The sequence below is a fragment of the Lentzea kristufekii genome (genome assembly GCF_033949925.1).
GTDB lineage: Bacteria > Actinomycetota > Actinomycetes > Mycobacteriales > Pseudonocardiaceae > Lentzea > Lentzea kristufekii.
On the sequence record NZ_JAXAVV010000002.1, the window covers coordinates 451791 to 677713 of the forward strand.

215 protein-coding genes, 4 pseudogenes and 2 riboswitches (1 of these 221 only partly in view) are annotated in these 225923 nt (G+C 69.7%); of the genes and pseudogenes, 124 read left to right on the forward strand and 95 right to left on the reverse strand.

The annotated features are described in order from the left end of the window. Together SK571_RS05680 and SK571_RS05685 are read right to left on the reverse strand one after the other, a co-directional pair. Positions 1 to 1135, reverse strand: partial view of a ribonucleoside-diphosphate reductase subunit alpha gene (locus tag SK571_RS05680; protein WP_319982965.1) — the beginning only. The gene continues 1220 nt to the left of window position 1, outside the view; only the first 1135 of its 2355 coding nucleotides appear in the window; its start codon is at positions 1133 to 1135; the stop codon falls past the left edge of the window. A 107-nt stretch (positions 1136 to 1242) separates the two neighbouring features. Further along, a riboswitch (cobalamin riboswitch) is annotated at positions 1243 to 1454 on the reverse strand. 197 nt (positions 1455 to 1651) lie between these two features. Further along, positions 1652 to 2200, reverse strand: coding sequence for a LysE/ArgO family amino acid transporter (locus SK571_RS05685; RefSeq protein ID WP_319983159.1), 549 nt, complete (start codon positions 2198 to 2200; stop codon positions 1652 to 1654). 99 nt (positions 2201 to 2299) lie between these two features. Here SK571_RS05685 and SK571_RS05690 point away from each other — a divergent pair, with 99 nt between their 5' ends. From SK571_RS05690 to SK571_RS05715, 6 genes are all read left to right on the forward strand, one after another. Next, positions 2300 to 3157, forward strand: coding sequence for a LysR family transcriptional regulator ArgP (locus tag SK571_RS05690; protein WP_319983160.1), 858 nt, complete (start codon positions 2300 to 2302; stop codon positions 3155 to 3157). 232 nt (positions 3158 to 3389) lie between these two features. After that, the gene (locus SK571_RS05695) at positions 3390 to 4118 is read left to right on the forward strand and encodes an SDR family NAD(P)-dependent oxidoreductase (protein WP_319983161.1); all 729 of its coding nucleotides are present in this window, start codon (positions 3390 to 3392) and stop codon (positions 4116 to 4118) included. Between the two features lie 80 nt (positions 4119 to 4198). Then, on the forward strand, positions 4199 to 4906 hold the full coding sequence (locus SK571_RS05700; protein WP_319982966.1) for a DUF998 domain-containing protein: 708 nt from the start codon (positions 4199 to 4201) through the stop codon (positions 4904 to 4906). Continuing rightward, positions 4831 to 5241, forward strand: coding sequence for a type III secretion system chaperone family protein (locus tag SK571_RS05705; RefSeq protein WP_266034548.1), 411 nt, complete (start codon positions 4831 to 4833; stop codon positions 5239 to 5241). The genes SK571_RS05700 and SK571_RS05705 overlap by 76 nt, the downstream gene beginning before the upstream one ends. Continuing rightward, complete coding sequence (locus tag SK571_RS05710) at positions 5241 to 5807, forward strand: TIGR03086 family metal-binding protein (protein ID WP_319982967.1); 567 nt, start codon at positions 5241 to 5243, stop codon at positions 5805 to 5807. The genes SK571_RS05705 and SK571_RS05710 overlap by 1 nt, the downstream gene beginning before the upstream one ends. An 11-nt stretch (positions 5808 to 5818) precedes the next feature. Beyond that, entirely contained in the window at positions 5819 to 6157 is a 339-nt protein-coding gene (locus SK571_RS05715) for a hypothetical protein (RefSeq protein ID WP_266034553.1), read from the forward strand. Here the strand turns inward: SK571_RS05715 and SK571_RS05720 are convergent. Genes SK571_RS05720 through SK571_RS05735 form a run of 4 tightly spaced genes read right to left on the reverse strand, consistent with a single transcriptional unit; the run spans position 6150 to position 10180 of the window. Then, positions 6150 to 6848 (reverse strand): class I SAM-dependent DNA methyltransferase, encoded by a 699-nt coding sequence (locus SK571_RS05720; protein ID WP_319982968.1) that lies wholly within the window; start codon positions 6846 to 6848, stop codon positions 6150 to 6152. The genes SK571_RS05715 and SK571_RS05720 overlap by 8 nt on opposite strands. Next, a complete protein-coding gene (locus SK571_RS05725; RefSeq protein ID WP_319982969.1) occupies positions 6841 to 7509 on the reverse strand; it encodes a DUF3800 domain-containing protein in 669 nt (222 codons plus the stop codon). The genes SK571_RS05720 and SK571_RS05725 overlap by 8 nt, the downstream gene beginning before the upstream one ends. Next, positions 7509 to 9122 carry a vWA domain-containing protein gene (locus SK571_RS05730; RefSeq protein WP_319982970.1) on the reverse strand — a complete coding sequence of 538 codons (1614 nt, stop codon included), beginning with the start codon at positions 9120 to 9122 and terminating at the stop codon, positions 7509 to 7511. Before SK571_RS05730 ends, SK571_RS05725 begins: the two co-directional genes overlap by 1 nt. After that, on the reverse strand, positions 9119 to 10180 hold the full coding sequence (locus SK571_RS05735) for an ATP-binding protein (RefSeq protein ID WP_319982971.1): 1062 nt from the start codon (positions 10178 to 10180) through the stop codon (positions 9119 to 9121). The genes SK571_RS05730 and SK571_RS05735 overlap by 4 nt, the downstream gene beginning before the upstream one ends. 158 nt (positions 10181 to 10338) lie before the next feature. On the opposite strand from SK571_RS05735, the gene SK571_RS05740 reads away from it, so the two are divergent. Beyond that, positions 10339 to 12024: a cellulase family glycosylhydrolase gene (locus SK571_RS05740; RefSeq protein WP_319982972.1), complete on the forward strand. Its 1686-nt coding sequence runs from the start codon at positions 10339 to 10341 to the stop codon at positions 12022 to 12024. A 53-nt stretch (positions 12025 to 12077) separates the two neighbouring features. Here the strand turns inward: SK571_RS05740 and SK571_RS05745 are convergent, their stop codons facing one another. The 3 genes from SK571_RS05745 to SK571_RS05755 all read right to left on the reverse strand — a co-directional run bounded on the left by SK571_RS05745 (position 12078) and on the right by SK571_RS05755 (position 15120). Beyond that, positions 12078 to 13556, reverse strand: a complete 1479-nt coding sequence (locus SK571_RS05745) for a glutamate--cysteine ligase (RefSeq protein ID WP_319982973.1) — start codon at positions 13554 to 13556, stop codon at positions 12078 to 12080. Positions 13557 to 13656: 100 nt separating this feature from the next. Further along, entirely contained in the window at positions 13657 to 14301 is a 645-nt protein-coding gene (locus SK571_RS05750; RefSeq protein ID WP_319982974.1) for a 4'-phosphopantetheinyl transferase family protein, read from the reverse strand. Further along, positions 14302 to 15120 (reverse strand): metallophosphoesterase family protein, encoded by an 819-nt coding sequence (locus SK571_RS05755; protein ID WP_319982975.1) that lies wholly within the window; start codon positions 15118 to 15120, stop codon positions 14302 to 14304. A 611-nt stretch (positions 15121 to 15731) separates the two neighbouring features. Here SK571_RS05755 and SK571_RS05760 point away from each other — a divergent pair. Both SK571_RS05760 and SK571_RS05765 read left to right on the forward strand, forming a co-directional pair. After that, positions 15732 to 16127 (forward strand): annotated as a pseudogene (locus SK571_RS05760) (transposase); the annotation flags it as partial. Between the two features lie 505 nt (positions 16128 to 16632). Continuing rightward, positions 16633 to 17613, forward strand: coding sequence for an RNA-guided endonuclease InsQ/TnpB family protein (locus tag SK571_RS05765; protein WP_319982976.1), 981 nt, complete (start codon positions 16633 to 16635; stop codon positions 17611 to 17613). 54 nt (positions 17614 to 17667) lie between these two features. On the opposite strand, the gene SK571_RS05770 is transcribed toward SK571_RS05765, so the two are convergent. The 7 genes from SK571_RS05770 to SK571_RS05800 form a co-directional block, all read right to left on the reverse strand. Further along, the gene (locus tag SK571_RS05770; protein WP_319982977.1) at positions 17668 to 18843 is read right to left on the reverse strand and encodes a sensor histidine kinase; all 1176 of its coding nucleotides are present in this window, start codon (positions 18841 to 18843) and stop codon (positions 17668 to 17670) included. 33 nt (positions 18844 to 18876) lie between these two features. Further along, positions 18877 to 20619: a sodium/solute symporter gene (locus SK571_RS05775; protein WP_319982978.1), complete on the reverse strand. Its 1743-nt coding sequence runs from the start codon at positions 20617 to 20619 to the stop codon at positions 18877 to 18879. Next, positions 20616 to 21017 carry a hypothetical protein gene (locus tag SK571_RS05780; RefSeq protein WP_090068971.1) on the reverse strand — a complete coding sequence of 134 codons (402 nt, stop codon included), beginning with the start codon at positions 21015 to 21017 and terminating at the stop codon, positions 20616 to 20618. Before SK571_RS05780 ends, SK571_RS05775 begins: the two co-directional genes overlap by 4 nt. Beyond that, positions 21014 to 21919, reverse strand: a complete 906-nt coding sequence (locus tag SK571_RS05785; RefSeq protein ID WP_319982979.1) for a LytR/AlgR family response regulator transcription factor — start codon at positions 21917 to 21919, stop codon at positions 21014 to 21016. Before SK571_RS05785 ends, SK571_RS05780 begins: the two co-directional genes overlap by 4 nt. A 360-nt stretch (positions 21920 to 22279) precedes the next feature. Then, positions 22280 to 22567, reverse strand: coding sequence for a hypothetical protein (locus SK571_RS05790; protein WP_319982980.1), 288 nt, complete (start codon positions 22565 to 22567; stop codon positions 22280 to 22282). Between the two features lie 415 nt (positions 22568 to 22982). Next, complete coding sequence (locus SK571_RS05795; protein ID WP_319982981.1) at positions 22983 to 25469, reverse strand: DEAD/DEAH box helicase; 2487 nt, start codon at positions 25467 to 25469, stop codon at positions 22983 to 22985. Positions 25470 to 25479: 10 nt separating this feature from the next. Further along, positions 25480 to 26829 (reverse strand): glutamine synthetase family protein, encoded by a 1350-nt coding sequence (locus tag SK571_RS05800; RefSeq protein WP_319982982.1) that lies wholly within the window; start codon positions 26827 to 26829, stop codon positions 25480 to 25482. A 362-nt stretch (positions 26830 to 27191) separates the two neighbouring features. On the opposite strand from SK571_RS05800, the gene SK571_RS05805 reads away from it, so the two are divergent. Continuing rightward, complete coding sequence (locus SK571_RS05805) at positions 27192 to 27707, forward strand: MarR family winged helix-turn-helix transcriptional regulator (protein ID WP_245816540.1); 516 nt, start codon at positions 27192 to 27194, stop codon at positions 27705 to 27707. Positions 27708 to 27803: 96 nt separating this feature from the next. Here the strand turns inward: SK571_RS05805 and SK571_RS05810 are convergent, their stop codons facing one another. After that, complete coding sequence (locus SK571_RS05810) at positions 27804 to 29153, reverse strand: pyridoxal phosphate-dependent decarboxylase family protein (protein ID WP_319982983.1); 1350 nt, start codon at positions 29151 to 29153, stop codon at positions 27804 to 27806. A 48-nt stretch (positions 29154 to 29201) separates the two neighbouring features. Next, the gene (locus SK571_RS05815) at positions 29202 to 31328 is read right to left on the reverse strand and encodes a glycosyl hydrolase family 95 catalytic domain-containing protein (RefSeq protein WP_406601943.1); all 2127 of its coding nucleotides are present in this window, start codon (positions 31326 to 31328) and stop codon (positions 29202 to 29204) included. A gap of 269 nt (positions 31329 to 31597) precedes the next feature. Here SK571_RS05815 and SK571_RS05820 point away from each other — a divergent pair, with 269 nt between their 5' ends. From SK571_RS05820 to SK571_RS05835, 4 genes and pseudogenes are all read left to right on the forward strand, one after another. Beyond that, a complete protein-coding gene (locus SK571_RS05820) occupies positions 31598 to 32284 on the forward strand; it encodes an energy-coupling factor ABC transporter permease (RefSeq protein WP_319982984.1) in 687 nt (228 codons plus the stop codon). Next, positions 32281 to 32562: a PDGLE domain-containing protein gene (locus tag SK571_RS05825; protein WP_319982985.1), complete on the forward strand. Its 282-nt coding sequence runs from the start codon at positions 32281 to 32283 to the stop codon at positions 32560 to 32562. Before SK571_RS05820 ends, SK571_RS05825 begins: the two co-directional genes overlap by 4 nt. Positions 32563 to 32606: 44 nt before the next feature. Further along, a pseudogene (gene cbiQ, locus SK571_RS05830) lies at positions 32607 to 33200 on the forward strand (cobalt ECF transporter T component CbiQ); the annotation flags it as partial. After that, on the forward strand, positions 33189 to 33977 hold the full coding sequence (locus SK571_RS05835) for an energy-coupling factor ABC transporter ATP-binding protein (RefSeq protein WP_319983163.1): 789 nt from the start codon (positions 33189 to 33191) through the stop codon (positions 33975 to 33977). The pseudogene cbiQ and the gene SK571_RS05835, both read left to right, overlap by 12 nt. On the opposite strand, the gene SK571_RS05840 is transcribed toward SK571_RS05835, so the two are convergent. Then, positions 33956 to 34468: a TetR/AcrR family transcriptional regulator gene (locus tag SK571_RS05840; protein ID WP_319982986.1), complete on the reverse strand. Its 513-nt coding sequence runs from the start codon at positions 34466 to 34468 to the stop codon at positions 33956 to 33958. The genes SK571_RS05835 and SK571_RS05840 overlap by 22 nt on opposite strands. A 73-nt stretch (positions 34469 to 34541) precedes the next feature. Here SK571_RS05840 and SK571_RS05845 point away from each other — a divergent pair, with 73 nt between their 5' ends. After that, complete coding sequence (locus SK571_RS05845; protein ID WP_319982987.1) at positions 34542 to 34958, forward strand: nuclear transport factor 2 family protein; 417 nt, start codon at positions 34542 to 34544, stop codon at positions 34956 to 34958. Beyond that, positions 34955 to 35860: a phosphotransferase gene (locus tag SK571_RS05850; protein ID WP_319982988.1), complete on the forward strand. Its 906-nt coding sequence runs from the start codon at positions 34955 to 34957 to the stop codon at positions 35858 to 35860. The genes SK571_RS05845 and SK571_RS05850 overlap by 4 nt, the downstream gene beginning before the upstream one ends. Here the strand turns inward: SK571_RS05850 and SK571_RS05855 are convergent. After that, positions 35857 to 36588 (reverse strand): RDD family protein, encoded by a 732-nt coding sequence (locus SK571_RS05855; RefSeq protein ID WP_319982989.1) that lies wholly within the window; start codon positions 36586 to 36588, stop codon positions 35857 to 35859. The two genes, SK571_RS05850 and SK571_RS05855, sit on opposite strands and share 4 nt — an antisense overlap. 19 nt (positions 36589 to 36607) lie before the next feature. On the opposite strand from SK571_RS05855, the gene SK571_RS05860 reads away from it, so the two are divergent. After that, positions 36608 to 37615 (forward strand): stage II sporulation protein M, encoded by a 1008-nt coding sequence (locus SK571_RS05860; protein ID WP_319982990.1) that lies wholly within the window; start codon positions 36608 to 36610, stop codon positions 37613 to 37615. Here the strand turns inward: SK571_RS05860 and SK571_RS05865 are convergent. From SK571_RS05865 to SK571_RS05890, 6 genes are all read right to left on the reverse strand, one after another. After that, entirely contained in the window at positions 37612 to 38901 is a 1290-nt protein-coding gene (locus SK571_RS05865; RefSeq protein ID WP_319982991.1) for a DUF58 domain-containing protein, read from the reverse strand. The two genes, SK571_RS05860 and SK571_RS05865, sit on opposite strands and share 4 nt — an antisense overlap. 1 nt (position 38902) lies before the next feature. After that, positions 38903 to 39865 (reverse strand): AAA family ATPase, encoded by a 963-nt coding sequence (locus SK571_RS05870; protein ID WP_319982992.1) that lies wholly within the window; start codon positions 39863 to 39865, stop codon positions 38903 to 38905. Then, complete coding sequence (locus SK571_RS05875; RefSeq protein ID WP_319982993.1) at positions 39862 to 40893, reverse strand: DUF4350 domain-containing protein; 1032 nt, start codon at positions 40891 to 40893, stop codon at positions 39862 to 39864. The genes SK571_RS05870 and SK571_RS05875 overlap by 4 nt, the downstream gene beginning before the upstream one ends. After that, the gene (locus tag SK571_RS05880; protein ID WP_319982994.1) at positions 40890 to 41489 is read right to left on the reverse strand and encodes a DUF4129 domain-containing protein; all 600 of its coding nucleotides are present in this window, start codon (positions 41487 to 41489) and stop codon (positions 40890 to 40892) included. The genes SK571_RS05875 and SK571_RS05880 overlap by 4 nt, the downstream gene beginning before the upstream one ends. Further along, complete coding sequence (locus SK571_RS05885; RefSeq protein ID WP_319982995.1) at positions 41476 to 42513, reverse strand: glycerophosphoryl diester phosphodiesterase membrane domain-containing protein; 1038 nt, start codon at positions 42511 to 42513, stop codon at positions 41476 to 41478. The genes SK571_RS05880 and SK571_RS05885 overlap by 14 nt, the downstream gene beginning before the upstream one ends. Before the next feature lie 70 nt (positions 42514 to 42583). Further along, positions 42584 to 43162 (reverse strand): uridine kinase family protein, encoded by a 579-nt coding sequence (locus SK571_RS05890; RefSeq protein ID WP_319982996.1) that lies wholly within the window; start codon positions 43160 to 43162, stop codon positions 42584 to 42586. Positions 43163 to 43199: 37 nt separating this feature from the next. Here SK571_RS05890 and SK571_RS05895 point away from each other — a divergent pair, with 37 nt between their 5' ends. The 3 genes from SK571_RS05895 (at position 43200) to SK571_RS05905 (ending at position 45628) form a co-directional block, all read left to right on the forward strand. Further along, positions 43200 to 44549, forward strand: coding sequence for a replication-associated recombination protein A (locus tag SK571_RS05895; RefSeq protein ID WP_319982997.1), 1350 nt, complete (start codon positions 43200 to 43202; stop codon positions 44547 to 44549). Positions 44550 to 44645: 96 nt separating this feature from the next. Then, positions 44646 to 44966, forward strand: coding sequence for a RidA family protein (locus SK571_RS05900; protein ID WP_406601944.1), 321 nt, complete (start codon positions 44646 to 44648; stop codon positions 44964 to 44966). A gap of 26 nt (positions 44967 to 44992) precedes the next feature. After that, positions 44993 to 45628, forward strand: coding sequence for a maleylpyruvate isomerase N-terminal domain-containing protein (locus SK571_RS05905; protein ID WP_319982999.1), 636 nt, complete (start codon positions 44993 to 44995; stop codon positions 45626 to 45628). A gap of 314 nt (positions 45629 to 45942) precedes the next feature. Here the strand turns inward: SK571_RS05905 and SK571_RS05910 are convergent, their stop codons facing one another. Beyond that, positions 45943 to 46521, reverse strand: coding sequence for a GNAT family N-acetyltransferase (locus tag SK571_RS05910; RefSeq protein WP_319983000.1), 579 nt, complete (start codon positions 46519 to 46521; stop codon positions 45943 to 45945). Between the two features lie 133 nt (positions 46522 to 46654). Here SK571_RS05910 and SK571_RS05915 point away from each other — a divergent pair, with 133 nt between their 5' ends. The 7 genes from SK571_RS05915 (at position 46655) to SK571_RS05945 (ending at position 52791) form a co-directional block, all read left to right on the forward strand. Then, positions 46655 to 46795, forward strand: a complete 141-nt coding sequence (locus SK571_RS05915) for a hypothetical protein (RefSeq protein ID WP_319983001.1) — start codon at positions 46655 to 46657, stop codon at positions 46793 to 46795. A 93-nt stretch (positions 46796 to 46888) separates the two neighbouring features. Then, the gene (locus tag SK571_RS05920; protein ID WP_090069009.1) at positions 46889 to 47281 is read left to right on the forward strand and encodes a DUF948 domain-containing protein; all 393 of its coding nucleotides are present in this window, start codon (positions 46889 to 46891) and stop codon (positions 47279 to 47281) included. Then, on the forward strand, positions 47278 to 47547 hold the full coding sequence (locus SK571_RS05925) for a hypothetical protein (RefSeq protein ID WP_266034646.1): 270 nt from the start codon (positions 47278 to 47280) through the stop codon (positions 47545 to 47547). The genes SK571_RS05920 and SK571_RS05925 overlap by 4 nt, the downstream gene beginning before the upstream one ends. Positions 47548 to 47605: 58 nt before the next feature. After that, complete coding sequence (alaS, locus tag SK571_RS05930; RefSeq protein ID WP_319983002.1) at positions 47606 to 50275, forward strand: alanine--tRNA ligase; 2670 nt, start codon at positions 47606 to 47608, stop codon at positions 50273 to 50275. Further along, entirely contained in the window at positions 50262 to 50750 is a 489-nt protein-coding gene (gene ruvX / locus SK571_RS05935; RefSeq protein WP_266034651.1) for a Holliday junction resolvase RuvX, read from the forward strand. The genes alaS and ruvX overlap by 14 nt, the downstream gene beginning before the upstream one ends. Next, positions 50747 to 51970 (forward strand): endolytic transglycosylase MltG, encoded by a 1224-nt coding sequence (mltG, locus tag SK571_RS05940; protein ID WP_319983003.1) that lies wholly within the window; start codon positions 50747 to 50749, stop codon positions 51968 to 51970. The genes ruvX and mltG overlap by 4 nt, the downstream gene beginning before the upstream one ends. Then, the gene (locus SK571_RS05945) at positions 51970 to 52791 is read left to right on the forward strand and encodes a shikimate dehydrogenase (protein ID WP_319983004.1); all 822 of its coding nucleotides are present in this window, start codon (positions 51970 to 51972) and stop codon (positions 52789 to 52791) included. The genes mltG and SK571_RS05945 overlap by 1 nt, the downstream gene beginning before the upstream one ends. 487 nt (positions 52792 to 53278) lie before the next feature. Here the strand turns inward: SK571_RS05945 and SK571_RS05950 are convergent, their stop codons facing one another. The 3 genes from SK571_RS05950 to SK571_RS05960 are packed head-to-tail and all read right to left on the reverse strand — an operon-like array spanning position 53279 to position 55688. After that, on the reverse strand, positions 53279 to 53674 hold the full coding sequence (locus SK571_RS05950; protein WP_319983005.1) for a hypothetical protein: 396 nt from the start codon (positions 53672 to 53674) through the stop codon (positions 53279 to 53281). Further along, the gene (locus SK571_RS05955; RefSeq protein ID WP_319983006.1) at positions 53671 to 55017 is read right to left on the reverse strand and encodes an ATP-binding protein; all 1347 of its coding nucleotides are present in this window, start codon (positions 55015 to 55017) and stop codon (positions 53671 to 53673) included. Before SK571_RS05955 ends, SK571_RS05950 begins: the two co-directional genes overlap by 4 nt. Continuing rightward, on the reverse strand, positions 55014 to 55688 hold the full coding sequence (locus SK571_RS05960) for a response regulator transcription factor (protein ID WP_319983007.1): 675 nt from the start codon (positions 55686 to 55688) through the stop codon (positions 55014 to 55016). The genes SK571_RS05955 and SK571_RS05960 overlap by 4 nt, the downstream gene beginning before the upstream one ends. Before the next feature lie 231 nt (positions 55689 to 55919). Between SK571_RS05960 and SK571_RS05965 the strand changes: the two are divergent. Continuing rightward, positions 55920 to 56282 (forward strand): annotated as a pseudogene (locus SK571_RS05965) (phosphatase PAP2 family protein); the annotation flags it as partial. Between the two features lie 198 nt (positions 56283 to 56480). Here SK571_RS05965 and SK571_RS05970 read toward each other — a convergent pair. The 3 genes from SK571_RS05970 to SK571_RS05980 are packed head-to-tail and all read right to left on the reverse strand — an operon-like array spanning position 56481 to position 58810. Beyond that, a complete protein-coding gene (locus SK571_RS05970; RefSeq protein ID WP_170176508.1) occupies positions 56481 to 56747 on the reverse strand; it encodes an HPr family phosphocarrier protein in 267 nt (88 codons plus the stop codon). A gap of 33 nt (positions 56748 to 56780) precedes the next feature. Then, positions 56781 to 58058 carry a PTS transporter subunit EIIC gene (locus SK571_RS05975; protein ID WP_319983008.1) on the reverse strand — a complete coding sequence of 426 codons (1278 nt, stop codon included), beginning with the start codon at positions 58056 to 58058 and terminating at the stop codon, positions 56781 to 56783. Next, complete coding sequence (locus SK571_RS05980; RefSeq protein WP_319983009.1) at positions 58055 to 58810, reverse strand: GntR family transcriptional regulator; 756 nt, start codon at positions 58808 to 58810, stop codon at positions 58055 to 58057. Before SK571_RS05980 ends, SK571_RS05975 begins: the two co-directional genes overlap by 4 nt. A 111-nt stretch (positions 58811 to 58921) precedes the next feature. Here SK571_RS05980 and SK571_RS05985 point away from each other — a divergent pair, with 111 nt between their 5' ends. The 7 genes from SK571_RS05985 (at position 58922) to aroQ (ending at position 63420) form a co-directional block, all read left to right on the forward strand. Then, positions 58922 to 59158, forward strand: coding sequence for a glucose PTS transporter subunit EIIB (locus tag SK571_RS05985; protein ID WP_090005969.1), 237 nt, complete (start codon positions 58922 to 58924; stop codon positions 59156 to 59158). Beyond that, positions 59155 to 59610 carry a PTS sugar transporter subunit IIA gene (locus SK571_RS05990; RefSeq protein WP_319983010.1) on the forward strand — a complete coding sequence of 152 codons (456 nt, stop codon included), beginning with the start codon at positions 59155 to 59157 and terminating at the stop codon, positions 59608 to 59610. Before SK571_RS05985 ends, SK571_RS05990 begins: the two co-directional genes overlap by 4 nt. Before the next feature lie 107 nt (positions 59611 to 59717). Then, positions 59718 to 60170: a prepilin peptidase gene (locus SK571_RS05995; RefSeq protein ID WP_319983011.1), complete on the forward strand. Its 453-nt coding sequence runs from the start codon at positions 59718 to 59720 to the stop codon at positions 60168 to 60170. Positions 60171 to 60183: 13 nt separating this feature from the next. After that, the gene (gene aroC, locus SK571_RS06000) at positions 60184 to 61383 is read left to right on the forward strand and encodes a chorismate synthase (protein WP_319983012.1); all 1200 of its coding nucleotides are present in this window, start codon (positions 60184 to 60186) and stop codon (positions 61381 to 61383) included. Beyond that, positions 61380 to 61886, forward strand: a complete 507-nt coding sequence (locus SK571_RS06005; RefSeq protein ID WP_319983013.1) for a shikimate kinase — start codon at positions 61380 to 61382, stop codon at positions 61884 to 61886. The genes aroC and SK571_RS06005 overlap by 4 nt, the downstream gene beginning before the upstream one ends. After that, complete coding sequence (gene aroB, locus SK571_RS06010; RefSeq protein ID WP_319983014.1) at positions 61883 to 62992, forward strand: 3-dehydroquinate synthase; 1110 nt, start codon at positions 61883 to 61885, stop codon at positions 62990 to 62992. The genes SK571_RS06005 and aroB overlap by 4 nt, the downstream gene beginning before the upstream one ends. Beyond that, on the forward strand, positions 62989 to 63420 hold the full coding sequence (aroQ, locus tag SK571_RS06015; RefSeq protein ID WP_319983015.1) for a type II 3-dehydroquinate dehydratase: 432 nt from the start codon (positions 62989 to 62991) through the stop codon (positions 63418 to 63420). Before aroB ends, aroQ begins: the two co-directional genes overlap by 4 nt. Here the strand turns inward: aroQ and SK571_RS06020 are convergent. Further along, positions 63407 to 64159: a Long-chain-fatty-acid--CoA ligase gene (locus SK571_RS06020; protein WP_319983016.1), complete on the reverse strand. Its 753-nt coding sequence runs from the start codon at positions 64157 to 64159 to the stop codon at positions 63407 to 63409. The genes aroQ and SK571_RS06020 overlap by 14 nt on opposite strands. A 98-nt stretch (positions 64160 to 64257) precedes the next feature. Between SK571_RS06020 and SK571_RS06025 the strand changes: the two genes are divergently transcribed. Together SK571_RS06025 and SK571_RS06030 are read left to right on the forward strand one after the other, a co-directional pair. Then, positions 64258 to 64623: a VOC family protein gene (locus SK571_RS06025; RefSeq protein WP_319983017.1), complete on the forward strand. Its 366-nt coding sequence runs from the start codon at positions 64258 to 64260 to the stop codon at positions 64621 to 64623. Positions 64624 to 64642: 19 nt separating this feature from the next. After that, positions 64643 to 65251, forward strand: a complete 609-nt coding sequence (locus tag SK571_RS06030) for a hypothetical protein (protein WP_319983018.1) — start codon at positions 64643 to 64645, stop codon at positions 65249 to 65251. On the opposite strand, the gene SK571_RS06035 is transcribed toward SK571_RS06030, so the two are convergent. After that, positions 65235 to 65645 (reverse strand): B-4DMT family transporter, encoded by a 411-nt coding sequence (locus SK571_RS06035; RefSeq protein WP_319983019.1) that lies wholly within the window; start codon positions 65643 to 65645, stop codon positions 65235 to 65237. The two genes, SK571_RS06030 and SK571_RS06035, sit on opposite strands and share 17 nt — an antisense overlap. 35 nt (positions 65646 to 65680) lie before the next feature. Here SK571_RS06035 and SK571_RS06040 point away from each other — a divergent pair, with 35 nt between their 5' ends. Genes SK571_RS06040 through nusB form a run of 3 tightly spaced genes read left to right on the forward strand, consistent with a single transcriptional unit; the run spans position 65681 to position 67777 of the window. After that, complete coding sequence (locus tag SK571_RS06040) at positions 65681 to 66757, forward strand: M24 family metallopeptidase (RefSeq protein WP_319983020.1); 1077 nt, start codon at positions 65681 to 65683, stop codon at positions 66755 to 66757. 31 nt (positions 66758 to 66788) lie between these two features. Continuing rightward, positions 66789 to 67358 (forward strand): elongation factor P, encoded by a 570-nt coding sequence (efp, locus tag SK571_RS06045; protein ID WP_319983021.1) that lies wholly within the window; start codon positions 66789 to 66791, stop codon positions 67356 to 67358. After that, positions 67358 to 67777 carry a transcription antitermination factor NusB gene (nusB, locus tag SK571_RS06050; RefSeq protein WP_319983022.1) on the forward strand — a complete coding sequence of 140 codons (420 nt, stop codon included), beginning with the start codon at positions 67358 to 67360 and terminating at the stop codon, positions 67775 to 67777. The genes efp and nusB overlap by 1 nt, the downstream gene beginning before the upstream one ends. Positions 67778 to 67825: 48 nt before the next feature. Here nusB and SK571_RS06055 read toward each other — a convergent pair whose 3' ends face one another. Further along, positions 67826 to 68455 (reverse strand): HD domain-containing protein, encoded by a 630-nt coding sequence (locus tag SK571_RS06055; protein ID WP_319983023.1) that lies wholly within the window; start codon positions 68453 to 68455, stop codon positions 67826 to 67828. 12 nt (positions 68456 to 68467) lie between these two features. Further along, positions 68468 to 69169, reverse strand: a complete 702-nt coding sequence (locus tag SK571_RS06060) for an SDR family oxidoreductase (protein WP_319983024.1) — start codon at positions 69167 to 69169, stop codon at positions 68468 to 68470. A gap of 88 nt (positions 69170 to 69257) precedes the next feature. Here SK571_RS06060 and SK571_RS06065 point away from each other — a divergent pair, with 88 nt between their 5' ends. Then, positions 69258 to 70067 carry a sigma-70 family RNA polymerase sigma factor gene (locus SK571_RS06065; protein ID WP_319983025.1) on the forward strand — a complete coding sequence of 270 codons (810 nt, stop codon included), beginning with the start codon at positions 69258 to 69260 and terminating at the stop codon, positions 70065 to 70067. A 205-nt stretch (positions 70068 to 70272) separates the two neighbouring features. On the opposite strand, the gene bldD is transcribed toward SK571_RS06065, so the two are convergent. After that, positions 70273 to 70761 carry a transcriptional regulator BldD gene (bldD, locus tag SK571_RS06070; RefSeq protein ID WP_030471611.1) on the reverse strand — a complete coding sequence of 163 codons (489 nt, stop codon included), beginning with the start codon at positions 70759 to 70761 and terminating at the stop codon, positions 70273 to 70275. Between the two features lie 257 nt (positions 70762 to 71018). Here bldD and pyrR point away from each other — a divergent pair, with 257 nt between their 5' ends. The 12 genes from pyrR (at position 71019) to metK (ending at position 83778) form a co-directional block, all read left to right on the forward strand. After that, positions 71019 to 71591 (forward strand): bifunctional pyr operon transcriptional regulator/uracil phosphoribosyltransferase PyrR, encoded by a 573-nt coding sequence (pyrR, locus tag SK571_RS06075; RefSeq protein ID WP_319983026.1) that lies wholly within the window; start codon positions 71019 to 71021, stop codon positions 71589 to 71591. Beyond that, positions 71588 to 72520, forward strand: a complete 933-nt coding sequence (locus tag SK571_RS06080) for an aspartate carbamoyltransferase catalytic subunit (RefSeq protein WP_319983027.1) — start codon at positions 71588 to 71590, stop codon at positions 72518 to 72520. The genes pyrR and SK571_RS06080 overlap by 4 nt, the downstream gene beginning before the upstream one ends. Then, complete coding sequence (locus SK571_RS06085) at positions 72517 to 73797, forward strand: dihydroorotase (RefSeq protein WP_319983028.1); 1281 nt, start codon at positions 72517 to 72519, stop codon at positions 73795 to 73797. The genes SK571_RS06080 and SK571_RS06085 overlap by 4 nt, the downstream gene beginning before the upstream one ends. Continuing rightward, positions 73794 to 74300 (forward strand): PH-like domain-containing protein, encoded by a 507-nt coding sequence (locus tag SK571_RS06090; RefSeq protein WP_319983029.1) that lies wholly within the window; start codon positions 73794 to 73796, stop codon positions 74298 to 74300. Before SK571_RS06085 ends, SK571_RS06090 begins: the two co-directional genes overlap by 4 nt. Further along, entirely contained in the window at positions 74249 to 75409 is a 1161-nt protein-coding gene (gene carA / locus SK571_RS06095) for a glutamine-hydrolyzing carbamoyl-phosphate synthase small subunit (protein WP_319983030.1), read from the forward strand. The genes SK571_RS06090 and carA overlap by 52 nt, the downstream gene beginning before the upstream one ends. After that, positions 75409 to 78711: a carbamoyl-phosphate synthase large subunit gene (gene carB / locus SK571_RS06100; RefSeq protein ID WP_319983031.1), complete on the forward strand. Its 3303-nt coding sequence runs from the start codon at positions 75409 to 75411 to the stop codon at positions 78709 to 78711. The genes carA and carB overlap by 1 nt, the downstream gene beginning before the upstream one ends. Continuing rightward, the gene (pyrF, locus tag SK571_RS06105; RefSeq protein WP_319983032.1) at positions 78708 to 79520 is read left to right on the forward strand and encodes an orotidine-5'-phosphate decarboxylase; all 813 of its coding nucleotides are present in this window, start codon (positions 78708 to 78710) and stop codon (positions 79518 to 79520) included. Before carB ends, pyrF begins: the two co-directional genes overlap by 4 nt. Positions 79521 to 79812: 292 nt before the next feature. After that, positions 79813 to 80130: an integration host factor, actinobacterial type gene (gene mihF, locus SK571_RS06110; RefSeq protein WP_030481817.1), complete on the forward strand. Its 318-nt coding sequence runs from the start codon at positions 79813 to 79815 to the stop codon at positions 80128 to 80130. After that, the gene (gmk, locus tag SK571_RS06115; protein WP_319983033.1) at positions 80127 to 80723 is read left to right on the forward strand and encodes a guanylate kinase; all 597 of its coding nucleotides are present in this window, start codon (positions 80127 to 80129) and stop codon (positions 80721 to 80723) included. The genes mihF and gmk overlap by 4 nt, the downstream gene beginning before the upstream one ends. 3 nt (positions 80724 to 80726) lie before the next feature. Further along, positions 80727 to 81011: a DNA-directed RNA polymerase subunit omega gene (gene rpoZ, locus SK571_RS06120; protein WP_090069070.1), complete on the forward strand. Its 285-nt coding sequence runs from the start codon at positions 80727 to 80729 to the stop codon at positions 81009 to 81011. 271 nt (positions 81012 to 81282) lie between these two features. Further along, a complete protein-coding gene (gene coaBC / locus SK571_RS06125; protein ID WP_319983034.1) occupies positions 81283 to 82536 on the forward strand; it encodes a bifunctional phosphopantothenoylcysteine decarboxylase/phosphopantothenate--cysteine ligase CoaBC in 1254 nt (417 codons plus the stop codon). A 39-nt stretch (positions 82537 to 82575) separates the two neighbouring features. Continuing rightward, entirely contained in the window at positions 82576 to 83778 is a 1203-nt protein-coding gene (gene metK, locus SK571_RS06130) for a methionine adenosyltransferase (protein ID WP_319983035.1), read from the forward strand. A 54-nt stretch (positions 83779 to 83832) separates the two neighbouring features. Here metK and SK571_RS06135 read toward each other — a convergent pair whose 3' ends face one another. Next, positions 83833 to 84345 carry an RICIN domain-containing protein gene (locus SK571_RS06135; protein ID WP_319983036.1) on the reverse strand — a complete coding sequence of 171 codons (513 nt, stop codon included), beginning with the start codon at positions 84343 to 84345 and terminating at the stop codon, positions 83833 to 83835. 102 nt (positions 84346 to 84447) lie between these two features. On the opposite strand from SK571_RS06135, the gene SK571_RS06140 reads away from it, so the two are divergent. After that, positions 84448 to 87528, forward strand: a complete 3081-nt coding sequence (locus tag SK571_RS06140) for a BTAD domain-containing putative transcriptional regulator (protein WP_319983037.1) — start codon at positions 84448 to 84450, stop codon at positions 87526 to 87528. 3 nt (positions 87529 to 87531) lie between these two features. Continuing rightward, positions 87532 to 90420: a hypothetical protein gene (locus tag SK571_RS06145; protein WP_319983038.1), complete on the forward strand. Its 2889-nt coding sequence runs from the start codon at positions 87532 to 87534 to the stop codon at positions 90418 to 90420. Here the strand turns inward: SK571_RS06145 and SK571_RS06150 are convergent. Then, entirely contained in the window at positions 90410 to 90892 is a 483-nt protein-coding gene (locus tag SK571_RS06150; RefSeq protein ID WP_319983039.1) for a calcium-binding protein, read from the reverse strand. The two genes, SK571_RS06145 and SK571_RS06150, sit on opposite strands and share 11 nt — an antisense overlap. Positions 90893 to 91077: 185 nt before the next feature. Here SK571_RS06150 and SK571_RS06155 point away from each other — a divergent pair, with 185 nt between their 5' ends. The 4 genes from SK571_RS06155 (at position 91078) to SK571_RS06170 (ending at position 96781) form a co-directional block, all read left to right on the forward strand. Beyond that, positions 91078 to 93024 (forward strand): phosphocholine-specific phospholipase C, encoded by a 1947-nt coding sequence (locus SK571_RS06155; RefSeq protein WP_319983040.1) that lies wholly within the window; start codon positions 91078 to 91080, stop codon positions 93022 to 93024. 9 nt (positions 93025 to 93033) lie between these two features. Beyond that, positions 93034 to 94239 (forward strand): hypothetical protein, encoded by a 1206-nt coding sequence (locus tag SK571_RS06160; RefSeq protein ID WP_319983041.1) that lies wholly within the window; start codon positions 93034 to 93036, stop codon positions 94237 to 94239. 30 nt (positions 94240 to 94269) lie between these two features. Continuing rightward, the gene (locus SK571_RS06165) at positions 94270 to 96324 is read left to right on the forward strand and encodes a primosomal protein N' (protein WP_319983042.1); all 2055 of its coding nucleotides are present in this window, start codon (positions 94270 to 94272) and stop codon (positions 96322 to 96324) included. Positions 96325 to 96418: 94 nt separating this feature from the next. Further along, complete coding sequence (locus tag SK571_RS06170; protein ID WP_319983043.1) at positions 96419 to 96781, forward strand: hypothetical protein; 363 nt, start codon at positions 96419 to 96421, stop codon at positions 96779 to 96781. On the opposite strand, the gene SK571_RS06175 is transcribed toward SK571_RS06170, so the two are convergent. Next, complete coding sequence (locus SK571_RS06175; RefSeq protein ID WP_319983044.1) at positions 96723 to 97190, reverse strand: hypothetical protein; 468 nt, start codon at positions 97188 to 97190, stop codon at positions 96723 to 96725. The genes SK571_RS06170 and SK571_RS06175 overlap by 59 nt on opposite strands. Positions 97191 to 97255: 65 nt before the next feature. On the opposite strand from SK571_RS06175, the gene ggt reads away from it, so the two are divergent. Then, entirely contained in the window at positions 97256 to 99025 is a 1770-nt protein-coding gene (gene ggt, locus SK571_RS06180; protein ID WP_319983045.1) for a gamma-glutamyltransferase, read from the forward strand. Between the two features lie 148 nt (positions 99026 to 99173). On the opposite strand, the gene SK571_RS06185 is transcribed toward ggt, so the two are convergent. Next, positions 99174 to 99692 carry a DinB family protein gene (locus tag SK571_RS06185; protein WP_319983046.1) on the reverse strand — a complete coding sequence of 173 codons (519 nt, stop codon included), beginning with the start codon at positions 99690 to 99692 and terminating at the stop codon, positions 99174 to 99176. A gap of 168 nt (positions 99693 to 99860) precedes the next feature. Here SK571_RS06185 and SK571_RS06190 point away from each other — a divergent pair, with 168 nt between their 5' ends. From SK571_RS06190 to SK571_RS06205, 4 genes are read left to right on the forward strand one after another with little or no spacing between them, the layout of a single operon-like run. Further along, positions 99861 to 100010 carry a hypothetical protein gene (locus SK571_RS06190; RefSeq protein ID WP_319983047.1) on the forward strand — a complete coding sequence of 50 codons (150 nt, stop codon included), beginning with the start codon at positions 99861 to 99863 and terminating at the stop codon, positions 100008 to 100010. A gap of 46 nt (positions 100011 to 100056) precedes the next feature. Further along, on the forward strand, positions 100057 to 100605 hold the full coding sequence (gene def, locus SK571_RS06195; RefSeq protein WP_319983048.1) for a peptide deformylase: 549 nt from the start codon (positions 100057 to 100059) through the stop codon (positions 100603 to 100605). A 2-nt stretch (positions 100606 to 100607) separates the two neighbouring features. Continuing rightward, positions 100608 to 101534: a methionyl-tRNA formyltransferase gene (fmt, locus tag SK571_RS06200; RefSeq protein WP_319983049.1), complete on the forward strand. Its 927-nt coding sequence runs from the start codon at positions 100608 to 100610 to the stop codon at positions 101532 to 101534. Further along, a complete protein-coding gene (locus tag SK571_RS06205; RefSeq protein WP_319983050.1) occupies positions 101531 to 102967 on the forward strand; it encodes an RsmB/NOP family class I SAM-dependent RNA methyltransferase in 1437 nt (478 codons plus the stop codon). The genes fmt and SK571_RS06205 overlap by 4 nt, the downstream gene beginning before the upstream one ends. Before the next feature lie 147 nt (positions 102968 to 103114). Here SK571_RS06205 and SK571_RS06210 read toward each other — a convergent pair whose 3' ends face one another. Further along, positions 103115 to 104110 carry a hypothetical protein gene (locus SK571_RS06210; protein ID WP_319983051.1) on the reverse strand — a complete coding sequence of 332 codons (996 nt, stop codon included), beginning with the start codon at positions 104108 to 104110 and terminating at the stop codon, positions 103115 to 103117. An 88-nt stretch (positions 104111 to 104198) separates the two neighbouring features. Here SK571_RS06210 and SK571_RS06215 point away from each other — a divergent pair, with 88 nt between their 5' ends. From SK571_RS06215 to SK571_RS06245, 7 genes are read left to right on the forward strand one after another with little or no spacing between them, the layout of a single operon-like run. Continuing rightward, a complete protein-coding gene (locus SK571_RS06215; protein ID WP_319983052.1) occupies positions 104199 to 104699 on the forward strand; it encodes a flavoprotein in 501 nt (166 codons plus the stop codon). A gap of 26 nt (positions 104700 to 104725) precedes the next feature. Further along, entirely contained in the window at positions 104726 to 105376 is a 651-nt protein-coding gene (rpe, locus tag SK571_RS06220; protein ID WP_266035448.1) for a ribulose-phosphate 3-epimerase, read from the forward strand. 14 nt (positions 105377 to 105390) lie between these two features. Next, the gene (gene ribD, locus SK571_RS06225; protein WP_319983053.1) at positions 105391 to 106374 is read left to right on the forward strand and encodes a bifunctional diaminohydroxyphosphoribosylaminopyrimidine deaminase/5-amino-6-(5-phosphoribosylamino)uracil reductase RibD; all 984 of its coding nucleotides are present in this window, start codon (positions 105391 to 105393) and stop codon (positions 106372 to 106374) included. 8 nt (positions 106375 to 106382) lie between these two features. Next, on the forward strand, positions 106383 to 107003 hold the full coding sequence (locus SK571_RS06230; RefSeq protein WP_266034803.1) for a riboflavin synthase: 621 nt from the start codon (positions 106383 to 106385) through the stop codon (positions 107001 to 107003). After that, positions 107000 to 108262 (forward strand): bifunctional 3,4-dihydroxy-2-butanone-4-phosphate synthase/GTP cyclohydrolase II, encoded by a 1263-nt coding sequence (locus tag SK571_RS06235; protein WP_319983054.1) that lies wholly within the window; start codon positions 107000 to 107002, stop codon positions 108260 to 108262. The genes SK571_RS06230 and SK571_RS06235 overlap by 4 nt, the downstream gene beginning before the upstream one ends. Continuing rightward, entirely contained in the window at positions 108259 to 108756 is a 498-nt protein-coding gene (gene ribH / locus SK571_RS06240; RefSeq protein WP_086665621.1) for a 6,7-dimethyl-8-ribityllumazine synthase, read from the forward strand. Before SK571_RS06235 ends, ribH begins: the two co-directional genes overlap by 4 nt. Then, positions 108753 to 109193 (forward strand): PH domain-containing protein, encoded by a 441-nt coding sequence (locus SK571_RS06245; RefSeq protein WP_319983055.1) that lies wholly within the window; start codon positions 108753 to 108755, stop codon positions 109191 to 109193. Before ribH ends, SK571_RS06245 begins: the two co-directional genes overlap by 4 nt. Here the strand turns inward: SK571_RS06245 and SK571_RS06250 are convergent. The 7 genes from SK571_RS06250 to SK571_RS06280 all read right to left on the reverse strand — a co-directional run bounded on the left by SK571_RS06250 (position 109190) and on the right by SK571_RS06280 (position 115380). Continuing rightward, entirely contained in the window at positions 109190 to 109615 is a 426-nt protein-coding gene (locus SK571_RS06250; protein WP_319983056.1) for a DUF1761 domain-containing protein, read from the reverse strand. The genes SK571_RS06245 and SK571_RS06250 overlap by 4 nt on opposite strands. A gap of 124 nt (positions 109616 to 109739) precedes the next feature. After that, complete coding sequence (gene acnA / locus SK571_RS06255; RefSeq protein ID WP_319983057.1) at positions 109740 to 112556, reverse strand: aconitate hydratase AcnA; 2817 nt, start codon at positions 112554 to 112556, stop codon at positions 109740 to 109742. A gap of 132 nt (positions 112557 to 112688) precedes the next feature. After that, positions 112689 to 113111, reverse strand: a complete 423-nt coding sequence (locus SK571_RS06260; protein ID WP_319983058.1) for a helix-turn-helix transcriptional regulator — start codon at positions 113109 to 113111, stop codon at positions 112689 to 112691. A 76-nt stretch (positions 113112 to 113187) separates the two neighbouring features. Beyond that, positions 113188 to 113592 (reverse strand): hypothetical protein, encoded by a 405-nt coding sequence (locus tag SK571_RS06265; protein WP_319983059.1) that lies wholly within the window; start codon positions 113590 to 113592, stop codon positions 113188 to 113190. 43 nt (positions 113593 to 113635) lie between these two features. Then, on the reverse strand, positions 113636 to 114007 hold the full coding sequence (locus SK571_RS06270; RefSeq protein WP_319983060.1) for a roadblock/LC7 domain-containing protein: 372 nt from the start codon (positions 114005 to 114007) through the stop codon (positions 113636 to 113638). Beyond that, a complete protein-coding gene (locus tag SK571_RS06275; protein WP_319983061.1) occupies positions 114004 to 114846 on the reverse strand; it encodes a hypothetical protein in 843 nt (280 codons plus the stop codon). Before SK571_RS06275 ends, SK571_RS06270 begins: the two co-directional genes overlap by 4 nt. 162 nt (positions 114847 to 115008) lie before the next feature. Continuing rightward, positions 115009 to 115380: a hypothetical protein gene (locus SK571_RS06280; protein WP_319983062.1), complete on the reverse strand. Its 372-nt coding sequence runs from the start codon at positions 115378 to 115380 to the stop codon at positions 115009 to 115011. 40 nt (positions 115381 to 115420) lie between these two features. Between SK571_RS06280 and SK571_RS06285 the strand changes: the two genes are divergently transcribed. The 3 genes from SK571_RS06285 to SK571_RS06295 are packed head-to-tail and all read left to right on the forward strand — an operon-like array spanning position 115421 to position 119570. Continuing rightward, positions 115421 to 116152, forward strand: a complete 732-nt coding sequence (locus SK571_RS06285; RefSeq protein ID WP_319983063.1) for an ATP-binding cassette domain-containing protein — start codon at positions 115421 to 115423, stop codon at positions 116150 to 116152. Further along, on the forward strand, positions 116149 to 116781 hold the full coding sequence (locus SK571_RS06290) for a hypothetical protein (RefSeq protein WP_319983064.1): 633 nt from the start codon (positions 116149 to 116151) through the stop codon (positions 116779 to 116781). The genes SK571_RS06285 and SK571_RS06290 overlap by 4 nt, the downstream gene beginning before the upstream one ends. Beyond that, positions 116781 to 119570 carry a BTAD domain-containing putative transcriptional regulator gene (locus tag SK571_RS06295; RefSeq protein WP_319983065.1) on the forward strand — a complete coding sequence of 930 codons (2790 nt, stop codon included), beginning with the start codon at positions 116781 to 116783 and terminating at the stop codon, positions 119568 to 119570. Before SK571_RS06290 ends, SK571_RS06295 begins: the two co-directional genes overlap by 1 nt. On the opposite strand, the gene SK571_RS06300 is transcribed toward SK571_RS06295, so the two are convergent. The 3 genes from SK571_RS06300 to SK571_RS06310 form a co-directional block, all read right to left on the reverse strand. Beyond that, positions 119490 to 120797, reverse strand: a complete 1308-nt coding sequence (locus SK571_RS06300; protein ID WP_319983066.1) for an FAD-dependent monooxygenase — start codon at positions 120795 to 120797, stop codon at positions 119490 to 119492. The genes SK571_RS06295 and SK571_RS06300 overlap by 81 nt on opposite strands. 83 nt (positions 120798 to 120880) lie before the next feature. Then, the gene (locus SK571_RS06305) at positions 120881 to 122377 is read right to left on the reverse strand and encodes a flagellar basal body protein FliL (RefSeq protein WP_319983067.1); all 1497 of its coding nucleotides are present in this window, start codon (positions 122375 to 122377) and stop codon (positions 120881 to 120883) included. After that, complete coding sequence (locus SK571_RS06310) at positions 122374 to 122826, reverse strand: hypothetical protein (RefSeq protein ID WP_319983068.1); 453 nt, start codon at positions 122824 to 122826, stop codon at positions 122374 to 122376. The genes SK571_RS06305 and SK571_RS06310 overlap by 4 nt, the downstream gene beginning before the upstream one ends. Before the next feature lie 17 nt (positions 122827 to 122843). Here SK571_RS06310 and SK571_RS06315 point away from each other — a divergent pair, with 17 nt between their 5' ends. The 4 genes from SK571_RS06315 to SK571_RS06330 all read left to right on the forward strand — a co-directional run bounded on the left by SK571_RS06315 (position 122844) and on the right by SK571_RS06330 (position 127615). Continuing rightward, entirely contained in the window at positions 122844 to 123653 is an 810-nt protein-coding gene (locus SK571_RS06315) for an SIR2 family NAD-dependent protein deacylase (RefSeq protein ID WP_319983069.1), read from the forward strand. Positions 123654 to 123663: 10 nt separating this feature from the next. Then, on the forward strand, positions 123664 to 125178 hold the full coding sequence (locus SK571_RS06320; RefSeq protein ID WP_319983070.1) for a class I adenylate-forming enzyme family protein: 1515 nt from the start codon (positions 123664 to 123666) through the stop codon (positions 125176 to 125178). A 157-nt stretch (positions 125179 to 125335) separates the two neighbouring features. Continuing rightward, positions 125336 to 126646, forward strand: a complete 1311-nt coding sequence (locus tag SK571_RS06325) for an NlpC/P60 family protein (RefSeq protein ID WP_319983071.1) — start codon at positions 125336 to 125338, stop codon at positions 126644 to 126646. A 60-nt stretch (positions 126647 to 126706) separates the two neighbouring features. Continuing rightward, on the forward strand, positions 126707 to 127615 hold the full coding sequence (locus SK571_RS06330; RefSeq protein WP_319983072.1) for a hypothetical protein: 909 nt from the start codon (positions 126707 to 126709) through the stop codon (positions 127613 to 127615). 19 nt (positions 127616 to 127634) lie between these two features. On the opposite strand, the gene SK571_RS06335 is transcribed toward SK571_RS06330, so the two are convergent. Continuing rightward, entirely contained in the window at positions 127635 to 128111 is a 477-nt protein-coding gene (locus tag SK571_RS06335; protein WP_319983073.1) for a GNAT family N-acetyltransferase, read from the reverse strand. A gap of 47 nt (positions 128112 to 128158) precedes the next feature. Between SK571_RS06335 and SK571_RS06340 the strand changes: the two genes are divergently transcribed. The 3 genes from SK571_RS06340 to SK571_RS06350 are packed head-to-tail and all read left to right on the forward strand — an operon-like array spanning position 128159 to position 129716. Then, positions 128159 to 128692, forward strand: coding sequence for a TetR/AcrR family transcriptional regulator (locus SK571_RS06340; RefSeq protein WP_319983074.1), 534 nt, complete (start codon positions 128159 to 128161; stop codon positions 128690 to 128692). Beyond that, positions 128689 to 129330 carry a Rossmann-fold NAD(P)-binding domain-containing protein gene (locus tag SK571_RS06345; RefSeq protein ID WP_319983075.1) on the forward strand — a complete coding sequence of 214 codons (642 nt, stop codon included), beginning with the start codon at positions 128689 to 128691 and terminating at the stop codon, positions 129328 to 129330. The genes SK571_RS06340 and SK571_RS06345 overlap by 4 nt, the downstream gene beginning before the upstream one ends. Beyond that, positions 129327 to 129716: a hypothetical protein gene (locus SK571_RS06350; RefSeq protein WP_319983076.1), complete on the forward strand. Its 390-nt coding sequence runs from the start codon at positions 129327 to 129329 to the stop codon at positions 129714 to 129716. Before SK571_RS06345 ends, SK571_RS06350 begins: the two co-directional genes overlap by 4 nt. Here the strand turns inward: SK571_RS06350 and SK571_RS06355 are convergent. From SK571_RS06355 to SK571_RS06370, 4 genes are all read right to left on the reverse strand, one after another. Further along, positions 129703 to 130260: an isochorismatase family protein gene (locus SK571_RS06355; protein ID WP_319983077.1), complete on the reverse strand. Its 558-nt coding sequence runs from the start codon at positions 130258 to 130260 to the stop codon at positions 129703 to 129705. The genes SK571_RS06350 and SK571_RS06355 overlap by 14 nt on opposite strands. Positions 130261 to 130335: 75 nt before the next feature. After that, entirely contained in the window at positions 130336 to 131238 is a 903-nt protein-coding gene (locus tag SK571_RS06360) for a GlxA family transcriptional regulator (RefSeq protein ID WP_319983078.1), read from the reverse strand. Beyond that, complete coding sequence (locus tag SK571_RS06365) at positions 131235 to 131783, reverse strand: cysteine hydrolase family protein (protein WP_319983079.1); 549 nt, start codon at positions 131781 to 131783, stop codon at positions 131235 to 131237. Before SK571_RS06365 ends, SK571_RS06360 begins: the two co-directional genes overlap by 4 nt. A 153-nt stretch (positions 131784 to 131936) precedes the next feature. Beyond that, on the reverse strand, positions 131937 to 132278 hold the full coding sequence (locus SK571_RS06370; RefSeq protein ID WP_319983080.1) for a DUF2203 domain-containing protein: 342 nt from the start codon (positions 132276 to 132278) through the stop codon (positions 131937 to 131939). Positions 132279 to 132305: 27 nt separating this feature from the next. On the opposite strand from SK571_RS06370, the gene SK571_RS06375 reads away from it, so the two are divergent. Continuing rightward, complete coding sequence (locus SK571_RS06375; protein WP_319983081.1) at positions 132306 to 133178, forward strand: oxidoreductase; 873 nt, start codon at positions 132306 to 132308, stop codon at positions 133176 to 133178. Here SK571_RS06375 and SK571_RS06380 read toward each other — a convergent pair. Next, positions 133165 to 133908, reverse strand: coding sequence for an ABC transporter permease (locus tag SK571_RS06380; RefSeq protein ID WP_319983082.1), 744 nt, complete (start codon positions 133906 to 133908; stop codon positions 133165 to 133167). The two genes, SK571_RS06375 and SK571_RS06380, sit on opposite strands and share 14 nt — an antisense overlap. After that, positions 133905 to 134813, reverse strand: coding sequence for an ATP-binding cassette domain-containing protein (locus tag SK571_RS06385; protein WP_319983083.1), 909 nt, complete (start codon positions 134811 to 134813; stop codon positions 133905 to 133907). Before SK571_RS06385 ends, SK571_RS06380 begins: the two co-directional genes overlap by 4 nt. A 77-nt stretch (positions 134814 to 134890) precedes the next feature. Between SK571_RS06385 and SK571_RS06390 the strand changes: the two genes are divergently transcribed. The 5 genes from SK571_RS06390 to SK571_RS06410 all read left to right on the forward strand — a co-directional run bounded on the left by SK571_RS06390 (position 134891) and on the right by SK571_RS06410 (position 139118). Beyond that, entirely contained in the window at positions 134891 to 135574 is a 684-nt protein-coding gene (locus SK571_RS06390) for a TetR/AcrR family transcriptional regulator (RefSeq protein WP_319983084.1), read from the forward strand. Then, positions 135571 to 136101 carry a molybdenum cofactor guanylyltransferase gene (gene mobA / locus SK571_RS06395; RefSeq protein WP_319983085.1) on the forward strand — a complete coding sequence of 177 codons (531 nt, stop codon included), beginning with the start codon at positions 135571 to 135573 and terminating at the stop codon, positions 136099 to 136101. The genes SK571_RS06390 and mobA overlap by 4 nt, the downstream gene beginning before the upstream one ends. A gap of 61 nt (positions 136102 to 136162) precedes the next feature. Further along, positions 136163 to 137212 carry an AAA family ATPase gene (locus tag SK571_RS06400; RefSeq protein WP_191304813.1) on the forward strand — a complete coding sequence of 350 codons (1050 nt, stop codon included), beginning with the start codon at positions 136163 to 136165 and terminating at the stop codon, positions 137210 to 137212. A 62-nt stretch (positions 137213 to 137274) separates the two neighbouring features. Further along, on the forward strand, positions 137275 to 138156 hold the full coding sequence (locus SK571_RS06405; protein ID WP_258950551.1) for a DUF58 domain-containing protein: 882 nt from the start codon (positions 137275 to 137277) through the stop codon (positions 138154 to 138156). After that, positions 138153 to 139118 carry a VWA domain-containing protein gene (locus SK571_RS06410; RefSeq protein WP_319983086.1) on the forward strand — a complete coding sequence of 322 codons (966 nt, stop codon included), beginning with the start codon at positions 138153 to 138155 and terminating at the stop codon, positions 139116 to 139118. The genes SK571_RS06405 and SK571_RS06410 overlap by 4 nt, the downstream gene beginning before the upstream one ends. On the opposite strand, the gene SK571_RS06415 is transcribed toward SK571_RS06410, so the two are convergent. Genes SK571_RS06415 through SK571_RS06430 form a run of 4 tightly spaced genes read right to left on the reverse strand, consistent with a single transcriptional unit; the run spans position 139103 to position 142457 of the window. After that, positions 139103 to 139636 (reverse strand): dihydrofolate reductase family protein, encoded by a 534-nt coding sequence (locus SK571_RS06415; RefSeq protein ID WP_319983087.1) that lies wholly within the window; start codon positions 139634 to 139636, stop codon positions 139103 to 139105. The two genes, SK571_RS06410 and SK571_RS06415, sit on opposite strands and share 16 nt — an antisense overlap. Then, positions 139633 to 140496 carry a TAXI family TRAP transporter solute-binding subunit gene (locus SK571_RS06420; RefSeq protein WP_319983088.1) on the reverse strand — a complete coding sequence of 288 codons (864 nt, stop codon included), beginning with the start codon at positions 140494 to 140496 and terminating at the stop codon, positions 139633 to 139635. Before SK571_RS06420 ends, SK571_RS06415 begins: the two co-directional genes overlap by 4 nt. Beyond that, positions 140493 to 141797: a sensor histidine kinase gene (locus tag SK571_RS06425; RefSeq protein WP_319983089.1), complete on the reverse strand. Its 1305-nt coding sequence runs from the start codon at positions 141795 to 141797 to the stop codon at positions 140493 to 140495. Before SK571_RS06425 ends, SK571_RS06420 begins: the two co-directional genes overlap by 4 nt. Then, complete coding sequence (locus tag SK571_RS06430; protein ID WP_319983090.1) at positions 141798 to 142457, reverse strand: response regulator transcription factor; 660 nt, start codon at positions 142455 to 142457, stop codon at positions 141798 to 141800. It abuts the gene before it with no gap. Positions 142458 to 142573: 116 nt separating this feature from the next. Between SK571_RS06430 and SK571_RS06435 the strand changes: the two genes are divergently transcribed. Then, entirely contained in the window at positions 142574 to 143866 is a 1293-nt protein-coding gene (locus SK571_RS06435; RefSeq protein WP_319983091.1) for an MFS transporter, read from the forward strand. Positions 143867 to 143886: 20 nt separating this feature from the next. Here the strand turns inward: SK571_RS06435 and SK571_RS06440 are convergent, their stop codons facing one another. Further along, positions 143887 to 146469 (reverse strand): FAD-binding and (Fe-S)-binding domain-containing protein, encoded by a 2583-nt coding sequence (locus SK571_RS06440; protein ID WP_319983092.1) that lies wholly within the window; start codon positions 146467 to 146469, stop codon positions 143887 to 143889. 108 nt (positions 146470 to 146577) lie between these two features. Between SK571_RS06440 and SK571_RS06445 the strand changes: the two genes are divergently transcribed. The 5 genes from SK571_RS06445 to SK571_RS06465 are packed head-to-tail and all read left to right on the forward strand — an operon-like array spanning position 146578 to position 150664. Beyond that, positions 146578 to 147282, forward strand: coding sequence for a beta-ketoacyl-ACP reductase (locus SK571_RS06445; RefSeq protein WP_319983093.1), 705 nt, complete (start codon positions 146578 to 146580; stop codon positions 147280 to 147282). Between the two features lie 49 nt (positions 147283 to 147331). Then, on the forward strand, positions 147332 to 148099 hold the full coding sequence (gene fabI / locus SK571_RS06450) for an enoyl-ACP reductase FabI (protein WP_319983094.1): 768 nt from the start codon (positions 147332 to 147334) through the stop codon (positions 148097 to 148099). A 52-nt stretch (positions 148100 to 148151) separates the two neighbouring features. After that, positions 148152 to 149177: a ferrochelatase gene (locus SK571_RS06455; RefSeq protein ID WP_319983095.1), complete on the forward strand. Its 1026-nt coding sequence runs from the start codon at positions 148152 to 148154 to the stop codon at positions 149175 to 149177. Positions 149178 to 149210: 33 nt separating this feature from the next. Continuing rightward, a complete protein-coding gene (locus SK571_RS06460) occupies positions 149211 to 149933 on the forward strand; it encodes an ABC transporter ATP-binding protein (protein WP_319983096.1) in 723 nt (240 codons plus the stop codon). Beyond that, positions 149930 to 150664: an ABC transporter permease gene (locus tag SK571_RS06465; protein WP_319983097.1), complete on the forward strand. Its 735-nt coding sequence runs from the start codon at positions 149930 to 149932 to the stop codon at positions 150662 to 150664. The genes SK571_RS06460 and SK571_RS06465 overlap by 4 nt, the downstream gene beginning before the upstream one ends. Here SK571_RS06465 and SK571_RS06470 read toward each other — a convergent pair whose 3' ends face one another. The 4 genes from SK571_RS06470 to SK571_RS06485 all read right to left on the reverse strand — a co-directional run bounded on the left by SK571_RS06470 (position 150665) and on the right by SK571_RS06485 (position 155245). Next, a complete protein-coding gene (locus tag SK571_RS06470) occupies positions 150665 to 151990 on the reverse strand; it encodes an extracellular solute-binding protein (RefSeq protein WP_319983098.1) in 1326 nt (441 codons plus the stop codon). It abuts the gene before it with no gap. Then, a complete protein-coding gene (locus tag SK571_RS06475; RefSeq protein WP_319983099.1) occupies positions 151987 to 153789 on the reverse strand; it encodes a vWA domain-containing protein in 1803 nt (600 codons plus the stop codon). Before SK571_RS06475 ends, SK571_RS06470 begins: the two co-directional genes overlap by 4 nt. Before the next feature lie 172 nt (positions 153790 to 153961). After that, positions 153962 to 154759, reverse strand: a complete 798-nt coding sequence (locus SK571_RS06480; RefSeq protein WP_319983100.1) for a hypothetical protein — start codon at positions 154757 to 154759, stop codon at positions 153962 to 153964. Positions 154760 to 154819: 60 nt separating this feature from the next. Then, on the reverse strand, positions 154820 to 155245 hold the full coding sequence (locus tag SK571_RS06485; RefSeq protein ID WP_319983101.1) for a YcxB family protein: 426 nt from the start codon (positions 155243 to 155245) through the stop codon (positions 154820 to 154822). A 350-nt stretch (positions 155246 to 155595) separates the two neighbouring features. On the opposite strand from SK571_RS06485, the gene SK571_RS06490 reads away from it, so the two are divergent. The 4 genes from SK571_RS06490 to SK571_RS06505 all read left to right on the forward strand — a co-directional run bounded on the left by SK571_RS06490 (position 155596) and on the right by SK571_RS06505 (position 160215). Then, entirely contained in the window at positions 155596 to 156291 is a 696-nt protein-coding gene (locus SK571_RS06490) for a N,N-dimethylformamidase beta subunit family domain-containing protein (RefSeq protein WP_319983102.1), read from the forward strand. Further along, positions 156288 to 157679, forward strand: a complete 1392-nt coding sequence (locus tag SK571_RS06495; protein WP_319983103.1) for a sigma 54-interacting transcriptional regulator — start codon at positions 156288 to 156290, stop codon at positions 157677 to 157679. The genes SK571_RS06490 and SK571_RS06495 overlap by 4 nt, the downstream gene beginning before the upstream one ends. Before the next feature lie 260 nt (positions 157680 to 157939). After that, the gene (locus SK571_RS06500) at positions 157940 to 159868 is read left to right on the forward strand and encodes a vWA domain-containing protein (RefSeq protein WP_319983104.1); all 1929 of its coding nucleotides are present in this window, start codon (positions 157940 to 157942) and stop codon (positions 159866 to 159868) included. Further along, entirely contained in the window at positions 159868 to 160215 is a 348-nt protein-coding gene (locus tag SK571_RS06505) for a hypothetical protein (protein ID WP_319983105.1), read from the forward strand. Before SK571_RS06500 ends, SK571_RS06505 begins: the two co-directional genes overlap by 1 nt. Here SK571_RS06505 and SK571_RS06510 read toward each other — a convergent pair. Next, positions 160203 to 160739 carry a DUF4240 domain-containing protein gene (locus SK571_RS06510; RefSeq protein ID WP_319983106.1) on the reverse strand — a complete coding sequence of 179 codons (537 nt, stop codon included), beginning with the start codon at positions 160737 to 160739 and terminating at the stop codon, positions 160203 to 160205. The two genes, SK571_RS06505 and SK571_RS06510, sit on opposite strands and share 13 nt — an antisense overlap. Positions 160740 to 160814: 75 nt before the next feature. Between SK571_RS06510 and SK571_RS06515 the strand changes: the two genes are divergently transcribed. After that, the gene (locus SK571_RS06515; RefSeq protein ID WP_319983107.1) at positions 160815 to 161627 is read left to right on the forward strand and encodes an SCO6745 family protein; all 813 of its coding nucleotides are present in this window, start codon (positions 160815 to 160817) and stop codon (positions 161625 to 161627) included. Here SK571_RS06515 and ctaD read toward each other — a convergent pair. The 4 genes from ctaD to SK571_RS06535 form a co-directional block, all read right to left on the reverse strand. Then, positions 161624 to 163396: an aa3-type cytochrome oxidase subunit I gene (gene ctaD / locus SK571_RS06520; RefSeq protein ID WP_319983108.1), complete on the reverse strand. Its 1773-nt coding sequence runs from the start codon at positions 163394 to 163396 to the stop codon at positions 161624 to 161626. The two genes, SK571_RS06515 and ctaD, sit on opposite strands and share 4 nt — an antisense overlap. A 38-nt stretch (positions 163397 to 163434) precedes the next feature. Further along, the gene (locus tag SK571_RS06525; protein ID WP_319983109.1) at positions 163435 to 164760 is read right to left on the reverse strand and encodes an esterase/lipase family protein; all 1326 of its coding nucleotides are present in this window, start codon (positions 164758 to 164760) and stop codon (positions 163435 to 163437) included. Further along, positions 164760 to 168656, reverse strand: coding sequence for a caspase family protein (locus tag SK571_RS06530; protein ID WP_319983110.1), 3897 nt, complete (start codon positions 168654 to 168656; stop codon positions 164760 to 164762). Before SK571_RS06530 ends, SK571_RS06525 begins: the two co-directional genes overlap by 1 nt. 66 nt (positions 168657 to 168722) lie before the next feature. Continuing rightward, positions 168723 to 169505: a slipin family protein gene (locus SK571_RS06535; RefSeq protein ID WP_319983164.1), complete on the reverse strand. Its 783-nt coding sequence runs from the start codon at positions 169503 to 169505 to the stop codon at positions 168723 to 168725. A gap of 161 nt (positions 169506 to 169666) precedes the next feature. Between SK571_RS06535 and mshC the strand changes: the two genes are divergently transcribed. After that, positions 169667 to 170905, forward strand: coding sequence for a cysteine--1-D-myo-inosityl 2-amino-2-deoxy-alpha-D-glucopyranoside ligase (gene mshC / locus SK571_RS06540; RefSeq protein ID WP_319983111.1), 1239 nt, complete (start codon positions 169667 to 169669; stop codon positions 170903 to 170905). Here mshC and SK571_RS06545 read toward each other — a convergent pair. From SK571_RS06545 to SK571_RS06555, 3 genes are all read right to left on the reverse strand, one after another. Beyond that, positions 170902 to 171390, reverse strand: coding sequence for a hypothetical protein (locus SK571_RS06545; RefSeq protein WP_319983112.1), 489 nt, complete (start codon positions 171388 to 171390; stop codon positions 170902 to 170904). The two genes, mshC and SK571_RS06545, sit on opposite strands and share 4 nt — an antisense overlap. Position 171391: 1 nt before the next feature. Continuing rightward, a complete protein-coding gene (locus SK571_RS06550; protein WP_319983113.1) occupies positions 171392 to 171634 on the reverse strand; it encodes an ATP-dependent Clp protease adaptor ClpS in 243 nt (80 codons plus the stop codon). Between the two features lie 179 nt (positions 171635 to 171813). Continuing rightward, positions 171814 to 173520, reverse strand: a complete 1707-nt coding sequence (locus SK571_RS06555; RefSeq protein ID WP_319983114.1) for a S8 family peptidase — start codon at positions 173518 to 173520, stop codon at positions 171814 to 171816. A 500-nt stretch (positions 173521 to 174020) separates the two neighbouring features. Between SK571_RS06555 and SK571_RS06560 the strand changes: the two genes are divergently transcribed. Next, a complete protein-coding gene (locus SK571_RS06560; protein ID WP_319983115.1) occupies positions 174021 to 175121 on the forward strand; it encodes a S1 family peptidase in 1101 nt (366 codons plus the stop codon). A gap of 69 nt (positions 175122 to 175190) precedes the next feature. Here the strand turns inward: SK571_RS06560 and SK571_RS06565 are convergent, their stop codons facing one another. Continuing rightward, the gene (locus SK571_RS06565; protein WP_319983116.1) at positions 175191 to 180524 is read right to left on the reverse strand and encodes a LamG-like jellyroll fold domain-containing protein; all 5334 of its coding nucleotides are present in this window, start codon (positions 180522 to 180524) and stop codon (positions 175191 to 175193) included. A gap of 401 nt (positions 180525 to 180925) precedes the next feature. On the opposite strand from SK571_RS06565, the gene SK571_RS06570 reads away from it, so the two are divergent. Next, complete coding sequence (locus SK571_RS06570; protein WP_319983117.1) at positions 180926 to 187660, forward strand: RHS repeat-associated core domain-containing protein; 6735 nt, start codon at positions 180926 to 180928, stop codon at positions 187658 to 187660. Beyond that, positions 187657 to 188532 carry a hypothetical protein gene (locus tag SK571_RS06575; RefSeq protein ID WP_319983118.1) on the forward strand — a complete coding sequence of 292 codons (876 nt, stop codon included), beginning with the start codon at positions 187657 to 187659 and terminating at the stop codon, positions 188530 to 188532. The genes SK571_RS06570 and SK571_RS06575 overlap by 4 nt, the downstream gene beginning before the upstream one ends. A 139-nt stretch (positions 188533 to 188671) precedes the next feature. On the opposite strand, the gene SK571_RS06580 is transcribed toward SK571_RS06575, so the two are convergent. Continuing rightward, on the reverse strand, positions 188672 to 189169 hold the full coding sequence (locus tag SK571_RS06580) for a GbsR/MarR family transcriptional regulator (RefSeq protein WP_319983119.1): 498 nt from the start codon (positions 189167 to 189169) through the stop codon (positions 188672 to 188674). Between the two features lie 82 nt (positions 189170 to 189251). Here SK571_RS06580 and SK571_RS06585 point away from each other — a divergent pair, with 82 nt between their 5' ends. Continuing rightward, positions 189252 to 190139, forward strand: coding sequence for an ABC transporter ATP-binding protein (locus tag SK571_RS06585; RefSeq protein WP_319983120.1), 888 nt, complete (start codon positions 189252 to 189254; stop codon positions 190137 to 190139). After that, complete coding sequence (locus tag SK571_RS06590; protein WP_319983121.1) at positions 190136 to 191719, forward strand: ABC transporter permease; 1584 nt, start codon at positions 190136 to 190138, stop codon at positions 191717 to 191719. Before SK571_RS06585 ends, SK571_RS06590 begins: the two co-directional genes overlap by 4 nt. Here the strand turns inward: SK571_RS06590 and SK571_RS06595 are convergent. Together SK571_RS06595 and SK571_RS06600 are read right to left on the reverse strand one after the other, a co-directional pair. Then, on the reverse strand, positions 191649 to 192809 hold the full coding sequence (locus SK571_RS06595) for an MFS transporter (RefSeq protein WP_319983122.1): 1161 nt from the start codon (positions 192807 to 192809) through the stop codon (positions 191649 to 191651). The genes SK571_RS06590 and SK571_RS06595 overlap by 71 nt on opposite strands. 214 nt (positions 192810 to 193023) lie before the next feature. Continuing rightward, a complete protein-coding gene (locus SK571_RS06600; protein WP_319983123.1) occupies positions 193024 to 193923 on the reverse strand; it encodes a PAC2 family protein in 900 nt (299 codons plus the stop codon). A gap of 48 nt (positions 193924 to 193971) precedes the next feature. Here SK571_RS06600 and metH point away from each other — a divergent pair, with 48 nt between their 5' ends. Both metH and SK571_RS06610 read left to right on the forward strand, forming a co-directional pair. Next, positions 193972 to 197511, forward strand: coding sequence for a methionine synthase (gene metH / locus SK571_RS06605; protein WP_319983124.1), 3540 nt, complete (start codon positions 193972 to 193974; stop codon positions 197509 to 197511). Between the two features lie 37 nt (positions 197512 to 197548). Further along, positions 197549 to 198175: an HAD family hydrolase gene (locus tag SK571_RS06610; protein ID WP_319983125.1), complete on the forward strand. Its 627-nt coding sequence runs from the start codon at positions 197549 to 197551 to the stop codon at positions 198173 to 198175. Positions 198176 to 198219: 44 nt separating this feature from the next. On the opposite strand, the gene SK571_RS06615 is transcribed toward SK571_RS06610, so the two are convergent. From SK571_RS06615 to SK571_RS06625, 3 genes are all read right to left on the reverse strand, one after another. After that, the gene (locus SK571_RS06615; RefSeq protein WP_319983126.1) at positions 198220 to 198975 is read right to left on the reverse strand and encodes a CbtA family protein; all 756 of its coding nucleotides are present in this window, start codon (positions 198973 to 198975) and stop codon (positions 198220 to 198222) included. A 20-nt stretch (positions 198976 to 198995) separates the two neighbouring features. After that, a complete protein-coding gene (locus SK571_RS06620) occupies positions 198996 to 199184 on the reverse strand; it encodes a CbtB domain-containing protein (protein WP_319983127.1) in 189 nt (62 codons plus the stop codon). A gap of 33 nt (positions 199185 to 199217) precedes the next feature. Beyond that, a riboswitch (cobalamin riboswitch) is annotated at positions 199218 to 199392 on the reverse strand. A 48-nt stretch (positions 199393 to 199440) separates the two neighbouring features. Next, positions 199441 to 200100: a (2Fe-2S)-binding protein gene (locus SK571_RS06625; protein ID WP_319983128.1), complete on the reverse strand. Its 660-nt coding sequence runs from the start codon at positions 200098 to 200100 to the stop codon at positions 199441 to 199443. A 98-nt stretch (positions 200101 to 200198) separates the two neighbouring features. On the opposite strand from SK571_RS06625, the gene SK571_RS06630 reads away from it, so the two are divergent. The 3 genes from SK571_RS06630 to SK571_RS06640 are packed head-to-tail and all read left to right on the forward strand — an operon-like array spanning position 200199 to position 201645. Further along, positions 200199 to 200462 carry a phosphoribosyl-ATP diphosphatase gene (locus tag SK571_RS06630; protein ID WP_089912086.1) on the forward strand — a complete coding sequence of 88 codons (264 nt, stop codon included), beginning with the start codon at positions 200199 to 200201 and terminating at the stop codon, positions 200460 to 200462. A gap of 14 nt (positions 200463 to 200476) precedes the next feature. Further along, positions 200477 to 201337, forward strand: coding sequence for an ATP phosphoribosyltransferase (gene hisG / locus SK571_RS06635; protein ID WP_266035005.1), 861 nt, complete (start codon positions 200477 to 200479; stop codon positions 201335 to 201337). Then, positions 201334 to 201645, forward strand: coding sequence for an antibiotic biosynthesis monooxygenase family protein (locus SK571_RS06640; RefSeq protein WP_319983129.1), 312 nt, complete (start codon positions 201334 to 201336; stop codon positions 201643 to 201645). Before hisG ends, SK571_RS06640 begins: the two co-directional genes overlap by 4 nt. Here the strand turns inward: SK571_RS06640 and SK571_RS06645 are convergent. From SK571_RS06645 to SK571_RS06655, 3 genes are all read right to left on the reverse strand, one after another. Then, on the reverse strand, positions 201579 to 202220 hold the full coding sequence (locus tag SK571_RS06645) for a phosphoribosyltransferase (protein ID WP_319983130.1): 642 nt from the start codon (positions 202218 to 202220) through the stop codon (positions 201579 to 201581). The two genes, SK571_RS06640 and SK571_RS06645, sit on opposite strands and share 67 nt — an antisense overlap. A 72-nt stretch (positions 202221 to 202292) precedes the next feature. Next, on the reverse strand, positions 202293 to 203063 hold the full coding sequence (locus SK571_RS06650) for a thioesterase family protein (RefSeq protein ID WP_406601946.1): 771 nt from the start codon (positions 203061 to 203063) through the stop codon (positions 202293 to 202295). Then, positions 203063 to 203908: a RecB family exonuclease gene (locus SK571_RS06655; RefSeq protein WP_319983131.1), complete on the reverse strand. Its 846-nt coding sequence runs from the start codon at positions 203906 to 203908 to the stop codon at positions 203063 to 203065. Before SK571_RS06655 ends, SK571_RS06650 begins: the two co-directional genes overlap by 1 nt. 167 nt (positions 203909 to 204075) lie before the next feature. Between SK571_RS06655 and SK571_RS06660 the strand changes: the two genes are divergently transcribed. The 3 genes from SK571_RS06660 (at position 204076) to SK571_RS06670 (ending at position 206442) form a co-directional block, all read left to right on the forward strand. Then, positions 204076 to 205194 carry a site-2 protease family protein gene (locus SK571_RS06660; RefSeq protein WP_319983132.1) on the forward strand — a complete coding sequence of 373 codons (1119 nt, stop codon included), beginning with the start codon at positions 204076 to 204078 and terminating at the stop codon, positions 205192 to 205194. Positions 205195 to 205206: 12 nt separating this feature from the next. Further along, positions 205207 to 206034 carry a tRNA (adenine-N1)-methyltransferase gene (locus SK571_RS06665; protein WP_319983133.1) on the forward strand — a complete coding sequence of 276 codons (828 nt, stop codon included), beginning with the start codon at positions 205207 to 205209 and terminating at the stop codon, positions 206032 to 206034. Positions 206035 to 206139: 105 nt separating this feature from the next. Next, on the forward strand, positions 206140 to 206442 hold the full coding sequence (locus SK571_RS06670; protein ID WP_319983134.1) for a hypothetical protein: 303 nt from the start codon (positions 206140 to 206142) through the stop codon (positions 206440 to 206442). Between the two features lie 63 nt (positions 206443 to 206505). Here the strand turns inward: SK571_RS06670 and SK571_RS06675 are convergent, their stop codons facing one another. Together SK571_RS06675 and SK571_RS06680 are read right to left on the reverse strand one after the other, a co-directional pair. Continuing rightward, positions 206506 to 207390, reverse strand: coding sequence for a hypothetical protein (locus SK571_RS06675; RefSeq protein WP_319983135.1), 885 nt, complete (start codon positions 207388 to 207390; stop codon positions 206506 to 206508). A gap of 40 nt (positions 207391 to 207430) precedes the next feature. Then, entirely contained in the window at positions 207431 to 208294 is an 864-nt protein-coding gene (locus SK571_RS06680) for an Rv0361 family membrane protein (RefSeq protein WP_319983136.1), read from the reverse strand. Between the two features lie 714 nt (positions 208295 to 209008). Here SK571_RS06680 and arc point away from each other — a divergent pair. Both arc and SK571_RS06690 read left to right on the forward strand, forming a co-directional pair. Beyond that, positions 209009 to 210808 carry a proteasome ATPase gene (arc, locus tag SK571_RS06685; protein ID WP_093587965.1) on the forward strand — a complete coding sequence of 600 codons (1800 nt, stop codon included), beginning with the start codon at positions 209009 to 209011 and terminating at the stop codon, positions 210806 to 210808. 102 nt (positions 210809 to 210910) lie between these two features. After that, on the forward strand, positions 210911 to 211435 hold the full coding sequence (locus SK571_RS06690) for a hypothetical protein (protein ID WP_319983137.1): 525 nt from the start codon (positions 210911 to 210913) through the stop codon (positions 211433 to 211435). Here the strand turns inward: SK571_RS06690 and SK571_RS06695 are convergent. Beyond that, positions 211432 to 212061, reverse strand: a complete 630-nt coding sequence (locus SK571_RS06695) for a response regulator transcription factor (protein WP_319983138.1) — start codon at positions 212059 to 212061, stop codon at positions 211432 to 211434. The genes SK571_RS06690 and SK571_RS06695 overlap by 4 nt on opposite strands. Continuing rightward, a complete protein-coding gene (locus SK571_RS06700; protein ID WP_319983139.1) occupies positions 212058 to 213125 on the reverse strand; it encodes a sensor histidine kinase in 1068 nt (355 codons plus the stop codon). The genes SK571_RS06695 and SK571_RS06700 overlap by 4 nt, the downstream gene beginning before the upstream one ends. A gap of 111 nt (positions 213126 to 213236) precedes the next feature. Here SK571_RS06700 and SK571_RS06705 point away from each other — a divergent pair. From SK571_RS06705 to SK571_RS06725, 5 genes and pseudogenes are all read left to right on the forward strand, one after another. Next, positions 213237 to 213881, forward strand: a pseudogene (locus SK571_RS06705) (ABC transporter ATP-binding protein); the annotation flags it as partial. Between the two features lie 53 nt (positions 213882 to 213934). Then, entirely contained in the window at positions 213935 to 214690 is a 756-nt protein-coding gene (locus tag SK571_RS06710; protein WP_319983140.1) for an ABC transporter permease, read from the forward strand. A gap of 96 nt (positions 214691 to 214786) precedes the next feature. Beyond that, a complete protein-coding gene (locus SK571_RS06715) occupies positions 214787 to 215842 on the forward strand; it encodes a glycoside hydrolase family 5 protein (protein ID WP_319983141.1) in 1056 nt (351 codons plus the stop codon). Positions 215843 to 215915: 73 nt separating this feature from the next. Beyond that, a complete protein-coding gene (locus SK571_RS06720; RefSeq protein ID WP_319983142.1) occupies positions 215916 to 216794 on the forward strand; it encodes an aldo/keto reductase in 879 nt (292 codons plus the stop codon). A 13-nt stretch (positions 216795 to 216807) separates the two neighbouring features. Continuing rightward, positions 216808 to 217143, forward strand: a complete 336-nt coding sequence (locus SK571_RS06725) for an antibiotic biosynthesis monooxygenase family protein (RefSeq protein WP_319983143.1) — start codon at positions 216808 to 216810, stop codon at positions 217141 to 217143. Here SK571_RS06725 and SK571_RS06730 read toward each other — a convergent pair. After that, positions 217130 to 217627, reverse strand: a complete 498-nt coding sequence (locus tag SK571_RS06730; RefSeq protein WP_319983144.1) for an NUDIX hydrolase — start codon at positions 217625 to 217627, stop codon at positions 217130 to 217132. The genes SK571_RS06725 and SK571_RS06730 overlap by 14 nt on opposite strands. A gap of 108 nt (positions 217628 to 217735) precedes the next feature. Here SK571_RS06730 and SK571_RS06735 point away from each other — a divergent pair, with 108 nt between their 5' ends. The 5 genes from SK571_RS06735 to prcA all read left to right on the forward strand — a co-directional run bounded on the left by SK571_RS06735 (position 217736) and on the right by prcA (position 223688). After that, positions 217736 to 220126, forward strand: coding sequence for an FtsX-like permease family protein (locus SK571_RS06735; RefSeq protein ID WP_319983145.1), 2391 nt, complete (start codon positions 217736 to 217738; stop codon positions 220124 to 220126). 97 nt (positions 220127 to 220223) lie between these two features. Next, complete coding sequence (gene dop, locus SK571_RS06740; protein ID WP_266035044.1) at positions 220224 to 221717, forward strand: depupylase/deamidase Dop; 1494 nt, start codon at positions 220224 to 220226, stop codon at positions 221715 to 221717. 79 nt (positions 221718 to 221796) lie between these two features. Then, positions 221797 to 221991: a ubiquitin-like protein Pup gene (locus SK571_RS06745; protein ID WP_030471529.1), complete on the forward strand. Its 195-nt coding sequence runs from the start codon at positions 221797 to 221799 to the stop codon at positions 221989 to 221991. 49 nt (positions 221992 to 222040) lie between these two features. Continuing rightward, the gene (prcB, locus tag SK571_RS06750; protein ID WP_319983146.1) at positions 222041 to 222889 is read left to right on the forward strand and encodes a proteasome subunit beta; all 849 of its coding nucleotides are present in this window, start codon (positions 222041 to 222043) and stop codon (positions 222887 to 222889) included. 34 nt (positions 222890 to 222923) lie between these two features. Beyond that, positions 222924 to 223688 carry a proteasome subunit alpha gene (prcA, locus tag SK571_RS06755; protein ID WP_319983147.1) on the forward strand — a complete coding sequence of 255 codons (765 nt, stop codon included), beginning with the start codon at positions 222924 to 222926 and terminating at the stop codon, positions 223686 to 223688. 356 nt (positions 223689 to 224044) lie between these two features. Here prcA and SK571_RS06760 read toward each other — a convergent pair whose 3' ends face one another. From SK571_RS06760 to SK571_RS06770, 3 genes are all read right to left on the reverse strand, one after another. Then, the gene (locus SK571_RS06760; protein WP_319983148.1) at positions 224045 to 224680 is read right to left on the reverse strand and encodes an alpha/beta fold hydrolase; all 636 of its coding nucleotides are present in this window, start codon (positions 224678 to 224680) and stop codon (positions 224045 to 224047) included. A gap of 9 nt (positions 224681 to 224689) precedes the next feature. Continuing rightward, positions 224690 to 225124 carry an FtsX-like permease family protein gene (locus SK571_RS06765; protein ID WP_319983149.1) on the reverse strand — a complete coding sequence of 145 codons (435 nt, stop codon included), beginning with the start codon at positions 225122 to 225124 and terminating at the stop codon, positions 224690 to 224692. 57 nt (positions 225125 to 225181) lie between these two features. Next, the coding region (locus tag SK571_RS06770) for an IS3 family transposase (protein ID WP_319983150.1) at positions 225182 to 225923 on the reverse strand (742 nt) is incomplete at its 5' end.

The window sequence follows — 225923 nt, forward strand, 5'->3', positions numbered from 1 at the left end:
CCTGCACGCGGCGGAAGACCTTGATCTCGCCGTTGCCGGCCCTCTCCTCGTACGCGCGGTACTTCTCGGCGAACTCGCTGCCGAACGCGTCGTGCAGGTCCGGCACCTCGTCGGGGGAGAACAGCGTCCACTGCCCGTTCGCGCGCACACGGCGCAGGAACTCGTCCGGCACCCAGTTCGCGGTGTTCATGTCGTGCGTGCGGCGCCGCTCGTCGCCGGTGTTCTTGCGCAGGTCGAGGAACTCCTCGACGTCGATGTGCCAGGTCTCCAGGTAGGCGCAGACCGCGCCCTTGCGGCGCCCGCCCTGATTCACCGCTACCGCGGTGTCGTTGGCCACCTTGAGGAACGGCACGACGCCCTGCGACTTGCCGTTGGTGCCCTTGATGTGCGCGCCGATGCCGCGCACCGGGGTCCAGTCGTTGCCGAGACCGCCGGCGAACTTGGAGAGCAGCGCGTTGTTGCTGATGCCGTGGAAGATGGCGGCGAGGTCGTCGTCCACGGTGGTGAGGAAGCACGACGAGAGCTGCGGGCGCGTGGTGCCCGAGTTGAACAGGGTCGGCGTCGAGCACATGAAGTCGAAGCTCGACAGCAGCTCGTAGAACTCGATCGCGCGGGCGTTCCTGTCGTCCTCTTCGAGGGCGAGGCCCATCGAGACGCGCATGAAGAACGCCTGCGGCAGCTCGTAACGGCGGTCGTCGTGGTGCAGGAAGTAGCGGTCGTAGAGCGTCTGCATGCCCAGGAACTGGAAGTTCAGGTCACGGGAGGCGTCGAGCGCGGCGCCGAGCCTGGCCAGGTCGAAGTCGGCCAGGCGCGGGTCGAGCTGCCCGAGCTCGATGCCGTAGCGGACGAAGTCCGCGAAGTACGACGGGTAGCGCTCGGTCATCTCGGCGTGCGACAAGGGGATTCCGCAGGCCTCGGCGCGGAGCTTGTCCAGCAGCAGCCGGGCGCTGACGTAGGAGTAGTCCGGGTCGTGCTCGACCATCGTGCGGGCGGCCATGATCGGCGCGAGCGCGAGCTCGGCGTCGGTGATGCCGTCGTAGAGGTTGCGCTTGGTCTCGGCCAGAACCGCCTCGGCCGACGCGTTGGGCAGGTCGGCGCAAGCTTCGTTGATGACCACTGAAAGGCGGTCGGGCACGCTCTCTCCTCCGAGATCGGCCCGAGGAAACGCGTGCGCGCGCCAGCGGTCGACACCACTGGTGCACACAGCCGCCCTCCCTCGGGGCACCGTGTCGTGCGCGCAGGCTTGCGCGCACACCAATGGCAGGTCTTCGGACTCGTGGGCGTACCTCTAGCGCCTACCGGCCGTCGCTTCCCAGGTCTCGCGACCCAGTGCTTCGTTGACGGCTTTCGTTCCCACTCACCGCTGCGGGGCAGTCCCGGATTCCCACCGGGTTCCCTCTTGCCTCACCGGCCCGGTTGAGTCGGGTCGGTGAACCACTGGCGCGGCAGATACTACATGTGGTGGTGGGGTCTGGATCACCACCCAACATGCGCGTGTCGTGGGCTAGGGTCGGAAACGTGGGTGATCTTCGGCCTCGGGTCGTCATCGGTGCTCTGGTCAGTGCGGGCCTCGCTTCGGCGTCCCTTTTCGCCGGGACGGCGGCGCCCGTGACGAGCGGTGTCCTGGCCGTCGCGGCGGTGCTGGTGATGATCACGACCCGGCGATCAGGGTCACCCCGAGAGTGATCATCACGGCGGCGATCAGGCCGTCCAGCACCCGCCACGCGCGGGGCTTCGCGAACAACGGGCTGAGCAGCCGCGCGCCGAACCCGAGCGCGACGAACCAGGTGATGCTCGCCGTCACGGCGCCGACCCCGAACAGCCACCGTCCGGCCGCGATGGAGCCGAGGAGCAACAGCGTGTCGAGGTAGACGTGGGGGTTGAGCCACGTCAGTGCGAGCGCCGTCAGCACGGGCCGGCTGTTCGTCTCCGTTCCCGCGTTCAGCACCGACGGCCTGAACGCCCTGCGCGCCGCCAGAAACCCGTACCCCAGCAGGAAGATCCCGCCCACGACCGCCGCGACCGCGATGGCCTGCGGAAACTTCTTCACGATCACGCCGAACCCGGCGACGCCCACCGCGACCAGGATCGCGTCCGAGAGGGCGCACACGGCGACGACCTGCGCCACCGCGTGTCGCCGAAGTCCTTGGCGCAGCACGAAAGCGTTCTGCGCGCCGATCGCGACGATCAGGGTCATCATGGTGCCGAAGCCGAGCAGCAGGTCAGTCACGCTTTCCACGGTATTTACGCCGTCTTGATGAGACCAGCTAAAGATTCTTACGTACCATTAGCGGCTGTGATGGATCTCGACCTGGTGCGGACGCTGCTCGCGGTCGTCGACGCGGGCACGTTCGACGCGGCCGCCGCCGCGCTGCACGTCACACCTTCCGCTGTCTCGCAACGCATCAAGGCCCTGGAGCAACGGACGGGCCGCGTGCTGCTGGTGCGGGCGCGCCCGGTGCGGCTGACGCCGTCGGGCGAGGTGATCGTCCGCTACGGTCGGCAACTGCTCGCTCTGGACCAGGACCTCGACGCGGCGCTCGGCGCGGACGCGGTCGTGCGGGTGCCGATCGCGGTGAACGCCGACTCGCTCGCCACGTGGTTCCTGCCCGCCCTGCAACGGGTGTCGCCCGACCTGCGGATCTCGTTCGACCTGCACCGCGAGGACCAGGACCACACGACGGCGTTGCTGCGGCAGGGCCTGGTGATGGCGGCGGTGACGTCCTCGCGCGAGCCGGTGGCGGGCTGCTCGGTGACGAAGCTGGGCGAGATCCGTTACGCGGCAATGGCTTCGGAGTCCTTTGTGGAGCGCCACGAGGACGGCCCGCCGAAGTCGTGGCTGCCGGGCGCGCCGGTCGTCGTGTTCGACCGCAACGACGACCTGCAGGACCGCTTCGTGCGCACGCTGACCCGCGGCCGTGGTGCCTCGGACCACCGCCACTACGTGCCGTCGTCCGAGGTGTACGTGCGGGCGATCGTGGCCGGCCTCGGCTGGGGAATGGTGCCACCGCAACAACTCCAGGACGGCCTCGTCGACCTCGTGCCGGGCCGCACCATCTCCGTGCCGCTGTACTGGCAGCAGTGGAAGCTCGAGTCGCCGGCGCTGACCGCGGTGGCCGAGGCGGTCGCGGCCGAGGCACGCATCGCACTGCGCTAGGCGTCGAGCACGTCGCCCGGCCTTGATGGCGTCTGCAAGTACCACCAACTCAACATCAACAGGCACTTTCTTGCTACCAACAGCTTGACGGACGTACGAGCGGACAGGACACAGGTTGGGTGTGGTCGACGGCGATTCGATCAAGGGTTGGTGGTACTTGCAGACGCCTGTCGTCATCAGCGAGCCGCGAGGTTTTGGACGAGTTAGCCTCGACACCATGACCGGCGAGCCGATGAACCTCAACGGGAAGACCGCAGTCATCTACGGCGGTGCGGGCAGCGTGGGCGGCGCGATCGCCGCCGCGTTCACCGAAGCGGGCGCCACCGTGCACCTGGCCGGCCGCACGGAGGCGACGCTCAAGGCCAAGGCCGCCGAGCTCGGCGCCGAGTACGCCGTGGTCGACGCGCTGGACGAGCAGGCGGTGGACCGGCACGCCGCCGCGTTCGAGCGGATCGACATCTCCGTCAACGTCACCACCGACAACGACGTCCAGGGCACGCCGATGGTCGAGATGAGCGTCGAGGACTACCTCAGTCCCGTCGTGTCGGCGGTCCGGTCGAAGTTCCTCACGTCGAGGGCGGCGGCCCGGCACATGATCAGGCAGCGCTCCGGGGTCATCCTGTTCTTCGGCGGCACCGGTGAGCCGTCGGCGCACCGCAAGTGGCGGCTCGGTGGTCTGCTCGCGGCGTTCGACGCGGTGGAGTCGATGCGGTGCCAGCTCGCGGCCGAGCTCGGCCCGCACGGCGTCCGGGTGGTGACCTTGCAGACCGGCGGCATCCCCGAGTCGATTCCAGTGGAGCATCGGGCGCCGATCGAGGAGGACATCGTCGGCGACACGCTGCTCGGGCGGGCGGCGACGCTCGGCGACGTCGGGCGGGCGGCGGTGTTCGCGGCCTCGGACTGGGGGCGCACGATCACGGGAGCGCAGGTCAACATCACGTGCGGGAGCGTCTTCGGCTGAACCTGTCGAGATCCTGGGTGCAACCTGTCGGGTTCCTGAACCCAGGAACCCGGCGCGTTCATCCCGGCGTTGTCCGTCATGTGCTCATACCTCGCCTGGCCGCCATCGGCGGTTCGCTCGCCGTCGTCGCGACGATCACCATGGTCGGTCTGCTCGACCTGACCGTCGGCCCGCTGCGCCGCACGATCAGCGAGTACGCGCTGGGCGACTACCGCCCGGTCTTCGACGTCGCCGTGCTGTTGCTGGCCGCCGGGTCGCTCGCGATCCTCGGCGTGCTGGCGCACAAGGGGCTGACGAGGTGGTGGTCCGGCGGCTCGATCGCGCTCGCCCTGTGGTCGGCCGGGCTGTTCCTCGTGGTCGCGTTCCCGAAGACGAACTGGGCGATGGGCACCAACGAGCTCAGCGGCAGCATTCACCGGTTCGGCAGCATGCTCGCGTTCGTCAGCCTGCCGATCGCCGTCATCCTGCTCGCGCGGCCGTGGCTCAAGGACCACGTGTGGGGAAAGCACGCCAAGTGGACGATGACGTCCGGTTTGTTGAGCGTTGTCGCATTCATGCCGATCTTGTACGCCATTGTGATGGGCATGGTTTCGGACGTTCGGTGGTGGCGCGTGTTCCCGTTGGGCTACATAGAGAGGATCTTGCTCATCGCCGAAGTGGGCGCTGTGCTCGTCGTGGGGCTGTGGGCGATCGCGGCCAGTAGGGTTGCGCCATGGCGAGTTGGGGAGACCTCGCGGATTACGTCCGCGCCGAGTACGACGTCATCCACGACGAGGACGAGGAGCTGAGGATCCTCTTCACCTTCGGGGACGTGGAGGAGGACGAGGACGACCGCACGCAGGTCGTGATCATCGTCCGGGAAGTGCTCGACAAGATGCACGAGTGGGTGCAGATCGCCTCCCCGTGCGGGTTGGCCAAGGACGTCGACCTCCGGGCGGTGCTGGCGGAGGTGGGCAACTCCACCGTCGCGTGCGGCCTCGCGATCATGGGGGAGCACGTCGTGGTGCGGCACTCGCTGCCGCTCAAGGACCTCGACATCCACGAGTTCACCGACCCGCTCCAGCTGCTCGCCGGTACCGCGGACACGTTGGAGGAACAGTTCTGGGGAGGCGACGGCTACTGATGTTCGATCTGACCCCCGCGGCGGACCGGCTCGCGGGTCTGGTGCGCAACGTGACGGACGGCGACCTGAAGGCGCCGACCCCGTGCCCGGACTACACGGTCGGCGACCTGCTCGACCACGTCAACGGCCTGTCCGTCGCGTTCACGATGGCGGCGCTGAAGACCCCGCTGGAGGGCGCGGGCTCCGGCGACGCGTCCCGGCTGCCGCTCGACTTCCGGGAGTCGGTCCCGCAACGGCTGGCCGAGCTCGCGACGGCCTGGCGTGCGCCGGAGGCCTGGGAGGGCATGACCCGGGCAGGAGGTGTCGACCTGCCCGGTGAGGTGGCGGCCGCTGTGGCATTGGACGAGATCGTGCTGCACGGCTGGGATCTCGCGAAGGCGACGGGGCAGCAGTTCGAGGTCGAGGAGGACCTGCTCCAGGTCGTCCACGCTTTCGTGTCGGAGATCGGCCCGGACGACCGGGACGGCTCGCTCTTCGGAGCCGCGGTGGAGGTCGGCTCGAACGCGCCTCTGCTCGACCGTGTCCTGGGACTCAGTGGGCGTGATCCGGGGTGGAACCTAGGTTAGGCTCTCCTAACGTGAGAACCATTACGGTGCAGGTTCGGGCAGGGCTGGGCGTGGGACGTCTGGCCGCCGCCATGGAGTCCCTGGTGGAACTGCATCCTGAGCTGTGTCGTTCCGGCTTCGCGCACCACGAGGTCGCGGATCCCGCCGCCGCCACCCCCGCGGCCCTCGCGGAGGCGGAGGCGGGGCTCGACCTGCAGACCGGCGTCCTGATGCACGTCGTGTGGCTCGACGCCGGTCCCGTGCGCACCGGCCGGATCGTGCTGGTGCTGCACGACATCGTGGCCGACCGGCTGCCCAGGATCCTGCCGTGGCTGGTGCAGGCCTGGAAGCAGCCGGCGCTGGTCAGCTGACCTTGCGCGCCAGGAACACGTGTTCGCGGCCCGGCCGGTCCGGCGCGTCCCGCACGTCGACGACCTCGAACCCGCAGCGCACCAGGCTGTGGCTGACCTCGGCGCGTGAGCGGAACCGCAGCGTCGAGTCCGAGGTGATCACCGAGCCGTCCGGAAAACCGTAGGTGTGGCGGAACGACACGAACGGCATGCTCACGTCGAGCAGGTCGAACTGCTCGCGCACCCCGACCAGCACCCGCGGCTTCACCCGGGCCCAGTCCTCCCAGGCCCGTTCCTCCGGCCGCCGCGTCTCGAACGCGAAGTGCCCGCCGGGGCGCAGCGACCCGTGCACACCCCGGAGCGTGGCCTCCCAGTCGTCTCCGAGGAACACCTGCGCGACGTTCCCGGTCATCGTCGCGAGGTCGACCGACATCGGGGGCAACGTGGTGGCGTCGCCGTGGATCCAGGTGACGCGGGACTCCTTGGCGCGGGCGATCTCCAGCGAGGCCAGCGCCGGATCCACTCCGACGACCGTCCGGCCGGACGACGCGAGCAGCACCGCCAGACGTCCCGTTCCGCACCCGATGTCGAGCACGCTCCTCGCCTCCACCTCGGCCGCGATCCCGAGATACAACTCCAGGTCGAGGCGAGGCCCGTCGAAGGCGTCGTAGATTTTTGCCAACCTGGGGTCGGCGAATATGGCATCAGGCATTCCACATCGTAGGCCCGACGACGAACGGCATCAGCAACTCGATCACCTCTCGGTCCGGCTTTCCGTTCAGTTCCTCCTCCGCGACCCGCCGCGCGATGCCCGCCAGGAAGTCGGCGACCTGCACTCGGGCGTCGTGCTGCGAGTCGACCAGCGTCAGGCTTTCCAGCCGTGGCGCCAGTTCCCTGAGCCGCTGGATCCGTCCGGCGGTCAGCGACAGCTGCTGGTCGTGCACGATCGACACCGGCCCGTCCCACTGCGCCACGGTCCGCAGGATCGCCGGGAACAACGGGTCGAGCGCCCCGCGCGGGCCGCGGGCGCGCAGCAGGTCGTTGTACAGCTCCAGTGGCCCGGTCACCGAGCCGAACTCCGCCCGCACCCGCGAGGCCAGGTACCGCCGCTTGTCGAGGAGTTGCACGCGGGCACGACCGGCCAGCGGACCGTCCGGGCCGAGGAACCACAGCAGCACCCAGCGGTTCTTCGTCCGCAGCAGGTGGTTCGCCTTGTATTCCAAGGCAGGTGACTTGATCATCTGGCGCAGTGACTCGACGCACCCCGAAGCCTCGGCCTCGGACAACGAGACCCCGGCGTGCGCGAAGACCGCCGTGACGCCGCCGACGAGCTTCTCGCCCTCGGACCCCGACTCGTCACAGGCGATCTCCATCAGGACATCCGGAACACGGGGCCACGCGCGCGGAACGGCAGGTGCGCGCCCGCCGGTATGAGGAACGCGTGCTCGCGCCGGATCCGCAGCACGTCGCACCGCCCGTCGGTGATCACCAGGATCGGTCCGCCCGAAGGGAAGTCGTCCGCGCGTTCGAGCAGGTCGATGCCGGGCTGCAGCACCGTGCCGCCGCGCCCGCGCACCGTCACCCGCTCCGCGATGTCCTCCACGGGCACATATCCGGCGTCGTATGCCATCGCATCACAGAAAACCACGCGTGCGGCGGGCACGTCACGTGCCGCGGCGTAGGAGGCGATCGCGCCCAGCGCCTTGCCCAGCAGCTTGGAATCCATCGAGCCGGAGGTGTCGAGCACGACGCCGAACGTCGGCCGCGACTCCAGCGACTCCGGCCGCATCCAGCCCGGCCGCGGGATGTCCGGAGTGGACGCTTGCCGCCGCGACGGACGCGCGTAGCTGCGCCGCTTCTCCACCACCGGAACGAACTCCTCGAACCACCGCGCCAGCTGGGCGTCCCACGACAGCGGCGGGTGCTCCAGCGCCCGGATCTCCTCGACCAGCCCGGCGGGCAGGAGCCCTCGGGACGAGCTGTGGTAGCTCAGGCCGGTCAGCAGGGCACGCCGGTAGAACTCGTCCAGATCCGTCACATCGGCGGGCCCGCGCAACGGTTCACCGAGCAGGTCGCCCTGGTGGTGGCCCCGCAGGGTCAGCAACTTCCGGTACCGCCGCAGGTCCACCGCGATCCGGTCGTACACCGACTCCGCAGACAGGCCGCGCAGCTCCGGATCGTGCAGCACGCCTTCCGGTGCCGAGCCGACGGCCATCTCGACGAGCCAGCCGTTCACCACGAAGTCCGCGGCGATGTTCCACAGGTAGGGGTCCCGCCCGCCGACGCGGTCGCAGTGGCGCAGCGCGGCGTGCAGCATCTCGTGCGCGAGGACGAACCGCCACTCCTGCTTCGTCAAGCTGGCCAGCGGGTTCACGTAGATCTCGGCCGAGGCCGTGGACACCGCAGCGATCGAGATGTCCCAGCCCCGTGCCAGTTCCGCGTCCGCGACCACCTTCATCGTCGACGCCAGCGCGCCCAGCAACGGGTAGTCCGACACGAACCAGCTCAGCGCGAGATCCCACTCGCTGCGCACCGGCCGGGAGTCGGACAGCGACGACCGCGCGCCGCCCGCCACGTCGATCGCGGCGACGGCGGCGTTGGACAGGCCGGAGGCGAACCGCTTTGCCCACCTCTCCGGGGCCTCGGCCGGTCCGCCCCGCACGCACCGGCCCGGCTCCCAAGAGAACGGACGGGTGCCGAGCCGGATCGCGGGCTGGAAGTCCAGCACGTCGTCGCAGGACGCCGTGCCGAACCCCAGGTGCAGCAAGCAATGCGCGAACACCCACACCCATTCGGCCTCGCTCGCCTTGCGCGTCGGATGCGCGCGCAGCGATCCGTCCAGCGAGATGTCCGCCCACGGGTGGTCGGAGTTCCGGCTCTCGTAGCTGCTCAACGGTGCGAACAGCGGGTGCAGGCGGATCTCCGCGCGTGCGGCCTCGAAGTCCAGCGCGGCCTGGTCGACGAAAGCCTTCCCGCGCTTGCTCATGCGCGTGCCGCGACCAGCCGGGGCAGATCGCGGGTGACCTCGACGAGGAACCACGCGGGCAGCACGGGATTGCCGTCGTCGTCGGCCGCGATCACCATCTGCGCGATCTCCAGCGACAGCTCCGCCAGCTCCAGCAGCAGCGCCTTGCCCCGGTGCGCGAGCTGCTTGCCCGCCGGGGACGCGTGCGTCTTGTCGTGCGGCAGTTCCTTGACCAGCCGCGCGCGGAACGCCTCGCCCAGGAAGTAGAGCAGGTCGCGGTCCTGGGGCGCCGACGGCCAGCGGACGTCACCGCGCAGCACGGCCTCCAGCCCGAACGCGTTGCGCACGGTCTTGACGTACGCCTTGAACATCGACGCGTGGTTCGCGGTGACCGTGCCGAACGCCAGCACCCCGAGCAGGTCCTCGGAGATGTCGTCGCCGAACGAGTGCAGCGCGTCGGACAGCATGTGCCAGCCTCGCGGCGTGGAGAACGACTCCTCGACCTTCGGCGCCGCGCTCCACAGGTGGTCCGGGCGCTGCGTGAGGTACTCCAGCACCCACGGGTGGATGTTGCTCTCACGCGCCCATGCCAGCCAATCGCGCGCGGACGCCGTGAGGTGCACGTGGATCATGCGGTTCACGAGTGCGGACGCCATCGGACGCGCCAGGGCGTTGTCGACCGCCCGGTTGCCGGCGCCGATCACGATCGAGCCCTTCGGCAGCTCGTAGGAGCCGATGCGCCGGTCGAGGATCAGCGAGTAGAACGCCTTCTGCACCTCGGGGGAGCTCGCGTTCAGCTCGTCGAGGAACAGGCAGTAGGGGTCGTGCCGCGCGATGGACTCCGGCGGGGCGAACCGGGATCGGCCACCGACCAGTTCCGGAACTCCGATGAGGTCCTCCGGCGCGAGCTGCGTGCCCAGCAGCGTGACGCACTCGAGGCCCAGCTCGGTGGCGAACCTGCGGACGAACGAGGACTTGCCGATACCCGGTGCTCCCCAGAGGAAGACCGGTCGGACGACGGCGACGTGCAGCAGCACCTCCGGAAGCTGTGCTGGTGTCACGGTGACTGTGGATCGCATCAGGTGATCGAGGATGCCTCATCCCACTTGTTCCGGTCGCCCGAATTTGTTGACACGAGCAGTGGTCTAGTGCTGTGATTCAAGCCACTACTGATAGGAAACCTTCTTAACTAAATCGCCGCCGCGCCCTGCTGTCCCCCTCACACAGGAGGCACCCTGTGGCCAGATCCCTGTTGTTGGTCGTCCCGGCAGCGTTGACACTCGCTGTCGTCCCGGCCGTCGCGGTCGCCGCTCCGGTCCAGTACCAGGCGGAGAGCGCGACCATCTCCAACGGCCTCGTCGAGTCGAACCACGCCGGCTTCACCGGCTCCGGCTTCGTCAACTACGACAACGAGGTCGGCAGCTCCGTCGAGTTCACCGTCAACGCGGGCACCGCCGGTCCGGCGACGCTCACGTTCCGGTTCGCCAACGGCCAGACGGCGAACCGCCCGATGGACATCTCGGTGAACGGCTCGGTGGTGGCGAGCCAGTTCTCGTTCCCGAGCACGGGCGCGTGGACGTCGTGGACCACCAAGTCCACGACCGTCACCCTGAACGCGGGCTCGAACAAGATCAAGACCGTCGCGACGACGGTCAACGGCGGCCCGAACCTGGACCGCGTCGACGTCGACGCCCAGTCGGGCACGCCGGACACCGCGCCCCCCTCGGTTCCCGGCAGCCTGCGCTCGACCGGCACCACGGCGTCCTCGGTGTCGCTGGCGTGGAACGCGTCCACCGACAACGTGGGCGTGACCGGGTACGTGCTGTCCAACGGGCAGACCGCGTCCGGCACCACGCACACGGTCACCGGTCTCACGCCGGACACCGCGTACACCTTCACCGTGCAGGCGCGTGACGCGGCGGGCAACCTGTCCGGGGCGTCGAACTCCATCTCGGTGCGCACCCAGCCGGGCACGCCCGGCGGCACCAGGCCGCACGACATCAACGGCCTGCTGCGCGTGTGCGGTGTGCAGCTCTGCAACCAGTACGGCAAGCCGATCCAGCTGCGGGGCATGAGCACGCACGGCATCCAGTGGTACCACCAGTGCTCCAAGTCCCAGTGGTGGGACGCGCTGGTGAACGACTGGAACGCGGACTTCATCCGCGTCGCCATGTACATCCAGGAGGACGGTTACGAGACCGACCCCCGCAAGTTCACCGACATGATGCACGGGTACATCGAGGAAGCCACGCGCCGTGGCATCTACGTCCTCGTGGACTGGCACCAGCTCTCGCCCGGTGACCCGAACTACAACCTGTCGCGCGCCAAGACGTTCTTCACGGAGATCGCCAACCGGCACAAGGACAAGACGAACATCATCTACGACATCGCCAACGAGCCGAACGGCACGTCGTGGGCGAGCGTCAAGTCCTACGCCGAGCAGATGATCCCGGTCATCCGCAACATCGACCCGGACAGCCTCATCGTCTCGGGCACGAACGGCTGGTCGACCTTCGGCCACTCCGACGGCCAGAGCCCGTCGCAGGTGCTGAACAACAAGGTCAACGCGACGAACTTCATGTACTCGTTCCACTTCTACGCCCAGGCGCACCAGGACTCGTACCTCAGCGTCCTGGACCAGGTGTCGAGCCAGGTCCCCGTGTTCGTGACCGAGTTCGGCACGCAGGCCGCGTCCGGTGGTGGGTCGAACGACTTCACCATGTCGCAGAAGTACATCGACCTGATGGCCCGCAAGAAGATCTCGTGGGCCAACTGGAACTACTCCGACGACGGCCTGACGGGTGCGGTGTTCAAGACCGGTACCTGCTCGGGCACCACGTTCGCGGGCACCAGCGTCCTGAAGCCGGCCGGTGTCTGGGTGCGTGAGCGCATTCGCACGCCGGACAACTTCCCGACGTCCTGATCAGGTGAACGCGGCGAAGGGGTGGTCGCTGTCGCGACCACCCCTTCGTTCTTCTACGTCAACGGCCAGGTGTGCACGGGTTCGTTGGCGTGCATCAGGTCCACATAGGTCCGCAGCATCGTGCGCAGCGCGTCCGCCCGGTCCATGTGCGTGTGGTCGTAGTGCCGGTGGAACTCCCGCGCCTGCCAGGTGGCGCCGTTCACGCCGCTGAGGCACCGCTGCTCGATGACGCCCAGTAAACGATCGCGCTCCGCCGAGTCGACGCCCCACCGGATCAGTCCCTCGTGGGCGAGCGGCAGCAGACGGCGCAGCACCAGTTCGACGACCGGCACCGTGCCGACGCCGGGCCAGTACATCTGCGCGTCCATGCCGTTGCGCGAGGCGGCGTTGAAGTTCTCCTCGGCCGCCTGGAAGCTCATCTGCGACCACAGTGGACGTTCGTCCTCGGCCAGTGCGCGCACCAGGCCGAAGTACAGCGCCGCGTTGGCCAGGGTGTCCACGACGGTCGGTCCGGCGGGCAGCACGCGGTTCTCGACGCGCAGGTGCGGCCGGTCGCGCACCACGTCGTACACGGGCCGGTTCCAGCGGTAGATGGTGCCGTTGTGCAGCTTCAGCTCGCTCAGCGCGGGAGTGTCGCCCTTGTCGAGCACCGCCAGCGGGTCCTCGTCGTCGCAGATCGGCAGCAGCGCCGGGAAGTAGCGGACGTTCTCCTCGAACAGGTCGAAGATCGAGTTGATCCACCGTTCGCCGAACCACACGCGCGGCCGCACGCCCTGGGCCTTGAGCTCGTCGCCACGGGTGTCGGTGGCCTGCTGGAACAAGGCGATGCGGGTCTCGCGCCACAGCTCCTTGCCGAGGAAGAACGGCGAGTTCGCGCCGATCGCGACCTGCACGCCCGCGATGGCCTGGGCGGCGTTCCAGTAGGCGGGGAACTGCTCCGGGCTGACCTGCAGGTGCAGCTGCGTGCTCGTGCAGGCGGCCTCGGGGACGATCGAGTTCGCCGTGAGGTGCAGGCGCTCGACGCCGTCGATGGAGATCTGCAGGTCCTCGCCCCGCGCGGCCAGCACCTGCTCGTTGAGCAACGCGTAGCGCGGGTTGCCCGACAGCAGGTCGGGGGAGATGTCCTTGGGGCGCAAGGTCGGCAGGATGCCGTTGATGACCATGTGCGCGCCGACCTCGCGGGCCTTCTGCTCGGCGGAGTTGAGGCTGCGGCGCACGGTCTCCTCGAAGGCCGTGATGCCGCCGCCCGCGAGCCGGCGCGGGGCCACGTTGATCTCGATGTTCCACTGGCCGAGCTCGGTCACGAAGTCCGGGTCGTCGATGACCTGCAACGCCTCGTGGTTCTTCATCGCCGGATCGGCGTTCTCGTCGATGAGGTTGATCTCGATCTCGAGACCGGTCATCGGCCTCTCGAAGTCGAAGCGAGCCTCACGCAGCATCCGCGCGAACACGTCGAGGCAACGCCGCACCTTGGTGCGGTACCGCGTTCGGTCCTCGCGCGTGAACTCGTGCTTCGCGACGTCCTCGCCCATGGTGGCCTCCCGGCGGTCGAGGGTTCACCCCACCACTGTGCACCATGGTTGATCAATCCGACACTCGTGTGTCCTGTTCCGGAACAACAGGACAGACCCCTCAGCCGCGCGCGGGCACGGCTATGGCGGTGACGAGGAGGTCGCCCTGGACGAGCCAGCGGCCGTCGAACCCGGTGATCGGGGAGTCGGGCAGCAGGATGCGCGAGTGGAACGTGCCGTCGGGGCCGAGCGTGATGTCCGCGTCCTCGAAGCCGAGCCAGCGCCGGGTGACCGGGAACCAGGCCTTGTAGGTGGTCTCCTTGGCGCTGAACAGCAACCGGTCCCAGCAGATCTTCGGGTCTTCGGCCTTCAGATCGGCCATCCGGCCGAGCTCGGCCGGGATCGCGATCGCGCCCAGCACGCCGTCCGGCGCGGGCAGGTGCGGTTCGGCGTCGATGCCGATCGTCTCGAAGTCGCTCGTCCTCGCGAGCGCCGCGGCCCGGTAGCCCGCGCAGTGCGTGAGGCTGCCGACGACGCCGTCCGGCCACAGCGGCTCGCGCTTCGGGCCCGGCAGGATGGCGGCGGGTGCGACGTCCAGGGCCCGCATGGCCTCGCGGGCACAGGCCCGGACCGTGCCGAACTCGAACCGGCGCTTGGGCACGGCGTTGCCGAGCTGGGCCTCCTCCTCGGGGAAGAGCTCGACCGGCTCGTCGTCGTCGTACCGCTCCACCACCGCGATGGGCGAGGGAAACAGCTGTTCCAGCACTTATGACTCCCGCAGCACGTCGTGCAGCTTCACCTGGGTGGTGCCGCGTGGTTTCCACTCGCGCGGGTAACCGAGCGAGACCTCGTCGAACCGCACTCCGTCGTAGACCGTCGTGCGGGGGATGTGCAGGTGGCCGTAGACCATCTCGACCGCGTTGAACCTGCGGTGCCAGTCCGCGGTCAGCGTCGTGCCGCACCAGAGCGCGAACTCGGGGTAGCGCAGCACGAACGTGGGGTCGCGGACGAGCGGGTAGTGGTTGATGAGCACGGTCGGCCCGCTGATCCGGGCGAGCCGCTCCTCGGTCTCCCGCACGCGCGCCTCGCACCACGCCTCGCGGGACGGGTACGGGTCGGGGTGCAGGAAGTACTCGTCGGTGCACACCACGCCCGCCTCGTGCGCGATGGCGAGGGCCGACTGCACGTCCGTGGCACCCCGCGGCCGGAAGGAGTAGTCGTAGCCCAGGAAGAGCGGACAGACAGTGACCGGGCCCTTGGGGCCGTCGAACGTGACGTACGGGTCCTCTGGCGTGATCACGTCGAGGCTGCGGCACAGCTCCACGAGCTGCTTGTAGCGCACCTCGCCGCGGGACTGGTTGGTGTCGTCCTTGGTGGTCCAGAGCTCGTGATTGCCCGGCGACCAGATCACCTGGCCGAACTTCGGGCGGAGCGTCCGCAGCGTCCATTCGATCGAGTCGAACTTCTCCGCGACGTCCCCGGCGATGATCAGCCAGTCAGCCGGGTCCGGCGGGGTGATCGCCGCCACGACGTCGCGGTTGTCCTGGTAGGAGACGTGCAGGTCGCTGGTGGCCAAGAGCTTCACGCCTCGACGGTATCCGGGGCGTCAACGACGGATCATCACCGGGATGGAGCGATCGCGACGCCACCCGATCGTGAGAGCGGTACCACGACCGGTTATCCGTTCGTCGCAGACAGTGCACCACTCGTCTCAACAGGGCGAGCCGCGCATCGCCACGGCGCAGCCGCTCATCGCCTTTTATGGCCTACGTACTTACCTGTTTTCGCCCTGCCTTCTTACTGTGAGCGCTGTCACCTGACGGAAAAGTCCTGGCGGAGGACCACACCATGACCGACTCGCAGTTCGCTCGCACCCCGGACCCGCGCCTCGCGCGCCAGGTCCCGCCCCGTCAGGTCCCACCGCGCCAGGTCCCACCACGCCAGGCGGCCGTGACCCAGACCCCGGTCCGCTACGGCCAGCCGGTGGACCCGCGCCTCGTGGGCAACCCGTCGTTCCGCCGCACGGTAGGCGCCGAGATCACGCGCCACGCCCAGCAACACCAGGCTTACGCCGTCCCCCAGCGCCGCACCACGGCCGAGGACACGGCCCTGGCCACCCTGCTCCGCTCCCGCCAGCGCGCCGAGTCCGCCCGCCAGGACCCGCGCCCCGCCGACATGACGCCCCGGGACTCCTGGATGCGCACGTCCGCGTGGCCCTCGGAGCAGGAGCCCGGCCGCGGTGACGTCATCGAACAGCTGTCGGCCCGCCTGGTGTCCGCGAACCTGTGGGCCGTCGTCGAACCGCTGATCCCGCCGGCCAAGGTCCGCCGCCAGGGTGGCGGGCGTGGCCGGGTCTGCAACCGGTCGGTGTTCACCGCCATCGTGTTCGTGCTGACGTCCGGGTGCGCTTGGCGGCATCTGCCCGCTTCGTTCGGGGTGACTGTGCCCACTGTGCACCGGCGGTTCCAGGAGTGGACCGATCTGGGGCTTTGGGTCCGGCTTCGTCGTGCCGCGGCTGAGGGGGCCTGTGGGACCGACGAGTTGGACTGGGTTCGGGCGGTGTTGGACGCTGCGGATCGTCGGGCTGCCAAGGCTGCCGGCTGAGGCTGGTTTCTGGCTTCGCCGGAGTCACCCTGCGGAAGGGTGGCTCCGGCGTTTTCGTGGGTCTTCGAACTTGGCGTGGCACGGAAACGGATCAAGGACCCGTGCGGTCACCACGGCCTCCGGTGGAGGCCCCAGTGTTCAAATCGGGGAGGATTCTGGACTTCGCCAGGAGTGTCCTGGCGGAGTTGGGACGGTCCAAGCACTCGGTGTGCAGGCGGGCGGTCCTGCGTGGTGGTCGTCATGGTGCTCCCGGTAGGTTGTGGTTGGTGCGAACGGCGTACAAGTGCCGGGCTTACCCGAACCCTGAGCAGGCTGTGGTGTTGAACCGCACGTTCGGGTGTGTGCGTCTGGTGTGGAACAGGACTTTGAGTGAGCGGAACCACCGTTACCGCGCGGAGGGTGCGCGTACCTCGTACCGGCAGACCGATGCCGCGTTGACCGGGTGGAAACGCACGGGGAACTCGCGTTTCTGTCGGAGGTGTCGTCGGTTCCGTTGCAGCAGACGTTGCGCCATCAGCACACCGCGTTCGGCAACTTCTTCGCCGGGCGGGCCCGCTTGCCGAGGTTCAAGTCCCGTACCGGGCGGCAGAGCGCGCATTACACCCGCTCGGCGTTCCGGATGCGTGAGGGTGTGCTGACACTGGCCAAGACCAGCACGCCGCTGCGGTTCGTGTGGTCTTTCGGCGAGGTGGACCTGGCCTCGTTGGAGCCGACGATGGTGGTGGTGTCCCGCGAGCCGGACGGACGCTGGTATCTGACGTTCGCCGTGGACGCTGATACGCCCGCCCCGGCCGAGCCCGCCGACCATGCTGTCGGAGTCGATCTCGGTTTGACCGACTTGCTGGTGACCAGTGACGGTGAGCGGATCGCGAATCCGCGGCATCTGGTTCGCAAGGCCCGCAACCTGGCCCGCTATCAACGACGGATGGCTCGCTGCGAGCGTGGTAGCGGCAACCGCTGCAAGGCCAGGGCCAAGGTCGCCCGTGCGCATCGCAAGGTCCGCACCGCCCGGCAGGATTTCCTGCACCGCACCACCACGGCTCTGGTGCGTTCGGCCGACGTGATCGCGATCGAAGACCTGTCGGTCAGGAACATGGTGCGCAACCGCCACCTCGCCCGTGCCATCTCCGACGCGGGCTGGGGCGAGTTCCGCAGGCAGCTGGAGTACAAGTGCGACCGGGCCGGCCGCACGCTGGTCGTGATCGACCGCTGGTTCCCGTCGAGCAGGACTTGTTCGGTCTGCGGGCACGTGCTCGCGCAGCTTGCTTTGTCCGCCCGGCACTGGACGTGTCCGGGCTGCCGCACCCGGCATGACCGGGATCTCAACGCGGCGAAGAACATCCTTGCGGCTGGTCGAGCCGTAACCCGAAGCGATTCGGGTGATGCCTGCGGAGCTGATGTCAGACGGCAAGGGCCCTCCCTTCCGCGATCGGCGATGAAACAGGAACCCCGTGCCGTGAGGCACAGCGCGTGAGCGCTACCCGCCGCACGGCGGGTGGGAATCCCTGTCCTTTAGGACAGGGAGAAGTCAAATGTCGTTGATGCCTGCGTGGTACTTCGGCACCCGCACGGTGATCTTCGTGCCCAGCCCGCAGGCGGTCTCCACGACCAGGCCGTACTCGTCGCCGTAGACGCGCCGGAGGCGTTCGTCGATGTTGCCCAGGCCTATTCCGGCGGACTCGTCCACCTGGCCGGCGAGGGTGCGGCGGAGTTTCTCCGGGTCCATGCCGATGCCGTCGTCCTCGATCGTGATGTGGGCCTCGGCGCCGCCGTCGTTCGCGTAGATCTGGATGTGGCCCGGCTCGACCTTGCCCTCCATGCCGTGCCGGACGGCGTTCTCCACCAGGGGTTGCAGGCAGAGGAACGGGACCGTCACCGGGAGCACCTCAGGTGCTACCTGCAGCGTCACCTTCAGGCGTTCGCCGAAGCGGGCTCGTTCGAGGGCCAGGTACTGGTCGATGGAGCGGAGCTCCTCGGCGAGGGTGGTGAAGTCGCCGTGGCGGCGGAAGGAGTAGCGGGTGAAGTCCGCGAAGTCCAGGAGCAGGGTTCGGGCCCGTTCCGGGTTGGTGCGGACGTAGGAGGCGATGGCGGAGAGCGAGTTGTAGATGAAGTGCGGGGAGATCTGGGCTCGCAGGGCGCGCACCTCGGCTTCGACCAGGCGGGTTCGGGAGCGGTCCAGCTCGGCCAGTTCCAGTTGGCCCGCCGCCCAGCGGGCGACCTGGTTCGTCGCGCGGACCAGGCCCGCGGAGGCCTCGCGGGAGTAGGCGGCCAAGGTGCCGACCACGCGGCCCTCGACGGTCAGGGGAGCGACCACGGCGCAGTTGATCGGGCAGTTCGGTTCGGTGCAGCCTATGTCGAACGCCTGGGTGCGGCCGGTCAGGAAGACGTCCTCGGCCTGGGTCATGGCGTCGGCCGCGTGGTGGTCGGAGACGCCTTCCCAGGCGACGACCTCCGTTTCGTCGGTCAGCGCCAGGGCGGGGGTGTCCAGCAACGTGCGCAGGTGGCGGGCCGACTTCTTCGCTGCGTCCGGGACCAGGCCCGCGCGCAGCGGGGGTGCGGCGGACCAGGCCGTGTGGAGGGTTTCGTAGGTGACGCGCTGGGCCTCGGTCGAGAGCGACTGCTTGTTGCGCGTGCCCCGCCACAGGACGAGGACGGCCGCTCCGCCGACGATCAGGATCGCGGCGGCGGTGAGGAAGTCTTGCATGGGCGCGTCACCTTCTAGTGGTGTGGCTCGACACTAGCTTCGCTCGTCGGCCGAGGAGGAGCCGGAGCCGTCCAGCCCGAGGTTCTCGGGCGCGTGGAGCTTGACCATCGTGCGCTGCACTCCCGAAGGCAGGTACCGCGGGGTGAGCAGCGAGACGACGTACATCACCGTGAAACCGAGCGGGACCGTCCACGCGGCCGGGCGCGACAGCAGGATCTCGTACCAGGCGTCACCGGTGTCGGTGAACATCGTGACGAGACCCGCGGTCAGCGCCGGAACGCCGCCCGCGAGCATCCCGGCGATGGCACCGGCCTTCGTGATGCGGCTCGACCAGATGCCCAGCATCAGCAACGGGCACAACGACGACGCCGCCACCGCGAACGCCAGGCCGACCATGTCCGCGACCGGCATACCGGTGGAGATGAACGTCATCGCCAGCGGCACGAGGCCCGCGAGCACCGTGGAGATCCGGAAACCGCGTACGCCGCCCAGGCGCAGCACGTCCTGCGACAGCACGCCCGCCAGCGACACCACCAGGCCTGAGGACGTGGAGAGGAACGCCGCGAAGGCGCCACCCGCCACCAGCGCGCCCAGCAACTGGCCGCCGACGCCTTCGATCATCCGCGTCGGCAGCACGAGCACCACGGCGTCGGTCTGGCCGGTCATCAGCAGTTCCGGTGTGTACAGGCGGCCCAGGGCGCCGTACATCGGTGGCATCAGGTAGAAGACGGACAGCAGGCCCAGCACGATCAACGTCGTGCGGCGCGCGGCGGTGCCGTTCGGGTTCGTGTAGAAGCGCACGATCACGTGCGGCAGGCCCATGGTGCCCAGGAACGTCGCGATGATGAGCGAATACGCGCCGTACAACGGGAAGTCCTGGCCGCTCGACATCGGCAGCGACCACATCTCGTTGGTGTTGTGCGCCATTGTGGACAGATGGGGGACCGGCGCGTCCTTCGGGAACGTGAACTCCGAGCCCTGCCCGATGCGGTGGTAGCCCTCGGGCAGCACGACAACGGTGTTCTCGACGCGTGCGCCGTCGATCTCGCCGGTGCCCCTGATGGAGATGAACGCGTCGGCGTGGATCGTGGTCGTGCGCTGGAACGCGACCTCGGTGTCCTGCCGGAAGACCGGGTACTCGGGCTTGGTCAGCGACTCGGATCCGTGCACCTGCCACGCGACGATCAGGAACACGATCGGCACGGTGATCGCGGTGAGCTTGAGCCAGTACTGGAACGCCTGCACGAACGTGATCGACCGCATCCCGCCCGACATCACGTTCACGGTCACGACCATCGTGACGATCAGCGCGCCCACCCAGTCCGGCGCGCCCGTCACCGTGTTCAGCGTCAGGCCCGCGCCCTCCAGCTGGGGCAGCAGGTACAGCCAGCCGATCGCCAGCGCCAGGATCGACGCGACCGCGCGCACGCCGCGGGACCGGAAGCGGGCCTCGGCGAAGTCGGGCAGCGTGTAGGCGCCGGACCGCCGCAGCGGCGCCGCGACCATCGTCAGCAGCACGAGGTACCCGGCGGTGTAGCCGACCGGGAACCACAGCATGTCCGGCCCGTAGGCGAAGATCAGCCCGGCGATGCCGACGAACGACGCGGCCGAGAGGTACTCCCCGCCGATCGCCGAGGCGTTCCACCACGGCGAGACGGTGCGCGAGGCGACGTAGAAGTCGGACGTGGTGCGGGAGACGCGCAGTCCGTAGGTGCCGACCAGGATCGTGCCCAGTGCGACGACCAGCACCGCCACGATGGCGTAACCACTCGTCATGGACGTTCGACCAGCTCCGCGAACTCGCGTTCACTGCGCTCGGCCTGCCGCACGTAGAACCAGCCGGCCAGCAGCAGCATCGGGCACGTTGCCACGCACAGCAGGAACCACGGCAGCCCGAGCCCGAGGATCCGGAACTTGCCGAGCTCCGGCTCGATCGCGAACAGCAACGGCAACAGGGCCAGGGCCCCGGTCGCCACCAGGCACACCGACAGGCCCAGCCGCCGCTGCGCCCGGATCAGCGTGCGCATGTAGACGGCGCCGAGCTCGCTCTGCTCGTTGATCTCGCGCGTGCCCGAGTACGGGCGGCGCGCACGGGGCGCCCGCGTGCGCGGGCTCGTCACCACCACGCGCTGGGTCGGTTTCGGGTCCGGCCGCCGGGGTGGTGGCGTTGTCACGACCCGAGCCCGTTCCTCGGTTGCAGAGCACCGGCGGGCTGACCCGCGACGGGAGTGGGCCGGGCGCGGCGGACCAGCAGCTGCCGCAGGTGCCGGGCGTGCCGGCGGCTGACCGGCAGCACCGCGCCGCCGATCGTGACGCTCAGGTGCCCGTCCTCCAGGCGCAGTTCGTCGATGTGGCCGAGCGAGACCAGGTGGCTGCGGTGGATGCGGACGAACCCCGCGCTGCGCCAGCGCTCTTCCAGGCCGTTCAACGCCGCGCGCACCAGACCGCTGCCGGTCGCGGTGTGCAGGCGGGCGTAGTCGCCGTGCGCCTCCACGTACCGGATGTCGGCGAGGCGGATGAACCGGGTGACGCCGCCGAGCTCGACGGGGATGACCTCGTCACCCATCTCCGGCGGCGTGGAGTTCGCGGGCTGCGCCGGAGCCGGGGTGGCCGGCTCGGTGGCGGTCTTCGAGTCCCAGACCTCGTGCACGATGCGGTGCACGGACTCCGCGAGCCGTTCCGGGCGCACGGGCTTGAGGAGGTAGTCGAGCGCCTTGAGCTCGAACGCCTCCACGGCGGGCTGCTGGTGCGCCGTCACGAACACGACGGGCGGCGGCTGCGCGAACCGCGAGAGCACGCGGGCGAGGTCGAGACCGTCCAGCCCCGGCATGCGGATGTCGAGGAACACCGCGTCCAACGGCTGCCCGGCGTCCATCGCGCGGTGCAGCACGCGCAACGCCTTGGTGGCGTCGGTGACCGCTTCCACGTGAGCGATGCGCGGATCGGAGCGCAACAGGTAGACGAGGTCTTCCAGCGCGGGTGCCTCGTCGTCGACGGCGAGCACCCGCAGCGAGCGCTCGAGGCTGCCACGTCGATCCGGCCCCTCGCAGATGGGGCAGGGCAGACCTGAGGTCATTCGAGATCGAGTCCAAACTGTGTACGGCCGATCCTCACGTGGCGGCGATTAGACCACGCTCGGTCATCGCGCGCCTGGTGAGCCGAGGGCGTCGGATACGCGATCATGCCCCCTCACGGAGGGTGACCCGCCGCGGGGGTCCGGTTGCACAGCGTGTGTACGACGAGTGCCCCCTCCCGCCCCTGAAACCCCGAACGGGCGCATCATCCGCCAGGCGGAGGACGTGCGGAAACCCTCCGATCGGGTGTGTCTCGGGTGGGAGACCGGTGCCGTTATCACGCAGCGTGCAGTTGCCTGGTCAGGCCAGTCACGTGGTTTCGTCGGCGAACGACCGGCTCGGCGGAGGGAGGTAAGGCGCTCTCAGGGCTGCCGGATCGCGCGGGGCTGGGCCGCCAGCGCGTCACCGAGCGTGATCTCCAGCTCGATGAACGACTCCTCGGCACGACGGGCGGCCACGCTCACGGAGGCGGCGGCGGCCGGGCCGATCAGTCTGCGGGTGGGCGCGCGCAGCGCCTGGATCGCCTCCGACCACTGGTTCGAGAGCTTGGCGAGACCGCTCAGCGTGTCCACGAGCTCCTCGGTGTTGTCCGGCGGTGACGCGATGATCTCCGCCAGCCGGTCGCGCAAGGCGTCCAGTGCCGGGTCCACGGATTCCTCCAGACGTGCTGCGCCAGAAATTTCCCCCACTGGGCACCACCATATCCCGACCGTTGTGGTTCGGCGCAATGATGTTGCACCGAGGAGACCGCCCGGTCAATCGATTGCGCATTCCGTCTCAACTGGCACTCGTCTCAACTGGTGCGCACTTGTGGTGACCGGCTGAAATGAACGCGTTTTCGGTGTTTAGCCTGCTTCACGACACCGCGTCGGTCTTCGTGCCTGGTAGAACAGGTCGCCGTTGGACCGAACGGTGTGTCCTGCGTCGCATGAATCACGGCATTGAGTTGCGCGGCCGGGGGACTTCCCAGCCGGCGTATTAACTCTTCAGCTGTAATGCGGCGCGGCGTGCTCGGGCCGAGTTCAGTCGTTCGGTTCAAGAGGAAATAGCGGCTGGTTCCGCGGACTACAGCCTGCCGACGTCCGTGATCGTCACGACCGCCTCGCCGAGTTCGTCGGACGCGGCCAGGTCGACCTCGGCGTTGAAGCCCCAGTCCTTGTCCCCGGCCGGGTCTTCGAAGATCTGCCGGCACACCCAGCGCTCGCGCTCGACGTTGATGATCAGGAACGCCGGGCCGCGCGCGTTCGGGCCCGCGCCGATGTCCGAGTGCTCCTCGAAGTACGGCTCCAGCGCGTCCATCCACTCCTTGGCCGTCCAGCCCGACTCGTGGTCGAGCTCGCCCAGCGAGTACCAGTCGCGCTTGGCGGCCAGTTCGACGCGGCGGAACAGCGCGTTGCGGACCAGGACGCGGAACGCGCGGACGTTGCGGGTGACCGCGGGCGGCAGGTCGACGCGGACCTCCTGCTCGGGGGCGTCCGGGTTGGTGAGCTTCTCCCACTCGTCGATCAGCGACGAGTCGACCTGGCGGACGAGCTCGCCCAGCCACGAGATCAGGTCGTTGAGCTCCTCGGTCTTCGCCTCGTCCGGCACCGTCTGCGACAGCGTCTTGTAGGCGTCGGCCAGGTACCGCAGCACGAGGCCCTCGGAGCGCGCCAGGCCGTAGAACGCCACGTACTCCGTGAACGTCATCGCGCGCTCGTACATGTCGCGCACGACGGACTTGGGGGACAGGTTGTAGTCGTCGACCCACGGGTGGCCGCGGCGGTAGGTGAACATCGCCGCGTCGAGCAGCTCGACGAGCGGCTTCGGGTACGTGACCTCGTCCAGCAGTTCCATCCGCTGGTCGTACTCGATGCCGTCGGCCTTCATGGCACCGATCGCCTCGCCGCGCGCCTTGTGCTCCTGCGCGCCCAGGATCTGCCGCGGATCGTCCAGAATGGACTCGATCACCGACAGCACGTCCAGCTCGTAACCCGGCGCCTCGCGGTCGAGCAGCTCGATCGCGGCCAGCGCGAACGGCGACAGCGGCTGGTTCAGCGCGAAGTTGAACTGCAGGTCGACGGTGAGCTGGAAGTCGTCGCCGTGGCGTTCGACGACCCCCGCCGCGACCAGCGCCCGGTACATCGCGAGCGCGCGGCGGATGTGCTTGAGCTGCTTCGGCCGGTCCTCGTGGTTGTCCTCGAGCAGGTGCCGCATGGCCTGGAACGCGCCACCGGCCGGACGGCCGATCACGTTCAGCAGCATCGCGTGCGAGACCTGGAACGACGAGGTCAGCGGCTCCGGCTCGGCGCCGACGAGCCGTTCGAACGTCGACTCGCTCCACGACACGAACCCGTCGGGAGCCTTCTTGCGCACGACCTTGCGGCGCTTCTTCGGATCGTCGCCGGCCTTCGCCAGCGCCTTGATGTTCTCGACCTCGTGCTCGGGTGCCTGCACGACGACCGTGCCGACGGTGTCGTAGCCCGCGCGGCCCGCCCGTCCGGCGATCTGGTGGAACTCGCGCGCCTTCAGGATGCGTGTGCGCGTGCCGTCGTACTTCGACAACGCCGTGAACACGACCGTGCGGATCGGCACGTTGATGCCGACGCCGAGGGTGTCCGTGCCGCAGATGACCTTCAGCAGACCGGCCTGCGCGAGCTGCTCGACCAGGCGGCGGTACTTCGGCAGCATGCCGGCGTGGTGCACGCCGATGCCGTGTCGCACCAGCCGTGACAGCGTCTTGCCGAACCCGGACGAGAACCGGAAGTTGCCGATCGTGGCGGCGATCTGCTCCTTCTCCGGCTTCGTGGCGACGTTGACGCTCATCAGCGACTGCGCGCGCTCCAGCGCGGCGGCCTGCGTGAAGTGCACGACGTAGATCGGCGCCTCACGGCCGTGCAGCAGGTCCTCGATCGTCTCGTGCAACGGCGTGGAGACGTACTGGAAGTTCAGCGGCACCGGGCGCTGTGCCGAGCGGACCACCGCCGTCGGCCTGCCGGTGCGCCGGGTCAGGTCCTTCTCGAAGAACGAGACGTCGCCCAGCGTCGCCGACATCAGCAGGAACTGGGCCTGCGGCAGCTCGACGATCGGCACCTGCCAGGCCCAGCCGCGGTCGGGCTCGCTGTAGAAGTGGAACTCGTCCATGACGACCTGGCCGACGTCGGCCGTGTGGCCGTCGCGCAGGGCGATGTTCGCGAGGATCTCCGCGGTGCAGCAGATGATGGGCGCCTGGTCGTTGACGCTGGCGTCGCCGGTCATCATGCCGACGTTCTCCGGCCCGAACACCTCGCACAGCGCGAAGAACTTCTCCGAGACCAGGGCCTTGATCGGCGCGGTGTAGAAGCTGCGCTGGTTCGCCGCCATCGCGACCAGGTGGGCGCCGATGGCGACCAGGCTCTTGCCCGACCCCGTGGGCGTGCTCAGGATGACGTTGGCCCCCGAGACGAGCTCGATGACCGCTTCCTCCTGCGCCGGGTACAGCGCGAGGCCGCGCTCGGTCGCCCAGTGGGAGAAGGCGTCGAACAGTTCGTCTTCGTCGGCGATCGAGGTGAGCCGGTCCGTGAGTGCAGTCATCGCAGGTGAACTATAGGTGGTACGCGTATTCGGTGAACTCCCAGTCGGTCACGAACCGCTGGAACCGGGCCACCTCCTCCCACTTGAAGTCCACATAGGACCGCACGAAGTCCTTGCCCAGCACGTCGACCATCGCCGTGTCCTCCTCCAGGTAGGCGAGGGCGTCGGGCAGCGTGGCGGGCAGCGTCGGGGCCTTCGACGGGTCGTAGCCGTACCCGGCCGACGGCCGCGGCGGTTCGATCTGGTCGCGGATGCCCAGGTAGGTGGCCGCGATGAGACCCGCGATGCCGAGGTACGGGTTCGCGCTCGCGTCGCCGAGCCGCAGCTCGAGCCGGGTCGTGTCGCCGCGCTCGGCCGGGACCCGCAGCATCGCGCTGCGGTTGTCGAGGCCCCAGTCGATCAGCCACGGCGCGAGCGAGTCCGGCCCGAACCGCTTGTAGGAGTTGACCGTCGGGTTGAGCAGCGCGGCCAGTGCCGGGGCGTGCTTGAGGATGCCGCCGATGGCCCATCGCGCCTCGTCGGACAGGCCGCTGGTGGTGCCGGGCGCCTGGAACGCGTTGCGGCCGTCCTTCTCGTGGCACGACAGGTGCAGGTGGAAGCCGCTGCCGCCGCCGTCGTTGAACGGCTTCGCCATGAACGTGGCCATCCGCCCTTCGCGCCGGGCCAGTTCCTTCACGCTCGTCTTGAAGCGGAACGCGCGATCGGCCGCGTCCATGGCGGGCGAATGGACGAGGTTGATTTCGAACTGCCCACCGGCGTACTCGTGGTTGCCGCCGGTCGTTTGGAGACCCGCCGAACTGAGCGTGCGAAGAGTTCTCAACAGATGACCGTCAGAATCGCCGCGGCGTCCGGTCGCGTAGACGTTGCCCGGCTCGTCGCAGTACGGGCGCCACCCGTTCGGGCGATCTTCGTCCGGTTCGCAGAGAAAATATTCCAGCTCGGGTCCCACGACCGGGGTGAGCCCCGTGGTCTCGAATATTTCCAGCGCCCTGCGCAGCACCTGCCGGGGCGATTCGTCCACGGGTCTTTCGTCGGCAGGGCTCACCGCGTCGCCGATGCACCACGCCACCCCCGGCTCCCAGGGGATCGGGAGCAGCGTGTCGAGGTCGGGGACCACGATCACGTCGGGCAGCCCGGCGTCGAGCACACCCCCGTTCTCGGTGGTCTTGCCGCCGGGGGTGGTGCTGTACACGGCCCGGCAGAACGACAGTCCGCGGTGGATGACCGCAGGTAGGTGCTCTACGAGGACGTCACGGCCCCGGTCGGTGCCGAGCAGGTCTGGGAAGACGACGCGCACCACGTCGATCCCGTCCTCGCCGAGTCTTGCCGCGAGTTCCCGTGTCACCTGTTCACCGACCACGTCGAACTACCTTTCCGGCACAGTGTGTCGCTGGCGCGGAGGGGATAACGTTGAGGGGAAAACGCTATCGACCCGTCCGTGGAGCAAAGACCGTCATTGGTCCCCGTCGGGTGCTCCACACTCATCGTCCACCACGGGGCAACAGTCCGTAACTGGACGGGTGACGACCGTCACGAGATCATGCACGATGTGGGATCGTGATCAAAGTGGTTGCGGACCGACTCGCACCACATCACAGACATAGTTCGGAACCGCAAGTATTGTGCCGGGAACACCTGAGCTCGAGCACGGGAGACTTTGAGTTGTCTGGTCACCACACGATTGCCGAGACCGAGAAAGCCGTCCAGGCCAAACTCGGTGCGGTGCCGCTGCGTCGCGAGCAGATGGCGGCGGTGTCGAACATCCACCGCGCCGCTACCGCGATCCGCCAGCACCTCGAGAACTCGGTGCTGCGCACCAGCGATCTGACCTGGACCGGCTTCGTCGTGCTCTGGGTCGTGTGGATCTGGGGTGAGATGGAGACGCGGTACGTCGCCGAGGAGGCCGGGATCTCCAAGGGGACCCTGACGGGCGTCGCCAAGACGCTGCAGTCACGGGGCCTGCTGGAGCGCATGGGCCACCCGACCGACGGGCGCCTGGCGGTCCTGCGGCTCACCCCTGAGGGTGAAGAACTGATGGCCGACCTCTTCCCCAAGTTCAACGAGGAAGAGGTCTTCGTCAGCGACCCGCTGGAGTCGTCGGAAGCCCAGTCGCTGGCCGAGATGCTGCGCCGCATGGTCACGCATCTGGAGGCCAACGGCGAGCAGCGCCGCCTCGACCTGCGCGGAGACACGCCGCTGCCACCGCGCCGGTCCGGCCGGCGCGCCAAGCACGGCTGATCCTCGCGGCTGTGGGCGACTCACCGGGGGTGAGTCGCCCATTTCGGCGTTCTTTCGCAGTCTGGCCCGTCAGAGGGAAGGCCGCTGACCAGGCCTTCAGAGCAGGCTGAGCACCCGCGCGTGCAGGGTGTCGAGGTAGTCCTCGGACTCGGGCTTCATCAGCACGCTGCGCAGCACCCGCGCACCGTCCGCGTCGGCCCCGACCTCGGGATGACGGGCGGCGAACGCGCTCTTCGACGCCCGTGCCACGCTCAGGAAGACCGGGTCGACGGGTGCGTTCATGCCCGTCTCCATCACGCGGTGCGCAGCGGCGTCCACGGCCGACAGGGTCAGCGGGTCGGTCCGCGGGAAGTACGTCACGATGTCGAGCTCGGGCTCCTGGTAGAGCTCCAGGCCCTCCGACTCCCGGATGATCGACGCCCACCGCACTGCTGCCCGCCGTCCGGCCGCCAGGACCTCGCCCAGGCCCTCACGGGTCAGGGGGAGCAGGCGGAGGGTCAGCCACAGGCCGGCCGCCGCGGCGCCGGCCCGCGAGCACTCCAGGCTGATTTCGCCGAGGTGCATCTCGTCGGACGTGAAATACGTGTACGGGGAGTCGTGCAGGTAGAAGCGGCCCACGGACGGGTCGCGGAAAAGGACCGCGCCGCAGCCGTAGGGCTGCAGGCCGTGCTTGTGCGGGTCGACCACCACGGAGTCGCACGAGGCGATGGCCGCCCACGGCTCCGGGGCGAGGTCGGTGCCCGCGAGCAGGGTGAAGAAGCCGCCGTACGCGCCGTCCACGTGCACCCGTGCGTCGTAGCGGCGTGCAACGTCCAGCACGAGATGCACCTGTTCGATGGCACCCAAAGCGGTAGTTCCCGGAGTGACCACGACCGTTCCGACCTTGCCGGTCTTCAAGAGCTCTTCGAGCGCGTCCAGATCCATGCGGCCTATGCCGTCCACGGCGACGGGAAAACCCTCGATGCCGAGCACGCCGCACATGCGTGAGTGCGTGTAGTGAGCCTCGGAGGAGTACGCGACGCCACGGCTCGGATGCAGCGAACGGGCGACGAACAACGCCTCCAGGTTCGCGATCGTGCCGCTCGACGTCAGGTGACCGAGGTGCTGCTCGCCGTAGCCGAACATCGCCGCCAGGTCCGAGACGACCTCGCGTTCCATGGCGGCGGTCGCGGGACCGCCGTCCAGGGCGTGGTTGTTCGGGTTGATCAGCATCGCGGACAGGTAGCCCACGACGGCCGCGGGGTGCGGCGGCTTGAGCATCTGGCCGGCGTACCGCGGGTGGAAGAACGGGTAGTTGTCGCGCAGCCGGTCCTGGAGCTCGGCGAGCGCCGAGCCGAAGAGCGCCGGGTCGACCTGCAGCGACGAGTGGGGTGTGAAGGAGCCGTACTCCGCCGTCCACTTCTCGTGGTTGGCCAGCGCCTCGTTGAGCCAGTGTTGAAGATCCACCGCACACCCCACTCGTCCACGCACAATCCGAATGATCGAATTCGGACGTTACGGCAGACCCCAACGCGAAGACGAGCCGTTGGCCTTCACATCACGTGCCGAGACGTCAGGGCGTGTGCCGCGACGGGAGACCACGGCGCTCTGACCTCGGCGAAGCGGGATTTCGACGGCGGAGCCACGAGTCTTGTACTCCAGGCGCCGTCCCCACGTGTCGCGGACGTCGATGTCACCCTTGATTCCGTGCTCCAGCAACAAAGGTGAGCCCGCTTCCGAATGGATCTTCACCCAGTCGGTCCGGCCCGAAGAGCGCGAAGCGTCCACAAGGAACGCTCCTTGCGTGCGCAACGACGAGATGGACGCATCGGCCCAAGTGGACGAAACAGACGGGAAGACGCGCACGACGTCGTTGTGCGACTGGACCATCATTTCCAGCACGGCCTGGCCGGACATCAACGGCGACTCGATCGCGAGGTTGCCTCCCTCGCGGTAGAAGGTGTTCTCGGTCAGCACGGCGTTCGAGCCGACCTGCTTGCGGTCGAGGAAGTGGCGCAGGAACGACAGCGCCTCCTCCGGTCGTCCCATCGCCGACGCCATCGCGGACGCGGCGCCGTAGCTGTACCCGGCCCACGCCTGCTGCCGCGAGACCCAGTGGTCGAACGTCCTGTCGATGAGCGCGCGGTGCTCCGGCATGTCGTAGGTCAGTTCGCGCAGCGGGTAGAACCACAGCATGTGCGAGAAGTGGCGGTGCGAGTCGTTGAGCGAGACGTCCTTGCCGATGAGCACGCCGTCCGGGCCCTGGGCGTACGGCACGAGCCGGTTCGCGATGTCACGCCAGCGCGCGTTCTCCTCGATGGTCAGCAGCGTGCGCACACCCCAGCGGATCAGCGAGAGGTCGTACGTCGTGTCCGTGGCGTTCGCGTACTCCGGTGAGCGCGTCTCCGGCAGGTGCAGCTTCCCGTCCGTGCCCTCGACGAGGAACCGGGCGTAGTAGTTGACCGCCTTCGTCAGGATCGGGAAGAGGACGTCCTTGAGGATCTTCTCGTCCATCGTGTGCCGGTAGCCCAGCCAGACGTTGTGGCAGGCCCACAGAAGATTGCCCGTATGATCGTTCGGCGCGACGCCCGGAACCCCGCAGTAGCGCGGCCCTGAGCGCAGCGTGCGGTCGCCGGGGTGGCAGATCGCGTACGAGTTGCCGTCGCGGTAGGCGGGGTTCACGTTGAGTTCGAGGTTGTGCTCGAACCGCTTCAGCGTCGTCGTCACCGCGTCGAGCTCGTGGTGGTTCGAGCCGTTGACCAGCGGGTACGAGATCTGGACGTTGAGGTTCCACCACACGGCCGTCCAGCTGTTGCCCTGCTCGGGGAACCACGGGCCCCACTCGGAGATGACCGGCGCGTCCGCGCGGGTCGCCGCCGCCATCTTGTAGAGCTGCAGCCAGTAGAAGCGCTGCACCAGCTTGTCCGGCACCGAGACCAGCGACTTCGCGAAGTAGGTGTTCCACCAGCGGCGGTGCTGCAACGTCAGCGCCTCGAACGGGATCGCCAACGCCTGACGCACCTCGCGGATCGCGTCAGACGTGTGCGTGTCCGCGGGGTGTGTGTACGCCACGTGGGCCGCGAAACGACCGTTGCGGGTCTGCCAGGCCGTTGTGTAGCCACCGCCCGCGAGCAGCGGCTGGGCGGCGTAGGAGACGCCGTTGGCAGTGCCCAGGGTCGGCGCCGGGTTGGCCGTGTAGTCGGCGGGCCTGCGGATCTGGCGGGTCGTCGACGACTCCAGCGGCTGGAAACCCCAGGTCGCGTCGCCCTTCACGGAGGCGAGGAACGTGCTGCGCGCGTTGTGCACGAGCATCGTGAACGTGGCGCTGCCCTGCGTGGTCGTCACGGAGCCGGTGAGCTCGGCGTTCCACAGGTCGAGGGTCCAGTCGACGGCGGTGATCGCGCCGGCGAACTGCAAGGTCAGGTAGCCGATCGGCAGCCGGGACAGGCCGACCGCGGCCTCCCAGTGCTCGCGCTGGTCCTGCACCTCGGAGTGGCTGAGCATGAGCTTCAGCTCGTTCGCGGTGCGGCCCGCGTAGACCTGGACGCCCAGGAACCCGTTGGCGAGGAACGGGCTGTCGCCCCAGTTCTGCGGCAGTCTCCGCCACTCCATGCGGGCGTCGCGGACGACGTCCCGGTGCACGTTGTGACCCGATGTTTCAGGTTCTGCGACCGCGGTGCCCACCCCGAGCGCGGAAGCCCCGACGGCCGCGCCCGTCCCGTACAAAAAGGTTCTACGCGACAGCTCTGTCACTGTTCGTCCCTCCGTGCCGTGGCGGCGGCGGAACGGATCTAACCGCAGAATTCATCCGATGACTAGCGGGCGATGTGACGATCACCGCGCTCTTGCCCGCAAATCGTTGTTGCAACGTTCTAGCCATAGCCGAGGTCCGGCAATTAGCGTGACTGCTCATGTCACCTGTTGCCATGCACATGAGCGACGGTCTGCTGAACGCGCCGGTGTCGGTCGTCTTCCTCGTCATCGCGGCGGTGGGCGTCGGGTTCGCGTTGGTCAAGGCCCGTGTGGACCTCGACGACCGCACGGCGCCGATGGCGGGCCTGGTGGCGACGTTCATCTTCGCCGTGCAGATGATCAACTTCCCGATCCTGCCCGGCGCCTCCGGGCACCTGCTGGGCGGTGCGCTCGCGGCGATCCTGGTCGGCCCGTACGTCGGCGCGCTGTGCGTGACGATCGTGCTCGTCGTGCAGGCGCTGCTGTTCGCGGACGGCGGTCTCACCGCGCTGGGCGCCAACGTCACCAACATGGCGCTGATCGGCACCGCGAGCGGGTTCCTCGTCGCCGTCGCGCTGCGCAAGGTCGCCGAGCGCGGCAAGGGCGGTCTCGCGGCCGTCGCGTTCGTCTCCGCGTTCGTGAACACCCTGCTGGCCGCCACCGGCTTCGTCGTCGAGTACGCGATCGGCGGCGCGGGCGGCGTGGAGATCGGCAAGGTCGCGCTGCTGATGTGGGGCCTGCACGCGCTGATCGGCATCGGTGAGGGCCTGATCACCGCCGTCACGGTCACCTCGGTCGCGTCGATCCGGCCTGACCTCGTCTACCTGCTCAAGGGCAGCCGGAAGCCGCTGGAGGTCCGGTCGTGAAGAAGTTCTTCATCGGGTTCGCGTTCGTGTCACTGCTGATCGCCGGAGTGCTGTCGTACTTCGCGTCGGGCGACCCGGACGGCCTGGACAAGACCGTCGAGGACACCGGCATCGCCGAGCACGCGCGGGAGCACCCGTTCTCCGGCAGCACGTTCGCCGACTACGCGTTCGCCGGTGACGACAAGTTCACCGGCCTCGCGGGCGTGCTCGGCGTGGTCGTGGTGCTGGCCGTCTCGTTCGGCCTGTTCTGGCTGCTGCGCAAGAAGTCCGACGCGTAGTGGGCGGCGCCCACGACGTCCTGCACCACGCCGGCGACTCGCCGGTGCACCGCCTCGCGCCGCACGTGAAGATCCTCGTGGCGTTCGGGGCGGTGCTGGGCGTCGTCGCGACCCCGCGCACGATGTTCCCGCTGTTCGGCCTGTACCTGCTGCTGATCGTCGCGGTGTGGTTCGTGGCGCGGGTTCCCGTGCTGTGGTTCGTGAAGCGCGCGGTGATCGAGGTGCCGTTCGTGGTGCTCGCGTTCCTGCTGCCGATCTTCGGCACGGACCCGCGCACCGACTTCCTCGGCTTCTCCGTGTCGGTCGAGGGTTCCCTGGCGGGCTGGAACATCCTCGCCAAGGGCACGCTGGGCGTCCTGGTCAGCCTGACCCTGGCCGCCACGACGGCGCCGGGGGACCTGCTGCGCGGCCTGCAGACGTTGCGCGTGCCGGCGCCGCTGATCATGATCGCCACGCTGATGCTGCGGTACGGCGAGGTCGTCGTGGGTGAGGCGAAACGCATGAGCGTGGCCCGCATCTCCCGTGGCGACGACCCGCGCTTCCTGTGGCAGGCGGGCGCGGTGGCCCGGTCGGTCGGCACGTTGTTCATCCGGTCCTACGAACGCGGAGAGAGGGTGCATCTCGCGATGGTGTCGCGCGGCTGGACGGGCAGGCCGGGAGGCTCGGCGACGATCGTTCCCGAGACCCCTGCCGCCGCTGCCCTGGAGGTCTCGAAGCTCGCCTTCGCCTACCCGGACGGGCACCAGGCGTTGTTCGGCGTCGACCTGCGCGTCGAGCACGGCGAACGCGTCGCGGTGCTCGGGCCGAACGGCGCCGGCAAGACCACCTTCGCGTTGCACCTCAACGGAGTTCTCGGTGGCGGCTCGGGGTCGATCTCGGTCGCCGGGCTGGAGGTGTGCAAGCAGAACCTGCGGGAGATCCGGCGCCGCGTCGGACTCGTCTTCCAGGACCCCGACGACCAGCTGTTCTCCCCGACCGTGGGGGAGGACGTCGCGTTCGGGCCACGCAACTTCGGCATGTCCGATGTGGACGACCGCGTGCAGGAGGCGTTGCGGGCAGTGGGAATGGAGTCGGTCGCGGACCGCTCACCGCTGCACCTGTCCGGCGGTCAGCGGCGCCGCGTCGCGCTGGCCTCGGTGCTGGCCTGCTCGCCGGAGATCCTGGTCCTGGACGAGCCGTCGGCGAACCTCGAACCGGTGGCCCGCCGCGAACTCGCCGAGCTGCTGCTCTCGTTGGCCCCCACCATGCTGATGGTCACGCACGACCTGCCGTTCGCGCTGCAGATCTGCCCCCGCAGCGTGCTGATCGACGACGGCGTGGTCGTGGCGGACGGACCGACCCGCGAGATCCTCGCGGACTCCGCGCTGCTGGCCCGCCACCGCCTCGAACTGCCCTACGGCTTCCGGCTCGACTGAAGCCCGCTCAGCACGATCTCCAGCAGCACGGCGGGATTCGCGCCCTCGTGCATGCTCTGCAGCATCCCCTTCATCAACGCGACGAGGTCCTTCGTCGTGATGTCGGCGCGGACGGCCCCCGCCTCCTGGGCTCGGCCCAGCAGCCCGCCGAGGGTGGCGTGGAGGCTGTCGCGCAGCTCTGACGGCACCGCGATCGCGTCGGACATGTCCCGCTTCGCCGTCGCCTCGTCCGCCATCTTGCCCAGGAACGCGAACAGGTCCGCGCCGGCGTCGGCCGACGGTTCCGCCGACGCGATCATGGCCGACACGCGCGCTTCCGTGACGGCCTGGAACAGCGCCTGTTTCGTCGGGAAGTGCCGGTAGACCGTGCCGGGCCCGACGCCCGCCTTCGCCGCGATCTCGTCCAGCGGCACGTCGAAGCCCTGTTCCGCGAACAGCTCCCGTGCCGCCACCAGCACCTTCTCGCGATTGCGCGCGGCATCGGCCCTCATCGTTGCCAACCGGGGCGTGCGTTCCGTATGTTGCTAACCGGGGTCACCGTTCCGATTCTACGAGGGGCACACCATGACACGCACACCAGCACAGATCGTGGAGCACGTCCGGCGGCAGGTGGCGGGCGAGCAGGGCCACGACTCGTTCGCCGACCTGTTCACCGAGGACGGCGTGATGGCCTACCGCTTCCCGGCGCCGTTCCAGGAACCGGAGATCAGGGGCCGGACCGCGATCCGCGCCTACTTCGACAGGATGAGGGGCGCCCGCGTCCGCGAGAAGATCGAGATCCAGCACGTGGAGGCGATCACCAGGCTCACCGACGACCCGGACGTCGTCGTCGCCGAGTTCACCCACCGCGGCTGGTCGAAGGTGAAGCAGGACTACTACACCTTCACCGCCGTCGGGATCATCCACTTGCGCGACGGCGAGATCGTCCGTTACGACGACTACATGAACCCGTTGCTGCTGCAGGAGCTCCTGGGCGTATGACCTTCAGCCTGTCCGCCTGGTGCTCGTCGGAGCTGGGAAGTCCCGTGGCCGAGGTCCTCTACGAGAGGGTGTCGATCTCCACGGTCTCCGGCGTGCGCCTGGCCGACGGTCGCGAGGTCTACGTGAAGGCCCGCCCGGACGACGGCCGCGCCGCGTCGTGCGTGACCGCGCAGGCGTCGTTGGCCTCGCGGGGGTTCCCGTGCCCCCGCCCGCTGACGCCGGTCGTGGTCGCGGACGGGCTGGCCGTGCACGCCGAGGAACCGTTGCCCGGCGGGGAGATGCTGCTCGGTTCCTCCCCGGACGTCGCTCGCCGGTACGCGGCCGTGTTCGCGCGGCTGATGGCTCTGCTGGCGGACGTCTCCGTCCCACCGCCGCTTCCGTCACCGCGCTGGGCCCGCTGGCACCACACCGATCCGGGCCTGTGGCCGGCGATCGACTTCCTCGACGCGCGGGACCAGAGCGTGGTGCCGTCTTTGGTTTCGGAGACGGCTTCCCGCGTGCGCAAGCGGTTGCTGGCCACCTCGCTGCCGTGCGTGCTGGGCCACGCGGACTTCGAGGCGCAGAACCTCCGCTGGCAGGACGGCGAGGTGCTGGCCGTGCACGACTGGGACAGCCTGGCGTGGCAACCGGAAGCGGCTCTGGCCGGTGCCGCGTGCGGTGCGTTCGCCAACGCGTCGCCGCCGGGCCTGGTGCCGGTCGAGAGCTCGGCGGCGTTCCTCGAGACCTACCAACAGGTCCGCGGGCGGGCGTTCTCCGCGGAGGAGGTGGAGGTCGCGTGGGCCGGGAGCATGTGGACCGCCCTGCACAACGCGCGGTGGGAGGTCCTGCACGGCGACCCGACGCCGTCAGGTGACGCCGTTCGCGCGCAGGGGGCCGAACGCCTTCGTCTGGCGAACGCTTAGGCGGCCGCTCGGCGCCGGCGCTCCGCCAGCACCGCCGACAGGTACGGGTGCGGATGCGTCTGCTCGACCCGCGGCGACCGGATCGCCACGCCGACGTCGTCCGAGAGCCGCGACCCCAGGTCCCACCGCGCCTGCTCGTTCAGCTCGTGATAGCGGCTCAGGTACTGCCGCGCCGCCAGCACCAGCTCCTCCGGCAGCTGCGACAGGTCGAGCCCCGACGCCCACTGCGCGAGCTGCGGCGGCATCGTGGCGAGCTCCACCTCCTGGCTCGGCACGCGGGTGTGGATCACCACGGTGCCGGCGAGGTAGTCGCCGACCCGCTTGCCCTGCGGCGAGAAGAGGGAGACGAACAGCGCGATCGAGCCGCCCAGGCCCAGTACCCAGAAGTCCACGATGAAGCCGGTGAGCGAGCGCACCAGCGCGTGGCGGAAGCGGATCGCGCCACCGTCGTCGCGCACCACGCGCAGGCCCATGGCGAGCTTGCCCAGCGAACGGCCCCGCGTCGCGGTCTCCATCGCGGTCGGGAAGCCGATCATCACGGCTATCAGCAGCGTGAGCGCGAGTGCGTCCTGCAGCGCGTTGTCGAGGTCGATGGGCGCGATCAGGAACAGGACGACGAGCAGGCCGAACTGCACGGCCACGTCGATCGCGTACGCGACCGCCCTGCTGGCGAGTTGTGCGACGCGCAGGTCCAGAACTACGGCTTCACCGGTGACGAGGTCCCCCACGCGGATAGTGTGACTCATCGTGGATCTGGACGTCTTCATCGATCGCCACCGCGAGTCGTGGCAGCGGCTCGACCACCTGGTCAGGCGGTCCAGGAAGCTCAGCGGGGCCGAGGCCGACGAGCTGATCGAGCTCTACCAGCAGGTGACGACGCACCTGTCGGTCGTGCGCAGCCAGATGCCGGACCCGGCCACGGTCGAACGGCTCTCGGCACTGGTCGCACAGGCCCGGTCGGTGCTGACGGGCACGCACACGCCGGCCTGGCGGACGTTCACGCGCTTCTTCACGCACCGGCTGCCCGCCGCGATCTACCTCGGCTGGCGGTGGTGGGTGCCGGCCGGGATCGCCTTCTACCTGGTCACCGGCATCATCGCGGCGTGGATCGCGTCCAACCCGGACGTGCAGGCGAGCATCGCCGCGCCGGACGAGATCCGGGAGATGACGAGGGTCGGCGGCGGGTACGAGTCCTACTACTCCAGCGACCCCGCCGGGTCGTTCGCGGCGAAGGTGTGGACGAACAACGCCTGGATCGCCGCGGCCTGCCTGTTGCTCGGTGTGCTGTTCGCGATCCCGCCGGTCTACCTGCTCTTCACCAACGCCCTCAACGTCGGCGTCGGCATCGGGCTGATGTTCGGTGCCGGCCGCGGAGGGGTGTTCCTCGGACTGTTGGCGCCGCACGGGTTGTTGGAACTCACGGCAGTGTTCGTCGCGGCGGGCATCGGCATGAGGCTGGGCTGGCAGGTGATCGACCCCGGCAAGCGCACCCGTGCCCAGGCCCTCGCCACGGAGGGGCGGTCGGTCGTCGCGGTGGCGCTCGGACTGGTCGTGGTGTTGCTCGTGTCCGGTGTGCTGGAAGGGTTCGTGACGCCCTCCGGACTGCCCACCTGGGCTCGCGTCGGCATCGGCGTGGTGGCCGAGGTGCTGTTCCTGTTGTACGTCTTCGTGATCGGACGCCGGGCCGCGCGGCAGGGCGAGACCGGTGACATGGACGCGAGCGAACGTGAGGACGTCGCGCCCGTCGCCGTTTAGAGCTTTCCTGCGGCCTTCAAGGCGAGATAGCGGTCCGCGAGAGCGCGCGGCAGGTCGTCAGGCAGTGCGTCCACGACGTCGACACCGTGCCGTGCGAGCAACGCGGTGAGACGGCGCCGTTCGGCCAGAGTGCGTTCCGCGGCCGCGGCCCCGTACACGGCCTCCAGGTCGCCACGTCCGGCCGCCATCGCGTGCACGGCCGGGTCAGACACCGACGCGATCAGCAGGTGGTGCCGCGTGGCCAACGCCGGCAGCAGCGGCAGCAGGCCGTGCTCGATCGACGGCTCCAGCGCCGTCAGCAGCACGACCAGCGACCGGCGACCGGCGCGGCGGAGCACCTCGGCGACGGCGCCGCGGGCGTCGAACTCGACCAGTTCGGCCTCCAGCGGTGCCATCGCCTGCACCAGGACGGGCAGCGTCGCCCGCGGTACCGAGGCGCGCACCTGCTGGCTGAACGCCAGGAAGTCGACCTGGTCGCGGGCCTGCGATGCCAAGGCGGACAACAACAACGCGGCGTCCATCGCCGTGTCCAGGCGCGGCAGCCCGCCGAGAGCGCCGTCCACGCGGCCCGCCGAGGTGCGGGCGGTGTCGAGCACGATCGTCACCTGCCGATCGCGTTCGGGCCGCCAGGTGCGCACCACCACGTCCGACGAACGAGCCGACGCACGCCAGTCGATCGAGCGCACGTCGTCACCGATGACATACGCGCGCAGCGAGTCGAACTCCGTGCCGGCGCCACGGATCAACGAAGCGCGGCGGCCGTCCAGTTCGCGCAGGCGTTCCAGCAGGGGAAGAAGGTGACGGCGGCTGTGGAACGGAGGCAGCGCGCGCACCGTCCACGGCACGACGTGTGAGCCTTGCCGTGCCGCGATGCCCAACGGCCCGTGGGAACGCACGGTCACGCGGTCCGCAACGCGATCGCCACGACGTACGGGACGCAGCTCGAAAGACAGCACGCGCGAACCACCAGCGGGCACGTCGACCGCAACCCGATCGACGACCACACCGGCAGAAGGCGCCCATGCGTCACGAAGAACGCCACGCAGCCGACGCCCAGGGTTGTGCACGGTCAGCTGCACCACACACGGCTCACCTGTGCGCACCGAGGTCGCCCCCGCACGCGAGAACGTCAACTGACGCACGCCGGCCGCCAACACCAGGTCGACGGCCACGCACAGCACCAGAAGGCCGAACAAGACGAGAATCCCTTGCCACGACGGCAAGAGAAGCCCGACGACGAGAACCCCGATGAGCGCGAGCAGCCCCGCGCGGCCCGTGAGCGCCACGTCAGCGCGGCACCTGAACAGCGCCGAGCACGCCGTCCAGCACGCCGTCCGCCGTCACGCCCTCCAGTTCGACCTCCGGGCGCAGCTCCAGCCGATGCCGCAACGCGGGCCGTGCGAGAGCCTTCACATCGTCCGGCGTCACGTAGTCACGGCCCGAGAGCCACGCCCATGCGCGCGCAGCAGCCAGCAGAGCCGTTGCGCCACGGGGAGAAACGCCCAAACGCACGGCCGGGGACTGACGGGTCGCGCGGCACACGTCCACGACGTACGCGATCACCTCAGGAGCCACGGTCAACGCGCGCACGGCCGCCGTCCCCGCCTCCAGGTGTGCGGCGCTCGCGACCGGGTTCAACGAGGACAGGTCACGCGGGTCGAAGCCGGAGGCGTGCCGCGTCAGCACGTCGATCTCGTGCTCGCGCGCCGGGATCGGCATCGTCACCTTGAGCAGGAACCGGTCGAGCTGCGCCTCGGGCAACGGGTAGGTGCCCTCGTACTCCACCGGGTTCTGCGTCGCCACGACGATGAACGGCGCCGGCAGCGGCCGGGTCTTGCCGTCGGCGGAGACCTGCCGTTCCTCCATCGCCTCCAGCAGCGCGGACTGCGTCTTCGGCGGCGTCCGGTTGATCTCGTCGGCGAGCAGCAGGTTCGTGAACACCGGCCCCTCGCGGAACGAGAACGCCGCGTTGTGCGAGTCGTAGACCAGCGACCCCGTCAGGTCGCCGGGCATCAGGTCCGGCGTGAACTGCACACGCGTCGTGGACAGGTCCAACGCGCGCGCAAGAGCACGCACGAGCAACGTCTTCGCGACGCCCGGAACACCCTCCAACAGCACGTGTCCCTTGCACAGCAACGCGAGGATCAACGACGTCACGGCGGCGTCGTTGCCCACCACGGCCTTGCCGATCTCCGCGCGCAACGCCACCAGCGCCGTACGGGCTTCCTCGGTGGTGACCACTGCCGTCATGCCTTGCGCACCTCGTTCTCCAGAGCATCGAGCGAGTGAGCCAGTGCGACCAACCCCCGGTCGTCCACCGGCTCCTTGTCGTAGAGCAGCGCCCGCACCGAAGTGACGGGACGCGAAGTCCTGCGGGCGATTTCCTCGGACGGATCGTCGCCCTGCGGCACCCCCAGCAGCGGTGCCAGCCGGTCCCGCGTGGCCTGCCGCAGCACGGAGGCGGCGTGCGAGGCGGCGTGCGAGCGGCGGTACAGCCGCGCCCTGCCCTCCACGGTCTCGGCGGCGCGCACCACGACCGGAAGCGGTTCGGGCACCACGCGGCCGAGCCTGCGCGCCCGCCACAACGCGATCAGCACGGCCGCGACACCGAGCTGCAGGGCGCCGTACTTCCAGCCGTCGGGGATCAGATCGGTCAGCGACTTCTGCTGAGACCTGTCCGCCTCCGACGGCACGTACCAGACCAGCCGTTCGTGCTGGCCCAGCAGCGACAACGCGAGTGCCGCGTTGCCTTCCTCGTCGATGCTGCGGTTGGTGAAGATCCCGCCGTAGCCGATCGTCGTGACGGTGCCGGTGCGGACGAGCGTCGAGTCGTAGCAACTCTGCTCGCCCTCGTAGGTGAACCCGCCCATGGTCGCCGAACCGGCCCTGTCCGCCAGCGGGCAGCCGGGCTGACGGGCCTCGGCCTCCAACCGGCTCGTGCCGGTGGCGGGCGCGAGGAGCACGGTCGCGGAGGCCCGGCGGCTCAGGTCCGCGAGCCGCTGCGGGTCGATCAGGTTCGGCTGCGTCACGAACAGCGTGGCACCGTCCACAGCGGACGCGTTGTCGGTGAGCTCGACGCGCACGCCGTTCTGCTCCAGCAGGCGGGCCACAGCGTGGCTGCCCTCCGGCCGGAACGACCGGGGGTCGAGCGCGCCGCCCTCGCCACCGCCGCGCAGCAACGTGATCACGATCGCCGCGAAGAGGATGATCACGCCGATCAGCACGGGTCCGCGCGCCGCGGTCCAGATCCTCGGGGCGTCCGGGGAGACCGCCGTCATCCGCGCACCTTGCCGTCCACGGCGACCACCCTCTGATACCCCTCCACCGTGGCGGGCCTGCCGCCGTACCAGACGTCGTCGAACTGCACCGCCGCGCCGTGCAGGTCCTCGGCGAGCACCGGAAGTGCCCGGCCCGCCTCGAAAGCGACCTCGTCCACGGTGCGTCCGGCCCGTGCGTCGAGCACGCCGCGTTGCTCCAACTCGCGCACCACCGCGCGGAAGCGTTCGCGCACGGCCTCTGCCAGGTCACCGGCCGCCGCGGCCTTCTCGGCGGCGGCCCGGTGCTCCGCCGCGGTCATGGCGGTCGAGCCGAACACGGAGCCGTCCGGCCGCAGCGCGCGGGCGGTGGCCCCGACCCGGAGCCGGATGACGATCACGACCAGCACCGCCACGGCCACGACGACCGTGATCGCGGTGATGCCGCTCATGCCACCCGCCCCGGCGAACAGCTCGCCGAGGCGGGTCAGCACCCAGTCGATGGCGCGTTCCAGCGGGTTCGGGTCGTCGGAGACGTACGCCGGGTCGCGGAGCTCCCGGACGGCCGCCTCCCTCGCCTCGTCGCGGCCGAGATCTACCGGTACGTCAGCTGCCGCCATGCCCCGCGGCCCGCTGGAGCTCGATGTCCATGCCCTCGGACCGCATCCGGCGGTCGACGTAGACGAGCACGCTGACCGCGGAGCTGAACGGGAGCGCGATCGTCGAGGCGATGATGGAGCCCAGCGTGATCATGATCAGGTAGCCCGCGCTCAGCAGGGCGGCGGGGTCGGCGTCGAAGCCGGTGGTCGCCCGGCCCAGCAGCTCGAACGGCAGGCCGATGATCCAGCTGATCACCGCGGCGATCAGGCCGGCGACCAGCAGGATGCCGAAGGTGCGCCACCACGCGCCGCTCACGAGCTTGCTGGAACGGCTGAACGCGGTGCCGACGCCGCAGCGCTCCAGCACCAGCGCGGGCGTGACCAGGGAGAACATCACCCACAGCCAGACCGCCACCAGGAAGGCGACGAACAGGCCGAGAGCGAGCGCCCAGCCGGAGTTCGCCAGCACGCCGAGCAGGCCCAGCACGACCGGGGCGGCCATGATCAGGAGGCCGTAGAGCAGCGTCGCGCCGAGCAGCGGGAGCAGCCGGGGCTTGAACTCCTCCCACGCCTGCGCGAACGTCACCTGCCTGCCCAGCACGGCGTGGCCCGCGACGACCGTGATGAAGCCCGACAGGAACACCGTGCCGACCAGCTGCAGCACGATGCCGAGCAGGGTGCCGCCGAGGGCACTGGCGAAGACGTCGAGCAACTGGTCCCGCGACGGCGCCGCGCTCGGGTCGAGCGCGGTGGAGAGGTCGGCGAGGAACGGCAGCTGCACGAGCAGGCCGACGATCTGCGTGATCGCGGCGACGACCGCGGCCGCTCCGATGATCAGCTTCGGATAGCGGCGCATCGTCGTGATGGCGCCGTCGATGATCTCGCCCAGCGCCAGCGGGCGCAGCGGGATCACACCGGGCTTGATCGTCGGCGGAGGCGGAGGGGCGTTGTAGCCGTACTGCTGCTGCCCGTACTGGGGCGGCTGCTGCTGTGGCGGCTGGTTCTGCGGCTGGTCGGGTGACGACCAGCCCGGCGTTTCGGACATCTCGGCTACCCCCGGTCGTGGTGTGAGCGGCATCCTGCCAGATCAGGGCCACCGCCACCTGGCAACCCGATCACGAAACGAGCTCGGTCCGCGCCCTGGCCGGCGTCGTGCGCCGCATGCCCGCGCTGACGCACCTCTTCACCACCTGCGGCTGCTCGCGCATGAGCCGCAGCCCGCGCCTGACCAGCGTCGGCACCGGCTTGCGGGCCTCGGCCACGTCACGCGCGAACCGGCGCACGAACGTGACGGGCGGGCTCGGCGCGAGCACGATCGCGTCCCGGAGCACCCCGGCCTCCCTCGCGCCCTGGACCAGCAGGTCCGCGAACAGGCCCTCCGCGATGAACGCGGGCGCGCCGCCCAGTTCGATCGTCTGGGTGCCGACCGCGCGGTCCTCGCTGATCGAGTACACCGGGGCCTCGACCCTGCCCGTGTCCGACAGCTCGATGACCGCCCGCAGCGCCTTGTCGGCGTTCCACGAGCCGACGTCGTCCCAGTCGGCCCTGCCGTGGTCGTCGCGGGGGAGCAGCGGGTCGTCGCCGTCGCGGTAGAAGTCGTCGAGGCGCAGCACCGGCCAGCCGAGGTGGGCGGCGAGTGTCGACTTGCCTGAGCCGGAGGGTCCGGCGAGCAGCACGGCACGAGGGATGGGCACGGAACGCGATCCTCGCACATGTCCTAGGCTCGAACGCATGAGCGAAGGTCTGTTCGACGAGGGCCTCTTCGGCGCGACCGACGAGGAGAAGGCCCAGCGCATCGCGGCCAACGCCCCGCTGGCCGTGCGGATGCGTCCGGCCACGCTGGACGAGGTCGTCGGCCAGGACCACCTGCTCGGGCCCGGCGCCCCGCTGCGCCGCCTGGTCGAGGGCGCCACGCCGGCGTCCGTGATGCTCTACGGCCCTCCCGGCACCGGCAAGACGACTCTCGCGACCCTGGTGTCGAAGGCGACCGGCCGCCGGTTCGTCGCGTTGTCCGCGTTGTCGGCCGGGGTCAAGGAGGTGCGGGCGGTCATCGACGAGGCCCGGCGCCGCCTGGTCCGGTCCGGCGAGTCGACGGTGCTGTTCATCGACGAGGTCCACCGCTTCTCCAAGACGCAGCAGGACGCCCTGCTGGGCGCCGTCGAGGACCGCATCGTGCTGCTGGTCGCCGCCACCACGGAGAACCCGTTCTTCTCGGTCGTGTCGCCGCTGCTGTCGCGTTCGCTCGTGTTGCAGCTCAGGTCGCTGACCGACGACGGCGTGCGCGCGGTGATCCGGCGAGCGGTGTCCGACGAACGCGGCCTGGGCGGGTCCGCGGTGCTGGAGCCCGATGCGGAGGACCACCTGATCCGCCTGGCCGGTGGTGACGCCCGCCGGTCGCTCACGGCGCTGGAGGCCGCCGCGGACTCGGCGCTGGCGTCGAACGACGGCGTCATCACGCTGGAGCTGCTGGAGTCCACCGTGGACAAGGCGGCGGTGCGCTACGACCGCGACGGCGACCAGCACTACGACGTGACGTCGGCCTTCATCAAGTCGATCCGCGGCTCGGACGTCGACGCGGCCCTGCACTACCTCGCGCGGATGATCGAGGCGGGGGAGGACCCGCGGTTCATCGCGCGGCGGCTGGTGATCCACGCCAGCGAGGACGTCGGCATGGCCGACCCGACGGCGTTGCAGACGTGCGTGGCGGCGGCTCAGGCCGTGCAGCTCATCGGGCTGCCCGAGTGCACCCTCAACCTCGCGCAGGCCACGATCCACCTCGCCACCGCGCCGAAGTCGAACGCCGTCACCACCGCGATCTACGCCGCCATCGAGGACGTTCGCAAGGGCGCCATCGGTTCCGTGCCCGCGCATCTGCGTGACGGGCACTACGCGGGCGCGGCGAAGCTGGGCAACGCGCAGGGCTACCGGTACCCGCACGACGTGCCCGAGGGCGTGCTGACGCAGCAGTACGCCCCGGACGACCTGGTGGGCCGCGACTACTACGAGCCGACCGGGCGCGGCAACGAGCGCGCCGTGGCGGAGCGCCTGCCGCGGCTGCGCCGGGTGATCAGGGGCGAGTAAAACCACCTGGCGGTCCGTGCATGATCGACGTGTGGAACTCGTGCCGCACGACCCACGGACGGCGTCTACGCGACGGGCGGCGACTGGGTGCACGCCATGGAGGTCCGTGGCGCCGAACGGTTCTTGTTCGTCTCGGGCACCATGGGCCTCGACCCGTCGGGCAACGCCGGCGCCGGCCTGGCCGAGCAGCTCGACCTGATCTGGTCCAACATCCGCGCGATCCTCGCCTCGGCGGGCATGACCGTCGACAACGTCGTCCGGCTCACCACCTACCTGCGTGACCCGTCGTACGCGGAGGCCAACGCGGCAGCACGGGTGGCGGCACTGGGCGGCAGGGCGGTGCCGACGACGGCGATCGTCGCCACGACGCTGGTCAGCGACTGGCTGGTGGAGATCGAGGTGATCGCGGCCGCGTGACGCCGCACCCGAGTAACTTCGGCGAAGTGACGATCAGAGAAGACTTCCTGACCACGGCCCGCATCGCACTGGAACTCCTGCGCCACCAGAAGGTCGCGCAGCACTGGGACCAGCCGAGCGCCCTGCCGGAGTTCGGCGTGAGCGGTCTGGCCGGGCACGTGGCCTACCAGGCGCTGCCGCTCCCGTCCATGATCGCGACCCCGCCCGGCGACGAGCCGGTCGTCTCCCTGATGGAGCACTACGACCGGGCCAAGTGGACCGACCTCGACGTCGACTCCGAGTTCCACACCCGCATCCGCGCGGGCGGCGAGAAGCTCGCGGCGGAGGGGCGCGACGCCCTCTGCGACCGGTTCGAGCAGACTCTCGACGAACTCGCGAAGTCGTTGCCCGCCATGGAGAACCGGGGCGTTCGGATGCCGCACTGGGGCCCGTGGGCGGTGCCGCTGGACGAGTACCTCGTCAGCAGGCTGATGGAGTTCGTCGTGCACTCCGACGACCTCGCGGTGAGCGTCGGGCTGGACACCCCCGAGTTCCCGCGCCACGTCAACGAAATGGTCATCGACCTGCTGACCCGCATGGCGCTCAACAAACATCGCGCGATCGACGTGGTGCGCGCGCTCAGCCGCAAGGAACGCGCACCGCAGGACATCACCGCGTTCTAGTAGCGTGTCGCAGCTATCTCTTGGATTAGTGACGAGTGGGAGGGGCGCCGGCAGGTGGCCGGGCTTCGATCATGAAGATCGCGCTCTCATGGCTGTCGCCTGCACGGTTGGCGGTACTTGAGGTGATCAGCAAACGATTGCGCCGGCAGTTTTCTACCGCCAACTCGGCGGCAAATCCGCATGAGAGCGCGACCATCCGGGACTTTCGGTAACGAGCGACCACACCGCCCAGCCCTCTGCCCTGCTCAACGGAGCACAACTTAGCCGCGACGCTCTACTAGTGGCGCGACCCGGAAGGTTGCCGGGGAACACCACTAGCGCTTGCAGACCATCAGCAGTGCGAGCTTGCCGGGCAGCATGATCTCGTCCGCGGCCACGAACCCGCCGGCCTCGAACGAGCTGATGGCCCGTGCGTCGCGCACGTCCGGTTCGAGCACGATGCGCGTGCAGTGCGGGTCGGCCTCGAACAGCGCGTCGGTGAGCCTGGGGAGCAGCGACCGCACGAGTCCGCGGTCGGTCATCACCAACTCGCCGACGGCGAGGTTCAGCCCGAGGTCGTGCGGCCGCGCCTGGTAGCAGCCGGCGACGGCGTGCCTGGCCGCGCGGTAGATCTCGGTGTAGATCACCGGGCGGCCGTGCCAGCCGATCAGCACCGGCCGGACGTCGTCGCCCGCCAGCAGTTCCGCCAGCCGGCGCTCCCACTGCGGCAACGTCCACGCCTGCCGCCGGAACGCCGCCACGTGCGGTGCCTGGTTCCAGCGGTGCACGAGGTGCAGGTCGTAGCCGTCGGACCGCGCCACGCGGGCGTCCCACGGCATCGGCAGGTCGGGGACGGGCGGGGCGTCCGCCATCAGCTGGAGCCGATAGGAGTCCAGGTGCGACACCGGCTTCACGAGGCCTCCTGCGCGGATCAACTTAGGGTTGCCTGACTTCCACTGGCAAGGCCGCCGCTGTCAAGCCCCGGGTGACGGGTATTTCACAGGCTGTGACGGCCGTGCGTCAATGAGTGGCCCGTACGTTCTCGTCATGCAGGAGACCCGGCGCAAGCCAGTGCCCCGCGTCGACACGGGCGAACTCGACACGGCGCGCGCGTTCCTCACGTTCCAGCGGCACGCGGGCCACGCCGACGTCCTCCGCGAGCAGATCGACGGCACCGCAGGTCGTTGAAGATCAACGAATGGTGCCGCCCAGCCGGGTGTCGGACCCACCCGGTAATCTCACCCGCAACCAAGCCCGAACGCCTGTTCACCAGGAGGATCCGTGTCGCCAGGGTGGCTCGCCGCCGGTGCTTTCGTGCTGCTCGTGCTCATCGTCGGGGTCGTGGCGATCAAGGCCGCGCGCTTCTTCGACGAGGCCACGATCGCGATGCGCAAAGCGCACGAGAACACGGACCCGTTGTTCGTTGAAGCCAACACGACGCTCACACACGTGAACACGCAGCTCGAACGCGTCGACGGCATCACGGCCAACGCACGCGCCGTCACGGGCAACGTCTCGGCGCTCACCAGCCTGTTCACCGCCACTCTCGGCGGTCCGCTGGTCAAGGCCGCCGCGCTGTCCTACGGCGTGAGCAAGGCCGTCAAGGCGCGCCGCAAGGCCGCCGAACAGCCGAACAAGCACTCCAAGCGCCGCCCCAGGCGAGGTGCGAAGTGAGCCGTCTCTTCTGGTTCGGACTGGGCGCCGCGGCGGGTCTGTTCGCCGCGAAGAAGGCCTCCGAGGTCACTAAGCAGGCGACTCCTGCCGGTATCGGCGCTAACGTGGGTGAAGGCCTGCGCGAACTCGCCGGCGCCATCGGTTCCTTCGGGGCCGAGGTGCGCGCGGGGATGGCCGAACGGGAACAGGAGTTGCAGGACACCGTGGAACGTCAGACGGGATTCACGCCGGGGCGCCGAGCGCCCAGGGCGAACGGGAAGCACTAGCACCGTTCGCCTCGTGACCATGCCCTGACTCTTCCCAGCAACACACAAGGAACTTCCCGTGCAGACCCACGAGATCATCAAGCGCTTCCGCGAGCACTTCGAGAACGCCGGGCACAAGTACATCCCCAGCGCCTCGCTCCTGCTCGACGACCCGAACCTGCTGTTCGTCAACGCCGGCATGGTGCCCTTCAAGCCGTACTTCCTCGGCGAGGCCCCGCCGCCCGCCCCGCGGATGACGAGCATCCAGAAGTGCGTGCGCACGCCCGACATCGACGAGGTCGGCAAGACCACGCGCCACCTCACGTTCTTCCAGATGGCCGGCAACTTCTCGCTCGGCGACTACTTCAAGGAAGACGCCATCCGGCTGGCCTGGGAGCTGATCACCAAGTCCCAGGACGAGGGCGGCTACGGCTTCGACCCCGAGCGCATCTGGGTGACGGTCTACCTGGACGACGACGAGGCCATCGAGCTGTGGCAGAAGGTCGCCGGCATGCCGCTGGAGCGCATCCAGCGCCGCGGCGTCGAGGACAACTTCTGGTCGATGGGCGTTCCCGGCCCGTGCGGCCCGTGCTCGGAGATCTACTACGACCGCGGCCCCGAGTACGGCAAGGAGGGCGGCCCGGTAGTCGACGAGGACAGGTACCTGGAGATCTGGAACCTCGTCTTCATGCAGAACATCCGCGGCGAGGGCGGTGCCAAGAAGGACTACCCGGTCCTCGGTGAGCTGCCGTCGAAGAACATCGACACCGGCATGGGCGTCGAGCGCGTCGCCTACCTGCTGCAGGGCGTCGACAACGTCTACGAGACCGACCTGGTCCGCGCCGTCATCAACAAGGCCGAGGAGCTCTCCGGCCGCAAGTACGGCACCAACGAGGTCGACGACGTCCGCTTCCGCGTCATCGCCGACCACGCCCGCAGCGGCGTGCTCCTGGTCGGCGACGGCGTCACGCCCGGCAACGAGGCCCGCGGCTACGTGCTGCGCCGCCTGCTGCGCCGCATCGTGCGCAGCAGCCGCCTGCTGGGCGTGAACGAGCCGGTGCTGCAGCAGTTCGCCGAGGTCGTCCGCGACTCGATGGGCGAGGCCTACCCCGAGCTGGTCAGCGGGTTCGCCCGCATCCAGCAGGTGCTCAAGGCCGAGGAGGACACGTTCCTGCGCACCCTCGACGCCGGCTCGCGGATCTTCGAGGGCGCCGCCGCCGAGGTGAAGTCCGACGGCCGCGCCACGCTGCCCGGTGACAAGGCCTTCCAGCTGCACGACACGTACGGCTTCCCGATCGACCTCACGCTGGAGATGGCCTCCGAGGCCGGCCTGTCCGTGGACGAGGACGGCTTCCGCAAGCTGATGGCCGAGCAGCGCGCCCGCGCCAAGGCCGACGCCGCCGGCAAGAAGACCGGCCACGGCGACCAGTCGGTGTACCGCGAGCTGCTGGAGCAGGGCCCGACCGAGTTCACCGGCTACACCGAGCTCGCCTCCGAGGCCACGCTGCGCGGCATCGTGCTGAACGGCCAGCGGGTGAAGTCGGCTCGCGAGGGCGACATCGTCGAGGTCGTCCTCGACCGCACGCCGCTCTACGCCGAGTCCGGTGGCCAGGAGTCCGACGCCGGCACGATCGTCACGGCCAACGCCGAGCTCGAGGTGCTCGACGTGCAGAAGGTCGCCCGCAAGCTGTGGGTGCACCAGGTGCGCGTCCGGTCCGGCGAGATCAGCGAGGGCGAGCACGTCGAGGCCCGCGTCGACCCGGAGTGGCGCGTCGGTGCCCGCCAGGGCCACTCGGGCACGCACGTCGTGCACGCCGCCCTGCGGCACGTGCTCGGCCCGTCGGCCCTGCAGAGCGGTTCGTACAACAAGCCCGGCTACCTGCGTCTCGACTTCGCCTGGACCGGTGGCCTGTCCGCCGAGGCCAAGAGCGAGATCGAAGAGGTCTCGAACCTCGCCGTGCGCAAGGATCTGCCGGTCAGCGTCGTCTACACCGACATGGCCGGTGCCCAGGACATGGGCGCCGTCGCCCTGTTCGGCGAGACGTACGACGAGACCGTGCGCGTCGTCGAGATCGGTGGCGAGTGGTCGCGCGAGCTGTGCGGTGGCACCCACGTCGAGCACTCGTCGCAGATCGGCCCGATCACCCTGCTGGGTGAGTCTTCTGTCGGTTCCGGCGTGCGCCGCCTGGAGGCCTACGTCGGTATCGAGGCCATGCGGTTCCTGGCCAAGGAACGCGCCATCGTGCAGAACCTCTCCGACATGCTCAAGGTCGGCTCCGACGGCCTGCCCGAGCGGATCGAGTCTCTGGTCGAGCGTCTGAAGTCCGCCGAGAAGGAGCTGGAGAAGGTCCGCGCCGCCGAGCTGCTGGGCAACGCCGGCGCCCTCGCCGACAAGGCCCTCGACATCCGCGGCCTGTCGCTCGTGGCCCTGGGCCTGGAGGGCGTGCCGGGCAACGACCTGCGCACGCTCGGTGGTGAGGTCCGCAACCGCCTGGGCAACAAGCCCGGTGTGGTGGCCCTGTTCTCGGTCGACGGCGACAAGGTCAGCTTCGTGGTGGCCACCACGGCCGCCGCTCGCGACCTGGGGCTCGCCGCCGGCAAGCTCGTCCCGGTGTTCGGCCCGGCCATCGCCGCCCGCGGTGGCGGCAAGCCGGACCTCGCCCAGGGCGGCGGCACGAACCCGGCCGGCGTCACCGACGCCATCACGGCCCTGACGAACGAACTGGACAAGGTGCTTGAACAGCGCTGATGTTCCTGGTGTCGACGATCCGGGCCTCGGACGGAGGCTCGGCGTCGACGTCGGGTCGGTTCGCGTGGGGGTCTCCCTCAGCGATCCGGCACCGTTCCTCGCGACTCCGCTGGTCACCCTGCAACGCGACCAGAAGAACGGCTCGGACCTCACGGAACTCGTACGTCTCGTGGCCGAGCATGACGTCGTGGAGGTCGTGGTCGGCCTGCCGAAGACACTGGCCGGCAGACACGGCCCCGCGGCAGAGGCAGCGACGGCGTACGCTGCGGCCTTGGCCGGACGCATCGCCCCGGTGCCGGTGCGGCTCAGCGACGAACGCCTGACGACGGTCGTGGTGAGCAGGGTGCTGGCACAGCGCGGTGTGAAGGGCAAGAAGCAGCGAGCCGTGGTCGACCAGGCTGCTGCTGTCGAGATCCTGCAATCTTGGCTGGACGCACGGGCACGTTCGGTGCCCGCCCGAAAGGACGAGGCGTGAGCGGCGACGATCTCGGGTTGTTCACCGACCCCGAAGCTGAAGAGCGGAGGCCGGTCAGGAAGCGCGATCGAGAGCGCGACAACGCCCGCGCCAAGGCGAAGAAGCGCAAGAAGACGGTCCTGTGGCTGGTCGTCGTGCTGATCCTCGCCGTGGGCATGGGCGGTGCCTACTACGGCTACCAGGAGCTGCGCGGCATCGGCTCGTTCGAGGACTTCGCGGGCAGCGGCGAGGTCGACGCCATCGTCGAGGTCCAGGACGGCGACCCGGTCAGCAAGATCGCGTCGACCCTGTACGACAACGGCGTCGTCGCCTCCGCGCGCGCGTTCACCGAGGCCAGCAAGACCGACACCCGCGTGACGTCGATCCAGCCCGGCTTCTACCTGATGAAGACGAAGATGTCGGGCCAGAACGCGGTGGCCCGCATGATCGACCCGAAGACCAGGGTCCCGGCCGTCCAGATCGTCGGTGGCCTGAAGCTCACCGACATCCAGGCCGACGGCAAGGCCGTTCCCGGCATCTACTCCAAGCTCGCCGCCGCGAGCTGCACGGAGAAGGACGGCGCGAAGGTGTGCCTGACCGCCGACGAGATCAAGGCCGCCGCCGAGCAGACCGACCCGGTCGCCCTCGGTGTGCCGGACTGGGCGCTGGCGGACGTGAAGCGCGCCGATCCGCAGTTCCGCCTCGAAGGCCTGATCATGCGCGGCGTCTACCAGGTCAAGCCCGGTGTCACGGCGGTGGAGCTGATCCGCAGCGTCATCGTGGCGTCGGCCCAGAAGATGCAGGGCGCGGGCATCCCCGGCGGCACCATGAACACCGGCTTCCGTCCCTACGAGGTCCTCGTCATCGCCTCGTTGATCGAGAAGGAAGCCATCGAGAAGGACTTCGGCAAGGTCTCGCAGGTCATCTACAACCGGATCGCGAAGCCGATGCCCCTGCAGTTCGACTCGACCATCAACTACAAGAACAACCAGCCCCACATCCGCACGTCCGACGCGGACCGCAACGCGCAGCAGCCGTACAACACCTACATCAACCCCGGCCTGACGCCGACCCCGATCGGCTCGCCGTCGCAGCAGGCGATCGCCGCGGCGATCAAGCCGGAGGGCGGCGAGATCCTGTACTTCGTGAAGTGCCAGACGGACGGCACGTCGTGCTTCGCGAACACGTTCGAGGAGCACAACGCGAACGACCAGAAGGCTCAGAGGGACGGCGTCTACTAGTGGTGCGCAAGGCCGCGGTGATCGGTTCGCCGATCGAGCACTCGCTTTCCCCCGTGCTGCACAACGCCGCGTACGCGGAGCTGGGCCTCGACTGGGAGTACACCCGCCTGGAGTGCTCCGCGGCCGGCGTACCCGCTCTGGTCTCGTCGCTGGGACCGGAGTGGGCGGGCCTCTCGTGCACGATGCCGACCAAACGCGCCGCGCTGGCGTTCGCGTCGGTCGTGACCCCGCGGGCGACGGCGGTGGGAGCGGCGAACACGCTGGTGCGCCACGGTTCCGAGTGGCACGCCGACTGCACCGATGTGGACGGTGTCGTGGGAGCGTTGCGGGAGAAGGGTTTCTCCGGCGGCTCGCACGGCGTCGTGCTGGGCGCGGGCGGCACGGCCACGGCCGCGCTGGCCGGGTTCGCCGAGCTCGGGATCTCCTCGGCCTCCCTGGTGGTGCGCGATCCCGCACGCGCCGCAGAGGCAGTGGAGACGGCGTCGCGGGTCGGCGTCTCCGTCGAGGTGCTGGAGCTGTCCTCTGTGGACCTCGCCGTGCTGGCCGGTGCCGCGGACGTGGTCGTGTCGACGGTGCCGGCCGAGGCCACCGCGCCGCTGGCCGACTCGCTGGCGCGGGCGCCGTACGTGCTGGACGTCATCTACCACCCGTGGCCGACGCCGGTGGCGAAGGCCGTGGAGGCCTCCGGGAGCCGCCTGGCCACCGGGCTGGACATGTTGCTGCACCAGGCTTTCGGGCAGTTCGAGCAGTTCACCGGCAAGCCCGCGCCGCAGGAGGCCATGCGCGCCGCGCTGGCCGCGGCACTCGCCTCGCGGCCGTAACTTTCGGCTTGATCTTGGCCGTTCGGTACCGGCACGCGTCGGTCGTGTGGTTGCCTACGTGTGACTCGTTTGGTTCCGGACGATGTGCCACTCGGCCGGAGTCATCACATGCCGGTGTTCCTCGCCTTGGGAGGGCCGGCGGGCGGGGCGCACGGGTGTGTCCGCCGGGGGCTCCGCTTGGGCGTGGGCCGACCGGTTCCGGCACCACGGCCGCCGGTGCGTCCCGCCTCCACAGGATCGCCCCGTGGAGACTCCAGGACTCGGGGCCGTGACCGAGGACGACTACGTGGACGACCCGGCGCCGGAGGACTTCCACGCCGCGATCCGCGCGTTCCTGGCACTGGACGGCACGGCCCGAGGACGTCTGGGACCACGTCACGTTCGAGGGGCACGAGATCATCGTCCATCGCGGCGGCGGGCGCGTGACGAAGGTCGGCCCGTACGACGGCCATCTCGCGAACACGCCCGAAGGCGTCCTCTGCGAACGCTAGGGGCAGTACTCGTCGGAAACCGGGGCCACCCCGGCCACCTTCGCGCGGCTCGCCAGGGCCGTGCAGTGCACCTGGAAGGCCCCCCACTTCGTCGTCGGTGGCGCGACGTCCTCCGGCATCACGATCACGTCCAGCACGGGGATCGCCTTGGACGACGTGGCGGGCAGCTCGGTCACCAGGCCCAGCTTCTTCTCCTCGTCGTTCGGGCCGGCCAGCAGCAGGTTCATCGCGGTCGTGATGTCGACCGTGCCGGTGTGGTCGCGGGTGCGGCGCACCAGGCCGTCGCGGCCGGCCGTCACGAGGTAGATGGTCAGCGAGTGCGACGAGACCGTCGGTGCCTCGGCTCCGGTGAGGATCGGGGTCGGGCGGATGCCGCAGGCCGTGAGCGTCACGAGGGCAAGCGCAAGGTGAAGACCGCGCCGCCCGAGGGCGCGTTGGCCGCTTCGATGGTGCCGCCGTGCAGGCGTGCGTTCTCCCATGCGATCGCCAATCCCAGTCCGCTGCCCTCGGAACGGGAGCGGGCCGTGTCTGCCTTGTAGAAGCGGTCGAAGATGTGGGGGAGGGCGTCCTCGGGGATGCCGGGGCCGTGGTCGGCCACCTCGATGACACCCGGCCGCACGGACACCCGCACCGGGACGCCGCCGTGCTTCAGCGCGTTGCCCACGAGGTTGGCGACGATGACGTCCAGGCGGCGGCGGTCGACCCTGGCCACCACGCCCTCGGGCAGGGACGCCTCGACGGACGTCGTCCAGCCGCGGGCGGCCAGGGTGTCGCGGACCGCGGTGCCGATGTCCCAGTCGTCCAGTTCGAGGAGGTTGCGGCCCTCGTCGAAGCGGGAGATCTCCATCAGGTCGTTGACCAGGCGGGTCAGCTTGCGGGTCTCGGCGGAGACCAGGCGGGCCGCGACGGCCGTGTCGGGTGGCAGCGTGTCCGCGTCCTCGTCCAGTACGGCGGTCACGGCGTTCATCGCCGTCAGGGGCGTGCGGAGTTCGTGCGACACGTCGGCCACGAAGCGGCGGGAGGCGGCCTGGGAGGCTTCCAGCTGTTCGGCGGCCTGGTTGAACGTGCGGGCGAGATCCGCGAGTTCGTCGGAACCGCGCACGTCGACGCGGGTGTCCAGGCGGCCGGATCCCAGCGCGCGGGCGGCGGCGCCGAGACGGCGGACGGGGCGCAGGACGCCGCGTGCGGTGAACAGCGCGAGGCCCAGGGCCAGGGGGAGCACGAGGCTGACGCCCACCCAGGCGGCCGTCGAGAAGCTGTCGATGGCGGTCTGCGGGCCCCGGAGGTACAGCAGCGCCCACACCTCCACACCCGTGGGCGTGCCGTCCGCGCGGACCAGTGGGATGCCCACGACGACGTACGGGTCGGTCAGGTCCGTGCGGCGCTGCCAGAGGATCGTCCGGCTCGTCTTGAGCCTCTCGCGCATCTCGGCGGGGACGAACGACGGGTCGGGGCCGCTGGTGGAGCGCAGGCCCTCGTAGACGACGACCGCCGAGCCGCGCAGGTAGGAGCCGAAGGCGTCGAGGTCCTCCTGAGCGGGCGGCACGGTCAGGCGGGGCGCGTAGTCGCGGACGTCCTGCACGAGCGGGTTCATGAAGCCGTCCTGCGCGTCCTCCAGCAGCAACGTGCGGGCGGTCGCGTAGGAGGCACCCGCGGCTCCCACCGCGCCCAGCACGGTCAGCAGCAGGAACGCGGCCATCAGCCTGGGGCGCAGGCCGCGCAGCAACGACCTCATCGGGGGCCGAAGCGGTAACCGAAGCCGCGCACCGTGTGGACGTAGCCGGGGTCGGAGGGCACGTCCTCGATCTTCGCGCGCAACCGCTGCACGCACGCGTCGACCAGCCGCGAGTCGCCGAGGTAGTCGTGCTCCCAGACGGCCTCGAGGATCTGCTGGCGGGTCAGCACGCGGCCGGGGGTGCGGGACAGTTCGAGCAGCAGCTTCAGCTCGGTCGGGGTCAGCGCGACCTTCACGTCGTTCTTGAGCACCTGCAACCCTGCCCGATCGATCACCAGCGAGCCGTGCCGTTCGACCGACGACGGCTCGGCGACGGTCCGCCGCAGCACGGCACGGATCCGGGCCTCCAGCACGCGCGGTTCCACGGGCTTGACCACGTAGTCGTCCGCACCCGCCTCCAGGCCCGCGACCACGTCGAAGTCGTCGCCGCGCGCGGTGAGCATGATGATCGGCACCTCGGCGTGCGTGCGCATCCGCCGGCACGTCTCGAAGCCGTCGATGCCCGGCAGCATGATGTCGAGGACCACGATGTCGGGGCGGGACTCGCGCAGCTTCTCGACGCCTTCCTCACCCGTTCCCGCTGCTCGGACGTCGTGTCCCTGACGGCGCAACGCCAGCCCGAGTCCTTCACGCACCGAGGGGTCGTCCTCGACCAGCAACACCATCGCCACGAGATCCATTATCTGCGGGAGACGGCACCGGCGCCGGATCTGTAGCGGAACCATGACATGGCGTGGACGTTCCCGTGGACCGGCTCGCGGAGTGTCGAACCCATGGCCGGAAGCTTGCTGGGATTCCTCTTCACGTACTTCGCGCTGGTGTGGACGTCGTTCGGGCAGAAGGCGGAGAACGCCGCGTTGCCCGAACTGTCACTCCAACGATCGTGGGCGTCCAACGTGGACATGGCGGTCATCATCGCCGCCGTCCTCGTGGTTCTCTTCGCGCGCAAGAAGTCGCTCACGCCGTTGCTGCTGCTCGGCGGATCGGTGCTGGGGGCGCAGGTCCTGAAGCTCTACGTGCTGGTGCGGCCGCCGCTCGACGACGACGCCGTCCTGGTGCACAACAGCTTCCCGAGTGGACACACGACAGCCGCGGTGGCGTCGGTGATCGCGGTGACGATGGCGGTGCCCAGGCGGTTCGCGCTGGTCGTGGCGGTGCCCGGGGCGATCGTCGCGGGGGCGGTCGCGGCGGAGACGGTGTCGCTCGGCTGGCACCGGTTCAGCGACACGCTCGGCGCGGCGCTGCTGGTCTCGACGCTCGCGTTCCTGTTGCTGCGCAAGTGGACCGCGGGGCTGATCGTGCCGCCCGCGCTGGCCGTGGGAGGCGTCTGGCTGATGGTGAGCTACCCGCAGGCCACGCCGTCGGCCTCGGCCGGCGTCGTGACCGCGGGTGTGGTGCTGCACTTCGGGTGGGTCGTGAGTGGTCTCGGCCGTCGGGGCGATCAAGACCACTCACGACCGGGATCACTCGTCGTGATCGGTGGCGATCAGCTCGGCGATGGCGTCCAGAGCGGCGTCCGCTCCGTCTCCCTCGGCGCTGAGCACCACCTCGTCACCGTGCATGGCGCCCAGGGTCATCAGACCCAGAACACTCGCCGCGTCAACGGCTTCGCCGCCGTCCTTGGCGATGCTGACCGTCACCGGCTGGTCGGCGGCGGCCTTCGCCAGCAGTGCGGCAGGCCGGGCGTGCAGTCCGACCTTGCTGGCCACGGTGACCCGTCGCTCGGCCATGATGGTTCCTCCCGGTAGAGCTGGTTGTACTTGCTACTCGTCCCTGGTGGCGCGCTTCTCCCGCACCGCCGTGTCGCCGCTGCTGCCGACGATGCTCTCGTCGGCCTCCGGGGACTCGTCGTCCTCGCGGCCCGGCGTCTTCAGGTTCCACTTGGTGATGACGAAGCGGAACAGGAAGTAGTAGATCGCACCGTAGATCACACCGAGGATGATCAGCAGCCACGGCTTGGTCGCGATGTTCCAGTTCAGGATGAAGTCGATCGCACCCGCGGAGAACGAGAAGCCGTCGTGCGCGCCCAGGGCGTTCGAGATCGCGAGCGACGTACCGGTCAGGAACGCGTGGATCAGGTACAGCGGCCACGCCACGAACATGAACGCGAACTCCAGCGGCTCCGTCACACCGGTGATGAACGCGGTGAGAGCGGCGGAGCCCATGATGCCGCCGATGAGCTTGCGCTGGCTGGGACGCGCGGTGTGCACGATCGCGAGCGCGGCGGCCGGGAGGGCGAACATGAGGATCGGGAAGAAGCCGGTCTGGAACGTGCCGGCCGTCGGGTCGCCCGCCAGGAAGCGCGGGATGTCACCGGTCTTGTCGTTGTACTCGCCGAACTGGAACCACACGACGTTGTTGACGATGTGGTGCAGGCCCAGCGGGATCAGCAGGCGGTTCACGACACCGTAGATGAAGGCACCGATGATCGTGCTGCCGGTGACCCACTCACCGATGGCGGTCAGGCCCGCGTCGAACCACGGGTAGACCAGGCCGAGCAGGACGCCGACGAGCGTCATGACACCGGCGACGATGATCGGGACGAACCGGCGGCCACCGAAGAACGCCAGGTACGGGGGAAGCTTGATGCGGTGGTACTTCTGCCACAGCAAGGCGGTCAACAGGCCGACGACGATACCGCCGAGGACGCCGTAGTTGATCACCTCGGGCTTGGCGGCCGGGTCGGTCGGCTGGTCGAGGACCAGCGGCGACATCGCCTTGAAGACGCTCGTCAGCACGACGTAGCCGACGACGCCGGCGAGCGCCGTGGAACCGTCACCGCGCCGTGCGAAACCGACGGCGATGCCGACGGCGAACAGCAGCGCGAGGTTGCTGAACAGCGCGTCGCCCGCCGCACCGATCACCGAGGCGACGGCGTTCCAGCCCAGGCCGTCCTTGCCCAGCATGTCGGGTTGACCGAAGCGGAGCAGCAGGCCTGCCGCGGGCAGCACGGCGATCGGCAGCATGAGGCTGCGACCGAAGCGTTGCAACGTGGCGAGGCCCTTGATCTCACGACCACCGGTTGCGGCGTCCGTGCTCATCGGGTTCCTCCCTTGGCGGAGTTGGGTCCGGTACCCGGGACGGTCCGGTCCAGTTGCATGGTCACCTGGTAGAGATCGCCCCGGTACCAGGAGGTCACGTCTTCACAGGGCCGCCCGTCGGAGCTGGCGACCCTCCTGAACACGAGAAGCGGGCTGCCCTTGCGGACGTCGAGCGCCTTCGCGGTCTCCGCGTCGGCGGTCTCGGCCCACACGGTCTGCCGCGCGTGGTCGAGCTGAATTCCGTACCGGGTCGCGATGATCTCGTAGATCGATCCGGTCAGGTCGCAGCGGTCGAGCTCGGGAAGCATGTGCGGGCTGTACCAGCCGGCTTCGAGCGCCAACGGTGCGCCGTCGGCCTTGCGCAGCCGCACGACGCGGTACGCGTACTCGTCGGACTCGAGGCCCAGCGAGGCCTTCGAGCCGGGTGCCGCCTGGCCGCAGCTGATCACCTCGGTGCTGGGTTCGACCCCGCGCGCCTTCATGTCCGAGGTGAACGAGGCCAGGAAGAGCTGCAGGTCGTAGCGCCGCTTGGCGGTGAACGTCCCACGTCCCTTGGCCCGTGTGAGCAGGCCTTCGGCGACCAGCTGGCCGACTGCGGCCCGCACGGTGATGCGAGAGACTCCGTACCGCTCGGCTAGATCGCGCTCGGACGGAATCGGTGAGCCGGGAGCGAGATCCTGCTCTGCCAGCCGCCGCAGGATCTCACGCAGCTGCGCGTGCTTCGGCTTGGGCCCGTCCACGATCTCGTTCACTCGCTCACCTCCTCGCTAGTGGTACTTTCCGGTCTAGACCAGTTGGTGCGGGAGAATGCTCCGCGCACCGAGCGGGTGTCAACCGCTGTTACGGGAACGAGAGGTACGAACGTGGCTGACGAGAAGGCTCAGAAGATCCTCGAGGCGCTGGGCGGGCGCGACAACATCATCGAGATCGAGCCCTGCATCACCCGCCTGCGGTGCGAGCTCGAAGACGGTTCCGTCGTGGACGAGAAGGCGCTGAAGGCGTTGGGAGCGCACGGAGTCATGCGTTCCGGCAACGTCGTCCAGGTCGTCGTCGGCCCCGAGGCGGACACCATCGCGTCGGACATCGAGGACCTCCTGTGAGCCTCCGCGTGGGCAGCCCGGTGGCCGGCCGGGTGGTCGCGCTCTCCGCGGTCCCGGACCAGGTCTTCGCCGAGGCGATGGTCGGACCCGGCGTGGCCGTCGAACCGGTTCGGGCGCCGGCCGACGTGGTGTCGCCGCTCGACGGCACCGTCGTCACGCTGCACCCGCACGCGTTCGTGGTCGCCGACGGTGACGGGGCGGCCGTCCTGGTCCACCTCGGCATCGACACCGTGAAGCGCAAGGGCGAGGGCTTCGAGCTCCACGTCGTCAAGGGCGAGCAGGTCCAGGCCGGTCAGCGGATCGTGACGTGGAACCCGGCCGAGGTCGAGGCGGCCGGGTTCGCGCCCATCTGCCCGGTGATCGCGCTGGACGCGTCCGCCGAGGTGCTCGGCGACCTGGCTCTCGACGCGGACGTGGTGGCGGGCGACGCCCTGTTCGACTGGTCTCGCTGAACCGTTCTCCCAGCCCTGACCGGGGCGGTGTGAAGGCTGCGCGTGAACGGACCGTTCACGACAGGCCGGAACTTGTACCCGGTCGCCCCGAGCAGGACCGTGGTGTCATGACCACGGTCCTGCTCGCGTTCGCCCTGGGTTCGTCGTGGACGGTCGCCGCCGTCCTGGACGCTCCACCCTCGTCGTACCTGCTGGCCTGGTTCGGCATCGTGCTCGCGATGATCGACCTGCGACACCACCGGTTGCCGGACGCGCTGACCCTCCCGTTGGGTGCCGCGCTGCTGCTCCTGCAGTTCCACGGACTGGGAGCCGCGGCGTTGTCGGCGCTCGTCTTCGGTGGCGCGCATCTCGCCGTCCGGCGGCTGCGGCCCGCGCTGATGGGCGGCGGCGACGTGAAGCTCGCTTTCGGACTCGGCGCGGCGCTTCCGTTGCCGGCGCTGCTACCTGCGGCGATGCTGTCCAGTGCGGTCACCCTGGCCGTCGCCGCGCTCCGGCGCAGGCGCGCCGTGCCGCACGGACCGGGCCTGCTGGCCGCCACCTGGGCGTTGACGACGCTGTGAAAGGATTGTGAACGTGCTGCGCTGGATCACCGCTGGAGAGTCACACGGCCCCGCCCTCGTCGCCGTCCTGGAGGGCATGCCCGCCGGGGTGGAGGTGACCACCGAGGACCTAGTCGCCCAGCTCGGGCGCCGCAGGCTCGGGTTCGGTCGCTCGCCGCGCATGGGCTTCGAGCAGGACGAGGTCGAGATCCTCGGCGGCGTCCGCCACGGCAAGACCCAGGGCGGTCCGGTCGCGGTCACGATCGGCAACTCCGAGTGGCCCAAGTGGCAGACGGTCATGTCGCCGGACCCGGTCGACCCGAGCCTGCTCAAGCCCACCGGCCGCAACGAGGCCCTCACCCGCCCGCGTCCCGGCCACGCCGACCTGCCGGGCATGCAGAAGTTCGGCTTCGACGAGGCCCGGCCGGTGCTGGAGCGCGCCTCCGCCCGCGAGACCGCCGCCCGCACCGCGCTGGGCACGGTCGCCCGGCAGTTCCTGCAGCAGCTGCTCGGCGTGCAGGTCGTGAGTCACGTGGTGTCCATCGGCAAGGCCGAGACGCCCGAGGACGCCGCGCTGCCCACGCCCGACGACCTGGCCGCGATCGACGAGTCGCCGGTGCGGTGCTTCGACCAGCGCGGCACCGACGCGATGGTCACCGAGGTCGAGGCCGTCAAGGAGGCCGGTGACACGGTCGGCGGCGTCATCGAGGTGCTCGTCTACGGGTTGCCGCCGGGCCTGGGCTCGCACGTGCACTGGGACCGCCGCCTCGACGCCCGTCTGGCCGCCGCCCTCATGGGCGTGCAGGCGATGAAGGGCGTGGAGATCGGCGACGGCTTCACCTCGGCGAAGCGCTGGGGTTCGCAGGCGCACGACGAGATCGACCGCGGCAGCGGCCCGGTCGGCGTGACGCGCCGCTCGAACCGCGCCGGTGGCCTTGAAGGCGGCATCACCAACGGCGAGATCCTGCGCGCCCGCGTGGCGATGAAGCCCATCTCGACCGTGCCGCGCGCACTGTCCACTGTGGATATCCGCACCGGTGAGCCCGCGGTCGCGATCCACCAGCGTTCGGACGTCTGCGCCGTGCCGCGCGCCGGTGTGGTGCTGGAGTCCGTGGTGGCGCTGGTGCTGGCCGAGGCCGCACTGGAGAAGTTCGGCGGCGACTCGCTCGACGAGACGCGCCGCAACGCCCACGCGTACCTCAAGGCGCTGGAAGCCCGCTGGGAGGGCATGTGAGCCCCCGGTACGTGGTGGTCGGTCCTCCCGGAGCCGGGAAGACCACCGTCAGCGAACTGCTGGCCGCACGGCTCGGCGTGCCGTTCCGCGACGTCGACGCGGACATCGTCGCGCTCGCCGGCAAGCCCATCTCGGACATCTTCACCGACGACGGTGAGCCCGCTTTCCGCGCCGTCGAAGAGGAAGCGGTCGCGAAGGCGCTCGTCGAGCACGAGGGCGTGCTGGCCCTGGGCGGGGGAGCGATCCTGTCCGCGACGACCCGCGAGCGCCTGCGCGAGCACACCGTCGTGTTCCTGAACGTGGGCATGGCGGAGGGCGTGCGCCGCACCGGGCTGTCGTCCTCGCGGCCGCTGCTGTCCGGCATCAACCCGCGCGCCACGTTCAAGGCGCTGCTCGACGCGCGCCTGCCGCTGTACCGCGAGGTCGCGACGATCGAGGTCCTGACGGATTCGCTGGACCCGCAGCAGGTGACCGACGCGGTGATCAAGGGAGCTGAAGCATGACCGAGCCCGTGCGCATCCGGGTCGCCGCGGAGAAGCCCTACGACGTGGTGGTCGGCCGCGGCCTGCTCGGCGACATCGTCGAGTTCCTGAAGGGCACCGCCAAGATCGCGATCGTGCACCAGCCGACCCTGGCCGAGACGGCCAAGGTGCTGGTCGACGAACTGAAGGCCGTGGGCGCCGACGCGCACCGCGTCGAGGTCCCGGACGCCGAGGACGGCAAGGACCTCGCCGTCGCCGGCTTCTGCTGGGACGTGCTGGGCAAGATCGGCCTGTCGCGCTCGGACGTCGTCGTCGGCCTCGGCGGCGGCGCGGTGACGGACCTCGCGGGCTTCGTCGCGTCCACGTGGATGCGCGGCGTGCGGCTGGTCAACATCCCGACGACGCTGCTCGGCATGGTCGACGCGGCGGTCGGCGGCAAGACCGGCATCAACACCGACGCGGGCAAGAACCTCGTCGGCACGTTCTACGAGCCGGACGCGATCTTCGTCGACCTCGCGACGCTGGAAACGTTGCCGCGCAACGAACTCGTCGCCGGCATGGCCGAGATCGTGAAGGGCGGCTTCATCGCCGACCCGGTCATCCTCGACCTCATCGAGGCCGACCCGGCCCTGGCCCTCGACCCGACCGGCGAGGTGCTGGCCGAGCTGGTCCGCCGCAAGATCCAGATCAAGGCCGACGTCGTGACCTCGGACCTGCGCGAGTCGTCGTTGCGCGAGATCCTGAACTACGGCCACACCCTCGGCCACGCCATCGAACGCCGTGAGCGCTACCGCTGGCGCCACGGCGCCGCGATCAGCGTGGGCCTGGTCTTCGCCGCCGAACTGGCCCGCCTCGCCGGCCGCCTCGACGACGAGACGGCCGACCGGCACAAGCGCGTCCTGCAGCTGCTCGGCCTGCCGACGACGTACGACCCGGACGCCCTCCCGCAGCTCATGGAGGGCATGAAGGTCGACAAGAAGAACAAGGCGGGAGTGCTCCGCTTCGTCGTCCTCGACGGCCTCGCCAAGCCCGGCCGCCTCGAAGGCCCGGACCCGGCCCTGATCGCCGCCGCGTACTCGGCCGTCGCCGCCGAGCCGACCACCGGTTCGGGGAAGGTGCTGCTGTGAAGGTCCTCGTCCTGAACGGCCCGAACCTCGACCGCCTCGGCACCCGCGAGCCGCTCATCTACGGCAGCACCACCCACGCCGACCTGGTCGAGATGTGCGTCGCCGAGGGCAAGGAACTCGGCTTCGACGTCGAGGTCCGCCAGACCGCCTACGAGGGCGAGATGGTCAAGTGGCTGCACGAGGCCGCCGACGCGTCGATCCCGGTCGTCCTCAACGGCGCCGCCTGGACGCACTACTCGATCGCGGTGCGCGACGCGTGCTCGCAGCTGACCGCGCCACTGGTCGAGGTGCACATCTCGAACATCCACCAGCGCGAGGAGTTCCGGCACCACAGCGTCATCTCGGCGATCGCGAGCGGCGTGATCGTCGGCCTGGGCGTCGAGGGCTACCTGCTCGCCCTGCGCTGGCTGTCGCTCAAGCAGAAGTAGCGCGCACCGGGTGGCGCATCCAGAGGTTCGTCTCCTCGTAGACGCCCTGGTCGCGCTCCCGGTCGATCGCGACGAGGTCCAGCCCACCGGCGACGACGTACCGGCCGCTCTGCGGGAACACCATGCCGGTCCACCGCTCCCACTCGGCGACGCTCCCGGTCACCACCATCGACCGGGGCGCGGGCCCGAGGATCGTGGCGCCGAGCCGCTGGTGCGTCCAAATCCACGGGTCGAGGTGCAGGCCGTCCGCACGCGACCAGCGTTGGAAGTCCTCCATCGAGGTCAGCGGGTAGGTCGCCTTGAGCGTCGGCCGCACGGGCACGATCGCCCGGAGCAGCCCGTCGTCCGCGGCCCGCTCACGCAGAGCGGTGAGCACCTTCCCCGCCAGCCCGCCTCCGGTGCGATCGGCCCGCACGGTCGCCGCCACGACGCACAACGTGTCGGGCACGACGCCGCTCTCGTGCCCGGTGACCGCCGCGACCAGAGCACCGTCGTACCCTCCGCCGGGCAGCGACGACGTCTCGCCGTCCCAGCTCAGGGCCACCGCCGTCGCGCGTGCCAGCACCGTGTCGTCGTCATCGAGGAGCAGCACGTCGTAGCGCGGGAAGTACTCCGCCACGGCGTCACGGTGGACGCGAGGCACCTCGCCGCGCAGCACGAACGCGGGCCAGCCGTCCCGCAACGAGGCCGGGGCAGGGCCCTGGAGGTCGGGCCGCTCGGCGTTCGAGACGATCTTCATGAAGCCGATCCTCGCGCGTGGAACGTCTCCCGCGTCGAGCGTGTACCTTCCCGATCTGCCGCTGGCCGGACACGTAAGGGAAACCGATGCTCCACCACGTGGAACTGTGGGTCCCGGACCTCGCCCGCGCCGAGGCCACGTTCGGGTGGATCCTCACCGAACTCGGCTGGGCCGAGCACCAGCGCTGGAACGCCGGCGTCAGCTGGAAGCTCGGCGGGACCTACGTCGTGGTCGAGCAGTCCCCGGCCGTGACCGGCCCGCACGACCGGATGAGGGCGGGCCTGAACCACCTCGCCCTGCACGCGGGAACCCGGGAGGACGTCGACCGCCTGACCCGGGAATCCGAGGCGAACGGGTGGAAGCTCATGTTCGCGGACAGGCATCCTCACGCGGGAGGACCGGACCACTACGCGGCGTTCCTGGAGAATTCCGACGGCTTCGAAATCGAGCTGGTAGCCGCCTGAACGTGTGAAGATGCCGCTCGTGCCGAGACTGCTGATCGCCGCGTTCGCCCTGCTCCTGGCCGGCTGCTCGGCCGCGCCGGAGCCCACACCCGTCAGCAGTGAGGCGACGACGCGCACGAGCGAGCAGTTCTCCGACCAGGAGCTGCAGGCGAAGTGGTGGACGTGGGCGGCGTCGAGCCCGGAGAACCGCAACCCCGTGGTCGACGACACCGGGCAGTGGTGCGGGGAGAACCAGCCCGAGGACGTGTGGTTCTTCGCGGGCACGTTCGGTGGCGCCGTGAACCGCCGGTGCCCGGTGCCCGCCGGTCGCCCGCTCGCCGGTCCCGCGCTCAACCTCGCCTCCACGGACGCGAACTGCGCGGCGTTCATGGAGGCCGCCAAGGGCTCGGTGACGCTCGACGGGCAGCTCGTGGAACTGCGGCGGATCGCGCCGGTCGCGATCACGTACCAGGCCGCGAAGGACAACGTCGTGGGGCAGAGCGAGGGACGCGTGGCTGCGCAGGGGTGCGGGTTGTGGGCGTGGATCCCGTCGCTCAAGCCGGGTGAGCACGAACTGGTGGTCAAGGGGGCGTCGGGCGGCTTCAGCACCTCGGCGCGCTACCTGCTGACCGTCAGTTCCGCGGACTAGCCGGGTCCTTCTTCACGAGGAACCCGCCGAGCAGCATCCCGAGTCCCGCCGGAGCCAGCACGAGCAACGCCGTGAACGCGGCCCCGCCCGTCAGCGCCACCCACAGCGCCTCCTGCCCGGTCTGGTCGACCAGCAACGCCGATCCGGTCACGCCCAGCGCACCCGCGAACGGGCCCGCGATCAGCGACGCGATGAACCACTGCATGCCGCGCCCGTCGAGATCGCGCAGCGTGTCGACGGCACCCCAGAGGACCGCGGCGACGATCAGGAGGCCGAGAGCGATCGGCCGGATCGAGGAGGCCTCGGGGCTGCGCACGCCCACGGCCGCCACGCCGGTCTGCACAGCTCCATGCAGGAGCCCCATCCACAACGCACGGACGAACCAAGGACGCATGCGGACAGCTTAGGACTGGCCGTACGCTGCGAGACATGTCGTCGTACGCCGCACGCCGCACCGCATTGCGCCAAGCGCTCCAGACCGCGGATCTGGACGCACTACTGGTGACGAACCTGCTGAACGTCCGGTACCTCACCGGGTTCACCGGATCGAACGCCGCCGTGCTGATCGACGCGAGCGGCGACGACTCCACGGTGTTCTGCACCGACGGCCGTTATCTCACCCAGTCGGCGAAGCAGGTACCGGACCTGGAACGGCTGATCGACCGGCCGTGCGACACCGCGCTCGCGAGCAGGGCGAAGGGCAGGCTCGGGTTCGAGAGCCACCACGTCACGGTCGACGGTCTGGACGAGCTGACCGCGGCCGCCGGCAAGGCCGAGCTGCACAAGGCCGGTGGCCTGATCGAGAAGCTGCGGCTGGTCAAGGACGAGGTCGAGATCGAGGCGCTGCGGATGGCGTGCGCGGCGGCTGACCGCGCGCTCGCGGCGTTGATCGGGCACGGCGGCCTGCGCGCGGGCCGCACCGAGCGCGAGGTCGCGCGCGAGCTGGAGAGCCGCATGCTCGACCACGGCGCCGAGGGTCCGTCGTTCTCCTCGATCGTGGCGTTCGGCGCGAACTCGGCCGTGCCCCACCACTCACCGACGGACGCGACGCTGCACACCGGCGACCTCATCAAGCTCGACTTCGGCGCGCTGGTCGACGGCTACCACTCCGACATGACCCGCACGCTCGTGCTCGGCAAGCCCGCGGACTGGCAGCGCGACCTGTACGACCTGGTCGCGCGCTCGCAGGCGGCGGGCCGCAACGCGCTCGAGCCGGGCGTGAAGGTGAGCGACGTCGACCACGCGTCGCGCGAGGTGATCGAGAAGGCCGGGCACGGGGGTGACTTCCTGCACGGCCTCGGTCACGGGGTCGGGCTGGAGATCCACGAGGCACCGGCGTTGTCGAAGGCAGGTGCCGGTACACTTTCGGCCGGTATGGCGGTCACCGTCGAGCCCGGCGTCTACTTGCCGGGGCGGGGCGGGGTCCGCATCGAGGACACCCTCGTGGTCCGCGAAAGCGGGCCGGAGCTCCTCACCCTGACCACGAAGGAACTCGTGGTCGTCTGACACCCCCGTCCTACACAGGAGAAATCCCACCGTGGCCACCACGAACGACCTGAAGAACGGCCTGGTGCTGAACCTCGACGGCCAGCTCTGGACCGTCACCGCGTTCCAGCACGTCAAGCCCGGCAAGGGTGGCGCCTTCGTGCGCACGACCCTCAAGCACGTGCTGACCGGGAAGGTCGTCGACAAGACCTTCAACGCGGGCACCAAGGTCGAGACCGCCACCGTGGACAAGCGCGGCATGACCTACCTGTACAAGGAAGGCACCGACTTCATCTTCATGGACGGTGACACCTACGACCAGATCCCGGTTCCGGCCGAGACCGTCGGTGACGCCGCGAACTACATGCTGGAGAACCAGGAAGCGATGGTCGCCACGCACGAGGGCGTCCCGCTGTTCATCGAGCTCCCGACGTCGGTCGAGCTCGTGATCGAGCACACCGACCCCGGCCTGCAGGGCGACCGCTCCACCGGTGGCACCAAGCCCGCCCGCCTCGAGACCGGCGCCGAGATCCAGGTCCCGCTGTTCGTCACGACCGGCGAGAAGATCAAGGTCGACACCCGCGACGGCCGCTACCTCGGCCGCATCAGCGACAAGTCCTGATGGGTGCTCGGAGCAAGGCCCGCAAGCGCGCGGTCGACTTCCTCTACGAAGCCGACCTGCTGGGCAGCGACGCAGTGACGCTGCTGGCTTCGCGCGTCGGGTCCCCTGACGTCCCGCCGGTGAACGACTACACCGTCACGCTGGTCGAGGGCGTCACCGCGAACCGCTCGCGCATCGACGACCTCATCTCGGAGCACGCCGAGGGCTGGACCCTGCAGCGGATGCCGGCGGTCGACCGCGCGATCCTGCGCCTCGGCCTGTACGAGCTGCTGTGGGCGTCCGACGTGCCGGACGCGGTGGCCATCGACGAGGCCGTGGAACTCGCCAAGGGCCTGTCCACGGACGACTCGCCGCGGTTCGTGAACGGTGTGCTCGGCCGGATCGCGGTCATCGCGGACCAGCTGCGCGCCGTCCTGTAGTTCTGCTGCCGAGGGGGCCACGTCAACGGCGACGTGGCCCCCTCGGTCTCAGCTCCGTGCCCAGCCGCGCCGCTCGCCCTCGTCGATCAGGTGCAGCGCCGCCTGCCACAGCGTCGTCGAGCCCTCGCCGATCACGGCCTTGCGAGCACGCACGTCCTGCGCCGTCACGCCCGGCGTCCGCCAGGTCCCGCCCTTCGCCATCCAGTTGAGCAGCAACGGTTGCAGCCGGTCCATGGCCTTCGCGAACCGCGCCTCCGGCGTCTCCCGCGCCTCGAACTCGTCCCACAACGCCCGCAGCGCACGGCCCGCGTCGTCGGGCAGGATGCCGAACAGCCGGTCGGCGGCGGCCTCCTCGCGTTCCTGCTGGCTCTCGCCCAGCGCGGTGTCGTAGATCGGCGTGTCACCCGCGTAGATCTCGACGAGGTCGTGCACCACCACGAGCTTCATCGTGTGGCCGAGGTCGATCGGTTCGTCGGCGTACTCCGCGAGCGTCATGACCATCAGCGCGAGGTGCCACGAGTGCTCCGCGTCGTTCTCGCGCCTGTCCGCCGCCGCGAGAGGGGACGCGCGCAGCACGGTCTTGAGCCGGTCGACCTCGATGAGGAACGTGAGGTGCTCGCGCAGCCGGGAGTCCACACCGGACGGCAGCGGGTTCTGATCAGCGAGAAGTCCTGTCACGTTGCCAGGACACTACCGATCGGCCAGGAACTCCTCCCACGTGCGGGTACCGCGGTCGCCGTCCAGCGTCAGGTTCCGCCCGCCCCGGTACGCCTTCCCGGCCTGGCCCGGCAGCCGCACCGGCACCGTGAGCCGGCGCTTGCCCGCGACGGTCAGGTAGTCGCGCACGAGTTCGCGCAGCTCGAAGTCCGCGGGCCCGGCGAGGTCCGGCACCCGGCCCGCGGGCTGTCCCAGCGCCAGTCCGGCGATCCGCGCGGCCACGTCGCGCGCGTCCACCGGCTGCAGCCGCATTCCCGGCACCGGCACGACCGGCAGCTTCGCGAGGCCGCGCACCATCGTCAGCGTCAGGTCGTGGAACTGGGCCGCGCGCAGGATCGTGAACGGGATGCCCGACGCCTCGACCGCCTCCTCGCACGCGTGCTTCGTGCGCAACCACGCCAGCGGCACGGCGTCGGCGCCGATCACCGAGATGTACACGAAGTGGCGGACGCCCCGGCAGGCCGCGAGCAGGTTGCGGGTCGCGACGTCGTCGCCCTTCTGCCCGCCGGCGAGGTGCACCACGACGTCCGCCTCGATCGGCGGGACGTCGCCGAGCAGGTCGCAGGCGATGTCGCCGTGCCTGCTCAGCACCACCACGTCCGCTCCGGCTTCGCGCAGCCGCGGAACCACGTGCCTGCCGAGTGTGCCGGTGCCGCCGGTCACGAGGATCTTCACGATTACCCTCCTGGATGAGTCGTCGCACTGTCGACCCGGCGGCGCCGGGGAACGTGACAGGCTGTGCGCCAGGCCACAGGGGGAAGCTTTGATCGCGGAGTTCGAGCTGGAGCGCACGCGTTTGCGCGCCATCGCCCACCGCATGCTCGGGTCGTTCGCCGAGGCCGACGACGCGCTGCAGGACGCCTGGCTGCGCGTCGAGCGCGCCGACACCTCGCAGATCGAGAACCCGGCCGCATGGCTCACGACCGTCGTCGGGCGGGTGTGCCTGAACATGCTGCGGGACCGGCGGGAGCACGCGTTCGAGATGCCCGACCCCGTGATCGAGACGGGGGAGGAGCCCGAGCAGCAGGCCGTCGCGAAGGACCAGGTCGGCCTCGCGATGCTGATCGTGCTCGACTCGCTCAAGCCCGACGAGCGGCTGGCGTTCGTGCTGCACGACATGTTCGCCGTGCCGTTCGACGACATCGCGCCACTGATCGACAAGACCCCGGCGGCGGCCCGGCAGCTGGCGTCCCGCGCCCGCAAGCGCGTGCAGGACCGGCCTCAGCCGAACGTCGACCTGCCCGCACAGCGCGAAGTGGTGCGGGCGTTCCTCAAGGCGTCCCGGGAGGGCGACCTCGAAGGCCTGGTCGCGGTGCTGCACCCGGACGCCGTGCTGCGCGCGGGCGCCCTGGAGGTCATCGGCGGACGCACCGTCGCCGGCCGGGCCGCCCTGTTCAGCAGGTACGCGACCATGGCGGCCGCCGAGTTCGCGGTCATCGGCGGCGAGGCCGGCTTCATCGCGCGGGTGGACGGCGTGCCGTTCTCGCTCATGGCCTTCACCGTGCGCGACGGGCAGATCGTCGCCATCCACGTGATCCAGGACAAGGAGCAGCTCGCCGCCCTTGTTCCGTGAGCAATCCCACTGCCGTCGCCCGACGTCCACGGGCCGGGAGCACAGCGCGGCGCCGAGCAGGGGAGCGACCCGCGGCGTGAGCAGGACTTGGCGGTAGTCGTCACGCTGGGTACCTCACCCGGAATGCAGCAGTGGCTCCCCCGACGTCCTCAGGGCGACTGGCAGGACGTCAGGGGAGCCACTGCTCCGAAAGCGCAGGTGAAGCTCAGTCTTCCTTCGCGGGACGGGCCTCGGGAGGCAGCACACCCCAGTCGATCAGCTGCTCGGTGAGCTCGCCCGGCGTCATGTCGTAGATGATCGCGAGCGAACGCAGGTCCTCGGTGCGGATGGAGAGGACCTTGCCGTTGTAGTCACCGCGCTGCGACTGGATGGTCGCGGCGTAGCGAGCCAGCGGACCGACCTTCTCGACCGGCAGCTGCTGCAGCCGTTCGAGGTTGATCACGATCTTGGTGGCCGGCTCGGCACCGGAGGGCACCCGGCCCTCGGGCAGCAGCTCGGCGACGGGAACCCCGTAGAAGTCGGCCAGCTCGGCCAGCTTCTGCACGGTCACCGCGCGGTCACCACGCTCGTAGGAGCCGACGACCACGGCCTTCCAGCGACCGCCGGACTTCTGCTCGACGCCGTGCAGGGACAGACCCTGCTGCTGGCGGATAGCGCGGAGCTTGGCCCCCAGCGCCTTGGCGTAGTCGCCCATGTGGCGGTTCTCCGTTCATTCGCCCCGTCAGCAGTACGTGCGTGCTGCGGGGAGGCTTAGATCGATACGCAGAGTAATGATTACTCGCCGTGGTCGGCAGGTCAAGCTGATCTCGGGGAGAGACGCGTGCCACGCCTGGCCTACCACTCGGATGGTTGACCGTCCGTAGGTGATACCGTGCAGGTCAGCCTAGTTGTCACTAGGTGTCCGACGTCCTTTAAGGACCCGTCCAGTGAGGCGGGGAAGGAGGTCCAGCCGTGGCGTCACGTCAACGTGGCGCGACGGATCCGGCCGGGGATCGCGAGATTCTTTCGGCCGGTGACGTCGCGCGCACTGTCGCCCGAATGGCCCATCAGATCATCGAGAAGACCGCTCTCGATGCACCCAGCGCACCCGACGTCGTCTTGATGGGTATTCCCAGCCGTGGAGCCCCCCTCGCACGACGTCTGGCCGCTAAGATCGCCGAATTTTCCGGCCGGACGGTGCACGAGGGCACGCTCGACATCACCCTCTACCGCGACGACCTGCGCCGAGGCCCCACCCGGCCGCTGGAGGCGACGAAGCTGCCCGAGGGCGGCATCGACGACAAGCTGGTCGTGCTCGTGGACGACGTGCTGTTCTCCGGCCGCACCATCCGCGCCGCCCTCGACGCCCTGCGCGACCACGGCCGGCCCCGCTCCGTCCAGCTCGCCGTGCTGGTCGACCGAGGCCACCGCGAGCTGCCGATCCGCGCGGACTACGTGGGCAAGAACCTGCCGACGTCCAAGACCGAGGACGTCGTCGTGATGCTCGAGGAGTTCGACGGCCGCGACGGAGTGGTGCTGAAGTGAAGCACCTGCTCTCCACCGACGGCCTCGACCGCGACCAGGCGATCGCGATCCTCGACACCGCGGACCGGCTGAAGCAGGCGCTGCTCGGCCGCGAGGTCCGCAAGCTGCCGACGCTGCGCGGCCGCACGGTGATCACGATGTTCTACGAGAACAGCACCCGCACCCGCGTCAGCTTCGAGATCGCCGGCAAGTGGATGTCCGCCGACGTGATCAACGTCAGCAGCTCCGGTTCCAGCGTCAGCAAGGGCGAGTCGCTGCGCGACACCGCGCTGACCCTGCAGGCCGCGGGCGCCGACTGCGTGATCGTGCGGCACCCGGCGTCCGGTGCGGCACACCGGCTCGCGGGCTGGCTCAAGCACACCGGCACGTCCGTGGTGAACGCCGGCGACGGCATGCACGAGCACCCCACCCAGGCGTTGCTCGACGCCGCCACGCTGCGCGACCGCCTCGGCAGCCTCGACGGCCGTCGCGTCGCGATCGTCGGCGACGTCCTGCACAGCCGCGTCGCCCGGTCGAACGTGCACCTGCTGACCACGCTCGGTGCCGAGGTCACGCTGGTCGCCCCGCCGACCCTGCTGCCCACGGGCGTCGAGAACTGGCCGGTCACGGTCTCGCACGAGATCGACGCCGAGCTCGCCTCGCAGGACGCGGTGATGCTGCTGCGCGTGCAGGCCGAGCGGATGACCGGCGGGTTCTTCCCGAGCTCGCGCGAGTACTCGATCGCGTACGGCCTCAACGAGCGGCGCCTGAAGCTGCTGCCCGAGCACGCCGTCGTGCTGCACCCCGGCCCGATGCTGCGCGGCATGGAGATCGCCTCCGTCGTCGCCGACAGCCCGCAGGCCGCCATCACCGAGCAGGTCCGCAACGGTGTCCACGTGCGCATGGCCGTGCTGTACCACCTGCTTGCCCACGAGGAGGAAACCGCGTGAACCCCTTGCTTCTCAAGGGAGTTAGGCCCTACGGCGAGGGTGAACCGATCGACCTGCTGATCCGCGACGGCGTGATCGCAGAGGGTACGGACGAGAACGCCGAGATCATCGAAGGCAACGGCGCGGTTCTGCTGCCGGGCTTCGTCGACCTGCACACGCACCTGCGTGAGCCGGGCCGCGAGGACACCGAGACCATCGAGACCGGCTCCAAGGCAGCCGCTCTGGGTGGTTACACCGCCGTTTTCGCCATGGCCAACACGGATCCGGTCGCCGACAACGCCGTCATCGTCGAGCACGTCGCCCGCCGCGGCCAGGAGGTCGGCCTCGTCGACGTCCACCCGGTCGGCGCCGTCACGGTCGGTCTCAAGGGCGAGAAGCTCGCCGAGCTCGGCACGATGGCGAAGTCCAAGGCGAACGTGCGCGTCTTCTCCGACGACGGCCACTGCGTGCACGACCCGCTGATCATGCGCCGCGCGCTGGAGTACTCGAAGTCCCTGGGCGCCGTCATCGCCCAGCACGCCGAGGAACCGCGCCTCACGGTCGGTGCCCAGGCGCACGAGGGCGAGAACGCGTCCAGGCTCGGTCTGCAGGGCTGGCCGGCGGCGGCCGAGGAGTCGATCGTCGCGCGTGACTGCATCCTCGCGAAGCAGGTCGACGCGAGGCTGCACGTCTGCCACGTCAGCACGACGGGCACGGCGGACGTCCTGAAGTGGGCCAAGGCGCGCGGCACCAAGGTCAGCGCCGAGGTCACCCCGCACCACCTGATCCTGACCGACGACCGGCTCTCCACCTACGACCCGGTCAACAAGGTCAACCCGCCGCTGCGCACGCAGGCCGACGTCGACGCGCTGCGGCAGGCCCTGGCGGACGGCACGATCGACTGCGTCGCCACGGACCACGCCCCGCACGCGGTCCAGGACAAGGACTGCGAGTGGTCGGCGGCCCGTCCGGGCATGCTCGGCCTGCAGACCGCGCTGGGCATCGTCGCCGAGACGATGGTGAAGACCGGCCTGCTGGACTGGCGTGGCGTCGCGCGGGTGATGAGCGAGAGGCCCGCCGAGATCGCCGGGCTGACCGACCAGGGCCGTCCGATCGCCGTCGGTGAGCCCGCGAACCTCGTGCTGGTCGACCCGGACGCGTCGTGGACGGTGCACGGCGCGCAGCTCGCGAGCATCGCGGGCAACACCCCGTTCGAGGGCATGGAACTGCCCGCGGCGGTGACGGCCACCATCTTGCGTGGCCGGGTGACCGCGGTGGCGGGGAGGATTGCGGAATGACCCGCATTCTCCTGTCCCTCGCGGTCTTCGTCTTCTTCGCCCTGTGCGTCTACGGCATGTGGCACGGCTGGAAGCGACGCCAGCGCAAGCAGGCCGGCCTGCCGGCGTTCCCCTCGACGCCGGCCGCGCTGGGCGCGCCGAAGCTCACGACCACGGGCGTCTACATCGGAACGACGAACGCGGGCAACTGGCAGGACCGCATCCAGGTCGGCGACATCGGCCACCGCGCCGAGGCCACCCTGAGCCTGGTCCCGGAGGGCGTCGCCATCGATCGCGTCGGCGCGTCCCCGATCTTCATCCCCGCCGGGTCCGTCCGGGACGCCCGCACCGACCGGGGCCTCGCCGGGAAGGTCATGTTCAGCGAGGAAGGCCTTCTGGTGGTCCAGTGGGAGAACGAAGGCCACCTCTTCGACACCGGTTTCCGCGGTGACGACAAGGACGTTTACGACGAATGGGTCTCGGCTCTGAGCCAGAACCCGATCAACACGGAGGGCAAGGCGTGACGAACGCGGCATTGGTGCTGGAAGACGGACGTGTCTTCCGCGGTGAGGCGTACGGAGCGACCGGCGTCTCGCTCGGCGAGGTCGTGTTCTCCACGGCCATGACCGGGTACCAGGAAACCCTGACAGACCCCTCCTACCACCGCCAGATCGTGGTGCAGACCGCGCCGCAGATCGGCAACACCGGCTGGAACGACGAGGACGACGAGTCCTCGAAGATCTGGGTCGCCGGCTACGTGGTCCGCGACCCCGCGCGCACGCCGTCGAACTGGCGGTCCAAGCGCGGCCTCGACGAGGAACTGACGAACCAGGGCGTGGTCGGCATCGCGGGCCTCGACACCCGCACCCTGACCCGCCACATCCGCGAGCAGGGCGCCATGCGCGCCGGGGTGTTCTCGGGCTCCGAGCTCACCGACGACGCGTCCATGGTCGAGCAGGTCAAGGCCTCCGCGCAGATGGTCGGCGCGAACCTCGCCGTCGACGTCACCACGGACAAGCCGTACGTGGTCGAGGCCATCGGCGAGAAGAAGTTCACCGTCGCCGCGCTCGACCTGGGCATCAAGTCGAACACCCCGCGGATGATGGCGGCGCGCGGCATCGAGGTGCACGTGCTGCCGCTGACCAGCTCGTTCGAGGACATCCTCGAGGTCAGCCCGGACGGCCTGTTCCTGAGCAACGGCCCGGGCGACCCGGCCACGCAGGACCACGCCATCGCGCTGACGAAGGAGGCGCTGGGCCGCAAGCTGCCGCTGTTCGGCATCTGCTTCGGCAACCAGATCCTCGGCCGCGCGGTCGGCCGCGGGACGTACAAGATGCGCTACGGCCACCGGGGCATCAACATCCCGGTCATCGACGTGACCACGGGCAAGGTCGCCATCACCTCGCAGAACCACGGGTTCGCGCTGGAAGGCACGCCGGGCGAGGAGTTCTCCTCCGAGTTCGGCCGCGCCGTGCTGTCGCACTACTGCCCGAACGACGGCACCGTCGAGGGCGTCCGGCTGCTCGACGCGCCGGCGTTCTCCGTGCAGTACCACCCCGAGGCCGCGGCCGGTCCGCACGACGCCGCGCCCCTGTTCGACGAGTTCGTGACGCTGATGAATGAGGCCCGCTGATGCCGAAGAGGACTGATCTCAAGCACATCCTGGTGATCGGCTCCGGTCCGATCGTCATCGGTCAGGCGTGCGAGTTCGACTACTCCGGTACCCAGGCGTGCCGCGTGCTGCGCGAAGAGGGCATCCGGGTCAGCCTGGTGAACTCCAACCCCGCGACGATCATGACGGACCCGGAGTTCGCGGACGCCACCTACATCGAGCCGATCACGGCCGAGTTCGTGGAGAAGGTCATCGCGCAGGAGCGCCCGGACGCGATCCTGGCGACGCTGGGCGGCCAGACGGCGCTCAACACGGCCATCGCGCTGCACGAGCGCGGCGTGCTGGAGAAGTACGACGTCGAGCTGATCGGCGCGGACATCGACGCGATCCAGCGCGGTGAGGACCGGCAGATCTTCAAGGACCTGGTTCGCAAGATCGGCTCCGACGTCCCGCGTTCCGCCGTCTGCAAGACGATGGACGAGGTCCGCGCGACGGTCGCCGACCTCGGCCTGCCGGTCGTCATCCGGCCGTCGTTCACCATGGGCGGCCTGGGTTCCGGCATGGCGTACACCCCCGAGGACCTGGAGCGCCTCGCCGCGATCGGCCTGGAGGAGTCCCCGGTCACCGAGGTGCTCATCGAGGAGAGCGTGCTCGGGTGGAAGGAGTACGAGCTCGAGCTGATGCGCGACCGCAACGACAATGTCGTCGTCATCTGCTCGATCGAGAACATCGACCCGATGGGCGTGCACACCGGTGACTCGGTGACGGTCGCGCCCGCGATGACCCTGACCGACCGCGAGTACCAGCACATGCGCGACGTCGGCATCCAGGTCATCCGCGAGGTCGGCGTCGACACCGGTGGCTGCAACATCCAGTTCGCGATCCACCCCGAGAACGGCCGCATGGTCGTCATCGAGATGAACCCGCGGGTGTCGCGGTCCTCCGCGCTGGCGTCCAAGGCGACGGGCTTCCCGATCGCCAAGATCGCCGCCAAGCTCGCGATCGGCTACACGCTCGACGAGATCACCAACGACATCACGGGGGAGACCCCGGCGTCGTTCGAGCCGTCGCTCGACTACGTGGTCGTGAAGGCGCCGCGGTTCGCCTTCGAGAAGTTCCCCGGCGCGGACCCGACGCTGACGACCACGATGAAGTCGGTCGGCGAGGCCATGTCGATCGGCCGGAACTTCGTGGAGGCGCTGGGCAAGGCGCTGCGTTCGCTGGAAACGAAATCGGTCGGTTTCTGGACCCAGCCGGACCCGGAGGGCACTACTCTGGAGTCCACTCTGAAGCAGCTGGAGCGCGGCCACGACGGGCGCCTCTACACGGTCGAGCGTGCTCTTCGACTCGGTGCGTCCATTGAGGACGTGCACAACGCGTCGAAGATCGACCCGTGGTTCATCGAGCAGATCGCGTGGCTCGGCACGTTGCGGCAGGAGCTGCTCGACGCGCCGGTGCTCGACGAGCCGTTGCTGCGCAAGGCGAAGCGGGCTGGTCTGTCCGACCGCCAGATCGCCGCGCTGCGCTCGGAGCTGGCCGGTGAGGACGGCGTGCGCAGGTTGCGGCACCGCCTGGGCGTGCGGCCGGTCTACAAGACGGTCGACACGTGCGCGGCGGAGTTCAAGTCCGAGACGCCGTACCACTACTCCGCGTACGAGCTGGACCCGAACGCGGAGACCGAGGTCGCGGAGCAGCGGGAGAAGCCCAAGGTCCTGATCCTGGGCTCCGGCCCGAACCGCATCGGTCAGGGCATCGAGTTCGACTACTCGTGCGTGCACGCGGCCATGGCGTTGCGGGCGGCCGGGTACGAGACCGTGATGGTCAACTGCAATCCGGAGACGGTGTCGACGGACTACGACACCTCCGACCGCCTGTACTTCGAGCCGCTGACGTTCGAGGACGTGCTGGAGGTCGTGCACTCCGAGCAGCGCTCCGGCACCGTCGCGGGCGTGATCGTCCAGCTCGGCGGCCAGACGCCGCTGGGCCTGGCGCAGCGCCTGGCCGACGCCGGTGTGCCCGTCGTGGGCACGACGCCCGAGGCGATCCACCTCGCCGAGGACCGCGGCCAGTTCGGCAAGGTGCTGGGCGAGGCCGGCCTGCCCGCGCCCAAGTTCGGCACCGCCACGTCGTTCGACGAGGCCAAGGAGATCGCGGACGAGATCGGCTACCCGGTCCTCGTGCGACCGTCCTACGTGCTCGGTGGGCGCGGCATGGAGATCGTGTACGACGAGGAATCGCTGTCGGGCTACATCGCCCGCGCGACCGAGGTGACGCCCGAGCACCCGGTGCTGGTCGACCGGTTCCTCGACGACGCCATCGAGATCGACGTCGACGCGCTGTGCGACGGCGAGGAGGTGTTCATCGGCGGCGTGATGGAGCACATCGAGGAAGCCGGTGTGCACTCCGGCGACTCGTCGTGCGCGCTGCCGCCCATCACCCTGGGCGCCTCCGACATCGAGAACGTGCGCCGCTCCACCGAGGCCATCGCGAAGGGCATCGGCGTGAAGGGGCTCCTGAACGTCCAGTACGCCCTCAAGGACGACGTGCTGTACGTCCTGGAGGCAAACCCGCGTGCGTCGCGCACGGTGCCGTTCGTGTCCAAGGCGACGGCGGTGTCGATGGCCAAGGCCGCGTCCCGCGTGATGCTCGGCGCCACGATCGCGGAACTGCGCGTGGAGGGCCTCCTGCCGGCCACCGGTGACGGTGCCCGGCTGCCCGAGCACGCGCCCGTCGCGGTCAAGGAAGCGGTCATGCAGTTCCACCGCTTCCGCACGCCCGAAGGCCACGGCGTCGACTCGTTGCTGGGCCCGGAGATGAAGTCCACCGGCGAGGTCATGGGCATCGACTCGTCGTTCGGCAAGGCGTTCGCGAAGTCGCAGACGGCCTCGTACGGCTCGCTGCCGACCTCCGGCAAGGTGTTCGTGTCGTTCGCGAACCGCGACAAGCGCGCGATGATCTTCCCGGTCAAGCGCCTGGCCGACCTCGGGTTCCAGATCCTCGCGACCTCGGGCACCGCGGAGGTGCTGAAGCGCAACGGGATCCCGTGCACCGAGGTGCGCAAGCACTTCGAGGGCGAGGGCAACGTCGTCGACATGATCCTGGCCGGCGAGATCGACATGATCTTCAACACGCCCTACGGCAACAGCGGCCCGCGCATCGACGGTTACGAGATCCGCACCGCCGCCGTCGCGAAGGACATCCCGTGCGTGACCACGATCCAGGGTGCCGCCGCGGCCGTGCACGGCATCGAGGCGCTCATCCGGGGTGACATCGGGGTCCAGCCGCTGCAGGCCCTCCAGGCCGCTCTGCGGGGTGACGCGTGACCTTCGGCGAGAAGCTCGCGAAAGCCGTTGCGGCGCACGGACCTCTGTGCGTCGGGATCGACCCGCACCCGAGCCTGCTGGACGCCTGGGGCCTCTCCGGGACCGCCGAGGGCCTCGAACGGTTCGCGCTGACCGCCGTGGAGGCGTTCGGCGGCAGGGTGGCGATGGTGAAGCCGCAGGCGGCGTTCTTCGAGGCCTACGGGTCGCGGGGCGTCGCCGTGCTGGAGCGGGTGATCGCCGACCTGCGCGACTCGGGCACGCTGGTGCTCGTGGACGCCAAGCGCGGCGACATCGGCTCCACCATGGCCGCCTACGCCCAGGCGTACCTGGGCGACGGCTCGCCGCTGGCCGGTGACGCGGTCACGCTCTCACCGTTCCTCGGCTTCGGGTCGCTGCAGCCCGCCCTCGACACGGCGCGGGCGACGGGCCGGGGCGTGTTCGTGCTCGCCCTCACGTCGAACCCGGAGGGTGCCCAGGTCCAGCGGGTGGTTGCTCCAGACGGGCGAACCGTGGCGCAGACGATCATCGATTTCGCCGCGGCTCGGAATTCAGGCATTTCCCCGTGCGGCGATGTCGGTCTCGTCGTGGGCGCCACGATCGGGGAAACGGATGTAGACCTCACCCGGTTCAACGGACCGATCCTGGCGCCCGGTTTCGGCGCTCAGGGTGGCTCGGTGGCTGATCTAAAACGGCTCTTCGGACCCGACATGCGCAACGTCTTTCCGACTTCTTCACGAGATGTTCTCAAGCATGGCCCCGACGTATCGTCGCTGGTCAGCGCCGTGCAGAGGGTCCAGCAGAGCCTCTGAGGAGGGGCGCGCCGCGTCTTTTGGGGTGTGGCGCGCTCACCTGGGCAAACATGTGTTGGTAGGGTCCACGCCACCGGCTGCCCCGCTGGTCACCGGCCTCATAGCACACCTAGAGTGGGCGACGAGTTGCCGGAGGCAGTGATCAGGCCGCCGGAGGGTGTTGGTACTACTACCACCCGCCGCAATCATGACCGCTGAAGATTTACCTGACTGGGTCACGTTGTACTCAGGCAATTGCGGTCTGTACGGTCGCGGCACCGATCCGAAAAGAATCCACACCACGGAGGAAATCGTGGCTCTTCCCCAGCTTACCGAGGAGCAGCGGGCCGCAGCGCTGGAGAAGGCTGCTGCCGCTCGTCGCGTTCGGGCTGAGCTCAAGGAGCGCCTCAAGCGTGGCGGCACGACCCTGACGGACGTGCTGAAGTCCGCCGAGAGCGATGAGATCCTTGGCAAGATGAAGGTGTCCGCGCTCCTCGAGGCCCTCCCGGGCGTCGGCAAGGTGCGCGCGCAGCAGATCATGGAGCGCCTCGAGATCGCTCCCAGCCGTCGCCTGCGCGGTCTTGGTGACCGCCAGCGCAAGGCCCTGCTCTCCGAGTTCAGCGGAGAGTGATTGGCACCGAGGCGGGAACGGGCTCTGTCCGTTCCCGCCTCACCGTCTTGTCCGGGCCGTCCGGCGTTGGCAAGTCCAGCGTTCTGGCGGAGCTGCGCAGGCAGCAGCCCGATGTCTACTTTTCCGTCTCGGCGACCACCAGGAAGCCGAGGCCGGGCGAGGTCGACGGAGTGCACTACCACTTCGTGGACCACGAGAAGTTCCAGCAGATGGTCGAGGCGGGCGAGTTCCTCGAACACGCCGAGTTCGCCGGAAACCACTACGGAACCCCTCGCAGGCCCGTCGAAGAAGCTTTGGCCGCGGGCCGTCCCGCGCTCCTGGAGATCGAACTGCAGGGCGCGCGACAGGTCCGCGTGGCCATGCCAGACGCTCAGCTGGTCATGCTGGCGCCCCCGTCCTGGGAGCACCTGGTCGACCGGTTGACCGGCAGAGGTACCGAACATCCGGACGTCGTCGAACGCCGGCTGGCCATCGCCCGCGAGGAGCTGGCGGCCGAAAAGGAGTTCGACGAGGTCGTCGTGAACGCCGACGTGCAGTCGGCCGCGGCCGACTTGCTATCCTTGATGGTCGGACCACGAAATTCAGGAGATTGACGAGTGATCACCCACACCGAGCTCGGTCACCTGACCGGTTCTCCGGAGGGCATCACCAACCCGCCGATCGACGACCTGCTTGAGCAGGTGAGCTCGAAGTACGCGTTGGTGATCTACGCCGCGAAGCGTGCCCGCCAGATCAACGACTACTACGCGCAGCTCGGCGAGGGCCTGCTCGAGTACGTCGGCCCGCTCGTCGAGCCGGGCCCGCGTGAGAAGCCCCTCTCGATTGCTCTTCGCGAGATCCACGCGGGTCTCCTCGAGCACACCGAGGGAAGCGAAGGGTAAGAGTCTCTGGGAGGGGTCTGCCTGCGGAAAGCGCAGGCCCAGATCGTCTCTTAGCGTCTTGTGGGGGCCGAGCCCCCACACCCCAGCCGGAGGGCTTCGCCCCCGGACCCCCAAGGCCAGAGGCTTCGCCCCTAGGCCCCAGGGCCGGAGGCTTCGCCCCCGACCCCGAACCGGGGACTTCCCCCGGCCCCAGCGGGTCTTCTTCTTGGACTCGGCGGGAGTGGCTTCTCGCGAGGGATGACCTCGCGGTCGTTCCTTCACAGGAGAGCTGTTGACTTCCGCTGCATCTGACGTTGATGCCCCCGTCAAACCCCGGATCGTTCTCGGGGTTGGTGGGGGCATCGCCGCGTACAAGGCCTGTGAGGTGCTGCGGCGGCTGACCGAGTCCGGTCACTCGGTGCGGGTCGTTCCCACCGAGGGCGCGTTGAAGTTCGTGGGAGCCGCCACGTTCGAGGCGCTGTCCGGCCAGGTCGTGTCCGCCGACCCGTTCGACGACGTGCACGAGGTGCCGCACGTCAAGCTCGGGCAGAACGCCGACCTCGTCGTGGTGGCACCGGCGACGGCGAACCTGATCGCGAAGGCCGCGCACGGCCTCGCGGACGACCTCCTGACCAACACCCTGCTGACCGCGCGCTGCCCGGTCCTGCTGGTCCCGGCGATGCACACCGAGATGTGGGAGCACCCGGCCACCCAGCACAACGTGCAACTGCTGCGCAGCCGTGGCGTGATCGTCGCCGAACCGGCCTCGGGCCGGTTGACGGGCAAGGACACGGGCAAGGGCCGCCTGCCCGACCCCGCCGAGATCGTCGAACTCGCCCGGCTGCTGCTGGTGCGGCCCGACGCCCTGCGGCGGACACTCGAAGGTGTGCACGTCGCGATCTCCGCCGGTGGCACGCGGGAGCCACTCGATCCGGTGCGGTTCATCGGCAACCGCTCGTCCGGCAAGCAGGGCTACGCACTCGCGCGAGTGGCGGCGCAACGCGGTGCCCGAGTGACTTTGGTCGCGGGCAACACCGCGGACCTGGCCACGCCGGCGGGGGTCGACCTGGTGCGCGTGGGCTCCGCGGTGGAGCTGCGCGACGTCATGCACAAGGTGTCGGCGGACGCGGACGTGGTCGTGATGGCCGCCGCGGTGGCCGACTTCCGGCCGTCGGCGCTCACCGGACACAAGATCAAGAAGACTGACGGCGACCCCGACCCGATCACGCTGACGAAGAACCCCGACATCCTCGTGGAGCTCGTTTCCGCACGTAGGACGGGCCAGCTGATCGTCGGGTTCGCCGCGGAGACCGGCGACGAGACGACGTCGGTGCTCGACTACGGACGGGCGAAGCTGCGCCGCAAGGGCTGCGACCTCCTGGTGCTGAACGCGGTCGGCGACGGCAAGGCGTTCGAGCAGGACGACAACGCCGGCTGGCTGCTGTCCCCGGACGGCGACGAGACCCCTATACCCCACGGACCCAAGACGCAAGTGGCGTCCGCGGTGTGGGACGCGGTTACCGCTCGCTTGACTGACTCTCAGTAGAATTTTTCTTCAGACCAACCCCGCACCTAAGGAGTGTCCGTGAGCCAGCACAGCAGCAGGCTGTTCACCAGTGAGTCGGTGACCGAGGGACACCCGGACAAGATCTGCGACGCGATCAGCGACTCGATCCTGGACGCGTTGCTGGCCAAGGACCCGCGTTCCCGCGTCGCCGTGGAGACGATGGTCACCACCGGCCAGGTCCACGTCGCGGGTGAGGTCACCACCGAGGCGTACGCGGACATCCCCACGATCGTCCGCGAGAAGATCCTGGAGATCGGCTACGACTCGTCCGCGAAGGGCTTCGACGGCCACTCGTGCGGCGTGAACGTCGCCATCGGCGCGCAGTCCCCGGACATCGCGCAGGGCGTCGACACCGCCTTCGAGAACCGCGTCGAAGGCGCCGACGACGAGATCGACAAGCAGGGCGCGGGCGACCAGGGCCTGATGTTCGGCTACGCGTGCACCGACACGCCCGAGCTCATGCCGCTGCCGATCGCGCTGGCCCACCGCCTGTCCCGCCGCCTGACCGCGGTCCGCAAGGACGGCACCGTCCCGTACCTGCGCCCGGACGGCAAGACCCAGGTCACCATCGAGTACGCGGGCGACCAGCCCGTGCGCCTCGACACCGTCGTCATCTCGACCCAGCACGCCGACGGCATCGACCTGGAGAAGCTGCTCGGCGTCGACCTGCGCGAGCACGTCGTCCAGCCCGAGATCGACGCGCTGTCGCTGGACACCTCGGGTGTCCGCCTGCTGACGAACCCGACCGGCCGCTTCGTCATCGGTGGCCCGATGGGCGACGCCGGCCTCACCGGCCGCAAGATCATCGTCGACACCTACGGCGGCATGGCCCGCCACGGCGGCGGCGCCTTCTCCGGCAAGGACCCGTCGAAGGTCGACCGCTCCGCCGCCTACGCCATGCGCTGGGTCGCCAAGAACACCGTCGCGGCGGGCCTCGCCACCCGCGTCGAGGTCCAGGTCGCCTACGCCATCGGCAAGGCCGCCCCGGTCGGCCTCTTCGTGGAGACCTTCGGCACCGAGACCGTCGACCCGCAGAAGATCCAGCAGGCCATCACCGAGGTGTTCGACCTCCGGCCCGCCGCGATCATCCGCGACCTCGACCTGCTCCGCCCGATCTACGCCCCGACCGCCGCCTACGGTCACTTCGGCCGCACCGACGTCGACCTCCCGTGGGAGTCGACGGACCGCGCCGAGGCCCTGCGCAACGCCGCCGGCGCCTGATCGTCGTTCACCGGAACGGCCCGCTTCCCCTCGGGGAGGCGGGCCGTTCTGTCGTCAGAAGCCGATGACCCAGCGCTGCGCGGGAACGTTGGCGCAGGGCCAGGTCCGCACGATGAGCCCGGTGATGGGCTGGCCACCCGGCACGTTGAGGCACAGGTTGCGATCGCCGCCCGCCATCGACCGGATCTCGGCGATGCTGGGAGGTCGTGGGGTGGTCTTCCACACGTGGTTGCTGACCCGCGGCAGACACGCCACCTGGGCGATGCCCGACCCGGCCAGGACCGGGCCGTTCATGTAGAAGCAGCGACCGCTGACCTCGTTGATGATCTGGTACCTGTCGTCGGAGATCTTGTCGAAGTGCCAGTTCTGGATGGCGCTGCCGGGAACGCAGGGCATCTGCACGATCCACGCGTCGAACGTGCTGCCGGCCTCGGGCTGCAGGCACATGCCGCTCCCGACGTTCTTGATGGGCTTGAAGACACCGGCGGCGTTCGCAACCCCGCCGCTCGCGGTGAGCGCCAGCCCGAGCGCCGCCAGCACGACGAGCGTCTTTCTGCGAATGTTCATGGCCGAACCATGGCCGTCGGACCTGGTGTGGAACGGAAATCTGACGGAAACGGCGTTCCGGGCTGACATCAGCGGGTCGCCGGACGACTACCTGGTGTGCGGGTGCGGATTCTGGGACCGGTCGACGTGACGGTGGACGGCACGCCGAGGGAGGTGCGAGGCCGGCGCCGCAAGGCGGTGCTCGCCGTGCTGGCGCTGCGGGCGGGCGAGATCGTGAGCACCGATCGGCTGGCCGAGGTGGTGTGGGGCGACCGCGCACCCCGCACTGCCGCGAACACGCTGCAGCACCACGTGTCTTACCTGCGTGGCGTGCTCGGCGACCGTGCGGCGATCTTGGTGCGTGCGCCGGGGTATGTGCTCGACGCCGACACGGACCTCCTTGCGGTCCAACGGTTGATGGACCAGAGCAAGTGCGAGGCCGATCCGGCCGGTCGGGCGGTGCACCTGCGCGGCGCGCTCGCGTGCTGGCGGGACCGGCCACTGGTGGACGTGGCCGGGCACGCGTGGCTGGACGAGCAGGCCGAGCGCATCGCCGCGCTCAGGACCGAGGTCGTGGACGCGCTCACCGAGGTGCGGCTGGCGCTCGGCGAGCACGCGATGCTGGCGCCGGAGCTGGAGTGGCGCATCCGGGAGCAGCCGTTCCGCGAGCACGTGCACGGACAGCTGATGCTCGCGCTGTACCGCTGCGGACGTCAGGCCGAGGCGCTCGCGGTGTATCAGCGGCTCCGGCACGCGCTCGGCGAGGAACTGGGAATCGACCCGAACCCCGCCCTCCGGGAACTGGAGGCGGCGGTCCTGCGCCAGGACGCCGCACTCGACCTGCCGGGAGTCGTGCTCACGTCGCGGGCCGGCGTTCTGCTCGAGCGCGAGCACGAGCTCTCCGAACTGGCCGTCGCCGCACGGGAGGCGGTCGCGGGGAACGGCTCGGTGGTGCTGGTGTCCGGCGAGCCCGGCGTCGGCAAGTCGGCACTCGCGGACGCGGTGAGGGGAAGGGCGCCGCGACAGGCCCGGCTGCTCGTCGGGTGCTGCGACGACCTGGCCACGCCACGCGCGCTCGGCCCGTTCCGCGACCTCCTCGGTCCACGGCTGGGTGCTGCGGGGGACCGGGACGAGGTGTTCGAGGTGCTGCTCGCCGAGCTGGCCCGGCCGACGGTTCTCGTCATCGAGGACGTGCACTGGGCGGACGAGGCCACCGTGGACGCACTGTCCTTTTTGGTCAGAAGGCTGGCGTCGCTGCCCGTGCTGCTGATGCTGACCTACCGCGCCGCGGGGCCGTTGTTGCAGCGCCTGCTCGGGCAGGTGACCGCGGCGCCGCGGGTGCGGCGGTTCGAGCTGGCGCCGCTGTCGGCCGCGGCGGTCGGGCGGCTGGTCACGGCGAGCGGGCTCGACCCGCACGAGGTGTACGCCGTGACAGGGGGAAACCCGTTCTTCGTCACCGAGATCCTCGCGGCCGGACATCTCGACCGCGTCCCGCCGACCGTCGCCGACGCGGTGCTCGCACGGCTGGACCGGCTGGACCGCGACGGTGAGGAGGCGTTGGCGCAGCTCGCGGTCGTCCCGTCCACTGTGGAGCAGTGGCTCCGGGACGCGCTGCTGCCGGACGGGGTCGCCGCCGTGGTGGCCGCGGAACGGCACGGGTTGCTCACCGTGACACCGGCCCGCACCGGGTTCCGGCACGAGCTCATCCGGCGCACCGTCGCGGACGCGTTGCCGGTGGCCCGGCGGGTCGAGCTGAACCGCCGCGTCCTCGCCGCACTCGTGGCACGAGACGGTGTGGACCTGGCGCGCGTTGTGCACCACGCCGCCGAGGCCGGTGACACCGGTGCGATCGTGCGCTACGGCCCCAGGGCCGCCGAGGCCGCGAGCCGGGCAGGCTCTCACCGGGAGGCGGCGGCTCACCTGCGTCTCGTGCTGCAGCAACGGGAACTGCTCGATCAGCAGCGACAGGCCGACCTGCTGAACCGCTATGCGATCGAGAACAGCATCATCGGGGACATGGGCCCTGCCGTCGAGGCCCAGCGGGAGGCGGTCGCACTGCGGCGCGGTCCCGGTGACGTCCGCGCGCTCGGTCGCGACCTGGTGTGGTTGTCGCTGATCTGCTGGCGGGCCGGCATGCCGGAGCTCGCCTGCGGCAGCAGTGCGGAAGAGGCCGTCACACTGCTGGAGAGCGCGGGTGACGACAGGGCGCTCGCCCGTGCGCTGACCCACCGCAGCGGCCTGCTGTCGATCCTCTACCGCACCGAGGAGAGCCTGGCGCTGGGTGAGCGCGCCGTCGCACTCGCCCGCGCGGCCGGTGACCAGGAGATCCTCGCCCACGCGTTGACGAGCGTCGGCACCGCGCAGGCCGACCTGGGCCTGGCGGAGGCGTGGACCACGCTGGCGGAGGCCCGGCAGGTGACGCTGGCGTCCGGCTCGGTCAGCGACTTCTGCAGGTTCACCGTCAACGTCGTCGAGATCCTGCTCTGGGAGTTCCGCCTCGACGAGGCGATGAGCTGTGTCACGACGGCGCTCGAGATGGCGGACGGCGCGGAGGAGCTCCGGTACCTGAACCGCATGTACACGTGCCGGGCGACGGTCGCGGTCGAGACTGGTGACTGGGACCGGGCGGCGGCGGACGCGGAACTGGTGGCCGGAGTGCGGCCGCAGGCCAACCCGCCGACCCGGTGTCACGCGCTCATCGCCCTGGGCAGGGTGCGTGCGCGCCGGGGTCTGCCCGGCGCACAGGACGCGCTCGCGGAAGCCTGGGACCTCGCGCAGGGAACCGGGGAACTGCAGAACATCGGCCCGGCCGCCGTGGCCTGGGCCGAGGCGGCGTGGCTGCGCGGTGACGAGGTCGTGGCCGCGGAGCTCGAATCCCTGCACGGGGAAGCGCGCCGGCTCGGCGTGCGGGCGTTGGCCGCGGAACTGGCCTACTGGCTTGGCGTCGCGGGCCGTCCCGTGTCCGTGGACGACTCCCACCATCCCCACGCGCTGCTGGCGGCGGGCCGATGGCGCGAAGCCGCCAAGAGGTGGCAGCAGGCCGGATGCGACCACTGGTACGCCGTCGCACTCATCGAGAGCGACGACCCAGGCGACCTGGCCGGGGCGCTCGCGATCTTCGAGGGTCTCGGCGCGCGCCCTCTCGTGGCCCGTGTGCGTGAACGGCTCGCAGGGGTATCTCCCAGGTACCGGACGACTCCGTAGTGCATGGGGGACAACACGATCCTGCCGTTGCACGGGGTGCCGCGGCCGTTGGACGTCGAACTGCCGCGGTTGCGGCTGGTCGACCGCCTGCGCCGGCGCTGGACCAGCCCGATCACGCTGGTCGTCGCGGGTCCCGGCTTCGGCAAGACCACCGCGCTGGCCCAGGCCGTCCGCGCGAACCTCCTCGAACCCCGCGGCATCGACGCCTGGGTCACCTGCGGCCCTGACCACGAGGACGCGAGCCGTCTGGCCCGCACGGTCCTGGCCGCCCTCGACGCGGTCCCCGGCCCCGAACCCGGCGCGCCGGAAGTGCTGGCGGCGCTGCGGCACCGGGCCCCGCTGGATGTCTGCCTCCTGCTGGACGACGTCCACGAGATCCCCGGCGACTCACCGGGCGCGGCCCTGCTCGCCGCCGTCGCGCGTGCCCTGCCCGGCACCGCGCACCTGGTGTTGTCCGGGCGCCGCACGCCGGACCTCCCGCTGGCCCGCCGGGAGGCCGCGGGCGAGCTGGCCGCGCTCCGCACCGAGGACCTGGCCTTCACCGATGCCGAGACCGCCGCCCTGGCCACGAGGTTCGGCCGCGAGCTCACCCAGGACCTGCACGGCTGGCCCGCGCTCATCAGGTTGTCGCTGTGCGCGGGCCCCGCCGCGTCCTGGCGCTACGCCGCGGAGGAGGTGCTGCACCGGCTCGCCGAGCCGGTGCGCAGAGCACTGGCCGCGTTGGTGACCCTCGGCTGTGCGACCGGGGAAGAGGTCGGCACGGTCGCCGGCGCGCCCGCCGATCTCGACCGCCTGGCTCGCGAAGTTCCGCTGGTCGTCCGGCTCGACGACGGCCGATACCGGGCACACGACCTGTGGGCCGGCATCGTGCCCGCCGATCACCTGCGCGCCAAGGCGGTCGAGGTGCTGGCCGCACGCGGTGAGCTGGCCGGCGCCGGGCGGATCGCCTGCCGGGCGCACGACTGGCCGTTGCTGGCGCTTCTCGCGGTCGAACTCGTGCGGACCACGTTGTCGGTGTTGCCGGCCGCGACAGCCCAGCGGTGGCTGAACGCGGTGCCGGCCCACCACCGCGAAGAGCCGGCGTTCCTGTTGCTCCAGGCCGCGGTGATGCACGCACGCGACTTCACCGACCCGTCCATCGACTGCCTGGTCGATCGCGCGTGCGCACGAATGGTGGAGAAGGGTGACCAGGATTCGGCCGCGGTGGCGCTGGGCCAGGCCGTGATCACCGCGCACTCCAGGGGAGACCTGGTCAGGCTGGCCGGGATCGCGCAGCGAGCACAGCACCTCGACGCGTCCACACCCGTGCTCAGGTTGTTGCGGCACAGCGTGAACGCGGTGCTCGCCGAACTCGCGGGCGATCCGGAGCAGGCACTCGTCCACCTCGCCCAGGCGCCGACCAGCGAGGTGCCCAGAGCGCTTTCCGTGTCCACCGCACGGTTCCACGTGCATTGCCTGGCCATGTGCGGACGTGGACGCGAGGCCGCCGATCTCGCCGAACGGATGCTGGACGACGACCTCGCCCGCCGGCACGCCACCGTGGCGCGATGGTTCGACGGCGAACCCACGACAACACCGGACAGCGTGGACAGCACGGCGCGCGACGAGTTCGTGGCGCACGCCTTTCGCACTGTCATCGCTGCGTCGTTCGGAGAGACCACGACCGAACTGCCGTGCGGTGATCCCGCTGAGAAGGACAACCCGCGTGACGCGGTCCTGGCGTGCGCGGCGCAGGCGGCAGTAGCTGTCGCGCGCGGAGACGAGGACCAGGCCCGTGACGCCTACAAGCGGCATCTGGCGAAGTGGCCCGTGGACATCAAGGTCGCCGAACGGCACCTGCGCCGGTTCCTGACGTTGGGCTACGTGCTGAGTGACGAGCTGAGAGAGCGTTGGGACAACACGGACTTGGGTCCGTCACATCAGAAGGCGCGAGCGGCGGGGCGTGCGTTCGTGCGAGCCCGGCAAGGCGATCTCTCATCGGATCTGTCAGCAGCGCACGCGTTGTGCTTCTTGCCGTTGCCGTGGTCGGTCGAACTGGCCGTGCGCCTGGCTGCCACGGGCAAGACGAAGCTGGGCGCCTGGCTGTCCGATCACGCCGCGGTGCACCAGAAGATCCGCGATCTGGCCCGCGATCCGGACCTCGCCGCCGGTGCCGCCAAACTGCTCGCCACCGTACCCGCACCGCCGGACCACCCGATCGGCATCGAGGTCGTCGGGCCGATGCGAGTGACGAGGAACGGGGTCGCGACGGACGCACCCGAACTGCGAAGGGCACGCGTTCGCCAGCTCCTCGGCCTTCTCACGCTGCGCACTGTGCTGCCCCGCGAGCAGGCGATGGACCTGCTGTGGCCCGAACTCGACCCCGCGAGCGCCGCGCGGAACCTGCGCGTGACGATGACCCACCTCAGGCGGTTGCTGGAACCCGGCCGTGCGGGTGGCGAGGCCAGCTACTTCCTGCGCAGTGACGGCGAGACGATCCGGCTCGTCCGGAGCGACCGGCTGACCGTGGACCTGTGGTCGTTGCAGGAACTCGGCCCTGGTGAGGCCGTGGCGCTGTGGCGGGGTGAGCCGCTCACGGATCTGGCCGACCTGTGCGAGGCCGAGATCGCCCAGATCAGAACCCGCCACGTGCAGAACCTCCTGGTGCTGGGCGAACTGGGGCTCGTCGCGGGAGACGCGGCCGAAGCCCACCACCTGGCGGAGCGGGCGTTGGCGCTGGAGCCGTTCGAACCGCGCGGGCACCGGCTCGCGCTCGCCGCCGCACTGCGCGCACGCGATCCGCAAAGGATGGTGAAGACGCGTGCGCGCGTGCTGGACTCGTTGCGGCAGCTCGGGGTCGGGCCCGACCCCGCCACGGAGATCCTGTTGAGGCAGGCGGTCGCTAGCAGCTGACGGTGACCTCGGTGGACGCGGTGCAGAAGTCGAACCCGGCCTCGCCGTCGCCCCCGTCGGTGTTCAGGTCGCCCGAGAGCAGGTCCATCCCGTCACCGCCGCGCATCCTGTCGTTGCCGGCCTCGCCGTAGACGGTGTCGTGGTGCGGGCCGCCCTGGACCTTGTCGTCGCCCCACCCCGCGCAGATGAGGTCGTTGCCCTCGCCGCCGAAGATCTCGTCGTCGGACCCCAGGCCGAGGATGATGTCGTTGCCCTCCAGCCCGACGATGGTGTCCGGGCCGTTGCTGCCGAGGATGACGTCCGGTCCGGGGCCACCGGAGATGAAGCCCGCGCCGACGATCGTGGGCACGGCGTTGTAGCAGGCCGCCGGGGTGGGTCTGTTCTGGAACTCCGGCGGGACCTCGTCCGCCTGGGCGACACCGGCGGTGCACAGTCCGATGGCGAGCGCGGCGGCGGCGATGCGCAGTCTCATGGTCGTTTCCCCTCTTCGGTTTCTTGCCTGAGGAGAGAGTCGCGACCGGGCGTTGCCCGAACGCTAACCGGAGCGCGTCATCGCCTCTGCCTGGTGTGATCTGTGAACAAGGCCATGGTCATCCGAGGCCTTTGTTCATACGAGGGTTGGTTCCGCGCCATGTACCGAGACTACAAACTCGGTTCATGTCGCTCTCTCGTCGTGGGTTCATGGCTGCCGTCGCCGCTGCTGGTGCGGGCACGCTGCTGCCGCCGTCGGTGTACGCCGCATTGGCTCGTGAGCCCCGTGCGGGAGGGTTGCGCGCGATCAAGCACGTCGTGCTGTTGATGCAGGAGAACCGGTCGTTCGACCACTACTACGGGACGCTCCGTGGCGTGCGCGGGTTCTCCGACCGCAACGCGCTGAGGGGTGTGTTCAACCAGTCGGGCGTGCTGCCGTTCCCGGTGCGTGAGGCGGCGTCAGGGCGGGACATCCAGTACATCGGTGACCTGGACCACAGCTGGAACGGCGGGCACTCGGCGTTGCGCGGCGGCTGGAACGACAACTGGGTGCCCGCGAAGACCGCGGCGACGATGGCGTTCTACACGCGCCAGGACATCCCGTTCCACTACGAGCTCGCGGACACGTTCACGCTGTGCGACGCCTACCACTGCTCGGTGCCGTCCTCGACCTCGCCGAACCGGAACTACTGGGTGTCCGGGTACACGGGTTTCGAGCCTTCCGGCGGCCGTGCGACCGGCAACGCGGCCTACAGCGAGGACACGCACACGGGCTACACGTGGAAGACGTATCCGGAACGCCTGGAGGCCGCCGGGAAGTCGTGGCGGGTCTACCAGGAGTGGGACAACTTCCAGGACAACAACCTGGAGTTCTACGCGCGGTTCAAGGAGATCGCGCGCAAGGTGCTGCCCGCCGGGTTCAAGTCGCTGGACAAGCTGTACGGCACCGGTGACCCCGCGCTGATCGGTTCGCTGGACCTCTCGAAGCTCTCCGCGGCGGAGAAGTCGCTGTACGACAGGGGACTGCACCGCGTGAAGCCCGGCGGGCTGGGGGAGACGTTCCGCGCGGACGTCGCCGCGGGCCGGCTGCCCGCCGTGTCGTACCTGGTGCCGTCCTCTGTGGACTCCGAGCACCCCGGCGCGTCGTCGCCCGCCGCCTCCGCGTCGATCACCTACCAGGTGCTGGACGCGCTGGCGTCCAACCAGGAGGTGTGGGAGTCCACGGTCCTGTTCATCACCTACGACGAGAACGACGGCTTCTACGACCACGTGCCGCCGCCGCGCCCGCCGTTGTCCGTCACCGACGAGTACGTGGGCGACCGGCCGTTGGGACTGGGTGCGCGCGTGCCGATGACCGTCGTCTCGCCGTGGTCCGTGGGCGGTTACGTGAACTCGCAGGTGTTCGACCACACGTCGATGACGCAGTTCCTGGAGAAGTGGACCGGGGTGCGGTCGGAGGAGATCTCCGCGTGGCGCCGGACCGTCGCCGGGGACCTGACCTCGGCGTTCGACTTCGACCGGCGCCGGACGTGGCCCGAGGTCGGTGAGCCCGCGCCGGTACCGCCCGCGACGCCGCGGTGGCGTCCCGCGCCCCCTTCCGAGCAGAAGATGCCGGAGCAGGAGGCCGGACGGCGACGTGCGCGCGCTCTGCCGTACCAGCCCGACGCGTCGTTGCGCGGGTCCTCTCTGGACATGTCGAACTCCGGGGCGGCGTCCGTGCACTTCGCTCTGTACCCGTACTCCGGGCAGTTCGCGCTGCCGCAGCACTTCGACGTCGCGTCGTCGGCCTCGCTGGAGGTCGCGGGCGAGCATGACCTGGTGTTGCTGGGACCCAACGGTTTCCGCCGTGAGTTCGCCGGGTCTTCCACTGACCGTGCGCGCGTCTCGTCGTCGGTGCGCGGATACAGCCGTGTGCTGACGCTGACGTTCGAGAACAGCGGAACGTCGCGGCTGACGTTCGTGCTGGGGCGGCGTCGTTACGTCGTGAGGCCGGGGCATCGGCACGTCATCCCGTGGCTGACCGCCATGAACTCCGGCTGGTACGACCTGACGGTGACGGTGGAGGAAGAGCCGAAGTTCCGCCGGCGTCTGTGCGGTCACATCGAGAACGGCCAGGAGTCGATCTCCGGCTAACGTTGTCCCGTGGAGATCACGGGGGACGAGATCCGGAAGCGGATGATCGAGCACGAGGCGCTCGATCCCGGGGGCTTGAAAATCGTCGGCGCGACGATCACGGGTCAGCTCGACCTGTCCGACGTCGTCGCCAAGAAGCCCCTGGTGTTGCGGGACTGTTCGACGGAGCGCCCGGTGCTGCTCAACCGGGCGCAGTTCTCGCTGCTGGACCTGCGGGGGCTGGTCGCACCGTCCGTCGAGGCGCGCGGTCTGGCCGTCGACCACCACGTTCGGCTCAGCGGTGCCCGGCTGAGCGCCGAGGAGTCGGTCGACGCGCCGCACCTGCGCATCGGCGGCAGCGTCTACCTGGACGAGGGGTTCCGCGCGGTGGGTTCCGTGACGCTGAGCGGGTCGCGCGTCGCCGGCGTGCTGATGTTCGGCGGCGGGCGCTTCGAATCGGGGCTGACCCTGGTGGACCTCCAGATCGGCGACGGGATCTTCCTGAACGCGGGGTGCGAGGTCCTGGGCGGTGGCCGGCACGCGGCCGTGCGCCTGCGCGGCACCCGCGTGGACGGGCAGATCGTCCTCCGCGAGGGGCGTTTCAGCTCGTCCGGTGTCGCGGTCGACCTGCGTCACGTGCGCGTCGGCAAGGACCTGCTGATGCCGTTCGGCGGGATCGAGGGCCAGGTGCAGCTCGAAGGGCTCACCTACGAAGGGCTGCCGCGAGACGCCACAGTGGACGAATGGCTGTCGTTCTTGCCAGAGCGCACTCTTCGCTACTCGGCCCAGCCCTGGGCCCAGCTCGCCTCGGCCCACCAGGCCGCCGGCCACGAACGCGACGTGCGGCGGATTCGCGTTGCCCAGCAACGGGATCTGCGCCGGCGCGGCCAGCTGTCGCGGTGGGGCCGGATCTGGCACCTCGTCCGCGGGGTGACCGTCGGGCACGGCTACCGTCCCGGCCTCGCCCTGGTGTGGCTCGCCGGGGTGCTCGCCGTGTCGGTGGGTGTGGTGTTGATCTCCGGTGCCGTGCGGTGCTCGACGGTCGAGCAGGTCGGTTACGCCCTGAACGTGGCAACACCGCTGGTCAAGGTGGACGCGGCCCGCTGCACGGTCGACGCGGCCTCGGGGGCGGGCGGGTTCGTGCTGGCGTCGACGTGGCTGCTGCAGGTCCTGGCGTGGGCGTTCGCCACCCTGTTCGTGGCGGGCTTCACCGGATTGGTGAGGCGCAACGCGTGACTGTCGGGGGTGTCTGATACACCAGGAGGTATGAACGCGAAGACCGGAGCGAGAAAAGGGGAGCGGGTCCCCGCGGAGTCGCTGCCGGTCGCCCGGATCGTGGTGGACGTGCCGCTGGCCCACCTGGACCGGCCGTTCGACTACTCGGTTCCGTCCGAACTCGACGTTGCCGCGGTGCCCGGCTGCCGGGTCAGGGTGAGGTTCGCGGGCCAGCTGGTCGACGGGTACCTGCTCGAGCGCGCGGAGACCTCGGAGTACGGCAAGAAGCTCGCCTTCATCGAGAAGGTCGTGTCTCCCGAACCGGTGCTCGCGCCCGAGATCGCCGCGCTGGCGCGCGCGATCGCGGACAGGTACGCGGGCGGCATGATCGACGTGCTGCGCCTGGCCGTCCCGCCCCGGCACGCCCGTGCGGAGGCCGCGGCGCCAGGGGAGCCGCCGCCACTGCCTCGACTGTCCGCGTGGGTGGACCAGTCGCCTGCCGAAGCCGGCACCGCTCAGCCCGGGCGGTCGCAGCTGCCGCCCGTTCCCGCCGACGCCTGGTCGCGCTATCCCCGCGGCCCCAAGTACCTGGAGGCCCTGCACGAGGGCCGTCCCGCCCACGCCGTCTGGCAGGCGCTGCCCGCCGAGGACTGGCCCGCCCGGCTCGCGGAGGCGGCCGCCGCGGTCGCGTCGTCCGGGCGCGGGGTGGTGATAGTGGTGCCGGACCACCGCGATCTGACCCGTGTCGCCGAGGCGTGCGGCGCGTTGATCGAGGGCGTGGTGACGTTGTCGGCCGACCTCGGGCCGTCGGAGCGGTACAAGCGCTGGCTGTCCGTGCGCCGCGGCGTGGCGCGGGTGGTGGTCGGCACGCGGGCGACGGCGTTCGCGCCGGTGCGGGACCCCGGGCTGCTCGTGGTCTGGGACGACGGCGACGACCTGCACGTCGAGCAGCGCTCGCCGTATCCGAACGTGCGCGACGTGCTGGTGCAGCGCGCACACATGACGGGCGCCGCGTTGCTCATCGGCGGGTTCGCCCGCACGGCCGAGGCGCAGTTGCTGGTCGAGACGGGCTGGGCGCACGAGATCGTGGCGTCGCGCGAGACGCTGAGGTCCGTCGCGCCGCGGGTCATCTCGGTGGGCGACAACGAGTGGCAGGACGTCAAGGACCCGGCCGCCCGTACGGCCCGGCTGCCGTCCATCGCGTTCGACGCGGCCCGGTTCGCCCTGGCCGACTCGCCGGTGCTGATCCAGGTGCCGCGCCGCGGCTACGTGCCGTCGCTCGCCTGCGGCCAGTGCCGCGGTCCCGCGCGGTGCCGCCGGTGCGCCGGTCCGCTGGCGTTGCCCGGCGGCACCGAGAACGGGCTGCCGAAGCCCGCGTACTGCCGGTGGTGCGCGGCGACGGAGGCCGGGTTCCGCTGTCCCACGTGCGGGTCGCGCAAGCTGCGCGGGCAGGTCATCGGCGCCAGGCGCACGGCGGAGGAGCTCGGTCGGGCGTTCCCCGGCCACCCGGTGCGGACGAGCGGTGCCGACGCGGTGCTGACCAAGGTGCCGGGCACACCGTCCCTGGTGGTCGCGACACCGGGAGCCGAACCGGTGGCCGAGGGCGGCTACGGCGCCGTGCTGCTGCTCGACGGGTGGGCGCTGCTGGGCAGGGCCGACCTGCGGGCCTCCGAGGAGGCGCTGCGGCGGTGGATGACGGCGGCGGGCCTGGTGCGGCCGGGCAACGGGCGGGTGGTCGTGATCGCCGACTCGTCCCTGACCCCGGTGCAGGCCCTGGTCCGCTGGGACCCGGTGTGGCACGCCGCCACCGAACTCGCCGCGCGGACCGAGCTCGGTTTCCCGCCGGCGGTCCGGATGGCGACCGTCGACGGCACCCCGGACGCGGTGAACGCCATGCTCGACGAACTCCGCCTGCCGCCCACCGGCGAGATCCTCGGCCCGGTGCCGCTGGGCGACGACGAGACGAAGGAACGCGCGCTGGTCCGGGTCTCCCGGGCGGAAGGCCGCCAGCTGGCCGCTGTGCTGGCCGAGGCGCAGGCCGTGCGGACGGCCCGCAAGGAGCAGGACCTGGTGCGCATCAAGCTCGACCCGCTGGAGGTCCTGTAGGGCTGAACTCGGTGGAGCCGGCGCCGGGCCGTCCCTGGGCTTCGTGCATGGGGTCCTACGCCTGGCTGGAGCTGCACGACTTCGAGTGCCGAGCGTGCGGCCGGCTGTCCTGTTTCGAGTTCAGCACAAGTGGGGGACCCTCGACTGCGTCACCTGGTACGGCTTGGGAGACAAGCTCAACTGGGACGGAGTGACCTATGGCGAGGAGGGCCACCGCCTCGTCGTGGCGAGCGGCATCGCCACGAGCAGTTGCACGCACTGCGGTGGCCCGGAAGACGGCCAGGACTACCTCGACATCTTCGTGGAGAACGACGTGATCACCGCGGCGCGGTGGAGCGACTGGGAGTACGAGGAGCCGTTCGCCGTCATCGAGGACTACCCACCGGGGTTGCCGCGCGTCAGCCCTCGTAGTGGGAGCGCAGGCCCGCCATGTGCTCGCGGATGTCCTCGTCGGTGAGCTTCTCGTACTCGAGGTACTCGCTCAGGTACGTCATGAGGTCGCCGCGTTCGGGGTGGTCCTCACCCGCGATCACGTGCGCCGTCGTGCCCGCGATGCCCGCCGGGAACAGCAGGAAGCCGTCGAGGCCCGCCATGGTGTCGAACGAGGCGTTCTTGGCCTCCCACAGGGCCCAGACGTCCTCCTCGCGGCCGCACTCGGCGAGCAGCAGGGCGGCGAGTCCCAGCGCCTCGCTCACGCCCCAGCCCTCCTGGTGAGCGGCGGTCTCCTGGGTGAGCAGGTGCCGCAGGAGATCGGCGTCGCCGTCGCGGCGTTCGCGCAGCAGGAGGCGCAGCGCCTCCTCGCGGTCGGCCTCGTCGAGCGGGGTGTTCGTGAAACTGGTTCGCAACTGGTCAAGATCGATCGACACGCCCGCACCTTAGGCCTTCCTCAAGGAGTGTTGCCATCCGGTCGCAACGGAGTAGAAGTTTCCGCATGTTGCGAACGGTTGCCGCACTGACGCTCTCCGTCGTACTGGTCGCTCCTGCCCCGGCAGGAGCGGCGGAATCATCGCCACGCGTGCCCGAGCAGGTGGGCTGGGGAGGCGCTGTCTCGAGCGTCGACCCCGACGCGTCCCAGATCGGCATCGACGTGCTTCGCCGCGGTGGCAACGCCGTCGACGCCGCCGTCGCCACCGCCGCCGCGCTCGGCGTGACCGACCCGTTCAGCGCGGGCATCGGCGGCGGCGGGTTCTTCGTCCACTACGACGCCCGCACCGGCCGCGTGTCCACTTTGGACGGCCGCGAGACCGCGCCGCGGTCCGCCACCGACCAGCTCTTCGTGGAGGACGGCAAGCCCCTGCCGTTCGCCGAGGCGATGACCAGCGGCAAGTCCGTCGGCGTCCCCGGCACGCCCAAGACGTGGCAGCAGGCGCTGCGCAGGTGGGGCACCCTGAACCTGCGCGAGGCCATGGCGCCGGCGGAAGCGCTGGCACGGCGTGGTTTCACCGTCGACCAGACGTTCAACTCGCAGATCACGAACAACGCCGCCCGCTTCGCCGACTTCACCTCGACCCGCGACCTCTACCTGCCCGGCGGCCAGCCGCCCGCGGTCGGCAGCACGTTCCGCAACCCGCAGCTCGCCGACACCTACCGCGAACTAGCGCGCACCGAACTCGCGTCGCTGTACGGCGGCGCGGTCGGCCGCGACCTGGTGCAGACCGTGCGGAAGCCTCCGGTCGTGCCCGGCTCGACCCGCAACGTCCGCGCCGGCGACATGCAGCTCTCCGACCTGGCCCGCTACCAGGTCGAGCGCCGCGACCCGACGCACACGCGCTATCGGGGCCTCGACGTCTACGGCATGGCCGCGCCGTCGTCCGGCGGCACGACCGTCGGCGAGGCGCTCAACATCCTCGAGTCGACCGACCTCTCGAAGGTCTCCGACGTCGAGTACCTGCACCGCTTCATCGAGTCGACCAAGCTCTCCTTCGCCGACCGCCTGCGCTGGGTCGGCGACCCGGCCTTCTCCCGCGTGCCGACCGAGGGCCTGCTCTCGCAGAGGTTCGCGGACAGCCGCGCGTGCCTGATCAAGCCCGACGCCGTGCTGCCCGCTCCGCAGCCCGCCGCCGACCCGCGCAACCCCAAGGCCTGTGAAGCCACCGCCGGTCTCTCGGCCCAGCGCGAGGACGCCGAACGCACCACGCACCTCACGACGGCCGACCGCTGGGGCAACGTCGTCGCCTACACCCTGACGATCGAGGCGGAGGGCGGCAGCGGCATCGTCGTGCCGAACCGCGGCTTCCTGCTCAACAACGAACTCACCGACTTCGAGTTCGTCGCCCCGACCCCGGGCGTCCCGCACCCGAACCTCCCCGGCCCCGGCAAGCGCCCGCGCTCGTCCATGGCCCCGACGATCGTCCTCGACCACGGCAAGCCCCTGCTCGCCGTCGGCTCGCCGGGCGGCTCCACCATCATCACCACGGTCACCCAGATCCTGACCGCCCGCCTGGACCGCAAGATGTCCCTCCTCGACGCGGTGGCGGCCCCGCGCGCCTCCCAGCGCAACGCGGCCACCACCCCGGCCGAGGCGGCGTTCCTCGCCGCCTCGACCACCGCGGGGCTGCAGGCCATCGGGCACAGGTTCAGCCAGAACGCCGAGATCGGCGCCGCCACGGCCGTCGAGCGAGCCGGTGACGGCCGCTGGCGTGCCGTCGCCGAGCCGACCCGGCGCGGCGGAGGTGCCGCCCGCGTGGTGAAGGTCGGCTGAGCACGACCCGGCCTGGCCGGCGTGCGGAAGCCCCGCACGCCGGCCGGGCCGATCCCACCGTCTCACCCCAGAACAGGTCCTGGCCGAAGTCCGCGGTGCAGTGGAACCGCCAGTGTCCGGAGACGCTCGGCACAGTGAGGAAAGGCCGCTACTCGTTGGTGCGTCCGTCGATGCGTTCGCGGATGAGGTCGGCATGACCGTTGTGCTGCGCGTACTCCTCGATCAGGTGGATGTAGAGCCAGCGCACCGAGATCTCGCCCACGCGCTCGTGCACGAAGGTGTCGTCGAGGTCCCGGCTCGCCACGGCCGCGCGGGACTTCGCCATCTCGGCGAGCAGGTCGGCGTACTCCGTCTCGGCGCGGGCGGGGTCCAGGTGTTCGAAGGCGCCGTCCCGGTTGCCCGGCACGCCGTAGCGGGCCTTGACGTCCTCGCCCGCCAGGCGGCGGCGGAACCAGACGCGCTCGACGTCCGTCAGGTGGCGGATCAGGCCCAGCAGGGTCAGGTTCGACGGCGGCGTGGACGCCGTGGCGAGCTGTTCGCCGGAGAGGCCCGCGCAGTTGGCCAGGAAGGTGGCGCGGTGGCGGTCCAGCCACGCTTCGAGCATCGGGCGTTCCGCGCCGAGCAGTGGTTCGTCGGCCGGGGTGACTTCGGGTGCCGTCCAGGTCATGGAGTCATGCCTAGCCGATGCCGCCCAGCCTCGTCGCATCAGCCTGATGACCTGGGCGGATCCACCTTCTGGCCGAGGGTGGCGCGTGATCTTCCTACCGTGGGCTGACGCGGGCTCGATACTGCGAGCCGATGTGGGCTGACCTGCGTGAACGGCACAGTTCAAGGCATGACGACGACCACTGTTTCCAGCGCCCCGGCAGCTCACCTCGACCTCCACGCGCTGTTGCGGCCCGTGCTGACGGCTCTGCGGTTCACCGGCCACTTCGTCGTGGCACTGGTGGGCGTGATCTTCCTCGGCAGCGCGTCCGAGCACTGACCGCGCTCCTCGTAGACTGGCCTCCAGTCCACACGAGGAGCACTGCGTGACCGTCCAACCCATCCGCCTGTTCGGCGACCCCGTGCTGCGCACCGCGGCCACCGAGGTCACCGACTTCGACAAGGAACTGCGCACCCTGGTCAAAGACCTGTGGGACACGATGCAGAACGCGGGCGGGGCAGGCCTCGCCGCGCCTCAGCTCGGTGTTGGACTGCGCGTGTTCACGTACCACTGCGACGGTTTCGCCGGCCATCTCGTCAACCCGACGTGGGACGTCGTGGGCGAGGAGATGCAGGACGGCTCCGAGGGCTGCCTGTCCATCCCCGGCATGTCGTGGGACTGCAAGCGCCACCTGCACGTCGTGGCCAAGGGCTGGAACATGCACGGTGAGCCCGTCGAGGTCGAAGGCACCGAGACGCTGGCCCGCTGCATCCAGCACGAGACGGACCACCTCGACGGCGTGTTGTTCCTCGACCGCCTCGACGCCGACACCCGCAAGCAGGCCATGCGGGAAATCCGGCAGTCCGAGTGGTTCGACGGTACGGTCCCCACCTTGAAGCAGAGCCCGCACCCACTCTTCGGCAGGTCCAGCTGACCATGCGACTCGTGTTCGCCGGTACGCCCGAGGTCGCACTGCCCTCGCTGCGCGCCCTCATCGACTCCTCCCGCCACGACGTCGTCGCCGTGGTCACCCGTCCCGACGCACCCTCCGGCCGCGGCCGCAGGCTCGAGCGCTCCCCGGTGGGCGCGCTCGCCGACGAGCACGGCATCGAGGTCCTCACGCCCGCCAAGGCGGGAGACCCCGAGTTCCTCGACCGCCTGCGCGCGCTGGAACCCGACCTCTGCCCAGTCGTCGCCTACGGCAACCTGCTCCCGCAGCGCACGCTCGACGTGCCGAAGTTCGGCTGGGTCAATCTCCACTTCTCCGTGCTGCCCGCGTGGCGCGGCGCCGCGCCGGTGCAGGCCGCCGTGCGCAACGGCGACGACATCACGGGCGCCTCGACGTTCCGCATCGTGAAGGAACTCGACGCGGGCCCGGTGTTCGGCGTGGTCACCGAGAAGGTGCGCGACCGCGACACCTCCGGCGACCTGCTGGCCCGGCTGTCCGAGTCCGGTGCCCACCTCCTTCTGTCCACTGTGGACGGCATCGAGGACGGCACCCTGCGCGCCGTGGACCAGCCAGCCGAAGGCATCACCTACGCCGGGAAGATCACCGTCGAGGACGCACGCCTCGACTTCACCGCGCCCGCCGTGGCGGTGGACCGCCTGGCGCGTGCCGTGACGCCGGATCCCGGCGCGTGGGCCGAGTTCCGGAACGAGCGGTTGAAGCTCGGCCCCGTGACGCCGGTGGACGACGTGACGTTGCCGGCCGGCGAGATCCTCGTCGAACGCAAGCGCGTGCTCGTGGGCACGGCGACCACCGCCGTGGCGCTGGGCGAGGTACAGGCACAGGGCAAGAAACGCATGGGCGCCACCGATTGGGCCCGCGGCACGCGTATCGAAGCAGGGGAGCGCATCGCATGACCGGCCATTCGCGAGGAGCTTCCAAGCCGTCGCGCCCGAGCAGTCCCCACCCGCCGAAGCGGCGCACCGGCCCCTCCCGGCCACCCGTGGAGGACCCGGCCCGCCTCGCCGCGCTGGAGACGCTGCGCGCGGTGCGCCAGCGCGACGCGTACGCCAACCTCGTGCTGCCGCAGCTGCTGCGCGAACGCCGTATCACCGGACGTGACGCGGCGCTCGCCACCGAGCTCACCTACGGCACGTCGCGTGCGCAGGGCCTGCTCGACGCCGTCATCGAGTCGTGCTCCGACCGGCCGCTGTCCGAAGTGGACGGCTCGGCGCTCGACGCGTTGCGGCTCGGTGCGTATCAGCTGCTGCGCACCCGCATTCCGTCACACGCGGCGGTCGCCTCGACCGTCGACCTCGTCCGGGCCGAGCGGGGCTCCGGGATCGCGGGCTTCGTCAACGCCGTCCTGCGCCGGATCGCGGCGCAGGACGAGGCGGCGTGGGTCGACGAGCTCGCCCCCGACCAGGAAACCGACCCGATCGGCAACCTGGCCTTCACCCACGCACACCCGCGCTGGATCGCGCAGGCGTTCGCGGAGGCCCTCGGCAGCCGCGAGGAGCCGCTCAAGCGTGCCCTGGAGGCCGATGACGCACGGCCGGCCGTGCATCTGGTGGCCCGCCCGGGCGAGGTGAGCGCCGACGAGCTCGCCGCCATCACTGGTGGTGACGTGGCGCCGTACTCGCCCTACGGTGTGCACCTGGAGGCCGGGGCGGGCGACCCGGGCGATCTCGAGCCCGTCCGGGAGCGCCTCGCCCACGTCCAGGACGAGGGCAGCCAGCTCTGCGCACTCGCCCTGACGCGCGCGCCGATCGAAGGTACGGACGACCGCTGGCTCGATCTCTGCGCGGGCCCCGGCGGCAAGGCCGCCCTGCTCGCCGCGCTGGTCGGCATCGAGGGCGGCGAGCTGATCGCCGTCGAGAAGGCACCCCACCGCGCCGAGCTCGTCCGCAAGCTCACCGCGGGCCTGCCGGTCACCGTGGAGGTGGCCGACGGCCTCGAGACCGGCTTCGTCGAAGGAGCGTTCGACCGCGTGCTGGTCGATGCGCCCTGCACCGGTCTCGGTGCGCTGCGCAGGCGCCCGGAGGCGCGGTGGAGGCGCCAGCCCGCCGACGTCGGCACGCTCACGAAGCTGCAACGCGAGCTGCTGACCGAGGCGCTGCGGCTGGTGCGCCCTGGCGGCGTGGTGGCTTATGTCGTGTGCTCACCTCATCTCTCCGAGACCGTAGGGGTGTTGACGGACGTCGCGCAGCGGACCGGGGCCGAAGTGCTGGACACGCGGGAGTTCTTCCCCGGAGTTCCGGACCTCGGGGAAGGACCGCACGTTCAGCTGTGGCCTCATCTGCACGGCACCGACGCGATGTTCTGCGTGGTGCTGCGACGCCCTGTTTGAGCGCTCGTGAAGGACGCTAGCGACGGGGTCTGACAGGTTCGGGCCCCGTCGGCTCGCAAAGGGGTGCAACGGCTTCGGGGTTCACCGGTTCGGGTGACATCCTCGACCAGCGGGCCGGGCGAGCCGCAGTTCGCCCGGTCACTCGGGTCAGGCCTTCAGCACGTGCAGCTGTGCCGGCTGGCCGAACCGGTTGCCCACCGCGTAGACCCAGCGGCCGCCGGGACCCCACGCCAGGCTCGCCTGGTACAGGTACGGCGCCTCGTACGAACGGGACTCGTCGAGCGAGCCCGCCGGGTAGAGGCGCACGGACGTGTCGCTGTTGACCCCCGCGGCGAGAGCACCGGAGTCGGCGCTCACCGCCACCGCCACCGGGTAGGGGCCGGTGTTGTAGGTGCCGCGCACCGCGAGGCTGTCGGTCGTGTACGACTGGATCTGGTACGGCGCCCCGCTCGCCACGTGCACCTGGCTGCCGTCCTGGGAGAACTCGACGTCGGCCAGGTTGCTGCCCGCCTCGCGGGACGCCTGGACGGCGAGCCCGTCGCCCTGCTCGCGCAGGACGACGAGGTCCGAGGGCGAGAGGCTCGGCTGGCCCGCCGCCAGCAGACCGGGCCTGGCGGGCGACGTCGCGAGCTGCTGCGGGCTGTAGTGCCCGGTCACGAGGCCCGTGCGGGCGTCCGCGCCGTTGAACGAGACACGGCCGATTCCGCCGCCCCACGTGTCGCAGCCGTAGCTGAAGTACAGGCGGTTGTTGGTGATCGCGAGGTCGGACGGGCACACCTCACCGACCGGGTAGCGGGCCCGCTCGGTCAGCGTGAGCGTGTCCAGCGCGGCGATCGCGCCGTACTGGGACAGGGCGACGAAGACCGTGTCGCCGTCCGGGCTCAGCGCCAGACCCGTGGCACCGGGCAGGTTCGACAGCTTGGTGACCGCGTTGCCCGACAGGTCCGTGACGGCGACGGCGTTGTCGGTCTTGCTGCTCACGAACACGTGGCCCAGCGTCGGGTCGACCACGATGTCCGAGAAGGACTTGAGCGCCAGCGGCACGGTGCGCTGCGGCGGTTCGGCGGTCGCGGGAAGGGCTGTGGCCGCCACCAGGGCGGCCGTCATCGCGGTGGCGCTGAGCCACCGGTTCCACTTGCGCATCTTGCTCCCCTCAGTGTGCGGGTGATCACCCGCGGTAGGGGACGTTATCGGCGGTGTCCGACAAAAAAGACCGCCTAACATCGCAGCGGTGACTACGCGTGGATTGCTCGGATTGGTCGCTTCCGGATGCGGTGGTGTCGAGTCGTGGTTCCGCACGGAACTCGCCGAGCCGGCCGCGCAACTGGGGTGGCGGTTGGCCATCACGTTCACGCCGGCCGTCGTCCCGTGGTTCGAGGAGGCCGGCGAACTCGGCAAGCTGCAGGTGCTGACGGACCTCCCGATCCGCTGGGAGCCGAGGATGCCGAGCCAGCCCAAGCCCTACCCGACGCCGGACGCGTTCGTCTTCGCCCCTGCCAGCGCGAACTCCGTGGCCAAGCTGGCCCTGGGCATCGGCGACAACCAGGCGCTGACCGCTCTGAACGAAGCCATCGGCGTCGAGAGCTGCAAGGTCGTCGTCATGCCCCAGGCCAACGCGGACAAGCGCCGCCACCCCATGTGGGAGACGCACGTCACGACACTCACCAATGCGGGTGTCGTCGTGGTCTCAGACGTGGCTCCCCGCAGGCTGCTCGACCTGCTGGACACCTAGACTTCACCCTCGTGGTCCACACGCCGATGATCGCCCCCAGCATCCTGTCCGCCGACTTCGCGCGCCTCGCCGACGAGCTCGCCGCGGTGCCCACGTCGGACTGGATCCACGTCGACGTCATGGACAACCACTTCGTGCCGAACCTGACGCTCGGCCTGCCCGTGGTGAAGTCGCTGCTCCAGGTCACCGACATCCCGATCGACTGCCACCTGATGATCGAGGACCCGGACCGCTGGGCCATCGGCTACGCGGAAGCGGGCGCGTACAACGTGACCGTGCACGTCGAGGCCGCGAACGACCCGATCGCGCTGGCGAAGAACCTGAAGGCCGCGGGCAGCAAGGCCGGTCTGAGCATCAAGCCCGGCACCCCGCTGGAGCCGTACGTCGAGGTGCTGAAGCACTACGACACGCTGCTGGTCATGTCGGTCGAGCCCGGCTTCGGCGGCCAGAGCTTCATGGCCGACGTGCTGGACAAGGTCCGCCAGGCCCGTCACCTCGTCGACACCGGGCACCTCACGCTGCTGGTGGAGATCGACGGCGGCATCAACGCCGACACGATCGAACAGGCCGCGCAGGCCGGCGTGGACTGCTTCGTCGCCGGGTCCGCCGTGTACGACGCCGCGGACCCCGGCAAGGCCGTCGAGGCTCTGCGCGCCCAGGCAGCCGGTGCGAGGTGACCCCCGAGGACGCGATGAGGATCGCCATCGCGGAGAGCGAGCGGGTGCGGGGCACCACGAGCCCCAACCCACCGGTCGGATGCGTCATCCTCGACGAGAGCGGCAACGCCGTCGGGTTCGGTGGCACGCAGCCGGTCGGCGGGCCGCACGCCGAGGTGATGGCGCTCAGGGAAGCTGGCTTGAAGGCTCGCGGCGGCACCGCGGTGGTCACCCTCGAACCGTGTTCGCACTACGGCCGTACGCCGCCGTGTGCCGAGACGCTCATCGAAGCCGGCATCAAGCACGTCGTCCACGCCACCAGTGACCCGAACCCGAAGGCTGCGGGCGGGGTCGAGGTCCTCAAGAAGGCCGGCGTCACCGTCGAGAGCGGCCTGCTGGAGCAGGAAGTCAGCCGAGGTCCCCTCAGGGCGTGGCTGCACTACGCGCGCACGGGCCGTCCGCACGTCACGTGGAAGTACGCGGCCTCGCTCGACGGCCGGATCGCGGCCCAGGACGGCACCAGCCGCTGGATCAGCTCGGAGACCTCCCGCAAGGAGGTCCACGCGATGCGCGCCAAGCTCGACGCGATCGTCGTCGGCATGAACACGGTGAGGCTGGACGACCCCGCGCTGACGGCCAGGAACGCCGATGGAATGCCGTTGCCCCGCCAGCCGTTGCCGGTGGTGGTGGGCACGAGCGACCTGCCGGAGGGAGCGAAGCTCCAGGACACCGCACTGCACCTGCGCACGCACGAGCCGGACGACGTCCTGGCGGCGCTCGCCCAGCGCGGCGTGGTCGACGTGCTGCTGGAGGGCGGCCCGACGCTCGCCGGTGCGTTCTGGCGCGCCGGCAGGGTCGACCGAGTCCTCGCCTACATCGCGCCCGCGCTGCTCGGGAACGGTCCCGCGGCGGTGCTGGACGCGGGCGTGTCAACCATCACGGACGCTGTGAGGCTGACCGTGGAAGACGTCACCATGAGCGGACCGGACTTGCGGATCAGCGCGGTTCCGCGAACTTAGGAGGAGCGGTGTTCACCGGGATCGTCGAGGAACTCGGCCACGTCGAGGCGATTGAGGACCTGCCCGACGCGGCACGGATCCGCATCACCGGGCCGATCGTGACCAGCGACGCGAAGCACGGCGACTCCATCGCGGTGAGCGGCGTCTGCCTCACCGTCGTGGAAGTCGAGAACGACAGCTTCACCGCGGACGTGATGCGCGAGACCCTCACGCGCAGCAGCCTCGCCAAGGTCGCGGCGGGCGACCGGGTCAACCTGGAGCGCGCGGCCGCGGTCGGCCAGCGCCTCGGTGGCCACATCGTGCAGGGCCACGTGGACGGCACGGGCACGATTCTCGCGCGGGAGAAGGCCGAGCACTGGGAGATCGTCCACATCGGACTCCCGCCGAGCCTCGCCCGTTATGTCGTCGAGAAGGGCTCCATCACGGTCGACGGGGTCTCGCTGACGGTCGTGACCGTCTCCGAGGACGAGTTCACCGTGAGCCTGATCCCGACGACCCTCGAACTCACCACGCTCGGGCGACGCATTCCGGGCGACCTGGTGAACCTGGAGGTCGACGTGCTGGCTAAGTACGTCGAACGACTGGCGATCCCGCACCTGCGGGCCATCGCGGGCGAGGAGGCCCAGTGAGCACCGACTTCGCTGACATCGAGCGTGCGATCTCCGACATCGCCGCCGGTCGTCCGGTGGTCGTCGTGGACGACGAGGACCGCGAGAACGAGGGCGACCTGATCTTCGCCGCCGAGAAGGCGACGCCGGAGCTGCTCGCGTTCATGGTCCGCTACACGTCCGGCTACATCTGCGTGCCGCTGACCGAGGACGACTGCGACCGCCTCGACCTGCCGCCGATGTTCCACACGAACCAGGACGTGCGCGGCACCGCCTACACCGTCACGGTCGACGCCCGCGAGGGCGTCAGCACCGGCATCTCGGCGGCGGACCGCGCCCGCACGATCCGGCTGCTCGCCGACCCGACCGCGAAGGCCAGCGACTTCAACCGTCCGGGTCACGTCGTGCCGTTGCGGGCCAAGGCCGGTGGCGTGCTGCGCCGTCCCGGGCACACCGAGGCCGCCGTCGACCTGGCGCGGATGGCCGGGTTGTCGCCCGCGGGCGTGCTCTGCGAGATCGTGTCGCAGAAGGACGAGGGCGACATGGCCCGCCGCGACGAGCTGGAGGTCTTCGCCGCGGACCACGACCTCGCGATCATCACGATCGCCGACCTCATCGCGTACCGCCGCCGGGTCGAGACCCAGGTCGTGCGTGCCGCCGAGGCCCGCATCCCGACCGCGCACGGCGTCTTCACGGCGTACGGCTACGACAGCCTGCTCGACGGCATCGAGCACGTCGCCCTGGTGTACGGCGAGATCGGTGACGGCGAGGACGTGCTGGTGCGCGTGCACTCCGAGTGCCTCACCGGCGACGTCCTGGGCTCGTTGCGCTGCGACTGCGGCCCGCAGCTCGACGCGGCGATGGAAGCCGTTGCGGCACAAGGCCGTGGCGTCGTGCTGTACATGCGCGGCCACGAGGGTCGCGGCATCGGCCTGATGCACAAGCTGCAGGCGTACCAGCTGCAGGACGAGGGCGCCGACACCGTGGACGCGAACCTGGTGCAGGGCCTGCCCGCCGACGCACGCGACTACGGCACCGGCGCGCAGATCCTGGTGGAGCTCGGCATCAAGTCCATGCGGCTGCTGACGAACAACCCGGCCAAGCGCGTCGGACTGGAGGCCGGATACGGTCTCCGGGTGCTCGACAGGGTGCCGCTGCCGGTCTCCCCGAACCCGGAGAACCTGCGGTACCTGCGCACCAAGCGCGACCGGATGGGTCACGAACTGCACCAGCTCGAGCAGTACGAGACCGTTGTTTCCGCTACGGAGGACCAGGAATGAGCGGCGAGGGCCGTCCAGAGCAGACGAGGCTCGACGGCAAGGGCCTGAGCGTCGCGATCGCGGCGACGCGCTGGCACACCAAGATCACCGACCAGCTCGTCGAGCGTGCCCTGAAGGCCGCTGAGGACGCGGGCTGCGTCGACACCACGGTCGTGCGCGTGGCGGGGGCGATCGAGCTTCCCGTCGTGGTGCAGGAACTGGCGCGCCACCACGACGCCGTGGTCGCGCTGGGCGTGGTCATCCGCGGCGGTACCCCGCACTTCGAGTACGTGTGCGACTCGGTGACGGACGGGCTCACGCGCGTCGCGCTCGACGAGTCCACCCCCGTCGGCAACGGCGTGCTGACGACCAACACCGAGGAGCAGGCCCTGGCCCGCGCCGGCCTGCCGGACTCGGTGGAGGACAAGGGGTACGAGGCGACCGTCGCCGCGATCGACACGGCACTGGTGCTGCGCGGCCTGCGTCAGCCCTGGACCGAGCGGGGCTTCGAATGATGACGGCGGAAGTGCTCGTCCTGCGCCCCAAGAAGATCCGCCGCGTCGCGTGGGCGTGCGCGGTCGGTCTGGTCGTGGTGTTCACGGTGGTGGGACTGCTGCTGGGCAACACGCCGACCGGCGTGATCTTCCGGACCTCCGACCAGGTCGCCATGATCCTGCTGGGCTTCCTGCTCGCGGGCGGTGTGCTGCTGCTGACCCGTCCGCGCGTCACCGCCGATGCGTCGGGTGTCGACGTGCGCAACGTCGTGACGTCGCACCACTTCGACTGGAACGACGTGCTGTCGGTCAGCTTCCCGGACGGCGCCGCGTGGGCCAGGCTGGAGCTGCCGGACGACGAGTACATCTCGGTGATGGCCGTGCAGGCCGTGGACCGCGAGTACGCCGTTTCGTCCGTGCGCGCGTTGCGTGAGCTGCACAAGGCAGCAAGGAACTAGATCCACTGACCGAGGATCGCGCCCGCGAGCGTGAGTCCGACGACGTGATAGCCCGCTCCGATGGCCGCGAAGGTGACCGGGGCGGGCTTCGTCATGTCGTAGGCACCGGTCACGAACCGGACCGGCAGCGCGATGCCGAGACCGACGACGAGTCCCAGCAGGATGCCTTCCATGATGTTGTCGGTGCGGGAGGCGTTGCCGATCATCGCGGTGGCGAGGGTGATGACGAAGCACGTGACCAGCGGGATGGCGTAGACGCCCACTCCCACCTTCTCGGGTGGGCTCAGGTCCCAGCCCGCTGCCCGTTGCCAGGCCCTGCCGAAGGCGTAGTCCGCGTACCAGACCAGGCCGAGCGCGAAGTACGCGATCGTGGCGACGACGACGGCCAACCAGTTGAGGTCGCCGAGCACGGTCAAGCTCATGAGGGGTCTCCCGCGGTGATCAGGGTGACTTGGCATCGCGGGGTGCACGCTCGTCGTTACGAGTGCATTCACGGCGAAAGGGCCGCCCACCGACTGGTGAGCGGCCCTTTCGGTACATCGGGGACTAGCTGCGGACCATCTTGCGCAGCACGTACTGCATGATGCCGCCGTTGCGGTAGTAGTCGGCCTCACCGGGCGTGTCGATGCGGACGACCGCGTCGAACTCGACCTTCGAGCCGTCCGCCTTGGTGGCGACGACGTGCACCGTGGACGGCGTGGTGCCGTTGTTCAGCTCCGTGACGCCGGTGAAGTCGAACGTCTCGGTGCCGTCGAGGCCCAGCGACGACGCGTTGTCGCCCGCCGGGAACTGCAGCGGCAGCACGCCCATGCCGATGAGGTTCGAGCGGTGGATGCGCTCGTAGGACTCGGCGATGACGGCGCGGACGCCGAGCAGCGAGGTGCCCTTGGCCGCCCAGTCGCGCGACGAACCGGAGCCGTACTCCTTGCCCGCCAGCACGACCAGCGGAACGCCGGCCTCCGCGTACGACACGGACGCGTCGTAGATGGTGGTCTGCGGCGCGCCCTCGGCCAGGAAGTCGCGGGTGAAGCCGCCCTGGACGTCGTCGAGCAGCAGGTTGCGCAGGCGGATGTTCGCGAACGTGCCGCGGATCATCACCTCGTGGTTGCCGCGGCGGGAGCCGTAGGAGTTGAAGTCCTTGCGCTCCACGCCGTGCTCGGTCAGGTACTTGCCCGCGGGCGAGTCGGCCTTGATCGAACCGGCGGGGGAGATGTGGTCCGTGGTGACCGAGTCGCCCAGCAGCGCCAGCACGCGGGCACCCGAGATGTCGGTGACCGGCTTCGGCTCCATCTCCATGCCCTCGAAGTACGGGGGCTTGCGCACGTAGGTGGACTCGCTGTCCCACTCGAACGTGTTGCCGGTCGGCGTGGGCAGCGACTGCCAGCGCTCGTCACCGGAGAACACGTTCTTGTAGCCCTTGGTGAAGCCCTCCGCGGAGATCGAGGTCGAGATGACCTCGGCGATCTCGGCCGGGGTCGGCCAGATCTCCGACAGGTACACCGGCTTGCCCTCGGGGTCGTACGCGAGCGGCTCGGTGGTGATGTCCTTGTCCATCGAACCGGCCAGCGCGTACGCCACGACCAGCGGCGGCGACGCGAGGTAGTTCATCTTGATGTCCGGGTTGATCCGGCCCTCGAAGTTGCGGTTGCCGGACAGCACCGAGACGACCGCGAGGTCGCCTTCCTGCACACCCGCCGAGATCTCGTCCTGCAGCGGGCCCGAGTTGCCGATGCAGGTGGTGCAGCCGTAACCGACCAGGTGGAAGCCGAGCTTCTCCAGGTACGGCATGAGGCCCGCGCGCTCGTAGTAGTCCATGACGACCTTCGAGCCCGGCGCCAGGGTCGTCTTGACCCACGGCTTGCGCTCGAGACCGCGCTCGACGGCCTTCTTCGCGAGAAGAGCGGCACCGAGCATCACGGACGGGTTCGAGGTGTTGGTGCACGACGTGATCGCGGCGATCGCGACGGCGCCGTGGTCCAGCTCGAACTCGTTGCCGTCGAGGGTGACCTTGACCGGGTTCGACACGCGACCGGTGGCGCCCTCGGCGGCGGACTGGAACACCTTTGGCGCGCCGGAGCCGTTCTCGCCCTCGTGGATGGCGACCGGGTCGCTGGCCGGGAACGTCTCGTCGACGGCCTCGTCCACACCGGACAGCGCCGGGGACTCGGTGTGCGCGACGTAGGCGCCCAGGGCCTGGCGGAACGACTCCTTGGCGTTGGTCAGCTCGATGCGGTCCTGCGGGCGCTTCGGGCCGGCGATGGACGGCACGACCGTCGCCAGGTCCAGCTCCAGCGTCTCGGAGAACACCGGCTCGCGGGACGCGTCGTGCCAGAGGCCCTGTTCCTTGGCGTAGGCCTCGACGAGCGCGATCTGCTCCTCGGTCCGGCCGGTCAGGCGCAGGTAGTCGATCGTCTCGCTGTCGATCGGGAAGATGCCGACCGTGGAGCCGAACTCCGGCGACATGTTGCCGATCGTGGCGCGGTTCGCCAGCGGCACGGCGCTGACGCCCTCGCCGTAGAACTCGACGAACTTGCCGACGACGCCCTGCTTGCGCAGCATCTCGGTGATCGTGAGCACGAGGTCGGTCGCGGTGGCGCCGGGGGGCAGCTCACCAGACAGCTTGAAGCCGACGACGCGCGGGATCAGCATGGAGACCGGCTGGCCGAGCATCGCGGCCTCGGCCTCGATGCCGCCGACGCCCCAGCCCAGCACGCCGATGCCGTTGACCATCGTGGTGTGCGAGTCGGTGCCGACCAGCGTGTCCGGGTACGCCTGGCCGTTGCGGACCATGACGACGCGGGCCAGGTGCTCGATGTTGACCTGGTGCACGATGCCGGTGCCGGGCGGGACGACCTTGAACTCGTCGAACGCCGTCTGGCCCCAGCGCAGGAACTGGTAGCGCTCGCGGTTGCGCTCGTACTCCAGGTCGACGTTCTGCTCGAACGCGTCCGGGCGGCCGAAGATGTCGGCGATGACCGAGTGGTCGATCACGAGCTCGGCGGGCGCGAGCGGGTTCACCTTCTCGGCGTCGCCGCCGAGCTGGGTGACGGCCTCGCGCATGGTGGCGAGGTCGACGACGCAGGGCACACCGGTGAAGTCCTGCATCACGACGCGGGCGGGCGTGAACTGGATCTCGGTGTTCGGCTCGGCGGCCGGGTCCCAGTTGGCGAGAGCGCGCACGTGGTCGGCGGTGATGTTCGCGCCGTCCTCGGTCCGCAGCAGGTTCTCCAGCAGGATCTTCAGGCTGAACGGCAGACGCTCGGCGCCCTCCACGGCGCTCAGCCGGAACACCTCGTACGAGGCGTCGCCGACGTTGAGCGTGCCGCGGGCGCCGAAGCTGTCCTTGCTAGCTGGTGCAGTCACGTGCAACTCCATAACTGGTGACAGCGCGGTGGTCAGTTCGGGATGGGGGAGAGTCTTCCTCACCGGGTCGGCCCCTGCCCCTCGACCCCAAACAGTACGCTTGTCCTGTAAGCCGGTTCAACCCAGGTTGCCCTAAGTCACGATCCCGGTGCGGTACTCGCCGGGAGACCGTCCGGCGAACCTCCTGAACGCGGCACCGAACGCGCTTTCCGTGCGGTATCCGGTGGCAATGGCGATCGAGGCGACGGTGCGCGTGGTGTCCCGCAGCGGACGGGCCGCGTGCCGCATGCGCAGGCGGTGCAGGTGGTCGAGCGGTGTCATGCCCGTGTTCTCCCTGAACCGCAGGAAGAACGTCGATCGCGACATCGCCTTGAACGCCGGTCCGAGCTGCGGGTCGTCGTCCGCCACGTGGTCGCGCAGGACCTGCAGCAGCAGGACCTGGCGGAGGCGGTCGAGGATCATCCCGCCGCTGTTCGCGGAACGGGCGGCGAAGGCGGAGGTGGTGCGGTACCTGTCGCGGCCGGCGGATCTCGCCGAGGTGATCTGCGAGGTCACTGAGGAGTTGCGTACCCAGGGGTAGCCCGGCCGGACGGGGGGAAGTGAGCCGGGCTACCCGGGCAGGGCGGCGTGGCTACGCGCCGCCGTGTTCTCTGACGACCCGGCGGGCCGAGGCGAAGAGCATGCCGATGTTGACCGACTTGGGGCACACGACGACCGCGACGACGTCCTCGTCGTGGTCGTCTCGGATGAACAGGTGTGTGAGGTTGCTGCTGTTGACCAGGACTTCCTGGAAGTAGTGCTCGGCGCTCGAGATGCCGCGCCGCTCCTTGAAGACGTCCTCGATCATGGTCACCGTGCGGCCCTGGAACAGGTCGAGCGTCGCACCGGCGAGCAGGTCGAGCACCTCGGAGGGGTGGCTGTCGGTCGTCTCGAACGACAGCAGCATGCCGGTGGCCATGTCCACGACGCCGGCGGCCAGGCAGCCCGGCACCTCTTGCCGCAGGTGCCGGACCATCGTGACTATCTGGTCGGACATGACTCTGTTGCTCGTGTTGGGTTTCGTCATTTCACATTTCTGTTCAGGCGGCGGAGAGAACGGAGTTGATGCGTTCGATCGCGGGCTGCGACTCCTGGTGGAGCCGGGTCACGTTGAGGCCTTCGTCGCCGAGTACGACCATCAACGCCAGGGAGCCGACCGCGTAGACGGCCATGCACCCACCGCTGCTGTAGACGACGGTCTGCCGGAATGATCCCTGGCCGGCCGCCTCGCTGGTTCTTCGGGCAATTCCGAGATCGGCGGCCGCCAACGCGGAGATCACGCCGGTGTCGAGCTTCTCGGACGTGTCCGCGAGAATCAGGATGCCGTCGTTGGCTGCTATCAGGGTGTCCGTTATACCGGTGACCCGTTCGCGCAGACCGTGCAGTTCGGTGGCCAGCACGTCGTGATTCACGGCTTTTTCCTCTCGGGTTGTTTGAACAGTTTCGGCAACAGCTGGCGCCGCAACGAGCGGGGCAGCGGCACGTCATCACCGGCCGTCGGGTCGGGTGGCGGGTGGTGGAACGCGGGAGGTTGCTGCCTCGGGCGCAGCGGAACCGCGAGATGCGGCGTCGCGGCGATGACCGCGTTGCCGGGCACGATGGTCAGCAGCTCGTCGGCCACCATCCGGCAGGCCTCGATCGTCACCGGGTAGACGCTGCGGCCCGCTGCGAACGCGATGTCGCGCGTGGTGCGCCTGCCGGTGGCGTGCGCGAGGATCTCCCCGCGCACCGGACCGTGTTTCCGCAGGCGGGCGGTGGTGGTCGGGACGAGGCGCTCGCGGTGCGGGGACAGCGGGTGCTTCAGCGCGAGCAGCGACGAGATCCGGCGTGAGGTCTCCTGGAGCAGGCGCACCGGATCGAGCGCGGTGGTCATCGCAACGGCGACGTCGAGCGTCTGCGGGGAGAACACGCAGGCCTCGACGTCACCCGCCACGATGGTGAACGCGGCGTCCTGCGTGGACATCATGGCAACGACGTGCAGTTCGGTGTCGCCGATGCTGCCGCGGGTACCGGTGGTGAGGGCGGTGGTCCACTCGGATTCACTGATGCGCCCCGTGCGCAACAACAACGCGTCGGGTCCGGGTGAGCCCGGGCTTTCCACGGAGATGATGCCGCCATTGCGGAGATGAATTCGTCCCCCTGGATTTCCGGGGACGTGCAACGTGCCGGTGGCGTTCGCCGCGGCTCGTCCGGTCAACGCGCCCGCGAGCAGATCGAAGGGGATTTGCGTGCCGCTGGTCAGGGTTGTCACCGCATTTCGTGCCGACTGAGCCGCGCGGGTTTCGTCTGCCGCGCTTGCGTGAACTCATCTTTGTTGCTCAGGTAACGGTTTGTCGCTGCGGTTCACTCGATCGTGTTAAAAGTGACTCGATTGCATCGATCGGGCATCTATGCGTTGTGACGCTGAGTTTCCTCAGGCGAACATGAGAATGATTCCGAAGGCGCCCAGCATCAGCAGTTTCGCGCATTCGAGCGCAATGTAGGCGAGATGCGTGCGGGAACGAGGAGGCGTCCCTCCATCGATGATGAGCCGGGCCCTGGCTTCGAGCCGGGGGCGCAGCACCACGACCTGAACCGCCAGCGTCACGGTGAGGGCGATCAGGAGAACGGTCGCGGCGAGGGGACGGGAAGCGAACGCGAACGTGATCGCGATGGCCGTCGCCAGCACGATCTCCGAGGCGTTCAGGGCGCGGAACACGAGCCGGCCGATGCCGAGTCCCAGCGGCAGGGTGATGCCGGGCGCGCGGAACTTCAGCGGCGCCTCGATCGAGATCGCCAGCACCATGCCGAGCCAGATGCACGCCAAAGCGAGCGGGAGCGATGTCATGGGTGGTTATCTTGGCGTGGTGCTCCTGGATCAGGTTTCGAAGCGGTACGGGCGCGGGCCCTGGGTGCTGCGCGACCTCACGCTGGAGGTCTCCGGCCTGACCGTGCTGAGCGGTGCGAACGGCACCGGCAAGTCGACGTTGCTCAAGATCGCCGCCGGCGTCCTGAGGCCGACGTCCGGAGGGGTCGAGAGGCCAGCCTCGGTCGGCTACGTGCCCGAGCGGTTCCCTTCGGACGTCAAGATGTCGGCTTCGTCCTACCTCGCGCACATGGGCCGCGTCCGGGGCGCCGAGGCCGGCGACGTGCTGGAACGGCTGGGATTCGTCGGTTCTACGACGGCGCCGATGTCCGAGCTGTCCAAGGGCAACACGCAGAAGGTCGCGCTGGCGCAGGCTTTGGCGGCTTCCGATCTGCTGGTGCTCGACGAGCCGTGGACCGGTCTCGACGCCTCGGCGTCCGCCGAACTGGTGTCGTTGCTGGAGGGACGGACGGCGCTGGTGTCCGACCACGAGGGACACCTCGCGTCGGCGACGCGCGTGGACCTCGCCGGCGGGCACGTGACGATCGAGCTCAGCCGGGTCGCCGCGCCCGACGCGCTGGAGGTGCTGGAAGGCGTGCGGTCGGTGCAGGCGCGCGGGTCGTCGGTGCGGGTGGTCGTGGCGCCGGAGCGGAGCGACCAGGTGCTGGCGGAGGCGTTGCGGCTCGGGTGCTCGGTGCGGAGTGTGCGGTGATCGCTCTCGTTCGGTACCTCGCGGTCGACGTTCTTCGGGGGCAACGGTATTTGGCGCCGCTGCTGGTGTTCCTCGGCGTGATGGGGATGTTGTTCTCCAGCGACGCCGGGCAGCCGCTGGAGGCGTATTCGGGTTCGTCGGCGTTGCTCTACCCGATCGCGGCGTGGATGGCCGTCGTGGTGGCGACGTCGGAGGACGTGGTGCGGCGCGAGATCACCGTGGTGAACGCGGGCGGCTGGCCGCGGGTGCTGACGGCGGCGGCGCTGGTCGCGGTGCTGTTCGCGATGGTCATGGCGGTGCTGGCGGCGGTGTGGCCGGTGGTGACGAACCCCCACCCGTACACGGCGGGCGAATTTTTTGTCGGACTCGCCGCTCATACTGGGTGTGCGTTGCTCGGCGTCGGGGTGGGCCTGCTGTTCGCCCGTCCCGTCCTCGACTCCATCGGGCGCACTGTGCTGGCGGTGTTCTCGGTGGTGGTGCTGACGTACCCGCTGGGGCGGGCCACCCCGCTCGGGTGGGTGCTGGACGCGCTGGGCCACAACAGGGTGTCGCTGTCCCTGCTGGGGACGGCGGCGGTCGGCGTCGCGCTCGTGGCGGCCGCGGTGGTGGCCGGGGTGCGGCGGGCCTGATGCGGGTCAACGTGCTCGGGCCGCTGCAGGTCGTGGCCGAGGACGGCGCACCGGTCGAGGTGCGCGGCAAACGGCTGCGGTGGCTGCTGATCCGGCTGGCGGTGGAACCCGGCACCGTCGTCGCGCCGGACCGGCTGATCGCAGACCTGTGGCCGGACGAGCCACCGGTCGACGGTGCCGCGGCCTTGCAGTCGCTGGTGTCGAGGCTGCGGCGGGTGCTCGGTGCCGCCGCGATCTCGTCGCACGCGACGGGATACAGGCTGGAGGCGGAGACCGACGTCGAGGTCTTCGCGCGCACGCGTGACGCGGCGTTGTGGCGTGGCGCGGCGTTCGAGGAGGCGCCTTTCGCGGTCGATGAGGCCGTGCGGCTGGCGTTGCTGCGCGACGACCTCGCGGGCCTGGAGGCGCTGGCGGCCGCGCATCCGCTGCGCGAGGACGTGCAGGCCCGGTTGATGCTGGCGCTGAACGCCGCTGGACGGCGGTCGGACGCGCTGGCGGTGTTCGCGCGCGTTCGCACGGCCCTGGCCGACGAGCTGGGCGTGGATCCCGGTGAGGCGCTGGCGACCGCCCATCTGACGGTGCTGCGCGAGCGCGTCGCGCGCGGGAACCTGCCGGCACCGGTCGGGTCGTTCGTCGGGCGTGGCGAGGACCTGGACGCGCTGGCCTCGTTGTTGCGCGACAACCGGTTGGTGACGCTGACCGGGTTCGGTGGCGTGGGCAAGACACGCCTCGCGCTGACGCATGCCGCGTCGGAGCCGCAGGCGTGGTTCGTCGAGCTGGACTCGGCGGCCGAACCGCTGGCGGCGCTGGACGCCGCCCTGGGCCCGAACCCGTTGGCGGCACCGGTGTTCTCGCGGCTCGGGGCGTCGCTGGTGGTGCTCGACAACTGCGAGCACGTCGTGGACGCCGCTGCGGCGCTGTGCGTCCGGCTGCTGGCCGAGGCGCCGGACGCGCGCGTGCTGGCGACGTCGCGCGAGCCGCTGGGGATTCCGGGCGAGGTCGTGTGCCCCGTGGTGCCGCTCGACCTCGACCACGCCGTGCGGTTGTTCTCGGCGCGGGTCGGGACGGCGCTGGACGCTGACGTCGTGCGGCGAGTTTGTGCTGCGCTGGAAGGGATTCCGCTCGCCCTGGAGCTGGCGGCGGCGCGGGCCCGGTCGTTGTCGGCGGCACAGCTGGAGTCTCGTGTGGACAGCCGGTTGCGGCTGCTCGACCGCGGTGCTCGGACAGGGCCCGCGCGGCACCGGACGTTGCGGGCGGTGATCGACTGGAGCTGGGAGCTGCTGGACGAGGCGGAGCGCGCGCTGCTGGCGCGGCTGGCCGTGTTCGTCGGCGGGGCGACGGCCGATGCGGTGCATTTCGTGTGCGGGGCAGGCTCGCGCAGGGGTACCCCCTTGCTGGGAACCCCTGCATCACAACGTACTCAGGAGGTCCGACAAGATCAGGACCTCTGGGACACCGAGGACCTGCTGGCCGCGCTCGTGGAGAAGTCGCTGGTCGTGCGCGTGGGCGAGCGCTACCGGCTGCTGGAGACCGTGCGCGAGTACGCGTTGGAGCAGGGCCAAGCCGGTCCTGCGAGACACGCCGCCTACTACGTGGAGCTGGCCGAGCGGAACGAACCGTTGCTGCGAGGCCCTGACCAGCTGGACGCGTTGAAGGTCTTCGACGTGGAACGGTCCAACCTCGACGCGGCGCAGGCGTGGGCGGTCCGGCACGACCTGGCCGTCGCGCGGCGCATGATGGCCGCGCGCACGTGGCATTGGCTGGTGATGACCAAGCGGTTCGAGGAGATCCGCCGCTGGGCCTCGCTCACGCCGGACGACCCGCTCTCCGAGGTGCTGGCCTCGCTCGGCACGCCGGCCGCCGTCGTCGCGGCGGAGAGGTTGTGGCAGGAGGACCTCCCGACGGCGCTGTGCGCGTTGATGCTGACGAGCGGTCAGGTCTGGGGGCAGACCGCACTGGCGGAACGGCTCGAGGTGCTGGCCGGTCGGCTGGAACGGTCGCCGGACGCGTGGATGCGCGCGTTCGCGGCGCTCGTCCGCGGGCTGGTGGCCGGCGAGTTCAGCGAGGGCTCCGCGCCGCGGGCGGAGGCCGCGTACCGGGAGGCGCTGCGCGGGTTCCGGGCGGTGGGCGACCGGTGGGCCGTCGTGTTCGGGCTGTCCTGCCTGGTCATGGTGCTGATCAACCGGGGTGCGTTCGCCGAGGGCCTGCAGGCGGTCTCCGAGGCGCGACAGGTGGCCGCCGAGCTGGGCGAGCCGGAGTCGGTGCTGGTGCCGATGTCCGTGCTCATGCAGGCGGCGCGCATCAAGATCAGGCTCGGCGACCTCGCCGGCGCCCGTGAGGATCTGGAACTGGTACCGCCTTCCCCGTTCGACCTGGACCGGGCACGGATCACGCAGGCCCACGGTGAGATGGCGTACTTCCGCGGCGACTTCGAGCAGGCCGTCACGCTGTACCGGCAGGCGCTCGACGCCACGGAGGACTCGCCCGCGAACCAGTTCCGCGCCACCGTCCACGCCGGACTGGGACTGGCGCTGACCCGCCTCGGTCAGCTCGCCGAGGCGGGCGAGCACCACGGCCGGGCGCTCGACACCGTCAACAGGAGCGCTGACGGCCCGGCCCGCGCCATGGTGCTGGAGTGGTACGCGGACTGGCTGCTCGCCCAGGGCGATCCGGCCGGCGCGGGGAACGCCCTGGACGAGGCCGGACGGCTACGCGGCGGACCGAGCAGCGACCCGGCGGTGGTGCAACTGCGTGACCGGGTTCGCGCCGAAGTACGCGTCGATCGCTGACCGGCCGATCGCGGCGACGTAGCCGTCCGGGCGGACCAGCACGGGGCCGTCGGGGAAGTCGAGCGTCACGAAGTCGGGGCCGCGGAGCAGGTCGAAGATCCGGCCCTGTTCGGTGATCCCGTCGGGCATGCGGTCACCCGCGCGCAGTCCGGGCCCGTCCTCGGTCCGGTACGACAGCGAGAGCTGCAGCGTCTCGTCACCGCGACGCTCGAACGGGTTGCCGGACATCATGATCGCGGTGGTCATGCCGAGCAGCCACTCGGCGACGGGCTTGCGCTCGGACTCGTAGGTGTCGAGCAGCGTCTCCATCCCGAGCTTCCAGCCCAGGTTGTAGGCGTCCTGGATGCCGGTGTTCATGCCCTGCGCGCCGGCGGGGGAGTGCACGTGCGCGGCGTCGCCGGCGAGGAACACCCGGCCGGTGCGGAACCTGTCGACCATGCGGATGTTGGTGCGGTGCAACGACATCCACGTCGAGTCGTGCAGGACCACGTCGTCCAGGCCGGTGCACTCGCGGACGATCTGCTGGTACAGCGCCAACGACGGTTCGTCGTCACCGTCGGCGGTCGCCTGGAACTGGAAGAGGTCCGTGCCGGGCAGCGGGCACAGGGCGAGCCACTGGTCGGCGCGGCTGCCCCACTGGTGCCAGTGGTCGCGGTCGAGACCGGAGACCCGGACGTCGCCGATGAGCATCCGCAGGTCCGCGTGGGTCTCGCCGACGAACGAGACGCCGAGTTCCTTGCGCACGAACGACTTGCCGCCGTCGCAACCGACGAGGTACTTGGCCCGCACGGTCTCCGAGCCGACAACGGCCGTGACGCCGGAGTCGTCCTGGGTGAACGACGTCAGCGGCATCCCGTACTCGACGGGCCGGGGGAGCGCTTCCCGCAGGACCTGCTCGACCCGGAACTGCGGGATGAGCATCGTGCGGGCGTAGGGGCGTTCGACCGTGGGGTGGCGGCCCTCGTGCACGTCCCACTCGCGCAGCACCTCGCGGCCTCGGTAGGCGCGCATGGTGAGGTCGAACCGGCCGGACGCCAGCACGGGCTCGATCACGCCCAGGTCGTGGAAGACCTCCATGCTGCGCGGCTGAAGGCCCTTGCCGCGGGAGCCGGCGAAGGGCGCGGTCGCCGCGTCGACGATGCGGAACGGCACGCCGCGGCGGGAGAGGTCTAGGGCCAGGGTGAGGCCGGTCGGGCCGGCGCCGATGATCAGAACCTGAGTGTCCATGGGCCTCAGATTCGGCCCCGGAACTGCCACGGCCCTGTCACCGCGCTGTTGCGGGTGACAGGGCCGTGGGGACCTGCGGGAACCTACTTCTTGAGCAGCTCGATCAGCGCGTCGACGTCCTTCGGCTCGAAGCCGCGGAACAGCGACAGGGCCAGCTCGTAGTAGGAGCGGACCGGGCTGACGTACCACTTGCCGTCGACCTCGGTGGAGACGACGCCGACGCCGGTCTTCATGACCGACCCGGCCACCCGGCCGATGATCTCGACGGCCTCGGCGGGGACCTTCTTGCCGCCCTGCTGCTGCAGCAGCTGCGTGATCTCGTCCGCGCACAGCTTCTGCGAGCCCTGGCCGGGCACGTCGGCCGCGTAGCAGTCACCCTCGCGGGTGATCGTCACCGTCTCGCCCTCGGCGGTGACCGACAGCTTCTTGACCGTGACCTGCTTGCCGCCGGCGACGTCCTTGACGTCGGTCTCCAGCGCGTTCAGCTTGGCGCCGGTCGGCTTCTGCTTGCCGGCCTCGGCCAGCAGCAACGGGCCGAGGTCCTGCAGCACACCGGCCTCGTCGGGCGGCAGCAGCGCGATGACCTTCGTCAGGTCGGCGTCGAGCGCGGCGTTCACCATCTGCTTCGCGGCGTCCTCGGCCGAGCTCGCGCCCTGCGGCGCGATGCCCTGCGCCGGCCACTTCTTCTTGTCCTCCTCCAGGATCGCGTTGGCGATCGTGTAGAAGGCGCTCGGGTACCACTTGTCGTCGACCTTGATCGACGCGATGCCGATCGGCGTGCCGCGCTTCTGCACCTCGGCGGTGATGTCGAACGTCTCGGACTTCGACGAGGTGAGGTTCAGGTCGTCACCGAGCGCGTCGACGAGCTTGTCGGTGAGCGGGATCTTCGACGCGTCCGAGGTGATCGTGATCTTGCCCTCGACCAGCTTGTTGATGGTGAGGTGGTCGTTGATCTTCTCGGCCTTGGCCTCGTCGAACTTGATGTTCTCGCTCTTGAACTCGACGCCGCTCAGCTTGTTCGGGTCGGCTTCGGGCTTGAGGATCTCGAGACGCTTCATCTCCTTCGTCATCGAGTCCATGTAGTCCTTCGACAGCGCGGCCTCGGCCGGCGCGAGCGAGGCCATGATGCCGACGACGTCACCGCTGCCCAGCTGCTCGACGAGGTTCTTCGCCGCGATGGCGGGGGTGTCCTGGCCCGAACCGGGGGCGGCCTTGTTCAACGCGAAGAACGTGACACCGCCACCGATCAGCAGCAGCACGGCGACGACGGCCGTGACGACCAGGCTGGTGCGCTTCTTCTTCGGCGGTTCGCCGCCCATCGGCGCGTAGCCGTAGGGCTGCTGCGGGAAACCCTGCTGGGGAAAGCCCTGCGGGCCCGTCTGCGGGTAGCCCTGCTGCGGGAAGCCCTGCGGCCCGGTCTGGGGGTAGCCGCCCTGCTGGGGCTGCTGCGGGTAGCCGCCGGGCTGCTGCGGGTAGCCACCCGGCTGCTGGGGCTGCTGGTAGCCGCCCTGCTGGGGCTGCTGCCCGTACGGGTTGTTCTGCGGCTGCCACTGGTCGCCGCCACCACCTGGGTAGCTCACGGGTTCCCTCCTGAGGTTCTCACTGCGCTGCGCCTGGTCGAGGTGAGCACCGTGATCGCCCCCACGATCGTCAGTACGGCACCGGCAAGGGTCGTGACTGGTCCGGAGGTGCTGATTCCGACCAACGCACCCTTGCTATCCCCTTGGACTGTGGCAACCAGGGCCACGGTTCCCCCGATCGTGCCAAAGAGAATGCAGACGCACCCGGCAAACCGTGGAAATCGGAACACGTACAGCGCGATCGTGACCATCGCCAGCGGCGTCAGTCCCACCCAGACCGACGTGACGACGGTGCCCGCCACCCCGTCCAACCCGGCGAGATCACGCAGCGAAAGCACTTCGTAACTGTCTCTCGTGGTCGATCCGGATTTCAGCCACGGCAGGAAAGTCCCGACGATGGTGGTGACCAAGCCCACTGCCGCGATCGCGGCTCCCACAGCGCTGCGCACGCGGATAGTGTGTACCGATGCCTTCCCAGGCGTGCGCAGAGGCACGCGCTCTGGTCGCGTCGGCGCACCGGATCACGGTGCTGACGGGGGCGGGCGTCTCCACCGATTCGGGCATCCCGGACTTCCGCGGACCAGCCGGACTGTGGACCCGCGACGCCGACGCCGGCCGCGGATCGTCGCTGCAGGCCTACCTCGCCGACGCCGAACTGCGCAGACTCGCCTGGCGGGCGAAGCTCGACAGTCCCGTGTGGACCGCCCGGCCGAACGCCGCGCACAAGGCGCTGGTGGAACTGGAACGGTCCGGCCGGTTGCGCACCGTGGTCACGCAGAACATCGACGGCCTGCACCAGAAGGCGGGCTCCGATCCCCATCGCGTGCTGGAACTGCACGGCACGCTGCACGCCACCGTGTGCCTGGGATGTGGTGCCACGGGCCCGATGCGGGACGCGTTGAAGCGCGTGGCCGAGGGCGAGCAGGAGCCGGACTGCCCGCGGTGCCGAGGCATCCTCAAGTCCGCCACCATCTCGTTCGGGCAGGAGCTCGACGGCGAGGTGCTGCGCCGCGCCCGCCTCGCCGTCCTGGATTGCGACGTGCTGCTGGTGGCGGGAACATCACTGTCGGTGCAGCCCGCCGCGGGCCTCGTGCCGCTGGCGGCCAAGGCCGGTGCGCAGGTCATCATCTGCAACGCCGAACCGACGCCGTACGACGCCGTGGCGGCCGTTGTGCTGCACGAACCCGTCGGGGACGTGCTGCCGGACCTGAGTTCCGTTCCTCCATCCGGGGGAGGGCGATTCTCGTCCTGGGGAGATCCGAGCACCTGGTCGTAGGGTCGGGTTCATGCGCGTACCGCTGATCACCACCGACTTCCTGGACCGGGCGTCGTTCGCGTTCGCGGCGACGACGGCGACCATCGACGAACCGGACCAGCCCGCGAAGCCGGTCGCGACGACGACGTACGGGGAGATGGCGACCCGCGTGCGTGCGTGGCAGGCCGGGTTCGACGCACTGGGCGTCGGCGAGGGCGAACGGGTCGCCGTCGTCAGCCACAACTCCGCCCGGATGCTCGAACTGCTGCACGCGCTGCCCGGCAGCGGGCGGATCTGCGTGCCGGTGAACTTCCGCCTGCGTCCCGACGAGGTGAAGTACATCGTCGAGCACAGCGGTGCCTCGGCGTTGTTCGTCGACCCGGAGCTGGAACTGGACGACGTCGTGGCGCGCCACCGGTTCACGCTCGGCGAGGAGTCGGAGTCGTTGCTTCGGTTCGATGTGGAGCCACGGCCGTGGAGCGCGCCCTCGGAGGACGCGACGGCGACCATCAACTACACGTCCGGCACGACCGCGCGCCCCAAGGGTGTGCAGCTGACGCACCGCAACATCTGGCTTAACGCGGTCACGTTCGCCATGCACACCCGTGCGTGGGAGGGCGACGTGTACATGCACGTGCTGCCGATGTTCCACTGCAACGGCTGGGGAATGCCGTTCGGGCTCGCGGGCCTCGGTGTGCCACAAGTGGTGCTGCGCAAGGTCGACGGCGCCGAGATCCTGCGCCGTGTGCGCGACCACGGCGTCACGCTCATGTGCGGCGCACCGGCCGTGTGGAACGCCGTGCTGGACGCCGCTGCCTCGTGGGACGGCGAGATCCCCGGCCGTGACACCGTGCGGATCGTGTGCGCTGGTGCGCCGCCGCCCTCGCGCACGATCCAGCGCGTGACCGAGGAACTCGGCTGGGAGTTCCTGCAGATCTACGGCCTGACCGAGACGGCGCCGCTGCTCACCTTCAACCGCGCCCAGCCGGGGCCGGAGGGTGAGGAGAAGGCGAAGAAGCAGTCGCGGGCGGGCGCGCCGGCGCTGGGAGCGCAGCTGCGGATCTCGGAGAACGGCGAGGTCATGGCCCGCTCGAACGTCGTCATGGAGGGCTACTGGGAGAACCCGGAGTCCACCGCGGACGCGATCGAGGACGGCTGGTTCCACACCGGCGACGGCGGCTTCTTCGACGAGGACGGCTACCTGACGATCTCGGACCGCAAGAAGGACGTGATCATCACCGGCGGCGAGAACGTCTCGTCCATCGAGGTCGAGGACTGCCTGTTCTCGCACCCGGCCGTCGCCGAGGTCGCGGTCATCGGCGTGCCCCACGAGAAGTGGGGTGAAACGATCAAGGCGCTGGTCGTGCTCTCCGGCGAGGCCACCGAGGCCGAGCTGATCAAGCACTGCAAGGAGCGGCTCGCCGGGTACAAGGCGCCGACGTCGATCGAGTTCCGCGACTCCATCCCGCGCACGGCGACCGGCAAGATCCAGAAGTTCAAGCTCCGCGAGTCGTACTGGGCGGGCCGGGACCGAGGCGTCAACTAGACGCGTCGGCTGGTCCATCCCGGCGACACGCCGGACTCCGATCGTCCCAAAAGGACCACCGACCGTGTTCCACTGTGACACGAGTGGTTGACGGTGCGTTAGCTCCTGATGCGCCGGATGCGTCTGATTGGTCTAATGCGGTTGGAGGTGATGTCCGGTGTTGACACGACTCTCCGCCGTGGTCGCGGTGTTGATGACGGTCGTCCTCACGGGGACGGCTGCCGCCGTGCCGCCTCCGCCACCGAACCCGAGCGACGCGGAGATCTCGGCGACGCGGGCGGAGGCGGACGCGAAGGCGGCGCGCGTCGGCGAGCTGACCGGGCGGCTCACGCAGGCGGAGTCACGCCTGCAGGAGCTGTTCGACGACGTCTCGTACAAGCGCGAGCTCGCCAACAAGGCGCGCGTCGACCTGGAGACGGCGATCTCCGAGGCCGAGGCCGCCCGTCGTGAGGCCGCTGCCGCCCGTGTCGAGGCCGACGCGGCCTCCGCGGCCGTGGAGAAGAGCCGTCTCGAACTGGACGAGTTCGCTGCGGCCTCCTATGCGCAGGGCACCACCGTCGGGTCGTTCTCCGCGTACATCGGCGCCAAGTCGCCCGAGGACCTGCTGGCCCGCGCCCAGATGCTGGAGGCGGTGTCGGCGTCCAGCCTGAACCGGCTCGACCAGGTCACGCGTGACCAGGGCACCGCCGCGAACCTCGACTCCGCGGCCCGTGCCGCGCTCACCAAGGCCGAGTCGAAGCAGGCCGCCGCGGACGAGGCGAAGAAGGTCGCCGAGCAGGCCCAGCAGGTGGCCGTGGACGCGCATTCGGCGCAGGCCGCGGCGACCGAGGAGCTGCAGGCCGACAAGGACGCCGTGGAACGTGAGCTGGCCGCGGCGCGAGGTGCGGTCAACGGACTGGAAGCGCAGCGCCAGCAGTACGACCAGTGGACCGAGGCGAAGAGGCGCGAGGACGAGGAGAACGCTCGTCGTGCCGCCGCCGCGGCCGCTGCTCAGGCCGCGCCCAAGCCGCAGTCGCCCCGCCCGATCGCGGCGGCGCCCGCGCCGTCCGGCAACCGCGTGCAGACCGTGATCAACCGGGCGTTGGCCCAGCGCGGTGTCATCTACGCGTGGGGCGGCGGCAACTACAACGGCCCGACGTACGGCGTGCGCGACGGCGGTGTCGCCGACTCCTACGGCGACTTCCGCAAGATCGGCTTCGACTGCTCCGGCCTGATGATGTACGCCTTCGCGGGCGCCGGCGTGTACCTGCCGCACTACAGCGGCTACCAGTACAACTCCGGCCGCAAGGTGCCGCTGTCGCAGATGGCCCCCGGCGACATGATCTTCTGGGGACCGGGTGGCGGCACGCACGTGGCGCTGTACCTGGGCGGCGGAATGATGGTGGAAGCGCCGCATTCCGGTGCTGTGGTGCGGATCTCACCCGTGCGGTACGGCGGCATCATGCCGTATGTCACTCGCATGTTGTGACCTCGTCGTAGATGATGTCGCTCCGCAACAGCGACATCATTTCGACCTGGGGGATTCATCATGCGCGTGGCTGCGTTGTGCGCTGCCGTCATCACCGTCCTGGCGGCCGCCGTGCCCGCTCAGGCACAGACCGCCTGCACCTGGAGACCGACCGACCTCCCGCTTCCAGCTGACGCGCCGAGCGGGACGATGTCCGCCGCCAGCCCGGACGGCAGGTACTTCGCCGGGCAGGCAGAGGACGGCTTGTTGCTGCTCTGGCACGACCGCCGGCTGACCGAGCTCGCGGCCACGGAGGGCGGCTACCGGGTGGCCGGCGTCAACGGCGCCGGGCACGTCATCAGCAACGACGACACGGGTGTGTTCGTGTACCGCGACGGCGCGAAGCAGTACCTGCCGGTGCCTGCCGGCCGTACCGCCTACGTCCGGGACATCAACGAGCACGGCGACGTCGTGGGGTATCTCGACGGCGCGAACACGACGATCGTGTGGAAGGCCGCGAACCCCGCCGCGTACGAGCTCATCCAGGTCGCCAACCCGGTCGCGATCGACGACGAGGGCCGCATCGCGTTCCGCAGCGGGGTGATCCGGTCGACCGACGGCACCACCGTGCGAATCGCCGGCCACCCCGCCGTGCGGATCGAGAAGTTCCAGGGCGGCAGGGTGATCGGCCGCGTCGACGGCCAGTTCTACTCGCTGCGGGAGTGGAGCCTCACCGGCGCGGTGGTGCGCGACTACAAGATCTCGCCGAGCAGCCCGATCGGCATCAACCGCGACGGCCTGCTCGCCAGCGGGTACTTCAAGCCCGGCGTCGGCAACGCGTACGGCGCCTGGCAGGGCAGCACGTTCCTGGGCGACCCTGGACCCAATCTGCACATCCTGGCTGTGACGGACACCGGCTTGTTGGCGGGTCACCGCCAGTGGCGCGCCGAGGACAACTTCTGGGGACCGTCCACCTGGGCCTGTTCGTAGCCAGCGGACCGGTGGGCGGTCAAAGGTCGCGCGTCCAGAGCTGGCCGGTCACGTCGTGGCCGAAGCTGTGCTGCGGGGTCTCCTCGCGGAGCTCGAACCCGTGCGCCTCGTAGATCTTCCTGGCGGACGCGAGACCGTCGACCGTCCACAACACCATGCGTTCGTAGCCCGCGTTCTGGGCGAACTCGACGCACGTGCTGACGAGCTTGTTGCCCGCGCCGTGGCCACGCGCGTCGGGGTGCACGAGCAGCACGCGCAACTTCGCAGTCGTGTCGTCCTCACGAACGCAGAACACGCATCCGACGCGTTGGCCGTCGAGTTCGGCGATCCACGCACCCTCTCTCGCGGGGTCGTGGTCCGCCGCGTAGTCGCCGACGATCTTGGCGACCAACGCCTCGAACGAGGTGTCCCAGGCGAGCTCGGACGCGTAGAGCTCGCCGTGCGCCTGCACCACCCAGCCGAGGTCGCCGGGATGGCCGAGCGGGCGGATCAGCATGGTCGCCTCCACTGACACGAGTGTTTCAGTAATGCGAGAATAGCGCCATGCCGTCCGCCCGCGAGACCGAACTGCTCGAAGCCGCCTACCGGTACGTGCTCACCCACGGCCTCGCCGACGTGTCGCTGCGGCCGCTGGCGACGGCCATCGGATCGAGCACACGCGTGCTGCTCTACCTCTTCGGTAGCAAGGAAGGCCTGGTCAAGGCATTGCTGGCGCGAGCACGCGCCGACGAACTGGCGCTGCTCGCCGACATCGGCACGGGGCCGGGAGTGGTGCGGCGGTTGTGGGAGTGGCTGGCCGCGCCGGCACACCGGCCGTTGTTGACGTTGTGGCTGGAGGCGTACGCACGTTCTCTCGTGGAGCCTGACGGACCGTGGGCGGGCTTCGCGCGTGCGACCGTGAAGGACTGGCTGGAGGTGCTCAAGACTTCTCAGCCCGAGGACGTGCGTGACACCGCTGCCGGACTGGCCCTGCGCACGCGTGAGCTCGCGTTGCTCCGGGGTGCGTTGCTGGACCTGCTGGCGACCGGAGACGGCGAGCGCGTCACCGCGGCGCTGGAGACTAGTTTGGTGCCGTGAAGATCGTGGTGTTCGGTGCGTCCGGCATGGTGGGTCAGGGCGCGTTGCGCGAGTGCCTGCTCGACCCCGCGGTGACATCCGTTGTGACGGTGGGACGTTCGCCGTTGGGCACGAGCGATCCGAAACTGCGGCACGTCGTGCACGCCGACTTCGGCGACCTGTCCCCGGTCGCGTCGGAGTTTGCCGGTGCCGACGCGTGCTTCTACTGCATGGGCGTGACGTCCGCCGGTCTGACCGAGGCCGAGTACACGCCCGTAACGCATGACTACGCGCTGGAGGCCGCACGGGTCGTTGGCGGCACCTTCGTGTACGTGTCCGGTGAGGGCGCGGACGCGGGCAGCAAGACGATGTGGGCGCGGGTGAAGGGACGCACGGAGAACGAGCTTCTGGCGCTGGACCGGCCGGTGTTCGTGCTGCGGCCCGGCTTCATCCAGCCACTGCACGGGATCACGTCGCGCACCCGGATCTACCGGTACCTCTACTCGTGGTCCTCGTGGCTGTACCCGGTGTTGCGCAAGGTGGCGCCGAAGTACGTCACGACCACGGAACTCGTGGGACGCGCGATGGTGGCGCTCGCGAAGGGCGCCCAGGCGGAACGCGTGCTGCGCAGCGACGGGATCAACCGGGTGGCGGGATGACGCTCGACGAGGCGATCCGCGAGTACCAGGAAGACGGGTACGAGGTCACGCACGTCGTCGAGTCCGTGTGCGGCGGATGTGGCGGCACGTCGTTCACGGTGCAGGTGACCGAGGACCAGGCGATGCGCCGGACCTGCCTCGGCTGCGGACTCGCGGAGTTCATCGGCGACTCCGACGAGCACTGGGACCTCGACGACGCGGAGGAGTGCGAGTGCACGTGCGGTGGCGAGGAGTTCGCCGCCGCACTCGGGTCGTCGTGCCTTCCGGACGGCGAGGTGCGCTGGCTGACCGTCGGGTTGCGGTGCCTGAAGTGCGGGCTGTGCGGCGTCTACGAGGACTGGAAGATCGACTACCTGCCGAGCGGGCACCTGATCACGCGGGCTTGAACGCGTCCTCGGTCTTCACGACGCCCGCGCTGCGGCCGGGCGCGGTGTGGTTCTCCCAGTACAGGTTGGTGTGCGCGATGACCTTGTCCGGCGTGGGGGCGCCGTACTCCGACAGGTCCTCGGTCGTGTGCGCGTCGCTGACCAGCAGGGCGTCATAGCCGCGCACGATGGCGCCGTGCAGCGTCGAGCGGATGCACTCGTCGGTCTGCGCGCCGGACACCACGAGCCTGCCGATTCCCTTGTCCGCCAGCACTTCTTCCAGGTCGGTCGCCTCGAACGCGTCGGCGTAGGTCTTGTGCACCACCGGTTCGCCCTCGGCGAGCATCAGCTCGGGTACGAAGTGCCAGCCGTCGGACTCCTCGGGCATGTGCTCGGCGTTGCTGTGCTGCACCCACACGACGTCGACGCCGGCCGCGCGCGCCTTGTCGACGAGCGCGGCCACGTTGGCGACGACCTCGTCCCGGTTGTGGGCGTGGTTCACCACGCCGTTCTGCACGTCGATCACGAGCAACGCGGTGTTGGGCCGGTTCGCCAGAGTCGTCACCCGGCTCAGCTTAGGCCGGTTCCGGTGGCGTGCGAGGGGTGTTCCGTCGACTGTGGACGTCCGCACGCGTGTGGCTCAGCGGGAGCGCAATCGGCGCAGCATCCGGGCGTCTTCGAAACCGACGTTGCGCGCCGCCGTCTCCACCGTGGCGCCTTGACCGATCAGGTGCTCGGCCCGTTCGACACGCAACGCCTGCTGATATTTCAACGGCGTCATGCCCGTCGCACGGCCGAACAACCGCGTCACGGTCCGTTCGCTGCACCCGGCGTGGACGGCGAGCTCCGAGAGAGAAAGGCGCTCGGCGAGCCGTGACTCGATGACGTCCTGAATGCGGTGCACCGTCTCGTTGATGTGCGACCGATGCCGCATCAGCACACTGGCCTGCTGGTCGTCGCCGTTCCTGCGCGCGTAGATGACCATCGTCCGTGCGATCGCGGCGGCCACGGTGGGCCCATGACGTACGGCGACGAGATGCAACGCAAGGTCGATACCGCTCGCGATGCCCGCAGACGTCACGACCCTGTTGTCCTCCACGAACAAGACATCACGCACGACCTGTGCGGCGGGGTAGCGCCGTGCGAGCTCTTCCTGCAGTTCGTGATGCGTGGTGCAACGCCGTCCGTCGAGCAAACCGGCGCGTCCCAACGCATCCGCACCGGCACACACACTCGCCACCGTGCCACCGCCGTCGTGGTGCGCGCGCAACCACGCCAACGCTCGTTCGCTCAAGTGACCGGTCCCCACGATCTTCGGCGACCGCCACCCCGGCACGAACACGAGGTCGTCCACCGCTAGAGAGGGCAACTCACGCGACGCTCCGAGCGGCACACCCTGATGGCTGAGCACGGTGTCCGTGTCGCCCACGTAGGACAACGCGTACCCGTTCACGAGATCGGCAGCACTGGAGAACACCTGCGCCGGCCCCGCGAGGTCGAGCAGGTGCACTCCAGGTATGAGCAGGAAGACGACTCTGGTCACGATCCGGTCAGCGTAGCGACATCCGAGATCCGCGCGAACCGGCCGGCGAGCACGTACTCGGTGCGCTCGATGATCTCCTCGACCCCGAGCACCTTCCCGGTGCGCCAGTGCGGCAACGGCATGGTCGCCGTCGCGTCCGTCACGAACGTCATGTCGAACCCGAGGTCCGACCCGACCCGCGTCGTGGTCTCGCAGCACTGCTCGGTCCGGATGCCGCTGATCAGCAACTCCCGCACGCCCCGCGCCGTCAGCGTCTGCTGCAGGTTCGTCGTGGTGAACGCGTTGTGCGCGGTCTTGGTGAGAACCGGCTCGTCGTCGAGAGGCTTGAGCCCGTCGATCAGCCGCACGTGCCCGAGCGCGGGGTCGAACACGTCGCCGGAACCGGGCTCGGAGTGCAGCACCCACACGACGAGGTCACCGGCGTCGCGGCTCAGGTCGACCAGCTGGTTCACCTTGCCGACGACGTCGGGGTTGGACACCTCGGCCCAGTTGGCGCGCCGGCGGAACGACTCCTGCACGTCGATGACGATCAATGCTCGCTTCATGTCCCCAGCCTCGCTGGCCCGAAGGGTGGGGGACAGGCACGACCCGGCCGAGGAGCGGACGGATCCGGTCACCGTGCGAAGATCACGAAGTGGACCTGCGCGTGCTGGCAGGGACCCCGCAGGTCCCGGCCTGCCCGCCCTGCTGGCGCCCGGCTAGAGCCGGCGGCGGCCCGCGAAGCCCAGATCCGTCCGGTGGTACCAGCCGAGTTCCCGGTCACCCTCCAGCCAGCACAGCAGCACCGGCACGCCGTCCCTCTCCGACGGGAAGTCCACGAGCAACGGCGCGAGGTTCTTCAGCTCCGCCCCGGTCTTCTGCACGGTCTCCATCAGCTCGTCCAGCCGGGCCTGCGCGGCCTTGAACTCGGGCAGACCGCCCAGCGGGGAACCCCCGACGGCCAGCTCGGCGGCGTCGGCGCGCAGGCGCACGATCTCGTCGAGCACGGGCAGCAGCCGTGCGAGTTCGGCCTGGGCATCGGAGAGCGTGAACAGTCCCACGTCGCCAAGGCTGGCACAGTGGGAGGAATGACGTGGCGACTGGGTGACCTCACCGTGAACCGGGTCGGGTTCGGCGCGATGCGACTGCCGCAGCGGGGGACGGCGTTCGACCGCCGGGCCGAGCCGCGTGACCGGGGGCAGGCGATCGAGGTGCTCCGGAAGGCCGTGGAGCTCGGGGTCGACCACATCGACACGGCCGCCTTCTACTTCTCCGCCACGCGGTCGGCGAACGAGCTGATCAACAGCGCGCTCTCGCCGTACCCGGAGGACCTGGTGATCGTCACCAAGATCGGGCCCGGCCGCACGCCGCAGGGGGAGTGGCTGCCGCTCGCGACGCCGGAGCAGCTCAAGGGCCAGGTCGAGGAGAACCTGCGGCAGCTCGGCCGAGACCACCTCGACGTGGTCAACCTGCGGATCAGCGGCCTGGACGACCTCAGCGCGCACTTCGAGCGGCTCGCGGAGCTGCAGCGCGACGGGCTGGTCCGGCACCTCGGCCTGTCCAACGTCAAGCCGCACCACCTCGACCAGGCGCAGAAGATCGCGACCGTGGTGTGCGTGCAGAACTCCTACGGCCTCGGGCACCACCCCGAGCAGGACGACTTCGTCGGCGTGTGCGGGGAGCGGGGCATCGCGTACGTGCCGTTCTTCGCGCTCGCCGGCGCCAACCAGGAGGCCGGGACGTCGGCCGAGGACGACGTCGTCACGGAGATCGCGCACGCCCGCGGCGCCACGCCCGCGCAGATCCGGCTGGCGTGGACGCTGGCACGCGGGCCGCACGTGCTGGTCATCCCCGGCACGGGCGACCCGGCGCACCTGCGGCAGAACGTCGAGGCGGGCGAGCTGAACCTCACTCCGGACGAGCTGACCCGCCTCGACGCCGCGCACCTCAACGGCGGTTGATCCGGCCGAACAACCAGGTGGCCCAGCCGAACGCCACGACCAGCAGCCCGCCGGACCACGCCAGCGCGAGCCAGCCCGAGGTGACCGGCTGATCGTTCAGCAGCGTCCGGACGGTCTCGATGACCGGCGTGATCGGCTGGTGTTCGCTGACGGCGCGCAGCCAGGACGGCATCGTCTCCACCGGCACGAAAGCGCTGCTCAGATACGGGATGAACAGCATGAAGAACCCGAGCAGGCTGGCCGACTCGACGGTCCGTGCGACCACGCCGAAGCCCGCCGCGAGCCACGACAGCGCCAGCACGTAGAGCGCCAGCACACCCATCGCCAGCACCCATCCGGCGACCGAGGCGGCCGGACGGAAGCCCATCAGCAGCGCGACCAGCACCACGGCGGACGTCGCGAGGGCGTTGCGGGCGACCGAGGCGACGACGTGGCCGGTGAGCACGGAGAACCCGCTGATCGGCATCGAGCGGAACCGGTCGACCACACCCTTCTTCATGTCGTCGGCCACGGACATCGCGGTGGACGTGGCGCCGTAGCCGGTGCACAGCACGAGGATGCCGGGCACCACGTAGTCCACATAGGACTGGACGGAGCCGATCGCGCCGCCGAACACGTACACGAACAGCGCCATCATCAGCACGGGCAGCACGATCGACATGATCACGAGGTCGAGGTTGCGGCGGCTCAGCCGGATGCTGCGGCCGATCATCGTCAGCGAGGCGGTCATGCGGCCACCGCCGTCAGGGACGTGAAGACGTCGTCCAGGGTCGGGCGGTGCGTGGACACCCGCAGCGCGCCGACCTGTGCGGTCAGCAGGTCGTCGAGCACGCGGTGCAGGTGCACCGCACTGCCGTCGGACGGGACGCTCAGCGTCACGCCGTCGGCCACCCCGCCGGTCACGGCCTGGGCTCGCAGCGCGTCCCCGGCGCAGGAGAAGGTCAGATCCAGGCGGGTGCCGCCGACCGAGTTCTTCAACGCGTCCGCGGTGCCGTCCGCGACGACGCCCCCGTTGTTCAGCACCACGATCCGGTCGGCGAGGCGGTCGGCCTCCTCCAGGTACTGGGTGGTGAGGAAGATCGTCACGCCGTCGCGCACGAGGTCCCCGATCGCGTCCCACATCGTTGAGCGGCTGACCGGGTCGAGGCCGGTGGTCGGCTCGTCCAGGAACAGCAGCCGCGGCGGTGCCACCAGGCTCATCGCCAGGTCCAGGCGCCGGCGCATGCCGCCGGAGCAGGTGCGCACCCGCCGGTCCGCCGCGTCGGCCAGGCCGAACCGCTCCAGCAGTTCGAGAGCCCGTGTGCGAGCCACCGGCCTCGCGAAACCGCGCAGGCGGGCGATCATGACGAGGTTCTCGCGCCCGGTCTGCTCCTCGTCCACCGCCGCGTACTGCCCGGTCAGGCTGATCGCGCCGCGCACGGCGGCGGCCTCGCGCACCACGTCGAACCCGCACACCTGCGCCGTGCCGCCATCGGGCCTGGTCAGCGTGCTCAGGATGCGGATCGTGGTCGTCTTGCCGGCGCCGTTCGGCCCGAGCAGAGCGAGTACGGACCCTTCCGCCACCTTCAGATCCAGGCCGTTGAGCACGGTCGTGGAGCCGTACCTCTTCGTCAGACCCTCTGTCTCGACGATCATCGAACCCCCTTTTATGCGTATCTCATACGCAAAACCTGAATTAGCGTATGGCATACGCATCTGTTTGACTAGTGGGTATGAAGAGGGGGCGCAAGCCGACCATCGACGCCGCCGACATCACGCGGGCCGCCATCGCGGTCGCGGACGCCGAGGGGCTCGCCGCCGTGTCGATGGCACGCGTCGCGCAGGAGATGGGCAACGCCACGATGGCCCTCTATCGGCACGTGAAGAGCAAAGACGAGCTGCTCACGTTGATGGCCGACGCCGCGTTCGACGCACCGCCCGCGCTGCCGGACGGCGAGTGGCGCGACAAGCTCGGGTCCTGGGCGAAAGCGATGCTCGACGGCATCCGCAAGCGTCCGTGGTTCCTGCAGATCCCGATGAGCGGCCCGCCGACCGGCCCCAAGAGCCTCGCCTGGTTCGACAGCGCGCTCGGTGCGCTCGAAGGCACCCCGCTGGAAGTGGGGGAGAAGGTCGGCGTGGTGATGGGCCTGATGACGTTCGTGCACGGCGAGGCGTGGCTGAGCGTCGCGTTGACGAAGGGGTACGAGGACAACCCGGCCCAGTTCAGCCGCGAGTACGGGCAGCGGCTGCGCGAGATCGTCGACCCGCGCCGGATGCCCGCGCTCGCGAAGATCGTCGCGGCCGGCGTCTTCGACATGGACGACCTCTTCGACGCCGACGACGTCGCCGCCGACTTCGACTTCGGCCTGCACCTGTTCCTGGAGGGCATCGCCACGCACATCGGAGGCAGGGCATGACCTACGCGGTGATCATCCTCACCGGTGGCAAGGGCGAGCGGCTCGGTGGCGTCGACAAGGCCGCGCTGTCCTATCGGGACGCGACGCTGCTCGACCACGTGCTGTCCGTTGTGGACGACGCGGCGCAGAAGGTCGTCGTGGGACCGGAGAAGGACCTGCCGGGCGTCATCTGGGCACGCGAGGAGCCGCCCGGCGGAGGACCGCTCGCCGGTCTGGCCGCCGGACTGGCGAAGATCACCGAGGACTGGGTCGTGGTGCTCGCCGTGGACCAGCCCGGGCTCACGCGCGACACCATCGCGAGGCTGCGGGCGGCCGGCCGCAACGCCGTGCTCAAGGACGACAGGGTGCAGTGGCTGATCGGCTGCTGGAACGCCGCCGACCTCCGCCGGGCCCTACCCGAAGATCCGCGGAACCTGCCGCTGCGCAAGACTCTTCTGCGGCTCGACCCCGTCGAGGTGTCCGCTTTGCCCGGTGAGGCGAGGGACGTCGACACGCCCGCCGACCTGGACACCCTTCACAGCGGTTGAACAGGCGGCGAGTAAGACTGTTCAACGATCGGTAAACCCTGTTCCGCATGGAGGCCCGCACGTGACCGAGCCCGCCGCCGAGGCAACGCCGAACGCATCGGCGCCCGTCACCCCGGCTCGTGACGCCCAGCTGCTCGAACGCACCGTGTTCGAGGTGAAGCGGGTCATCGTCGGCCAGGACCGGCTCGTCGAGCGGATGCTCGTGGGTCTGCTGGCCAAGGGCCACCTGCTGCTCGAAGGTGTGCCGGGCGTCGCCAAGACGCTCGCCGTCGAGACGTTCGCCCGCGTGGTCGGCGGCTCGTTCTCCCGCGTGCAGTTCACGCCCGACCTGGTGCCCGCCGACATCCTCGGCACCCGCATCTACCGCCAGTCCACCGAGACTTTCGACGTCGAGCTCGGACCCGTCGTCGCGAACTTCGTGCTCGCCGACGAGATCAACCGCGCGCCCGCCAAGGTGCAGTCGGCGATGCTCGAGGTCATGGCCGAGCGGCACGTGTCCATCGGTGGCCGCACGTTCCCGATGCCGAACCCGTTCCTGGTGCTGGCGACGCAGAACCCGATCGAGAACGAGGGCGTGTACCCGCTGCCGGAGGCGCAGCGCGACAGGTTCCTGTTCAAGATCCAGGTCGAGTACCCGACCGCCGAGGAAGAGCGCGAGATCGTCTACCGCATGGGCGTCGAGGCGCCCACGCCGAACCAGGTCCTCTCGCCCGAGGAACTGGTGCGCCTGCAGGGCGTCGCGTCGCGCGTCTTCGTTCACCACGCGCTCGTCGACTACGTGGTCCGCCTGGTGATCGCGACCCGCGCGCCCGGCGAGCACGGCCTCACCGACGTCGCCGGCTGGGTCGCCTACGGTGCCTCGCCGCGTGCGTCGCTCGGCATCATCGCCGCCGCGCGTGGCCTCGCGCTCGTCCGCGGCCGCGACTACGTGCTGCCGCAGGACGTCGTGGACGTCGTGCCGGACGTGCTGCGCCACCGCCTGGTGCTCTCGTACGACGCGCTGGCCGACGGCGTGCCGATCGACCACATCATCACCCGAGTGCTGCAGATCGTGCCGTTGCCGCAGGTGTCGGCCCGTCCGCAGCAGCCGGTTCCGGCTGGTAGGCCGTGAGCAGGGACAAGGCCGAGGAGGAGCGCCCGTCCTGGGCGCCGCCCGTCCTGCGCGGCGTCAAGATGGAAGCCGCGCTGCGCATGCTGGAGCTCGAGGTCCGGCGCCGTCTCGACGGCCTGCTGCAGGGCAACCACCTCGGCCTCGTGCCGGGGCCGGGCTCCGAACCGGGCGAGGCCCGCACCTACCAGCCCGGCGACGACGTGCGCCGGATGGACTGGGCGGTCACGGCCCGCACGACGATCCCGCACATCCGCGAGACGGTCGCCGACCGCGAGCTGGAGACGTGGCTGGCGATCGACCTGTCGCCGTCGCTCGACTTCGGCACAGCCGCGTGCGAGAAGCGCGATCTCGCCATCGCCGCGACGGCCGCGGTCGCGCACCTGACGCGGGGCGGCGGCAACCGGATCGGCGCCGCGGTCTCGACGGGCGCGGAGAGCGTCCGCATCCCGGCGCGCGGCGGCCTGGCCCACGCGCGCGGCATGATCCGCAAGATCGCCGAGATCGACCGGGCGCCCGAGGGCACCCGCGGAGACCTGGCCGCGTTGCTCGAACAACTGCGCCGTCCGCCGCGCCGGCGCGGCCTGATCGTGGTGATCTCCGACTTCCTCGGCGAGATGGAGTGGCAACGGCCGTTGCGCGCCCTGTCCGCGCGTCACGACATCGTGGCCATCGAGGTCGTCGACCCGCGTGACGTCGACCTGCCCGAGGTCGGCACCGTCGTGCTGTCCGACCCGGAGAGCGGGCGGCAGCGCGAGGTGACCGCGTCCGCGTTGCTGCGCAAGGAGTTCAACGCCGCGGCCGCGGAACACCGGGGCGAGGTGGCGGCGGGCCTGCGGCGCGCGGGCGCCGGGCACCTGGTGCTGCGGACCGACTCGGACTGGATCGCGGACACGGTTCGTTTCGTGGTGGCGCGCAAGCGCCGCTGGTCTGGGGGTGTCGCATGAGCTTCTCGAACTTCGTCGCCCCGTGGTGGTTCCTGCTGCTGCTCGGCGTGGCACTGCTCACCGCCGGATACGTGGTGGCGCAACGGGTCCGCCGCAAGCGGGTGCTGCGGTTCACGAACCTGGAACTGCTGGAGAAGGTCGCGCCCAAGCGGGAACGCTGGTCGCGCCACGTCCCGGCGGCGTTCCTGCTGGCCGCACTGGCGTTGCTGACGGTCGCGCTGGCCGGCCCGACGTCCGAGCAACGGGTCCCGCGCAACCGGGCGACCGTGATGCTCGTGGTCGACGTGTCGCTGTCGATGAAGGCCACCGACGTGAAGCCGTCGAGGCTGGAGGCCGCGCAGGTGGCCGCCAAGTCGTTCGCCGAGGGCCTCACGCCGGGCATCAACCTCGGCCTGATCTCGTTCGCCGGCTCGGCCACCGTGCTGGTCGCGCCGACCACCGACCGCGCCGCCGTCACGCAGTCGATCGACGGGCTCAAGCTCGCCCAGTCGACCGCGACCGGTGACGCGCTGGTCGCCGCGATGGCGTCGATCGACTCGTTCGGCAAGGTCGTCGGCGGCGCCGAGGGCCCTCCGCCCGCCCGCATCGTGCTGATGACGGACGGCAAGGAGACCGTCGGCACCCGCAAGGCCTTCGACGCGGCCGAGGACGCGAAGAAGGCCGGCACCCCGATCTCCACGATCTCGTTCGGCACCGAGGACGGTGTGGTCGACATCGAGGGCCGGCAGCAGTCCGTGCCCGTCGACGACGACTCGATGAAGGAGATCGCGAAGATCTCCGGCGGCGAGTTCTTCAAGGCCGCCTCCGCCGAGGAGCTGCGGCGCGTCTACGACACGCTCGGCGAGCAGATCGGTTACGAGAAGAAGCAGGCGGACGCGTCGAAGCCGTGGCTGTTGCTCGGCACGATGACGGCGATGTTCGCCGCCGCGGCGGCCTTGCTGCTGGGTCAGCGCCTGCCGTAGATCAGCTCGACCACACCTGTTCCGAACGCCCTGGTGCTCTTGAGCGCCAGGGCGATCGGCTTCTTGAAGAACGGTGTGCCCTCTCCGATCGCGACCGGGTTGAGGTAGAGCCGGACCTCGTCGATCAGGTCGTGCTCGAAGAACGACCCCACCAGCTGCGCGCCGCCGACCATGCTGTCGCCGGGCAGCGCCCTGATCTCGTCGGGCACGACCTCGCGCTTCACCGTGGTGTTCCAGCCGGTGGTCTCCAGCGTCCGCGAGTAGACGATCTTGGGCATCTCCCGCCAGATCCGGCCGAAGTCGTGCATCGGCTGCGGCCACTCCGGGTGGTCGTCGGTGTGCGGCCACGCTTCGAGCATGGTCTCGTGGTTGCGGCGGCCGTCGATGAACCTGTCCATCCGCGCGAGCTCGGTGTTGAAGTGCTCGTGCATCTCGTCGTCGACGACGTGCCAGCTGATGTCGTGGCCGGGGCCCTCCATGAACCCGTCCAGCGAGACCGACGCCATCGTGATGATCATCCGTGGAGCCTCCGGTACTCCGCTGCCGCGCCTGGGTGCAGGGGCACCTTGCCCGTGTCGATGAGGCTGCGCACGTCGAGGTACTGGGTGCCGAGTGCCTGCTCCGGCACGAGTTCCGCCGCCCTGCCCACGAGCAGCCGCACGACGGCGCCCGCGAACTCGGTGCTCAGGTCGGGGCGGCACACCAGCAGGTTCGGCGTGCCGATCGTGGGGACGTCGACGGGGGAGCCGTAGACGCCCATGCGGACGTCCACGCGTTCGTAGACCTTGCCGTAGTCCTCGCGCAGTCTCGGCAGGAAGCCGTCGAGCGGCAGCAGCCTGATGCCGCTGGCCCTGTCGAGTTCCGGGGTCGGGACGCCGCCGGACCACAGCAGGGCGGCGATCTCGCCCGCCTTCAGGGCGTCGACTGCGTTGCGCAACGGGTAGTGCTCCTCCTGCACGCCCAGCGCGAGCCTGGAGCCCTGCAGCGCGGCGCCGGAGCCGTCCGCGCCCAGCGACACCGGCTTGCCGATGAGGTCGGCCGCTGTCGTGTACGGCGAGGACTGCAGGACCACGAGCTGCAGGTAGTTCTCGTAGACGCGGCCCAGGGCGACGAGGCCGGGTTCCATGTGGGCGCTGTCGCTCAGGGAGAGGCCGATGTCGGCGCCGCCCTCGCGGAGGTGTTTCAGGTTGTCGGCGCTGCCGCCGGTCTCGACCGGGGTGATGGTCAGCGGGCTGGGCGCCAGGCGGGAGATCAGCGCGGCGAAGTCGTTGTAGAAACCGCCGGGCTCGCCTCCCGCGATCCTGATCGTGCCGGCGGGTTCGCTCGTTCCGCACGCGGTGAGAGCGAGTGCCCCGAGCAGGAACGTCCGGCGCCTCACAGCAACGGCTCCTTCGGCAGTTCCACCGTCACGACGAGTCCGCCGTCCGTGCGCAGCCGCAGCTTTCCGTCGTGCGCGGTGACGATGCGTTCCGCGATGGCCAGGCCCAGTCCCGTGCCGCGGCGGGAGTCGTCGCCGCGCCAGAACCGTTCGGTGGCGCGCCCGATGTCCTTTTTGGACAGGCCCGGGCCGTTGTCCCGCACGGTCAGTGTGGCGCGGTCGCAGATCACGGTGACCTCGGTGCCGCCGTACTTGATGGCGTTGTCCAGCAACACGTCCAGCACCTGCGCGAGGTCCGACACCGCGCACCGCACGAGCCCGGGCGTGCGGTCGTCGACGGTGATCGTGACGCCGTCCGCCTGGGCCGCCGCGCGCCAGGCGTCGACGCGGTCGTGCGCCACGACCTGCAGGTCGGCGAGTTCGGGTTCGACGCCGCCCGCGGCGCGTTCGGTGGCGGTGCTCTCGGCGGAGGCCAGCGCCAGGAGCCCGTCCAGCAACGACTCCAGGCGTTCGACCTCGGTCAGCAGCGAGCCGTTGGACGGCAGCATGTCGACGCGCAACCGCAGCGCGGCCATGGGGTTGCGCAGCTGGTGCGAGGCGTCGGCGATCAAACGTCGTTGCTGGTCGGCGGCCTCGGCGACGGCGTCGGACATGCGGTTGAACGACTCCGACAACGCCCGCAGCTCGGCCGGACCGGCGGTGTCGGCGACGTGGGTGCGCCGTTGCCCTTCCGCGACCGCCCGGACGCCCCGGTCCAGTTCCTTGAGCGGCCGCAGCAGCCAGCGGGACACGACGAGCGCCAGCAGCACGCACGCGCACGCCGCCAGCAACGCCCCGGCCAGCACCAGTGCCCACCGCCGTGCCACGTCCAAAGCGGCTACGCGCGTCGAGGCCCGCAGCACCACGGCGCCCGCGACCTTCGTGCCGATGCCGACGGGCCGGGCGAACAGCACGTCGCCGCCGCTCCACGGCAGCACGGTCGGCACGGGCGCGGCGGGCTGGTTGCGCAGCGCCGCGTCGATCTGCGGCGACACGTCCTCGACCGTCATGCCCGACTCGACGACGGGCGTGCCGGACGCGTCGACGACCACGATCTCCTCGCCGTACACCTCGGCGTAGCGCTCCGCCTCGGAGACCACGACGTCGACCGGCAGCGTGGCGAAGCGGTCCAGATCGGCGGTGCGGCTGATCACGAACTGCTGGGTGCGCTCCGAGGCCGTGCTCATCAGCAACGGGAAGGCGAACGCGGTGACAGCCGAGAGCGAGAACAGCAGCAGCACCAACAGAAGCCGTTGCCGCATCTATTCACCGAGCCGGTAGCCGAAACCGCGGATCGTGTGCAGCAGACCCGGCCGGTCGAGCTTGGCGCGCAACTGCGTGAGGTGGACGTCGAGCGTGCGTGAGACCGCCACGAACGCGTTGCCCCACACCTCGTCCATCAGCTGCTGGCGGCTCACCGCCGTGCCGGGCCGGCGCGCCAGCACCGCGAGCACGTCGAACTCCTTGGTGGTCAACGAGATCTCGCGCCCGCCGACCACGACCTGACGGCTCTGCAGGTCGATCTCCACATCGGACACCCGCACGAGCTCGTCCGGTTCCTGCGACCGGGCCGCGCTGCGCCGCGCCACCGCGTCGATGCGCGCCAGCAACTCGGCCAGCCGCACCGGCTTCACCAGGTAGTCGTCCGCGCCCAGCCGCAGCCCGCGCACCACCGTGCGTTCGTCACCGCGCGCCGTCAGCACGAGCACCGGCACCGGGTCGATCTTGCGGAGCTTGCGCAACACCTCCAGGCCGTCCTGGTCGGGCAGTCCGAGGTCGAGCAGCACGACGTCCGCGTCGCGGTGGGCGATCAGCGCGTCGGCACCCCTGCGCACGCGGGCAGGCCGGTGGCCGTTCGCCCGCAGCGCTTCCACCAGGGCGTCGGCGACACCGTCGTCGTCTTCGACCAACAGCACCCGCATGGGAGCAGTATCGCCCCATGAGGTCGTTTCTGTGGTGTGCCGACGCGCTTAAGTGACTGTAAAGAAGCCTCAGCCCAGGTTGTGAGGGGTGCGGCGCCGTCGGAATGGTGTCCGGCATGACAGTCGTTCAGGAGAAGAGCAGCGAGCGCCGGGTGGTGGCGAACGTGCTGCGCGGGTCGGTCGGCAACTTGATCGAGTGGTACGACTGGTACGCCTACACCGCGTTCAGCATCTACTTCGCCGCCGCGTTCTTCCCGAAGGGCGACCAGACCGCGCAGCTGCTCAACACCGCCGCCGTGTTCGCCGTCGGCTTCCTCATGCGGCCGCTGGGCGGCTGGTTGCTCGGCCGGTACGCCGACCGGCACGGACGCCGTGCGGCGCTGACGTTGTCGGTCACGCTGATGGCCGCGGGCTCGCTGATCATCGCGCTGACGCCGTCGTACGCGTCGATCGGTGTCGCCGCGCCGGTGTTGCTGGTGCTCGCCCGGTTGCTGCAGGGCCTGTCGGTCGGCGGTGAGTACGCGACCTCGGCGACCTATCTGTCCGAAGTGGCCTCTCCCGCACGGCGCGGCTTCTACTCCAGCTTCCAGTACGTGACTCTGACGGCCGGCCAGCTGGTGGCGCTGGGCGTGCAGATCGTGTTGCAGCAGTTCCTCTCGAAGACCGAGATGATGGAGTGGGGCTGGCGGATCGCGTTCGTCATCGGCGCGACCGGGGCGGTCGTCGTGATGTGGCTGCGGCGCGGCATGGACGAGTCGGCGAACTTCGAGAAGCAGAAGGAGAGCGCCGACGAGAAGGGCACCTTCAGGGCGTTGCTCAAGCACCCCAAGGAATGCCTGCTCGTCGTGGGTCTGACGCTGGGCGGCACGGTCGCGTTCTACACGTTCACGACCTACCTGCAGAAGTTCATGGTGAACACGAGCAAGATCGACGCCGCGACGGTCAGCTGGATCAACTTCGCCGCGCTGCTGGTGTTCGTGGTGCTGCAGCCGGTCGCGGGCGCGTTGTCGGACCGGATCGGGCGCCGTCCGCTGCTGCTCGGGTTCGGGGTGCTGGGCACGCTGGCCACCGTGCCGTTGCTGTCGACGCTCGCGAAGACCTCCGAGGCGTTCCCGGCGTTCCTGCTGATGCTCGGCGGCCTGGTGATCGTCACCGGCTACACGTCGATCAACGCGATCGTGAAGGCCGAGCTGTTCCCGACGAACATCCGCGCGCTCGGCGTGGGCCTGCCGTACGCGCTGACCGTGGCGATCTTCGGCGGCACGGCCGAGTACGTGGCGCTGTGGTTCAAGCAGGCCGGCATGGAGTCGGTGTTCTTCTACTACGTCGCCGGGTGCGTGCTGATCTCGTTGCTGGTCTACGGGTTCATGCGCGAGACCTCGAAGGACTCGGTGCTGGACCGCGACTAGCGACCGGCGTTTCCCGTCGGTCAGCGGTGAACCACGCCCAGGCGGGCCGCCAGCGCGCTCGCCAGGTGGACCGGCTCGCGTTCGGTCGTGTGGCGGATCTGCGTGCGGCAGCTGAAGCCGTCCGCGATCACCAGCGCGTCCTCGTTGTCCCGCAACGCGGGCAGCAGGTCCTGCTCGGCGCACGCGATCGACACGTCGTAGTGGCCCTTCTCGAAACCGAAGTTGCCCGCGAGCCCGCAGCAGCCCTCGACGACCGTCGGCTTGAGACCCGCCCTGGCCATGGCCTCGCGGTCCGGGTCGAAGCCGAGTTCCGCGTACTGGTGGCAGTGCGTCTGCACGACGGCCTCGCGGGTGCCCTCCACCGCGGGCAGCATCGGCGCGACGTGCTCGGCGAACGTCCGGGTGGCCCGCGCAAGCGCTTGGACGGCGGGGTCGTCGGACAGCTTCGGCGCCTCCACGCGGAGGAACGCCGTGCAGCTCGGTTCCAGGCCGATCACCGGAACGCCCCGGCTCGTCCACGAGAGCAGCGCCCGCGCGGTGCGTTCGACCACCCGGCGTGCCTTGGCGAGCTGGCCGGTCGAGTGCCAGGTCAGTCCACAGCAGACGTTCGCGGACGGCACCTCGACGTGGTTTCCCAGATGTGCCAGCACATTCGCGGCGTCAAGTCCGATGCCCGGCTCGAAGAAGTTCGTGAACGTGTCCGGGAACAGCAGCACCGGATCACCCTTGCCGAGAGGGTGCAGCTGACGGACCAGGGGAGTGGTCCGGCGCGGCAGCTCGCGTTCCGGCGTGATGCCCGCGAACCGGCCGAGACGGGCCGTGAACCTGTTGACCAGACCGTACTTCAGCCAGGTCGGCAGCCAGCCCATGGCGTAGTGCGACCGCGGCCTGATCCGGCCTTTGTAGTGCTCGTGCAGGAACTCGGCCTTGTAGCTCGCCATGTCGACGTCGACCGGGCAGTCGCGCTTGCAGCCCTTGCACCCCAGGCAGAGGTCGAGCGCCTCCGCGACCTCCGGCGACCGCCAGCCGCCCTTGATCACGTCGCCGTTGAGCATCTCGAACAGCAGGTGCGCGCGACCTCGCGTGGAATGCTTCTCCTCCAAGGTGGCGCGGTAGCTCGGGCACATCACACCGCCCTTGGTGTTCAGGCACTTGCCGACGCCGACGCACCGGCGCGTGTCGCTCGCGAACTCCGCGCGGGTCGGGATCTTCGGAGGTGCGACGAGGACCCGCAGGTCCTCGTCGAGCTTCAGCGGCTCCACGATCCGGCCGGGGTTGAGCAGGTTCCGCGGATCGAACGCGCGCTTGAACTCACCGAACGCCCTGATCGCCGCGGGCGGGTACATCCGGCCCAGCAGCTCGGACCGCGCCTGGCCGTCGCCGTGCTCGCCCGACAGGCTGCCGCCGTGGCTGACGACCAGGTCGGCGGCGTCCTGCAGGAACTCGCGGTACCCGTGGGCCAGGTCGAAGTCGATGCGGACGTGCAGGCACCCCTCGCCGTAGTGGCCGTAGGTGATGCCGCGCCGTCCGTACCTGGTCAGCAGCTGGTCGAACTCGCGCAGGTAGGTGCCGAGCCGTTCCGGCGGGACGGCCGCGTCCTCCCAGCCCGACCACGCCTCGCTGCCGTCGGCCATGCGGGTGGCGAGCCCGGCGCCGTCCTCGCGAATCCGCCACAGCGCACGCTGGTGGACCGGGTCGTGGATGATCATCGAGTTCTTGCTGATCCTCGCGACCCGCTCGGGGTGGTCCTCGACCTCGACGAACAGCCAGCTGCGGCCGTCCGGCAGGTCGGGGCGGGTCCGGACGCTGTGCACCAGTGCCTCGTTCAGGCCCTCGATCGCGAGCGCGTCCTCGATCTGGGTGACCTGGTCGGCGGCTTCGTAGGTGTCCGCGAACCCGAGCACGACCAGGACGCGGCGTTCCGGCCTGCGCACCAGCTTCAGCTCCGCGCCCAGCAGCACGACACAGGTGCCCTCGGTGCCGACCAGTTGCTGCGTCAGCGTCGGGGCGTCCAGCGCGTACCCGCTGACGCGGCGGCTGAGCTGAGGAAACCACGCCGGGTCGTGGGCCGGCAGGGCCAGTTCCGGCGGGTTCGTGGTGTCGAACGTGCGGCCATCGACCGTGAGGACGCTCAGGTTCGTGACGTTCTCGCTGGTCTTGCCCCACTTCACCGAGTGCGCGCCGCACGCGTTGTTGCCGATCATCCCGCCGATGGTGCAGCGCGAGTGTGTCGACGGATCGGGGCCGAACAGGTAGTCATCGGCTTGGGCGTTGATCCTGTCGAGCACCGCGCCCGGCTGGACCAGCGCCCGGTCACCGGAGATCTCGAACGCGGTCAGGTACCGGCTGAAGTCGATCACCAGGCCGGTGCCGCACGCGTTGCCCGCGATGGACGTTCCCGCGCCCCTGCTGGTGATCGGCACGCCCTGTTCGGCCGCGATCGCCACGGCCGTCACCACGGCGTCCGTCGTGCGCGGGCGGACGACCACCCGCGGCACGTGCCGGTAGTTCGACGCGTCCGCCGAGTACAGGGCCCGGCTCGCCGGGTCGTCCAGGACGTCACCGTCCACCTGGCGCCGGAGCTGATCGAGAAAGGCCCGCATCACCCGATCATGCCCGGACGGATGTGACATGGCTCCGCCGATGCCGGACTACCTGCCGGTAGCCGATAGCCTCACCCGGTCAACCAGCAGCGATTCTCAGGAGAGCTAGTGAGTCGGTCCGTTCTGGTCACCGGAGGCAACCGCGGCATCGGCCTCGCGATCGCGCAGGCGTTCGCGGCGCAGGGCGACAAGGTCGCGGTGACGCACCGCGGGTCCGGCGCTCCCGAAGGTCTGCTCGGCGTGAAGTGCGACGTGACGAACTCGGAGGAGATCGACGCCGCGTTCACCGAGGTCGAAGCCGCGCACGGTCCCGTCGAGGTGCTCGTCTGCAACGCGGGCATGACGAAGGACACGCTGCTGCTGCGCATGAGCGAGGAGCAGTTCACCTCGGTCGTCGACGCGAACCTGACCGGCGCGTTCCGCTTCGCCCAGCGCGCCTCCCGCGGCATGCTGCGCAAGAAGTTCGGCCGCATCGTCTTCATCTCGTCCGTCGTGGGCCTGACCGGTGGCCCCGGCCAGGTGAACTACGCCGCCTCCAAGGCCGGCATGGTCGGCATGGCGCGCTCGATCGCGCTGGAGCTCGGCTCGCGCAACATCACCGCGAACGTCATCGCGCCCGGCTTCATCACCACGGACATGACCGCGGAGCTGCCCGAGGCCGTCCGCGAGGCAGCGCTCAAGCAGATCCCGGCCGGCCGCTACGGTGCGGCCGACGAGATCGCGCGCGCCGTCACGTTCCTCGCGGCGAACGAGGCGGGCTACATCAACGGTGCCGTGCTGCCGGTCGACGGCGGCCTCGGCATGGGCCACTGACTTTCTCGAACCACGGCTGGTTTCCCGTACTGCGAAAGGGTTGGATCAAGTGACCGGACTGCTCGAAGGCAAGCGACTGCTGATCACCGGTGTGATCACCGACGCGTCGATCGCCTTCCACGTCGCACGCGTCGCCCAGGAGCAGGGCGCCGAGGTCGTGCTGACCGGGTTCGGCCGGATGAGCCTCGTGCAGCGCATCGCCCAGCGCCTGCCCAAGCCCGCGCCCGTCGTCGAGCTCGACGTGCAGAACCAGGAGCACCTCGACACGCTCGCCGACCGGGTGCGTGAACACGTCGACGGTCTCGACGGCGTCGTGCACGCCATCGGCTTCGCCCCGCAGAGCTGCCTCGGTGCCCCGTTCATGGACGCGCCGTGGGAGGACGTCTCCGTGGCGATGCACGTCTCCGCGTACTCGTACAAGGCGCTCGTGCAGGCCACGCGCCCGTTGCTGTCGCACGGCTCGTCGATCGTCGGCCTCGACTTCGACGCCCGTCAGGCGTGGCCCGCCTACAACTGGATGGGCGCGGCGAAGGCGGCGTTCGAGTCGATCAACCGCTACATGGCGCGCGACCTGGGCCCGGACGGCATCCGCGTGAACCTGATCTCCGCCGGCCCGGTGCGCACCATGGCCGCGAAGTCCATCCCGGGCTTCGGCGAGCTGGAGAAGATGTGGGGCGAGAAGGCTCCGCTGAGCTGGGACGTCGACGACCCCACGCCGGTCGCGAAGTCCGTCTGCGGCCTGCTCTCCGACTGGTTCCCGGCCACCACGGGCTCGATGGTGTTCGTCGACGGCGGCGTGCACTTCCTCGGTCTCTGACGTCACATCCGTTCGTCATGTGAGGCGTTCGGGCGTCTGATTGGATGGAGCGGTGAGTTTCGATGCGCTGCTCTGGCTGTCGTTCGGCGGCCCAGAAGGTCCTGAGGACGTCCGTCCCTTCCTGGAGAACGTGGTTCGCGGACGTGGCGTGCCGCCGGAGCGGCTGGACGAGGTCGAGGCCCACTACCAGCACTTCGGCGGCGTGTCGCCGATCAACCGCCTGAACCTCGAAGCCATCGACGCCGTGCGGGCCCGCGGCTTCGAGCTGCCGATCTACTTCGGCAACCGCAACTGGCACCCGATGGCCGAGGACGCCGTCGCGCAGATGAAGGCCGACGGCGTGAAGCGCGCCCTGGTCTTCCCGACGAGCGCGTACGGCGGCTACTCCGCGTGCCGGCAGTACGACGAGGACATCGTGCGTGCGCTGCAGGCCGTGCCGGACGGCCCGGAACTCGTGAAGCTGCGCCAGTTCTTCGACCACCCGCTCTTCATCTCCGCGTTCGCCGACGGGGTGCGCGCCGCGGCCGCGTCCCTGTCCGGCCCGTACCGCCTGGTGTTCACCGCGCACTCGGTGCCGGTGTCCGCCGACAAGGCCGCCGGACCGCCCGCGGAAGGCGGCTACCGCTACTCGCGCCAGGTGGTCGAGGCCTCCCGTCTCGTGGCCGCGGAGCTGGGCATCACCGAGTACGACGTCGTGTGGCAGTCGCGTTCGGGCCCGCCTCAGATCCCGTGGCTCGAGCCGGACGTCGTCGACCACATCGACGCCCTGCACGCCAAGGGCGTCACCGGGGTCGTGGTGTGCCCGATCGGTTTCGTGTCCGACCACCTCGAAGTGGTGTGGGACCTCGACACCGAGGCCCGGGACCGCGCTCTGGAGCTCGGCATGGAGTTCGCCCGCGCCGCCACGCCGAACGGGGATCCGCGCTTCGCCGAGCTCGTGACCGAGCTAATCGCGGAGCACACGTCCGGTGCACCCGTGCGGAAGCTGTCGTCGTTCGTGGTGGCGGGGTGCACGGTGAACGGCGCGCCGTGTGCGCCGTTGTGCTGCGAACCGGCCAAGAGGCCCGCCCGCACCTAGCAGTAATTTTTCAACGGGTGCAGAATTGGTTTCATGACCAGTTCCGCGGCCGTTGAGGTCACCGGGCTCCGGGTGAGCCGGGGCAAGCGTCTGGTCCTGCGGGACGTGAGCTGCGCAATCCCGCGGGGCAGTGTCACCGGGCTGCTCGGCCCGTCCGGCTGCGGCAAGACGACGCTGATGCGCTCGGTCGTCGGCGTGCAGATCGTGGAGTCCGGCGACGTGACGGTGCTCGGCGCACCCGCCGGCAGTCCCGGGCTGCGCGACCGGATCGGGTACGCGACCCAGAACCCCGCTGTCTACGCCGACCTCAGCGTGGCGGAGAACATCCGCTACTTCTGTGCCGTGCTCGGAGCTCCCAGGTCCGACGTGCCGCGCGTGATCGACGAGGTCGGGCTCGGCGGGCACGAGTCTCAGCTCGTGTCGTCGTTGTCAGGCGGTGAGCTGTCGCGGACGAGCCTCGCGGTCGCGTTGCTCGGCAAGCCCGAGTTGCTGGTGCTGGACGAGCCGACCGTCGGCCTCGACCCGCTGCTGCGCGACGAGCTGTGGACGTTGTTCCGGAAACTCGCTGATCGTGGCGTCACGCTGCTCGTCTCCAGTCACGTCATGGACGAGGCCGCGCGCTGTGAGCGGCTGCTGCTGATGCGCGACGGCGCGCTGCTGGCCGACGACACTCCGGCCGCGCTCCTGTCGCAGACCGGCACCAGCGACCTGGAACAGGCATTTCTCTCGCTGGTCCGGGCGAAGGAGGCGGCGTGAGCACCTCGATCCTGCTGGCCACGACCGCGCGCATCCTCAACCAGTTCCGCCACGACCGCCGCACCGTCGCGCTGATGGTGCTCATGCCGTCGCTGCTGCTGATCCTGCTGCGGTTCGTCTTCAACTCCGACCAGGCCTTCAGCCGCGCCGCACCGGCCCTGCTGGCGGTCTTCCCGTTCGCGATCATGTTCATCGTCACGTCGATCACGACCCTGCGCGAGCGCACCACGGCCACGCTCGAACGACTGATGACGATGCCGATGGGCAAGCTGGACCTGTTGTTCGGCTACGCGCTGGCGTTCGGGATCGTGGCTCTCGTCCAGGTGCTGGTCGCGGTCAGCGTCTCGCTGACGTGGCTCGGCCTGGAGATCGGTGGCTCGGTGTGGCTGCTCGTGGTCATCGCAGGGCTGGACGCGCTGCTGGGCACGGCGCTGGGCCTGTTCGCGAGCGCCTTCGCGCGCACCGAGTTCCAGGCCGTGCAGTTCATGCCGTTGTTCGTGATGCCGCAGGTGTTGTTGTGCGGGCTGTTCGCGCCCCGAGAGGCGATGACGCCCGTGCTGGAGTGGCTGTCGAACGTCATGCCGCTCTCGTACGCGGTTGACGCGCTCACGGCCGTGACGACGTCGTCCGACATCACGGGAGAACTGGTGCGGAATCTCGCGATCGTGGCGGCGTGCGGACTGCTGGCGCTGGTGCTGGGCGCGGTGACGCTGCGCAGGCGCACGCCCTGATCACCGGCCCTGCAGGGCCGCGGTCAGCGACTCCTCGGCGTTGGCGGGCAGGGCGCCGTCGTGGTCGAGGGCATAACGGACGATGGCGCGGAACTCGTCGCTGAAGCGTGAGTAGTACGGCGTGACCGGTCGTAATCGGGCGTCCTCGATCGCCTTCAGGAGTGTGCGGGCGTAGGGGTGCTCGCTGGCGACCCGGCTGTCCTGGTAGACGATGCCGCGGGTGGCGGCGAGGCCTCCTCGTTCGAAGAGGAGCTGCTGGCTGCGGGGGCCGGTGAGGAACTCGATCAGCGCCTGGGCGGCGCGCGGTTTGGTGGACTTCGCGGAGATGGCGAGGTTCTGGCCGCCCAGGACGCTCGGGCCGGGCAGCTGCGCCACCTCGAAGTCGATGCCGGGACGGCCGGCGGACTCGCCGCGGTTGCCCTCCAGGATGCGGTGGGCCACGGGCCAGTTCCGCATGAAGGCGATCTTGCCGTCGCGGAACGCCTGGGTCGTCAGCTCCTCGCTCTGGGTGCGGGACTCGGGCAGCACCACGGGCTTCTCGCCCTTGAGGCCGTCGGCGAGCCAGCGCAGGGCACGGCGGGTGCGGTCGGAGTCGATCACGACCTTGCCGGTCTCGTCGACCACGTCGCCTTTCTCCGCCCAGATCAGTTCCAGGGCGTTCACGGTGAGGCCCTCGTAGTCGAGCAACTGGCCCGCGTAGCCGGCGGTGAGGCGGGCGTCCTGCGCCGCCCGCAGCGCGCGGGTGGAGGTGTCGGCGATGTCGTCGAGGCCGAGAGGTTCGTCCTGGACGAGGTCCTTGCGGTAGAAGAGCAGACCCGCGTCCGTGTTGAACGGCAACGCCCACAGGACACCCTGGTAGCGGCAGCTCTCCAGCGGACGGCGCAGGAATCCGCTGGTGTCCACAGCGGACAGCGGGCGCAGGTAGCCGGACTGGGCGAACTCCGCGGTCCAGGTGACGTCGAGGTTGTAGACGTCCGCGTTCTCCGCCTTCTCCCGCGCCAGCGCGACCATCTCGCTGCGCTGGCCGTCCGCCTCCGTCGGCAGCTCGACGATCTCCGCGGGCTGTTCGGGGTGCTCGGAGTTCCACTGGTTGATCAACGCGCGCCGCTGGCCGCCGTCGCTCTGGTCGCGGCCGCTGAGCACGACGAGCTTGCCCTTCTCCCACTCCGTCGACTCGCGGAAGAGCGGCTGGATCCCGCTGGTGAACAGGATCGTCAGCACGATGCCGACGGCCACGCCCATCGCGAGCCACGACCGGTTCGCCCACACCACGCCGGGCGGGCCCAGCCTCGGCAGGGCCGCCCACGTGCGCCGCAACCACCTCATCCGGCACCTCCCCACACCCGGCGGAACAACGCCGCCAGGTCGTCGCCGAGCGTGTCCGTGGTCGAGTCGCGGCACTCACCGCCGGACGCGTCCGTGATCGAGGTCAGCGCGTGCGCCGCACAACTGGCTTCGCCGACGGCGATGACGAACACCCGGATCCCCTTCTGCCGCACCGCGTCCACCACGTCCTGCCTCGTTTGCGCGCTCGTCGTGTCCTCGCCGTCGGTCAACGCGATGACCGCGCTCACGTGGTCCGCGTCGTCGGTACCGACCCGGTCGAGGCTGTCGAGGATCGCCTGGTGCAGAGGCGTGCCACCGGAGGGCCGCACCGCGTTCAGCGCGGCGGCCGTGGCCTCCTTGTCACGCCGGCCGAGCGGGATGAGCGGCCGGACCGCGTTGTCGCTGAACACCGACAGGCCGTACGTGTCCCTGGCGCCCATCTGCGTGAGCGCCTTGCGGACACCGTCGACCGCCACGGCGAACCGCTGCTCACCGGTGGCCGTCGGCTCGACCATCGACCCGGACGCGTCGAGCGTGAGCCAGACCCGGCCGTCCCTCTTGGCCTGTTCGTACTTCTTCAGGAACGCGGCCTGGTCCTCCTCGCCGGGCGTCGCCTCGGCCCGGTCGAGCGCCAGACCGGCCCGCACCCCGAACTCCTCGCGGAACTCGGCCCCCGCGGCCTGCCGGGCGGGACGCAACCCGGCGGCGTTGAGCGCCGTCATGCCCTTCTGCGTGCCGAGCCACGCCTGGAACGCCTTCGCCTGCCCCCGGGCGGCGAGGTTCGACACGCCCTGCGCGTCCCACTCGACGAGGTTCAGCGGGTAGTCGGCGCGGTAGGTGTCCGACGGGTACAGCGCGGTGAGGCACGGCTTCTGCGCGCAGCCGGTCTTGTTGTGCCGCAACAGGACCTGCTCGGTCGTGATCATCGCGGAGCCCGGCTGCGGCCGGTCGGCCTCCGCGACCCTGCGCTCGACGACGGCCGGTTCGAGCGTGTCGTACAGCGCCGCCGTGGCGAGCCTGCCGTCGATCGCCGTCAGCGGGTTCGGCCTGCCGATCGCGATCCCGGTCCTGCCGACCTTGGTCAGCAGGTCGCCCCAGTTCTCGGAGGAGCTGGAGACGACGTCCTGCGCGATCTGCGCGGGCACGGCGAGCACGACGGGCGAGAACGCGACCGAGTCGCCCGGCGTGATGCGCACCGCCGACCCGATGCCGCCGGTGCGGCGCACCACCTCGTTCGTCTCCGCGGTCGAGTCCGGCAGCCACACGTCCGGGTGTGGCCCGATCTCCCGCAGGTCCTGCGACGACCACGAGGCCCGCAGCGCGAGCGCACCCCTGTTGCCCGGTGCCGAGAACACGTAGAGCCGCGCCGTGCGGCACCCGTGGTTCTCCGCCGCCGTGTGCTGCTCGAACTTCCGCGCCACGTCACCGATCGCGGGCGCCGCGTCCTGCGACGTCAGGACCCGCACCTCGGTCGGTTGTGGACAGCCGAGCAGCAGCACCCGCCCGTACGCGATCACCGGTGGCGCGGCGACCGCGATCAGCCCGGCCGCGACCACCAGCACGGCCGTGAACACCACCCAGCGCAACCGGATGCGTTTGGCCAGCTGGTTCAACCGGTCGATCGCGGACGCGGACAGCACGAGGAGCGTGGCGCCGATGCCGTAGAGCACCCACGACTGCCAGGTCGCCAGCGCCCCGGTGGCCGTCTCGGAGAGCAGGTGCCCGGCGACCGCGGTCAGCATCAGGGCGCCCGCGTACCTGGGCGCTGTGCTCGACCGGCGCTGGTCGACGTCCTCCATTCCGCGTTCCTCCCCATCGGCACCCTATGCGGGGGCACCGACAGTTCTGGGGGAGTTGCCCGCTCACGCGGGGTCGCGGGTGGAGAACCACTCGTTCGGGCCAGTGACCGCCCCGTCGATCACGACGAGGTCGTCTACCCGCAGGTGAGCGCGGGGCCGCACCTGACCGGCGTCAGTGCCTGCCCGCGCCGCTGTCCGCCAGGACGCGCACGGCCTCGTCGACCGCCGCGCACCGTGCGCGGCGCACGGCTTCGGAGACCGGGCGCAGTGCCTCGGTGCGGGCGGTGATGGCCGACGCCGACAGCGCGCCGCCGGGGGAGTCAGCGCTGGCCACGGACACGATCGCGGCCACCTCGGCGGCCCGTTGCAGCACTCGGAGCGCTCGCGGTGGCATCGCGTCCGGCCACGGCAGCGTGGAGTTCTCGGCCGCGAGGTCGGCGATCTCCTTGCGGACGTTCGGGCGGTGCTTGGCCACGTCCAGCGTCGCCAGGGCCGCCGTCGCCTCGCGCAGTGCCGCGCCCAGGCCGTGCTCGGCCTCACCGATCGCGATGTGTTCCAGGCCGTTGGACGACGGCAGGTCGAACACCGTCCAGCGCATCACGCCGTCGGCCACGATCTTCGGCACGAGCCCGATGTGCACACCTGGGACCACGAGCGCCTCACCGGAGCGCAGCGCGCACGTCGAGAGGGTGCCCTTGCCGCCGAGGCCTCGTACATCGCCCGGTACCGGTAGCACCAGCCGGGCGGAGGTGGCGCCCGCTCGCCGCAGGGCGGCCAGCAGGAGGGCGGGGCCCACGGGGGCCTCGTCGGGACCGGGGAGGTCGAGCGCCGTGGCGGTGCCGTCGTCGTCGGCCACCACCTCGTGCTGCTCGGCCCACGTGTGCAGGGCGTCGAGGACGTCGTCGGCGGCGGCTAGACCGTGCAGCCAGCCCGACGTCCACACGACCAGCGTGGCACTTGCACAGGACACCCGACGAGATTACGTTGCCGGGCCCCGTGAGCCCCACCCGGTGTGCCCGATCCGAGACAGCTACTTGGCCGGACCGATGTGCTCCTCGAGCAACGACCGGAACGACGTCAGGTCCTCATCGGACGCGAAGGCCCGGTGCGGCACTGACAGCGACGCCGCGCCCTCGTCCAGCGTCTCCAGGACGAAGCCCTGCCGCGTCTCGGTCCAGCCCGGCAGCTCCTCCCAGACGATGTCCTCGCGCACCGCGTTGCCCACGGCCATCCGGAACGACCGGGCGTCGGCGCTGCCGATCACGGTCCGGCTGATCATCTCGTCGGACGTGAAGCGCCACCACACCGCGACCGGCTCCATGAAGCCGATGACCAGCGCGCACACCAGGCCGAAGAGCGCCACGAACAGCGTGTCCTCGAAGCCCAGCAGCAGCACGAGGGAGAACACCGCGAGCACGAGCGCGAACCACGGCGCCCATCTGAACATCGGCACCATCGCGCGCAGGCTGGCCCGCCAGTCCGCGGGTGACGGGGCCCATCTGAAGTCGACACAGTTGCTCATAACGCCTCGCATTGTGCTGCACGATGCCCGCATGCATCTGGGGGATGACGAAAAGGGGGGCCGTCGCGCGCCGGACCGTCCTGAAGGGCACGGCGGCCGCACACGCCGTGGCCCCCGACGATCCGGAACAACGACTGCTGCAGCTCGTGCCCCGGCGGCAACGGGATCATCCACACGCTCTACGCCGGCGGCCGCATCAAGTGGTTCAAGCACTTGGGCCGCGACAACGGCACCTGCAACTGGGCCAGCGGCGACGGCCGTGGGATCGGCAGTGGCACAAGTGAATGCTCACGAATCCCGCCAACGGCGAGGGTTACTGGGCACCGGGCACTGACAACATCATCCGTCGCGGCTTCGGCCAGTACTCGTACGTCTTCGCCGACATGAACGGCGTCATCTACGGCCTTCGTCACGGCGCGTTGCTCGGCCGTGTGATCTACACGGGCGGCAACGGCATGTACGAGCGCGTCGAGTACGACACCGCCGGTGGGTTCGTGCTGCACCGCCACGAGCGCGGCCACCGCTGGACGTGGCGTGACCAGGGCCTGCCGGAGTCGCAGGTGCTCGGCGTCGCCTACGACAGCTACTCCTACATGGAGATGTACCCGTACGTCGTCACCGCCGACCGCCCGTTCCTGGAGGGCACCGGGCTCGCGGTCGGCGACAGGTTCGGCGAGACCGGGTACAACTTCGCGGCCAGCGGCTGGGAGGTCGACACCAGGGCCGGCGCGGTCCGGAGGCACCCGGTGTCGTCCAGTTCGCTCAAGGAGAACAGGCGCACGGTGCCGAGATGTGCGTGCTGCCAAGCCGGACGGTGGATGGGTGTTCAGCGCGAGTTCCCTGTGTTTCAACGGTGCTCTCGCCCACGACCCGAAGATGTCGCGGATTCTGCTCAACGCGGTGAACGCCGCTCAGCTCCCGTAGCTGGAGTCGCTCCACGTCGACGGGTCAGGTTCGGGTGCGTAGCGTCGTCTGCGTGACCCAGAACCTGGCCCGCACGGCGGGCGAACTGCGCGCCGCCGGGCACCTGCCGCGCGGCGTCAAGACCGAGATCAGGGAGAACCTCCTCGCGGCCCTGCGCGAAGGACGCAACCCGTGGCCCGGCATCGTCGGTTTCGACCGCACGGTGCTCCCGCAGCTCGAACGCGCGCTGCTCGCCGGCCACGACGTCGTCCTGCTCGGCGAGCGCGGGCAGGGCAAGACCCGCCTGCTGCGCAGCCTGGTCTCGTTGCTCGACGAGTGGACGCCCGTCATCGAGGGCTCCGAGCTGGGCGAACACCCGCTCGACCCGATCACGCCGGAGTCGAAGCGCCGTGCCGCCGAGCTCGGCGACGACCTGCCGGTGGTGTGGCGGCACCGCGACGAGCGCTACGCGGAGAAACTCGCGACGCCCGACACGTCCGTCGGTGACCTGGTCGGCGACGTCGACCCGGTGAAGGTGGCCGAAGGACGTTCGCTCGGCGACCCGGAGACCATCCACTACGGCATGCTCCCGCGCGCCCACCGCGGCATCATCGCCATCAACGAGCTGCCCGACCTGGCCGAACGCATCCAGGTGTCGTTGCTCAACGTCATGGAGGAGCGCGACATCCAGGTCCGCGGCTACACGCTGCGGCTGCCGCTGGACGTGCTGCTCGTGGCGACCGCGAACCCCGAGGACTACACGAACCGCGGCCGCATCATCACGCCGCTGAAGGACCGCTTCGGCGCCGAGGTGCGCACGCACTACCCGCTGGAGATCGAGGCCGAGGTCGACCTGGTCCGGCAGGAGGCCGACCTGGTCGCCGAGGTGGGCGACCACCTGCTGGAGATCATCGCCCGGTTCGTCCGGCACCTGCGCGAGTCGTCGTCGATCGACCAGCGCTCCGGTGTCTCGGCCCGGTTCGCGGTCGCGGCGGCGGAGACCGTCGCGGCGTCGGCCCTGCGCCGGTCCGCGCTGATCGGCGAGACCCCGGCCATCGCCCGTCCGGTCGACCTGGAGTCGGTGCCGGACGTGCTGCGCGGCAAGCTCGAGTTCGAGGCGGGGGAGGAGGGCCGCGAGGAGGAGGTCCTGGTCCACCTGCTGCGCCGCTCGATCGCCGACACCGCGCGGGCCCGTCTGGCCGGGCTGAACCTGCGTGCGCTGGCCGAGGTCGTCTCCGACGGCCACCCCGTCGCCACGGGAGACCGCGTGCACGCCGGTGACCTGCTGGCCGCGTTGCCGGAGCTCCCGATCCTGCACGAGGTCGCGGCACGGCTGGGCGCGGGCCCGAAGGACCCCGTCGGCCGCATCGCCTCCGCCGTGGAACTGGCCCTGGAGTCGCTGTACCTGACGCGCAACCTGTCGAAGGACAACTCCTCCGACGACGACCGATCGGTTTACGGATGACCTCTTCCCACGGCGAGCCGGGGGAAGCCACCCTCGTGGTTGGAAGTCGCTGTTCTCGGCCCATCGCCGCCTTGGGTCACCAGCGAAGGGACGGTGTGCCGCCCACGGTCTTGCACAAGCTCCACCGACCTGACTTTCCGCCGGCCTGGCGGTAGGCCGGTCACCCGGCATCTCCCAAAATCACCCGGACCGCATGCCCTCTGCGGCACGGTGGGCGGTTGCCCGGGTCGATCGCCTGATTCCTCAACGGAGGCGAACCGATGAGATATCGCTACGGACGCTGGGGCGGCGGCGCCGATCCGCTGGCGCCCCCGGTCGACCTCCGCGCGGCCGTGGACGAGCTCGGCCGCGAGGTCATGGAGGGCGCCTCACCGGCGTCCGCCCTGCGTGAGCTGCTGCGCCGCGGCGTCGACGGCACCCGCGGCCTCGACGACCTGACCTCGCGCCTGTGGCAGCGCCGTGCGTCGATCCAGCGTCGGCACCGCCTCGACGGCACGCTGACCGAGGTCAAGCAGCTGCTCGACAAGGCGGTCGAAGCCGAGCGCCGCACGCTGTTCCCGGACCCGTCCGACGACGCGCGCTTCCGCGAGGCCCAGCTCGACGCCCTGCCGCCGGGCACCGCCGCGGCCGTCCAGGAGCTCTCCTCCTACGACTGGCGTTCCGCCGAGGCGCGCGAGGCGTTCGAACAGATCCGCGACCTGCTCGGCCGCGAACTGCTGGACCAGCGTTTCCAGGGCATGAAGGAAGCACTGTCCAACGTGGACACCGAGGACGTGCGCCGGATCCAGCGCATGTTGCGGGACCTCAACTCGCTGCTGGAGGCGCACGCGTCGGGCTCGCCGGACACGCCGCGCCTGTTCGACGACTTCATGCGCAAGCACGGCGAGTTCTTCCCGGAGAAGCCCCGCAACGTCGACGAGCTCATCGACGCCCTGGCCGCCCGCTCGGCCGCCGCGCAACGCATGATGAACTCGATGACCGACGCCCAGCGCGCCGAACTGTCCGCGCTGTCCCAGCAGGCTTTCGGCGGCATCGGCTCCCAGCTGTCCACTCTGGACTCCCTGCTGCAGCAGCTGCGGCCGGGCGAGGACTGGACGTCGTCCGCCCGCTTCCGCGGCCAGGACCCGCTGGGCCTGGGCGAGGGCGCGCAGGCGATGGCGGACCTCGCCGAGCTCGACGCCCTGGCCGAGCAGCTCTCCCAGTCGTATCCGGGCGCCCGTCTGGAGGACATCGACCTGGAGGCGCTGGAACGCCAGCTGGGCGAGTCGGCCTCCGTCGACGCGCGCCGCCTCGCGGAACTGGAAAAGGCGCTGCGCTCGCAGAACATCGTGGAACGCGCCCCCGACGGTTCGCTGAAGCTGACGCCCAAAGCGTTGCGGCGCCTCGGCGAGACGGCCCTGCGCGGCGTGGTCGACCAGCTGCGCTCGTCGCAGGGCTCACGCGAGACCACCTCGGCCGGCGCCGCGGGCGAACTGATCGGCTCCACCCGTCCGTGGCAGTTCGGCGACACCGAACCCTGGGACGTGCCACGAACCCTGCGCAACTCCGTGCTGCGCTCCGGCAAGTTGTCGCTGGACGTCGTGGACCTCGAAGTGTCCGAGACCGAACACCGCACCCGTGCGGCTGTCGCGTTGTGCGTGGACACCTCCTGGTCGATGGTGCAGGACGGCCGTTGGGTACCGATGAAACGCACGGCCCTGGCGTTGTATCACCTCGTGCGCACCCGTTTCCGGACGGATGCCCTGCAGTTGGTGACGTTCGGGCGTTATGCCGAGGCAGTGGACATCGGACAGCTGACGGCGTTGGAAGGCGTGTGGGAGCAGGGCACGAACCTGCACCACGCCTTGTTGCTGGCCGGGCGCCACGTCCGTCGCCATCCCGATGCGCAACCCGTGGTGCTGGTCGTGACCGACGGCGAACCCACCGCGCACCTCGAACCCGAGGGCGACGCGGAGTTCAACTACCCGCCGCTGCCCCGGACGCTGACCAAGACCTTGAACGAGGTCGACGCGCTGGCCCGGCTCGGGGCGACGATCTCGGTGTTCAAGCTCGGTGACGACCCGCGGCTGGCGGCTTTCGTCGACATCGTGGCCCGGCGTGGTGGTGGCCGGGTGGTGTCGGCCGACGAGGAAGGTCTCGGGGCCGCGGTGGTCAGCGACTACCTGAGGTCGCGGCGTCGGCGGCGGTGATGCGTCGGTACCTCCTCGCGGTCGTGCTGAGCGGCGTGCCGTCCACCGTGCACGCCCTGATGGCGGGCGACGACGTGTTGCGCGCCACCAGGGCTGCCGGGTCGTTGGTCGGCGGTGGGGTGCGTGAGGGCGTGGTGGTGCATCTCGCCGTGTCGGCGTTCTGGACCGTCGTGCTGACGCGGCTTCGAGTGCGGGGTGCCGTGGCGGGAGCCTTGGCAGGGCTGCTGATCGCCGCCCTCGACCTGGAGGTCGTCGGACGCCGCAACACGCAGATCCGCGCTCTGCCACGAGTTCCGCAGTGGCTGGACCACGTGGCGTTCGGCGTGCTCGTCGCTCAGAGGTCGTAGAGCGCGGCCAGGCGGGGGAGGCGGGTGGCCATTTCCGCGCTGTCGTCGAAGTCGAAGTCCCAGTCGGGGTCGAGGTCGGGGTAGCGGATCCTGAAGGCGTCCTGCGGCAGCTGCATGCCGGTGGCCTTGAGGTGGGCGTTCCACGCGATCGACAGGGCCTCCTGGCAGTCGAACTCCATGCCGGACTCGGCGGCGGCCACGACCGCGGGTAAGGCCGCCAGCGAGTCCGGGTCGGCGAGGGCGGTCGTGTAGACCTCCTCGCCCTGGGTCACCAGCCAGCCGCGGAAGTAGTCGAAGCCGTCGTCCGAGCAGCCGCCGTTGATCACGTAGGCCGCCGCCCACAGCGGGTTCTGGTACGAGGCGGTCAGCAGTTCCCACAGGACCTGCTGGGTCGCGACGATCTCGGCGGGCGGCCGGTCGGCGAGCAGGGTGGTGGCCGCGGCCGCCACGGCGTCGCCGTCGGACGGGTCGGTGACGCTCGCCCTGGCATCGGCGATGAGCTTCCAGAAGGTCTTCGGATCCACGTCCTGGAGCTTGACAGAGGGGTCTGACAATTTTTGGCGCCTGACTTACGAGCCGCGACGTTCTAGGTTGTAGACATGATCAGGACTCTGTTTCGCTCGCTCGAGGCCGTGCACGGAATGATCTACTTCGCCCCCGAGGCGGACTCCCGGTACGCGAGCGTCGGGCTCGACCGGGCCGGCGGGTACTTCGCGTCACGGGCGGCGGCGCTGGGGGCGGTCGGGGCCGAGGTCGTGATCGCGACGTTCTACAACTTCAACCCCGCGATCGTGCGGGCGCGCATTCCGCAGGCGTGGGAGAAGGTCTCGCCGGAGCGCATGCTGGAACTGCGCTGGGAGGCGGCGGACGAGGCGTTGGCCAAGGTGCTGCCCGACGACCTCAAGGAGCTCACGGAGCTGGCGAAGCGGGCGGCCGAGCGGTCCAAGGAGATGCCGCACGGCCGCACGTTGTTCGCCGCGCACGCCGCCCTGCCGTGGCCGGACGAGCCCCGCCTGCAGCTGTTCCACGCCCAGACGCTGCTGCGCGAGTTCCGCGGCGACGGGCACCTCGCGGCCCTGCTCAGGCACAACGTCACCGGCATCGAGGCGCTCGTGCTGCACGTAGCGACGGGGGAACTTCCTGCCGATGCGCTGCGCAAGACGCGTGCGTGGTCCGAGGAGCAGTGGGCGGCGACGCTGGAGGACCTGCAGAAGCGCGGCCTCGTCGGCGAAGACCAGCTGCTCACCGAGAAGGGGCGCGAGCTGCGGGACGGCATCGAGGCCGACACGGACCAGATGGCCGCGCCGGCCTACGACGTCCTGTCCGACCAGGAGAAGCAGCGGTTCGTCGAGCTGGCCTCGCCGCTGAGCAAGGCCGTCCTCGAAGCAGGGATGGTCCCCGGCCGCCGCTAGTCGGTGTCCGTGTCGGTGCCGTCCCGATCCGTCGACGCGAGCGCCTTCTCGGTGACCTCGTCCTTGCCCGCCCGGTGCTTGCCGGGATGGGTCAGCGAGAAGTGCGCCTCGTCGCGCATCCGCTCCACCATGTGCGGGTAGTGCAGCTCGAACGCCGGACGCTCCGAGCGGATCCGCGGCAGCTCCGTGAAGTTGTGCCGCGGCGGGGGCGAGGACGTGGCCCACTCCAGCGAGTTGCCGAAGCCCCACGGGTCGTCCTGCGGGGCCGGGTCGCCGTAGCGGTAGGAACGGAAGACGTTCCACACGAACGGGAGTACGGACGCGCCGAGCAGGAACGCGCCGATCGTGGAGAACGTGTTGAGGTACGTGAAGCCGTCGGAGGGCAGGTAGTCGGCGTAGCGGCGCGGCATGCCCTCGTTGCCCAGCCAGTGCTGCACGAGGAACGTGCCGTGGAAGCCGAAGAACGTCGTCCAGAAGTGCAGCTTGCCCAGCGGCTCGTTGAGCATCCGGCCGGTCATCTTCGGGAACCAGAAGTAGATGCCCGCGTACGTGGCGAACACGATCGTGCCGAACAGCACGTAGTGGAAGTGCGCCACCACGAAGTACGTGTCGGACACGTGGAAGTCGACGGCCGGTGAGGCCAGCAGGATGCCCGTCAGGCCACCGAAGAGGAACGTCACGAGGAAGCCGATCGAGAACAGCATCGGCGTCTCGAACGTCAGCTGCCCTTTCCACATCGTGCCGATCCAGTTGAAGAACTTGATGCCCGTCGGCACCGCGATCAGGAACGTCATCAGCGCGAAGAACGGCAGCAGCACCGCACCCGTCGCGTACATGTGGTGCGCCCACACGGCCACGGACAGCATCGCGATCGCGAGAGTCGCGAACACCAGGCCCTTGTAGCCGAACAACGGTTTGCGGCTGAACACGGGGAAGATCTCCGTCACGATCCCGAAGAACGGCAACGCGACGATGTACACCTCGGGATGGCCGAAGAACCAGAACAGGTGCTGCCACAGGATCACGCCACCGTTGGCCGGGTCGAACACGTGCGCCCCGAGGTGCCGGTCCGCCGCCAGGCCCATCAAAGCGGCCGTGAGGATCGGGAACGCCAGCAGGATCAGCACGGCCGTCACGAGGATGTTCCAGGTGAACACCGGCATCCGGAACATCGTCATGCCCGGCGCCCGCAGGCACACCACGGTGGTGATCATGTTGACCGCGCCGAGGATCGTGCCCAGACCGGACACCGCCAGACCCATGATCCACAGATCGGCGCCGACACCCGGCGAGTGCACCGCAGACGACAACGGCGTGTAGGCGAACCAGCCGAAGTCCGCCGCGCCGCCCGGTGTCACGAAGCCCGCGACGACGGTGGTGCCGCCGAACAGGAACAGCCAGTACGAGAAGGCGTTCAGGCGCGGGAACGCGACGTCCGGCGAGCCGATCTGCAGCGGCAGGATGAAGTTCGCGAACCCGAACAGGATCGGCGTCGCGTACAGCAGCAGCATGATCGTGCCGTGCATGGTGAACAGCTGGTTGTACTGCTCGTTCGACAGGAACTGCAGCCCCGGCCGCGCCAGCTCGCCGCGCATCAGCAGCGCCATCACGCCGCCGATCATGAAGAACGCGAACGACGTGGTGAGGTACATGATCCCGATCTGCTTGGGATCCGTCGTCTTGAACAGCTGGAGGAAGTACGAGCCTTTCGGCCGTGCGCGCGCCGCCCCGGGATGGGGGACTACGGGCGTTGGCTTGATCGTGGTCATCGCGCCTCCTCCGTGCCAGGAGTGAATCGTCCTCCCGGTCAGACCGGGGGGCAATCCACGACGAGCACCGCACTGGTCACCGGGACCACCGGCGCGCCCACTGAAATGCCGCTGACCTGCACGTAGTAGGCGCCGGGGGCCAATTCACCGAATCTGATCGACATCCTCTCGGAGATGGCCGGACTGCGCGATTCGACCTGTTTGCCGTTCTCGTCGAGCAACGCCACCTTCAGCGCCCGTGCCGGCGTGTCCTTCAGCTCGACGGTGACCTCCACGTCCTCCCCGGCCAGCGCCAGGTCCGGCACGCTGACCTGCGGCTCGGTCGAGGTCACGTTGCGCGGGACGATGGGCTTCGCGGTCAGGAACGACTCCACGGCGTCCAGTACGGCGGCGTTGTCCTGCAACGACGTGTGCTGCTCCGTCACGCGGTGCAGCGTGTTCGAGTCCAACGCCAGGCCACGGCGTGCGGCACCGAGCATCGGCACGGTCGAGTCCCCGTACAGCTCGTCGCCCTCGTACGTCCGATAACAGGTGACTTTGCCGTCAGCGATACGAGCAGTGGTGGCCGTCGGCTGCTTACCGCCGAGGATCGCGTACGTCCGATCGGCGAACGAGTCGGTCAACGAACCGTGGAACGCCATCGCGTCCGTGACCATCTTCGTGTCGAGCTCGGGCAACGACACCTCGGTGGTCTTGAGGAGGCCATTGGCGGACTCGATGCACGCGTACTCGGGCAGCAGCTGGTGCAGCGACGGCATCGACCGCGCGAACTCCGTCAGGTCGATCGCCAGCGGCCCGAGCTCCTTGCGCACGCCGTTGACCAGCTGGTCCAGTGCGGCGGCCGCCCCGCGGTACGGCGTGCCCATCGTGATCAGCTTCGCGGTCCGCTCGGCCATCCCGCACTGCTCGATGCACCACCGCGCGACCAGCCCGCCCATCGAGTGGCAGACGAAGCTGACCTTGGCATCGGGTCCGATCCGGTCCAGCGCCTCGTCCACCCGCCGGGCCAGCAACGCGCCGTTGTAGCGGTTCGACAGCCGCCAGTCGTAGGCGAAGAGCAGCAGGGTGCCCTTCTCCACGGTGTAGCCGAGCGAGTTCATCCGCCTGGTCACCCGGTCGTAGCCCTTCAGCGGCGTCCAGATGCCCGGGATGACGTGCAGGTCCGCCATCAGCCCCACGGGCTCGACACCGTCGCCGGGGTGCTCGTCGCCGATGCCCTCCGGGAGCTTGAGCTTCTTCAGGCTGCGGCCGAGCGTCAGCACCGCGCGCAACGCGGCCTTGCCCGACACCTCCCAGACCATGCCGTCCTCGTTGCGCAGCGTGCTGCCGAGAATTCCGGGCAGGACCACCACCAGATCGGTCATCAGGACTCCTCAGCGAGCTTGCGGATGAGCGAGAGCAACGCGAAGTTGGCGGGCACCAGATAGGTCAGCTCGTGGATCCACGCCAGCCGCTGACCGTGCGCGGGCAACGCCAGCCGCGAGTCACCTGCCCGAGCGCGCGCGACCACCTTGTACAGCGCCGCCAACGCGTGCGGCTCCAACGCCGTCACGGCCTGGGTGAGTGCTTGAGGCGACGCATGAGCCGCGAGCCCGCGCAGGACGTCGGTCACGCGCGCAGGGTCTTCCACGGCGTCCAGCACGAGGTCGAGCACATCGGCGTCCTCGTCCGCCAGCAGCAGCAACGCGTGCACAGGCCGGTTGTCGCGGACGTTCTTCAGCACTTCCTTGTCCAGCAACTCCTCGCGGCGCATGGCGAGCAGCTCGCGCCGGCGTGCGGGTGTGGCGTCCACGAACTCGTCCGCGAGACTCGCGAGCAGCCACGGCCGATAAGCGAGCACGACGCCCTGCTGCTGCGCGGTCACCCGGCGCGCCTGGATGACCTGCGCCTCGATCAGGCTCGTCCCGTACAGCGCCTCCGTGACGGCTACGTCCGCGTCCGTGGACAACAACTCGGGGTGGCGGAGCAGGACGTCGCGCTCCTCCAGGTACGACCGCGCGAACACCCACGACCGGGCGGTCCGCAGCAGCGTCCGGTCGACCGACAGCCAGTCCGGCGTGGTGTCCCACGGCCACGGACCGGAGTCGTAGTGGCGGCGGGCGATGTCGTGCACGTCGTGGAGCGCCTGCCGCGACTGGCCGACGTGCGTGAGCGCCTGGCACAGCCACTTCGCCGCCGCCGGGTCACCGGCTTTCGTGGCTGCCGCCCGCAGCATCAGCAGCGTGGCGAGGTGGGGGCCGGTGAACCGAGCGGTCACCCGTTCCCAGGTCTCGTCGACGATCTCGGGCTGCTTCAGCCCCGCGCAGAGCGTGTCGAGCGTGAACAACGCCGCCGCCAGCGTCGACAGCCGGTCGGTGTTCTCCGGCAGCAGGCACACCTCGACCGTCCGCAGGCCGGTGACCAGCGCGTCGCGGGGCTTGTCCGCGTCGCGCTGGCGGCGCATCAGGTTGTGCAGCGCCTGGCCGTGCACGGGCAGGCCGTCGGCGAGGTCGGCGGCCTGCCTGGCTGCGTTCAGGGCCGCGTCCGCGCGGTCGACCATGCTGTACGCGACGCTCAGGCTGAGCGCGGCGGCGGCGAGCTGGGGACGGAACGCGGCGTGCCGGCCGAGCGTGCCGCTGATGTCCGCGGCCTGCTGCGTCATGCTCGCGGCGTCGGACAGCCTGCCCAGCGCCAGGTGGTCGCGGCTCAGTTCCACCAGCGCACTCACCAGGTCCGCGAGGAACACCGGGTTCGTCTGCGCGAGCGAGTAGTACAGCTCGACGGCCTGCTTCGACCGTTGCATCGCCTCGTAGCGCAGACCCGAGTCGCTGCACCGTGCGGCGAGACACTTGATCGCGCGCGCAAGCGGTGCGTCGGTCTCCACGGCCGCGACAGCGTCACGAGCCGTGGACAGCGCCTCCTTCCGCCGCCCCAGCATCGCGTAGACCTCGCTCAGGTCCACCAGTGCGCCACTGAGGTGCGCCGCGTACGTCGGGTTGTCGCCGCCGTGCGTGGTCGTCTTCGCGATGCGTTGCGCAAGCCGTTTGTGCGTGAGGCTTTCCGCCGTCGTCGGAGTCGACGCCACCAGCTCGCGGTACCGCACGGCGGCCTCTTCGGCGGGCGCCACGGCCTGCTGCAGGCGACCGGCCTCACGGAACCGGCGTCCCAGCTTGTTCAGCACGAAAGCCAAGTCCGCCAAGTACATCCGCAGCGTCGGCACCAACGCGCGGAAGTGCTCGGCGGCTTCTTCGAGAGGCGGGATGGCCTCGTCGCCGCGACCCCAGTGCATCAGCTCGTTCGCCGCCGTCGTGGCCGCGAGTGCGATGTCCGGCAACAACATCCGGTTCATCTGCGCGAGCGCGCGCAACCCGTCCAACGCCCGTGTGCCCGCGTGCCCGCAGTGCCGCCACGCGTACTTCCACAGGTAGCCCGGCACGTTCGGCGGGACGCCGGCGTCCATCCGCTGCCGGTACAGTTCGATCAGCGCGCAGGCCACCTTCTCCGCGTCCGGCGCGAACACCTCGTCCCGGCTCGGCGCGAACGGCGGCCGCAGGTGGTCGGCGAACGTCTGGTGCGTCAGCTTGAAGACCGCCGTGCCTTCCTCACCGTCCTGCACGACGTGACGGCCCAGTTCGGTGAGCACGGCGGTGATGTCGTCACGGGTGAACTCCTCGCCGGACAACGCCTGCGCGACAGCCCTCCACTCGGCTTCGGGGAATCCCGCGCCGTAGCTCCACGTCAGCGCCGTCAGCAGCGCACGGGCCGAGGGCACCTTCGAGAGCTCACGGTCGAACGCCGCGTCCAGCGAGAGCTTCAGATCGGCGCCACCGTCGGCCAGCACCTGGTCGGTGATCATCCACGCCGTCAGGAACGGCAGCTTCGCCAGTTCGTCCACTGTGGACTGTGCCGCGCCCGGGCCCAGCCGTGCCACGACGTACTCGCGGACGTCGGCCTCGCTGTCGGTGTCGTCCAGGTTCAGCACCTCGACCGGTGACAGCTCGGTCAGCAGCGGAGCACCACCCGCGACCCGCTGCGCCTGTCGCGTCGAGACGATCACCACCGCGCAGCTCGCGAGCTTGGTCAGCAGTGAGGTGGCGATCGAGAACGACTCACCGCGCGCCTCGTCCAGGCCGTCGACCACCAGCACCGGCGGCGAGGGCAGCGCGCTGACCACACCCACCAGTTCGGCGGCGCCCCGGCGCGGGCCGTCGGGGGCGGGGACCAGGCCGGCGGCGACGAGCTGGCGGCTGAGCAGGTCGGCCACGCGGTCGGCGTCCATCGCGCGGGCGTGCACGGCCGCGTCGACCGAGCCGGGACCGGGGTCGGCGTGCCGGAACGACGGCCCGGCGGTCAGCAGCAGGTCGCGCTCGGCCGGGTTGGACAGGCTGACGACTCGGCCGACGACCGCGGACTTGCCGGTGCCCGGCGAGCCGGTGACCACCCGCAGGCCGGCCACCCCGGACTTCACCCAGCTCACGACCTTGTCGACCTGGGCGGTGCGGCCGGTGAACCACGAACGGCCGGACGCGGAGTCACCACCACGTGCCGCCAGCAGAAGGTGCTTCACGACCGTGTTCGCGGCGTAGAGAGGATTGGGCAGCATCGGCTGTGCGGACCCGTACTGCATGAAGCGCGGCCGTTGGACGTCGCTGTCCCACGCGTTCAGCAACGCCGTGCCGACCGCGCCACCGTCGATCAACGCGATGCGGTCGCTCCACCGTCGCGCGTCCTCATCGGCCGTGGGACCTGCGCGCAGCAGCTTGCGGAGCTTCCCGCCGAACAGGCCGTCACGGGCCGTTTCGACGCTCGAACAGGACACCAGCACGCCCGCCCAGTGCACCTGCCCGGCCAGCAGCTCCTCCTGGACGGCGGCGACCGTGCGGACGGCCTCGTCGAGCTGGGCGCCCGAGTAGCAGGCGTCGACGATGATGAGCACCTGATGGGCGCCCGACGCGGCGCACCACAGCGCGAACTCGTGCAGCATGACGCCGTCGACCACACCGTCGTTGTCCCTGGCCAGGAGCCTGAGGTTGCCCGCGACGGGGATCGCGTGCCCGCTCCACAACGCCACCAGCGCGCCGCCGTCCTGGGGCTGCTGGCGCAGCGCCTTCATGTGCGCGCGGATCTCGGCCTCGGTCGGATCGGCCAGCGGGTCGCCCTCGTAGCCGTTGAGCAGCGCGCGCAGCTCCCGCACGTCGCTGACGGCGTGCTGCAGCGGCTGCACCAGCTCGTAGGAGCCGACGCCGATGCCGACGAACCTGCCTCTGACCCTCTCCTGCATTGCCACTACCCCCTGTCCACACGTCGTTCCGGGGGAGTGCTCGTTACTCGGGGTAACTCACATGGGCTACTGCTCCCGCGAATCCTTCGGCAGCTCCAGGTTCGTGTTCTTCTCCAGGAACCTCAGGAGCTCCACCGGGAACGGCAGCACCAGCGTCGAGTTCTTCTCCGCCGCCACCTCCACGATGGTCTGCAGCAGCCGCAGCTGGAGCGCGCCGGGCGTGGCCTCCATGGTCCCGGCGGCCTCGGAGAGCTTCTTGGACGCCTGCAGCTCGCCGTCCGCGGTGATGATGCGGGCGCGCCGCTCCCGTTCGGCCTCGGCCTGCCGCGACATCGAGCGCTTCATGCTCTCCGGCAGGGCCACGTCCTTGATCTCGACGCGGTCGATGTCGATGCCCCACTGCAGCGCGGGGGTGTCGATCATCAGCTCCAGGCCCTGGTTGAGGCGCTCGCGGTTGGACAGCAGGTCGTCGAGCTCGCTCTTGCCGATGATCGACCGCAACGACGTCTGCGCCACCTGCAGCATCGCGAACCGGTAGTCCTCGACGTTGATGACGGCCTTCGCCGGATCCTGGACCTTGAAGTACACGACGGCGTCCACGCGCACGGTGACGTTGTCGCGCGTGATGCCGTCCTGAGCCGGCACGGGCAGCGTGACGATCTGCAGGTTGACCTTCCGGAGCTGGTCGACCCCCGGGACCAGCATCGTCAGCCCCGGCCCGCGCACGCCCTGCCGGAGCTTGCCGAACCGGAACACCAGGCCCTGTTCGTACTGCTTGATCACTTTGGCGCTCATGGCGAGACCGAGGCCGCCGAGCACGACCAGCCCGCCGAGGATTTCCAAGAAGATCATGAGACCCCGCCTTTCACCGGCGAATGCCCTTGATCTGCAACGGTACGCCTGGTCCGACAATTTTCAGCAGCTCAAGACAGGGGCGGGCCCAGAGGGCGTGGTCGTCCCAACACCCGCAAATCACGCTCCACCCGGTGGCACGCGTTAGTGTCGGACACATGCAGACCTGGTCATCGATTCCTGTGCCACGGGTTCCGGGGGACCCCCGCCCGCTCCGGCTGTTCGACACGGCTACGGGCGAAGTGCGTCCGACGGCTCCAGGAGACACCGCCAGGTTGTACGTCTGCGGGATCACGCCGTACGACGCGACTCACCTAGGCCACGCCGCCACCTATCTGGCGTTCGACCTCGTGCACCGCGTGTGGCTCGACAACGGGCACAACGTGCACTACGTCCAGAACGTCACCGACGTCGACGACCCGCTGCTGGAGCGGGCGCTGCGGGACAAGGACGACTGGGAGGTGCTCGCGATGCGCGAGACCGCCCTGTTCCGCGAGGACATGGAGGCGCTGCGCGTCCTGCCGCCGCAGGACTACGTGGGCGTCGTCGAGGCGGTCCCCGAGATCGTCGAGGTGGTCGCGAAGCTGCTCGCCGACGGCCACGCCTACCGCGCGGACGACTCCGAGTACCCGGACATCTACTTCTCGCACAACGCCACGGGCCGTTTCGGCTACGAGTCGAACTACTCCTCCGAGGAGATGCTCCGGCTGTTCGCCGAACGAGGCGGCGACCCGGACCGCCCGGGCAAGCGCCACCCGCTCGACGCCCTGCTGTGGCGCATGAAGCGCCCTGGCGAGCCCGCGTGGCCGTCCGAACTGGGCGAGGGCCGCCCCGGCTGGCACATCGAGTGCAGCGCCATCGCCCACAACCGCCTCGGCGCCGGCTTCGACGTCCAGGGCGGCGGCTCCGACCTGATCTTCCCGCACCACGAGTACTCCGCGGCCCACGCCGAGGCCCAGACCGGCCAGCACCCGTTCGCCCGCCACTACGTGCACGCGGGCATGATCGGCCTCGACGGCGAGAAGATGTCGAAGTCGCGCGGCAACCTGGTCTTCGTCTCGAAGCTGCGTTCGCAGAAGGTCGACCCGAACGCCGTCCGCCTCGCGCTGCTGGCGGGCCACTACCGCGCCGACCGCCCGTGGACCCAGTCGCTGCTGGACGACGCACTGGCCAGGGTGGACAAGTGGCGCCGCGCCACGGACCTCGACACCGGACCGTCCGCTGTGGACACCGTGACGAGGCTGCGCGACCACCTGGGCAACGACCTCGACACGCCTCGCGCGCTGGCCGCGATCGACGCGTGGGCCGACGAGGCGTTGGCGCATGGCGGGTCGGACAGGCACGGGCCGTCGCAGATCCGTGACGCGGTGGACGCGCTTCTGGGCGTGGACCTCTAACCGGCAGGCCATCCGGTGGCGGTCCTCGGTTCGAGGGCCGTCACCAGCGCCTGCTGCACACCGCTGAAGTCCACGGCACTGGCCGTGGTCGCGCGAGTCCACGTCAGGTGCAGCCCTCGCAGCTGCGCGAACGTGGTGAGCCAGTCGTCGACCTCGTCGAACCCGAGCAACCACGGAGTGGGCTCCGCGCACCTCTTCCGCACGCGCCACGCGGGCTCGGGGTCGGTCAGCACGTCCCGGTGACGTTCCCAGAAGGCGTCCGCCTCGGCAGTGGACCTGGACGCGTCGGGGAACATCTGACGCATCAGGGCTTCGGCGGTGGGAGCACGCCAGAACCGCCTCCTGCGCTCCCGCGGCACCACGCCGTCCTCGAGCAGGTCGAGCAGCTCGGCCAGCACCGGCAACGCGGACGCGACGAACGCGTCCGACGCGCGAACGAGCAGGCCGTCGCCCATCGAGACCACGACGAAGCCGGACTCCTCCACCTCACGCCTCCCCGAACGTCGTGTGCAGGCCGAACCTGATCAGGTCCAGCGCGATCGTCTCGGCCTCGTCGCGGCTCTCGTACTCGCCGACCACCGCACGCCCGCCCTGGTGGATCTCTGTGGTCTTCTCCCTCGCGACCGCATCGCTCGCACCACACACCTTGCGCAGCAGGTGATGAACGACCGCGAACACGTTGTGGTCGTCGTTGTGCACGACGACCTGCCATGTCTCCCCAGGATTCACCGGCAGAGTATGCGACACGCCACAATGGACTCGTGACGGAGTCCTGGCAGCAGTCGCGGTGCTGGAGTTGCTCGACCTGAGCCTCGGCGGGGACGACCTGCGGCAGTGGTTCGGGGCCTGGACGTGGAACCGCCCCCGAGGCGGAAGCACCGGGGGCGGTTCGTTCAGCGAGGAGAGGCTCAGACGTCGAGCGTCCAGTTGTTCAACGTGCCGCTGTCCAGGAACGCCGCGTCACGCACGCGCAGCGTCCAGGTGCCGTTGGCAGCCTCACCGGAGAGGTTCTTGGTGTAGGTCTCGTTGATGTTGTCGGCCGAGCCGCCGGACCGGTTGTGCAGGTTGACGACGGTGCCGTCGGGCGCGACCAGGTCCACCACGAGGTCGCCCTTGTAGGTGTGCGTGATCGAGACCTTGATCGACGAGGTGGCCGACGCGTTGCCCGCGCAGCCGGAGACGACGATCGTGCTGGTCACCGTGGCCTGGTCCGGAATCGCGACCGGGGTGGAGTTGGTGCGGGCGTCACAGCTGCCGCCGACCGCGCTGACGACCCAGGAGAACGTGGCCGAGCCGGTCTTGTTCGCCGCGTCGGTCACCGTCGCGGTCACCGAGTAGGTGCCCGCCGTGGTCGGGGTGCCGGAGATCGCGCCGGAGGCGTTCGCCGACAGACCGGCCGGGAGGCCGGAGACGGACCACGTGTACGGCGCGGTGCCGCCCGAGGCCGCGAGCTGCAGCGAGGCCGGCGTGCCGACGGTGGAGTTCTGCGTGCCGGGGTTCGTCACGGACGGGTCGCCCGGCTGTCCGCCACCGAAGAGCGAGTACAGCAGCTTGTTCGGCGTGTTGGCGCCGACGTTGGTGATCTTGTTGGGCGTGGAGGCGGCGTTGATGCCGTTCCACACGGCGGCGGGGGAGTCGGTGGGGTGCGTGGCGAGCCACAGGGCTGCCGCGCCCGCGACGTGCGGGGTGGCCATCGACGTGCCGGAGATGTTGTTCGTGGAGGTGTCGTTGGTGTTCCACGCCGACACGATGTTCGAGCCCGGAGCGTAGATGTCCGTGCAGGAACCGTAGTTGGAGAACGACGAACGCGCGTCGGTGTTCGTCGAGGAGTTGACCGTGATCGCCTCGGCGACGCGTGCCGGCGAGGTGCTGCAGGCGTCGGTGTTCGAGTTGCCGGACGCGATGGCGTAGGTGATGCCGGCCGCGATGGAACGGCGCACGGCCGCGTCCAGGGTGGCGTCGGCGCCGCCGCCGAGCGACATGTTGGCGACAGCGGGCTTGACCGCGTTCGCCGTCACCCAGTCGATACCGCCGACGACACCGGCGGTCGTGCCGGAACCGCCGCAGGTCAGCACCTTGACGGCGACGATCTTGGCGGCCTTCGCGAGGCCGTACTGCGAGCCCGCGATGGTGCCGGCGACGTGCGTGCCGTGGCCGTTGCAGTCGCTGTTGTTGCCGTCACCGGAGGTGTTGGTGCCCCACGTCGCACGGCCACCGAACGTGGAGTGCGTCGTGCGCACACCGGTGTCGATGACGTACGCCGTCACGTTGGACGCCGTGGTGTCGTACTGGTAGCTGTTGCTCAGCGGCAGGTCTCGCTGGTCGACGCGGTCCAGACCCCACGACGGCGGGTTCTGCTGGACGTCGAGCGCGTGCACCTCGGCGTCCTGCTGGACGTACGCGACCTTCGGGTCCGCGGCGAGACGGGCGGCCTGCTTGGCCGTCATCTTCACCGAGAAGCCGTTGAGCGCGTGCTGCCAGACCTGACCGACCTGGCCGCCGTACTTGCTCGCCAAGCCCGGTGCGGCGGCCCTCGACGCCGAATCGGCCTTCAGCGAGACGATGTAGCTGTCCTTCACGACATCGGCGCGGTCGGCGCCGAGAATCGTCCCCACGTTTTCTTGAGCTGATGCGGCCGGAACCACAGCGGCGGCCAAACACATGGCGGCAGCGGCTGTGAGTCCCGCACCCAAGACTCTTCGCATGGCAGGGTTCTCCCTCGTGCAGGGAACAGGGTGTCCAGCACGCTAGCCCTAAACCGCAGGTCAGAGGGATACGCCAGCGGTTGCGAACTGTTGACAGATTTGCCTTTGCGTGTCAAAGCGAATGGTCGCTCTGCGTCACGGAAATAGGCTGAGAGAACGCATTTGGTTTCCCTATACCAACCCGAACGCCGCGAGGTCCACCCCTCGATCGACCCTACCGGCCGGTAGACATGCCGAAGTAGCGTCGCCCAGACGGAGGAACGAACTGATCGGGCAGTTCGCCGCCTGGGGACGCCATTCATCCGGTGTCGTGCGCGCTGTGTTGCAGCACAGCTGATCTCCTCATCGCGGTTGCCCGGTCCGGCGTTACACCGGCCCTGCACAAAACCGAAGATCAAGGAGAACTGCCTATGAAGCGCATGGCTGTCGCGGCTGTGGCCGTGCTGGCGGGTGCACTCGCGACGACGGTCTCCCCTGTCGCCGTCGCCGCGCCGCAACCGTCAGCTGACCTGCTCGCCGCGATGCAGCGCGACCTGGGGCTGGACGCCACGCAGGCGGCGGAGAGGCTGCGTCAGGAGAGCGCGGCCGCGGTCCTGCAGCGGGTCGCGGAAGGGTTCGCCGGCGAGAGCTACGGCGGCGCGTGGTTCGACGCGTCCATCGGCAAGCTCGTCGTGGGCGTGACCGACGCGGCCAAGACCGACAGGCTCCGCAAGCTCGGCGCGGAGCCCCGCACGGTCGCGCACAAGGCGAGCGACCTCGACGCGGCCAAGGCGAAGCTGGACGCCTCGCAGGCCCCGGCCGAGGTCACCGGCTGGTACGTCGACACGAAGGCCAACGCGGTCACGATCACCGTCAAGCGCGGTCAGGCCCAGGCGGCACAGGCGCTGGTGGAGAAGGCGGGCTCGGTCGCGAAGGTCGTCGAGACCGACGAGGCGCCGCGGCTGTTCAAGGACACCCGCGGTGGCGACGCCTACTACATCAACAACGCCGGACGCTGCTCCGTCGGCTTCGCGGTCGCGGGCGGCTTCGTCACCGCCGGGCACTGCGGTTCGCCCGGTGACACGGTGACCGGCGTCGACAAGACGGCGATGGGCGAGTTCGAGAAGTCGTCCTTCCCGGGCAACGACTACGCGTTCGTCAGGACCAACTCGTCGTGGACGTCCACGCCCAAGGTCAACCACTACGGTGGCGCGGACGTGATCGTCTCCGGCAACACCGAGTCCGCGGTCGGCGCCTCGATCTGCCGTTCCGGCTCGACCACGGGCTGGCACTGCGGCGAGGTCCAGGCCAAGAGCCAGACCGTGAACTACCAGGAGGGCTCGGTCAGCGGCCTCACGCGCACGAACGTGTGCGCGGAGCCCGGTGACTCGGGTGGCTCGTGGGTCAGCGGCACGCAGGCGCAGGGCGTCACCTCGGGTGGCTCCGGCAACTGCACCAGCGGCGGCACGACCTACTACCAGCCGGTCAACGAGATCCTCCAGACCTACGGCCTGACGCTCACCACGGGCTGATCACTCCCGGTGACAAAAAAGGAGGCGGCCTCCCCCGAAAGGGTGAGGCCGCCTCCCGTCTTCCTAGCGTCAGAGTTCCGCGCGAGGCGGGAAGTCCGCGCAGGCTTCGGCCATCGTGGTGGCCAGCCGGTCGTGGAACTTCGCGTTGATCGCGCCGTTGGACATGTACTGACCGTCGATCTGGCTCGCGTCCGAGGACGAGCGCACCGCCGCGTCGAAGTCGACGACGTCGTCCGCGCCGAAGTCCACCCAGCTCGACAGGATCTTGCTGTTGAGATCCCGGCGCTGCTGCTCACGCGGGTCGGACGGGCTGAGGTTCAGCGGCGGCACGGTCGTCAGGATCACGTGCAACGGCGTGCCGTCCGGCCGGAACGAGCGCTTCGCCCCCACCGGGCTGTTCGCCTTCAACGCAGCGGTGAGGTTCGAGGCGATGACGCTCGCCGGGACACCAGCCAGCAGGTCGGGGGCACCGGTCGCGACGATCACCGTGCGCAGGCCGGGCGCGCTCATCGTCGAGCGTTCCATGGCCACCCCGAGATTGCCGGCGCTCACACCGCTGACGTTGGAGTAGGCGCCGTAAGGGCGGTTGTGCGGCTCCGCGTGCACGAGCGCGGCATCCCGCTCGGACAGCGCGTGCTGGTGCAGCCGGACGTCGGACACCGAGCCGTCGAAGTGGTCGCCGACGGCACCGCCGGTGCGCTTCACCCCGCCGATGGTGACCGGGCCCGTGCCGTTCCACGGCGTGAGGTTCACCTCGGCGCCCGCGTACTGGCCGTTGACGTACAGCCGCATCGCGCCCGTGGCCGAGTCGAAGGTGCCCAGAAGGTGCGTCCACGTGTTCACCGGGGACGCGCTGCCGCTCCACGCCGCGGGCACAGCCGCTGCGGGAGCCTTGTCCTCGGAGGACGTGATGAACGCGAAGCTCTTGACGTCCTCCAGGTACGCCAGCGCGAAGCTGACGTTGTTGGCGCCGCTCTGCGACACGATCACCTGCGTGCGGCCGGTGTTCCTGAGCTTCACCCAGGCCGACACGCTGTAGCTGCGGCTGCTGTTGAGCACCGGACCGCTGCCGGCGAGCAGGCCGTTGGTGAACACCGCCGCGCCGTTCTGCTCGGAGTTCCACGCCACACCGCCGCTCGCGGTCAGCGGCATGCGCCCCGAGGCGTCCCGCGCCGTGGTGCCGGAGCCGTCGTTCAACCTCCAGCGCGAACGGTCCGCGATGCCCTGGCGGCTGTCGTTCACCAGGCCACCCGGCAACTCCACACCGGCGGCGGAGAGCTTGGACGGCATCAGGTCGGTCCAGGTGGAGACCCCGGGCATGCTCGCGCTGAGCTGGTCGCCCACCACGGCCACGGTGCCCTTCGTGCTGTCACCGGTCTGCACGTCCACGCGGGACAGGTAGTACGTGCCCGGCAACGTCGTGGTGAACGGCGTTCCCGACGAGTCGGCCGTCTGGTTGCCGGACGCCACGTACGACTTGATGCCCTCGTGCGCCGGCACGTGCTCGGGTGCGACCGGCAGGTGCAGGCTCACGACGTACGTACCGCCGGCCGGTGACGGCACCGGGTCGGAGAGCACCTCACCGTTGGCGGGCAGAGTGACGGACGTGCTGCCGCCGAACTTCAGCGCGGTCGGCGCACCGGTCGAGGCGTCGGTGCCGGAACCGGCGGCGATGCTCACCGCACCGATGGTCACCGGCTTGGTGACACCGGCGTTGGAGAGCCTCACCCGGACCGAGGTGCCCGTCACCGACGGGGTCACGATCGTGCGCACCGTCTTGTCCTGCAACGAGACCGTGCCGATCGGGGCGTCGGCGGGCGCGGACCACGCACCCACCCAGCCTGGCTCGGTCATCCGCGGCGCCATCGACAGCACGTGCAAAGCCTGCTGGCAGGCGCGCGGCAGCGGGTTCGTGCCGTAGTTGGGGAGGGTGATGCTCTTCAGCGTCTTGTTCGGGTCGACCGGGAGGAAGACCGGGTAGAGCGTCGGGCGCCAGACGTGGTCCTTGGTCGCCCCGAGCAGTCGGTACGGCAGCGTGATGCCCGAACGCTCCGGGTGCGGGACTGCCCAGTCGATCACCTTGGGCACCGTCGGCGTCGAGACCGTGCCGTCGGCGTAGGTGACCGTGCCGGGAATCGCCGGGATCTCACCGCACGTCGACGCCACGAGCAGGCCGACGGCGTTCGCCTTCACCCGCTGTTCCGGCGCGAACGGGATGGTCTGGCCGATCGCGATCACGTTGTCGTAGCCCGCCGCGTTGCGGGTGGGCATGGTGAACTTCGCGCCACCGATGACCGCGCTCTGGCCGGGCGCGAGGCCGGCCGCGGCCAGCGTCTGCGCGGACAGGCCGCCGTTGGAGAGGTCGAACTCCGCGCCGGCGATGCCGTCGTCCGCGATGCCCCGGTTGTTCATCGCGTCACCGAAGCTCGCGGTGGTGACGTTGTTGATCGGTTGCACGGTCAGGTAGTCGACGCCGAGCCGGTAGCGCAGGTCGGTCGACGCGTCGTTCGTGCCGACAGCCCTGAACGTGACCTTGTGGGTGCCCTTGGTGAGGTGCACGCCGCCGAGCGGCTGGCGCACCTGCACGACGTTGGGGTCGTAGGCGTCGATCGGCCTGGTGTCGGTCTGGCCGAGCGGCGCGCCGTCCACACTGACCGTGTACTTGCCGTAGTGGAACGCCTTGGTCAGCCCGGCGGAGATCGCGTAGTCGGCCTCGATCGGCGTGGTGATCTGCAGGCTGAAGTACTGGCCTGTGGAGTCGCCCTCGAACCGGAGCTGGCCGCCGCCGTGCCACTTCGCGCTGCAGCAGTCGGGCATGACGCCGAGCGCGCGCGTTGCCTCCAGCTGGGGCATCAGCTCGGCGTCGAGCTTCACCGTCGGTGTGAGCTCCAGGTAGTCGAACCCGGTCCTTGCCCGCGAGTCCGTCGACGCGGGGTTCTTCTCCGCCTTCAGCGTCAGCGTGTGGTCACCGGCGGTCAGGTGGACGCCACCGAGCGCCTGCCGGGTCACGGTGGTGGTGGCGGACGCGGGCGTCCAGCTCTCGGACACCCGGCCGGCCTGCCTGCCGTCGACCAGGTACGTGATCCTGCCGTGCTGGGCCGTCCCGCCGAGCAGGCCGAGCGTCAGCTCGTAGTCGCCTTCGGCCCGCACCCGGAACGTGGTGGTGACGGTCAGCTTCGTGCCGTCGCGCGGCTGCATGTGCAGAGCCGTCCCGCCGCTGTACTCGGCACCGCTGACCCGCTGGAAGTCGACGACGTCGGCGGTGTCGGTGAAGAGCAGGTCGTCCTCGATGCGTTCCTTCTGCGCGGCCGGCACGTAGGTCGGCGCCACGTAGAAGGTGTAGGCCTGCGACTCCGGCGAGAGCTTGTGCGCGTCGTCGAAGCTGCGCACGTGCACGGTGTGGAAGCCGGGGGACAGGGTGTTCGGCACGGTGATGGTCGCGCTGCCGTTGTCGTTCGCGACCCAGCCGCCGTCGTTGCCGAAGACCTTGTTGTAGTCGCATTCGTTCGTGGTGGGTGTGCGCTCGGTGCCCGCACCGTTGAACGTGTAGGAGAAGCCGACGATGTTCTGGGCGTTGCCCGCGTTGAAGGTGAAGGTGCCCGGCATGTCCTGCGGCCGGCCCCAGTCGTCCTTCGGGTAGTCCTCACTGGAGATCATGGGCACCGCCGTGATCGGCACGCCCCTGGTCGTGAACCAGGTCCAGTCCGACCAGCTGCCGTTCCAGACGTTGCGTCCGGAATCGCCGGGATAGCGGTTCTCCGTGGCGACCCGGTAGGCCCAGTCGCCGTTCGCGAGGTTCGTGTCGACGGGCCAGGCACCGGTGCTGCCGGACGCGATCACCGTGCCGGTCGTGGACTTCGCGTGCAGCTTGGTGCCGGTGGAGTTCCAGACCTCGTACCACAGGGCGACGTTCAGCGGCGGGTTGTTGTTGTCGTACGACGTGGCGTACAGGGTCGGGTGCGCGTCCGGCGTGACGAGCTTTCCGTTGCACGTCACGGCGTTCGAGACGCCGGTGTTGGTGGCGCGGCCGGGCGGGAACGAGAACGTCACGTCCAGGTGCGGGTTGTTCGCGAACTTCTTCCACTGGTAGGCGTTGTTCTCGTCCGGCGAGATCAGTCCGAAGTGGAACGTGTCGCTGTTCCACTCGACCATGTTGCGCGCGCTTTCGATGATGTTGAACCGCACGTCGCGCGCACCACCGCACTGGTCACCGGCGTCGGAGGACTCCCTGGCGCGTTCGAAGCCCCACGGGCCCGGCCAGCGGGTGCCCGAGTCGAACGAGTTGACCTGGTACAGCGCGACCGGGTGCGCCGTGCCGCACTGCGTGCCGTGCACCTGGTTGGCGTAGAAGTAGGCGTCGAACAACGCGGCTGAGCGACCGCCACGTGACTTCAAGGCGTCGACGTTGAACTTGAAGAACGACCGCGCCCGCCACGAGCCTCCGCACCCGGTCCAGCCACTGCAGTAGCCGACCTGCGCGAACATGTTGGCGTTCCAGTAGTACCAACCGTTGTCGGTCACCTCGGCCCACGCCTCGGAGTAACGCGACATCACCGGGTCGATGTAGACGGGATACTTCACGTCCGACGCGGTCAGGTCCTCGACGTCGGTCTTGATCTCGACGTCCACGGTGGTCGAGGCCGCCGCCGCCCTCGCCGCCGGACTCGCGCCCTTCTTCTTGGTCGCGACCTCGAGCTTCGTCAGCTTGCCGCTGCCGGGGTCGACCGCGTTCGGCTTGGCGCCCACCTTCGGGTCCACAGTGGAGTCCCACATCACCGGTGTCGAGCCGTGGAACACCGTCTTGCCGTCCGCGCTCTTGGCGCTCAGGACGCCGTCGGCGTTGGTCTCCAGGGTCACGCCGGTCGCGGTCGCCTGCAACGTCACCGCGGCGAGCGCCGGGTTCTTCGCGGCCTCGGCTGTTTTCACGACCAGCACCTCGGAGTACCCGACCACACCGGCGGTGACCTGCAGGTCCACCTCCGGGAAGACGTTCGGGTAGGTCGCCGTCGCACCCTCGACGACGGGGGAGGGCAACGGGGTGGGCCAGCTCAGCGACACCTGGTTGCCGCCTTCGGCCAGCGTCACCAGCGGTGTGGTGCCCCCGCCGGAGAACTTCATGCCGGTGGCCGCGGCGATCGGTACGAGACTGCCGTCGGGCGTGCGCTTCAGCTTGGGGTCGACGCCCTTCCAGGCACCGTCCTGCCTCACCCGCACCGGCTGGGCGTGAGTGCGCAACGTGGTGGTGCCGTTGGGATTCACCAGCGTGGTGGTGTTCTCCGTGAGCTGTTCGGGCACCTCGGTCGCCTGCCCGGTCCGCTGGGCCTCGGCCAGCGCCTTGGACTCCGCGGGAGTCTGCACCGACTTCTCGGCGGGTGGCGTGACGGGCGCCGTGGGAGCCGCCACAGCGACTGATGGCACAGCCAGGCTGAGTCCCGTCAGCAACGCCGTCGCGGCGGCGACGCGAATTCCAGGTCTTTTATGCCGAACCGCCCTGAAAAGGGCAGCACAAAATGATCCACCACGCACAACTTCCCCCAGGCAACCCCGTGCGGCTCACCAGATTGAGCCCGGCGCACCCTAACTCGGCGCTCTCGCCTGCACAAAGCGAAGTTGATGTGATGCACACCATGTCCGGGAATGTAACGCGGGCCGCCGCCCAGAAGCGGATTTTCCGACTACCCCGAAGTGATTCCACTGGCTATTGTCAGCGCGTCGAGGCCAGGGAGGCCTCGTTGCCTGGGGGTAGTTCGAACATGCATGGTGGGGCTTCTTCGCGTGCGCCTTTCTCCAGACGTGGCACATCGGTGGGTGTCGCGCTTCTGGTGGTCGCCGGTCTGCTGACGGGCGTCGTCGCCGACGGTGCGAACTCCGGTCCCGGACCGGTCCTGGGGCACGACGAGCGCGTGCCGTTCACCGACCTCGTGGTCGGCGCGCAGCAGAAACAGCCGGAGCCCCCCGGCCCGCTCGACCTGACCAACACCACCTGGCCGAGCGCAGGCAGGGCGGGCGCCCGCACGAGCGGCGACTCCTCCGCCGTGAAGGCCGGTGACCTGCCGATCACGGTGTCCGGCAAGGAGAAGCGCGCCTTCGAGGTCGCGGTCGCCGGGCAGGACCTGTCCCAGCGCGCCGGCATCACCGGCGTGATCGTGGCAGTGGAGCCCGAGGACGAGCACCAGGGCGAGGTCGAGATCGGCCTCGACTACACCGGCTTCCGCAACGCGGTCGGCGGCGACTTCGGCTCCCGCCTCCAGCTCACCGAGCTGCCCGCGTGCGTGCTGAGCACGCCGGAGAAGCCGGAGTGCCGGGTCACCAAGCCGGTCAGGTCGAAGAACGACCCCCAGACCAGGACCGTGAGCACCTCCACGGCCGCGGCGCAGCCGATGGTGTTCGCCGCCACCGCCGAGACCTCGGGGTCCACCGGCACGTTCGAGGCGAGCTCGCTGACACCGTCCGGCGCGTGGGCGGTCTCCGGCAGCTCCGGCGCGTTCACCTGGGCCTACCCGGTCGTGATCCCTCCCGCCTCGGCGGGTGCGTCCGTCGCCCCCCAGGTGACGCTGGCCTACAACTCCGCCTCGGTCGACGGCCGGACGCTCGCGACGAGCAGCCAGTCGTCCTGGCTCGGCCAGGGCTGGGACTACTCGCCCGGCGCCATCGAACGCAGCTACCGCACCTGCGCGCAGGACAAGCAGCTGCCGGAGGAGAAGCGCACGGGTGACCTGTGCTGGGCCGGCCAGATCGTCACGATGAACCTGAACGGCCAGGCCACCGAGCTCGTGCTCGACGACACCACCAAGACGTGGAAGGCCGCGACCGACGGCGGCGCGCGCATCGAGCTCCTCACCGGCGCGGCCAACGGCGTGCGCAACGGTGAGCACTGGAAGGTCACCAGCACCGACGGTGTGAGCTACTACTTCGGTCGCAACCGGGGTCCCGGGTACACCGACCAGCAGGAGACGAAGTCCGCGTGGACCGTGCCGGTGTACGGCCCGCGCGACGGCGACCCCTGCTACAGCACCGCGGGCTTCGCCCAGTCCAAGTGCGACCAGGCATGGCGCTGGAACCTCGACTTCGTGGAGGACCCGCACGGCAACGTGACGGCGTATTACTACACGCAGGAGAAGAACTTCTACGGCGCCAACAACAAGACGGTCGGCGTCGAATACGTTCGTGGCGGCACGCTCGACCGCATCGAGTACGGCCTGCGCAAGATCGGCGGATCGATCTACGGCCGCACCACGCCGAACAAGATCACCTTCGACGTCGCCGAACGCTGCCTGCCGGAGGCCGGTTTCGACTGCGATCCGGCGAAGTTCACCTCGGCCAACGCCAAGTACTGGCCGGACACCCCGCAGGACCAGGAGTGCAAGCAGGGCGCGACCTGCAACAACCGCGGCCCGTCGTTCTGGTCCCGCAAGCGCCTGACGGCGATCAACACCTTCTACGACCAGGGCTCCGGCCCGGTGAAGGCCGACCGGTACCAGTTCGGCCAGGAGTTCAAGTCCGTAGCTGACAAGGAACTCTGGCTGCAGACGATCACTCGTACCGGGTACGCGAAGGACGGCACGTCGCTGCCGGTCAACCCGATCACGTTCACCGGCCAGCCGCTGGAGAACCGCGTCCCGCACCAGCAGGCGTCGACGCTGCCGCACTGGCGAGTGACCAACATCGCCACCGAGACCGGCACGTCGATCAACGTCACCTACAGCAAGCCGGACTGCACCGCGGAGTCTGTGCCGACCGACCACGCCAACAACAAGCGGCGTTGTTACCCGGTGTACTGGACGTTGCCCTACAACGAGAACCCGAAGCTGGAGTACTTCCACAAGTACGTCGTCGACCGGGTCGACGTGCAGGACACCACCGCGTCGTCACCGACGCAGACCACCGAGTACGCCTACCTGGGCGACCCGGCGTGGCACTTCGACGACTTCGAGCTGGTGAAGCCGGAACACCGCACGTACGGCCAGTTCCGCGGCTACGGCAAGGTGGAACAGCGCACCGGCGACAAGCAGTTCAGCTTCGACGGGGTCAACGACAAGCAGACGCTGCGGCGCACCACCTACTTCCGCGGCATGGACGGTGACACCATGCCCGGCGGCGCCAAGCGCCCCGCGTCCGTGACGAACTCTCTCGGCGAATCGACGGTGGACAACCGGCTGTTCGCTGACGTTCCGTACGAGGAAGAGGTCTTCAACGGTGACGGAGGTGAGCGGATCTCATCCGCGATCACCGATCCCGCCGTGATCGTCTCCGCCTCCGCGACGCGGGCCCGCACCGGCCTGTCCGCGCTGACCGCGAACAAGGTCGCGCCCACCAAGATCCGCCAGATCGAGACCGTCACGGGCGGCACGCGCACGACGTCGACAGTCACGCGCTTCGACTCCGCTGGACGGCCGGAGGCGAAGACGGAGTCCGCCGACGGACAGCCGGACCAGTGCACCACCACGAGGTACGCGGACAACACGGACCTGTGGATCCGCAACCGCGTGTCGGAGACGATCACGTCGGCGCAGGTGTGCCCGGCGAAGGACGTGGCGCAGACCTCGATCCTCGCAGCGCTGCGCACGTTCTACGACGGTCAGCCCGAGCTCGGCAAGATCACCTCCGCCGGCGACGCGACGCGGGTGGACACCGCGACCGTGAACGTCGACGACGCTCTGACGTTCACGACGACCGGCACGTCCACCTACGACCCGTCCGGCCGCATCGCCTCGAAGACCGACGCGCTGAACCGCACGGCCAAGACCGAGTACACGCCCGCGGACGGCGGTGTGCTGACCAAGACCGTCAGCACCAACGCGAAGAACCAGACGTCGTCGATCGAGATCGACCCTGCGACCGGCAAGACCACCGGGCAGGTCGACGTCGGCGGACGCCGCACGGACGCCGCCTACGACGCGCTCGGCAGGCTCGCCTCGGTGTGGCAGCCCGGCCGGACCAAGGGCCTCGACGAGGCGTCGGCGACCTACGAGTACCTGGTGCGCACCAACGGCCCGCTGGCCGTGACGAGCAAGCAGCTGGTCGACTACGGCGACGGCAAGAACTACCTGACCACGGTCGATTTGTACGACTCCTTCGGCCACATCAGACAGTCCCAGGTGGACTCACTGGACGGCGGGCGTGCGGTCAAGGACACGTTCTACGACTCGCACGGCCAGGTCATCAGCGCCAACAACGGTTACGTGGTGAGTGGCGCGCCGGCCACCACGATGATCTCCGTCGACCCGAAGTCGGTCAACGACCGCACGGTCAACACCTACGACGGTGCGGGCCGCCAGACGCTCACGATCGCCTACAGGGGCGTGACGGAGACATGGCGCACGCGGACCGTCCACGGTGGCGACCGGGTCACCGTCGTGCCGCCGCAGGGCGCCCCGGTGACGACCAAGATCGTGGACGCCCGCGGCCGCGACGCCGAGGTGCGTCGCTACAGCACGCCACCGCAGATCGACGGGAACACGGTGACCGGCGGCGTGTTCGAAGCGCTGACCTACACCTACACCGCGCTCGGCCAGCAAAAGACGATCAAGGACCACGTCGCCAACGTGTGGTCGTTCGACTACGACTTCCTGGGCAACCAGGTTCGCCAGTCCGACCCCGACTCCGGCGTTTCGACCTCGACGTACGACCTGGCCGGACAGGCGCTGACCACCACCGACGCCCGCGGCAGGACGATCGCCTACGAGTACGACGTGCTCGGCCGCAAGATCACCGAGCGGGACGGCTCGCAGACCGGCGTGAAGCTCGCGTCGTGGACCTTCGACACCGCGCAGAACGGTGTCGGCCTGCCGGGCCACTCGATCCGGCACACCGCGAACGGCAACTACGTCACCGGTGTCGGCGCGTACAACGGCCAGGGCCTGCCCGCGAAGTTGCTGACGCAGATCCCGGCGTCGGAGACCGGGCTCGCCGGCCTCTACACGACCACGTACGGGTACACGACGACAGGCCTGCTGAACTCCGTGCAGCAGCCGACCGTCGGTGGACTGCCCGGTGAGGCGATCGGCATCACCTACAACAAGTACGGCAAGCCGAACAGCACGAGCAGTTCCAGCTTCACCTACGTGCTGCAGTCGCAGTACACCCAGTTCGGCGACTCGCGGCAGTTCACCCTCGGCCCGTCCAACAACAGTGCCTGGCTGACGTACGACTACGACCCGCAGACCCGCCGGCTCACCCGCACGAACTTCTCGGCGCAGCAGGCGGACGCACAGATCGACGACACGAAGTACTCGTACGACCCGGCCGGCAACCTGACGAAGATGGTGAACACGCAGGGCCGTGAAGGACAGGCGCCGGTGCGCACCCAGTGCTTCACCTACGACACCCTGCGCCGTCTCAACCAGGCGTGGACGGCGAACGACGACTGCGCCGCGCCCGCGTCGGCCCAGACCGTCGGCGGCCGGGCGGCGTACTGGACCTCGTGGACGTTCGAGCCGAACGGTACGCGGGCGAGCCAGACGCAGCACGCTTTCACCGGCGCGGCGAAGCCGGAGACCACGACCACGTACGACTACCCGGCGGACGGTGGCACCCAGCCGCACGCCCTGACGGGTACCACGACGACGTCGTCGAACGGCACCATCTCGGCGAGCTACGGCTACGACGCCACCGGCAACACCGTGCGCCGCACCCTGCCGAACGGCCAGCAGACCCTCACCTGGGACGAGCACAGCAGGCTCGAAACCGTCACCTCCCCGCGTGGAACCACCCGCTACACCTACAACGCCGACGGTGGACAGCTCGTGCGCCGCGACCCGGGTCGCACGACGGTGTACCTGCCGGGCCAGGAACTGAGCCGGGACAACAGCACCGGCCAGCTCACCGGCACGCGGTACTACTCGCACAACGGAGTCACCGTGGCGGTGCGCGTCGGCGGCGCGAACCCGAAGTACCTCGTCTCCGACCACCACGGCACCGCGATGGTCGCCGTCGACTCCGTGGACTTCTCGGTCGTCCGCAGGGCGATGGACCCGTACGGGAACGAGATCGGTGACGTCCTCGGCGGCTACTGGCCGGACGACAAGGGCTTCCTCGGCAAACCGGTGGACAGCTCGACCGGGCTGGCCGACGTGGGCGCCCGCAAGTACGACGCGTCCACCGGCCGGTTCATCAGCGTCGACCCGATCCTGGAGACCGACAACGCCCAGCAGATGACCGGGTACGTCTACGCGGACAACAACCCGACGACGCTGAGCGACCCGTCCGGTCTGCTGTCCGCCGGCACCTACACGATCGTGGGCTACGGCTTCCAGGGCATCCTCCGCGCGATCACCGCCCTGAGCGACCTCGCCATCGCGAACCGCAACAGCATGCAGATGAGCGTCAGCCGCTACGTCGGCTGGATGGCGATCAACGACGGCTTCATCGGCCCGCGCCTGTACCAGCCCGGTATCTACTTCATCGTCATCTCGGTGACGCTGTCGCCGTGGGTCGCGTACTGCCCGCCACCAGCCAAGCAGGGCACCAAGGAGAAGCCCGCGTTCAACCTGCCGTCGATGAAGAGCGCCGAGCGGGCCGAGTGGAACCGGAAACACCCGGTGAAGCCGCAGCAGATGACGACCGACGAGTTCATGATGATGATGCTCGGCATCGACGCGGTCATCGACTGCGTGCGCGACCCGTCCGTCAAGGGCTGTGGTGAAGCGCTCGCCCCGTACGCGCTGGGCGGGCTGGGCCGGATCGGCGCGGCGGCGTTGAAGGCGGAGCGCGCGGCACCGCTGATCAACCTGACGCGCAAGGAAGAACGCAACGCCGTCGACTGCCTGAACAGCTTCGTCGCCGAGACGAAGGTCGTCATGTCCGACGGCACCCGCAAGCCGATCTCCGAGGTGGCCATCGGGGACACGGTCAAGGCCACCGACCCCGAGACCGGCGAGACCACCGACCGCGTCGTGGAGAACCGCTTCGTCCACACGAACGAGGGCGACATGACCGAACTGGTCGTGCGCGCGGCCGACGGTTCCACCGGCTCGGTCGACGGCACCTCGTGGCACGAGGTGTGGGCGGACTCCGCCGGCGTCTTCACCAAGATGGGCGAGCTCGAGCCGGGGCAGGCACTGCTGTCGCCGGACGGGTCCCGGCCGGTGGTGTCCGAGGTCCGGCGCTATGTTCACTTCGAGCCGGTGTACGACCTGACGGTGCAGGGCGTGCACACGTTCTACGTGGCGGCTGGCGACACGCCTGTCCTGGTGCACAACTGCGCCAAGAAGAAGGGCAAGAACAACGGTGACGCCGAGCGGGGCGCGAAGGGACAGACGGTCTCGCGGAAACAGGCGGACGACATCGCGAAGTACCTCGGATACGAGAGGTCGTCGGACATGTCGCTGATGGGCAACGGACCGGCCATCTGGAGGAACAAGAAGGCGGGCGACGGTCAGCCGAAATCGATCACGTGGGACAAGTACGGTCACTCCGGAGCCATCTTCAAGGGTTCGTGGGATCGAAAGGCCATGTTCCCCACTACGAGCGACGCGAGCAGAGACGGCAGCTTTGACCTGTGGTTGGACAAGGACGGCAACGTGCTGGGGTTGAAGTGAACGGAGAACTGGCTGTCGCTCCACGTGACGGGGGCGTCCGAACTGACCTGGGTGAGGCTGCCGGCTGGCCCGAGTACGCCGCGGAACTCCGCGGCGTACTCGCCGCCGTCATCGCGGCCAGCAGCGTCGAGGTGCTGCTGATCGACGCGCTGGCTTTGGGGGAACGGTTGCCTGAGGAGCTGGCGTGGCTGCGCAACGGCGTCGCCGTCACACCGGTCCAGGCCGTCGACCTCTTCGTTGAGATGCTCGGTCGCGGTACCAGCCCGTTCTTCCGCCTGCTCGGCGCGGACGTGCTGCGGATCGAGCAGAGCTGGAACGCCGTGGTGTTCCTGCCGATGACGCAGGAGGTCTACGACGCGCTGGACGACCTGTCGGACGAGCACTTGGAGATCCAGTGGCGGCGTAGCGAGCCGGACTTGCTGATGGTGGAGGCCCCGGTCGAGGTCGTGGCCGATGAGGGATTCTGGACCGCGGTGCGTGCCGCGGCCCAAAGCGGCACGACGCTGCTGCAGGAGCGGTGGGCGTTCGGAGTGTGCGGCAGCCGCTGGTTCCTGGTGACGCCGGAGAACGTCGAAGAGGTGATCTCGGAAGTGCAGCCACGATCGCTCGTCAGAGTCGCGGCGGATCCCGATCTGCGGGTGCGCTTGATGGACAGGAGTTTCACCGCGTTCACCGCGCCGTTGAAGCCTGGCGAACTGGCCTGTCACGAGGTTCCAGGCGGGGTCGAAGACGAGGACGAGGTGGCTGAGGTGACCGGCGCCGGGTTCGACCTCTTCCTCGCTGGTGCCGCGTTGGACGAGCTGTACGCGGTGGTACCGGACGCTGATGGCGTCGTGCGGCGGCAGTGGGAGGACCCGAAGCAGTTCCTGTGAGCGGCCCCCGCCTTTTACCTCGCTCTACTGGTAGGACTTCGCCAGGTTCCCGAGAGGCTCGACGTCAGACCTGCCGAAGTACTACCAGTGGCGTGGCTCAGAACCTTGCATCACCCAGCCGACGTTCTGGGACGAGCCACTAGCCCTGGTGCTCTTCCAGCCACTTTTCGCGGTGCGCGCGCCAGCGGTCCAGCATCGAGCCGAGCTCGCTGTGCACGAAGCGGAAGAACTCGCGCGTCTCGTCCAGCCGCGCTCCCGCGTCGGAGTCCGCGCCGAGCGCCTCGACGCCCTCGGCGAGCACCTCGTCGATCATGCCGAGCATCTGGTCCTTGCGGAACGTCGCCTCGTACCAGACGTTGTCGCGCATCCGGTAGACGTCGCGGCGTGATCCTGGCTCGCGCTCGCGGCTGACGATCTGGACGGTGGTCAGGTAGCGCACCGCGCCCGAGACCGCCGCCGGGGAGATCTGCAGCAGGTCGGCGATCTCGGCCGCGGTGAGCCGTCCCGAGTCCGTCGTCAGCAGGGCCGCGAGGATGCGAGCCGGCATGCGGGGCACGCCGGTGTCCGCCAGAATTCCGCCGAACCGTTCGACGAACTGGCTCACCGCCTGCGTGTCACGGTCCGTAGTACTCGTCACGGCGGCATCATCCCTTTCGTCAGCTGATCGGGCAAAATTTACATGCTTCACGAAGTTGTGAAAGAAGTGTAGCTTACCCGCCATGACATCTGCGATATCCGTGTCGGGCCTGGTGAAGACCTTCGGCCCGACGCGTGCGCTGGACGACCTGAACCTGGACGTCCACACCGGTGAGGTGCACGGCTTCCTGGGCCCGAACGGCGCCGGCAAGTCGACTGCGATCCGGGTCCTCCTCGGCCTGCTGCGTGCCGACTCCGGCACCGCGCGGCTGCTGGGCGGCGACCCGTGGAAGGACACCGCGGCCCTGCACCGCCGCCTCGCCTACGTGCCCGGCGACGTCAACCTCTGGCCCAACCTGACCGGTGGCGAGGTCATCGACCTGCTCGGACGGCTCCGCGGCGGCCTGAACAAGGCCCGCCGCGCCGAGCTCCTGGAGCGCTTCGAACTGGACCCGCGCAAGAAGGGCCGCACCTACTCCAAGGGCAACCGGCAGAAGGTCGCGCTGGTCGCCGCCCTGTCGAGCGACGTCGAACTGCTCATCCTCGACGAGCCGACGTCGGGTCTCGACCCGTTGATGGAGGCCGTCTTCCAGGACTGCATCAACGACGAACGCCGGCGTGGCCGCACCGTGCTGCTCTCCAGCCACATCCTCGCCGAGGTCGAGGCCCTGTGCGACCGGGTGAGCATCATCCGCAACGGCCACATCGTCGAGACCGGCACGCTCGCCGACCTGCGGCACCTCACCCGCACGTCGATCTCCGCCGAGCTCGCGGGCCCGCCCGACGGCCTCGCGGACCTCGCCGGTGTGCACGACCTGGTCGCCGAGGGCAACCGGGTCAGGTTCGAGGTCGACTCGGACGAGCTCGACCCCGTCCTCAAGCAGCTCGTGTCGACGGGCGTGCGCACGCTGACCTCCCAGCCGCCGACGCTGGAAGAGCTGTTCCTGCGGCACTACGAGGACGCGAAATGATCGGCACCGGGCACCTCGTCCGCCTGGCGCTGCGCCGCGACCGGATCCTGCTGCCGGTCTGGGTGTTCTTCCTCGTCGGCGTCACCTACTCGACGACGACCGCGCTCGAAGAGCTGTACGACACCCAGCAGTCCCGGGACCTGCTCGGCGTCACCGCGAACGCGAACTCCGCCTTCCTGGCGATGCTCGGCCCGCTGCACGACTGGTCGTCGCTGGGCGGCCTGGTGGTGTGGCGCTGGGGCGTCTTCTCCGGCCTGTTCATCGCGATCATGGCCATGCTGGTCGTCACCCGGCACACGCGCGCGGAAGAAGAGGCGGGCCGCACCGAGCTCATCGCCGCCACGGTCGTCGGACGGCACGCGCCGCTGGCCGCCGCGGTGATCGTCGCGGGCGGCACCAGCCTGCTGATCGGGCTGCTGCAGGCGCTGGCGCTGATCGGCAAGGACCTGGACCCGGCGGGCGCGTTCGCGTTCGGCCTCTCCACGGCGAGCGTGGGACTGGTGTTCACCGCCGTCAGCGCGTTCACCGCGCAGCTCTCGGAGAACTCGCGCGTGTCCAACGCCATCGCGGGCGGGTTCCTCGGCGTCATCTACCTGCTGCGCGCGGCGGGCGACGCGGCGGGGGAGTCGGGGCCGCAGTGGCTGACCTGGTTCTCGCCGATCGGCTGGACCGAGCACGTGCGGTCCTTCGGGGACAACAGGTTCTGGGTGCTGCTGCTCCCGCTGGCCGCGTTCGTCCTGCTGACGGGCGTCTCCGCGTACATCGTGACCCGCCGCGACGTGGGACTCGGTCTGTTCGCCGCCCGGCTGGGCCCGCCGCACGGCACGATCGGCAGCCCGTTCGGACTGGCGTGGCGGCTGCAGAAGGGCTCGCTGATCGGCTGGTCCCTCGCGTTGTTCGCGGTGGGCGTGATCTACGGCAGCGTCGCGCAGGCCGTCGGGCAGATGGTGCAGGACAACCCTGCGCTCGGGCAGATCGTCAGCAAGATCGGCGGGGCCGACGCGATGGTCGACGCGTTCTTCGCGACCGTCACCCAGCTGCTCGGGCTGATCTCGTCGATCTACCTCGTGCAGGCGGTCCTGCGGCTGCGCTCGGAGGAGACGGCGTTCCGCGCGGAGCCGATCCTCGCCACGCCGGTCTCGCGCTGGGGCTGGGTGGCCTCGCACGCGGTGTTCGCCCTGGTGGGCGGCGCGGTCGTGCTGGCGGCGTCCGGCCTCGGCCTGGGCCTCGTCTACGGGGTGCAGACGAACGACCTGGGCACCGTCCTGCCGCAGATGCTCGGCGCGGCACTGGCCCAGCTCCCGGCCGCGTGGGTGATCGCGGGCGTGGCGCTGCTCCTGTTCGGACTGTTCCCGCAGTTCACGGGCGTGAGCTGGGCGGTGGTGTCGGTGGCGCTGGTGCTCACGCTGCTCGGCCCCGCACTGCAGCTCGACCAGTGGATGATCGACATCTCGCCGTTCACGCACGTCCCGAAGTACCCGGACATCACCTTCGGGCCGCTCGCGTGGCTCACCGTGGTGGCGGTGGTGCTCCTGGCGGCGGGGTTCGCCGGGTTCCGCCGGCGCGACCTGTCCACGTGACGATCGCGGGCACGGTCACCAGCAACGCGGCTGGGACGAGGAAGCCCAGCAGCGGATGCGACTGGTAGAGCGGGACGAACGCCAGCGGGGCCGCGGCGGCGCCCATGAAGCGCAGTGACTGCACGACACTGACGCTGCCGCCCCTGTTGGCGCTGCCGTTCTGCAGCACCAGCGCGTTGAGACTCACCAGCACGCCCTGCGCGGCGGCTCCGGTCAGCGCCCACGCGATGACCGCGACCGCCGCGATCGGCGTCGTGCCCACCGCGGCGACGAGCCCCGCCCCCAGCGTCGCGCCGACGACGACCGTGGTGGCGGCACCGAACCTGTCGATGGCCTTGCCGATCTGCCGCGCGGTCAGGAACCCGACGATGCCGAAGCCGGTGAGCAGCAGGCCGCGCTCACCCGCGCCGAGGCCGAACACGTCGTCCAGCCGGAACGCCACGAGGAACGACAGCCCGCCCAGGCACCCCCAGCAGACGAAGGCGATGAGCGCGGGCCGCAATGTGCTCGGCACGAACGCGCTGCGCAGACTCGCGTCGCGCTCCGGTTCGGCCTCCGTCTCCGGCACGCCCAGGACCGCGAGCGCGACGGCGACCACCGCGATGACCACGAACGCCAGCCGCCAGTCGACCTCGGCGGTGAGCCCGCCGACGAGCGGAGCGGACGTCTGCCCGGCCGCCTGCATCGACCCGAACAACCCCAGCGCGCGGCCGAGCTTCTCCCTCGGCGTCGAGGCGGCGATCACCGCCAGCAGCACCGGTGTCGTGAACGAGTTGGCCGCGCCCTGCAACGCGCGGGAGGCCAGCAGCACCTCGAAGCTCCAGGAGCAGGCTGCCAGCACGGACGTCAGCGCGTAGGCGACGTAGGCGATCCGGATGGTCCGTTGTGGACCCCAGCGCTGCGCGAGCGTGCCGGAGGCCAGCATCAGCACCGCGAACGGCACGAGGTAGTAGGTGAGCGTCGAGGCGGCGCTGCCCGCCGACCGCCCGAAGCTGTCGCCGATCTCGGGCAGGATCGAGGTGGTCACGGCGCCGCCGAACGGCCCGATCAAGGCGCCCGCGTACAACCCGGCGCGTGCCAACCGTCCCACGGACACCTCCGCCGTTCACCCTATTGCGGTGAGCGGCGGGAAGCACCGAAAAGTGGTTGTTGTCGCTAAGTTTCTGTCCGCGCAGTCCGGTGGTGAACTTCTGCGTGAAAGAGCCGTCCCGGTCCGAATGACCCGGGACGGCTCTGACCTGCGCTTTGTGGCGTCTGCAAGTACCACCAACTCGGAGTTGGTGGTACTTGCAGACGCCCGAAACCTAGCGGGGGCCGGGCGACGGCCAGCCCGGACCGCGGCCGCGGCGGCGCAGGTAGCGCTCGAACTCCGCGGCGATGTCGTCACCCGACGCCTCGGTGATCTGCAGTTCCGCGTCGCCGCGCTCCTCCAGGGCGCGCACGTAGTTGCGCACGTCCTCGTCCTCGTCGGCCATCTCGGAGACCGTGCGCTCCCACTCCTCGGCCTGCTCCGGCAGCGCGCCGAGCGGGACCTCGATGTCGAGCACCTCCTCGACCCGGTGCAGCAGGGCCAGCGTGGCCTTGGGGGAGGGCGGCTGCGAGACGTAGTGCGGCACGGCGGCCCAGAACGAGATCGCCGGGATGCCCGCCTGCACGCACGCGTCCTGGAACACGCCGACGATGCCGGTCGGGCCCTCGTACTTCGAGTGCTCCAGGCCGAACTTCTCGGCGGCGTCCGCGTCGTAGGCCGTGCCGGTGACCGGCACCGGGCGCGTGTGGGGCGTGTCCATGAGCAGCGCGCCCAGCGTCACCACCGTCGTCACCCCGAGGGCGTCGATGTGGCCCAGCAACTCGGCGGCGAACTTGCGCCACCGCATGTTCGGCTCGATGCCGTGCACGAGGATCACGTCCACGTCCGAGCCGGGGGGCCTGCACACCGACAGCCGCGTCGTCGGCCAGTCGACCCTGCGGGTGACGCCGTCCACCATGCGGACGCTGGGACGCGTCACCTGGAAGTCGTAGTAGTCGTCCGGGTCGATCTCGGCGAGCGGGGTGGCGTCCCAGGTGAGTTGGAGGTGTTCGATCGCGGTGCTCGCGGCGTCGCCGGCGTCGTTCCACCCTTCGAACGCACAGACCATGATCGGAGCCGTGAGCGGGATGCGCGGGTTCGAGGGGGTCGGGGATTCCTGGGACGGATCGTTCACGGCGCCAGACTACGGGTTCGGTCAGTCAACTCATCGTAGGCTTGGCCCATGCGTGATCGCGGAGAGTCGCCGTTGCTGGAAGCGCTGGTGAACCGTGTTGTCGTCGCTGACGGGGCCATGGGCACGATGCTTCAGTCCGTTGACCTCACCCTCGACGACTTCAACGGTCTCGAGGGCTGCAACGAGATCCTGAACGTCACCCGCCCGGACGTCGTGAAGGCGGTGCATCGCGGTTATCTCGAAGTCGGCTGCGATGCCGTGGAAACGAACACCTTCGGTGCGAATCTCGCGAATCTGGCCGAGTACGACATTCCGGACCAGATCTTCCACCTGTCCGAGCGCGGTGCCGCTCTGGCCAGGGAGGTGGCGGACGAGTTCGCCACGTCCGGGAACCCCCGGTTCGTGCTCGGGTCCGTCGGTCCCGGCACGAAGCTGCCGACGCTCGGCCACGCTCCTTATGCGACGTTGCGCGACGCCTACCAGGAGCAGTGCAAGGGCCTGCTCGTCGGCGGGGTGGACGCGATCATCGTCGAGACCTCGCAGGACCTGCTGCAGACCAAGGCGTCCATCATCGGTGCCAAGCGCGCGATGACGGCCGAGGGCCGGTTCGTGCCGATCATCGCGCAGGTGACCGTGGAGACGACCGGCACGATGCTGCTCGGCTCGGAGATCGGCGCCGCGCTGACCGCGCTGGAGCCGCTGGGCATCGACCTGATCGGGCTGAACTGCGCCACCGGTCCCGCCGAGATGAGCGAGCACCTGCGGACGCTCTCGAAGCACGCGCGCATCCCGTTGTCGGTGATGCCGAACGCAGGACTGCCCGAACTGGGCCCCCACGGCGCGGTCTACCCGTTGTCGCCGGAGGAACTGGCCCAGGCGCTGGCGGGGTTCGTCCGCGAGTTCGGCGCGCGGCTCGTCGGTGGCTGCTGCGGCACGACGTCCGAGCACCTGCGCCAGGTGGCCGACGCGGTGCGCGACCTCGGCCCGTCGTCGCGCCGGCCGCGACCGGAGCCGGGTGTGTCCTCTCTGTACCAGGCCGTCCCGTTCAAACAGGACGCTTCGGTGCTGATGATCGGTGAGCGCACGAACGCCAACGGCTCCAAGGCGTTCCGCGAGGCGATGCTCGCCGAGAAGTGGGAGGACTGCATCGAGATCGCGCGCGACCAGACGCGCGAGGGTGCCCACCTGATCGACCTCTGCATCGACTACGTCGGCCGCGACGGCGAGGCGGACATGCGTGCCCTGGCCTCGCGGCTGGCCACCGCGTCGACGTTGCCGGTCATGCTCGACTCCACCGAACCGGCGGTGCTGCAGGCCGGTCTGGAGTGCCTCGGCGGCCGCAGTGCCGTCAACTCGGTCAACTACGAGGACGGCGACGGCCCGGACTCCCGCTTCCAGAAGATCATGCGGCTCGTCTCCGAGCACGGCGCGGCGGTCGTGGCGCTGTGCATCGACGAGGAGGGCCAGGCCCGCACGGCCGAGTGGAAGGTCCGCGTCGCCACCCGGCTGATCGAGGACCTGACGACGAACTGGGGCATGCGGGTCAACGACATCATCGTCGACTGCCTGACGTTCCCGATCTCCACCGGCCAGGAGGAGGTGCGCCGCGACGCCGTCGAGACGATCGAGGCGATCCGCGAGCTCAAGCGCCGTCATCCGGACGTGCAAACGACTCTGGGCCTGTCGAACGTCTCCTTCGGACTCAACCCGGCCGCGCGCCAGGTGCTGAACTCCGTGTTCCTGCACGAATGCGTCCAGGCGGGCCTCGACACCGCGATCGTGCACGCCTCCAAGATCGTGCCGATGGCGCGCATCCCCGACGAGCAACGCGCGGTGGCGCTGGACCTGGTCTACGACCGCCGCCGCGAGGGTTACGACCCGCTGCAGAAGCTCATGGAGCTGTTCGAGGGCGTCACCACGAAGTCGAACTCCGCTTCGCGCGCCGAGGAACTGGCCGCGCTGCCGTTGTTCGAACGCCTGCAGCGCCGGATCGTCGACGGCGAGCGCAACGGCCTGGAGACCGACCTGGACGCCGCGCTGGACGAGCGCCCGGCGTTGCAGATCATCAACGACACGTTGCTCGCCGGCATGAAGACCGTGGGCGAACTGTTCGGCTCCGGCCAGATGCAGCTGCCGTTCGTGCTGCAGTCCGCCGAGGTCATGAAGACCGCCGTCGCCCACCTCGAACCGCACATGGAACGGTCCGACGACGGTGGCAAGGGCCGGATCGTGCTCGCCACCGTGAAGGGCGACGTCCACGACATCGGCAAGAACCTCGTCGACATCATCCTGTCCAACAACGGCTACGAGGTCGTGAACATCGGCATCAAGCAGCCGATCAACACGATCCTGGAGGCCGCGGAGGAGCACCGCGCGGACGCGATCGGCATGTCCGGCCTGCTGGTCAAGTCGACCGTGATCATGAAGGAGAACCTCGAGGAGATGAACTCCCGGGGTGTCGCCGCGCGGTGGCCGGTGCTGCTGGGCGGCGCGGCCCTGACACGGGCGTACGTCGAGAACGACCTGACGGAGATGTACTTCGGCGAAGTCCGCTACGCCCGTGACGCCTTCGAGGGCCTGCGGCTGATGGACGCGATCATGGCGGCCAAGCGCGGCGAGACCCCGATGGTGGATTCCGAGACCCAGGCGAAGGTTCTGGAGCGCAAGGCCCGTCGCGAACGGTCGCTGCGCATCGCGGCGGCCCGCAAAGCGGCTGCGGGGGAAGAAGAAGTCGTGGCCGGTCGCTCCGACGTGGCCGTCGACAACCCGATCCCGGCTCCGCCGTTCTGGGGAAGCCGGGTCGTGAGGGGCATCCCGGTCGCGGAGTACTCGGCGTTGCTGGACGAGCGTGCGACGTTCATGGGCCAGTGGGGCCTGAAGGGCGCGCGCGGCGGCGGCCCGACCTACGAGGAGCTGGTCGAGACCGAGGGCCGCCCGCGCCTGCGCTACTGGATGGAACGCCTTGCCACGGAAGGTGTTCTTGCCCACGCCGCCGTCGTCTACGGCTACTTCCCGTGCGTCTCCGACGGCGAGGACCTGGTGATCCTGGAGGAGCCGGCGGCGGACTCCGCCGAGCGCTTCCGGTTCACCTTTCCGCGCCAGAAGAGGGATCGACGTCTCTGCCTGTCCGATTTCTGGCGTGCGCGGGAGTCGGGCGAGGTCGACGTGATCGCGTTCCACCTCGTGACGATGGGGCAGCCGATCGCCGACCACGCGAACGAGCTGTTCGCCAAGAACGCGTATCGTGAGTACCTGGAAGTCCACGGACTGGGGGTCCAGCTCACCGAGGCGCTGGCCGAGTACTGGCACAAGCGGGTCCGCGAGGAACTCGTGTGGCCGACGGGCGGCACTGTCGCCGCCGAGGACCCGGCCGACGTCGAGGAGTACTTCAAACTCGGCTACCGGGGTGCGCGTTACTCGTTCGGCTACGGCGCCTGCCCCGACATGGAAGACCGCCGGCGCATCGTCGAGCTCCTGGAGCCGTCGCGCATCGGGGTCTCGCTGTCCGAGGAACTCCAGCTACACCCGGAACAGTCCACCGACGCCTTCGTGGCGCACCATCCGGAGGCGAAGTACTTCAATGTCTGACCTGGCTGTGCCTGATCTTCACGGTGTCCTGTGGGACATGGACGGGACGCTGCTGGACTCCGAGAAGCTGTGGGACATCCCGCTCTACGAGTACGCGGAGAAGCTCGGCGGCGTCCTGTCGCTGGAGACCCGCGAACGCATGGTCGGCAGCAACGTGCCCACCACGATGCGCCTGCTGTTCGCCGACGTCGGCATCGAGCCCACCGAGGCCGACATGGCCGACGGCGCCGCGTGGATCTCGCGCCGCACCGAAGAGGTGTTCCGCGCCGGTCTGCCGTGGCGTCCGGGCGCCCAGGAGGCCCTGCGGGCCGTGCGCGCGTCGGGTGTGCCGATGGCGCTGGTGACGTCGACCGAGCGCTCGCTGACCGAGGTCGCGCTGGACACGATCGGGCGGGACCTGTTCGACGTGACCGTGTGCGGTGACGAGGTGGACGGGCTGAACAAGCCGCTGCCCGAGCCGTACCTGAAGGCGGCCCGGCTGCTGGGCGTGGACCCGGCGCGCTGCGTCGCGATCGAGGACTCGCCCACCGGGGTGGCCGCGGCTGTCGCCGCCGGGTGCACCGTGCTGGTCGTGCCGTGCGACGTCGAGGTCGAGGCGGGGGAGCGGCGGATCTTCCGCGACTCCCTCGTGGGCGTGGACGTCGACGTGCTGAAGGCTCTCTAGCCGGTGGTGCGGTGGTGGCCACTGCTGCGGCCACCACCGCACCGTCACGCGACTGCGGCCTTCTCGGCGGCCTTGGCCCTGCGGGTGGCCGGGTCGATCAGCAGGCCGAACACCACGCCGATGCCGACGTAGAGCGTGGCGAGCTGGGCGAGCGAGCTGAGGCGGAACTGCCACAGCACGTTCACCGGCATGTCCGCGGGGATCGTGTCCGGCGGCGCGGGGAACGCCAGCAGCACCGCCGCGGTGGCCGCGGCCACCGCGAGGAGCACGGCCGTCGTCCGCACCGGCTGCGACTGTGCGCGCAGCTGTTCGGCGAGCCAGCCGGCGGCCCACACGATCACCAGACCGGCCACCACCACACCGAGGTAGAGCGCGGTCCGGTAGTTCACCGTCGTCGGGTCGCCCACGGCGGGCGGGTTGGCGGGGTACTTGAGCCACGGCAGCAGTGCCACGGCACCGAACACCGCGGCACCGAACGCGAAGCTGCGGCTGAACGGCGTGCTGCCGGTGAACCAGCGCTTCGACAGCGCGTAGGCCGTGGCGAACACCAGGCCCACCGCGATGCCGACGATCACCACGCCGAGCATGCCGCCCACGACCTGGGCGCCACGGCCGACCAGCTCGTCGCCGCCACCGTGCGAGTGGCCGGCTTCTTCACCGGCGGGTGCCCGTGCCTCCTCGACCGCGAGCGCGGCACGAATCGGGATCTCGGTCACCAGGAGCTGCACCAGCGCGGACGCGACACCGGCGATACCGCCGGCCGCGACTCCGCGCAGCGCCAGAGACCTGTACGTCGTCATGTGCCTGATCCGGGATCGGATCAGTGGCACGGAACGCCGAGCGCGTGGCGCCCGTCGTGGAAGAACTCGTGCAGCATCTCGGAACCCGCGCCGAGCGCGAGGCCGTTCTCCTGCAGGACCAGGTAGGTGACGATCAGGCCGAGCAGTGACACGGCGAAGGCCCATTTGGGCACGCGGACGGCGGACAGGCTTGCTGCGGGGCTCGTCATGACGGGCTCCTCCATACCTCGTGGAAGGTCAACTCTCCTTGCGGCGCCGCAGCCGGTCTCCTGACTCCCGGATCAACGCTGCCCCCGCGTCTTCCCAGTCCCGGCGGGGACCAGTGACGTGCTCGGCGGGGATCGCTTCCCGGTCACAGTGGCGAGGACCGCGCCGGATTTTCACCGGCTTCCCGTCACTGCGGCGCGTGCACCGTAAGTTGATCGGCCCGTTAAGCACAACCGGCCATAAGAGTTGTTGCGTTCCTCACTTCACGAGTGGACAGTCACCGCACTTCCCACCTGCGGCGACGCGGTAGTAAAGACAACAGCTCCTGCGCCGGAACGTGACCTCGCCGGGGAACGTGATGAATTCTCCCGCCTGTTCGAACGGCGGCGCGCTCATGAGCCGTTCGCCTCGTTCTTCCGCTTCCTCGGCGGTGAGCATCCGTGCGCGAACAACCATTTTGAGCGCGCCCGCGATGTTCGACATGGCGTTGCCCCACAGCAGTCCGCGTGCCACCGGGGTGACCCGCTGGATCGCCTCCACCACCGGTTCGAGCGCTTCCGCGGCCTGTGGGCCCAGCCGCGGCTGGTCGATGCGGACGCTCAGGCCGTTCGTCGGGTGGTGCTGCCACCACAGGTTCTCCGGGCGGACGTCGATCGGGATGTTCGCGGCCGTGAGCGGGCTGAGCAGCCGTGCCGTGTAGCTGAGGAAGAACAGGCTCGCCGCCACGCGCGGTTCGTCGGCTTTGTACCGGTTCGCGATGGCATCGATCGTGGTCTTGAGCGCAGGGCCCTCCAGCAGTGCCGTTCCCGGCGACCAGGATTCGTCGGGGCGGCCCACGTCGAGGGCGAAGAAGGGATTGATTCCGCGCACCCGGCGCAGCGCTTCGAGTACCTCGGCGAACTCAGACACGAAGTTCACGCTACCGAGTGTCTCTGCAGGACAGATCACGTCCACCGCCTGGGACAGATGCGACCGCGGTGTGGACGGGGGTCCGCGGGATGGGAGGATGTCGTGCCGTGAAGACCTTCGATTCCCTGTTCGCTGAACTGACCGAACGAGCCGCCACCAAGCCGGAGGGTTCCGGCACCGTCGCTGCGCTCGAGGCCGGGGTCCATGCGCAGGGGAAGAAGGTCCTGGAGGAGGCGGGCGAGGTCTGGATCGCCGCCGAGTACGAGTCCGACGAGAAGCTCTCCGAAGAGATCTCGCAGCTGCTCTACCGCCTCCAGGTGCTCATGCTCGGCCGTGGCCTCACCCTCGAAGACGTCTACAAGTACCTCTGACGGAAGACTTTCACATGCTGCGCGTTGCAGTCCCGAACAAGGGCGCGCTCGCTGAACGCGCCTCCGCCATGCTCACCGAGGCCGGGTACCGGCAGCGGCACGAGCCGCGCGATCTGACCGTGCTCGACAACAACAACGAGGTCGAGTTCTTCTTCCTGCGTCCCAAGGACATCGCGATCTACGTGGCGTCCGGCGACCTCGACCTCGGCATCACCGGCCGGGACCTGGCCGCCGACTCGGGCGCCGACGACAACGGCTCCTCCGTCGAGGAGTTGCTCGCGCTGGGCTTCGGCTCGTCGACCTTCCGCTACGCCGGGCCCCGCGGCACGGACTGGAAGGTCTCCGACCTGGAGGGCAAGCGCCTCGCCACGGCGTACCCGAAGCTCGTGGGCCGCGACCTCAAGGCCCGCGGCATCACCGCCAAGGTGATCCGCCTCGACGGCGCCGTGGAGATCTCGATCCAGCTGGGCGTGGCCGACCTGATCGCCGACGTGGTGGGCTCCGGCCGCACCCTGCGCCAGCACGACCTGGTGGCGTTCGGCGAGCCGATCTGCGAGTCGGAGGCGGTCCTGATCCACCGCAACGGCTCGGAGCTCACGGCCGCCAAGAAGCAGCTGACGGCCCGTCTGCAGGGCGTCGTGTTCGCGCAGCAGTACCTGATGCTCGACTACGACTGCCCGCGTTCCCTCCTCGACGCCGCGATCGCGCTGACCCCGGGCCTGGAGTCACCGACCGTCGCGCCGCTGGCCAACCCGGACTGGGCGGCCGTGCGGGCGATGGTGTCGCGCAAGGAGGCGAACAAGGTGATGGACGAGCTGGCCGCCATCGGCGCCAAGGCCGTGCTGGCCTCGGACATCAGGTTCTGCCGGCTGTGATCACCGAGCACGCCCTGCTGGACGTGCTGCCGGGTGGTGCCGAGGAGTTCGAGTGGGCGTTCGGCGAGGCGCGGGAGCTGATCTCCGCCTCGCCGGGCTTCCGCGGCCTGGAACTGCTGCGCTGCCTGGAGACGCCGTCGCGCTACCTGCTGCTCGTGCGCTGGGACACGGTCGAGTCGCACACCGTCGGCTTCCGGCAGGGGCCTTCGTACGAGCGGTGGTCGGCCTTGCTGCACCGCTTCTACTCGCCGTTCCCGGTCGTGTCGCACTTCGAGAGCGCGTTGAGCACCTCTTCGTCCGTGGTCTGATCGAAGCTCTCGTACCAGCGGCTCACGGCCTGGAAGCGCTTCGGCGTGAGGACGGCGATCACTCTCGTCCTGAAGGTGTCGAGGGACTCTCGCGCGGCTACCGGGACGGCCAGGGTGACGCTCCTCGGTTCGCGCTGGGCGATCCAGTGGAGCGCTGCTCTGGCGGTGACGCCGGTGGCCAGGCCGTCGTCCACGAGGATGACGTCGCGGTTCCTTATGGTGAGCGGTTTGTCGCCGCGGTAGAGGGCCGTGCGCCTTTGGGCTTCGGCGCGTTCTTCGTCGCAGGTGCGGCCCAGCTGCTCTTCGGTGAGGTTCAGGGCTCTGAGCACCCCGGGGTCGTAGATGGGCTCGCTGTCCGCGGTGACGGCGCCCACGCCGTACTCGGGGTGGCCGGGGGCGCCGATCTTGCGTGCTACTACGACGTCCAGTTCGGCGTTGAGGTGTTGTGCGATCTCCTTGGCCACCGGGACGCCGCCTCTCGGGAGACCGAGGACCAGCGGGTCGTGCCACGGGAGGTCCGCGAGTCGCGCGGCGAGGGCGCGGCCCGCTTCCTGCCGGTTCGCGAACCTCTTCACAGTTCCGCTGACGCTACGCCCTTTCCTGTTCTGTCGGACAGGGCGACGCGGACCAGTCGCGTCTCGTGGGTGTCAGCGTTCGCGGACGAACAGCGCCTGCGCCGTCGTGCCCACCGGCCCGGCCACGTCGTGCACCACGCTGGTCGCGAGCCCGACGCCGTCCGGCCCGATGGTCGTCCGCGCGTCCATCCCCACCCACTCGCCGACGGGGCGGCGGTGCAGGTGCACGGTCAGGTCCGTGTTGATGGCGTACCACTTGCGAATGTCCACACGGGACGAGACGCCGCTCGCCGAGTCGACCACGGAGAACAGCAGTTCCTCCGGTGACGGCTCGGAACCCTCGACCACGGCCACGCGCGGGCGGGCCCACACCTGTGCGTCGCCCGGTGTGAAGATGCCGCCCGACACGGAAAGCCACTCGACGGCGGCCAGGTAACCGCCACCCCAGTGCTCGGGGATCTCCATCGGCACGGCGGACTCGGGCGGTGCCAGCGCGGGAACCTCGCCGCCCGCCACCGAAGTCGTGTCCGAGTCGACGATGCGCCACGCCCGTGCCGCGAGCACGGTGCGGCCTTCGTGGGACAGCGATGCCGCCAGCAGCTCGACCGAGCGGCCCGGGCGTTCGATCGAGGTGGACACCGTCAGGTCGGCCACCGGGACGGGGCCGAGCACCTCGAAAGTGACGCGTGCCAAGGCCGACGACGGGTTGCCCAGTGCCAGCAGCGACCGCACCAGCAACGCCGAGGGCGGGCCGAGGTGCTGGCTGTCCGGGCCCCACGGGCCGACGGTGTGCTCGGTGGAGCGGAACGTGGTCTCGTCCAGCGGCAGGTAGAAGGCCGGCATCAGTCGCGGTCCTGCAGCGGCTCGGTGTCGTCCGGCTCCGGCCAGCCGGGGTAGGGCGGCGGGGTGCCGTCGAACGCCGGGCAGAAGGCCTTGTGGTCGCAGTAGTCGCACAGGCGGCTCGGGTTGGGGCGGAAGTCGCCCGTCGGCGCGGCCCGCATGATGGCCTGCCAGATCGCGTCGAGGGTGCGCTCGAAGCGGGCCAGTTCGGACTCGTCCGGGGTGTAGGCGAGGGCCTGGCGGTCGGCGAGGTACATCAGGCGCAGCTGGCGGGGGACGACGCCGCGCAGCTTCCACAGCACCAGGGCGTAGAACTTCATCTGGAACAACGCCTTCGCCTCGCCCACCTGACGGGGCGCGGCGCCGGTCTTGTAGTCCACGACGCGGATCTCACCCGTCGGGGCCACGTCCACCCGGTCGATGTAGCCGCGCAGCAGCACACCGGACGGCAGCTCGGACTCCACCAGCAGCTCGCGCGACTCCGGCTCCAGGCGCCGCGGGTCCTCCAGGCCGAAGTAGCCGTCGAGCAGCTTCGTGGCGGACGCCAGCCACTCCGCCTCCTCCTCGCTGCCCTCGACCTCGAACAGCGTCGCGAACTCCGGGCGCTCGGCCTTCACGCGCTCCCAGGCCGGCGTGATCATCGACCGCGCACGGTCAGGCACCCGCTCGGCCGCGGGCAGCGCGAACAGGTCTTCCAGCACCGCGTGCACCACCGTGCCGCGCACCTGCGCCTTCGTCGGCTTCTCCGGCAGCCGGTCGACCGCGCGGAACCGGTAGAGCAGCGGGCACTGCTTGAAGTCCCCTGCCCGGGAAGGCGAGAGCGCGGGCCTGCGCAACGTGGTGCTCATGGTTCGCACCCTAGGACAGGGGTCTGACAATCCCGGGAGCGCCACCTGGGTACCGCCCGCCCGAAGCCGGTGAGCGCCGGTCTCGAAGACGTGCGCACGAAGCAGTGCCCGCCTTGGGTGATTCGCACCGAACCGCGAGATCACACCACCCCCTCTAGAGTGCTTCCGTGGCCGCGCGGATCAGTGATCGAGTGGGCGGCCTGCTGCTGTTCCGGGTGGCGGGCATCCCGGTGTTGCTCGCGCCGTCGTGGTGGATCGGCTCGGCGATCGTGGTGGCGTTCTACGCCCCGTTCGTCGACGACCTCGCTCCCGGCACGGCGCCCGGCGTCGGGCTGCTGATGGCCGTGCTGCTCGCGCTCTTCCTGGGGCTGTCGGTGCTCGCGCACGAGCTCGGCCACTGCGTCGTGGCGCTGCGGCTCGGCCTGCCGGTCAGGAGACTGCACCTGTTCCTGCTGGGCGGGTCCACCGAGATCATGCGCACACCCGGCAAACCCGGCCACGAGGGTGCGGTCGCGGGCGCCGGTCCGGCCGTGTCCGTGGTGCTGGCGATCATGTTCGGCATCGGCGCGATGGTCATGAACCAGGACGGCGTCGTGTGGGTGCTGGTCTTCCAGCTCGCCGCCGCGAACGCCGCCGTCGCCGTCTTCAACCTCCTGCCCGGCCTGCCGCTGGACGGCGGCCGGATCGTCAGGGCCGGCGTGTGGGCCATGACCGGCCAACGGGCGACGGGCACGCGTGTCGCCGTGGTCGGTGGTATCGCCGTGGCCATCGCACTGGTGGCGTGGGCGCTGTACGGCGTCGCGGAAGGCGCGGAAGACCGTTGGCTGCGCTTCGGCGTGTGCGTGCTGACGGCGTGGGGCGTCGTCGTAGGCGCTAGGAGCGAACTCGCCAGCGAACGCCGCCGCACCTGGCCCCCCGGTCTGACCCTCGCCGACCTGATCCGCCCGGTGCTCCAGCTGCCGGCCGAAAGCCCCGTCGCGGACGCGCTGAGCACCTCGGCCGGGCGGGGTGTGGTGCTGGTGCGGGCGGACGGCGTCGCGGCCGGACTGCTCGACACCGCGATGGCCGAGAAACTCGCTGCGGAAAGCCCTTTCGCGCCCGCGGAGCAGGCGGCGGAGCGGATCCTGCCCGAGACCGTGCTGCTCGCCGACGAGCCCGGCGAGGAGATCGTCGAACGCGTTCAGGGCACCGCCGCGTGGCAGTTCCTCGTCGTCGACCTGGAGGGCCGACCGGCGGGTGTGCTGCACAGGGAGGACCTGCGTGCGGCCATTGAGAAGGGCGTTTGACACCATTGCGCGGTGATTAGCGCAAGTGGACCGTTCCAACCGGGCGACCGGGTTCAGCTGACCGACCCCAAGGGGCGGCACTACACCGTTGTCCTCGAACCCGGCAAGGAGTACCACACCCACCGCGGCGCCATCCCGCACGACCTGCTCCTCGGGCAGCCGGAAGGCTCCGTGGTGCAGTCGGTGGGCGGCACGAACTTCCTGGCGCTGCGCCCGCTGCTGCCGGACTACGTGCTGTCGATGCCGCGTGGCGCGCAGGTGATCTACCCGAAGGACGCCGCGCAGATCTGCATGTACGGCGACATCTTCCCGGGCGCGCGCGTTCTGGAGGCGGGGGCGGGCTCCGGCGCGTTGTCGTGCTCTCTGCTGCGCGCGGTGGGGGAGAAGGGCAGCGTCCAGTCCTACGAGGTGCGCGAGGACCACGCGGTCCACGCCATCCGCAACGTCGAGACGTTCTTCGGCGAGCGCCCCGGCAACTGGTCGATCACCGTCGACGACGTGAAGAACCACGAGGGCGAGGTCGACCGGGTCATCCTCGACATGCTCTCGCCGTGGGAGGTGCTGCCCACGATCGCGAAGAACCTCATCCCCGGCGGCGTCCTGGTCGTCTACGTCGCCACGACCACGCAGCTCTCGGTGGTCACCGAGGCGCTGCGCGAGATGACGTGCTTCACCGAGCCCCACGCGTGGGAGACGCTCGTCCGCCCGTGGCACGTCGTCGGCCTCGCCGTGCGGCCGGAGCACCGGATGATCGGGCACACCGCGTTCCTGCTGACCACGCGCAGGCTCGCGGAGGGCGTCACGGCGCCCAGGCCGCAGCGCCGCCCCAGCAAGGGCTGACCCGTGTCCACTTTCGGACAAAGATCATCGTTCGGCTGCGGCGGACCGGGGGACTCTGGTCTCCTTCGTGGCTCACAGCCGAACCAAGAATCCTGGGGGATCACCTTGCGGAAAGTCGCTGTGGCGGTGTCGGCCGCCCTTGTCCTGACCACGTTCCTCGCCCCACCTGCCAGCGCGGATCCCACTGGGTGTTCGTCGGCGGTCGAGACCTACAACCAGCACCTGGGGCGTGGTTGGGGACAGTCCGAGTGCAACGCGGGCGTCCAACGCATCGAGCTTCTCTGCTACTCGCCGATCTCGTTCCGGTACTACTACATCAGCGGACCATGGGTTGGTGCCAACCAGTTGTCCAGGGCCTACTGCTATGAACCCGACCGCGCGGTCGGGTCCAGCGTGACCAAGAACTGACCGCATGACATGAGAGGGCCGCTGCACACTTCACAGGTGCGCAGCGGCCCTCTCTGCGTCAGGTCAGTTGCCCTCGAGCTTGTCGATGCCGCAGACCTTCCAGTCGCCGCCCTCTTTCAACAGCTTGTAGATGATGGCGCCCGACTGGACCTTGCCCGGGTTGTTCGGGTCCTGGAGCCCGGTGATGCTCTGCCTGAACGTGCCGGTGCTGCCCGACGTCTTGACCTCCGACACGGTGGCCTTGACGCTCGGGTTCGGTGCGGAGCTCTGGGGCTTCATCTTGGGGAACTCCGCCGCGCACACCAGGTCCTTGACGTCGTTCGGGGTGCCGTTGCCCGCGTGGACGCCCTTGATGATCCTGTCGGTGAACTCCTTCGCGACGTCCTCGGCGTCGCTGTCACCGCCGCTCGGGCTCTTCGACGACGGCGCGGCCGGCTTCGTGGAGCTGCCGCCCGTCGGCTCCGCGTTGGTGTTCGTGTTCGTCGACGCGGTGTTGCTGCTGCCCGAGTCACCGGAGAGCAGGACCGCGGCCGTGATGCCACCGCCGACGAGCACCAGCACGCCGACGACGACGCCGATGATCAGGCCGGTGTTGCTCTTCTTGGGCGGGGGACCGCCGAACCCGCCGGGCTGGCCGAACGGCTGCTGGCCGTACTGGCCCTGCTGCGGACCGTACTGGCCCTGCTGCGGACCGAACTGGCCCTGCTGCGGGAAGCCGCCGCTCTGCGGTCCCTGCCGGCCGAACGGGTCCTGCTGCGGCTGACCGTACTGGCCGGGCGGTGGCTGCTGGCCGTAGCCGGGCTGCGGAGGCTGGCCGGGCTGCTGGCCGTACCCCGGCTGCTGCTGGCCGTACCCGGGCTGCGGAGGCTGGCCGGGCTGCTGGCCGTACCCCGGCTGCTGGGGCGGCTGCTGCCCGTACGGCCCAGGCTGCGGTGGCGGGTAGGTCATGGAAGTTCCCCCGAAGATGAGTCGCGGATCTGGCGAGATGTCACTTGGGCGGCTGGACCTGCGCGTCCTTGGTGAGCGTGCAGTACTTCCAGTCGCCGGAGATCTTCTTGAACTTGACCTCGGTGTCCGTGACCTTGCTCTGGCCCTGGTAGGACATCTCGATCTTGACCTTCACGGTCGCCTGGTCGCCGGACACGGCCACGTCGCCGACCGTCACCTTGGGCTTGAGCGTCTTGGCCAGCTCCTCGGCCGCCTTCCGCTGCTCGGGAGGGAGGTCCTTGAACTGCTCCTGCAGCTCCTTGGCCTCGTCGATGACCTCCTTGCAGGCGAGCTTCGAGGCCTTCTCGATGTCGTTGTTGATCGCGAAGTACTCCTTCGCGACGTTCTTGACCTCGGCGGCGTCATCGCTGCTGCTGCCGCCGTTGTCACTCGAACCCGCGTTCGGCGACGAGCTGCTGGAGCCGTTGCCGGTGAGCATGACGGCCGCCGTGATGCCACCTCCGAGGAGCACCAGCACGCCGACGATGACACCGACGATCAGGCCGGTGTTGCTCTTCTTGGGCGGCGGACCGCCGAACCCGCCGGGCTGGCCGAACGGCTGCTGACCGTAGGGCTGCTGGCCGTACGGGCCCGGCTGACCGGGCTGCTGCTGGCCGTACTGGCCCTGCTGGGGGAAGCCACCGCTCTGCGGTCCCTGCTGGCCGAACGGGTCCTGCTGCGGCTGGCCGTACTGACCGGGCTGCTGGCCGTATCCCGGTGGCGGCTGCTGGCCGTATCCGGGCTGCTGCGGCTGGCCGTGACCGGGCTGGCCCTGACCCGGCTGCTGCGGCGGCTGCTGCCCGTACGGCCCACCGGGCTGCGGCTGCTGCCCGTAGGGACCGGGCTGCTGCGGCGGGTAGGTCATCGAAACTCCCCCGAAGTGGATGAGGTGATCTTTCTCTGGACATTGTGGTGCTTCACCCGGTAACTCGCGGGCGAATGGCGTCTATCGACACCCGTGAGTGGTCATGCACACGCCCTGGAGTCGCGATCTGGTCGCGCGAAGGCCGTGTCTGATAACGATTGTGGCAACTCCACCGGGAATCGAGTGCGATGCACTGCGCTGTCGGGGTGGTGCGCCGGTCGCGTCGGTGGAACCACCCGGTTGGCGGCACGCCCTCCGGTCGCAACGGAGCCCCGCTCGAGCGGGTCCTCCGACGGACACGAACGGGGTGGGTTGCGGTGCGTGACCACCGAACGGACCAATCGCTGGTCCACCTGGTGGGACGATGGCGGATTGCCGCCCGTCGCCGGGCCGTGAGCCGTACCAGACGTGTCGGTGATCGTCCGAGGGTGGTCGCGGACCGTGGGGACCGGGCTGCCGCCCTGGTGCTCCCATGACCCTCTCCTCGGACTTCTCGCAGGTCGTCTGGCGTGTCGCGATGCGAAACGCCGGTCGTGGTTTCTGGAACGCACCGTAGCGGGTAGGAGGTCGAACCGGACACCGAGATGGAGCAGTTGACCTCTGTTGGAGGCCTCACCGTTGCACCACACGAGCGAAGATGATGTTGTGAGTACCCCATTTTGTCGGTGATCGCCGGTACCGTAATCGGTACGAACACGGGAGGAGGGTGCCGACATGCAGCACGGTCATCCCGGCAGCCAACCCGATGAGGGTGGCGAGCTGAACCAAGGCAACAATTCTGCTGAGCTGACTGCGCAGATCAGGTTCCTAGAGGACGAGATCGCGTCGTTGCGTCGCAAGCTGACCGAGTCCCCGCGGCACACGCGGTTGCTCGAGCAGCGCTTGGCTGAGGCGACAGAGCGCGTCAGCCAGCTGACCGAGCGAAACACGAAGCTCATAGACACCCTCCGCGAAGCACGAAGCCAGCTGCTCGCGCTGCGTGAGGAAGTCGACCGGCTGGCGCAACCGCCCAGCGGGTACGGCGTCTTCATGGCACGTTTCGACGACGGGACCGTGGACGTCTTCACGTCCGGCCGCAGGATGCGCGTAGCCGTGTCCCCCGCGGTCGAGCCGGAGAAGATCGCCTACGGCCAGTCCGTGCGTCTCAACGAGGCGCTGACGGTCGTCGAGGCCGGCGGGTTCGAGCGTTCCGGCGAGGTCTGCTCTCTGCGGGAGGTGCTGACCGACGACGATGGTCTGGACACCATTTCTCGCGCGCTGGTCGTCGGCCACGCGGACGAGGAGAGGGTGGTCTGGCTCGCCCAGCCGCTGCTCGACTCGCCGCTGAAGCCCGGCGACTCGCTGCTGGTCGACTCGAAGGCGGGTTTCGCCTACGAACGGGTCCCCAAGGCCGAGGTCGAGGACCTCGTGCTCGAGGAGGTCCCGGACATCGACTACAGCGACATCGGTGGCCTCTCCAGGCAGATCGAGCAGATCCGCGACGCCGTGGAGCTGCCGTTCCTGCACGCCGACCTGTTCCGCGAGTACGAGCTGCGCCCGCCCAAGGGCGTGCTGCTCTACGGCCCTCCCGGTTGCGGCAAGACGCTCATCGCCAAGGCGGTGGCGAACTCCCTGGCCAAGAAGGTGCGGGAGATCCGCGGCGAGACCGACAAGCAGGCCAAGTCCTACTTCCTCAACATCAAGGGCCCCGAGCTCCTCAACAAGTTCGTCGGTGAGACCGAGCGGCACATCCGCCTGATCTTCCAGCGGGCTCGTGAGAAGGCGTCCGACGGCACCCCCGTGATCGTGTTCTTCGACGAGATGGACTCGATCTTCCGCACCCGTGGTTCGGGTGTGTCGTCCGACGTCGAGACGACGATCGTGCCCCAGCTCCTCGCCGAGATCGACGGCGTCGAGGGCCTGGAGAACGTCATCGTCATCGGCGCCTCCAACCGTGAAGACATGATCGACCCGGCGATCCTCCGCCCCGGCCGCCTCGACGTGAAGATCAAGATCGAGCGACCGGACGCCGAGGGCGCGAAGGACATCTTCAACAAGTACCTGACGCCCAACCTCCCGCTGCACGCCGACGACCTCGCCGAGTTCGGCGGGGACCCGAAGGCCTGCATCGAGGGCATGGTGCAGCACACCGTGGAGCGCATGTACGAGGAGTCCGAGGACAACCGGTTCCTGGAGGTCACCTACGCCAACGGTGACAAGGAGGTCCTGTACTTCCGGGACTTCAACTCCGGTGCCATGATCCAGAACATCGTCGACAGGGCGAAGAAGGCCGCGATCAAGTCGCTGCTGGACACCAAGCAGCCCGGACTCTCCGTCCGGCACCTGCAGGCCGCCATCCTCGACGAGTTCGCCGAGAACGAGGACCTGCCGAACACGACGAACCCGGACGACTGGGCTCGCATCTCGGGCAAGAAGGGCGAGCGGATCGTCTACATCCGCACGCTCGTCACCGGGAAGAACCAGGACGCCGGCCGCGCGATCGACACGGCCACGAACACCGGCACGTACCTGTAGTACCGCTTCACCGAACCGCCCCGGTCGCTGCACACGGCCGGGGCGGTTTCGCGCATCTCCCGGCGTTCGGCGTCCTAGACTCGCCGGAGATCCGGGGGAATCATGAGAGCCACGTGGCACGTGCTGGGAGCGCTCGCGATCGTCACCGCGCTGGCCTACGCCCGCGACGTGGCGGACCCCGCCGTCGTTCCCGGAAGACCGGCTCCGCTGTCGATCGAGTCGATGCGCGCCATCGCGGACGAGAACTGCAAGCGGCCGCCCGGATATCGGGCCGGCACCCTGCAGATGCTCAGGGAGAGCGTCCTGGAGGTGGGTGTCACCGACAGCGAGCTGATCGTCTGCACCGTCAGCGGTTCAGGGCACGGCCAGTCGACCGGGAAGACCGACGAGCACGGCACCTACTACGTCGCCGGCCGCACGGGCCTGGTCTGGGACGACCAGAGCGTCGAGGTCGGGCGGGTCGCTCCCGGGGTCGCCGTCCTCGAGTTCGTGCTGCCCAGCGGGAAGGCCGTCAGGGCGGAGCTGTACGGCGAGGTCTTCCTCTGCCACGTGCCGGAGAAGATCACCTCCGTGCGGATCCGGGCCTACGACGCGGGCGGCCACCTCCTGCAAGACGTCATGATCTAGCGGACCAGGCCGGACTCGTAGGCCGCGATCACGAGCTGGGCGCGGTCGCGGGCGTGCAGCTTCGCCAGCAGGTTCCCGATGTGCGTCTTCACGGTGCCGGTGCTGACGTGCAGCTCGGCCATGATCTCCGCGTTGGACCGCCCGCGGGCGATCAGCAGCAGCACCTCCTTCTCCCGCTCGGTCAGGCGCTCCAGCCCGCGCACGGCGGGCGCGGCGGGACGCCGGACGAACTCCGAGATGAGCCGGCGCGTGACCGTCGGCGACAGCAGCGACTCACCGGACGCGACCACGCGGATCGCGGCCAGCAGCTCGGCGGGTGGCGTGTCCTTGAGCAGGAAACCTGAGGCGCCGGCGCGCAGCGCCCCGAAGACGTACTCGTCGAGGTCGAACGTCGTCAGCACGAGCACGCGCGGCCCGTCCAGCAGCCGGGTGGCCTCGATGCCGTCCATCTCGGGCATGCGGATGTCCATCAGCACGACGTCCGGCTCGAGTTCGGACGCCAGCGCGACGGCCTCGGCGCCGGTGCCGGCCTCGCCCACCACGGTCAGGTCCGGTTCGTGGTCGACCAGCATCCGGAAGCTGGCGCGCAGCAACGCCTGGTCGTCGGCTATCAGCACGCGGATCATCGCTGCGGCAGTTCCGCGACGACCCGGAAACCACCCTCGGGACCGGGGCCCGCGCTGAACGTGCCGCCGTAGACGGCCACGCGTTCGCGCATGCCGATCAGTCCGTGCCCCACTCCGAGCTCCTTCACCCCAGGCCCGTCGTCCGCCACCTCGACGCGGACGGCTTCCGGTGTCACGTCTACCAGCACCGTGCACGACGCGGGTGCCGCGTGCTTCACGACGTTCGTCAGCGCCTCCTGCACGATCCGGTACGCCGAGAGCCCGATGCCTTCCGGCACAGCGGTGTCACCGCGCACGTCCAGCGTGACGCGCACACCCGCGAGTGACGCGCGGTCGGCGAGATCCGCGAGCCCGTCGAGGCCGGGGGAGGGTGCCAGGTCGGCGTCGGACCGCAGCACGCCCAGCAGCCCGCGCATCTCGGTCAGCGCCGCCCTGCTCGTCTCCGAGATCACCCGCAACGCCTCGTACGCGTGCTCGGGTGACCGCACGTGTGCGGCGTTCGCGGCCTGCACGGTGATCAGGGAGAGGTTGTGCGCCACCACGTCGTGCAGTTCGCGGGCGATGCGCATGCGTTCGTCGGAGAGGGCCTGTTCGGCCTGTTGCGCGGACTCCCGTGCGAAGTACGACCGCCGCATCCGGGTCGTGTAGCCGATGACCCAGACGGCGCTCGTCGCCGCGAGGACGACCAGCACGTTCTCCGGTTCACCGCCGGAGACGCCGGAGATCGCGACCACGGCGCCCGCGAGTCCGGCGAGCGACCAGGTCCGGGAACGCTCGACGGCCACGGTGTAGAGCGCGAAGCACACGGCTCCGACCGGGGCGCCGAGTGCCTCCGTCGGCAGCACCTGGCCGACCACCACCGCCGCCGTGGCGGCCGTGGTGACCACCAGTGCCGTCACGGGCCAGATCCGGCGGACCGCGACGGGCAGCGCGACGAGGAGGGTGCCGGGAACGACGAGCCACCACGGCTTGTCCTGGTGCTCCAGCATCGCGTAGCCGACGAGAACGCCGATCACCAGCGCCGCGGTCACGTCGACCAGGTAGAGGTGCAGTCTTGCGATCACGACGACGACGGTAACGAGCGTGCGTCCGAACCGCCTCGGACCACGGTCCGATTCCGGGGATCGGAGCACGGGCCGATCCCTTCCCGCAGGATTCGGCCCACTCTCTTCCGCATGATCGAGGTGCGGAACCTGACGAAGAGATACGGGGACACGACGGCGGTCGAGGGCCTGTCGTTCACCGTCCACCCCGGACTGGTGACGGGCTTCCTCGGCCCGAACGGCGCCGGCAAGTCCACGACGATGCGGATGATCCTCGGCCTGGACCGGCCCACGGGTGGTGAGGCCCTCATCGCCGGTCGGCGCTACCAGGACCTGGACCGGCCGTTGCGGCACGTCGGCGTGCTGCTCGACCCCGCCGCCGTGCACCACGGCCGCAAGGCGCTCGACCACCTGCGCTGGCTCGCCGCGAGCAACGGCATCAGCGAGAAGCGCGCGGTCGAGCTGCTGGAACAGGTCGGCCTGGGAGGCGTGCGGCACAAGCGGATCAGGGCGTTGTCGCTCGGCATGAAGCAACGGCTGGGCGTCGCGGCTGCCCTGCTCGGCGATCCTCAGGTGCTGATGTTCGACGAGCCGGTGAACGGACTCGACCCCGAGGGTGTGCGGTGGATCCGCGACCTGATGCGCGGGCTCGCGAAGGAGGGCCGCACGGTCTTCGTCTCCAGCCACCTGATGAGCGAGATGGCGCTGACCGCGGACCACGTCGTGATCGTCGCAAGAGGACGGCTGGTCAAGGAGACGCCGATGGAGGCGTTGACCCGCAACGGTTCGCTGGAGGACGCCTACCTCGAACTCACCTCCGGGAGGGGACTGTGAAGAACGCGCTCGCCGCGGAGTGGCTGAAACTCCGGACCGTCCGCGCGCCGTACGGGCTGGTCTGCGCCGTCGGTCTGATGGTGGTCGCGGGCGCGCTGCTGTCGTGGCTGATCGTCCAGGACTACGACACGTCCCCGGCCGCCGAACAGGCGCGGTTCGCGTCCGCCGACAACAGCGTGGTGATCACGCCGGTCGTCCAGTTCCTCGTCGCCGCGCTCGGCGCCCTGGTCGCCACCTCCGACCCGAGGCTGACCGCGCTGACCGCGGTGCCGGACCGCAAACGCCTGCTGGCCGCCAAAACCGCGCTCGTCGCCGCCGCGGCCGTGGTGATCGGCGTCGTCACGCTCGCCCTCAGCGTGGGCGGCAGCTGGCTGATCATGGGGGACCGGCCGCCACCGATCGCGCCCTGGGACGGCCTGGGCGACGTGCTGCCGTGGGCCGGGGCCGCCGCGCTGTCGATCCTGGTGACAGGCCTGGCCGGCCTCGGGATCGGTCTCGCGGTGAGGTCGACGGCCGTCACGATCGTCGTGGTGGGCGTGCTGCTGTGGGGTCTGCCCGCGATCACGCCGATGCTGCCGGAACCGTGGAACATGGACGCGTCTGCGGTGATGGTGCCGTACCTGGTGTGGGAGGTCGCGGGCGTCGTCGAAGACCCGCCGCTGGGTCCGCCTGCCGCGGTCGCAGTTTTGATCTTTTACGCACTGGTGACTCTCGGTACCGGAACTGTGACTCTTCTGCGACGAGACGCTTGACGCGCTCCGGGGGCGGCCCTATGGTCGTCTGTACCTTTAACGGTAAGGAAACTTACCTAACTAATCCGCCGCCAGCAGTCCGAGAGGAGACGCTGTATGTCTTGGCAGAAGTCTGTGGTGGCGCTCGCCGCGGCAGTCGTGCTCCCGCTGACCGGTGTGATGGCGGGCAGTTCCGTCGCCGCCGCTCCCGAGGGGGACTTCGCCGCTGCCGCGCTGCCGCCGGGTTCGCCCGCGGCGGTCAACGGTCAGCTCAAGGTCTGTGGCGTCAAGCTGTGCAACAAGAACGGCAAGCAGATCCAGTTGCGCGGCATGAGCACGCACGGGATCCAGTGGTACTCCCAGTGCGTGAAGACCGCGTCCCTGGACGCACTCGCCAACGACTGGAAGGCGGACGTCCTCCGCATCTCGATGTACATCCAGGAAGGTGGCTACGAGACCAACCCTCGCAAGTTCACCGACATGGTGCACGGGTACATCGAGGAGGCCACGAAGCGCGGCCTGTACGCGCTCGTCGACTGGCACCAGCTCTCGCCGGGCGACCCGAACCACAACACCGCGCGCGCCAAGACCTTCTTCAAGGAGATCGCGCAGCGGCACAAGGACAAGACGAACATCATCTACGACATCGCCAACGAGCCGAACGGCGTGTCGTGGTCGCGGGTCAAGTCCTACGCGGAGGCCGTCATCCCGACGATCCGCGCGGAGGACCCGGACAGCCTCGTGCTCGTCGGCACGCACGGCTGGTCGACGTTCGGCCTGTCCGACGGCAAGAACATCAACGAGGTCAGCCAGAACAAGGTCAACGCCTCGAACCTGATGTACACGTTCCACTTCTACGCGAAGGACCACCGCGACTCGTACCTCAACGCGTTGCGCACGGTCTCGAGCCAGGTGCCGGTCTTCGTCACCGAGTTCGGTTCGCAGGAGGCCTCCGGTGACGGTCCCAACGACTTCACCATGACGAACAAGTTCATCGCGTTCATGAAGGAGGCGAAGATCTCCTGGACCAACTGGAACTTCTCCGACGACCAGCGGACCGGCGCGGTGTTCAAGAGCGGCACGTGCTCCGGGAGCAGCTTCTCCGGTGAGGGTCCCCTGAAGGACGCCGGCAAGTGGGTGCGCAACCACATCCGCACGGCCGACGACTTCTGATCTGGCTGAACGACCGGCCCCGGCGGGTCACGTGAGCGGCGGTCCTCCGGGGCCGCCGTTTACCGTTGTCGGCATGGGTCAACTCGCACTCGGTCTCGCCTCGCTCGGTCGTCCCGCGTACATCAATCTCGGGCGTGAGGGCGCGCTCCCCGCCGTGCGCGATGTCGAGTCCATGCGGGCGCAGTGCCATCGCGTCCTGGACACGGCCTACGAACTGGGCATCCGCTGGGTCGACGCGGCTCGTTCGTACGGGCTGTCGGAGGACTTCCTGTCGTCGTGGCTGCCCGGCCACGACGACGTGACGGTCTCCAGCAAGTGGGGCTACGCCTACACCGCGGACTGGCGGCCGGACGCCGAGGTGCACGAGGTCAAGGAGCACTCGCTCGCGCGGTTCAGCCGGCAGTGGCAGGAGACTTCGGCTCTGCTGCCACGGGTCTCGCTCTACCAGGTGCACTCGCTGACGGCCGACAGCCCGCTGTTCGCCGATCGCGCGCTGCAGGACGCGATGGTCTCGATCGGCGTGCCGCTGGGCTTCTCGACGTCGGGGCCGCGGCAGGCCGACACGATCCGCAAAGCACTGGACCTCGGCATCTTCGGGTCCGTCCAGTCCACCTGGAACCTCCTGGAGACCTCCGCGGGGGAGGCGTTGCGGGAGGCGCACGACGCCGGGCTGCGCGTGATCGTCAAGGAGGGCGTGGCCAACGGACGGCTCGTCGTGGAGCCTCCGCAAGCGGTTGCGGCACAGGCGAAGGCGCTGGGCGTGGGGCCGGACGCCGTTGCCCTGGCGGCGATCGTGCGGCAGCCGTGGGCGGACGTCGTGCTGTCCGGCGCGGCGAGCCCGGAGCAGCTGCTGTCCAATGTGGACGCGCTGCGGATCGACGCCGACCTGCCGGACCTGGCCGAGCCCGCCGACCAGTACTGGAAAATCCGTTCCGGGCTCACCTGGAACTAGTTACGGTGGCGCCGTGAGCGATGCGCCCGTCGAGGCTTTCGAACCCCCGTACTACGCGGTTGTCTTCACCACCGTCCGGACCGACGACCAGAGCGGCTACCGCGAGACCAACGCGCGCATGGAGGAACTGGTGAAGGACGTCCCCGGCTATCTGGGGATGGACCACGCCCAGAACCCCGGCGGGCTCGGCATCACCGTCGCGTACTTCCGCGACGAGGACGCACTCATGCGGTGGCGGACCGACCTGGAGCACCGGGCGGCGCAGAAGCGCGGCCGGGACAGCTGGTACCAGAGCTACACGCTGCACGTGGCGAAGGTCGAGCGCAGCCACACGTTCACGCGTTCTTAGTTCCGCGCAGCCATTCCCGGCCGATCGCGCGGCCGTCCGGCACGAGCGGCCAGCCGGGGTCCTCGATCTTGCCGCGCAGCTCGGCCACGTTCATCCACCCGCCCCAGGCGACCTCCTCGGGCTGGTGGATGAACGGGCCGTCGCTGCGCGTCTCGTAGACCCACGCGTGGTAGCGCGTCAGCTCGTCGACGTAGGTGGTCCGGAAGAGCGGGGTCAGCGGGGTCTCGATCCCGAGCTCCTCGCGCAGCTCGCGGACCGCCGCCTCGTCCGGGGTCTCGCCCGCGTCGATCACGCCGCCCGCCGAGAAGTCGTACAGGCCGGGGAAGATGTCCTTGGTGTCCGTGCGGCGGTGCACGTAGACCCGTTCGCCGTCGCCGGAGAACACCACGGTCAGGACGCAGCCGTGCCAGAGGTTCTCCGCGCGCATCCGCTCGCGGGTCACCTCGCCGATCACGTTCGCGGCCTCGTCGTAGAGGTTGATCATCCCCGGTGTCCTCCTGTGGTCGTACGCGAGCCTGCTACCCCAGTCCGACGCCCGCTGATCGCCTTCCTTCCTACCTTCGTGAACGTCAGACGTCACCGAGGAGGATTCGTGTCCACTTCCCTGCGGCTCGGCATCGCCGAGTTCCGCGCCCGGCCGGGCCGCGCTCTGCTGCCCGGCGTCGCGCTCGTCGTCGGCGTGGCCTGCCTGCTGGCCGCCCTGGTGCTGAGCGACGCGCTCACCCGGTCGGTCGACGAGGGCGCGCCCCTCACACCGTCGTCGGTGAGTCACGTGGTGGACACCAAGCCCGCCGAGTACGGGACCGCCGAGGAGAACCGGCCGAAGCTGGACGACGCGGTGCTGGCCAAGCTGTCCGCCGTCGGCAGGGCGGTGCCGGTGCAGGTGGCGCAGGCCGACCTGCTGGACGCGAACGGCCGTGCGGGGCAGCACCGGGCCGAGGTGCACGTCCAGCAGCCGGACCTGGTGCGCTGGCCGCTGGCCGAGGGCAAGGCTCCGGCGGCGAACGGCGAGGTCGCCGTCGACAAGATCACCGCCTACGAGCGGGGCTTGAAGCCCGGCGACAGGATCAAGCTCGCCGCCGCGGACGGCAAGCCCGTCGAGGTGACCGTCAGCGGGGTCATGAAGAAGGGCGGGATGGACGCGCGGCCGATCCTGGTCGCCGGTCCGGACCTGGCACGCGCTCTAGACCCGGCGCCGTTCACCAAGGAGATCTGGGTGCTCGGCGGTGCGCGGGACGCCGTCAAGGCCGCGGCGGGTGCCTCGTACGTCGTGTGGGACCCGGCGCCGGACGCCGACAGCATCGGCAACGACCTGATGTTCATCCTGCTGCCGTTCAGCGTGCTCGCACTGGCCACGGCGGTCTTCGTCGCGGCGGCCACGTTCCGCGCGGTCTACGCGCAACGGCAGCGGCAGACGGCGTTGCTGCGGTGCATCGGTGCCCAGCGCGGGCCGTTGGTGCGCAGGAGCCTGTTCGAGGCGTTCGTGACGGGTGCGGTGGCGGGTGTCGCCGGGGCGTTGCTCGGCGGGCCGATGGCGTGGCTGCTGGCGCGGACGTTCGACGCCACCGGCATCTCGGCGCTGTTCGGCGCGGTGGAGCTCAGCCCTGAGCTGCTGCCGTCGCTCGGGTACGTGATCCTCGGAGTCGCCGTTGCCGCTCTGTTGAGCGTGATGGCGGCTGTTCGTCCCGCGATCAACGCCGCGCGTGTGTCGCCGTTGGCCGCTCTGCGTGACGCGGACAGCGAGGTGCCGACTCGCTCCGTTCGCCGCCTTCGGTTCGTGTTCGGTGTTCTGTTCACCGGTGGTGCCGCGTTGCTCGCGATGCTGGCCATCGCCGCCAAGGGCACGGTCGCGGCTCCTCTCTCCGTGACGTTCTCCGCGATCGCCGCGGTGACCGGGCTGTTCTGGATCCTCGGCCCCGTCACGGTGCCGTTCATCGCTCGCCTGTTCGGCAAGATCGGCGGTACCCAGTGGAAGCTCGCCGGCGCCGAGGTGCGCCGGATGCCGCAGCGGTCGGCCTCCGTGGCGCTGCCGTTGCTGCTGGCCAGTTCGATGGTGACGTTCTTCCTGGTCCTGCTGGGCGGAGCGCAGGAGATGACCTACCAGTACGCCAACGAGGAACGCCCGGACGCGACCGTGGTGGACGCGGGCGACCGGCCGTTGCCGGAGATCCCCGCGCAGCCGGACGTGGCCGCGAGCGTCGTGCTGCACAAGACCTCGGACAGCGCCGCGAGCGTCGATCCCGAGGAGTTCAAGGCCTGGCTCAAGGCGCAGAACGTGTCCGGTGCCGAACAGCTCACCGCCGGGACCGCGATCGTGCCGCCGCACTGGGAGGACCGGCCGTTCGTCGAGGCCGACGGCACGCAGTACAAGGTCGTGGGCACGATCCCCGGCAGCATCACCGGCTACGTGCCGATCATCGCCGGACCCACCTCGGGACCCGCCGAGAAGGTGCTCGTCGCGTTGAAGCCCGGCGTCGACCCGGCCCGGTTCCGGGCGGGACTGCAGGCCGCGCTGCCGAACAACCCGACCGTGATCGTGCAGACCGACGCGGACGAACGCGCCGAGGCGGACCGGTACATGCACCTGGGCACCGTGCTGATGATGGTCCTGCTCGGACTGTCCGTGGCGGTCGCCGTGACCGGCATCGGCACCGCGCTGACCATCTCCGTCCAGGAACGCCGCAAGGAGCTCGCACTAAGGCGCGCCTTGGGCGTCACTAGGGGCGGGCTGCAGGGCGGAGTCATCGCTGAAGCGATCATGCTGGCCCTGGTCGGTGTGATCGGTGGCGGAGTGCTCGGGTTCGTCTACGCGGAAATCGCGATCCTCTCGACCGGCATCGAGATGTCGCTGCCCGGCCTGAAGGTCGTGTTGCCGCTGGTCATCGGGGCGATGGCGGTCGTGGTGCTCGCGGTGCTGGCGGCGTTCGGGCCCTCCCGCGGCGCGTCGCGGATTCGGCCGGCAGCCGGACTCGCCTCCGGCTGAACCCCCGGATCGGGCATCCGGGTGAATAGGGTGGGGGGAGCTTCAACGCGAGGCTCCCCACACGCTTGTGTCGGGTTCAGGTCATAAGGTGTTGCGCATGCGGCGGATCATGGGAACCGAGGTCGAGTACGGCATCTCAGTGCCGGGCGACGCGACCGCGAACCCGGTGCTCACTTCGACACAGGTGGTGCTCGCGTACGCGGCGGCGGCGGACATACCGCGCGCCAGGCGGGCGCGCTGGGACTACGAGGTGGAGTCACCGTTGCGCGACGCGCGCGGGTTCGACCTGGGATCGCCCGGTGGGCATCCCGCCGACTCCGACGTCGAGGACCTGGGCGCGGCGAACGTCATCCTCACCAACGGCGCGCGGCTCTACGTCGACCACGCGCACCCCGAGTACTCGGCACCCGAGGTCACCAACGCGCGTGACGCGGTGATCTGGGACAAGGCGGGGGAGCGGGTGATGGAGGAGGCCGCGATCAAGGCCGCCTCCGTGCCGGGCCAGCCCCGCCTGCAGCTGTACAAGAACAACGTCGACGGCAAGGGCGCGTCGTACGGAACGCACGAGAACTACCTGATGCAGCGCTCGACGCCGTTCACGGCCGTCATCGCGGGCCTCACGCCGTTCTTCGTGTCGCGCCAGGTCATCACGGGGTCCGGCCGCGTGGGCATCGGGCAGTCCGGCGAGGAGGCCGGCTTCCAGCTCTCGCAGCGCTCCGACTACATCGAGGTCGAGGTCGGCCTGGAGACGACGCTCAAGCGCGGCATCATCAACACGCGCGACGAGCCGCACGCGGACGCGGACAAGTACCGCCGCCTGCACGTCATCATCGGCGACGCGAACCTGGCCGAGTACTCCACGTTCCTCAAGGTCGGCACCACGTCCCTGGTGCTCGACATGATCGAGGCCGGGCAGCGGTTCGACGACCTGCGCATGGTCGACCCGGTGCGCGCGGTGCACCAGATCAGCCACGACCCGACCCTGAAGACCAAGGTCGAGATGACCGGCGGGCGCAAGTTCACCGGCCTCGACGTGCAGTTCGCCTACCACGAGCGGGCGCTGGCCTTCGTCGAGAAGGAAGGCGTCGGCGACCGCGAGGTCCTGCGGATCTGGGGCGAGGTCCTCGACGCGCTGGCCCGCGACCCGGCGGAGTGCGCCGACCGGCTCGACTGGGTCGCGAAGCTGCGGCTGCTCGAGGGCTACCGGCAGCGCGACGGCCTGGAGTGGGGCGCGGCCCGGCTCAACCTGGTCGACCTGCAGTACTCCGACGTCCGCCTCGACAAGGGCCTCTACAACCGCCTGGTCGCGCGGGGCTCGATGAAGCGGCTCGTGAGCGAGGAAGAGGTCCGCGCGGCCATCACCACGCCGCCCGAGGACACGCGTGCGTACTTCCGGGGCCGGTGCCTGGAGCGCTACCCGAGTTCGGTCGCGGCCGCGTCGTGGGACTCGGTGATCTTTGACCTCGGTCGAGAATCCCTCGTGCGAATTCCGACGCTGGAACCGCTCCGCGGGACGAAAGCGCACGTCGGAGCCCTTCTGGAGGCATCTGACACCGCCGAGCAGCTGGTGGACGCGCTGACTCGCGGGTGATCGTCTACCCGAGTGGCTCAGGGTTTTTGTCGGTGCCGCTGGGTAGTGTTCTTGTCAGGCGAGTAAGTGGGAGGCCCAGATGTCCCAGGAACAGAAGCAGCGCCAGGGTGGTGGCGACGGCGACGACGGCGCTGACGACGCCGCCGGCGCAGGTCAGGAACGCCGCGAGAAGCTCGGCGAGGACGTGGACGCGATCCTCGACGAGATCGACGACGTGCTCGAGGAGAACGCGGAGGACTTCGTCCGCGCATACGTGCAGAAGGGTGGTCAGTAGGCCTTCGGGGGCCTGTTGACCACCTCGGGGACGGGAGAACAACCAACACATGAACAACAGCTCGACCGGGCGTTACCCGGCCGCGGCGCTGCCCTCGGCGTACCTCACGCCGGGCTCGTCGTCGTTCACGGACTTCCTGCGGGCACAGGCACCCGACATGCTGCCTGGTGCCCGGAAGCTCCCGGAGGGGACCGTCCAGGCCCCGCACGGGACGACGATCGTCGCGGCCACCTACAAGGGTGGTGTCGTGATCGCCGGTGACAGGCGAGCGACGATGGGCAACGTGATCGCCCAGCGCGACATGAAGAAGGTCTTCGTGACCGACGACCACTCGGCCGTCGGCATCGCGGGCACGGCGGGCATCGCGATCGAGATCGTGCGCCTGTACACGGTGGAGCTGCGCCATTACGAGAAGATCGAGGGCGTGCCGCTGTCGCTGGACGGCAAGGCGAACCGCCTCTCGGCGATGATCAGGGGCAACCTCGACGCGGCCATGGCCGGTCTCGCCGTGGTGCCCCTGTTCGCCGGGTACGACACCTCGGCGACCGACTCGGACCGCGCCGGCCGCATCGTGTCCTACGACGTCACCGGCGGCCGTTACGAGGAGTCACAGGGCTACCAGGCCGTCGGCTCGGGCTCGCTGTTCGCGAAGTCGGCGCTCAAGAAGCTGTACGACCCGGACGCGGACGTCGAAGCCGCGATCCGCTCCGTCGTCGAAGCGCTCTACGACGCGGCGGACGACGACTCGGCGACAGGTGGCCCGGACCCGGTCCGCCGTCTCTACCCGATCGTCGTCACCATCAACGGTGCCGACGGTGCCGTCGAGGTACCGGAGCCCCAGGTCGCCACGATCGCCGACGCGGTCGTCGAAGGCCGCAGGTCCCGCCCTTCAGGCTGAGTCCCCCACAGGTTCGACGTCAGGAGCACCACCCATGACGATGCCGCTGTACGCATCGGCAGAGCAGGTGATGCGCGACCGCTCGGAGTACGCCCGCAAGGGCATCGCCAGGGGTCGCAGCGTCATCGTGCTCAAGTACGCCGACGGCATTCTCTTCGTCGCGGAGAACCCCTCCAGCACGCTGCACAAGGTCTCGGAGATCTACGACCGCATCGGCTTCGCCGCGGTGGGCCGCTACAGCGAGTTCGAGAACCTCCGCCAGGCCGGGATCCGGTTCGCCGACGTCCGCGGGTACCAGAACGACCCGCGCGACGTGACCTCCCGCTCGCTGGCGAACGTCTACGCCACCACGCTGGGCACCTACTTCACCGAGCAGATCAAGCCCTTCGAGGTGGAGATCGCGGTGGCCGAGGTGGGCGACACCGCCGCTTCGGACACGTTGTACCGGCTGACGTACGACGGGTCCATCGTGGACGAGCCCCAGTACATCGTGATGGGCGGCACCGTCGATGCCGCCAACACGGCGCTGAAGGAAGCCTTCGCCGACGGGTTGTCGTTGGCCGAGGCGGTTCCGGTCGCGGTGAAGGCGTTGTCCGCCGGGTCTTCGTCCACCGGGACCAGTGCGTCCGAGATTCTTCCGGCTGCCAAGCTTGAGGTGGCGGTGCTGGAGAGGGCTCGGCCTCGGCGGGCGTTCCGGCGGATCGCTGGGGCGGCTTTGGATGCCTTGATGCCTGTGCCTACCAAGGACGGCAAGGCTGTTGAGGATGTTGAGCTGCCTTCTGGGGACGAGTCCAAGTAGGTTGGTTTTGTGATTGGCCCCTGGCTTTTGCCGGGGGCCTTTTGCGTTGGCGGGAGCCTTTTGCGTTGGCGGGCTTGCGGTTGCGTGCTTCCACCTGGGGGCGCTGCCCCCAGACCCCCGGCAATCTGATCGAGGGGTGGCGCCGTGGGCGGGTTGATGGCACGCCTGCCTGTTGCGTTGGGCGGCTGCCGGTTGCTTAGAGGCTTGCGTTGGCGGTGGGGTCCCGTCACGAGTCGCACCAAGAGCGGGCCACACCTGAGGGGTGAGGCAAGAGCTGTGGCGCGACTCGTGACGGGACCCCACCGCCCTTGCCTTATGGAAGGACGGCTCGCCTTCGGCTTCGCTTGGGCCGGCTGCTACCTCGCGTAGTTCGCTAGTAGGTCTGCTAGTTCTTGTGGTTTGCTCAGTGATGCGCAGTGGCCTGCGGCCAGTTCTGCCGGCTCTACGGCGGGGAGGCGGGTTTCTACCACCTTGCGCATGAAGTCCGGGGTGAAGAACCGGTCCTCTGTGCACAGGATGAAGTGTGTGGGCACGTTCGGCATCGCGTCTGACGGCCACGGCTTGGCCATTGAGTTCTCGGACATGCCGCGTTCGCGCTTCTGCGCTTCCGCTGCCAGGTCTGGTGGGACGTCGTGGAAGAACTTGTCCTCCAGGCCCGAGTCGGTGTAGCCGGTGTTCTCCCACCAGTCGCCCGGGGTTTCGCCTGGGGCGGGGAGCATTGCCGTTACGTAGACCAGGGCTTTGGCGTTGATGCTCGCTGCGGCCAGTGGGGCCACGAAGCCGCCGAACGAGTGGCCCACCACGACTACGTCCTCTGTGGACGGTAAGGCGTCTGTCAGTGCTTGTGCCCAGTCCGTCAGGTCCTTCGACTCGTCTTCGATGGGGAGGTCGGGGGCGACTGCGGTGTGGCCCTTGGCTTGCAAGGCGGTTGCTACCAGGTGCCACGACCAGCCTACGTCGCCCCCTCCGTGTGCTATGGCGAAGGTGGTCATGGGGCGAGCCTAGGCGCGACGTTCTATCGGCAGGCGGGAACGGGTGAAGAGGGCCGCGCCCAGCATTGCCACGGACGGGACCAGCAGGAGTGAGATTGCGATGGTGGGCCAGGGGATCGTCAGCGGGTTCAGTTCTGGTCGGGGCCAGACGGTGGCGTAGCCGACGTTGAGGGCTGCCAGCAGTGCCAGGGCTGAGCCTGCGCCTGCCGCTGTGCCCAGCAGGCCGCCTAGTCCGGCGATCACGCCTGCTTGGCTGAGGGACAGCAGTTTTCGCAGCCGTGGGGGTGCGCCTATCGCTGCGAGTGTGGTGAGGTCTCGGCGGCCGTCTGCTGCTGCCAGGCCGGTGGCCAGTGCTGCTGCTGCGAGAGTGATGATGCCTGCTACCAGGCCGAGGATGGTCAGGGCCTGTTGTACGTCTGATTCTGTCGGGCGGTCCACATTCACCTCGTACTCGCCGCCGAGTGAGGTTCACCCCGAACGGTGGACAGGGGCTTAAGAAGTTCAGGCAGCTGCTCGGAGCGACTTCTCATAGTCGCTGGGACTGCGCATCCCGAGCTTGGAGTGCCGCCGCGTACTGTTGTAGAAACGGATCCACTTGTCAACTGCGGCAACAAGTTCCGTCTTGGTGGCGTAGACGTGCCGGTAGTAGTGCTCGTGTTTGAACGTGGACCAGAACGACTCTGCGGGGCTGTTGTCCCAGCAGATCCCGGTGGCGCCCATCGATCGGCGCAGCCCGTGCCGGAAGCACGCCTGTGCCGTCAGGTTGGCCGTGTATTCGCCGCCGCGGTCGGAATGCAGGATCGTGCCGCGGCACCGGCCGCCACGGGCGGCCGCCGCGGCTTCGATGGCGGTGGTGACCATCTCGGCGCTGATGTGGTCGGCGACGCTGTAGCCGAGAACTGTGCGAGAGTGCCCGTCCCGGATCGCGCACAGGAACATCTCGCCTTCACCACAGGACAAGTACGTGATGTCGGTCAGCCACACGGCATTCAGACGGCCCTGGTCGAACTCACGCTCGACGAGATCCGGAGGGAACGACGCCGCCGGATCGACGATCGTCGTTCTGACCTTGAACGTGCGCGGGCTGATGCCCTCGATCCCGATACCGGCCATGACCTTGGCGACGGTCTTCGCGCTGACCACCTCGCCCTGATCCCGCAACTCCGCGGTGACCCTCGGCGACCCGTAGGTCCCGCCAGAGTCCTTGTGCGCCTGGGTGATCTTCACCTCCAGATCCGCGCGA

What these genes read in the sequence shown, in the direction of transcription:
- metH (WP_319983124.1), top strand. Translation starts at nt 193,972, where the DNA reads ATGCGTGATCGCGGAGAGTCGCCGTTGCTGGAAGCGCTGGTGAACCGT.
- SK571_RS06250 (WP_319983056.1), bottom strand. Translation starts at nt 109,615, where the DNA reads ATGAGCTTGACCGTGCTCGGCGACCTCAACTGGTTGGCCGTCGTCGTC.
- SK571_RS06205 (WP_319983050.1), top strand. Translation starts at nt 101,531, where the DNA reads ATGACCGGCCATTCGCGAGGAGCTTCCAAGCCGTCGCGCCCGAGCAGT.
- SK571_RS06335 (WP_319983073.1), bottom strand. Translation starts at nt 128,111, where the DNA reads ATGCTGATCCGCCCGCTCGGCCATCCCGGCGACCTCGGCTGGGTGGTG.
- SK571_RS06530 (WP_319983110.1), bottom strand. Translation starts at nt 168,656, where the DNA reads ATGCAGGAGAGGGTCAGAGGCAGGTTCGTCGGCATCGGCGTCGGCTCC.
- SK571_RS05820 (WP_319982984.1), top strand. Translation starts at nt 31,598, where the DNA reads ATGTCACCTGTTGCCATGCACATGAGCGACGGTCTGCTGAACGCGCCG.
- SK571_RS06475 (WP_319983099.1), bottom strand. Translation starts at nt 153,789, where the DNA reads ATGGAGGACGTCGACCAGCGCCGGTCGAGCACAGCGCCCAGGTACGCG.
- SK571_RS05885 (WP_319982995.1), bottom strand. Translation starts at nt 42,513, where the DNA reads ATGTCCGAAACGCCGGGCTGGTCGTCACCCGACCAGCCGCAGAACCAG.
- prcA (WP_319983147.1), top strand. Translation starts at nt 222,924, where the DNA reads ATGACGATGCCGCTGTACGCATCGGCAGAGCAGGTGATGCGCGACCGC.
- SK571_RS06460 (WP_319983096.1), top strand. Translation starts at nt 149,211, where the DNA reads ATGACCAGTTCCGCGGCCGTTGAGGTCACCGGGCTCCGGGTGAGCCGG.
- SK571_RS06680 (WP_319983136.1), bottom strand. Translation starts at nt 208,294, where the DNA reads ATGACCTACCCGCCGCAGCAGCCCGGTCCCTACGGGCAGCAGCCGCAG.
- SK571_RS06380 (WP_319983082.1), bottom strand. Translation starts at nt 133,908, where the DNA reads ATGACCGCCTCGCTGACGATGATCGGCCGCAGCATCCGGCTGAGCCGC.
- SK571_RS06340 (WP_319983074.1), top strand. Translation starts at nt 128,159, where the DNA reads ATGCCGTCCGCCCGCGAGACCGAACTGCTCGAAGCCGCCTACCGGTAC.
- rpe (WP_266035448.1), top strand. Translation starts at nt 104,726, where the DNA reads ATGATCGCCCCCAGCATCCTGTCCGCCGACTTCGCGCGCCTCGCCGAC.
- SK571_RS05720 (WP_319982968.1), bottom strand. Translation starts at nt 6,848, where the DNA reads ATGCCTGATGCCATATTCGCCGACCCCAGGTTGGCAAAAATCTACGAC.
- SK571_RS06525 (WP_319983109.1), bottom strand. Translation starts at nt 164,760, where the DNA reads ATGACCGATCTGGTGGTGGTCCTGCCCGGAATTCTCGGCAGCACGCTG.
- SK571_RS06745 (WP_030471529.1), top strand. Translation starts at nt 221,797, where the DNA reads ATGTCCCAGGAACAGAAGCAGCGCCAGGGTGGTGGCGACGGCGACGAC.
- SK571_RS06245 (WP_319983055.1), top strand. Translation starts at nt 108,753, where the DNA reads ATGATGACGGCGGAAGTGCTCGTCCTGCGCCCCAAGAAGATCCGCCGC.
- mshC (WP_319983111.1), top strand. Translation starts at nt 169,667, where the DNA reads ATGCAGACCTGGTCATCGATTCCTGTGCCACGGGTTCCGGGGGACCCC.
- SK571_RS05995 (WP_319983011.1), top strand. Translation starts at nt 59,718, where the DNA reads ATGACCACGGTCCTGCTCGCGTTCGCCCTGGGTTCGTCGTGGACGGTC.
- SK571_RS06365 (WP_319983079.1), bottom strand. Translation starts at nt 131,783, where the DNA reads ATGAAGCGAGCATTGATCGTCATCGACGTGCAGGAGTCGTTCCGCCGG.
- SK571_RS06350 (WP_319983076.1), top strand. Translation starts at nt 129,327, where the DNA reads ATGACGCTCGACGAGGCGATCCGCGAGTACCAGGAAGACGGGTACGAG.
- SK571_RS06285 (WP_319983063.1), top strand. Translation starts at nt 115,421, where the DNA reads ATGGGTGGTTATCTTGGCGTGGTGCTCCTGGATCAGGTTTCGAAGCGG.
- SK571_RS06505 (WP_319983105.1), top strand. Translation starts at nt 159,868, where the DNA reads ATGCGTCGGTACCTCCTCGCGGTCGTGCTGAGCGGCGTGCCGTCCACC.
- prcB (WP_319983146.1), top strand. Translation starts at nt 222,041, where the DNA reads ATGAACAACAGCTCGACCGGGCGTTACCCGGCCGCGGCGCTGCCCTCG.
- SK571_RS06430 (WP_319983090.1), bottom strand. Translation starts at nt 142,457, where the DNA reads ATGCGGGTGCTGTTGGTCGAAGACGACGACGGTGTCGCCGACGCCCTG.
- SK571_RS06405 (WP_258950551.1), top strand. Translation starts at nt 137,275, where the DNA reads ATGGAAGCCGCGCTGCGCATGCTGGAGCTCGAGGTCCGGCGCCGTCTC.
- SK571_RS06135 (WP_319983036.1), bottom strand. Translation starts at nt 84,345, where the DNA reads ATGAACATTCGCAGAAAGACGCTCGTCGTGCTGGCGGCGCTCGGGCTG.
- ribD (WP_319983053.1), top strand. Translation starts at nt 105,391, where the DNA reads ATGAGGATCGCCATCGCGGAGAGCGAGCGGGTGCGGGGCACCACGAGC.
- SK571_RS05730 (WP_319982970.1), bottom strand. Translation starts at nt 9,122, where the DNA reads ATGAGCAAGCGCGGGAAGGCTTTCGTCGACCAGGCCGCGCTGGACTTC.
- SK571_RS06190 (WP_319983047.1), top strand. Translation starts at nt 99,861, where the DNA reads ATGACGACGACCACTGTTTCCAGCGCCCCGGCAGCTCACCTCGACCTC.
- SK571_RS06145 (WP_319983038.1), top strand. Translation starts at nt 87,532, where the DNA reads ATGGGGGACAACACGATCCTGCCGTTGCACGGGGTGCCGCGGCCGTTG.
- SK571_RS06300 (WP_319983066.1), bottom strand. Translation starts at nt 120,797, where the DNA reads ATGGACACTCAGGTTCTGATCATCGGCGCCGGCCCGACCGGCCTCACC.
- SK571_RS06385 (WP_319983083.1), bottom strand. Translation starts at nt 134,813, where the DNA reads ATGATCGTCGAGACAGAGGGTCTGACGAAGAGGTACGGCTCCACGACC.
- SK571_RS05875 (WP_319982993.1), bottom strand. Translation starts at nt 40,893, where the DNA reads ATGACGGCGGTCTCCCCGGACGCCCCGAGGATCTGGACCGCGGCGCGC.
- SK571_RS06090 (WP_319983029.1), top strand. Translation starts at nt 73,794, where the DNA reads ATGACCCGCATTCTCCTGTCCCTCGCGGTCTTCGTCTTCTTCGCCCTG.
- SK571_RS05775 (WP_319982978.1), bottom strand. Translation starts at nt 20,619, where the DNA reads ATGACGAGTGGTTACGCCATCGTGGCGGTGCTGGTCGTCGCACTGGGC.
- SK571_RS06425 (WP_319983089.1), bottom strand. Translation starts at nt 141,797, where the DNA reads ATGCGGCAACGGCTTCTGTTGGTGCTGCTGCTGTTCTCGCTCTCGGCT.
- SK571_RS05840 (WP_319982986.1), bottom strand. Translation starts at nt 34,468, where the DNA reads ATGAGGGCCGATGCCGCGCGCAATCGCGAGAAGGTGCTGGTGGCGGCA.
- mobA (WP_319983085.1), top strand. Translation starts at nt 135,571, where the DNA reads ATGACCTACGCGGTGATCATCCTCACCGGTGGCAAGGGCGAGCGGCTC.
- SK571_RS05725 (WP_319982969.1), bottom strand. Translation starts at nt 7,509, where the DNA reads ATGGAGATCGCCTGTGACGAGTCGGGGTCCGAGGGCGAGAAGCTCGTC.
- carA (WP_319983030.1), top strand. Translation starts at nt 74,249, where the DNA reads ATGGGTCTCGGCTCTGAGCCAGAACCCGATCAACACGGAGGGCAAGGC.
- SK571_RS05710 (WP_319982967.1), top strand. Translation starts at nt 5,241, where the DNA reads ATGTTCGATCTGACCCCCGCGGCGGACCGGCTCGCGGGTCTGGTGCGC.
- SK571_RS05970 (WP_170176508.1), bottom strand. Translation starts at nt 56,747, where the DNA reads ATGGCCGAGCGACGGGTCACCGTGGCCAGCAAGGTCGGACTGCACGCC.
- SK571_RS06315 (WP_319983069.1), top strand. Translation starts at nt 122,844, where the DNA reads ATGCCTTCCCAGGCGTGCGCAGAGGCACGCGCTCTGGTCGCGTCGGCG.
- SK571_RS05955 (WP_319983006.1), bottom strand. Translation starts at nt 55,017, where the DNA reads ATGAGGTCGTTGCTGCGCGGCCTGCGCCCCAGGCTGATGGCCGCGTTC.
- SK571_RS05895 (WP_319982997.1), top strand. Translation starts at nt 43,200, where the DNA reads ATGAGCGAAGGTCTGTTCGACGAGGGCCTCTTCGGCGCGACCGACGAG.
- SK571_RS06265 (WP_319983059.1), bottom strand. Translation starts at nt 113,592, where the DNA reads ATGTCCGACCAGATAGTCACGATGGTCCGGCACCTGCGGCAAGAGGTG.
- SK571_RS05745 (WP_319982973.1), bottom strand. Translation starts at nt 13,556, where the DNA reads ATGGGCGAGGACGTCGCGAAGCACGAGTTCACGCGCGAGGACCGAACG.
- carB (WP_319983031.1), top strand. Translation starts at nt 75,409, where the DNA reads ATGCCGAAGAGGACTGATCTCAAGCACATCCTGGTGATCGGCTCCGGT.
- SK571_RS06690 (WP_319983137.1), top strand. Translation starts at nt 210,911, where the DNA reads ATGAGAGCCACGTGGCACGTGCTGGGAGCGCTCGCGATCGTCACCGCG.
- SK571_RS06720 (WP_319983142.1), top strand. Translation starts at nt 215,916, where the DNA reads ATGGGTCAACTCGCACTCGGTCTCGCCTCGCTCGGTCGTCCCGCGTAC.
- SK571_RS06435 (WP_319983091.1), top strand. Translation starts at nt 142,574, where the DNA reads ATGACAGTCGTTCAGGAGAAGAGCAGCGAGCGCCGGGTGGTGGCGAAC.
- SK571_RS05705 (WP_266034548.1), top strand. Translation starts at nt 4,831, where the DNA reads ATGGCGAGTTGGGGAGACCTCGCGGATTACGTCCGCGCCGAGTACGAC.
- SK571_RS06620 (WP_319983127.1), bottom strand. Translation starts at nt 199,184, where the DNA reads ATGACGAGCCCCGCAGCAAGCCTGTCCGCCGTCCGCGTGCCCAAATGG.
- SK571_RS06560 (WP_319983115.1), top strand. Translation starts at nt 174,021, where the DNA reads ATGAAGCGCATGGCTGTCGCGGCTGTGGCCGTGCTGGCGGGTGCACTC.
- SK571_RS05900 (WP_406601944.1), top strand. Translation starts at nt 44,646, where the DNA reads ATGGAGGTCCGTGGCGCCGAACGGTTCTTGTTCGTCTCGGGCACCATG.
- SK571_RS06760 (WP_319983148.1), bottom strand. Translation starts at nt 224,680, where the DNA reads ATGACCACCTTCGCCATAGCACACGGAGGGGGCGACGTAGGCTGGTCG.
- SK571_RS05795 (WP_319982981.1), bottom strand. Translation starts at nt 25,469, where the DNA reads ATGACTGCACTCACGGACCGGCTCACCTCGATCGCCGACGAAGACGAA.
- SK571_RS06155 (WP_319983040.1), top strand. Translation starts at nt 91,078, where the DNA reads ATGTCGCTCTCTCGTCGTGGGTTCATGGCTGCCGTCGCCGCTGCTGGT.
- SK571_RS06390 (WP_319983084.1), top strand. Translation starts at nt 134,891, where the DNA reads ATGAAGAGGGGGCGCAAGCCGACCATCGACGCCGCCGACATCACGCGG.
- SK571_RS05835 (WP_319983163.1), top strand. Translation starts at nt 33,189, where the DNA reads ATGGTGTCGCGCGGCTGGACGGGCAGGCCGGGAGGCTCGGCGACGATC.
- SK571_RS05870 (WP_319982992.1), bottom strand. Translation starts at nt 39,865, where the DNA reads ATGACGGCAGTGGTCACCACCGAGGAAGCCCGTACGGCGCTGGTGGCG.
- SK571_RS05690 (WP_319983160.1), top strand. Translation starts at nt 2,300, where the DNA reads ATGGATCTCGACCTGGTGCGGACGCTGCTCGCGGTCGTCGACGCGGGC.
- SK571_RS06440 (WP_319983092.1), bottom strand. Translation starts at nt 146,469, where the DNA reads ATGCGGGCCTTTCTCGATCAGCTCCGGCGCCAGGTGGACGGTGACGTC.
- ctaD (WP_319983108.1), bottom strand. Translation starts at nt 163,396, where the DNA reads ATGACCACGATCAAGCCAACGCCCGTAGTCCCCCATCCCGGGGCGGCG.
- SK571_RS06490 (WP_319983102.1), top strand. Translation starts at nt 155,596, where the DNA reads ATGCTCACGAATCCCGCCAACGGCGAGGGTTACTGGGCACCGGGCACT.
- hisG (WP_266035005.1), top strand. Translation starts at nt 200,477, where the DNA reads ATGCTGCGCGTTGCAGTCCCGAACAAGGGCGCGCTCGCTGAACGCGCC.
- SK571_RS06295 (WP_319983065.1), top strand. Translation starts at nt 116,781, where the DNA reads ATGCGGGTCAACGTGCTCGGGCCGCTGCAGGTCGTGGCCGAGGACGGC.
- SK571_RS05695 (WP_319983161.1), top strand. Translation starts at nt 3,390, where the DNA reads ATGAACCTCAACGGGAAGACCGCAGTCATCTACGGCGGTGCGGGCAGC.
- SK571_RS06500 (WP_319983104.1), top strand. Translation starts at nt 157,940, where the DNA reads ATGAGATATCGCTACGGACGCTGGGGCGGCGGCGCCGATCCGCTGGCG.
- ggt (WP_319983045.1), top strand. Translation starts at nt 97,256, where the DNA reads ATGTTGCGAACGGTTGCCGCACTGACGCTCTCCGTCGTACTGGTCGCT.
- SK571_RS05880 (WP_319982994.1), bottom strand. Translation starts at nt 41,489, where the DNA reads ATGGCGGCAGCTGACGTACCGGTAGATCTCGGCCGCGACGAGGCGAGG.
- SK571_RS06210 (WP_319983051.1), bottom strand. Translation starts at nt 104,110, where the DNA reads ATGCGCAAGTGGAACCGGTGGCTCAGCGCCACCGCGATGACGGCCGCC.
- SK571_RS05850 (WP_319982988.1), top strand. Translation starts at nt 34,955, where the DNA reads ATGACCTTCAGCCTGTCCGCCTGGTGCTCGTCGGAGCTGGGAAGTCCC.
- SK571_RS06320 (WP_319983070.1), top strand. Translation starts at nt 123,664, where the DNA reads ATGCGCGTACCGCTGATCACCACCGACTTCCTGGACCGGGCGTCGTTC.
- SK571_RS06695 (WP_319983138.1), bottom strand. Translation starts at nt 212,061, where the DNA reads ATGATCCGCGTGCTGATAGCCGACGACCAGGCGTTGCTGCGCGCCAGC.
- SK571_RS05685 (WP_319983159.1), bottom strand. Translation starts at nt 2,200, where the DNA reads ATGATGACCCTGATCGTCGCGATCGGCGCGCAGAACGCTTTCGTGCTG.
- SK571_RS06035 (WP_319983019.1), bottom strand. Translation starts at nt 65,645, where the DNA reads ATGCGTCCTTGGTTCGTCCGTGCGTTGTGGATGGGGCTCCTGCATGGA.
- nusB (WP_319983022.1), top strand. Translation starts at nt 67,358, where the DNA reads ATGGGTGCTCGGAGCAAGGCCCGCAAGCGCGCGGTCGACTTCCTCTAC.
- SK571_RS05785 (WP_319982979.1), bottom strand. Translation starts at nt 21,919, where the DNA reads ATGACCTCAGGTCTGCCCTGCCCCATCTGCGAGGGGCCGGATCGACGT.
- SK571_RS06515 (WP_319983107.1), top strand. Translation starts at nt 160,815, where the DNA reads ATGATCAGGACTCTGTTTCGCTCGCTCGAGGCCGTGCACGGAATGATC.
- SK571_RS06330 (WP_319983072.1), top strand. Translation starts at nt 126,707, where the DNA reads ATGCGCGTGGCTGCGTTGTGCGCTGCCGTCATCACCGTCCTGGCGGCC.
- SK571_RS06650 (WP_406601946.1), bottom strand. Translation starts at nt 203,063, where the DNA reads ATGCCGGCCTTCTACCTGCCGCTGGACGAGACCACGTTCCGCTCCACC.
- SK571_RS06675 (WP_319983135.1), bottom strand. Translation starts at nt 207,390, where the DNA reads ATGACCTACCCGCCACCGCAGCCTGGGCCGTACGGGCAGCAGCCGCCC.
- SK571_RS05845 (WP_319982987.1), top strand. Translation starts at nt 34,542, where the DNA reads ATGACACGCACACCAGCACAGATCGTGGAGCACGTCCGGCGGCAGGTG.
- SK571_RS06615 (WP_319983126.1), bottom strand. Translation starts at nt 198,975, where the DNA reads ATGACGACGTACAGGTCTCTGGCGCTGCGCGGAGTCGCGGCCGGCGGT.
- SK571_RS06040 (WP_319983020.1), top strand. Translation starts at nt 65,681, where the DNA reads ATGTCGTCGTACGCCGCACGCCGCACCGCATTGCGCCAAGCGCTCCAG.
- fmt (WP_319983049.1), top strand. Translation starts at nt 100,608, where the DNA reads ATGCGACTCGTGTTCGCCGGTACGCCCGAGGTCGCACTGCCCTCGCTG.
- SK571_RS06410 (WP_319983086.1), top strand. Translation starts at nt 138,153, where the DNA reads ATGAGCTTCTCGAACTTCGTCGCCCCGTGGTGGTTCCTGCTGCTGCTC.
- SK571_RS06655 (WP_319983131.1), bottom strand. Translation starts at nt 203,908, where the DNA reads ATGAGCACCACGTTGCGCAGGCCCGCGCTCTCGCCTTCCCGGGCAGGG.
- SK571_RS06585 (WP_319983120.1), top strand. Translation starts at nt 189,252, where the DNA reads ATGACATCTGCGATATCCGTGTCGGGCCTGGTGAAGACCTTCGGCCCG.
- SK571_RS06415 (WP_319983087.1), bottom strand. Translation starts at nt 139,636, where the DNA reads ATGATCATCACGATGGCGTCGGTCTCGCTGGACGGGTTCATGGAGGGC.
- SK571_RS06150 (WP_319983039.1), bottom strand. Translation starts at nt 90,892, where the DNA reads ATGAGACTGCGCATCGCCGCCGCCGCGCTCGCCATCGGACTGTGCACC.
- SK571_RS06185 (WP_319983046.1), bottom strand. Translation starts at nt 99,692, where the DNA reads ATGACCTGGACGGCACCCGAAGTCACCCCGGCCGACGAACCACTGCTC.
- aroB (WP_319983014.1), top strand. Translation starts at nt 61,883, where the DNA reads ATGACCGAGCCCGTGCGCATCCGGGTCGCCGCGGAGAAGCCCTACGAC.
- SK571_RS06590 (WP_319983121.1), top strand. Translation starts at nt 190,136, where the DNA reads ATGATCGGCACCGGGCACCTCGTCCGCCTGGCGCTGCGCCGCGACCGG.
- SK571_RS06715 (WP_319983141.1), top strand. Translation starts at nt 214,787, where the DNA reads ATGTCTTGGCAGAAGTCTGTGGTGGCGCTCGCCGCGGCAGTCGTGCTC.
- SK571_RS06020 (WP_319983016.1), bottom strand. Translation starts at nt 64,159, where the DNA reads ATGAAGATCGTCTCGAACGCCGAGCGGCCCGACCTCCAGGGCCCTGCC.
- dop (WP_266035044.1), top strand. Translation starts at nt 220,224, where the DNA reads ATGCGGCGGATCATGGGAACCGAGGTCGAGTACGGCATCTCAGTGCCG.
- SK571_RS05975 (WP_319983008.1), bottom strand. Translation starts at nt 58,058, where the DNA reads ATGAGCACGGACGCCGCAACCGGTGGTCGTGAGATCAAGGGCCTCGCC.
- SK571_RS06485 (WP_319983101.1), bottom strand. Translation starts at nt 155,245, where the DNA reads ATGGTGCCGATGTTCAGATGGGCGCCGTGGTTCGCGCTCGTGCTCGCG.
- SK571_RS05770 (WP_319982977.1), bottom strand. Translation starts at nt 18,843, where the DNA reads ATGCAAGACTTCCTCACCGCCGCCGCGATCCTGATCGTCGGCGGAGCG.
- SK571_RS06165 (WP_319983042.1), top strand. Translation starts at nt 94,270, where the DNA reads ATGAACGCGAAGACCGGAGCGAGAAAAGGGGAGCGGGTCCCCGCGGAG.
- arc (WP_093587965.1), top strand. Translation starts at nt 209,009, where the DNA reads ATGCAGCACGGTCATCCCGGCAGCCAACCCGATGAGGGTGGCGAGCTG.
- bldD (WP_030471611.1), bottom strand. Translation starts at nt 70,761, where the DNA reads ATGGGCGACTACGCCAAGGCGCTGGGGGCCAAGCTCCGCGCTATCCGC.
- SK571_RS06470 (WP_319983098.1), bottom strand. Translation starts at nt 151,990, where the DNA reads ATGAGGTGGTTGCGGCGCACGTGGGCGGCCCTGCCGAGGCTGGGCCCG.
- ribH (WP_086665621.1), top strand. Translation starts at nt 108,259, where the DNA reads ATGAGCGGCGAGGGCCGTCCAGAGCAGACGAGGCTCGACGGCAAGGGC.
- SK571_RS06610 (WP_319983125.1), top strand. Translation starts at nt 197,549, where the DNA reads ATGGACGGGACGCTGCTGGACTCCGAGAAGCTGTGGGACATCCCGCTC.
- SK571_RS05915 (WP_319983001.1), top strand. Translation starts at nt 46,655, where the DNA reads ATGCAGGAGACCCGGCGCAAGCCAGTGCCCCGCGTCGACACGGGCGAA.
- SK571_RS06280 (WP_319983062.1), bottom strand. Translation starts at nt 115,380, where the DNA reads ATGGTGCTGGCGATCTCGATCGAGGCGCCGCTGAAGTTCCGCGCGCCC.
- SK571_RS06375 (WP_319983081.1), top strand. Translation starts at nt 132,306, where the DNA reads ATGACGTGGCGACTGGGTGACCTCACCGTGAACCGGGTCGGGTTCGGC.
- SK571_RS06730 (WP_319983144.1), bottom strand. Translation starts at nt 217,627, where the DNA reads ATGATCAACCTCTACGACGAGGCCGCGAACGTGATCGGCGAGGTGACC.
- SK571_RS05735 (WP_319982971.1), bottom strand. Translation starts at nt 10,180, where the DNA reads ATGCGATCCACAGTCACCGTGACACCAGCACAGCTTCCGGAGGTGCTG.